At 43.3% G+C, this 230686-nt stretch carries 234 protein-coding genes, 1 riboswitch and 1 other annotated feature (1 of these 236 only partly in view); of the genes, 26 read left to right on the top strand and 208 right to left on the bottom strand.

Annotation, left to right across the window (positions count from 1 at the left end; all coding sequences use genetic code 11):
* Positions 1–3: 3 nt before the first annotated feature.
* The 77 genes from truB to smc all read right to left on the bottom strand — a co-directional run bounded on the left by truB (position 4) and on the right by smc (position 73796).
* Positions 4–924: a tRNA pseudouridine(55) synthase TruB gene (truB, locus tag ACSVDE_RS05775; protein WP_439299988.1), complete on the bottom strand. Its 921-nt coding sequence runs from the start codon at positions 922–924 to the stop codon at positions 4–6.
* 79 nt (positions 925–1003) lie between these two features.
* Positions 1004–1354 carry a 30S ribosome-binding factor RbfA gene (rbfA, locus tag ACSVDE_RS05770; RefSeq protein ID WP_225065574.1) on the bottom strand — a complete coding sequence of 117 codons (351 nt, stop codon included), beginning with the start codon at positions 1352–1354 and terminating at the stop codon, positions 1004–1006.
* A gap of 111 nt (positions 1355–1465) precedes the next feature.
* Positions 1466–1744: a DUF503 domain-containing protein gene (locus ACSVDE_RS05765; RefSeq protein WP_439299987.1), complete on the bottom strand. Its 279-nt coding sequence runs from the start codon at positions 1742–1744 to the stop codon at positions 1466–1468.
* Entirely contained in the window at positions 1741–3960 is a 2220-nt protein-coding gene (gene infB / locus ACSVDE_RS05760) for a translation initiation factor IF-2 (RefSeq protein ID WP_439299986.1), read from the bottom strand. Before infB ends, ACSVDE_RS05765 begins: the two co-directional genes overlap by 4 nt.
* Positions 3961–3976: 16 nt before the next feature.
* Positions 3977–4279 (bottom strand): YlxQ family RNA-binding protein, encoded by a 303-nt coding sequence (locus ACSVDE_RS05755; protein WP_439299985.1) that lies wholly within the window; start codon positions 4277–4279, stop codon positions 3977–3979.
* On the bottom strand, positions 4280–4552 hold the full coding sequence (gene rnpM, locus ACSVDE_RS05750; protein ID WP_226550680.1) for an RNase P modulator RnpM: 273 nt from the start codon (positions 4550–4552) through the stop codon (positions 4280–4282).
* 14 nt (positions 4553–4566) lie between these two features.
* The gene (gene nusA / locus ACSVDE_RS05745; protein WP_439299984.1) at positions 4567–5670 is read right to left on the bottom strand and encodes a transcription termination factor NusA; all 1104 of its coding nucleotides are present in this window, start codon (positions 5668–5670) and stop codon (positions 4567–4569) included.
* Positions 5671–5687: 17 nt separating this feature from the next.
* Positions 5688–6158, bottom strand: a complete 471-nt coding sequence (gene rimP / locus ACSVDE_RS05740; protein WP_439299983.1) for a ribosome maturation factor RimP — start codon at positions 6156–6158, stop codon at positions 5688–5690.
* A gap of 266 nt (positions 6159–6424) precedes the next feature.
* Entirely contained in the window at positions 6425–10720 is a 4296-nt protein-coding gene (locus ACSVDE_RS05735) for a PolC-type DNA polymerase III (protein WP_439299982.1), read from the bottom strand.
* A 102-nt stretch (positions 10721–10822) separates the two neighbouring features.
* Positions 10823–12523: a proline--tRNA ligase gene (locus ACSVDE_RS05730; RefSeq protein ID WP_439299981.1), complete on the bottom strand. Its 1701-nt coding sequence runs from the start codon at positions 12521–12523 to the stop codon at positions 10823–10825.
* 444 nt (positions 12524–12967) lie between these two features.
* On the bottom strand, positions 12968–14227 hold the full coding sequence (gene rseP / locus ACSVDE_RS05725) for an RIP metalloprotease RseP (RefSeq protein ID WP_439299980.1): 1260 nt from the start codon (positions 14225–14227) through the stop codon (positions 12968–12970).
* 14 nt (positions 14228–14241) lie between these two features.
* A complete protein-coding gene (locus tag ACSVDE_RS05720) occupies positions 14242–15390 on the bottom strand; it encodes a 1-deoxy-D-xylulose-5-phosphate reductoisomerase (protein WP_439299979.1) in 1149 nt (382 codons plus the stop codon).
* Positions 15391–15414: 24 nt separating this feature from the next.
* Positions 15415–16212, bottom strand: a complete 798-nt coding sequence (locus ACSVDE_RS05715; protein WP_439299978.1) for a phosphatidate cytidylyltransferase — start codon at positions 16210–16212, stop codon at positions 15415–15417.
* A gap of 15 nt (positions 16213–16227) precedes the next feature.
* Positions 16228–16998: an isoprenyl transferase gene (locus ACSVDE_RS05710; RefSeq protein WP_439299977.1), complete on the bottom strand. Its 771-nt coding sequence runs from the start codon at positions 16996–16998 to the stop codon at positions 16228–16230.
* A gap of 229 nt (positions 16999–17227) precedes the next feature.
* Positions 17228–17785, bottom strand: coding sequence for a ribosome recycling factor (gene frr / locus ACSVDE_RS05705; RefSeq protein ID WP_439299976.1), 558 nt, complete (start codon positions 17783–17785; stop codon positions 17228–17230).
* A gap of 1 nt (position 17786) precedes the next feature.
* Complete coding sequence (gene pyrH, locus ACSVDE_RS05700; protein ID WP_226550758.1) at positions 17787–18509, bottom strand: UMP kinase; 723 nt, start codon at positions 18507–18509, stop codon at positions 17787–17789.
* 155 nt (positions 18510–18664) lie between these two features.
* On the bottom strand, positions 18665–19549 hold the full coding sequence (tsf, locus tag ACSVDE_RS05695; protein WP_439299975.1) for a translation elongation factor Ts: 885 nt from the start codon (positions 19547–19549) through the stop codon (positions 18665–18667).
* Positions 19550–19708: 159 nt separating this feature from the next.
* Positions 19709–20437, bottom strand: a complete 729-nt coding sequence (gene rpsB / locus ACSVDE_RS05690) for a 30S ribosomal protein S2 (RefSeq protein WP_439299974.1) — start codon at positions 20435–20437, stop codon at positions 19709–19711.
* Positions 20438–20622: 185 nt separating this feature from the next.
* Entirely contained in the window at positions 20623–21114 is a 492-nt protein-coding gene (locus ACSVDE_RS05685; RefSeq protein ID WP_439299973.1) for a DUF6115 domain-containing protein, read from the bottom strand.
* A gap of 9 nt (positions 21115–21123) precedes the next feature.
* On the bottom strand, positions 21124–21426 hold the full coding sequence (locus ACSVDE_RS05680) for a hypothetical protein (protein WP_439299972.1): 303 nt from the start codon (positions 21424–21426) through the stop codon (positions 21124–21126).
* 27 nt (positions 21427–21453) lie between these two features.
* A complete protein-coding gene (locus ACSVDE_RS05675; RefSeq protein WP_439299971.1) occupies positions 21454–22836 on the bottom strand; it encodes a DUF342 domain-containing protein in 1383 nt (460 codons plus the stop codon).
* A 16-nt stretch (positions 22837–22852) separates the two neighbouring features.
* The gene (locus ACSVDE_RS05670) at positions 22853–23620 is read right to left on the bottom strand and encodes a FliA/WhiG family RNA polymerase sigma factor (RefSeq protein ID WP_439299970.1); all 768 of its coding nucleotides are present in this window, start codon (positions 23618–23620) and stop codon (positions 22853–22855) included.
* Positions 23621–23663: 43 nt separating this feature from the next.
* The gene (locus ACSVDE_RS05665; RefSeq protein ID WP_439299969.1) at positions 23664–24164 is read right to left on the bottom strand and encodes a chemotaxis protein CheD; all 501 of its coding nucleotides are present in this window, start codon (positions 24162–24164) and stop codon (positions 23664–23666) included.
* Positions 24157–24795, bottom strand: a complete 639-nt coding sequence (locus ACSVDE_RS05660) for a chemotaxis protein CheC (RefSeq protein WP_439299968.1) — start codon at positions 24793–24795, stop codon at positions 24157–24159. Before ACSVDE_RS05660 ends, ACSVDE_RS05665 begins: the two co-directional genes overlap by 8 nt.
* Positions 24792–25277, bottom strand: a complete 486-nt coding sequence (locus ACSVDE_RS05655) for a chemotaxis protein CheW (RefSeq protein ID WP_226550791.1) — start codon at positions 25275–25277, stop codon at positions 24792–24794. The genes ACSVDE_RS05660 and ACSVDE_RS05655 overlap by 4 nt, the downstream gene beginning before the upstream one ends.
* A gap of 13 nt (positions 25278–25290) precedes the next feature.
* Positions 25291–27300, bottom strand: coding sequence for a chemotaxis protein CheW (locus ACSVDE_RS05650; RefSeq protein WP_439299967.1), 2010 nt, complete (start codon positions 27298–27300; stop codon positions 25291–25293).
* A 12-nt stretch (positions 27301–27312) separates the two neighbouring features.
* On the bottom strand, positions 27313–28377 hold the full coding sequence (locus ACSVDE_RS05645; protein ID WP_439299966.1) for a protein-glutamate methylesterase/protein-glutamine glutaminase: 1065 nt from the start codon (positions 28375–28377) through the stop codon (positions 27313–27315).
* Positions 28374–29240 carry a MinD/ParA family protein gene (locus tag ACSVDE_RS05640; protein ID WP_439299965.1) on the bottom strand — a complete coding sequence of 289 codons (867 nt, stop codon included), beginning with the start codon at positions 29238–29240 and terminating at the stop codon, positions 28374–28376. Before ACSVDE_RS05640 ends, ACSVDE_RS05645 begins: the two co-directional genes overlap by 4 nt.
* Positions 29233–30366: a flagellar biosynthesis protein FlhF gene (flhF, locus tag ACSVDE_RS05635; protein WP_439299964.1), complete on the bottom strand. Its 1134-nt coding sequence runs from the start codon at positions 30364–30366 to the stop codon at positions 29233–29235. The genes ACSVDE_RS05640 and flhF overlap by 8 nt, the downstream gene beginning before the upstream one ends.
* Entirely contained in the window at positions 30366–32399 is a 2034-nt protein-coding gene (flhA, locus tag ACSVDE_RS05630) for a flagellar biosynthesis protein FlhA (protein WP_439299963.1), read from the bottom strand. The genes flhF and flhA overlap by 1 nt, the downstream gene beginning before the upstream one ends.
* A gap of 35 nt (positions 32400–32434) precedes the next feature.
* Positions 32435–33517, bottom strand: coding sequence for a flagellar biosynthesis protein FlhB (gene flhB, locus ACSVDE_RS05625; RefSeq protein WP_439299962.1), 1083 nt, complete (start codon positions 33515–33517; stop codon positions 32435–32437).
* 3 nt (positions 33518–33520) lie between these two features.
* Positions 33521–34294 (bottom strand): flagellar biosynthetic protein FliR, encoded by a 774-nt coding sequence (fliR, locus tag ACSVDE_RS05620; RefSeq protein WP_439299961.1) that lies wholly within the window; start codon positions 34292–34294, stop codon positions 33521–33523.
* A gap of 6 nt (positions 34295–34300) precedes the next feature.
* Positions 34301–34573 (bottom strand): flagellar biosynthesis protein FliQ, encoded by a 273-nt coding sequence (gene fliQ, locus ACSVDE_RS05615; protein ID WP_439299960.1) that lies wholly within the window; start codon positions 34571–34573, stop codon positions 34301–34303.
* Positions 34574–34600: 27 nt separating this feature from the next.
* Positions 34601–35275, bottom strand: a complete 675-nt coding sequence (fliP, locus tag ACSVDE_RS05610) for a flagellar type III secretion system pore protein FliP (protein ID WP_439299959.1) — start codon at positions 35273–35275, stop codon at positions 34601–34603.
* Complete coding sequence (locus ACSVDE_RS05605) at positions 35268–35924, bottom strand: flagellar biosynthetic protein FliO (protein WP_439299958.1); 657 nt, start codon at positions 35922–35924, stop codon at positions 35268–35270. Before ACSVDE_RS05605 ends, fliP begins: the two co-directional genes overlap by 8 nt.
* 13 nt (positions 35925–35937) lie before the next feature.
* Positions 35938–36303, bottom strand: coding sequence for a response regulator (locus tag ACSVDE_RS05600; protein WP_226550896.1), 366 nt, complete (start codon positions 36301–36303; stop codon positions 35938–35940).
* Positions 36304–36320: 17 nt separating this feature from the next.
* Positions 36321–37478 (bottom strand): flagellar motor switch phosphatase FliY, encoded by a 1158-nt coding sequence (gene fliY, locus ACSVDE_RS05595; RefSeq protein ID WP_439299957.1) that lies wholly within the window; start codon positions 37476–37478, stop codon positions 36321–36323.
* Positions 37471–38469, bottom strand: a complete 999-nt coding sequence (fliM, locus tag ACSVDE_RS05590; RefSeq protein ID WP_439301938.1) for a flagellar motor switch protein FliM — start codon at positions 38467–38469, stop codon at positions 37471–37473. Before fliM ends, fliY begins: the two co-directional genes overlap by 8 nt.
* A gap of 31 nt (positions 38470–38500) precedes the next feature.
* Entirely contained in the window at positions 38501–38932 is a 432-nt protein-coding gene (gene fliL, locus ACSVDE_RS05585) for a flagellar basal body-associated protein FliL (RefSeq protein ID WP_439299956.1), read from the bottom strand.
* Positions 38922–39143: a flagellar FlbD family protein gene (locus ACSVDE_RS05580; protein ID WP_439299955.1), complete on the bottom strand. Its 222-nt coding sequence runs from the start codon at positions 39141–39143 to the stop codon at positions 38922–38924. The genes fliL and ACSVDE_RS05580 overlap by 11 nt, the downstream gene beginning before the upstream one ends.
* 43 nt (positions 39144–39186) lie before the next feature.
* A complete protein-coding gene (flgG, locus tag ACSVDE_RS05575; protein ID WP_439299954.1) occupies positions 39187–39975 on the bottom strand; it encodes a flagellar basal body rod protein FlgG in 789 nt (262 codons plus the stop codon).
* 78 nt (positions 39976–40053) lie between these two features.
* A complete protein-coding gene (locus ACSVDE_RS05570) occupies positions 40054–40431 on the bottom strand; it encodes a TIGR02530 family flagellar biosynthesis protein (RefSeq protein WP_439299953.1) in 378 nt (125 codons plus the stop codon).
* 21 nt (positions 40432–40452) lie between these two features.
* Complete coding sequence (gene flgD, locus ACSVDE_RS05565; protein WP_439299952.1) at positions 40453–40878, bottom strand: flagellar hook assembly protein FlgD; 426 nt, start codon at positions 40876–40878, stop codon at positions 40453–40455.
* Between the two features lie 6 nt (positions 40879–40884).
* Entirely contained in the window at positions 40885–42144 is a 1260-nt protein-coding gene (locus ACSVDE_RS05560; protein ID WP_439299951.1) for a flagellar hook-length control protein FliK, read from the bottom strand.
* 30 nt (positions 42145–42174) lie between these two features.
* A complete protein-coding gene (locus ACSVDE_RS05555; protein ID WP_439299950.1) occupies positions 42175–42735 on the bottom strand; it encodes a MotE family protein in 561 nt (186 codons plus the stop codon).
* A 5-nt stretch (positions 42736–42740) separates the two neighbouring features.
* Complete coding sequence (fliJ, locus tag ACSVDE_RS05550; protein WP_439299949.1) at positions 42741–43187, bottom strand: flagellar export protein FliJ; 447 nt, start codon at positions 43185–43187, stop codon at positions 42741–42743.
* Between the two features lie 5 nt (positions 43188–43192).
* Positions 43193–44506 (bottom strand): flagellar protein export ATPase FliI, encoded by a 1314-nt coding sequence (fliI, locus tag ACSVDE_RS05545; protein ID WP_439299948.1) that lies wholly within the window; start codon positions 44504–44506, stop codon positions 43193–43195.
* On the bottom strand, positions 44475–45278 hold the full coding sequence (gene fliH, locus ACSVDE_RS05540; RefSeq protein ID WP_439299947.1) for a flagellar assembly protein FliH: 804 nt from the start codon (positions 45276–45278) through the stop codon (positions 44475–44477). Before fliH ends, fliI begins: the two co-directional genes overlap by 32 nt.
* Complete coding sequence (gene fliG, locus ACSVDE_RS05535; RefSeq protein ID WP_439299946.1) at positions 45271–46284, bottom strand: flagellar motor switch protein FliG; 1014 nt, start codon at positions 46282–46284, stop codon at positions 45271–45273. The genes fliH and fliG overlap by 8 nt, the downstream gene beginning before the upstream one ends.
* Positions 46285–46295: 11 nt before the next feature.
* A complete protein-coding gene (fliF, locus tag ACSVDE_RS05530; RefSeq protein ID WP_439299945.1) occupies positions 46296–47879 on the bottom strand; it encodes a flagellar basal-body MS-ring/collar protein FliF in 1584 nt (527 codons plus the stop codon).
* A 107-nt stretch (positions 47880–47986) separates the two neighbouring features.
* Complete coding sequence (fliE, locus tag ACSVDE_RS05525) at positions 47987–48280, bottom strand: flagellar hook-basal body complex protein FliE (RefSeq protein WP_439299944.1); 294 nt, start codon at positions 48278–48280, stop codon at positions 47987–47989.
* A gap of 26 nt (positions 48281–48306) precedes the next feature.
* Positions 48307–48753, bottom strand: coding sequence for a flagellar basal body rod protein FlgC (gene flgC / locus ACSVDE_RS05520; protein WP_439299943.1), 447 nt, complete (start codon positions 48751–48753; stop codon positions 48307–48309).
* A 3-nt stretch (positions 48754–48756) separates the two neighbouring features.
* Positions 48757–49143, bottom strand: coding sequence for a flagellar basal body rod protein FlgB (gene flgB / locus ACSVDE_RS05515; protein ID WP_439299942.1), 387 nt, complete (start codon positions 49141–49143; stop codon positions 48757–48759).
* Positions 49144–49512: 369 nt separating this feature from the next.
* Entirely contained in the window at positions 49513–50292 is a 780-nt protein-coding gene (gene codY, locus ACSVDE_RS05510) for a GTP-sensing pleiotropic transcriptional regulator CodY (RefSeq protein WP_226550964.1), read from the bottom strand.
* A gap of 19 nt (positions 50293–50311) precedes the next feature.
* The gene (gene hslU, locus ACSVDE_RS05505; RefSeq protein ID WP_439299941.1) at positions 50312–51712 is read right to left on the bottom strand and encodes an HslU--HslV peptidase ATPase subunit; all 1401 of its coding nucleotides are present in this window, start codon (positions 51710–51712) and stop codon (positions 50312–50314) included.
* A gap of 19 nt (positions 51713–51731) precedes the next feature.
* Positions 51732–52274, bottom strand: coding sequence for an ATP-dependent protease subunit HslV (gene hslV, locus ACSVDE_RS05500; RefSeq protein WP_439299940.1), 543 nt, complete (start codon positions 52272–52274; stop codon positions 51732–51734).
* Positions 52275–52309: 35 nt separating this feature from the next.
* Entirely contained in the window at positions 52310–53197 is an 888-nt protein-coding gene (gene xerC, locus ACSVDE_RS05495; RefSeq protein WP_439301937.1) for a tyrosine recombinase XerC, read from the bottom strand.
* A gap of 94 nt (positions 53198–53291) precedes the next feature.
* Positions 53292–54599, bottom strand: coding sequence for an FADH(2)-oxidizing methylenetetrahydrofolate--tRNA-(uracil(54)-C(5))-methyltransferase TrmFO (trmFO, locus tag ACSVDE_RS05490; RefSeq protein WP_439299939.1), 1308 nt, complete (start codon positions 54597–54599; stop codon positions 53292–53294).
* 11 nt (positions 54600–54610) lie between these two features.
* Positions 54611–56680, bottom strand: coding sequence for a type I DNA topoisomerase (gene topA / locus ACSVDE_RS05485; RefSeq protein WP_439299938.1), 2070 nt, complete (start codon positions 56678–56680; stop codon positions 54611–54613).
* A gap of 71 nt (positions 56681–56751) precedes the next feature.
* A complete protein-coding gene (dprA, locus tag ACSVDE_RS05480; RefSeq protein ID WP_439299937.1) occupies positions 56752–57645 on the bottom strand; it encodes a DNA-processing protein DprA in 894 nt (297 codons plus the stop codon).
* Between the two features lie 252 nt (positions 57646–57897).
* Complete coding sequence (gene sucD, locus ACSVDE_RS05475; RefSeq protein WP_226550999.1) at positions 57898–58803, bottom strand: succinate--CoA ligase subunit alpha; 906 nt, start codon at positions 58801–58803, stop codon at positions 57898–57900.
* 18 nt (positions 58804–58821) lie between these two features.
* Complete coding sequence (sucC, locus tag ACSVDE_RS05470) at positions 58822–59982, bottom strand: ADP-forming succinate--CoA ligase subunit beta (protein WP_226551001.1); 1161 nt, start codon at positions 59980–59982, stop codon at positions 58822–58824.
* A 260-nt stretch (positions 59983–60242) separates the two neighbouring features.
* Positions 60243–60398, bottom strand: coding sequence for a hypothetical protein (locus ACSVDE_RS05465; protein ID WP_439299936.1), 156 nt, complete (start codon positions 60396–60398; stop codon positions 60243–60245).
* A 52-nt stretch (positions 60399–60450) separates the two neighbouring features.
* A complete protein-coding gene (locus ACSVDE_RS05460) occupies positions 60451–60729 on the bottom strand; it encodes an EscU/YscU/HrcU family type III secretion system export apparatus switch protein (protein WP_439299935.1) in 279 nt (92 codons plus the stop codon).
* The gene (locus tag ACSVDE_RS05455; RefSeq protein ID WP_439299934.1) at positions 60726–62276 is read right to left on the bottom strand and encodes a hypothetical protein; all 1551 of its coding nucleotides are present in this window, start codon (positions 62274–62276) and stop codon (positions 60726–60728) included. The genes ACSVDE_RS05460 and ACSVDE_RS05455 overlap by 4 nt, the downstream gene beginning before the upstream one ends.
* 31 nt (positions 62277–62307) lie before the next feature.
* Positions 62308–63108 (bottom strand): ribonuclease HII, encoded by an 801-nt coding sequence (locus ACSVDE_RS05450; protein WP_439299933.1) that lies wholly within the window; start codon positions 63106–63108, stop codon positions 62308–62310.
* Positions 63109–63194: 86 nt separating this feature from the next.
* Positions 63195–64049 carry a ribosome biogenesis GTPase YlqF gene (gene ylqF / locus ACSVDE_RS05445; protein WP_439299932.1) on the bottom strand — a complete coding sequence of 285 codons (855 nt, stop codon included), beginning with the start codon at positions 64047–64049 and terminating at the stop codon, positions 63195–63197.
* 11 nt (positions 64050–64060) lie between these two features.
* Positions 64061–64612: a signal peptidase I gene (lepB, locus tag ACSVDE_RS05440; protein ID WP_439299931.1), complete on the bottom strand. Its 552-nt coding sequence runs from the start codon at positions 64610–64612 to the stop codon at positions 64061–64063.
* 181 nt (positions 64613–64793) lie between these two features.
* On the bottom strand, positions 64794–65141 hold the full coding sequence (gene rplS, locus ACSVDE_RS05435; protein ID WP_439299930.1) for a 50S ribosomal protein L19: 348 nt from the start codon (positions 65139–65141) through the stop codon (positions 64794–64796).
* Positions 65142–65287: 146 nt separating this feature from the next.
* Complete coding sequence (trmD, locus tag ACSVDE_RS05430) at positions 65288–66025, bottom strand: tRNA (guanosine(37)-N1)-methyltransferase TrmD (protein ID WP_439299929.1); 738 nt, start codon at positions 66023–66025, stop codon at positions 65288–65290.
* Entirely contained in the window at positions 66022–66543 is a 522-nt protein-coding gene (rimM, locus tag ACSVDE_RS05425) for a ribosome maturation factor RimM (protein ID WP_439299928.1), read from the bottom strand. The genes trmD and rimM overlap by 4 nt, the downstream gene beginning before the upstream one ends.
* 128 nt (positions 66544–66671) lie before the next feature.
* Complete coding sequence (locus tag ACSVDE_RS05420) at positions 66672–66899, bottom strand: KH domain-containing protein (RefSeq protein ID WP_226551037.1); 228 nt, start codon at positions 66897–66899, stop codon at positions 66672–66674.
* 16 nt (positions 66900–66915) lie between these two features.
* On the bottom strand, positions 66916–67188 hold the full coding sequence (gene rpsP / locus ACSVDE_RS05415; RefSeq protein ID WP_226551039.1) for a 30S ribosomal protein S16: 273 nt from the start codon (positions 67186–67188) through the stop codon (positions 66916–66918).
* Positions 67189–67253: 65 nt separating this feature from the next.
* Entirely contained in the window at positions 67254–68609 is a 1356-nt protein-coding gene (gene ffh, locus ACSVDE_RS05410; RefSeq protein ID WP_439299927.1) for a signal recognition particle protein, read from the bottom strand.
* Positions 68610–68622: 13 nt separating this feature from the next.
* Complete coding sequence (locus ACSVDE_RS05405; RefSeq protein ID WP_439299926.1) at positions 68623–68952, bottom strand: putative DNA-binding protein; 330 nt, start codon at positions 68950–68952, stop codon at positions 68623–68625.
* A gap of 264 nt (positions 68953–69216) precedes the next feature.
* Positions 69217–70215 (bottom strand): signal recognition particle-docking protein FtsY, encoded by a 999-nt coding sequence (ftsY, locus tag ACSVDE_RS05400; RefSeq protein ID WP_439299925.1) that lies wholly within the window; start codon positions 70213–70215, stop codon positions 69217–69219.
* A 14-nt stretch (positions 70216–70229) separates the two neighbouring features.
* Entirely contained in the window at positions 70230–73796 is a 3567-nt protein-coding gene (gene smc, locus ACSVDE_RS05395) for a chromosome segregation protein SMC (protein WP_439299924.1), read from the bottom strand.
* Positions 73797–73942: 146 nt separating this feature from the next.
* Between smc and ACSVDE_RS05390 the strand changes: the two genes are divergently transcribed.
* A complete protein-coding gene (locus tag ACSVDE_RS05390; RefSeq protein ID WP_439299923.1) occupies positions 73943–74170 on the top strand; it encodes a DUF1128 domain-containing protein in 228 nt (75 codons plus the stop codon).
* A gap of 46 nt (positions 74171–74216) precedes the next feature.
* Here ACSVDE_RS05390 and rnc read toward each other — a convergent pair whose 3' ends face one another.
* From rnc to ACSVDE_RS05335, 11 genes are all read right to left on the bottom strand, one after another.
* Positions 74217–74978, bottom strand: coding sequence for a ribonuclease III (gene rnc, locus ACSVDE_RS05385; RefSeq protein ID WP_439299922.1), 762 nt, complete (start codon positions 74976–74978; stop codon positions 74217–74219).
* Between the two features lie 118 nt (positions 74979–75096).
* Positions 75097–75330, bottom strand: coding sequence for an acyl carrier protein (acpP, locus tag ACSVDE_RS05380; protein ID WP_439299921.1), 234 nt, complete (start codon positions 75328–75330; stop codon positions 75097–75099).
* Between the two features lie 435 nt (positions 75331–75765).
* Complete coding sequence (fabG, locus tag ACSVDE_RS05375; RefSeq protein ID WP_439299920.1) at positions 75766–76506, bottom strand: 3-oxoacyl-[acyl-carrier-protein] reductase; 741 nt, start codon at positions 76504–76506, stop codon at positions 75766–75768.
* Positions 76507–76510: 4 nt separating this feature from the next.
* On the bottom strand, positions 76511–77452 hold the full coding sequence (fabD, locus tag ACSVDE_RS05370; RefSeq protein ID WP_439299919.1) for an ACP S-malonyltransferase: 942 nt from the start codon (positions 77450–77452) through the stop codon (positions 76511–76513).
* A complete protein-coding gene (plsX, locus tag ACSVDE_RS05365) occupies positions 77453–78454 on the bottom strand; it encodes a phosphate acyltransferase PlsX (protein ID WP_439299918.1) in 1002 nt (333 codons plus the stop codon).
* 8 nt (positions 78455–78462) lie between these two features.
* Entirely contained in the window at positions 78463–79035 is a 573-nt protein-coding gene (gene fapR, locus ACSVDE_RS05360) for a transcription factor FapR (protein ID WP_439299917.1), read from the bottom strand.
* A gap of 81 nt (positions 79036–79116) precedes the next feature.
* Positions 79117–81153, bottom strand: coding sequence for an ATP-dependent DNA helicase RecG (gene recG, locus ACSVDE_RS05355; protein WP_439299916.1), 2037 nt, complete (start codon positions 81151–81153; stop codon positions 79117–79119).
* On the bottom strand, positions 81153–82040 hold the full coding sequence (gene sdaAA / locus ACSVDE_RS05350; RefSeq protein ID WP_439301936.1) for an L-serine ammonia-lyase, iron-sulfur-dependent, subunit alpha: 888 nt from the start codon (positions 82038–82040) through the stop codon (positions 81153–81155). Before sdaAA ends, recG begins: the two co-directional genes overlap by 1 nt.
* A 23-nt stretch (positions 82041–82063) precedes the next feature.
* Positions 82064–82726 (bottom strand): L-serine ammonia-lyase, iron-sulfur-dependent subunit beta, encoded by a 663-nt coding sequence (sdaAB, locus tag ACSVDE_RS05345; RefSeq protein WP_439299915.1) that lies wholly within the window; start codon positions 82724–82726, stop codon positions 82064–82066.
* A 117-nt stretch (positions 82727–82843) separates the two neighbouring features.
* Positions 82844–84514 (bottom strand): DAK2 domain-containing protein, encoded by a 1671-nt coding sequence (locus tag ACSVDE_RS05340; protein WP_439299914.1) that lies wholly within the window; start codon positions 84512–84514, stop codon positions 82844–82846.
* A 16-nt stretch (positions 84515–84530) separates the two neighbouring features.
* On the bottom strand, positions 84531–84893 hold the full coding sequence (locus tag ACSVDE_RS05335) for an Asp23/Gls24 family envelope stress response protein (RefSeq protein WP_225065629.1): 363 nt from the start codon (positions 84891–84893) through the stop codon (positions 84531–84533).
* A 224-nt stretch (positions 84894–85117) separates the two neighbouring features.
* On the opposite strand from ACSVDE_RS05335, the gene rpmB reads away from it, so the two are divergent.
* On the top strand, positions 85118–85306 hold the full coding sequence (gene rpmB / locus ACSVDE_RS05330) for a 50S ribosomal protein L28 (protein WP_226551145.1): 189 nt from the start codon (positions 85118–85120) through the stop codon (positions 85304–85306).
* A gap of 192 nt (positions 85307–85498) precedes the next feature.
* Here rpmB and spoVM read toward each other — a convergent pair whose 3' ends face one another.
* The 17 genes from spoVM to ACSVDE_RS05245 all read right to left on the bottom strand — a co-directional run bounded on the left by spoVM (position 85499) and on the right by ACSVDE_RS05245 (position 103466).
* Positions 85499–85579 carry a stage V sporulation protein SpoVM gene (gene spoVM / locus ACSVDE_RS05325; protein ID WP_007202502.1) on the bottom strand — a complete coding sequence of 27 codons (81 nt, stop codon included), beginning with the start codon at positions 85577–85579 and terminating at the stop codon, positions 85499–85501.
* Positions 85580–85691: 112 nt separating this feature from the next.
* Positions 85692–86339 (bottom strand): thiamine diphosphokinase, encoded by a 648-nt coding sequence (locus ACSVDE_RS05320; RefSeq protein WP_439299913.1) that lies wholly within the window; start codon positions 86337–86339, stop codon positions 85692–85694.
* On the bottom strand, positions 86336–86881 hold the full coding sequence (thiT, locus tag ACSVDE_RS05315) for an energy-coupled thiamine transporter ThiT (protein ID WP_439299912.1): 546 nt from the start codon (positions 86879–86881) through the stop codon (positions 86336–86338). The genes ACSVDE_RS05320 and thiT overlap by 4 nt, the downstream gene beginning before the upstream one ends.
* Before the next feature lie 102 nt (positions 86882–86983).
* Positions 86984–87092, bottom strand: a riboswitch (TPP riboswitch).
* Between the two features lie 27 nt (positions 87093–87119).
* Positions 87120–87767 carry a ribulose-phosphate 3-epimerase gene (gene rpe, locus ACSVDE_RS05310; RefSeq protein ID WP_439299911.1) on the bottom strand — a complete coding sequence of 216 codons (648 nt, stop codon included), beginning with the start codon at positions 87765–87767 and terminating at the stop codon, positions 87120–87122.
* Between the two features lie 2 nt (positions 87768–87769).
* Entirely contained in the window at positions 87770–88648 is an 879-nt protein-coding gene (gene rsgA / locus ACSVDE_RS05305; RefSeq protein ID WP_439301935.1) for a ribosome small subunit-dependent GTPase A, read from the bottom strand.
* A 9-nt stretch (positions 88649–88657) separates the two neighbouring features.
* Positions 88658–90649 (bottom strand): Stk1 family PASTA domain-containing Ser/Thr kinase, encoded by a 1992-nt coding sequence (pknB, locus tag ACSVDE_RS05300; RefSeq protein ID WP_439299910.1) that lies wholly within the window; start codon positions 90647–90649, stop codon positions 88658–88660.
* The gene (locus ACSVDE_RS05295; RefSeq protein ID WP_439299909.1) at positions 90646–91401 is read right to left on the bottom strand and encodes a Stp1/IreP family PP2C-type Ser/Thr phosphatase; all 756 of its coding nucleotides are present in this window, start codon (positions 91399–91401) and stop codon (positions 90646–90648) included. Before ACSVDE_RS05295 ends, pknB begins: the two co-directional genes overlap by 4 nt.
* 16 nt (positions 91402–91417) lie before the next feature.
* Positions 91418–92464: a 23S rRNA (adenine(2503)-C(2))-methyltransferase RlmN gene (gene rlmN / locus ACSVDE_RS05290; RefSeq protein ID WP_439301934.1), complete on the bottom strand. Its 1047-nt coding sequence runs from the start codon at positions 92462–92464 to the stop codon at positions 91418–91420.
* Positions 92465–92525: 61 nt separating this feature from the next.
* On the bottom strand, positions 92526–93872 hold the full coding sequence (rsmB, locus tag ACSVDE_RS05285; protein ID WP_439299908.1) for a 16S rRNA (cytosine(967)-C(5))-methyltransferase RsmB: 1347 nt from the start codon (positions 93870–93872) through the stop codon (positions 92526–92528).
* Positions 93872–94804, bottom strand: coding sequence for a methionyl-tRNA formyltransferase (gene fmt / locus ACSVDE_RS05280; protein WP_439299907.1), 933 nt, complete (start codon positions 94802–94804; stop codon positions 93872–93874). Before fmt ends, rsmB begins: the two co-directional genes overlap by 1 nt.
* Positions 94805–94821: 17 nt before the next feature.
* The gene (priA, locus tag ACSVDE_RS05275; protein WP_439299906.1) at positions 94822–97242 is read right to left on the bottom strand and encodes a primosomal protein N'; all 2421 of its coding nucleotides are present in this window, start codon (positions 97240–97242) and stop codon (positions 94822–94824) included.
* Entirely contained in the window at positions 97239–98453 is a 1215-nt protein-coding gene (gene coaBC, locus ACSVDE_RS05270; protein ID WP_439299905.1) for a bifunctional phosphopantothenoylcysteine decarboxylase/phosphopantothenate--cysteine ligase CoaBC, read from the bottom strand. The genes priA and coaBC overlap by 4 nt, the downstream gene beginning before the upstream one ends.
* Positions 98454–98582: 129 nt before the next feature.
* Positions 98583–98792 carry a DNA-directed RNA polymerase subunit omega gene (gene rpoZ / locus ACSVDE_RS05265; RefSeq protein WP_439299904.1) on the bottom strand — a complete coding sequence of 70 codons (210 nt, stop codon included), beginning with the start codon at positions 98790–98792 and terminating at the stop codon, positions 98583–98585.
* Complete coding sequence (gene gmk / locus ACSVDE_RS05260; RefSeq protein WP_439299903.1) at positions 98793–99407, bottom strand: guanylate kinase; 615 nt, start codon at positions 99405–99407, stop codon at positions 98793–98795.
* 24 nt (positions 99408–99431) lie between these two features.
* Positions 99432–99692, bottom strand: a complete 261-nt coding sequence (gene remA / locus ACSVDE_RS05255) for an extracellular matrix/biofilm regulator RemA (protein ID WP_225065642.1) — start codon at positions 99690–99692, stop codon at positions 99432–99434.
* Positions 99693–99758: 66 nt separating this feature from the next.
* Positions 99759–100640 (bottom strand): YicC/YloC family endoribonuclease, encoded by an 882-nt coding sequence (locus ACSVDE_RS05250; protein WP_439299902.1) that lies wholly within the window; start codon positions 100638–100640, stop codon positions 99759–99761.
* A 102-nt stretch (positions 100641–100742) separates the two neighbouring features.
* A complete protein-coding gene (locus tag ACSVDE_RS05245; RefSeq protein WP_439299901.1) occupies positions 100743–103466 on the bottom strand; it encodes a cation-translocating P-type ATPase in 2724 nt (907 codons plus the stop codon).
* Positions 103467–103856: 390 nt separating this feature from the next.
* Between ACSVDE_RS05245 and ACSVDE_RS05240 the strand changes: the two genes are divergently transcribed.
* Positions 103857–105572 (top strand): Rqc2 family fibronectin-binding protein, encoded by a 1716-nt coding sequence (locus ACSVDE_RS05240; protein ID WP_439299900.1) that lies wholly within the window; start codon positions 103857–103859, stop codon positions 105570–105572.
* Between the two features lie 222 nt (positions 105573–105794).
* On the opposite strand, the gene ACSVDE_RS05235 is transcribed toward ACSVDE_RS05240, so the two are convergent.
* The 48 genes from ACSVDE_RS05235 to ACSVDE_RS05000 form a co-directional block, all read right to left on the bottom strand.
* On the bottom strand, positions 105795–106433 hold the full coding sequence (locus tag ACSVDE_RS05235; RefSeq protein WP_439299899.1) for a TVP38/TMEM64 family protein: 639 nt from the start codon (positions 106431–106433) through the stop codon (positions 105795–105797).
* Positions 106434–106594: 161 nt separating this feature from the next.
* Positions 106595–107242 (bottom strand): class I SAM-dependent methyltransferase, encoded by a 648-nt coding sequence (locus ACSVDE_RS05230; protein ID WP_439301933.1) that lies wholly within the window; start codon positions 107240–107242, stop codon positions 106595–106597.
* Between the two features lie 29 nt (positions 107243–107271).
* Positions 107272–107907 (bottom strand): orotate phosphoribosyltransferase, encoded by a 636-nt coding sequence (gene pyrE, locus ACSVDE_RS05225; RefSeq protein ID WP_439299898.1) that lies wholly within the window; start codon positions 107905–107907, stop codon positions 107272–107274.
* Entirely contained in the window at positions 107888–108610 is a 723-nt protein-coding gene (gene pyrF / locus ACSVDE_RS05220) for an orotidine-5'-phosphate decarboxylase (protein WP_439299897.1), read from the bottom strand. Before pyrF ends, pyrE begins: the two co-directional genes overlap by 20 nt.
* Positions 108583–109521, bottom strand: a complete 939-nt coding sequence (locus ACSVDE_RS05215) for a dihydroorotate dehydrogenase (protein ID WP_439299896.1) — start codon at positions 109519–109521, stop codon at positions 108583–108585. Before ACSVDE_RS05215 ends, pyrF begins: the two co-directional genes overlap by 28 nt.
* On the bottom strand, positions 109518–110294 hold the full coding sequence (locus tag ACSVDE_RS05210; protein WP_439299895.1) for a dihydroorotate dehydrogenase electron transfer subunit: 777 nt from the start codon (positions 110292–110294) through the stop codon (positions 109518–109520). The genes ACSVDE_RS05215 and ACSVDE_RS05210 overlap by 4 nt, the downstream gene beginning before the upstream one ends.
* Positions 110291–113500: a carbamoyl-phosphate synthase large subunit gene (gene carB / locus ACSVDE_RS05205; protein WP_439299894.1), complete on the bottom strand. Its 3210-nt coding sequence runs from the start codon at positions 113498–113500 to the stop codon at positions 110291–110293. The genes ACSVDE_RS05210 and carB overlap by 4 nt, the downstream gene beginning before the upstream one ends.
* The gene (locus ACSVDE_RS05200; RefSeq protein ID WP_439301932.1) at positions 113485–114585 is read right to left on the bottom strand and encodes a carbamoyl phosphate synthase small subunit; all 1101 of its coding nucleotides are present in this window, start codon (positions 114583–114585) and stop codon (positions 113485–113487) included. The genes carB and ACSVDE_RS05200 overlap by 16 nt, the downstream gene beginning before the upstream one ends.
* Positions 114585–115868 (bottom strand): dihydroorotase, encoded by a 1284-nt coding sequence (locus tag ACSVDE_RS05195; RefSeq protein ID WP_439299893.1) that lies wholly within the window; start codon positions 115866–115868, stop codon positions 114585–114587. Before ACSVDE_RS05195 ends, ACSVDE_RS05200 begins: the two co-directional genes overlap by 1 nt.
* The gene (locus tag ACSVDE_RS05190) at positions 115852–116766 is read right to left on the bottom strand and encodes an aspartate carbamoyltransferase catalytic subunit (RefSeq protein WP_439299892.1); all 915 of its coding nucleotides are present in this window, start codon (positions 116764–116766) and stop codon (positions 115852–115854) included. Before ACSVDE_RS05190 ends, ACSVDE_RS05195 begins: the two co-directional genes overlap by 17 nt.
* A gap of 151 nt (positions 116767–116917) precedes the next feature.
* Positions 116918–118243, bottom strand: a complete 1326-nt coding sequence (locus ACSVDE_RS05185; protein WP_439299891.1) for a solute carrier family 23 protein — start codon at positions 118241–118243, stop codon at positions 116918–116920.
* Positions 118244–118410: 167 nt separating this feature from the next.
* Positions 118411–118950 carry a bifunctional pyr operon transcriptional regulator/uracil phosphoribosyltransferase PyrR gene (gene pyrR, locus ACSVDE_RS05180; protein ID WP_439301931.1) on the bottom strand — a complete coding sequence of 180 codons (540 nt, stop codon included), beginning with the start codon at positions 118948–118950 and terminating at the stop codon, positions 118411–118413.
* Positions 118951–119159: 209 nt separating this feature from the next.
* Positions 119160–120077 (bottom strand): RluA family pseudouridine synthase, encoded by a 918-nt coding sequence (locus ACSVDE_RS05175; protein ID WP_439299890.1) that lies wholly within the window; start codon positions 120075–120077, stop codon positions 119160–119162.
* A gap of 1 nt (position 120078) precedes the next feature.
* Complete coding sequence (gene lspA / locus ACSVDE_RS05170) at positions 120079–120549, bottom strand: signal peptidase II (protein ID WP_439299889.1); 471 nt, start codon at positions 120547–120549, stop codon at positions 120079–120081.
* Between the two features lie 237 nt (positions 120550–120786).
* A complete protein-coding gene (locus ACSVDE_RS05165; RefSeq protein WP_439299888.1) occupies positions 120787–121464 on the bottom strand; it encodes a TraR/DksA C4-type zinc finger protein in 678 nt (225 codons plus the stop codon).
* 466 nt (positions 121465–121930) lie between these two features.
* Positions 121931–124690 carry an isoleucine--tRNA ligase gene (gene ileS, locus ACSVDE_RS05160; RefSeq protein WP_439299887.1) on the bottom strand — a complete coding sequence of 920 codons (2760 nt, stop codon included), beginning with the start codon at positions 124688–124690 and terminating at the stop codon, positions 121931–121933.
* Positions 124691–124773: 83 nt separating this feature from the next.
* Positions 124774–125008, bottom strand: a binding site (T-box leader).
* Between the two features lie 42 nt (positions 125009–125050).
* Complete coding sequence (locus ACSVDE_RS05155) at positions 125051–125575, bottom strand: DivIVA domain-containing protein (protein WP_439299886.1); 525 nt, start codon at positions 125573–125575, stop codon at positions 125051–125053.
* Positions 125576–125641: 66 nt separating this feature from the next.
* Positions 125642–126421, bottom strand: a complete 780-nt coding sequence (locus ACSVDE_RS05150) for an RNA-binding protein (protein ID WP_439299885.1) — start codon at positions 126419–126421, stop codon at positions 125642–125644.
* A gap of 12 nt (positions 126422–126433) precedes the next feature.
* Positions 126434–126688 carry a YggT family protein gene (locus ACSVDE_RS05145; protein WP_439299884.1) on the bottom strand — a complete coding sequence of 85 codons (255 nt, stop codon included), beginning with the start codon at positions 126686–126688 and terminating at the stop codon, positions 126434–126436.
* Positions 126689–126712: 24 nt separating this feature from the next.
* Positions 126713–127147, bottom strand: a complete 435-nt coding sequence (locus ACSVDE_RS05140) for a cell division protein SepF (protein ID WP_226551243.1) — start codon at positions 127145–127147, stop codon at positions 126713–126715.
* A gap of 34 nt (positions 127148–127181) precedes the next feature.
* A complete protein-coding gene (locus ACSVDE_RS05135) occupies positions 127182–127859 on the bottom strand; it encodes a YggS family pyridoxal phosphate-dependent enzyme (RefSeq protein ID WP_439299883.1) in 678 nt (225 codons plus the stop codon).
* 18 nt (positions 127860–127877) lie between these two features.
* Positions 127878–128699, bottom strand: coding sequence for a peptidoglycan editing factor PgeF (pgeF, locus tag ACSVDE_RS05130; RefSeq protein ID WP_439299882.1), 822 nt, complete (start codon positions 128697–128699; stop codon positions 127878–127880).
* A 98-nt stretch (positions 128700–128797) separates the two neighbouring features.
* A complete protein-coding gene (locus tag ACSVDE_RS05125; RefSeq protein ID WP_226551245.1) occupies positions 128798–129085 on the bottom strand; it encodes a YlmC/YmxH family sporulation protein in 288 nt (95 codons plus the stop codon).
* A 151-nt stretch (positions 129086–129236) separates the two neighbouring features.
* Positions 129237–130019 (bottom strand): RNA polymerase sporulation sigma factor SigG, encoded by a 783-nt coding sequence (sigG, locus tag ACSVDE_RS05120; RefSeq protein WP_439299881.1) that lies wholly within the window; start codon positions 130017–130019, stop codon positions 129237–129239.
* 93 nt (positions 130020–130112) lie between these two features.
* A complete protein-coding gene (sigE, locus tag ACSVDE_RS05115; protein WP_226551247.1) occupies positions 130113–130832 on the bottom strand; it encodes an RNA polymerase sporulation sigma factor SigE in 720 nt (239 codons plus the stop codon).
* Between the two features lie 32 nt (positions 130833–130864).
* On the bottom strand, positions 130865–131788 hold the full coding sequence (spoIIGA, locus tag ACSVDE_RS05110; RefSeq protein ID WP_439299880.1) for a sigma-E processing peptidase SpoIIGA: 924 nt from the start codon (positions 131786–131788) through the stop codon (positions 130865–130867).
* Positions 131789–132187: 399 nt separating this feature from the next.
* A complete protein-coding gene (ftsZ, locus tag ACSVDE_RS05105; protein ID WP_439299879.1) occupies positions 132188–133345 on the bottom strand; it encodes a cell division protein FtsZ in 1158 nt (385 codons plus the stop codon).
* 41 nt (positions 133346–133386) lie between these two features.
* A complete protein-coding gene (gene ftsA / locus ACSVDE_RS05100) occupies positions 133387–134670 on the bottom strand; it encodes a cell division protein FtsA (RefSeq protein ID WP_439299878.1) in 1284 nt (427 codons plus the stop codon).
* A gap of 151 nt (positions 134671–134821) precedes the next feature.
* On the bottom strand, positions 134822–135187 hold the full coding sequence (locus ACSVDE_RS05095; protein WP_439299877.1) for a small basic family protein: 366 nt from the start codon (positions 135185–135187) through the stop codon (positions 134822–134824).
* On the bottom strand, positions 135188–135889 hold the full coding sequence (locus ACSVDE_RS05090; protein WP_439299876.1) for a DUF881 domain-containing protein: 702 nt from the start codon (positions 135887–135889) through the stop codon (positions 135188–135190). It lies immediately after the preceding gene.
* 8 nt (positions 135890–135897) lie between these two features.
* On the bottom strand, positions 135898–136593 hold the full coding sequence (locus ACSVDE_RS05085) for a DUF881 domain-containing protein (protein WP_439299875.1): 696 nt from the start codon (positions 136591–136593) through the stop codon (positions 135898–135900).
* A complete protein-coding gene (locus ACSVDE_RS05080; RefSeq protein ID WP_439299874.1) occupies positions 136577–137365 on the bottom strand; it encodes a cell division protein FtsQ/DivIB in 789 nt (262 codons plus the stop codon). The genes ACSVDE_RS05085 and ACSVDE_RS05080 overlap by 17 nt, the downstream gene beginning before the upstream one ends.
* A gap of 175 nt (positions 137366–137540) precedes the next feature.
* Positions 137541–138452, bottom strand: a complete 912-nt coding sequence (gene murB / locus ACSVDE_RS05075; protein ID WP_439299873.1) for a UDP-N-acetylmuramate dehydrogenase — start codon at positions 138450–138452, stop codon at positions 137541–137543.
* Between the two features lie 208 nt (positions 138453–138660).
* Positions 138661–139761 (bottom strand): stage V sporulation protein E, encoded by a 1101-nt coding sequence (spoVE, locus tag ACSVDE_RS05070; RefSeq protein ID WP_439299872.1) that lies wholly within the window; start codon positions 139759–139761, stop codon positions 138661–138663.
* A gap of 37 nt (positions 139762–139798) precedes the next feature.
* Positions 139799–141151, bottom strand: coding sequence for a UDP-N-acetylmuramoyl-L-alanine--D-glutamate ligase (gene murD / locus ACSVDE_RS05065; protein WP_439299871.1), 1353 nt, complete (start codon positions 141149–141151; stop codon positions 139799–139801).
* 1 nt (position 141152) lies between these two features.
* The gene (mraY, locus tag ACSVDE_RS05060) at positions 141153–142124 is read right to left on the bottom strand and encodes a phospho-N-acetylmuramoyl-pentapeptide-transferase (RefSeq protein ID WP_439299870.1); all 972 of its coding nucleotides are present in this window, start codon (positions 142122–142124) and stop codon (positions 141153–141155) included.
* Positions 142125–142182: 58 nt separating this feature from the next.
* Entirely contained in the window at positions 142183–143655 is a 1473-nt protein-coding gene (locus ACSVDE_RS05055; protein WP_439299869.1) for a UDP-N-acetylmuramoyl-L-alanyl-D-glutamate--2,6-diaminopimelate ligase, read from the bottom strand.
* A gap of 159 nt (positions 143656–143814) precedes the next feature.
* Complete coding sequence (locus tag ACSVDE_RS05050; protein ID WP_439299868.1) at positions 143815–145746, bottom strand: stage V sporulation protein D; 1932 nt, start codon at positions 145744–145746, stop codon at positions 143815–143817.
* Between the two features lie 67 nt (positions 145747–145813).
* Entirely contained in the window at positions 145814–148033 is a 2220-nt protein-coding gene (locus ACSVDE_RS05045; RefSeq protein ID WP_439299867.1) for a penicillin-binding transpeptidase domain-containing protein, read from the bottom strand.
* Between the two features lie 15 nt (positions 148034–148048).
* Entirely contained in the window at positions 148049–148411 is a 363-nt protein-coding gene (gene ftsL / locus ACSVDE_RS05040) for a cell division protein FtsL (RefSeq protein WP_439299866.1), read from the bottom strand.
* Positions 148412–148426: 15 nt separating this feature from the next.
* Positions 148427–149356 carry a 16S rRNA (cytosine(1402)-N(4))-methyltransferase RsmH gene (gene rsmH / locus ACSVDE_RS05035; protein WP_439299865.1) on the bottom strand — a complete coding sequence of 310 codons (930 nt, stop codon included), beginning with the start codon at positions 149354–149356 and terminating at the stop codon, positions 148427–148429.
* 42 nt (positions 149357–149398) lie between these two features.
* The gene (gene mraZ / locus ACSVDE_RS05030; protein WP_439299864.1) at positions 149399–149830 is read right to left on the bottom strand and encodes a division/cell wall cluster transcriptional repressor MraZ; all 432 of its coding nucleotides are present in this window, start codon (positions 149828–149830) and stop codon (positions 149399–149401) included.
* 295 nt (positions 149831–150125) lie between these two features.
* Positions 150126–151745: a bacillithiol biosynthesis cysteine-adding enzyme BshC gene (gene bshC, locus ACSVDE_RS05025; protein WP_439299863.1), complete on the bottom strand. Its 1620-nt coding sequence runs from the start codon at positions 151743–151745 to the stop codon at positions 150126–150128.
* 83 nt (positions 151746–151828) lie between these two features.
* Positions 151829–152218 carry a DUF3397 domain-containing protein gene (locus tag ACSVDE_RS05020; RefSeq protein ID WP_439299862.1) on the bottom strand — a complete coding sequence of 130 codons (390 nt, stop codon included), beginning with the start codon at positions 152216–152218 and terminating at the stop codon, positions 151829–151831.
* Complete coding sequence (locus ACSVDE_RS05015) at positions 152211–153116, bottom strand: 2-dehydropantoate 2-reductase (protein ID WP_439299861.1); 906 nt, start codon at positions 153114–153116, stop codon at positions 152211–152213. Before ACSVDE_RS05015 ends, ACSVDE_RS05020 begins: the two co-directional genes overlap by 8 nt.
* Before the next feature lie 154 nt (positions 153117–153270).
* The gene (locus ACSVDE_RS05010; RefSeq protein ID WP_439299860.1) at positions 153271–154809 is read right to left on the bottom strand and encodes an acyl-CoA carboxylase subunit beta; all 1539 of its coding nucleotides are present in this window, start codon (positions 154807–154809) and stop codon (positions 153271–153273) included.
* A 47-nt stretch (positions 154810–154856) separates the two neighbouring features.
* Entirely contained in the window at positions 154857–155069 is a 213-nt protein-coding gene (locus ACSVDE_RS05005; RefSeq protein WP_439299859.1) for a biotin/lipoyl-containing protein, read from the bottom strand.
* 12 nt (positions 155070–155081) lie between these two features.
* Positions 155082–156428 carry an acetyl-CoA carboxylase biotin carboxylase subunit gene (locus tag ACSVDE_RS05000; RefSeq protein WP_439299858.1) on the bottom strand — a complete coding sequence of 449 codons (1347 nt, stop codon included), beginning with the start codon at positions 156426–156428 and terminating at the stop codon, positions 155082–155084.
* 166 nt (positions 156429–156594) lie between these two features.
* Between ACSVDE_RS05000 and ACSVDE_RS04995 the strand changes: the two genes are divergently transcribed.
* Positions 156595–157125, top strand: coding sequence for an N-acetyltransferase (locus ACSVDE_RS04995; protein ID WP_439299857.1), 531 nt, complete (start codon positions 156595–156597; stop codon positions 157123–157125).
* Between the two features lie 60 nt (positions 157126–157185).
* Here the strand turns inward: ACSVDE_RS04995 and ACSVDE_RS04990 are convergent, their stop codons facing one another.
* The 4 genes from ACSVDE_RS04990 to ACSVDE_RS04975 form a co-directional block, all read right to left on the bottom strand.
* Positions 157186–157803 carry an RsfA family transcriptional regulator gene (locus ACSVDE_RS04990; protein ID WP_439299856.1) on the bottom strand — a complete coding sequence of 206 codons (618 nt, stop codon included), beginning with the start codon at positions 157801–157803 and terminating at the stop codon, positions 157186–157188.
* Positions 157804–157906: 103 nt separating this feature from the next.
* On the bottom strand, positions 157907–158665 hold the full coding sequence (locus tag ACSVDE_RS04985) for an enoyl-CoA hydratase/isomerase family protein (RefSeq protein WP_439299855.1): 759 nt from the start codon (positions 158663–158665) through the stop codon (positions 157907–157909).
* A gap of 196 nt (positions 158666–158861) precedes the next feature.
* Positions 158862–159035, bottom strand: coding sequence for a 50S ribosomal protein L32 (gene rpmF / locus ACSVDE_RS04980; RefSeq protein ID WP_226551278.1), 174 nt, complete (start codon positions 159033–159035; stop codon positions 158862–158864).
* A gap of 52 nt (positions 159036–159087) precedes the next feature.
* Positions 159088–159615: a YceD family protein gene (locus tag ACSVDE_RS04975; protein WP_439299854.1), complete on the bottom strand. Its 528-nt coding sequence runs from the start codon at positions 159613–159615 to the stop codon at positions 159088–159090.
* Between the two features lie 192 nt (positions 159616–159807).
* On the opposite strand from ACSVDE_RS04975, the gene ACSVDE_RS04970 reads away from it, so the two are divergent.
* Positions 159808–161037: a nucleotidyltransferase gene (locus ACSVDE_RS04970; protein ID WP_439299853.1), complete on the top strand. Its 1230-nt coding sequence runs from the start codon at positions 159808–159810 to the stop codon at positions 161035–161037.
* A gap of 53 nt (positions 161038–161090) precedes the next feature.
* Here ACSVDE_RS04970 and ACSVDE_RS04965 read toward each other — a convergent pair whose 3' ends face one another.
* Both ACSVDE_RS04965 and ACSVDE_RS04960 read right to left on the bottom strand, forming a co-directional pair.
* Positions 161091–162119, bottom strand: a complete 1029-nt coding sequence (locus tag ACSVDE_RS04965) for a SepM family pheromone-processing serine protease (protein ID WP_439299852.1) — start codon at positions 162117–162119, stop codon at positions 161091–161093.
* A complete protein-coding gene (locus tag ACSVDE_RS04960; protein WP_439299851.1) occupies positions 162106–162900 on the bottom strand; it encodes a patatin-like phospholipase family protein in 795 nt (264 codons plus the stop codon). Before ACSVDE_RS04960 ends, ACSVDE_RS04965 begins: the two co-directional genes overlap by 14 nt.
* 120 nt (positions 162901–163020) lie before the next feature.
* On the opposite strand from ACSVDE_RS04960, the gene ylbJ reads away from it, so the two are divergent.
* Positions 163021–164244, top strand: a complete 1224-nt coding sequence (gene ylbJ / locus ACSVDE_RS04955; protein ID WP_439299850.1) for a sporulation integral membrane protein YlbJ — start codon at positions 163021–163023, stop codon at positions 164242–164244.
* A 20-nt stretch (positions 164245–164264) separates the two neighbouring features.
* On the opposite strand, the gene coaD is transcribed toward ylbJ, so the two are convergent.
* Together coaD and rsmD are read right to left on the bottom strand one after the other, a co-directional pair.
* A complete protein-coding gene (gene coaD / locus ACSVDE_RS04950; protein ID WP_226551285.1) occupies positions 164265–164750 on the bottom strand; it encodes a pantetheine-phosphate adenylyltransferase in 486 nt (161 codons plus the stop codon).
* Complete coding sequence (gene rsmD, locus ACSVDE_RS04945) at positions 164743–165321, bottom strand: 16S rRNA (guanine(966)-N(2))-methyltransferase RsmD (protein ID WP_439299849.1); 579 nt, start codon at positions 165319–165321, stop codon at positions 164743–164745. The genes coaD and rsmD overlap by 8 nt, the downstream gene beginning before the upstream one ends.
* Before the next feature lie 433 nt (positions 165322–165754).
* Between rsmD and ACSVDE_RS04940 the strand changes: the two genes are divergently transcribed.
* Positions 165755–166132 (top strand): DUF7147 family protein, encoded by a 378-nt coding sequence (locus ACSVDE_RS04940; protein ID WP_439299848.1) that lies wholly within the window; start codon positions 165755–165757, stop codon positions 166130–166132.
* 4 nt (positions 166133–166136) lie between these two features.
* Here ACSVDE_RS04940 and ACSVDE_RS04935 read toward each other — a convergent pair whose 3' ends face one another.
* Positions 166137–166412, bottom strand: coding sequence for a YlbG family protein (locus ACSVDE_RS04935; RefSeq protein ID WP_439299847.1), 276 nt, complete (start codon positions 166410–166412; stop codon positions 166137–166139).
* Between the two features lie 94 nt (positions 166413–166506).
* Here ACSVDE_RS04935 and ACSVDE_RS04930 point away from each other — a divergent pair, with 94 nt between their 5' ends.
* Entirely contained in the window at positions 166507–166827 is a 321-nt protein-coding gene (locus ACSVDE_RS04930) for a hypothetical protein (protein WP_439299846.1), read from the top strand.
* A gap of 64 nt (positions 166828–166891) precedes the next feature.
* Here the strand turns inward: ACSVDE_RS04930 and ACSVDE_RS04925 are convergent, their stop codons facing one another.
* Positions 166892–167332, bottom strand: coding sequence for a YlbF family regulator (locus tag ACSVDE_RS04925; protein WP_439299845.1), 441 nt, complete (start codon positions 167330–167332; stop codon positions 166892–166894).
* 616 nt (positions 167333–167948) lie between these two features.
* On the opposite strand from ACSVDE_RS04925, the gene ACSVDE_RS04920 reads away from it, so the two are divergent.
* Positions 167949–168764 (top strand): ATP-grasp domain-containing protein, encoded by an 816-nt coding sequence (locus tag ACSVDE_RS04920; protein ID WP_439299844.1) that lies wholly within the window; start codon positions 167949–167951, stop codon positions 168762–168764.
* A gap of 3 nt (positions 168765–168767) precedes the next feature.
* Here the strand turns inward: ACSVDE_RS04920 and ACSVDE_RS04915 are convergent, their stop codons facing one another.
* The 3 genes from ACSVDE_RS04915 to ylbD form a co-directional block, all read right to left on the bottom strand.
* Positions 168768–169199: a hypothetical protein gene (locus ACSVDE_RS04915; RefSeq protein ID WP_439299843.1), complete on the bottom strand. Its 432-nt coding sequence runs from the start codon at positions 169197–169199 to the stop codon at positions 168768–168770.
* A 157-nt stretch (positions 169200–169356) separates the two neighbouring features.
* Positions 169357–169584, bottom strand: a complete 228-nt coding sequence (locus tag ACSVDE_RS04910) for a YlbE-like family protein (protein ID WP_439299842.1) — start codon at positions 169582–169584, stop codon at positions 169357–169359.
* Positions 169585–169602: 18 nt separating this feature from the next.
* Positions 169603–170019 carry a spore coat protein YlbD gene (ylbD, locus tag ACSVDE_RS04905; RefSeq protein ID WP_439299841.1) on the bottom strand — a complete coding sequence of 139 codons (417 nt, stop codon included), beginning with the start codon at positions 170017–170019 and terminating at the stop codon, positions 169603–169605.
* Between the two features lie 149 nt (positions 170020–170168).
* Between ylbD and ACSVDE_RS04900 the strand changes: the two genes are divergently transcribed.
* Positions 170169–170657 (top strand): PaaI family thioesterase, encoded by a 489-nt coding sequence (locus tag ACSVDE_RS04900; RefSeq protein ID WP_439299840.1) that lies wholly within the window; start codon positions 170169–170171, stop codon positions 170655–170657.
* A 723-nt stretch (positions 170658–171380) separates the two neighbouring features.
* Here ACSVDE_RS04900 and ACSVDE_RS04895 read toward each other — a convergent pair.
* From ACSVDE_RS04895 to safA, 3 genes are all read right to left on the bottom strand, one after another.
* Positions 171381–172424, bottom strand: a complete 1044-nt coding sequence (locus ACSVDE_RS04895; protein WP_439299839.1) for a CAP domain-containing protein — start codon at positions 172422–172424, stop codon at positions 171381–171383.
* A gap of 165 nt (positions 172425–172589) precedes the next feature.
* A complete protein-coding gene (locus tag ACSVDE_RS04890; protein ID WP_439299838.1) occupies positions 172590–173027 on the bottom strand; it encodes a CBS domain-containing protein in 438 nt (145 codons plus the stop codon).
* 8 nt (positions 173028–173035) lie between these two features.
* Complete coding sequence (gene safA, locus ACSVDE_RS04885) at positions 173036–173653, bottom strand: SafA/ExsA family spore coat assembly protein (protein ID WP_439299837.1); 618 nt, start codon at positions 173651–173653, stop codon at positions 173036–173038.
* 162 nt (positions 173654–173815) lie between these two features.
* Here safA and ACSVDE_RS04880 point away from each other — a divergent pair, with 162 nt between their 5' ends.
* On the top strand, positions 173816–174178 hold the full coding sequence (locus ACSVDE_RS04880) for a YugN family protein (protein WP_439299836.1): 363 nt from the start codon (positions 173816–173818) through the stop codon (positions 174176–174178).
* Between the two features lie 122 nt (positions 174179–174300).
* Positions 174301–175362, top strand: a complete 1062-nt coding sequence (gene ytvI, locus ACSVDE_RS04875; protein ID WP_439299835.1) for a sporulation integral membrane protein YtvI — start codon at positions 174301–174303, stop codon at positions 175360–175362.
* A gap of 165 nt (positions 175363–175527) precedes the next feature.
* On the opposite strand, the gene ACSVDE_RS04870 is transcribed toward ytvI, so the two are convergent.
* The 6 genes from ACSVDE_RS04870 to cyoE all read right to left on the bottom strand — a co-directional run bounded on the left by ACSVDE_RS04870 (position 175528) and on the right by cyoE (position 181797).
* Positions 175528–176724 (bottom strand): GNAT family N-acetyltransferase, encoded by a 1197-nt coding sequence (locus tag ACSVDE_RS04870; RefSeq protein ID WP_439299834.1) that lies wholly within the window; start codon positions 176722–176724, stop codon positions 175528–175530.
* Positions 176725–176868: 144 nt separating this feature from the next.
* Positions 176869–177201 carry a cytochrome C oxidase subunit IV family protein gene (locus tag ACSVDE_RS04865; protein WP_439299833.1) on the bottom strand — a complete coding sequence of 111 codons (333 nt, stop codon included), beginning with the start codon at positions 177199–177201 and terminating at the stop codon, positions 176869–176871.
* Positions 177202–177204: 3 nt separating this feature from the next.
* Positions 177205–177825, bottom strand: coding sequence for a cytochrome (ubi)quinol oxidase subunit III (locus tag ACSVDE_RS04860; RefSeq protein ID WP_439299832.1), 621 nt, complete (start codon positions 177823–177825; stop codon positions 177205–177207).
* On the bottom strand, positions 177825–179684 hold the full coding sequence (gene ctaD / locus ACSVDE_RS04855; protein WP_439299831.1) for a cytochrome c oxidase subunit I: 1860 nt from the start codon (positions 179682–179684) through the stop codon (positions 177825–177827). The genes ACSVDE_RS04860 and ctaD overlap by 1 nt, the downstream gene beginning before the upstream one ends.
* 36 nt (positions 179685–179720) lie before the next feature.
* Positions 179721–180770 (bottom strand): cytochrome c oxidase subunit II, encoded by a 1050-nt coding sequence (gene coxB / locus ACSVDE_RS04850; protein WP_439299830.1) that lies wholly within the window; start codon positions 180768–180770, stop codon positions 179721–179723.
* Positions 180771–180858: 88 nt separating this feature from the next.
* Positions 180859–181797, bottom strand: a complete 939-nt coding sequence (gene cyoE, locus ACSVDE_RS04845) for a heme o synthase (protein ID WP_439299829.1) — start codon at positions 181795–181797, stop codon at positions 180859–180861.
* 335 nt (positions 181798–182132) lie between these two features.
* On the opposite strand from cyoE, the gene ACSVDE_RS04840 reads away from it, so the two are divergent.
* Positions 182133–183020, top strand: coding sequence for a COX15/CtaA family protein (locus ACSVDE_RS04840; protein ID WP_439299828.1), 888 nt, complete (start codon positions 182133–182135; stop codon positions 183018–183020).
* Between the two features lie 193 nt (positions 183021–183213).
* On the opposite strand, the gene pyc is transcribed toward ACSVDE_RS04840, so the two are convergent.
* The 5 genes from pyc to glsA form a co-directional block, all read right to left on the bottom strand.
* Complete coding sequence (gene pyc / locus ACSVDE_RS04835) at positions 183214–186651, bottom strand: pyruvate carboxylase (protein ID WP_439299827.1); 3438 nt, start codon at positions 186649–186651, stop codon at positions 183214–183216.
* Positions 186652–186666: 15 nt separating this feature from the next.
* Positions 186667–187866: a putative lipid II flippase FtsW gene (gene ftsW / locus ACSVDE_RS04830; protein WP_439299826.1), complete on the bottom strand. Its 1200-nt coding sequence runs from the start codon at positions 187864–187866 to the stop codon at positions 186667–186669.
* Between the two features lie 101 nt (positions 187867–187967).
* Positions 187968–188441, bottom strand: coding sequence for a site-2 protease family protein (locus ACSVDE_RS04825; protein ID WP_439299825.1), 474 nt, complete (start codon positions 188439–188441; stop codon positions 187968–187970).
* Positions 188442–188638: 197 nt separating this feature from the next.
* Positions 188639–188905 (bottom strand): YlaN family protein, encoded by a 267-nt coding sequence (locus tag ACSVDE_RS04820; RefSeq protein ID WP_439301930.1) that lies wholly within the window; start codon positions 188903–188905, stop codon positions 188639–188641.
* A gap of 100 nt (positions 188906–189005) precedes the next feature.
* Positions 189006–189935 carry a glutaminase A gene (glsA, locus tag ACSVDE_RS04815; RefSeq protein WP_439299824.1) on the bottom strand — a complete coding sequence of 310 codons (930 nt, stop codon included), beginning with the start codon at positions 189933–189935 and terminating at the stop codon, positions 189006–189008.
* Between the two features lie 141 nt (positions 189936–190076).
* On the opposite strand from glsA, the gene ACSVDE_RS04810 reads away from it, so the two are divergent.
* Positions 190077–190571, top strand: coding sequence for a peptidyl-prolyl cis-trans isomerase (locus ACSVDE_RS04810; RefSeq protein WP_439299823.1), 495 nt, complete (start codon positions 190077–190079; stop codon positions 190569–190571).
* Positions 190572–190709: 138 nt separating this feature from the next.
* Positions 190710–191333, top strand: coding sequence for a YhcN/YlaJ family sporulation lipoprotein (locus ACSVDE_RS04805; RefSeq protein WP_439299822.1), 624 nt, complete (start codon positions 190710–190712; stop codon positions 191331–191333).
* Positions 191334–191374: 41 nt separating this feature from the next.
* On the opposite strand, the gene ACSVDE_RS04800 is transcribed toward ACSVDE_RS04805, so the two are convergent.
* The gene (locus tag ACSVDE_RS04800) at positions 191375–191836 is read right to left on the bottom strand and encodes a pyridoxamine 5'-phosphate oxidase family protein (RefSeq protein ID WP_439299821.1); all 462 of its coding nucleotides are present in this window, start codon (positions 191834–191836) and stop codon (positions 191375–191377) included.
* 159 nt (positions 191837–191995) lie between these two features.
* Here ACSVDE_RS04800 and ACSVDE_RS04795 point away from each other — a divergent pair, with 159 nt between their 5' ends.
* Complete coding sequence (locus tag ACSVDE_RS04795) at positions 191996–192196, top strand: YlaI family protein (protein ID WP_226551330.1); 201 nt, start codon at positions 191996–191998, stop codon at positions 192194–192196.
* 1 nt (position 192197) lies between these two features.
* On the opposite strand, the gene ACSVDE_RS04790 is transcribed toward ACSVDE_RS04795, so the two are convergent.
* From ACSVDE_RS04790 to typA, 3 genes are read right to left on the bottom strand one after another with little or no spacing between them, the layout of a single operon-like run.
* On the bottom strand, positions 192198–192467 hold the full coding sequence (locus ACSVDE_RS04790) for a hypothetical protein (protein WP_439299820.1): 270 nt from the start codon (positions 192465–192467) through the stop codon (positions 192198–192200).
* Positions 192468–192524: 57 nt separating this feature from the next.
* The gene (locus ACSVDE_RS04785; protein WP_439299819.1) at positions 192525–192839 is read right to left on the bottom strand and encodes a YlaH-like family protein; all 315 of its coding nucleotides are present in this window, start codon (positions 192837–192839) and stop codon (positions 192525–192527) included.
* Positions 192840–192862: 23 nt separating this feature from the next.
* Positions 192863–194710: a translational GTPase TypA gene (gene typA, locus ACSVDE_RS04780; RefSeq protein ID WP_439299818.1), complete on the bottom strand. Its 1848-nt coding sequence runs from the start codon at positions 194708–194710 to the stop codon at positions 192863–192865.
* A 141-nt stretch (positions 194711–194851) separates the two neighbouring features.
* On the opposite strand from typA, the gene ACSVDE_RS04775 reads away from it, so the two are divergent.
* The gene (locus ACSVDE_RS04775; RefSeq protein WP_226551335.1) at positions 194852–195040 is read left to right on the top strand and encodes a DUF5325 family protein; all 189 of its coding nucleotides are present in this window, start codon (positions 194852–194854) and stop codon (positions 195038–195040) included.
* A gap of 56 nt (positions 195041–195096) precedes the next feature.
* Here ACSVDE_RS04775 and ACSVDE_RS04770 read toward each other — a convergent pair whose 3' ends face one another.
* The 3 genes from ACSVDE_RS04770 to ACSVDE_RS04760 form a co-directional block, all read right to left on the bottom strand.
* The gene (locus tag ACSVDE_RS04770) at positions 195097–195576 is read right to left on the bottom strand and encodes a GNAT family N-acetyltransferase (protein WP_439299817.1); all 480 of its coding nucleotides are present in this window, start codon (positions 195574–195576) and stop codon (positions 195097–195099) included.
* Positions 195573–196376, bottom strand: a complete 804-nt coding sequence (locus tag ACSVDE_RS04765) for an inositol monophosphatase family protein (RefSeq protein ID WP_439299816.1) — start codon at positions 196374–196376, stop codon at positions 195573–195575. Before ACSVDE_RS04765 ends, ACSVDE_RS04770 begins: the two co-directional genes overlap by 4 nt.
* A gap of 81 nt (positions 196377–196457) precedes the next feature.
* Positions 196458–196646, bottom strand: a complete 189-nt coding sequence (locus ACSVDE_RS04760; protein ID WP_226551340.1) for a hypothetical protein — start codon at positions 196644–196646, stop codon at positions 196458–196460.
* A gap of 245 nt (positions 196647–196891) precedes the next feature.
* Between ACSVDE_RS04760 and ACSVDE_RS04755 the strand changes: the two genes are divergently transcribed.
* The gene (locus tag ACSVDE_RS04755) at positions 196892–197533 is read left to right on the top strand and encodes a YktB family protein (RefSeq protein ID WP_439299815.1); all 642 of its coding nucleotides are present in this window, start codon (positions 196892–196894) and stop codon (positions 197531–197533) included.
* A 299-nt stretch (positions 197534–197832) separates the two neighbouring features.
* On the opposite strand, the gene ACSVDE_RS04750 is transcribed toward ACSVDE_RS04755, so the two are convergent.
* Entirely contained in the window at positions 197833–198792 is a 960-nt protein-coding gene (locus ACSVDE_RS04750) for an NAD(P)H-dependent flavin oxidoreductase (protein WP_439299814.1), read from the bottom strand.
* 170 nt (positions 198793–198962) lie between these two features.
* Here ACSVDE_RS04750 and ACSVDE_RS04745 point away from each other — a divergent pair, with 170 nt between their 5' ends.
* Entirely contained in the window at positions 198963–200438 is a 1476-nt protein-coding gene (locus ACSVDE_RS04745) for an aminotransferase class I/II-fold pyridoxal phosphate-dependent enzyme (RefSeq protein WP_439299813.1), read from the top strand.
* Positions 200439–200526: 88 nt separating this feature from the next.
* Here ACSVDE_RS04745 and ACSVDE_RS04740 read toward each other — a convergent pair whose 3' ends face one another.
* Complete coding sequence (locus tag ACSVDE_RS04740; RefSeq protein ID WP_439299812.1) at positions 200527–200655, bottom strand: GapA-binding peptide SR1P; 129 nt, start codon at positions 200653–200655, stop codon at positions 200527–200529.
* Between the two features lie 189 nt (positions 200656–200844).
* Positions 200845–201144, bottom strand: a complete 300-nt coding sequence (locus tag ACSVDE_RS04735; protein WP_226551345.1) for a DUF3055 domain-containing protein — start codon at positions 201142–201144, stop codon at positions 200845–200847.
* A gap of 232 nt (positions 201145–201376) precedes the next feature.
* Here ACSVDE_RS04735 and ACSVDE_RS04730 point away from each other — a divergent pair, with 232 nt between their 5' ends.
* Entirely contained in the window at positions 201377–201790 is a 414-nt protein-coding gene (locus tag ACSVDE_RS04730) for a DUF1885 family protein (protein WP_439299811.1), read from the top strand.
* Positions 201791–201839: 49 nt separating this feature from the next.
* Here ACSVDE_RS04730 and ACSVDE_RS04725 read toward each other — a convergent pair whose 3' ends face one another.
* Complete coding sequence (locus ACSVDE_RS04725; protein ID WP_439299810.1) at positions 201840–202694, bottom strand: polysaccharide deacetylase family protein; 855 nt, start codon at positions 202692–202694, stop codon at positions 201840–201842.
* A 238-nt stretch (positions 202695–202932) separates the two neighbouring features.
* Between ACSVDE_RS04725 and ACSVDE_RS04720 the strand changes: the two genes are divergently transcribed.
* Both ACSVDE_RS04720 and ACSVDE_RS04715 read left to right on the top strand, forming a co-directional pair.
* Positions 202933–204432: a glycine betaine uptake BCCT transporter gene (locus ACSVDE_RS04720; RefSeq protein WP_439299809.1), complete on the top strand. Its 1500-nt coding sequence runs from the start codon at positions 202933–202935 to the stop codon at positions 204430–204432.
* 476 nt (positions 204433–204908) lie between these two features.
* Positions 204909–205298: a hypothetical protein gene (locus ACSVDE_RS04715; RefSeq protein ID WP_439299808.1), complete on the top strand. Its 390-nt coding sequence runs from the start codon at positions 204909–204911 to the stop codon at positions 205296–205298.
* 106 nt (positions 205299–205404) lie between these two features.
* Here the strand turns inward: ACSVDE_RS04715 and lpdA are convergent, their stop codons facing one another.
* The 5 genes from lpdA to ACSVDE_RS04690 form a co-directional block, all read right to left on the bottom strand.
* Positions 205405–206817 carry a dihydrolipoyl dehydrogenase gene (lpdA, locus tag ACSVDE_RS04710; RefSeq protein ID WP_439299807.1) on the bottom strand — a complete coding sequence of 471 codons (1413 nt, stop codon included), beginning with the start codon at positions 206815–206817 and terminating at the stop codon, positions 205405–205407.
* 2 nt (positions 206818–206819) lie between these two features.
* A complete protein-coding gene (locus tag ACSVDE_RS04705; protein ID WP_439299806.1) occupies positions 206820–208154 on the bottom strand; it encodes a dihydrolipoamide acetyltransferase family protein in 1335 nt (444 codons plus the stop codon).
* Positions 208155–208210: 56 nt separating this feature from the next.
* Positions 208211–209188, bottom strand: coding sequence for an alpha-ketoacid dehydrogenase subunit beta (locus ACSVDE_RS04700; protein ID WP_439299805.1), 978 nt, complete (start codon positions 209186–209188; stop codon positions 208211–208213).
* 3 nt (positions 209189–209191) lie between these two features.
* Positions 209192–210277, bottom strand: a complete 1086-nt coding sequence (gene pdhA, locus ACSVDE_RS04695) for a pyruvate dehydrogenase (acetyl-transferring) E1 component subunit alpha (RefSeq protein WP_226551355.1) — start codon at positions 210275–210277, stop codon at positions 209192–209194.
* 595 nt (positions 210278–210872) lie between these two features.
* Positions 210873–211541: a YkyA family protein gene (locus ACSVDE_RS04690; protein WP_439299804.1), complete on the bottom strand. Its 669-nt coding sequence runs from the start codon at positions 211539–211541 to the stop codon at positions 210873–210875.
* A gap of 238 nt (positions 211542–211779) precedes the next feature.
* Here ACSVDE_RS04690 and def point away from each other — a divergent pair, with 238 nt between their 5' ends.
* Together def and ACSVDE_RS04680 are read left to right on the top strand one after the other, a co-directional pair.
* Complete coding sequence (gene def / locus ACSVDE_RS04685) at positions 211780–212331, top strand: peptide deformylase (protein WP_439299803.1); 552 nt, start codon at positions 211780–211782, stop codon at positions 212329–212331.
* Between the two features lie 157 nt (positions 212332–212488).
* Complete coding sequence (locus ACSVDE_RS04680) at positions 212489–212959, top strand: hypothetical protein (RefSeq protein ID WP_439299802.1); 471 nt, start codon at positions 212489–212491, stop codon at positions 212957–212959.
* Positions 212960–213023: 64 nt separating this feature from the next.
* Here the strand turns inward: ACSVDE_RS04680 and ACSVDE_RS04675 are convergent, their stop codons facing one another.
* Positions 213024–213803: a Cof-type HAD-IIB family hydrolase gene (locus ACSVDE_RS04675; RefSeq protein WP_439299801.1), complete on the bottom strand. Its 780-nt coding sequence runs from the start codon at positions 213801–213803 to the stop codon at positions 213024–213026.
* Positions 213800–214723 carry a DMT family transporter gene (locus ACSVDE_RS04670; protein WP_439299800.1) on the bottom strand — a complete coding sequence of 308 codons (924 nt, stop codon included), beginning with the start codon at positions 214721–214723 and terminating at the stop codon, positions 213800–213802. The genes ACSVDE_RS04675 and ACSVDE_RS04670 overlap by 4 nt, the downstream gene beginning before the upstream one ends.
* A 458-nt stretch (positions 214724–215181) precedes the next feature.
* Here ACSVDE_RS04670 and ACSVDE_RS04665 point away from each other — a divergent pair, with 458 nt between their 5' ends.
* Both ACSVDE_RS04665 and rnjA read left to right on the top strand, forming a co-directional pair.
* The gene (locus tag ACSVDE_RS04665; protein ID WP_439299799.1) at positions 215182–215391 is read left to right on the top strand and encodes a DNA-dependent RNA polymerase subunit epsilon; all 210 of its coding nucleotides are present in this window, start codon (positions 215182–215184) and stop codon (positions 215389–215391) included.
* A 3-nt stretch (positions 215392–215394) separates the two neighbouring features.
* A complete protein-coding gene (gene rnjA / locus ACSVDE_RS04660; RefSeq protein ID WP_439299798.1) occupies positions 215395–217062 on the top strand; it encodes a ribonuclease J1 in 1668 nt (555 codons plus the stop codon).
* A 72-nt stretch (positions 217063–217134) separates the two neighbouring features.
* Here the strand turns inward: rnjA and ACSVDE_RS04655 are convergent, their stop codons facing one another.
* The 10 genes from ACSVDE_RS04655 to ACSVDE_RS04610 all read right to left on the bottom strand — a co-directional run.
* On the bottom strand, positions 217135–218916 hold the full coding sequence (locus ACSVDE_RS04655; RefSeq protein WP_439299797.1) for a hypothetical protein: 1782 nt from the start codon (positions 218914–218916) through the stop codon (positions 217135–217137).
* A gap of 16 nt (positions 218917–218932) precedes the next feature.
* A complete protein-coding gene (locus ACSVDE_RS04650; protein WP_439299796.1) occupies positions 218933–220033 on the bottom strand; it encodes a hypothetical protein in 1101 nt (366 codons plus the stop codon).
* Positions 220034–220046: 13 nt separating this feature from the next.
* Entirely contained in the window at positions 220047–221489 is a 1443-nt protein-coding gene (locus tag ACSVDE_RS04645; RefSeq protein ID WP_439299795.1) for a glycosyltransferase family 2 protein, read from the bottom strand.
* A 15-nt stretch (positions 221490–221504) separates the two neighbouring features.
* On the bottom strand, positions 221505–222557 hold the full coding sequence (locus ACSVDE_RS04640; protein WP_439299794.1) for a HEAT repeat domain-containing protein: 1053 nt from the start codon (positions 222555–222557) through the stop codon (positions 221505–221507).
* The gene (locus ACSVDE_RS04635) at positions 222554–224155 is read right to left on the bottom strand and encodes a response regulator (protein ID WP_439299793.1); all 1602 of its coding nucleotides are present in this window, start codon (positions 224153–224155) and stop codon (positions 222554–222556) included. The genes ACSVDE_RS04640 and ACSVDE_RS04635 overlap by 4 nt, the downstream gene beginning before the upstream one ends.
* A gap of 369 nt (positions 224156–224524) precedes the next feature.
* On the bottom strand, positions 224525–225187 hold the full coding sequence (locus ACSVDE_RS04630) for a potassium channel family protein (RefSeq protein ID WP_226552043.1): 663 nt from the start codon (positions 225185–225187) through the stop codon (positions 224525–224527).
* A gap of 54 nt (positions 225188–225241) precedes the next feature.
* Complete coding sequence (locus ACSVDE_RS04625; protein WP_439299792.1) at positions 225242–226273, bottom strand: cytochrome d ubiquinol oxidase subunit II; 1032 nt, start codon at positions 226271–226273, stop codon at positions 225242–225244.
* Positions 226274–226284: 11 nt separating this feature from the next.
* Positions 226285–227613 (bottom strand): cytochrome ubiquinol oxidase subunit I, encoded by a 1329-nt coding sequence (locus ACSVDE_RS04620; RefSeq protein WP_439299791.1) that lies wholly within the window; start codon positions 227611–227613, stop codon positions 226285–226287.
* A gap of 260 nt (positions 227614–227873) precedes the next feature.
* On the bottom strand, positions 227874–229676 hold the full coding sequence (locus ACSVDE_RS04615; RefSeq protein ID WP_439299790.1) for an ABC transporter ATP-binding protein: 1803 nt from the start codon (positions 229674–229676) through the stop codon (positions 227874–227876).
* Positions 229677–229694: 18 nt separating this feature from the next.
* On the bottom strand, positions 229695–230686 hold the 3' portion of the coding sequence (locus ACSVDE_RS04610; protein ID WP_439299789.1) for an ABC transporter ATP-binding protein. 763 nt of this gene lie beyond the right edge of the window; 992 of the gene's 1755 nt are visible here — the last part of the coding sequence; its start codon lies off the right edge, out of view; it ends in the stop codon at positions 229695–229697.

Raw genomic sequence — 230686 nt, 5'->3', positions numbered from 1 at the left:
GTTCTATTTATGAATTTTGAGCACCTTTTCCGGTTTCACCCACCCCGGTCGATCGGGATGTGGTTTATAGATCGCTAGACACTCTCCACGTTCATTATAAACGGCTGTTCTAGGATTGGAAAGTTCTTTCGTCTCCTCAAGAACAGTACCATTCAAAATTTGCTTTTCCACTTCTTCTGATACCGTTGCAGACGGGAATATGGTCAACGCTTTTTCAATCGGCATTAACATCTCAGAGAAGGAGCGTTCTTCCTCTGCCAGTGCTTCAAGGTCTTCGAATGTAACAGTATCTTCCAATTTAAAAGGTCCCGATTGTGTGCGAATGAGCGAGGACATATGTGCCGGGACACCCATCGCTCTTCCGATATCCACTGCCAATGTTCTGATATACGTCCCTTTACTGCAGGTCACACGAATGTTGAATTCGATGTTCCCACTTTCCGGGTTCTTTTCAGGTCCACCGAGCCACTCAAGTGATAAGATGGTCACTTTCCGAGTCGGACGCTCGACCGAAATACCTACCCGTGCATATTCATAGAGCCTTTTCCCTTTCACTTTGACAGCCGAATACATCGGAGGGGTCTGCTCGATTTCACCTCGAAACGACTCTAATACCTTTTTGATCTTTCCCGAATCGATTTCATCCATCTCTATTTCCTCAACGACATCTCCAGTCTGATCTTCCGTTGTGGTGGACGATCCTAACGAGACGGTTGCTTCATAGGTCTTGTTATATGCACTCATATATTCCGCGACTTTCGTTGCACGATTGATACAGATTGGCAGCACTCCTGAAACCGCAGGATCCAATGTACCGGTATGACCGACCCGTTTCGTCTTGAGGATTTTCCTTAATTTCACCACACAATCGTGGGAAGTCATTCCTCTCGGTTTATGTAATGGGAGAATTCCATCTTCTTGCATCTCATACACCACCTCTGTACATCCATCTATCAATTAGCATGAAAAGGGAAAGAGGTTTCGCCCCTTTCCCTTTCCATTTTTATTCTCTGTTATCGTTGATTTCATCTAACAAGGTTTCAATCCTGTTTCCGTATTCAATCGAATGGTCGAATTGAAAAAGGATTTCAGGCGTTTTCCTTAGACGGATACGCTTTCCGATTTCGGATCGTATGAAACCTGTCGCTTTTGCGAGACCTGCAAGAGTATTCGCTTTTTCCTCTTCATCCCCGAAGACGGAAATGAAGATCGTTGCTTGCTGTAAGTCACCAGTGACTTCAACAGCCGTAACGGTTACGAAGCCTACTCTTGGATCTTTGATTTTTTGTCCGATGATTTCCCCGAGTTCTTTCTTCATTTGCTCTGCTACGCGATTCGCACGTACATTGCTCATACTTACACCTCATTTCATTTCAAGGAGCCTTATGAATTGGAATTTAAAAGAGTTCTATTGAGTATTCCCTCTTTACAGGAAAATTCACGTTTTGTGTACCGTTTAAACCTCTTATAATAATTCCATATCATAGGATGTCACTTGAAATTCCTCATAGCGATCGAACGATTCGAGAACTTTTTGTAGTTCTTTCTCGACCATCTGCTTATCTTTTGATATGGTCACGACGCCGATTTCAAAACGCTGCCATAGTTCGTGATGATCCGTTTCAGCAACGGCTACATTGAACTGGTTTTTAAGTCGTTGCATCACTTTTTTCACGACGGAACGTTTTTCTTTCAAAGAGTGAGCGTCAAAAATTTGACACTCACACTTCAAACTCCCGATCATTTCGGTTCTACTTCTTCCATGACATACGCTTCAATGATATCGCCTTCCTTGATATCATTGTACTTCTCAAGTGTAATACCACACTCATAACCAGTCGCTACTTCTTTTGTGTCATCTTTATAACGTTTCAACGTGTCTACTTCGCCTTCGAAGATGACTACGCCATCACGAATGAGACGCACTCCGGAATCACGAGTGATTTTACCTTCGGTTACATAACAACCTGCAATGGTTCCGACTTTGGAAACCTTGAACGTTGTACGCACTTCTACTTGACCGATAATCTTCTCTTGGAAGACCGGATCGAGCATACCCTTCATCGCAGACTCGATTTCATCGATTACGTTATAGATGATGCGGTGGAGGCGGATGTCGACCTTTTCTGCCTCAGCAGTACGTTTAGCATTGCTATCTGGACGTACGTTGAATCCGATGATGATTGCATTGGAAGCAGATGCCAGGATGATATCTGATTCTGCAATCGCACCTACACCGGTGTGGATGATTTTGACCTTCACACCTTCAACATCGATTTTCTGAAGCGAGCTAGCAAGTGCTTCGACCGATCCTTGAACGTCTGCTTTAAGGATGACATTGATTTCTTTAATGTCCCCTTCTTTAATTTGTTCAAAAAGGTCATCCAGATTCAATTTGGAGCTTTCTTTTCGTTGTTGTTCGATTTGACGCTTCGCACGTGTTTCTCCGATCGAACGAGCTTTCTTCTCATCCTTGAAGACTCTGAACTGGTCTCCTGCGTTCGGTACTTCATTCAAGCCCGTAATTTCAACAGGTGTAGATGGTCCCGCCACTTTAACACGACGTCCTAAATCATTGACCATCGCACGGACACGCCCGAATGTATTACCAACGACAATCGGGTCTCCTACCTCAAGCGTTCCTCCTTGGACAAGAAGGGTCGCAACAGGTCCACGACCTTTGTCAAGCTGTGCTTCGATGACTGTTCCGTTTGCAAATCGATCTGGATTAGACTTATGCTCTTCCACTTCTGCGACCAATAGGATCATTTCGAGCAATTCATCGATACCTTCACCACTTAGGGCAGATAGCTTGACGAAAATCGTGTCTCCTCCCCAGTCTTCAGGGATAAGACCGTGTTCTGTCAGCTCCTGCATGACTCGATCCGGGTTGGCACCCTCTTTGTCGATCTTGTTTACTGCAACGATGATCGGTACTTCAGCCGCTTTGGCGTGGTTGATCGCTTCAACCGTTTGTGGCATAACACCGTCGTCCGCTGCTACGACAAGAATCGTGATGTCCGTCACTTGTGCACCACGGGCACGCATCGTCGTAAAGGCAGCGTGACCTGGAGTATCTAAGAACGTGATCGGTTTATTATTTTCTTCAATCTGGTAGGCACCGATATGTTGTGTAATACCGCCTGCTTCACCCGCAGCAACCTTCGTCTTACGGATGGAATCGAGCAATGTCGTTTTACCATGGTCAACGTGTCCCATGATGGTTACGACAGGTGGTCGGATTGCAAGTTTATCTTCTTCTTCTTCAATCTCGTTTTCTTCGAAGTTCGTCTCATCAATGATGATTTCTTCTTCTACTTCAACATCGTAATCTGCAGCAACCAATTCAATCGTCTCTTTGTCAAGCTCTTGGTTGATCGTTGCCATCACGCCAAGACCCATCAACTTCTTGATGATATCAGAGCTTTCGAGATGCAACTTCTTCGCCAATTCTCCAACTGTAAGAGAGCCCTCGAACGTAATCTTTTCAGGTCTTTTCGGTTTAGGTGCTTCCTTACGCGGTTGTTGTTGCTGGTTGTGTGCAGGACGGTTGTTCTTCCCTTTACCACCACGAGGAGGTCGGTTATTACCGCCTTTATTGTTGTTGTTACGGTTGTTATTGTTGTTCCCTTTATTGAAGCTCTTACCTTGGTTGTTACCACTTGGACGGTTGGTGTTTCGTCTCTCACCGCCAGCTTCAGAATTGTTTGGTTTGTTCCCACGTTGTTCAGGTTTCTTCGAGTTTGGTCGATTGGCCTGATTGGATGGTTTTTGTCCCTTTTGTTCTTTCTTTTGTTCTGCTTTCGGTTGGAAGGCAGCATCCAATTTGTTCACGGTTGAATCTTCAATCGTGGACATATGGTTGGAGACTTCTATATTCATCGTCTTCAATTTTTGGATTACATCTTTACTTTGTACATTGTGTTTTTTTGCATATTCATAAACGCGCATCTTACTCATTTGGTCACCCCCAAAATTATTGATCGAATAAGGTTTTCATTTTTTCTGCAAATCCGTTATCGATCACTGCAACGGTTACCCGTTGTTCTTTCCCAATTGCGTTACCTAACTCGGTACGGTCAGGTACTGTATAATAAGGAACTTGATAGTAAGAACACTTATCTATCAATTTCTTTTTCGTATTGGCGGATGCGTCCTCTGCAAGCAAGATCATCTTGGCACGTTGGCTCCGAATTTCTTTAAGGACCAACTCTTCCCCTGAAACACATTTTCCAGCACGATTAGCCAATCCAAGTAAGGAATTCCATCTTGATTTCATCTATTCCCTCTTTTCTTCGACTTGGCTTTGCAATTCTTCGTACACTTCATCTGAAATAGGGGTATTCAATTGGTTCTGTAATGCCTTTTTCTTCTGTGCCAACTCAAAACATGAGACTTGGTCGCAGATGTAAGCACCTCTGCCCGATTTTTTACCGGTGAGATCAATTGAAACTTCTCCTTCAGGAGTACGGACGACACGAATGAGTTCTTTTTTCGGCTTGTTTTCCTGACAAGCGACACACTTTCGCATCGGTATTTTCCGCTTTTTCATCGTCTCCCTCTCCTTTAATCTTCCAGTTCTTCTTCGTAGGAGTCCGGCTCTTCCTCCGGTTGTTGATTCGGATCGTACAATCCTTGTTCGATGGCTTCCGACTCACTTTTGATATCGATTTTCCATCCAGTCAGTTTGGCAGCTAATCTAGCATTTTGCCCTCTTTTACCGATTGCAAGTGATAGCTGGTAATCCGGTACGATGACCCTCGTCATCTTCTCTTCTTCATTCACTTGGACTTCAAGTACTTTAGAAGGACTTAGTGCATTTGCTACATATTCTACCGGGTCGTTCGACCAGCGTACGATATCGATCTTCTCACCATGCAACTCATTGACAATCGTCTGTACCCGTTGTCCTCGTGGACCTACGCATGATCCGACTGGATCTACTTCAGGATCTTCAGCATGAACTGAGATCTTAGAACGGTCTCCAGCTTCACGGGAAATCGACTTGATTTCTACCGTTCCATCATAGATTTCAGGCACTTCCAACTCGAACAATCTTTTCAAAAGTCCAGGGTGTGTTCTTGATACCATGATCTGAGGACCTTTTGTCGTCTTTTCAACTTTCGTTATGAACACTTTGATCCGATCGTTCGTTTTATAGTTTTCCGCTTGAATCTGTTCAGTAGTAGGAAGCAACGCTTCTACTCTACCAAGGTCGATATACATGAAACGGTGGTCTTGTCTTTGAACCACACCTGTAATGATATCTTCTTCGCGGTCGATGAATTCAGAATAAATGATTCCTCTTTCAGCTTCACGGACTCTTTGTGTAACCACTTGTTTAGCGGTCTGAGCAGCAATCCGGCCGAAATCCTTCGGTGTGACTTCCAATTCGACGACATCCCCAGCTTCGTATTGCGGGTTCATTTCTTTTGCCTGGTCGATTGAAATCTCAAGTCTGCTATCTTCAATTTCTTCGACGACATTTTTTCTTGCAAAAACTTTTACACTGCCCGTATCTTGATTGAAATCTACGCGGACATTTTGAGCCTGATGGAAATTCCTTTTGTATGCTGAGATCAAGGCTGCTTCAATCGCTTCCACGATTACATCCTTGCTTATCCCTTTTTCTTTCTCAAGAACCGTTAGCGCATCCATTAAATCGCTCATCCGTCTCTCCCCCTTGTTTAAAATGATACCGCCAAACGTGCATTGGCAACTTTATCAAACGGTATCTCAATTGTTTTCGTCCTCGTCTTCACACGGACTTCCACTGATAATTCTGTCCCGTCAAAGGACTTCAGAATGCCTTCAAACTCTTTTTGGCCATCGATCTGTTCATATGTCTTAATGAAAACATTCTTTTCAATTGCCTTTTGGAAATCTGATTCTTTTTTTAATGGCCGTTCAACACCAGGTGAAGATACTTCGAGAAAATAAGCTTGAGTGATCGGGTCTACCTGATCCAGTTCTTCACTGAGTTGTTCACTCACTTTCCCGCACTCTTCTATATCCACACCTTCTTCGCTGTCGATGTAGACTCTTAGAAACCAGTTTTTACCCTCTTTCACAAATTCAATATCCACTAGTTCAAGGTCCATGGAATCTAAGATCGGTGTGACGAGTTCTTCTGTAATCTCGGTCACTTTCTGACTCATGAATGGTCCTCCTTTATCGTTTGGAACGTATTAAGACGTCTTTTGCTGTTTCAGCCAATCAAAGAAAGGCTTCACCTTTACAACGGTTTGGCCAAAATGCACTTATCCGTAATATGTAGCCGTAGTTCTCCCTCTTGAAAGTGCAAAAAAAGATCAAACATAAATGAAAGAGTGGGCTGGCACCCACTCCTTCCGACGACCTATTCACTAGTATTTCCAAATTCAATATACCATAAACGTGAGCCTGATTGCAACTTACTGCCCGCCTAGAACAGGGACAGCTGATTGGCATCTGGCAATCCTTCAAGACAACCCTGATCTTCAAGGTATTGAAGAACCGTTTTAGAAATTTTACTTCTCTGTTGCAGATCCTCTTTAGATAGGAATTCTCCGTTTTCTCGCGCCTTCACGATGTTGATCGCTGCGTTTGTCCCCAACCCTGGAATCGCATTGAATGGAGGAATCAACTGATCGCCATCCACAATGAACTCTGAGGCCGAAGATCGATATAAGTCTACCTTCTTGAAGCCGTATCCTCTTTCGCACATTTCAAGAGCCAGCTCCAATACAGTCAGCAACGATTTCTCCTTCGGTGAAGCGTCAAGTCCTTTTTGATTGATTTCATCAATCCGGTTGCGAATGGATGTTGATCCTCGCACCATGGATTCCAGGTCAAAGTCATCTGCACGTACAGTAAAGTACGCAGCGTAGAAAAGAATAGGATGATGGACTTTGAAGTAAGCAATACGGACAGCCATAAGTACATATGCAGCCGCGTGGGCTTTCGGGAACATGTACTTGATCTTTTTACAAGACTCGATATACCAATCAGGTACATCATGCTTCTTCATTTCTTGGATCCATTCATCCTGGAGGCCCTTCCCTTTTCGGACGAACTCCATGATTTTGAACGCGAGAGATGGTTCAAGACCTTTATAGATCAAGTAGATCATAATATCATCACGACAACCGATTACGTCTTTCAGTTCGCAAGTACCATTCGCAATCAACTCATTAGCATTGTTCAACCAAACATCCGTACCGTGGGACAGACCTGAGATCTGAACAAGTTCCGAGAACGTACTCGGTTTTGTATCCTCTAACATCTGCCGGACGAATCTTGTACCGAATTCTGGTATTCCATACGTACCTGTCTTACAAAGGATCTGTTCTTCCGATACACCTAATGATTCCGTTCCACTGAACAACTTCATCACTTCAGCGTCGTCAGTCGGGATCGTCTTCGGATCGATTCCGCTGAGATCCTGGAGCATTCTGATGACAGTCGGATCATCGTGACCAAGTATATCGAGCTTCAACAAGTTGTCATGAATGGAATGGAAATCGAAGTGCGTCGTCTTCCATTCAGACTTTTTATCATCTGCAGGGAATTGAATCGGACAAAAATCAAATATATCCATGTAATCAGGAACGACGATGATACCTCCAGGGTGCTGACCGGTCGTTCGCTTGACCCCAGTACAGCCACTTACGAGCCGATCGATTTCTGCTGAACGATAATGGATATCGTAATCGGATGCATAACCTTTTACAAACCCATAGGCTGTTTTTTCTGCGACTGTACCGATCGTACCAGCACGATATACATAGTCTTCACCGAACAGCTCTTTCGTGTAGTTATGGGCACGAGGCTGATATTCTCCAGAGAAGTTCAAGTCGATATCGGGTACTTTATCCCCTTTGAACCCAAGGAACGTCTCAAACGGAATGTCGTGTCCGTCTTTTTTGAACTGGACGCCACACTTTTCACATTCTTTATCAGGAAGGTCGAACCCTGAACCCACCGACCCGTCATCGAAAAACACCGAGTGTTTGCAAGTAGGACAAACGTAATGCGGCGGGAGAGGGTTCACTTCCGTAATTTCCGTCATCGTCGCAACGAAGGAAGATCCGACAGAACCTCGTGAACCTACCAGGTATCCATCATCCAATGATTTCTTTACGAGTTTATGAGAAATGAGATAGATGACAGCAAAACCATGACCGATGATACTCTTGAGTTCTTTCTCAAGCCGATCTTCTACAAGCTGTGGAAGTTCTTCACCATATATGCTTCTGGCCATGTCATAACTCATGTTACGGATCTCATCATCTGCTCCCTCGATTTTAGGAGTGAACAGATCATCCGGTATCGGTTTCACTTCTTCAATTTGCTCGGCAATGCCTTGGGTCGCTTCCACGACGATTTTCTTCGACATATCGTCACCGAGGAAAGAAAACTCTTCAAGCATCTCATTTGTCGTACGGAAATGGACATCAGGATGTTTCTGCCTGTTCAGCGGATTCGCATTCCCTTGACTTCCAATCAGGATTTTACGATAAATCTTGTCCGTTTCATTCAAGTAGTGGACATTCCCCGTCGCTACGACTGGCTTACCAAGCTTCTCTCCTAGCTTAACGATATTCGTGACGATCTCTTTCAGAGCCAGTTCGTTTTGTACAAGTTCTTTTTCAATCAGATGGGCATAGTTTCCGAGTGGCTGGACTTCTAAATAGTCATAGAATCTCGCAATCTCTTCTACTTCCTCAGGTGATTTCTGCATCATGCCTTCAAACACTTCACCCTTGTCACAACCAGAACCAATCAGAATGCCTTCCCGGTATTTCTTTAGCTTGGATCGAGGAATTCTTGGTGTCCGGTAAAAGTAATTCAGGTGAGACTCTGTTACGAGTTTGTATATGTTCTTCAAACCTTCCTGATTTTTAGCCAGAAGTATGCAGTGAGAAGGTCTTGTTCGTTCAAACCCTGTTTCACCCATATGATCATTGAATTCATCATGATAGGTGATTCCTTTCTCCAGGCTATCTTTCAGCATCTTTACAAGCAAATAACCTGTCGCTTCAGCATCATAGATCGCTCTATGATGCTGGGTCAATTCAATATCGAACTTCTTACACAACGTATTCAATCTATGGTTCTTGAATTCTGGGTATAGGAAACGGCCCAGCTCAAGCGTATCGATCACCGGATTCTTCGCTTCTCCGATTTCAGCTTTACGGAATCCTACATTCAAGAAGCCCATATCAAAGCTCGCATTATGGGCGACTAGAATACTATCACCAATAAACGTATGAAAATCTTTTAGAACCTCTTCGATTTCCGGAGCATTTTCGACCATATCATCAGTAATTCCCGTCAACTCGATGGTAGTCGCTGACAATGGGTGATGAGGGTTGGCGAATGCTTCAAATCGGTCGATGATTTCCCCACCACGGACTTTGACGGCAGCAAGCTCTATGATTTTGTTATAAACAGCTGAAAGTCCTGTGGTCTCAACATCGAAAACGATATACGTTTCATCTTCCAATAACCGATGCTGATCGTTATATGCAATCGGCACTCCATCATCCACCAGGTTCGCTTCCAGCCCATAAAGGACCTTGATACCATGTTTCTTACCTGCAGAATACGCTTCAGGATAAGATTGTACGACAGCGTGGTCCGTTATCGCTACAGCAGGATGCCCCCATTTTGCAGCTTGCTCGACCAATGCTCCTGTAGAAGTAATCGCATCCATCTGGCTCATCGGTGTATGAAGGTGCAGCTCGACGCGCTTCTCATCTTCCGGTGCATCATCCGTTCGTAAACGGGGGCTCAACTCTTCCACATCATTTGCGATCATGACAAGGTCACGGACGAATGTATCGTTTTGAATTCCTCCTCGAACCTTCACCCACATGCCTTTTTTCAACGCTTGAAGTTTCGGAATGTCTTCTTTGTCACGGGAGAACATCTTGATCAGGATAGAGTCCGTATAATCTGTTATTTTAAAGGTCAAAAGCGTTCGTCCGCTTCGCAGTTCTCTCGTCTCTGCATCAAAAACATAACCTTGCAATGTAATCTTACGTTCTTCATCGACGATTGATTGTATTTGTACAGGATCGTCCTTGATTCCATAACCGATTTTCAATTTTTCATCCCGAACTCCATTGTCGAGTTTCTTTTCGGCTTTTTCTTTTTCCATCAAGGCTGCCATTACTTTCGTCTTATCTTCTTGTTCTCGTTGTTCTACGAATCTCTGATAATCCTCTTCATTCTGCTCCACTTTCGTATTGAACATCAGAGTCGGAAAACCATATTGCGAAAAGACAGAACCGATGGTCGGAGCCAATTTACGCTGGAAGAGCATAGCTTGTGCGTCATTGGAGACCGTTACTGTAACCTTGTTCCCTTCAACAACTGGCTTCTTCTCACTCAAGATATCCAATGTCGGAAACGACTGCTCTTGCATCTGATTGACACATAGATCCCAATAACCATTGAAAAGATCATTCGAGAATTCTCTCTGTTCACAGTGAATATGACAATGGACATCAGCGATGGAGTGGAAGGCTTTCTTCAGCATGGTCACGAACAGCTGGTAGCCCTCATAAGGGAGAGGAGAATCAATCGCGATATGGAACGTCCATTTCTTCTGTTCCTTTTGAATGGAGAGCTTTTGTAAGTAGCCCCCTTCAAACAGCGTTCTTTTTTCATCTGGATATCCGATTTGATCCAGTAACAATGACAAGCGCTGCTTACGGATTTCTATATCTTCCATCTGGCTTGGTACTCCTTTCATTTCTTAAAATGGCTTAAAGCTCGTAAGAAAGGTAAGGGACTGACGTAAAACAGTGATTGTCAGTCCCGGAAATCTATTGAACTAGAGATAGTTTTGTCCAAGATAGGCTTCTATTTCAGAGGCTGGCATTTCAAGCTTCTCTCCGCTCTTCCGATCTTTCACTTCGACGATGCCCTCTGATGCTTTCTTCCCTACGATGATTTGGACAGGCACACCGATCAGGTCTGCATCTGTAAATTTGACCCCTGCGCGTTCTTTCCGGTCATCGTACAGGAGATCCATTCGTTTGGAGCTTAGCTCTTCATACATTCTTTCACCCAACTCCGATTGTTCATCGTTTTTAGGGTTCACACAAATCAAGTGGACGTCGAATGGAGAAAGAGCTGCCGGCCATAATACGCCATTATCATCATGCATTTGCTCAACGACAGCTGCCATCGTCCTTGAAACACCGATTCCATAAGAACCCATGATGATTGGAGCAGACTTTCCGTTCTGGTCAAGAATGTTCGCACCTAACGATTCACTGTACTTCGTGCCGAGTTTGAAAACATGTCCAACCTCGATCCCTCTTGCAAACACGATTGTACCTTGTCCGTCTGGTGAAGGGTCACCTTCTTGTATGAAACGAAGGTCTGCATATTGCTGAACCTTGAAATCTCGTTCTGGATTCACATTCTGGTAATGCTCATTCACGCGATTTGCTCCACAAACCCCATTCACGATCGATTGGACCGCATGATCAGCGATGATGAGTACATCATCAGAAACATCGATCGGACCAATGTAGCCAGGCTCACAACCGAGGACTTGTTTCGTTTGTTCTTCTGTTGCCAATTCGACTACTTCAGCATCCAGAACATTTTTAACTTTGACATCGTTGATCTCATGGTCCCCTCTGGAAAGTACGAGGACAGGCTTCTCATCCACCATCCATAACAATGATTTAATGCAATCCTCTTTAGGTACATCCATGAAGTCGGCCACTTCGCTAATTGTCTTCTGGCCTATGGTTTCAACGGATCCCAGTTCTTTTTCTGGATCATCCTTTTTGGAATATTCGACCTTGACTGGCGCCATTTCAATATTAGCTGCGAAATCGGATTCGTTCGAATAGGCGATCGTATCTTCACCAATATCAGCCAGTACCATGAATTCATGCGTATCTTTCCCGCCCATAGCTCCTGAATCAGCAATGACCGCTCGGAAATTCAAACCGCATCGTTCGAATACCCTCTTGTAGGCATTGAAAATATCGTCATAATTCTGGTCGAGACCTTCTTGGTCGACGTCAAAGGAATAAGCATCTTTCATGATGAACTCTCTGCCACGTAACAAACCGAATCTAGGACGTTTTTCATCCCGGAACTTCCCTTGGATCTGATAGAGAACCATAGGCAACTCCTTGTAAGATCTTACTTCATTTCGGAGCAGACTCGTAATCAATTCTTCATGCGTTGCGCCAAGTGCAAATGTCCGATTATGTCGATCGTTCAAACGCATGAGTTCAGGTCCGTATGTATGCCATCTTCCAGACTCTTCCCATAGTTCTGAAGGTTGTAGTGCTGGCATCAGGACTTCTTGTGAGCCGATGCGATCCATCTCTTCGCGGACAATCGTTTCGACTTTCCGTAGCACTTTACGTCCGAGAGGTAAAAAGGAATAAACTCCCGAGACGCTCTGACGTATGTATCCTGCTCTTACTAACAGCTGATGGCTTTTTGCCTCAGCATCAGACGGTACTTCTCTCAATGTTGGAATATATAGTTTGCTTTGTCTCATTACGACACCTTCTTTATCGAATTACTCTCCTTTTAATTTAAAAGGTAGTAGAGCTAAAAATCAACCGTTTAATTAGAAAGCTTTTATAAATGATTGTGTGATTCCTTCGAAATGCACTCCCTTTCCGCGGGCGAACCGCGAGCCTCCTCGCTCATAGCGTGGTTCTGATGGGAATAGTTTGCTGTGGGGTCTCGCCTGGCTCGCTATTCCCGCAGGAGTGTCGTGAATTTCGTGCAAAATCTGGCAAACGTAAAGTTCTTTTTTCAACGATATTTTCTGAAAGATTGTTGCTGCCCTTATACTGAAGAAAGTATTTTATACTTTCTTCATGTGCAAGAGCAACATAGTTTGCAAAAACAGCCCTTACAATACAAAGATAAAAGCCTGATCCGATGAGTGACCATCGGGTCAGGCTTACGTGTTTATACATATTAATTGAAAAAATTAATTGATGAAGAACTTGTGAATGTCATTCCAGGTGACGACAATCATCAGCAGCATCAAGAGTGCAAATCCGATGAAGTGGACGAGACCTTCTTTTTGAGGATCGAGCGGCTTACCGCGGATTCCCTCAAGCGCTAGGAATGTCAAACGTCCGCCATCAAGTGCTGGTAACGGCAATAAGTTGAAGATACCAAGGTTGATACTGAGGAATGCTGCCCATTGTAACAGGACGAACACGCCTTCATCTGCAACCTGGTCCGTATAATTATAGATGCCGACAGGACCTGAAAGATTATCGAATGCGATTTGTCCGGTAACAAGCTGGCCGATCGCTTGTATGATCGCAACGGTCAAATCACCTGTTTTCTCGACCCCGTATTGAAGTGATCCTAACACAGATACTTCTGTTGGCATGTATACGCCGATGAATCCTTCTGCTTTACCGTCTTGACCTTCCCGTTCATTCGGTTTGACCGTGACATTTTGCGTTTCGCCTTCACGTTGGACCGTAAACGTGAGTTCTTGATTCGGATTTTGCTGGATGACGGTTACAAGCTCTCTCCATGTATTCACTGCTTGACCATCAACAGATAAAACTTTATCCCCTTCCTGGAGACCCGCTTCATATGCTGCTCCTTTAGGATCGAGTTGTCCTAATTTTGCTTGGTCGACAGGAATTCCTTGTGTCAACGCATAAACTGTCAATAATACGAATGCCAGCAAGAAGTTCATGAAAGGTCCTGCAAAAATGGCGAGGAACCGATCCCACAACGACTTTGAACCGAACTGGCGATTGTATGGCGCGATTTGCATCGGCATACCATCCTGGACATAGTCCGCTTCAGGATGAACCTGATAGGTCTCCGTCAGTTCATCATTCACGTGACCTCTGATCAATAGGTCCCGTTCAAGATCTGCTTTTTCAACTGTCACGACTTTCGCATCCGGATATCTGGACACTTGATTGGCGATGATTTGTTTCACTTTGCCTTCAGAATCGAACAACATCCCGACACGAGCGCCAGGCTTGATTTCAATTCCTTCCGGGTCTTCTCCAGCCATACGAACGAATCCACCTAGAGGTAAAAGTCGGATCGTATATAACGTCTCACCCTTCTTTGATGAAAATATTTTCGGGCCGAAACCAATCGCGAACTCACGACATAAGATTCCTGCTCTTTTCGCCAGGAGTAAGTGACCGAGTTCATGGAAAAAGACAAGGGCTCCGAAAATGATGATGATGGAGATGATTGTGTTCATTTAAGTGACCACCTTTACACGATAAGTGATTGTACATATTGTCGTACTCTAGCATCTACTTCATGGATATCTTCGAGCGATGGATTTCTCATGATTTCAAAATCATTCAAAGACTTTTCAATGAACGATTCGATTTCTAAGAATGAAATCTGTCCTTTCAAGAAAGCACCTACTGCAGCCTCATTCGCAGCATTCAACACCGTAGGCATCGTTCCACCTGCTTTCCCAGCTTCAAATGCATAGGCGAGACAAGGGAAACGTTGTAGATCCATCTTCTTGAAGTGCAATGTTCCGATATCAACTAAGTTTAACCTTTTTCCACTTGGCACTTCAAGTCGGTCTGGGTGTGTCAAAGCATATTGGATCGGAACTTTCATATCTGGTGTTCCTAAATGAGCGATGATGCTTCCATCTACAAATTCTACCATAGAATGGATGATGCTTTCACGATGGAGTACAACTTCGATATCCTCATATGGTGTACCGAAGAACCAATGAGCTTCGATGACTTCTAACCCTTTATTCATCATAGTTGCTGAATCGATTGTAATTTTGGATCCCATCGACCAATTCGGATGGTTCAATGCTTCTTCTACTGTAACGCCTTCTAGATCCTGTCTAGATTTGTCACGGAAACTTCCTCCCGAAGCGGTCAGTATCATTTTTGACATTTCTGATTGATTTTCTCCATTCAAGCACTGATAGATCGCTGAATGTTCACTATCTACAGGCAGTATTTCCACCTGGTTTCGTTTCGCACGATCCATCACGATGTGCCCTGCGGTAACTAAAGTCTCTTTATTTGCAAGAGCGATCGTCTTCTTTTCATCAATCGCAGCTAGAGTTGGTGCAAGTCCAACACTTCCCATGACGGCATTGATCAACAGATCGGATTCTGGATCTGTTGCAACTTCCAACAACCCTTCTTCCCCATAGTATACGATACAGGAATGTCGGATAGTCCTTTTTAATTCATCCGCTAGATCTTTTGAAGATACGGAGACACGTTGCGGCTTGAATTCTTCAACGAGCTTTGCTCCTAACTCGATGTTCGTTCCGAATGAAAAAGATGTAATGCGAAAATGCTCTGGATGTGCCCGGACCACTTCGAATGCCTGTGTTCCGATCGAACCAGTAGCACCTAGAATGCTGATAGATTTCATACTTTCCTCCCAATGTACTGAATGCTAGGACATCAATTGTATAAGGTGTAAAATCGGCAAAACGAACAGGATGCTATCGAATCTGTCAAGAATCCCTCCATGTCCAGGTAGGATCGTACCCGAGTCTTTCACTTCATAATGTCTTTTGAAAGCAGACTCGACCAGATCTCCAATCTGTCCGAATACACCGATGACCAACGCTGCAAGGACAGCTAGAATCATGGTGGTATAAATAGGGAAGAAGAGTTGGAATATCAAGGCTACGACAACGGCACAAACAAGACCACCCAACGAACCTTCAATCGTCTTGTTCGGACTGATAACCGGCCAAAGCTTCCGTTTCCCAAGTGATTTTCCAAAGAAATAAGCGCCTGTATCCGTTGCCCAAACGATGAATAATACGAAAAACAGGCTCCTTACCCCATTTTCGAGTGCTCTAGTTTCATTGAAATAGAGAAAACCGATTCCTACGTATAAAGTCGACATGATGACGAAACTGGCATCTTCAAACGTAAATCGATTCTTCGTTATGACAGTCCAGGTAAGCAGAGCAAACAGGCCGATAATGATCGTATCGATCTTGATCGTATTCAAATCATATGGTAGTTCTAGAAAATCTTTTGGAATGACCAGGACAATCACTGTAATAAGTGCAATGATCCCTGGTATGTTCTTAAGTCGGATTCCTTTCATCCGTAGTAACTCTTTCAAACCGATCGCGGCGAGCAATGCCATCACACTGTAAAACCATCCACCACCGATGAAAACAATCGGTAAGAATACTAGAGCAGCAAGGACTCCGGTAATGATACGTACTTTCATATAAGCCTCCTAGGGTTACACCCCGCCAAACCTTCTACCTCTGTTCTGATAGTCAAGAATTGCTTGATCCAAATCAGACGCTGTAAAGTCCGGCCAGTACACATCCGTGAACCATAATTCCGTGTAGGCCAGTTGCCATAACATGAAATTGCTCAAACGGATTTCTCCACTCGTACGAATCAACAATTCAGGATCCCCGACTTCACTCGACATCATATAGGAACCGATCAGCTTCTCGTCCACCTCTTCGGACTTGATCTTTCCTTCTTCGATCTCAGAGGCAAGCTGCCTGACAGCTTGTGTAATTTCATATCTGCTCCCATAGTTCAGAGCGAAATTCAATATTAAACCATCGTTATGCTTTGTTCTCTCTACTGCTTCATGAACAGCTTTCAATGTATATGAAGGAACACCCTTCTTCTCTCCCATGATACGAACCTGCACATTTTCTTCAATCAACTCTGGTAAATAAGTCAATAGAAATTGCTCAGGAAGCTTCATGATGAATTCTACTTCTGGTTTCGGACGCTTCCAGTTTTCAGTAGAAAAAGCATACATGGTCAAAGCTTTGACCCCTAATTCGTTTGCTCTCTTGACGACCTTCCTGACAACCTTCATTCCTTCACGGTGTCCTGCAACTCTCGGCAAGCCCCTTTTCTTCGCCCAGCGGCCATTTCCATCCATGATGATGGCGATGTGCCTCGGAATGCGACTTAAATCGAGTTGAATGTCCTTTTTTGATTCTTTATTATTCGTTTTTGTCAAATTCGTAAGCTTGTTCAGCATTATTATGTCCCCCAGAGAGAATAAATCAAACCACTCGTAAGGTTTGTCCAGCATTGTTTCAATCATTTTACTCATTAAGGTGACGATTATGTATATGGGATGAAGGCAGACATGTTTTGGGTAACATATCACTCCTCCATCTTCTAAAAACAGATGCTGTCTTTATGTGCAAAAAACCCTCTATGAAAAAGAGGGTCTTTTTCTTTATCTTATTTTAACTTGAATCAGGTTATACTTCCATGATTTCTTTTTCTTTGTCAGAAGCGATGGAATCGATCTCTGCAACATAACGGTCTGTCAACTTCTGAACTTCATCGTTGTAGTGACGTAGATCGTCTTCCGTCATATCACCGTTCTTCTCAAGCTTCTTCAATTCGTCATTTGCATCCCGACGGATATTTCTGACTGCTACTTTACCTTCTTCCGTATACTTCTTCACAAGCTTCACAAGCTCTTTACGGCGTTCTTCTGTCAGTGCAGGGATTGCAATGCGGATTACATCACCATCATTTGTTGGTGATAAACCGAGTTCCGCTTTTTGGATGCCCTTTTCGATGTCACCGATGACGGATTTGTCATACGGTTGAATCAACAATAGACGTGCTTCAGGAACTGAAATGTTCGCCATCTGATTCAATGGTGTAGGTGCACCATAGTAATCAACGGTTACACGATCCAGCAAAGATGGATTCGCACGTCCTGCTCTTAATGTCGCTAGTTCTCTTCTGTAAGATGCGATTGCTTTTTTCATTCTTTCTTCAGCTTGTTGAATGATTGTGTTTGACATGTTATTTCCCCCTCACAACGGTTCCGATATTTTCACCTTCAATAACTCGTTTGATATTACCCTCTTCCATGATTGAGAATACAATCAGAGGTATATCGTTATCCATACATAAGGATGAAGCTGTAGAATCCATTACCGCAAGTCCTTCTTTCAAGACTTCCAGATAGGAGAGACTGTTGTATTTCTTCGCTGTTTCATCCGTTTTAGGATCAGCTGTATAGACACCATCGACGTTGTTTTTCGCCATCAAAATGACTTCAGCTTCGATTTCAGCAGCACGTAGCGCTGCAGTTGTATCTGTAGAGAAATATGGATTTCCAGTACCAGCAGCAAAGATGACGACACGTTTCTTTTCCAGGTGACGAATCGCTTTTCTACGGATATAAGGTTCAGCCACTTGTCGCATTTCAATAGAGGTTTGAACCCGTGTTTCAACTTCTATATTTTCAAGGCTGTCCTGAAGAGCAAGTGAGTTCATGACAGTAGCCAACATACCCATATAGTCAGCTGTAGCTCTGTCCATTCCCATTTCACTTCCAGCTTTCCCTCTCCATATGTTACCTCCACCGACAACCACTGCAACTTCGACGTTCATTTCGACGAGTTCTTTTACTTGTCTAGCAATCGATTGGATGATTGTTGGGTCGATTCCATATCCGATACTACCGGAAAGTGCTTCTCCGCTCAGTTTTAACACGACTCTGTTATATTTAGGCGTACTCATTTTTTCCCTCCATCAGCGATTCCTCATTTAAATAAATCGATCAAAAGAAAAACTCTGTTATAGGTTTGTAAACAAAGCTTTTTGAAAAAGAGGGAACACATGCTGTGTCCCCCTTCTTGTAGTTGATGTTAAGAAATAAGTTGTCTTTAGGTCAATTATTTCTTAACTTGAGACATTACTTCATCAGCAAAGTTCTCTTCACGCTTTTCCATACCTTCGCCGACTTCGTAACGTACGAAACCTTTTACAGTGCCGCCTTTACTTTCAACATATTTACCTACTTTTTGATCTGGATCTTTTACGAAGCCTTGATCTAACAAGCAGATCTCTTCGAAGTACTTGTTGATTCGGCCAGCAACCATCTTTTCGACGATGTTTTCAGGCTTTCCTTCATTCAATGCTTGTTGAGTCAATACTTCTTTCTCACGAGCAACTTCTTCTTCAGAAACTTGGTCGCGACTGATGTAACGAGGATTTACAGCAGCTACGTGCATAGAAACGTCTTTCGCCACTTCTTCATCCGTTGTACCAGCGACAACAGAAAGTACTCCGATACGTCCTCCCATGTGAAGGTATGCACCAAACGCATCTTGGTCTTCTTTTTCAAGGATAGCGAAACGACGAAGAGAAATCTTTTCTCCAATTTTTGCAATCGCATTGTTGATGTATTCTTCAACAGGAATACTTTGTCCAGTCATTTCTTGCTTAAGAGCGTCTTCTACAGATGCCGGTTTCACTTCTAATAAGTGTGTAGCGATTTCAGCAATCAATTGTTTGAAGGAATCGTTCTTTGCAACGAAGTCTGTTTCAGAATTGACTTCAACGATAACTGCTTCGTTCCCTTTTGTTTCTATGTGAGTAAGACCTTCTGCAGCAATACGGTCTGCTTTCTTAGCTGCTTTAGAGATCCCTTTTTCACGAAGCCAATCGATCGCTTTGTCCATATCTCCGTTGTTTTCTGTAAGAGCTTTCTTACAGTCCATCATTCCTGCGCCAGTTTTTTCACGTAGTTCCTTTACCATTTGTGCAGTAACTGCCATGATAAATTCCTCCTTTAAAATATGTAGCTTCATAAGCTTTGGTTTCAAACTAAATCATTAAAAGGTTGTCCGCAATCATTGTTGCCTAAAACATCACCTTTTGTTTAAAAAAGGTGATAAAGGGTCAGTTCCCCTCTATCACCCTTAATGAGCATTCATTTACGCTTTAACTTCTTCTTCCTCTTCAGAAGAAACTTCTTCAGCGCCGCCTTGGTTTGCTTCAACCACAGCGTCCGCCATCTTGGAAGTCAAGAGTTTGACAGCACGGATTGCGTCATCGTTACCTGGGATGACTACATCCACTTCATCAGGATCACAGTTTGTGTCTACGATCGCAACGATCGGGATGTTCAACTTGCGTGCTTCCGCAATTGCGATGCGCTCTTTACGAGGATCGATTACGAAAAGAACATCTGGAAGTCCGTTCATGTCTTTGATTCCGCCTAGGAATTTCTCAAGACGATCCATTTCCTTTTTAAGAAGGATAACTTCTTTTTTAGGAAGAACATCGAACGTTCCATCTTCTTGCATCTTCTCAAGGTCTTTCAAACGCTTGATACGCTTACGGATCGTGTCAAAGTTAGTCAACGTTCCACCTAACCAACGTTGGTTGATGTAGTATTGACCAGCACGTACCGCTTCGTCTTTAACAGACTCTTGAGCCTGTTTCTTCGTACCGACGAAAAGGATCTTTCCTCCGTCAGCTGCAATGTCGCGCATATAGTTATACGCTTCTTCTACCTTCTTGACTGTCTTTTGAAGGTCGATGATGTAGATGCCGTTACGCTCTGTAAAGATGTAACGTGCCATCTTTGGGTTCCAACGGCGTGTTTGGTGACCGAAGTGAACACCAGCTTCTAACAATTGTTTCATTGAAATTACTGCCATGAATGGCACCTCCTAAGGTTTTTTCCTCCGCCCGCTTCCGAACAACCAAAACTTATTCAATAGTTAAACTTCAAATAAGCACCGATGGTTGAATCCACGAACGTGTGTGGTAATGTTGATATAAATCCTATATCACTAAACACCGAGAATAAATATAACACATACTGTGTGAATCTAGCAAGTATCTATCGCCCATCTTGGTGAAATTTTATGAGCAACTCGATCTCACCCTTACCTTTATCCACTTTTTTAGCGATTTCTTCTATTGTATATCCTTTGTCTTTGAGAGATAGTACTTGAGACAATAAGGATGGACCGAACGTCTCTTTCGTATCGTCAACCGGTGGAGTGTATGGTTCACTCACATCCTCGGTTCGAACAAAATCGGATGTTTCTATTTGGCGTTCAGAATCATCCGAGATTTGCAGATCTTTATATTGTTCGGACTTTTGGAGGTGGGGTTCCTTCGATTGCGTCACTTGTTGCAACTCTTTAAGGAAGGCATCATTCTCTTCTTTCATTTCGGTCGTATAGGCAAGAAGGATGTCTTCCATTTCTTGCTTAGCCTTTTTCACATCATAGTCGTCTGTTGCCTGGAATTTCTTCCATAATATAATAATGGAGAGAAGTGTGATGATGTGTATGAGAAAACTGATACCGAGTAAAAATCCTGTCATCTTCTCCTCCTAACCAGAAAAATCTACGTTGTGACCTTTATAAGGGTGTTTTGCGTCACCGTCTTCTTGTTCCTTGTTGTTTTTATGGCTTCTACCGCTTTGGGAACTTGATTGTTCATTGTCATTCCATTCGGAGTGAGTGGTCTCTTCGTGCTTTTCAACGCTCTTTCGCTTCATCTCTTGCGCTTTCTTTTCCGCTTCAGCAGATTGAGCTTGATTGATTTGTGATTGTTGCTGGAGCTGTTCCTGGACCTTACCTGCATCTTGTGTTCTTGGTATCGCAACTTGTAGCTCTATCAATTTCAGACTCATCTTTTCACTCCTCCATGCAAAAAATCGTTATTCTTTGATAGGTTGAATGATGACTTCGCCTGATGATAGCTTCACTTCTACTGCCTTATAGTCCGATTTGATCACTCGTTTGTACTTTCCGAATGTGACTTCTACGCCTGGATAAACAACACCTTTTACATATAAGGATAGATCATGGACATCTATGAAATCCTCCGCAACGAGATCGAGCTCCCCCTTCAGTTGCTCAATAAAACTCTCGGATTGCAAGTAGGTATTCTTTATCCTGAGAAGTAAGAGCCGCTCCTTCGTTGTACGCTGATTTTCGTCTTTTTGTTCGATTTTAGCCTGTAGCAATCTTAGTTTTTTCAGATTATCCTCTTCTTCTGTAATCTTCTTGGATAGATGCTCATGCTTTTGGATGACATGGGGAGGGACTCCGAAGTAGAAGTTGGTTTTCGTCATCAAATCATTGCCAGCTTGATTCAAATGAATATTGCCCCCAGAAGTGATATTCCCCCCATGGACAATACCTTTACCATTTTGACAGAAGATATGACCGTCCACTTGGATATCGCTATGGTTGATCAGACCTACATGCAAGTCACCACCAGCGATGACTTTCCCTTGATTGATATGACCTGTGCGGATATCACAGCCAGCTTCAATCTTCCCTTTCCCTTGACCGGCAATACCATTCCGGATGAATACAGAACCTCCCGCTTTAATATCAGAAGCTTCCACCGAACCGTTGATCCGGACATCTCCATCCGCACGGATCGTATAACCTGAAGGCACATCACCATGGATATGGATGTTTCCGGTAAAAGTTAAATTCCCTGTCTTCAAATCCAGATCTCCATGCACTTCGTAAACAGGAAAAACGTGAACGGATCTCTTTTGGTAACTGACTTGTCCATCTGTCAGGGAATAGACCTTGTTTTCTTTTTCAGCAATACGGATGTTTTTCGTTTTCTTAACCCGAATCGGCTTGCCTGGTTTCGCTTTGACGGTATCGCCTAGAACATTGACACCATCTGTACCTTCGGTGTGGTGGACAATTTCAGCAATCAAATCCCCTTGTTTGACGGATTGGATGTAAGTAGGGGATCTCAGGTCAATGTAACGTTCGTCCAGATCAGGTGTACGCTCTTCTTCCTTCAATACTGGGCTGATATACCCCGGTTGACCATTGACAGGTTTCGTACCTTTTGCCACGACAATGGGTTCCATCCAATGTTCAGACAGCTGTACCAATTCATCGATGATGTCATGTTGTATGCCATTCACGACATCATTGTCAGATAGATACTGGATGAGTCCCTCGGATGTCAATTCACCTTCAAATGAGGAGACCGGCACTAATATCGCTGTCATTCCACTGTCTTTGATTTTTAGTTGTACGTTTCCTGAAACAAGATCAATCCCCACAAATGAACTTCCTTCCTTAATTCAAGTATTTGTTCAGTACACCACGTAATTTGAATAGTGCCTTGGAGTGGATCTGTGATATCCGGGAAGTTGATAATCCAAGAACCTGTCCAATCTCAGTCAATGTCAGTTCTTCATAGTAGAAGAGACTTACGACGAGCTGTTCTTTTTCATTCAATTCATGGATGATATCCGTCAGATGTTTATGTAACTCTTCTGTTAAAATCATGCTTTCAGGTGTGTCTATTTTCTTATCTTCAATCGTATAACCGACCTTTTCATTCGTATCGCTGTCTTTATTCTCTTCATCAATGGAGAGGACATTCGCCAGAAAGCTTTCGGACATGATGCTGAGTACTTCATCTTCTGACAGGTCGATTTCTGATGCGACTTCTGATGCGCTCACTGAACGCATCTTTTCCTGCTCCATCCGTTCGATGGTCATTTCAATTTTCTTCGTTTTCTCCCTCAACGATCTTGGCAGCCAATCTTCACGACGAAGTCCATCGAGTATGGCACCTCTAATCCGGAAAGAAGCATACGTATCAAATTTCAAGTCTCTCGTAGGATCGAATTTTTTCAAGGCATCATACAATCCTAACAGTCCATGACTGCGAAGCTCATCCTTATTGACATTCCGTGGTAATCCTACAGCAATCCGTTGAACATGATATTGGACCAAGGGTAAATGCATTTCCAATAAGGCTTGACATGAATCTTTGTCACGGAATTTCGACCAGTTATCCCAATGTACACTCGCTTCAGAAGTTGCCCCTTTACGCATCCAATCCCTCCTTACCTTCATTCTAAATCCACCGTTAAATGGACTAAATCGTTCTCATGCCTTTGTGGATCGTCCGAATCATCAATTCTCCGTTATCTGTATTGAACTCGATCGTTCTTCCGTTTTGACCGCCGACATCTTCAGCAACGATCTGTATGTCAAGTGTCCTCAGAACTTCTTTGACGGCCTCTGCATTCCTTGGTCCCACTCTCAGCGCTTCACTTTTTCCTGTAAACTGGAACATTTGAGCGCCACCAGCCATCTTCGCTTGCAAATTCCTTCTATTAATTCGATAAGTTTGCACCATCTCATTCACCATCGCAGGTATAGCCGTGTCTGCATATTTAGCTAAGTTGAAAGTAGTTCCTCTTGTCAGCTCGGAACTCGGGAGCATGACATGTGCCATACCAGCCACCTTAGCAGCGGGTTCGTAAACAACCACTCCGATACATGAGCCGAGACCTGTCGTTTTCAGGAGTTGAGGTGATTTGGCAAGCTGGTAATCCGATATTTTGACCTGGATGGTTTCAATGGTTTTATTCATTAATCGAAACTCCTAAAGAATGAAAGATCTTTTCGAAAGAGTCAGGGTCAGGCAACAACAGAAAGTGTCCATCAATGCCGGTCTGCAACCCATCTGATTCTTTCAACTGTGTATCTATGATAATGGCATAATCACTTACTTGTGACATCTCAACAAGACCGAATGATAACACTGCCGCCGCCATGTCGATCGTCAAATAAGGCACCGAGGGCGATAGCTTCAATCCGGTAAAATCAGAAAAGGAAGAAAGATAGGATCCCGCTAAAATATTGCCTGTTTCCTGTAAAGCTGAACGTGTCATTTCACAATCATAAAAGCTGTTTTCATCGATACTCTCATCGCCTGTCAGTTGTTTAAGATAGGATACAGCCTCTTCAATGGTCAGAATGAAGTACATGTTACCAGGCGCATCCCCTGTGACACGGAGGAAAGTGGCCGCAACTACGGTGTCTTCTCCTCCGAGCAACTCAGTCACTTCGTGAAAAGGAGCCAACTTGACAGATGGAACATTCATATCGATTGACTTGTTGACGAGTTCAGATAACGCGGTAGCGGCATGCCCCGCTCCGATATTACCGATCTCTTTCAGTATGTCTTTATGGAAGTCTGTCAATCTTTCAGGTGTGATCATTCACCCTTCTCCTTGAATTGTCGGAGTGCGATGATCTCTTCTGGGTTCAACACTTTATCCAGGTTAAGCAAAATCAATAATCTCTTTTCGAGTTTCGCCACACCATCCAAATATTCTGCATCAATTCCACCTACGACTTTAGGAGCCTGTTCCACAGCGTTTGCTGGTACATCAATGACGTCATTCGCAGAATCTACAATCATGCCTACTTCGAGATCATTTGCATTGACGATGATGATTCTTGTTTCATCCGTCGGTTCGGTTTCTTCGATATCGAAACGGCTTCTTAAATCTATGATAGGAGTAACAATTCCTCTTAAATTGATGACACCTTTTACGAAAGAAGGCGTTCTCGGGACTCTAGTAATCTCTTGTAGACGCTCGATGGAACGGACTTGATGAACATCCACACCATATTCTTCATCTTTAAGCTGGAATACGATCGCTTTCATTTCGGTTTCTACTGTTTTCACTTCGGACATTCTGAATCCTCCCTTATTTGATTAGATCGTTGCAATCAAGTATTAACGAAACCTTACCATCCCCAAGAATCGTAGCACCAGATATGGCGAAGACATTGGTCAGGTAATCTCCTAACGGTTTAAGGACGACTTCTTGCTGGCTGATGAATCGGTCGACGATCAAGGCTGCCATCTGATCTCCTTTTCGGACGACCACGATGGAATAAGTATCCTTTTCTTCTCCCACTGACTCGACTTCCAAAACATCTTTCATAGACACAAGCGGGACAACCTTGCCTCTGAAATCAATGACCAATTGGTTGTGTGCTTTCATCACATCACCCTTTGGAATGATGATGCTCTCCACTATGTTGGAAAGAGGAATCGCATATGTTTCGAGTCCGATCGTGACCAACATGACCGGTAAGATCGACAACGTCAACGGCAATTGGATTGCGAACTTGGAACCGCGTCCCGGCTTGGAGGTTACATGGATGTGACCTCCCAATGATTCAATCTTACTCTTGACGACATCAAGACCGACACCCCGACCTGAAATATCGGAAACAGTATCTGCAGTACTGAATCCAGAAGCGAACAATAGCTGAAACACTTCTTCGTCTTCCAGCTTTTCTGCCATCGCTTCATCGACGATATTGTTTTCAATCGCCTTCTTCAGGACCTTATCACGATTGATTCCGCCACCATCATCCTCAATATCGATGTAGATGTGGTTACCACTGTGATAGGCGGTGAGTGATATCGTACCAACTTCAGGTTTACCAGCTTCTGATCGCTTCTCCGGCATTTCGATTCCATGATCGACGGAGTTCCTTAACAGATGGACGAGTGGATCACCGATTTCATCAATGACCGTACGATCCAGTTCAGTCTCTCCACCAGTTACATTGAACTCGATTTTCTTGCCTAAATCTTTTGAAAGACTTCGAATCATACGCGGGAATCGATTGAATACAGTATCGATCTGCACCATCCTCAACGTCATGAGTGAATCTTGTAAGTCACTGGTCAAACGAGTGATATGCTCAACGGTATCTGTCAAACTACCGTTATCTATTTCTTTCGCGAGTGCTTCCAACCTGCCCCGGTCGATGACAAGTTCTTCGAAGAGGTTCATCAAACTATCCAATCGATTGATGTTGACTCGCATCGTCTTGTTGCTTGCTGCGGCTTTCGCGTTTTTCGTATTTTCCGGTTCTTTTTCCTGTTTCTTCTCTACAGGTTTATCCGTTTCAATTGCAGCTGCCGCTTCCTGAGTTGCCTCACTCGCCTCTTTCGTTGCATTGAATGGCGTAACCGAAACTGTCTCTACTTCTGAAACCTTACCGATTTTCGTTTGGACTTCATCTGCGTCCAAGTCAGTGATCAAGGTCACCGTAAAGTCTTGATCGAACTTCTCTTCTTCCAAATCGCTGACTGCCGGTGAAGAGTGGATGACTTCAGAGATTTTTTCAATGACTTCGAAAACCATATAAACGCGGGCAGCTTTAAGCATACATGTGCTCTCTAACGTTACCTTGACCGTAAATGCATTCATTCCTTGATCAATGGATTGCTGTAGGATCGACTTCTGAAACTCATCTAACCCAGTATCCTCTGAGCCAGTTTGAGATGATGGAGTTCCGGAATCTGAATCCGGATCCTCTCCTTTTTCGATCAAATTCAATGTATGGACGATGTCTTTCACATCCCGTTTACCATCCCCGCCTGCGATGATGGATTCAACCATCGCTTCAAGATGATCAACTGATTCGAACAATGCATCCACAGTGTGATCCTTGACGGTAATTTTCTCTTGTCTGATCGCATCCAATACGTTCTCCATCTGATGGGTAAGACTCGCTAAGTCTTCATATCCCATTGATGCAGACATCCCCTTTAATGTATGTGCAGATCGGAAAATGTCGTTGATGATCGCTATGTTTGATGGATCGTTTTCAAGCTTCAACATATGTTCGTTGATAGCTTGAAGGTGTTCCCGACTCTCCTCAACGAAAATCTCAAGGTATTGGTTCATATCCATATGTACAACCCCCTACTTTAAATAATGGACGATTCTTTCAGCTATGCTGTTTACAGGTACGATTTCATCTACTTTAGTCGTAGCGATGGCAGCCCTCGGCATTCCGAACACTACACAAGTCTCTTCTGATTCAGCAATGGCAATCGTCGATTCATCCTGCTTTAAAGATAAAAGACCGTTTGTGCCGTCTGAACCCATCCCGGTCATGATGACGGCAATCTTTTCGTAGTCTTCGATCTGTGTCAGGCTATTGAACATTTCATCTACAGAGGGACGGTGTCCTCTAGTCGGCGGTGTTTCATCATCAAGCTGGACATATAAGCCTTCTGTATCTTTCTTCACTTTCAGGTGGTGACCTCCCGGTGCGATATATACACAGCCTTCTTTGATCCGTTCACCTGTTTCTGCTTCTTTTACATTCAATTCAGATAATTTATTTAATCGCTCAGCCAATGATTTAGTGAACCCTTCCGGCATATGCTGCACGATGAGCACAGGAGCGTTGATTTCTTTCGGAAGTTTGGATATGACCTCAACAAGTGCTTTCGGACCACCTGTAGAAGTTCCGATCGAAATCAGTTTTTTCCTCTCGCCTTTTGCCCCTGACTTCAATGGTACTTTCGGTGTGATGGGGTCAGGTTGGATAGGAGGTTGTTCAGTAAAGTCTTTCGGTAAGTTCGCCTGGCTTGCGATTTTGACCTTTTCAACCAATTCTCCTTGAATTCTATGTATGTCTAATGAAATGGATCCAGATGGTTTTGAAATGAAGTCCACTGCACCGTTCTGCATGGCTTCAATCGTTTGCTTCGCTCCAGATTTGGTGACACTGCTGACCATGATGACTGGCAACGAATAATGATCCACGATTTTTTTCAAAGTGGTCAACCCATCCATCACCGGCATTTCTACATCAAGTGTGACAACGTCCGGAGAAAGTTTCGAGATTTTGTTTAACGCATCTTCTCCATTTCTTGCAGTACCAACAACTTCTATAGATGGGTCGCTGGATAGCAAATCTGAGATGACTTTCCGCATGAAAGCGGAATCATCAACAACCAACACCTTTATCATGTTCATTTGGCACCCTGCTTTCTAAAAAAGTATCGCGAAAATCGTTGTAGAAACCCTTCCTCTTGCATCCCCTTCATTTCAGATCCTTTTTTGTAGGCGTCGGACAACTGTTTCATTCCCCTGGAGACAGGAGCATGAGGTGAATGGAGCGTGTAAGGGATTTGTTGTTTCACGGCTTTAAAAACCAAACCATCATCTGGCAGGACACCTAACACCTCGATTTCCTTCTGTAAAAATTGCGTCGCGGCCAGTTGGATTCGCTTACCGATTTCTCTTCCTTCCTTCGGATTCTCCACTCGGTTGACGATGACAGATACTTTGGTCATTGGCTCTTGCCTCAAAATGAATTTCAACATCGCATATGCATCTGTAATTGCTGTGGGCTCGGGGGTAGTAACAAGCAATACCTCATCTGCAGCAGTGATGAATTGCAAGCTATCCTTTGAAGCACCTGCTCCCATATCAAGAAAGATATAATCATAAAGATCATGGATCACTTGAAGTTGCTCAGTGAAATGTTGAAACTGGCGCTCATTCAATTGGAACAGTTTATTCAATCCGTTACCGCCTGCGATGTAATCGATCTTTCCAGGACCGTTCTCTATGATCTCTATAATGGAAAGTTCCTGTTCTACGAGGTCGACGATATTCGCTTTGGAATGGACCCCCATCAAAATGTCCAGGTTCGCCATGCCGATATCGAGATCAAGCACGATTACCCTTGAGCCTGACTGTGCAAGCGAGATGGCAAGATTGACCGTTACATTTGATTTTCCGACGCCACCTTTACCGCTTGCGATTGCACATACTTTCGCTTGCTTCTTGTCATCCCCCAACCGTTTTCGGAGCATTTCCGCTTGATCATGCATGTTGGACATCTCCGATGACAAGGTCTATGATTTGTTGATGACTCGCTTCTTTTATATCATCCGGTACATTTTGACCAATTGTGATGTACGCTACACCAATGCCAGTTTGATGACTGATATTCAAAATATCTCCGTATGTTTCCGTTTCATCCTGCTTCGTGAACACTAGTTTATCAATTGGAACTTTTTCAAATTGGCTTACAATCTTCACCATATCAGCATGCTTGGATGTAAGTGAAAGTACGAGGAAATTTTCCATTTCCTCATTGAATTGATAAATGTGTTCCAGGTCAGTTACATATTTTGCGTTCTTGAAATTACGTCCAGCGGAATCGACGAGTATGACGTCATAATCACGGAACTTTTCTTTCGCTTGAATGAAATCCTCATGGTTGTAAGCTACCTCGAGAGGAATATTCAAGATCTCTGCGTAGGTCTTCAATTGCTCGATTGCCGCAATCCGGTATGTATCTGTCGTAATGAGTGCAGCTCTCTTCTTTTTATTCAGGACTGCATCTGCAGCGATTTTTGCTATGGTAGTCGTTTTCCCCACACCAGTAGGTCCAATCAGATTCAAAAATTTCTTATCATATTGAAAACCACCAAATCCTTCTTCCGGTAAAATGGAGAGCACGATCTCCCTCACCCAATCCAGTAGTTTATCATTTGCTTCCTGTTCAGAATCTTCCTGATACCATTTTTTCAACAGCTGTTTAGAAATGAGATCTCGCAGTTCATGATGGACACCTTGTTCCTCCAAGTGGTTCATGATGGTTACGATTTCTGGAGGAAGATGGCTCGAATGGCTTTTCTCCGTTGCCAGACTTCGTAACAGTTTCTGCATTTCATCGTAGTCAGAACGATTGAATTCTTTGGTTTCAGTCTTCTTAATACTGGTTGGTCTATTCGGCATCTTGAACTGTTCGGTTTCTTTGCTTTTGTCCGTATAGATCGGCTCAGGGTCTAAAGCAGCCACAACCTCCAAGGAAGGTTTTGTGAAAAAACCGAGAAAACCTCCAGTCCTGATTTCCTTAGAGTTCAAAATGACTGCATCTTTACCAAGATCGTTTCGAATCTTCTTCATCACTTCGGGCATAGTCGGTGCTATATACTTTTTCACTTTCATCAGACATTCACCACCCCTATGCTTTGTACTTCCAGATCAGGTTCCAACTCATTGTAGGACAACACAGTGACGTCAGGTAGATATCGTTCTATCAACTGTCGAACATACATCCTGACGGCCGGTGAACATAATAGAACCGTCATCGGACTGACTTCTTTCACTCTTTTGATTTCATTCGTAATCGAATCAAAGATCGCTTGTGAATCATTCGGATCCATAGCGAGATAATTGCCATGCTCGGTCTGCTGGACAGATTCAGCAATGCGTTTTTCAACGGTTCCCGCCAATGTGATCACTTTCAAACTGGATTGTTCATCTCCGAATTGCTTGGAAATTTGGCGTGACAACGATTGACGCACGTATTCTGTAAGTAGGTCTGTATCTTTCGTCATTTGTCCATAATCAGCAAGTGTTTCAAAAATGATCGGCAGATTTCTGATGGAGATATTTTCTTTCAATAGCTTGGAAAGCACTTTTTGAATATCCCCGATGTTCAATGGATCTGGAGTGACATCTTCAACAAGGGCAGCATGCGATTCTTTCAAATGCTCGATTAGCTGCTTCACTTCTTGTCTTCCCAGCAATTCATGGGAATGCTTCTTGATGATTTCGGTCAAATGGGTCGATACGACAGATGGTGGATCGACTACCGTGTAACCAGACAACTCAGCACGCTCTTTCAGATCTTCTGAAATCCACAGTGCTGGCAAACCGAATGCTGGTTCAACCGTCTCAATCCCTTCAATCTCTTCATCATCAACACCTGGAGACATAGCCAAGTAATGATCCAGGAGAAGTTCTCCCCTTGTGATTTCATTCCCTTTGATTTTGATTCGGTATTCGTTCGGTTGTAGCTGGATATTGTCCCTGATCCTAACGACAGGAACGACAAGACCGAGTTCCAGAGCTAGTTGACGGCGAATCATGACGATCCGATCGAGCAAGTCTCCACCTTGGCTCGTATCGGCCAAAGGAATGAGGCTGTACCCGAACTCGAATTCAATCGGGTCTACCTGTAAGAGATTGACGACACTTTCCGGACTCTTGAACTCTTCAGTCTGAACTTCTTCTTCAACCTCTTCTTCAGATACTTTTCGTTGTTTTTCGACACGACTCAACTGAAATCCTCCAAAAGCAAGCAATAATGCAATCGGAATTGTGAAACCATCGTGTATCGGTGTGAAAAGTCCTAGAAGGAATACGGTTGCTGATGCAACATACAACATGGCGGGATAGGCAAGCAATTGCTTCGAGATATCTTGTCCAAGGTTCCCATCAGACGCTGCACGCGTTACGATGATTCCTGTTGCAGTTGAGATGATCAACGCTGGGATTTGGCTGACTAGTCCGTCACCTACGGTCAACAACGTATAAGTTCCAGAAGCTTCTGACAGTGGCATACCTTGCTGGACCATACCGATGATGATTCCGAAAATCATATTGATGATGACGATGATGATTCCGGCAATTGCGTCTCCTTTTACGAACTTACTTGCCCCGTCCATCGCTCCGTAGAAATCTGCTTCTTGTTCAATCTTCTGTCTACGCTCACGAGCTTCCCTTTCGGAAATCAAACCGGCATTCAAGTCCGCATCGATACTCATCTGTTTCCCTGGCATCGCATCTAGCGTAAATCTTGCAGCAACCTCAGAAACACGTTCCGACCCTTTGGTGATGACGACGAATTGTATGATGATCAGTATGACGAAAACGACAAAACCGACGAGTACATTCCCTGCCACAACGAACGACCCGAATGTATCGATGACATTACCTGCCTTCGCTTGGCTCAGGATCGATCTCGTTGTCGAGACATTCAGACCAAGTCTGAAGAGCGTGACAAGGAGCAACAGCGACGGAAAGATCGAAAACTGCAACGGTTCATTCGTATTCATCGCGATGAGGATGATCAGCAGAGCTAAGGATATATTCGTGATGATAAGAAAATCGAGCATCCACGTCGGAAGCGGTATGATCAACATCGTGATGATTAATATGACACTGAGTAGGACTGTCAGATCTCTAGGCTTCATCGTTGTACGCTCCTTCTAATTCTTCAATGAATCTCTTAAACTAATTTCTTCAATCGATAGACATAAGCGAGTACTTCTGCAACGGCTTTGAATAAGGTTTCTGGTACTGTATCTCCAATTTCCGTCTGGTCATAAAGGCTACGGGCAAGAGGACGGTTTTCGACCGTTTCAATTTGATGGTGCTTCGCTACTTCACGGATCTTTAGTGCGACATAATCGACACCTTTCGCTACTACAACGGGTGCATCCATCTTTCCGTCATCGTATTTCAATGCAATCGCATAATGAGTCGGGTTCGTGATGACGACATCCGCTTGTGGAACTTCTTGCATCATCCGCTGCATCGCCATCTGTCTTTGCTTTTCTTTGATTTTTGACTTGATCAAAGGATCCCCTTCGGATTTCTTATGTTCATCTTTGACATCTTGTTTACTCATTTTGATGCTCTTTTCAAAGTCATACTTCTGATATGTGTAGTCCAACACAGCAAGGAAAATCAGCAGAACGGAGGCTGCGAGCCCCATCTGGATCGTCAGGGTGCCGATGACCGTCAATGAATGTTCAGCGGTACCTTTTGATAGGGTGAGTACGTCATCCCTTTTCAACCAAAGGATGGCGAACGTCACGAATCCGACGAGAGAGATTTTCAGAATTGATTTAAGCAATTCTACGATTGCCCTCATCGAATAGATTCTCTTGACGCCTTTCAACGGATTGATCCGTTCTAGCTTCAGTTTCAACGGATCCGTCGAAAAGAGGACACCGACCTGCAGATAGTTGGCAGCTACTCCGGCCACCATTGCGACCAGGAGTACTGGGGCAACGATCTTCGCTGCCTCAAAGGCTAAGGATGCCATGACTTGCTGAATGTTTTCTGTTGTAACATCGAAATGTATGAATTCACGGAAGCTCATCTGAAAAATGCCGAGTAATGAGTTCAACATGAAGGGACCAATAAGCCATAAAAATAAAAATACGATTAATAAGATAATGGCAGTATTCACATCGCTCGACTTGGCAACCTGACCTTTTTTACGGCTGTCTTGCCGCTTTTTCGGGGTTGCTTTTTCCGTCTTTTCCTGAGAGAAGTACTGTAAATCAAGCGAACGATAGGACATAGGCTATTGACCACCTAACAATTTCATCATTTTTCTCATCGTTTCGAGCATATCGATCGATAAAGCTTCGATCATTTGGAACATGATCGGAATGACAAGCAACAATACAAAGAAACTGACAAAGATCTTCAACGGTAAACCGACGATAAATACGTTGACTTGCGGTACGGTCCTAGAAACGATACCGAGTGCGAGATCGACTAGAAACAGACAGCCGACAACCGGTATGGCCATTTGGAACGCGATGTAAAACATCGTCACTACAGTATCCGAAACGAGCCTCGCCACATTCCCCTCTCCGAACATAAAGATCCATTCATCGATGGGAGCGAATTGATAACTCTGATAAATCCCATTCAATATCATGTGATGCGCATCAATGCTCAACAGAAAAAGAATGGCGAAGATATATAAATAACGCCCGATCAGCGGTGATTGGATCCCAGTCTGGGGATCGAACACGTTGGCAATCGCAAAACCCATCTGCAAATCGATGAATCCACCTGCAACTTGTAAAGCATACAGTAGGATTGCGGCGATGAATCCGATGCTCAATCCAACCATCAACTCTTTGATCAACAACAGGAAATACTCTCCATTGAGTGCAATGAGCGGACTTTGGATTGTTGTAACAATAATGAATGATAACGCGACAGAAAGTCCGATTTTATGAATCACCGGGATGTTGCGGTATGAAAAAATCGGTACTGTTGCCATGAAGCCGGTGACCCTGACCAATACAAGCAAGAAAGCTGGAAGCATGTTTACAAATTCCATATACGATTACAATCCTATATATTGGTTGATATTGCTGTATAGATCATGCGTAAATGTGATCATCTGGGTCAACATCCATGGACCGAAAAAGATGAGTGATACAAGCACTGCTGCGATTTTCGGAATGAATGCAAGCGTTTGTTCCTGGATCTGCGTCGTCGCCTGAAAGATACTGACGAACAAACCGACCGCGAGAGCTAAGATCAGAAGTGGTCCACTAATCAACAGAGTCGTATAGACTCCTTTTTCTGCAAGTGATATGACGAATTGTGTATCCATGGAAAGCAGCACCTTCTCTTAAATGATCTAATAACTCTCTAATAGGGAACGGACAATCAAGTACCATCCATCGACCAATACGAATAACAAGATTTTAAACGGTAAAGAAATCATGACCGGTGGCAACATCATCATCCCCATCGCCATCAACACGCTGGCAACCACCATATCAATAACCAGAAACGGAACGAAGATCATAAAGCCCATTTGGAATGCCGTCTTCAATTCGCTTATGGCGAATGCAGGGACGAGTGTAGTGAGCGGAATGTCCTGAACGCTTTCAGGTCGTTCTTCTCCTGTATAATTCATGAACAATGCCAGGTCTTTCTGCCTCGTATGCTCTGCCATGAACTCTTTCATAGGTATGCTCGCTTGTTCCATCGCTTCTTCCTGAGATATTTCACCTTCTAAGAAAGGGGTCAGTGCTTGATCATTCACATCTGATAAAACAGGGCCCATGATGAAAAAAGTCAAAAAGAGTGCGAGTCCGATAAGAACCTGATTCGGTGGCATTTGTTGCGTCGCCAATCCGTTCCGGACGAATGATAGAACAATGATGATCCTTGTGAAAGAGGTCATCAGGACAAGAAACGCCGGTGCTAATGACAAGACGGTCAACAGGACTAACAATCGAACTGTAGTAGCTACGTTTTCTGGACTATTGTTGAACAGCTCATTGCTGATACCTGGTACTTCAATCATTGTCATGCCCCTTCTTCATTGCTTCCAAAATCGAGTTTCTCTTTTGTTTGGAGTCACTTAACTGTTTATCAAGGATATTCCTGAAATTCGATTTGCCTTGTTGTGCATCGTTGTTCCTCAAAGCATTGAACCAGCTATTCAAGCCTTTGATCGAGTCTCCAGGTGATGATGGGGACTCATTCATCCGTAATAGTGAGTCGATTTCGTCCGGGTCTTCGATCTCTTTGATCAGTTCAACGTTATCACCGACTCCGACGACGAGAATCCGGTTACCAACCTTCACCAATTGGACGGATCGGTGATTTCCCAACATCGTACCGCCGAGTGTTTGGATTCCTTTGCCTTGCTGGACGACTTGGGTACGTTTATGTAATAGCTTCAGCACAAGAATCAACAATGCCACGACAAACGCAAGAGCGAACAGTACTTTGAACATCGTACCTACAGAGGATACACTCGAATTCGTATTGACTGTCTCCACGCTCCCGTTGTTTGACTCTGACTGTTCTTGATTGTTCTCTTCTTTCATGCAATCTGCAACCGTTGTACAATCGGTTGGAGTCTGTGGTGTGTTCGCATGGATGGGAGCGGGTCCTAACCCAAGTACAATAACGATTAACAGGACCCGTACAATTCGTTTACAACTCAAAAATAGCACCTACTTATGCATCTAGTGTTTTCTTGATAGCTTCCAAAACACGATCCGCCTGGAACGGTTTAACGATAAAGTCCTTTGCACCTGCTTGAATGGCATCGATGACCATCGCTTGCTGCCCCATAGCTGAACACATGATGACTTTCGCATCCGGATTCATGCCTCGAATTTCCTTCAACGCAGTGATTCCGTCCATCTCTGGCATTGTGATGTCCATCGTTACAAGGTCAGGCGTATGTTCTTTATATAATTCAACTGCTTGTGCGCCGTCTGCAGCCTCACCTACAATTTCAAAGCCATTCTTACTAAGAATATCCTTGATCATCATTCTCATAAATGCTGCATCATCCACAATTAAAATTCGATTAGCCATTTTTATTCCCCCTAGGATTATTGTAATTTCTCTAAGCGATCTCTTTGACTGATGATTTCTGTAACTCTGACACCAAAGTTCTCATCGATGACGACAACTTCCCCTTTTGCGATAAGCTTCTGGTTGACCAGGATATCTACCGGCTCCCCAGCCAGTTTATCAAGCTCGATGATCGACCCTTGCGACAACTCGAGGATGTCCTTCACGGATCGTTTCGTCCGTCCGAGCTCCACCGTCACCTGTAATGGAATGTCCAACAACATGTCCAAATTGCGCTGATCCACTGTTACAGGCTCTTGTTGTGAAAAGTCCGTAAACGCAGCGGGATGGACATTTTCCTGTCTTCTATTTTGATAAGAAGGTTCCGCTCTCGGCTGAGGTGCAGGCTGAGGCGTCGGTTGTTGTGCAGGACGTTCGGCAGCTGGTTCACTGACATGTTGAGGTTGAGGAGCAGATTGTTGAGGAGGTTCCTCATAACTCATTTCCTCTTCCGGATTTTGCATCGGTTCTGGATTCATCAATTGATCGACAAGATCTTTACCGAAATACAGAGGTACCAATTGCATGATCCTCGAATCGATCAAATCTCCCACCTTCAATTTGAAGGACACTTGGACGAGCAATTCTGAGTCCGGGATGTTATCTGTGCCTTCATCTGAGTTGATGTCCATCAAATCAATACTCGGAGGTGAAATGTCGACCCTTTTGTTAAAGACTGTAGACATCGACGTCGATGCTGACCCCATCATCTGGTTCATCGCTTCCTGAACGGCGCTCAAGTGAAGTTCTCCAAGCTCTCCGTGCGGATTCGTCCCATCCCCTCCAAGCATCAAGTCTGCTATGATCTGTGCATCAGTGGTCTTGATGACAAGTAGATTGGATCCATCAAAGCCTTCAGTATAACTGACATTGACAGCTACATGTGGCTTCGGAAATTCATCAATAAGTTCGGATTTACGAACGACCGTCACGCTTGGTGTCGTGATTTCCACTTTTTGATTCAATAGAGTTGATAATGCAGTCGCAGCACTACCGAAAGAAATGTTCCCGATTTCGCCGATCGCATCTTTTTCGATGACGGTCAGCTCTTCTTCTTCACTGGAATCTGAAGAATCATCACCGCCTCCATTCAATAGAGCATCGATTTCTTCTTGGGAGAGCATGTCATCACTCATCGTCAAATTCCTCCTTTTTATAAACATCTATGATTTGAACGGCCATCTGGTTTTTCACTTTACCTGGTTGTCCAATGAATTTGTTCTTTCCCTGGACATTAATATTCAATGGAGCGGATATTTTTTGATCCAACTCCAGGACATCGTTGGTTGCCAGTGACAAGAATTCCTGTACGGAAATGGCACAGCGACCTAATTCAGCTGTAAGAGGAAGCATCGCATTCTTGACACGTCTCTCAAGCTTTTCAACTTCTTCTGGCAGCTTATCCCTTTGCTTCTTCTGCATCCAATGATGGACAGAGAGTTTTGGGATGATTGGTTCCAATACGACATGCGGTAAACAAATATTGATCATTCCGCTTGTCTCTCCGATCGTTGTCGTGAAAGAAATGACAACAACGGTCTCGTTTGGTGAAACCATCTGAAGGAATTGCGGATTTACTTCGAAATCAACCATTTCTGGTTCCACATCGACAATCGTCGACCATGCTTCACCGAAGCTATCTAACGCTTTTTCAAACAGTTGGTTCATGATTTTCGTTTCGATCTCTGTCAAACTATCAATCTTATTCATGCCTGCTCCCTGTCCACCCAGGGTACGATCGAGCATGGCATATGCGATGTTCGGATTGACTTCGATCAGCAACCGCCCTTCAAGAGGCGGGGCTTCAAATAGGTTGAGAATGGTCATCTTCGGTATCGAGCGGATGAACTCTTCATATGGAATCTGATCGACAGAAGCGACAGAAATCTGTACATATGTACGTAATTGTGCTGAGAAGAAAGTGGTTAGCAGTCTCGCATAATTCTCATGGATCCGGGTAAGACTCCTTACCTGATCCTTTGAAAACCGCAAAGCCCTTTTGAAATCATAGACTTTGACTTTCTTTTCAGCTTCTTCTTTCTTTAATTCTTCCGCATCCATCTCTCCGGTGGAAAGTGCGGATAACAGCGCATCGATTTCGTTCTGAGATAATACTTCAGCCAACAGCCTCACCTCTTTTCTGCATCAAGTCATGGAGTTATTGTACGATTTTCTCGGTTGTGAAGACCCTGACGACTTTTCCGTTTTCCAAAAATCCATTGATGGTCTTTTGTAAATCTTGCTCGAGTTTGTCAATTCCTTCTGGACCCTTCAGATCTTCTGCCTGTGTACCTGATAATTGATAGATGATCGAATTGCGGATCTGAAACATCCTCGTCTCCAGTTCCTTTTTGGCTTTCTGATTATCCACCTGGATTCGGAAGGTCACTTTTGCAAAACCTTCATCTGAAAGATTCGTCATGATTTCTTCTGTCGTTACAGATAATTCCACCAGTTCATCGGCTGATAATTTCCCTGAAGCTTTTTTGTCATCTCCAGAAAGATTTATGTATAGGACTACGCCGGCAATCGCTAAAACTGTAATAGCAGATAGCATGACCAGCATCGTTTTGACGAGGCTACCTTTCATCGTCATCCCCCTTTTGTATCGGCAAGCCGATGATTGAGATCTGTTTGTAAAACTCTTTCACCGCTTCCTGGACTTCGTTGACGGAATCTCTGACTAAGAACTTCCTTCCATTTGTGAGAGTGATCGTCGTATCCGGGAACGCCTGGACCTGCTCGATATAGATTGCATTTAGTGTGAACTTCTGCCCATTCAACTTTGTAAGTTCAATCATAATGTAGGTGGGGCTGGACTTATCCAGCCCCGGTCACCTCACTTTATCTCTTTAGATTGACTAGTTCCTGGAGAATTTCATCTGAAGTCGTAATGATTCTTGTATTGGCCTGAAAACCACGCTGGGCAACGATCATCTCTGTGAATTCCTCAGATAGATCGACATTGGACATTTCCAATGTACCCGCTACGATTTCACCCGCTCCAGCAGTCCCTGCAGTCACTACATTTGCAGCTCCGGAGTTAGTTGTTTCTTGATATAGGTTGCTACCTGCTTTTTCAAGTCCACCGTTGTTCGCAAATTTAGAGATGCTGATTTGGCCAGCCGAAACGACATTTCCAGCATTATCAATGTAATTCACGGTACCATCGTTCCCGATACTAAAACTTTCAGCATCGGTCGGAATAGTAATGTCACCACCTGCACCTTGAACTCTTAATCCGTCAGCGTTTACAAGTGTACCGCCTTGGTCTAAGTAGAAGTTACCTGCTCTTGTGTAGAAATCATTCGGACCGTCTGAAACGACGAAGTAGCCATCTCCTGAAATGGAAAGGTCAAGCGGTCTTCCTGTAGTCTGCAAGCTTCCTTGCGTATGGATGGTATCGATCGTCGATAACTGTGATCCAAGACCGACTTGCTTTGGATTCACACCCCCGCGGTTTGCATTAGGTGCACTTGCTCCGGAAATTTGCTGGGAGACGAGATCCTTGAATGTCGTTCTCCCTTTTTTGAATCCGTATGTGTTGACGTTTGCGATGTTATTCCCTAAAACATCCAATTTGGATTGAAAGTTTTTCATCCCACTAATACCTGAATACATGGATCGAAGCATTACATCATTTCCCCTCTCAATTTTAAGTCCTGCCTCTGTCATTCGGCAGAAGTACGAGCCCCCTAATAGGTCCAGCTCTTAATTCATTACGATTGCGCCATTAATGTTCGTAAAAATATGTTCTGAAGCTTCATGCCGGTTCATTGCAGTGATGACTGTATGGTTGTCCGCATTGACAACAAGTGCTGCATCTCCCACAAGAACCAATGAATCCTTGATCCCTTTCTGCTTTGCCTCAGACAACTTCTCATTGATTCTGTCCCAAGTCATCTGATCGATCGTGATGTTTCGTTCTGCTAAACGGGAATTTGCATGTTTTGAAACTCTGAGTTCTTGATTGTGTACCTGGTTTCTTAGAACTTCCTTGAAATTGGTATTTGATTTCTGATCATGTTTGACCACTTTGCTGTTTGGCGGTATAGCTGAAGTGATCGGAGTTTGATAGATTCGTTGCATTTGACCACCTCGATATTTAATTTACGCAGAAAGTGTCGTTACTTGAGCTGGTGTCACTTTCGTTCCATCCTCCAACTCGATCGTCGTTTCCCCTTGTTCAAAGTGAATTTTAGCGACTGTTCCTGTATGCGTTTCGTTTCCATCTTCACCTGAGTCCATCCAAGTCACTTTTTTCCCGATCAATTCACTGTATTGGAGAAGTTGGCCATTATTTTGGTGGGCAACCCAACTGTTCAATGTCTGGTTCATGTTCACCATCTGCTCAAGACTTGAGAAGTTCGCCATCTGAGAGATGAATTCCCGATCTTCCATCGGCTTCAATGGATCTTGATTGGCTAGTTGAGCGACCAATATCTTCAAAAAGTCATCTTTCCCCAAATTTGAACTGCCGGTCTTCCTGATCTGTTGATCTGGTAAGAATAGACTTTGTTGAATCTTATTGTCCATTCTGGATTAAACCTCCCCTTCAACCTCTAATTCTTCCATCCATTGCTGGAAAGTTTGAGGTCCGTTCTCTTCGTCTTCATTCTCATTTTTTTGTTCTCTTCCAAAAGGATTCTCTGAATTCTGCTTTTCGCGTTCATCATTCATCCAATCGGGCACATGGTTGCTGACCTCAATTTGGTTGACTGTAATGTTCTGCCCCTGGAGTACATGCCTAAGTTGATTCAGGTTCGTCTCGATCAACTCTTTTGCCTGTGCTGTAGAAGCGATGATCTTTGCTGCAATTTCACCATTCCGTTGGACGATTTGGATGTCTAAGGCCCCAAGGTTCTCAGGGAATAATTTTATGGATAATTGCGTGTTCCCGTTCGGTAGGCTCATGAGTCTTCCGCGATTCATCATTTTTGCCATTTCATTGAGAAATCGCGCCGGTGATTCTTGTTCTTGAGGAGCATGAAGAACATATTGTTCTACTTTACTCATCAGATTTGGAGATGAAGATAATCCAAGTATTTGCGGAGCTTCTATCGTCAATCCTTTGATAGGTTTGTTGCCATTTGTCTGTTCGTTAGCCTTTTGGGATGCTGATTGATATGTATGTATGAGTGCATGATGCTTGTTTTGCAGTGTTCCCAATTGATTTGACAATGACGTCCTCTTATCCCCAGATTGGGTTTGTTGAAGCTGGTTCTGAACCTGATTCAACAAATGTTTTAAATTGGTAAGTTGGGGTAGATATTTACCAGTGTCTGTTTTGCTCATAAATTTGACGAATTCATGGAGTGTGCTTTCGGCTGTACCAGACGACTTCAACAAATCCACGAGGTGTGAAATCTTGGATTGCTGAGCAGCGGAATCGGTCTTACCAGCTGAAGCATTCGTTCCACCCTGAACTTGTAAAAGAAACCCACTACCACTCATATTTGATTTGGAAGGAACGGTAATCGGCAATGTCCGATCCACCTCTTTCAAGAGAGATTGGAAGTTACCAAAGCCTAGTGATTCCAGTTCATTTTGAAGATGGTCCACGATTTCTTCCAATGTCAGGTCTGTTCCATTTTCTGCATTGAAAGAACGCTTAAAATCCTCAAGCAAGGTCATCAACTGATCAATGCTTACATTAGATGTTCCGGATGCCGTACCATGGGTCATTTGGGAAGCAATCATTCCTTTGAATGTATCGCTTTTTGCTCCTGAATGTTTCGATTGTGTAGCTGTATTACCATTCATGACCGTGGATTGCATCATCATCGTAGGGATCGATGTCATTCGTGTTCACCCCCTTTCAATTCATATGAATTATCCATTCGTTAGTAATTTCGTCAGTTCAGCGGCTGTAGCAGGATCCATTTCAGCTAAGATGGCAGCTTGTGCATCTGTCTCAAGGTTCGTCAGGATGATAGCAGCTTCCGATTGATCCATTGTTTCAAAAATCTGAGCAGCATTTCCTGCAGGCATCGTGCTGTATACTTCTGAAAGTCGATCTAATGAACTCTTCTGGTCGGCTTGTTCAGACTCTTTATCTTGCAATTGGTTCTTTAATCGAGCAATGTCGGATTGTTGTTGCTTGATGACTTCCTCCTGTTGCAAAACTTCAGCTTCCGCTTTCTCATTTTCCGCTTGTAAGGTCTTCACTTGACTTTCCAAAGTCAACATCATCTCTTCTGTCGAGCGCTTTTTCACATCCGTAGGTTCAACCCACTCTGAAATGACGGGGACGTTAGCGGCATAGTTTTTCCCTTTTTCAATCAAGTTCACGCCCATCAGAGAGAAAATGATGACAGACAAGGAAGCTGCGAATAAGAGCGGAATGACGATAACTAGTAAAAACCATAAGGCTTTATTCGGTTTCTTCTCCAATGACCTCACCTGATTCCATTTGTCGTATGTCGTAAAACTGCAAGTTCATCGGTGATCTTCATCTCTTCTGACTTTACATATTCTTGATACCGATCAAACTGTTTTTCCTTCAACTTTTCATATTTCTTTACATCGATGGTCTGATTCACCAATCGCTCATGGGTTTGATTCATGGTGTCTCTAGCTTGTTGTAATTTCATCTGAAGAAGTTTCACTTGTCCATCCAATCGATCGATAAAGTAATTGATCTGTTGAATGTTCCTCACTTGCTCTCCATGCTGGATCCTTTGAGATTGCTCTTCTATTAAAACTTCCTTTTTCTTCAGAAGGCCATACAATTCGTAGCCGACTTCTTCGAAGATTGTTTGGCTTTCCATATACTCCTTGTGTGTACGTTCTTTTTCATGATGTTTATAGTCTAGTACTTGATCCATCCTAAATTGAAAACTCACGATTTTCACCTCTCATGAAAAAGTCTTGCCAGTTCTTCAGCGGATTGAGCAGCTGTTACATCTTCATACGTCTCTTGTCGAAGGTATTCCATGATTTTCGGCTGATAAGCGATTGCCTCATCCACTTTCTTAGAGGTCCCGGTTTTGTAGGCACCGATGGAAATGAGGTCTTCAGACTCTGCATAAGCCGATAATAATTCCCGGCCTTTTGATGCGTATGCAATATGCTCAGGAGTTGCGATATTGTTCATCACTCGACTGACGCTTTTCAAAACGTTGATGGAAGGAAAATGGCCTTTGTTCGCTAAGTTCCGATCTAACACGATGTGTCCATCCAGTATTCCTCGAACGGTGTCCGCAATAGGTTCATTCAAGTCATCACCATCCACAAGAACTGTGTAAAATGCGGTAATACTACCACTCATACTCGTTCCTGAACGTTCCAACAGCTTAGGGAGTGAAGCGAATACGGATGGGGTATACCCTTTCGTTGCCGGTGGTTCTCCGACGGCAAGACCGATTTCCCTTTGAGCCATAGCAACCCGGGTGACAGAATCCATCATGAGCATGACGTTCTTACCTTGATCGCGGAAGTATTCTGCAAGTGTTGTAGCAGTGAGTGCTCCTTTAATCCGTAGCAAAGCTGGTTGGTCAGATGTCGCAGCGACCACGATGGACTTTTTCAATCCTTCCTCACCGAGATCATGTTCAACGAACTCTCTTACTTCTCGACCACGTTCTCCGATTAAAGCGATGATGTTCACATCGGCACTTGATTGTCGAGCAATCATCCCTAGAAGTGTACTTTTCCCAACCCCACTACCAGCAAAAATACCGACACGTTGACCATTTCCAATGGACAGGAAGCTATCGATCGCTCTTACTCCACAACTGATCTGTTGGGATATCCTCGGTCGGTGCATCGGATTCGGTGGCGGCGTATCGGTCAACCGCGATGACAGACCGAAGGGTAAGGAATCACCATCTAGCGGCTTCCCCAGTCCATCGAGCACTTTACCGATTAATGCTTCACCTGCTTTGATCTGCAAAGGTTTTCCTGTCGCTTCCACCAGACTCCCTGGTGAAATTTCCTGAATGGAAGTGAAAGGCATCAACAAAACATTCTCTTCCCGAAATCCGACCACTTCTGCCGGAATCCGTTTATTCAGTCCTTCGCCGGTATGGATATAACAAACATCTCCAATGGAAGTTCTAGGTCCTTTCGATTCAATCATAAGACCGATTACACGATTGACTTTTCCATACCGTTTGTAAGGATCGATTTTATCAAGTGACTCCAGAACCCGAGTGATGTTCATTATGTTCACCTACAAGCTCTAATAATTTTTCCTTCAGTTCTTCTAGCTGACTATCAATTGAAGCGTCGATTTGTCCGTACTTCGTTTCAATGACACAACCAAGATCCGTTTTTGAATCATCCGGGTAAACGATGATTTCTGTGTTGAAGATGGATGATAGGTTTTTAGCCAACTCCACTGATGAAGTGTAGTGTTTGGGCGGGACGAACAATTTAATATCCTCTTCTTGTTTCACCTGATTCAACGCTTCACTGATGAATGTCTTCCATTTGTCCTCGAAATCCAGATTTTCGCCGATGATCTTTCCTGCAACGGAAACACTCAGTTCAATCAACTCCGGTTCACATTCCATCATCTTCTGATGATGATGGGATTGTGCACTGGCAAGAATTCGATTCGCTTCTGCGATCAGAGAACGGTATTCTTCTTCTCCATTTTTCTGCCCTTGCTCATAACCTTCTTGATACCCTTTTTCAGCTGCCTCTTGTTCGGCTTTCGAGATATAGGACTGCAGGTCAGCTTCTTTTTGTGCAAGTTCTTCCAACTTCTGATTTATCTCATTTTGAGCTTCTGAGACGAGCCGCTCTGCTTCTTGTCTTGCTTCTGTCAAAAGCTTTTCTGCATCATGCTCAGCCTTATCTCTCAAATTGGATTCATGATTGGACTGCTCTGCAGAGGATTCCTTGGATTGGAACGCACTCAGTCGTTTAATTTCAACAGGCTTTGTATCACTGTTCTGGATTACAGGAGAAAATTTGATGACTCTAGACAATGATATCGTCTCCTCCACCACGTGCAATGACCACTTCTCCAGCTTCTTCCAATCTTCGGATGATCGAAACGATTCTTGATTGTGCTTCTTCTACATCTCTCAATCGGACAGGGCCCATGTACTCCATTTCTTCTTGGAAGTTTTCGACCATCCGTTTCGACATGTTCTGGAATACGATTTCTTTCACTTCTTCGCTTGCAGCTTTCAGTGAGAGTAATAGATCTTCGTTCGGAAGTTCTCGGATGACACGTTGAATGGAACGGCTATCCAACGTGACGATGTCTTCAAATACGAACATCCTCTTCTTGATCTCTTCTGCCAGGTCTGGATCTTGTACTTCCAGTGCATCCAGTATCGTACGCTCGGTGCTTCGATCTACTCCGTTTAGTACTTCTACAACTGCTTCGATACCACCAGCTGATGTGAAGTCCTGGGTAACAGTCGTTGAAAGTTTTTGCTCTAGAATCTGCTCAATTTCCGTAATGACTTCGGGTGATGTCCGATCCATTAATGCAATCCTTTTGGCGACATCTGCTTGAACTTCTTGAGGTAGCTCTGAAAGTATTTGTGCAGACTGGGTTGAATCCAAATATGATAATACAAGTGCAATCGTCTGCGGGTGTTCATTCTGGATAAAGTTCAAAATCTGGCCTGGATCGGCTTTCCTGGCAAAATCAAACGGACGAACCTGCAAAGTCGACGTCAGCCGTTGAATGATCGATGAAGCTTCATTCGAGCCGAGTGCTTTTTCCAAGACGGTCTTGGCATATCCGATTCCACCTTGAGTGATGTATTCTTGCGCTAATGCAATTTGATGGAATTCATCGATGATGTCTTCTTTCACTGTAGAATCGATTTTTCTTACATTCGAAATTTCTAAAGTCAATCGTTCAATTTCCTCTTCGCTTAAATGCTTGTAAATCTGTGCAGATACGTCAGGTCCTAATGAGATTAACAGGACCGCAGCCTTTTCTCTTCCCGATAATTTTTGCAATCCCCTTGCCACTGGTCCACCTCCTAATCTTCAGAAAGCCATGAGCGTAATAGCTTGGCAAATTCATCAGGCTTGTCCTTCGCTAATTTCTCCAGCTGTTGTTTGCGTGTAGATTCTTCAGTTCGTTGAGGTTGTAGATCCGGTACTTCCTCGACTTGATAATTGATTGAACTGTAATCCTCATCAGTGTCCTCTTTTTCTTTTCTCTTTCTAAGCAGAAGGATGATCAATAAAATGATGAGTACAAGTAGTGCGCCTCCTACTATGTAAACCCAAGTCGGAATGACGGGCGTCGGTTCCGGCATCTCCATCTTCCCTTCAAAGGACTGAGCCGATACGATGATCTTCTGTTGAACTTCATCATCTGTAATTTCGTTGGATATGTCTTTTGAAATCGTCGTTCGGACAATACTGCTTAACACCTGTTCGATATCGGTGATCCGTTCAGCGGGTAGAGAATTGAGGTCATCCGGTGTCGGCGGCTCTACCATGACCTGGATACCGATGTCTCTGATCTCATAAGGAGCTTCTTCAACTTCTTTATGTATTCTGTTCACTTCATTGTTGATTCGCTCTTCGATACGCTGGTAATCCCCTGATCCTCCATCTTCTCCTTGATAAGAAGGAATATCCTCTTCACCAGTTCCTGCCACCCCTCCTGGAGGTGCACCATTACCAGTGTATGTTTCGCGGATACGCTCCACGCTCATCTGTATGCCTTCCATCTTGTCTTTATCGACAGGCTCGACAAGCTCCTCTTGTCTTTTTTCTTTCGTAAAATCGATGTCGGTCGTAACAGATACGACGACCTTTTCAGGACCCATCATGGTAGCAAGCATTCTCTGGATGTTTCTTTGCAGATCCTTTTCGATGTCTTCCTTGATCGTCTTCTGCTGTTCATATGCGGTCAACGTGTTGGACTGCTCATTTGGATTATTTAAGTCAAAATAGTTAAAATATTGATCCATAATGACGATATTATCGATAGGTAAGGACGGTACACTTTTCGAAACCAAGTGATACAACGAATTCACTTGTTGCTCCTTCAATGTGTATCCTGGTTTCAAATCAAGTACGACAGAAGCTGAAGCAGTCTGTTCGGCATCTGTGAGCCACACATTCTCTTTCGGTAAATTGATCATTACTTTGGAATTTTGAACGCCGTCTATACTTCCGATCAAATCTTGCAGTTCAGTTTGCATTGCTGCACGTTCCAGAACCCCAAATTCTTTATCTGTCATTCCAAAACCGTTGTTCTCACCAAAGAATTCATAATTGATAGCACCACTTTTAGGTGTACCCTCTGCTGCAAGTTCTACTTTCAATGCATCCACTTGCTGATCAGGCACCAGAATCACTGTGCCGTTACTTGATATTTCATAAGGAATCCCTTTGGCTTCTAGGCTGCTTTTCACTTGCCCGGTTTCTTCCGGGGAGAGCCCGCTATACAATGGAACATATTGATCGTTTGAAATGATGACCGTTAGTATGGTGACGAAGGCGAATAACCCGATGATAGAACCAAGGATCAACGCTTTTTGTTTCTTTGAACGTTCATTCCAATATTGCGACATTTGATTCTTGTATGACGTGATCTTTTCGTTCATTTTATCCCCCGGTCGTCATCCATCGAAAAAAATTATTTTCCATGGACAAAAAACATTTTCACATTTCGAAAGTTATGTACGAATAAATTAATAGTTTAAATATGCAATTAAACTTGCATCCTCATAACTTCCTGGTAAGCTTCAATAGCTTTATTACGCACTTCAACAGCGGTTTGAAGCGTAACGCTTGCCTTTTCCGCTGTGATCATCACATTATGTAGGTTATCCGTCTTTCCAGAGATCAGTTTCTCCGTTTCGACATCCGACTTGATTTGTGCGTCATTGACCTGCTTTAACATCTCTTTGAAAGATGATGCCATTTCAGTACGAGCTTGGTCAGGAGTTGAGCTTTTGACAACTGTCTGATTCGACAGTTTGTTCATTAAAGAAACGGATTCCATAAATCATCTTCTCCTATAAAAAGATTTTATCTGCCGATTTCCAACGCTTTCATGTACATCCCTTTTGCTGCATTCATTACAGTAACATTCGCCTCATATGAACGCGTCGAACTCATCAAGTCCACCATTTCCTTCAACGGATCCACATTAGGAAGTCTGACATAACCTTGATCATCCGCATCAGGATGTTCCGGTTGATACACCAACTTGAATGGTTGTTCATCCTCTCGCAACTCAACAGCTTTGACGCCTTCCATTTGGTTACTGCTCTGTGCTTTAGACAACATCGATTGAAAACTAGCAGACTTTGGTTGAAGGACCACCATCTTTCTGCGATATGGCTGCCATTCACCATTGACGAATTCACCTCGAGTCGTATCCGCATTGGCTATGTTTGAAGATGCGACATCCATCCTCAGTCTTTGTGCTGTCAGGGCAGAAGCTGAAATATTCATTGAATCAAACATCCCCATCTATCATCTGCCTCCCTTCAACACCATTTTCATAGAATTCATTTTTCCATTTAATCTTTGAACAAGTGCTTGATAATGCAATTGATTCTCTGCGAGTTTCGCCATTTCTTGATCGACGTCCACATTGTTTCCATTATGCGAATAAGAAGAATTCTGGTTCGTTCTTATCTGATAAGAAGATGTAGATCCCGCTTCTGAAGAGAATGGCACATGTTTCGCATCCGTCCGATAAGCCTTGAGTGACTCATTGAACGTCTGCTTGAATGCCACCGATTTCGCTTTATAATTCGGTGTATCAGCGTTCGCAATATTGTTGGCGATAGCCTTGTGATTTGCAGAACGATAGTTTAATGCATGTTCAAGATGTCGAATCATACCTGAATCTAGCATATCTATCCTCCTTATAGTAAAATTTCCTTAAAACCCAACAATTTCTAAGTAGCTTTCAGATGTATTTTATAGAAATAATGTGTAACTGTCTATGTAATTTGCAACATTTCGATTTTTTTCGATATAAAGCCCCATTAAAAAACCGGGACTATTTGCTTATTCGACATTTATGGTATTCCATTACTATCTATTCTCCATTATAAACGGCAATACCTGCCAATAGATGTTAAGATTCGACAATTTTTTCATTAAGTTCTTTAATTCTTCTCCTCTCTGCTTTCATTATTTTTTGAGGACACCCATTAATAAAAATAGAGAAAACAAAAAGAGACTAGACCCTTTCAGGTCTAGTCTCTTGCATGCTCAGCGTTACATAGCTTTCAATTTAGATAGTTCGTGAAGGAATTTGTCATTCAGTACTTTGATGTACGTCCCTTTCATACCAAGTGAACGAGACTCGATAACGCCAGCACTTTCCAGTTTTCGGAGTGCGTTGACGATGACAGATCGTGTGATTCCTACACGGTCTGCAATTTTACTGGCAACAAGTAGTCCTTCGTTACCATCAAGCTCTTCAAAAATGTGCTCAATCGCTTCTAATTCACTATAAGATAATGAGCTGATTGCCATTTGTACGACAGCTTTGTTACGAGCTTCTTCTTCAATTTCTTCTGTCTTTTCACGAAGAATCTCAGTACCAACAACAGTTGCACCATACTCAGCCAAAATCAAATCATCGTCCTTGAAGGATTCATTCAAACGAGAAAGGATCAATGTCCCTAGTCTTTCACCTGCACCGACAATCGGTACGATTGTTGTAAGACCTTCATTGAAGAGATCCTTGTTTTCAACCGGGAATGCCGTATAGTCACTGTTGATATCAAGGTTAGAGGAAGTATCTGTAATATTGAACAAGTTTTTCGTATACTCGGTTGGGAATTGACGATCGACCAACATCTTTTTCATTCTCTCGTTTTCAATTTCCTGTACGAGGGAATATCCAAGCAGTTTTCCTCGGCGACTGACGACGAAGATGTTCGCTTCGATGACGTCACAAAGTGTTCCCGCCATTTCTTTAAAGTTAACTGGTTTACCACCAGACTCTTGTAATAAGGCATTGATTTTACGTGTTTTCTCTAACAAATTCATTTGGAACTCCTCCTAAGTATTATAGAATGTATTGACTCAAGTCTCGGTCTTTTGCAATAGCTCCTAGTTTATCATCGACATATTCAGGAGTAATTGTAACCGTTTCGAGTGAAATATCCGGGGCTTCGAAAGATAAATCTTCTAACAGCCTCTCAAGGATCGTATGCAATCTTCTCGCACCGATATTGTCGGTATGTTGATTCACTTCTGTAGCGATCGTTGCAATTCTACGAATAGCATCGTCAGAAAATTCTATGTTTATACCTTCCGTTTTCAAAAGTGCTTTATATTGTTTTGTCAGTGCGTTGTCAGGGTCTACTAGAATAGAAACAAAATCATCGATCGTTAGACTGTTGAGCTCTACCCTGATCGGAAATCTCCCTTGCAATTCAGGTATCAAATCAGATGGCTTTGCGATATGAAACGCACCTGCAGCGACAAACAGTACATGGTCGGTCTTTACCGGTCCATATTTCGTGACGACTGTCGATCCTTCTACAATCGGTAAGATATCCCTTTGTACACCCTCACGCGAAACATCTGCAGATTGATTCCCTTTACCTGCGATTTTATCAATCTCATCTATGAATATCATACCCGTTTGTTCCGCTCTTGTAACAGCTTCTTGGCCGACTTCATCCATATCGATCAATTTCTGGGCTTCTTCATGGGTCAAGACTTTCCTTGCATCCTTGACTGTAAGCTTCCTCTTTTTCTTTTTCTTTGGCATGAAGCTGCCAAGCATATCTTGCATGTTCATACCCATCTGCTCTAAGCCAGAGCCCTGGAACATATCCATCATATTCTGATTCTGTTCTTCCACTTCAACGGTGACATAACGGTCTTCCAGCTCACCTAGTGCCAGCTGGTGCGCAATTTGCTTCCGACGCGCGGCAATCTGATCTTGCTCTTGGTCTGCCTGTGATGTAGTATCGTTTGGTTGTTGGTTTCCACCAAACAACATTTCCAACGGGTTTTTGTACGCGCTTTGCTCTGTCTTCTTCGAAGGGACAAGCAATTCGACGAGACGTTTGTTGGCATTCTGTTCTGCACGCTCTTTCACATCAGCCATTTTCTCTTCTTTTACGATCCGGATGGATGTTTCAACGAGATCACGGACCATAGATTCAACGTCACGACCTACATAGCCCACTTCAGTGAATTTCGTAGCTTCCACCTTAATGAAGGGCGCTCCTACAATCTTCGCCAACCGTCTAGCGATTTCTGTCTTTCCCACTCCTGTAGGACCAATCATCAAAATATTCTTCGGTACAACTTCATCACGAATCGATTCATCGATCATGCTTCTACGGTAACGATTTCTGAGGGCGATGGCGACCGCCTTCTTCGCACTTTTCTGACCGACAATGAATTGATCCAGCCGTTCGACAATTTGTCTTGGTGTGTAATCCATTTTCATCGTGTCAAACTCCCCCGTTTCACGTTAATTGTTCTACAATAATTTGATCGTTCGTATAAACGCAAATGTCAGCAGCAATTTCTAAAGCACTTTTTGCAATATCTTCAGCACTCAAGTGTTCACCGTGACGTTTCAACGCTCTGCCTGCTGCTAATGCATAGTTCCCGCCTGAACCTATGGAAAGGATTCCATCGTCCGGTTCGATCACTTCTCCTGTACCTGAAACGAGAAGCATGGATTCTGTATTCATGACGATCAGCATCGCCTCTAACCTTCTGAGAATCTTATCCCCTCTCCATTCCTTAGCAAGTTCTACAGCAGAACGTTGGAGATTTCCATTGTACTCTTCCAGTTTCGCTTCGAACTTTTCGAAAAGAGTGAATGCATCTGCCACAGATCCCGCAAATCCTGCAAGCACTTTTCCACCATACAATTTACGGACTTTCTTGGCAGTATGTTTCATGACGACAGCATTTCCGAAGGTCACCTGACCGTCACCAGCCATCGCAAATCCTCCATTATGCCTTACTGCGAAAATCGTTGTTGCATGAAATGAACCCATTCCGAAAACCTCCTTCCATCATTCTTTTTCTCTTCCTAAGCTCTTGGATGATAGGAACGGTATAACTCTTGTAAACGGTCTTTCGTAACATGTGTATAAATCTGAGTGGACGAGAGTTGTGCATGCCCTAAGAGTTCCTGTACCGCTCTCAGATCAGCTCCTTCATTCAATAGATGGGTCGCAAAAGTATGACGCATCATATGGGGAGTGATTTTCATCGTCAAGGAAGTCGACTTGATCATTTTTTGCAATATTTTTCTGACCCCTTTATGAGAAAGTGGTTCCCCTCTATAATTCACGAACAACTTATCGTGTGAATGTGTCTTCATCAGTTTCTTTCTTCCATCATTCAAATAACGATTCAAAGATTCCAATGCATAGCTTCCGATCGGAACATACCTCTCTTTCCGACCTTTTCCTTGTACTAGGATCGTCTCGATGTTCGTATCAATGTCTTTCACGGTCAATTGACAAAGTTCACTGACACGAATCCCTGTGCCATAGAGGATTTCGAGAAGAGTCTGGTTCCTCTGCCCAAGGGGAGTAGTAAGGTCTGAAACCTTAAACAACTCCTCAAGTTCTTCTTGATAAAAGAATTTGGGGAGTCGCTCTGTTTTCCTTGGTAACGAAGCCATTTGGAATGGATTTTCAGACACGAATTCTTCTCTTAGCAAAAACCGATATAAACTTCTTAAAGAGGAGATCTTCCGTGCCACTGTTTTTCGAGCATATTCTTTCTCATGCAAGATGGTGAGATAATGGCGCACATGTACATAAGAAACAGCAGCAAATTGGTCCAAGCCTTGCTGCTTCGTAAAGTCTACAAAATCTTCGATGTCTTTTTGATAATTCAGTATGGTATGGGATGAACTGTTCTTCTCAATCTGTAGATATTCAATGAACAGTCGAATGTGCTCTTCCATTTTTGTAATCAACTACCTATTTTCTGAATAGTATTACAATTAGCATAAAGACCCCTAAATCGTAACACAACATAGAGGCCTTGACAATATATATTCACATTTTTGTTAAAAAATTCTGAATTGTTTCCAGTGCTCTGGAAGCAATCATTTCGTTACGTTCTTTTTTGTTTTTAATCCGCTTCTCGAGCGGTGGGAACAAACCGAAATTGGAATTGATCGGTTGGAAGTTGTCAGGGTTGGCAGTCGTGATGTATTCAGCCATGCTGCCTAACGCGGTTTCAACAGGAAATACTACCGGTTCTTCTCCTTGCACGAGTCGTGCAGCATTCATTCCTGCAATCAACCCGGAAGCTGCGCTTTCGACGTACCCTTCCACACCTGTCATCTGCCCAGCGAAGAACAAATCATCGCGATCTTTATACTGATAAGTAGGACGTAACAGGTTCGGAGAGTTGATGAACGTGTTACGATGCATCACACCGTATCGAACGATTTCTGCATTCTCAAGTCCAGGAATCAAACGAAGGACCTCTTTTTGTGGTCCCCATTTCATGTGGGTTTGGAATCCTACAATATTGTAGAGAGTACCAGATTTGTTATCTTGTCGGAGTTGCACAACCGCATATGGTGTCTTGCCGGTTTTCGGATCTTCAAGTCCAACCGGTTTCATCGGGCCGAACAATAACGTTTTCTTTCCTCTTTGCGCCATGACTTCAACGGGCATACAGCCTTCGAAGAAGATTTCCTTCTCGAATTCTTTCAATGGGACCGTTTCAGCATTGATCAATGCATCGTAAAAACGATCGAATTCTTCTTCTGTCATCGGGCAATTCAGATAGGCTGCTTCACCCTTATCATAACGACTTTTCAAATATACTTTATCACGGTCGATACTGTCTACTTCAAGGATTGGAGCAGCCGCATCGTAAAAGTATAAATATTCTTCACCCGTCAACGATTTCAAGGCATCCGATAAATCTTTCGAAGTGAGAGGACCTGTTGCAATGATGGTTGGACCTTCTGGTATCCCTTTGATCTCTTCATCGTGGACAGTCACATTCTCATGACCTTTAACTCTTTCAGTCACTCTCGCCGCAAATTCATGACGGTCTACGGCAAGTGCTCCTCCCGCTGGGACAGAACAGTCATCCGCACTTTGAATGATGACGGAATCCAATTGTCTCATTTCCTCTTTCAACACACCGACAGCATTCGTCAATGCATTGGATCGCAAGGAATTACTGCAGACAAGTTCTGCGAATTTATCTGTATGGTGAGCAGGGGTCTGCTTCTTCGGTCTCATCTCATAAAGATGGACGTGAATGCCGCGTTTCGCTAATTGCCACGCAGCTTCACTTCCAGCTAATCCCGCTCCTACAACGTTTACTTCTTGTACATTCACTTTCAATCACCCTAATTCTGTTTCTCTTTGTAGTCACAGTTCGTACATTGGATCGATGTACTCTTCTTCGATTTCTTCTCAACAAGCAAGCTGCTGCATTTCGGACAAGGACGGCTGATCGGTTTATCCCAAGAAACGAAATCACATGATGGATATCGATCGCAACCATAGAAAATGCGTCGCTTTTTACTTTTCCGTTCTACAATGTTCCCTTCTTTACACTTCGGACATTTGACCCCGATTTCTTTTACAATCGGTTTCGTGTTCCGGCAGTCTGGGAAATTGGAACAAGCCATGAACTTACCGTAGCGACCCATCTTATAGACCATTTCGCTGCCGCACTTCTCACAGTTCTCACCGGCGGGTTCATCCTGGATCTCTACTTCTTTCATCTCTTCTTCTGCAATCTTCAGCTTTTTCTCAAACTCTTGATAGAAATTATCGATGACCTTCTTCCATTCTTCTGTACCTTCTTCGATATGATCAAGAGACGTTTCCATATCAGCAGTGAATTCTACGTTGATGACTTCCGGGAAGAATTCCAGAATCAAATCGAGAACGATTTCTCCAAGTTCAGTCGGTACGAACTTTCTTGCATCAAGCGCTACATAACCTCGACGTTGAATCGTATCGAGAGTCGGCGCATACGTAGAAGGTCGACCGATTCCCAGCTCTTCCATCGTTTTGACAAGTCGCGCCTCAGAATATCTCGGCGGTGGCTGGGTGAAATGTTGACTCGGTTCAATGTCTTTCGATTTGACTTTGTCCCCTTCATGCAGCTCCGGAAGGATTTTATCTTCGTCCTTCTTGTTATCGTCATTTCCTTCTACATACACTTTCATAAATCCAGGAAACTTGACTTTAGAACCGTTCGCACGGAAGACGACTCCGTTGTTTTCCAAATTGACTGCCATTGTGTCCATGATTGCTGGAGCCATCTGACTGGCAACAAACCGTTCCCAAATCAACTTATACAAACGATGTTGATCTCGGCTCAAGAATTGCTTGACGATTTTCGGATCACGCAATGTCGAAGTCGGACGGACCGCTTCGTGGGCATCTTGTGAATTATTCGACTTCTTACCGCCTGAGCGGTTTGTCGTATATTTCTGCCCGTAAGTGTCCTGAACGTACTGTCTTGCTTCATCCTTGGCAACTTCAGAAACACGTGTTGAATCGGTTCTCATATAAGTGATGAGACCGACTGTTCCTTCTTTTCCGATATCGATACCTTCATATAATTGTTGGGCCAGCATCATCGTTTTCTTAGCACGGAAATTAAGTTTCCGAGCTGCTTCCTGCTGGAGGGAGGATGTTGTAAAAGGTGCCGCTGGATTCCTTTTACGCTCTTTCTTCTGAACTGAAGTGACGTCGAACGAATTCCCGTTCACGTGCTTCAGAACATCCTTTACATCCTCTTCTTTGGATAACTCTACTTTTTTTCCATTCAACTCAAAGAACGAGGCTTCAAATTCTTCCCCACTTTTGTCGAAGATCGCTTTGATTTTCCAATACTCTTCTGGTTTGAAGTTTTGGATTTCCTTTTCTCGTTCAACGATCATGCGCAATGCGACGGTCTGTACACGTCCTGCACTGAGTCCCTTTTTCACTTTCTTCCATAATAAAGGACTGATGTTATAACCTACAAGTCGGTCAAGAACACGTCTTGCTTGCTGTGCATCCACAAGATTCATATTGATAGCTCGTGGTCTCTTGAAGGAATCTTTGATCGCTTGTTTCGTAATTTCATTGAAAACAACACGGCAGTCCGAATGATCATTTATTTCAAGACTATGGGCTAAATGCCAGGCGATGGCTTCCCCTTCACGGTCAGGGTCGGCTGCGAGATAGATTTTCTTCACTTTTTTGGCAGCAGTCTTCAGTTCTTTCAGAACAGGACCTTTTCCGCGGATCGTAATATATCTAGGTTCGAAGCCTTCCTCAACATCTACACCCATTTGACTTTTAGGTAAATCACGTACATGTCCCATTGAAGCTTTGACGATATATTTTTTTCCTAAGTATTTTTCAATCGTTTTTGCTTTAGCGGGAGATTCTACTATTACTAAATAATCAGCCATATCTTTTTCTGTCTCCCCCTTTTCTCTTATTTTGAAATCTTCACTATTATTGTATAAAGTATATTGGTTTGTCAAACGTTTGTCGTAAAATCAACCAGTTCTTCAAGTATGTCTTCAGCACATGTAGTGAGCTTCGCACCTTGTTGTATAAGGTGGTTCGTACCCGCTGAGCATGGTTCTAAAATCGAACCTGGAACAGCAAAAACTTCTCTTCCATCCTGTAGTGCCAAGTCCCCTGTGATGAGCGATCCACTTTTTTCACGGGCTTCTATAATCAATGTTCCCCTAGAAAGCCCACTTATAATCCGATTACGTAAAGGGAATTGCCATTTAGCGGGTTTTACATCTGGAGGATATTCCGATAACAGAAGATGTTTCGAGGCGATTTCGTCTGAAATTGGGATATGCTCTTTAGGATAGATATGTCGGAATCCGCTTCCTAATACCGCAATTGTTTTCCCTGATTGCCTCATGGCTTGTTCATGGGAGTGCAGATCGATCCCATATGCTAAACCGCTGACGATTACCCATCCTTTCTGAATCAAAGGAGAGAGTATCTTTCGAAGACTATTCTTTCCATTGATTGTCGGATAACGAGTTCCAACGACACTGAGCAATCTAGGATGGGTGAGTAATCTCCGATCTCCCTTCAAGTAAAGAACAATCGGCGGGTCATAAATCTGTCTGAGTTGTGGTGGATAGTCGGCATTAAGGATCGTGATTGTTTCAATGTTGTCTCTCCTGTATGCTTCTCCCTTTTTTAAGAAATTCTCCTGATTCCTTGGATCAAGGAAAAGATCTATGAGATCTGGTTGAAGCTTGTAGCGTTCAGACAGTTCATCGGGCTTTCTGACAAGGATGCTTTTCAGGCTTGGATCTTCATTCAGCCATCGGGTCAGTTGTTTCCTTCCAACACCCTTACATTGAGACAGGTATGTAATCCGATCTTCGACGTTATTTAACAAACGGGTTCTCCTTCTTCTATTAACTAGCGTGCAAAAATAGTGAACGATATTAATCGCCTTCACCATTCGTTCGATATGTAGATCATGATTTCCTCTTTTTGAAATTGATCTCATATTGATTTCTTTGAAATTCACTCCCTCTCCACAGGAATGTCGTGAAGGAACAGGAAATCAAATTCAATTCTTCAGAGGTTTAAGCATAATAAAACAGGACTGACCCATTGAGTCAGTCCCATCGAAGTGTTTGGATGCTTATTTTACAGTCTTACATTTTTCAAGAAGATCGTTTTCTTTCAATACTGAAATCAACGTCTCACCCATGACAGATGGCGTATCCGCCACTTTGATGCCACAAGCGTTCATCGTCTTGATTTTCTCTTCCGCAGTACCTTTACCACCAGAGATGATGGCACCAGCATGCCCCATACGTTTTCCTGGAGGTGCAGTTTGTCCACCGATGAAGCCGACGACAGGTTTCGTCATGTTCGCTTTCACCCATTCAGCTGCTTCCTCTTCAGCAGTACCACCGATTTCACCGATCATGATGACTGCATAAGTGTCTTCATCTTCATTGAAAGCTTTCAATACGTCGATGAAATCTGTTCCATTTACAGGGTCTCCACCGATTCCGACAGCAGTAGACTGACCGATACCTGCTTGAGACAGCTGATGAACAGCTTCATACGTAAGAGTCCCTGAACGAGAAACGACTCCGACATGACCTTTCGTATGGATGTAACCAGGCATGATTCCGATTTTACACTCATCCGGTGTGATGACACCAGGGCAGTTCGGACCAACAAGACGGGTCTTCTTGCCTTCCATGTAACGCTTAACCTTCACCATGTCCATTACAGGAATATGTTCTGTGATACAGATGGCAAGATCCATCTCTGCATCCACTGCTTCTAGAATAGCGTCCGCTGCGAATGGAGCAGGCACATAGATTACGGAAGCATTCGCGCCTGTCTTTTCAACAGCTTCTCCGACTGTATCGAAAACAGGTACTCCTTCTACCTCTGTTCCACCTTTACCAGGTGTCACACCGCCGACGATTTGAGTTCCGTAATCAAGCATTTGTTTTGTATGAAAAAGGGCTGTAGAACCAGTGATCCCTTGTACGATAACTTTCGTATCTTTATTAATGAAAACGCTCATCGTAATTTCCCCACCTTCCTACTTGACTAATGAAACGATTTTTTCTGCGCCGTCTGCCATAGACTCAGCTGCAGTGATATTCAAACCAGATTCGTTCAATAATTTTTTACCAAGATCGACGTTCGTACCTTCCAAACGCACAACAAGTGGCAATTCAAGACCGACTTGTTTCGTCGCTTCAATGACACCTTCAGCAATGACGTCACATTTCATGATGCCACCGAAAATGTTTACGAAGATACCTTTTACATTCTTATCAGATAAGATGATCTTGAAGGCTTCTGTAACTTTTTCTGCAGTTGCACCGCCCCCAACATCAAGGAAGTTAGCCGGGTCTCCGCCATAATACTTGATGATGTCCATTGTAGACATAGCAAGACCTGCACCATTTACCATACAACCGATATTTCCATCTAGGGAAATATAGCTGAGGTCATGCTTGGAAGCTTCGATTTCCTTCTCGTCTTCTTCATCCAAGTCACGGAATTCAACGATATCCTTATGACGGAATAAAGCGTTCGGATCGAAGTTCAACTTCGCATCAAGTGCCATTACATTCCCATCACCCGTTGTGACGAGAGGATTGATTTCTGCGATTGAGCAATCCTTTTCAACAAATACAGTATATAAGCCCATCATGAACTTAACAGTTTTGTTCACAAGTTCTTTAGGGATGTTGATGTTGAATGCTAAACGACGAGCTTGAAAGGCAGTTAGACCGACTACAGGATCGATCACTTCTTTGAAGATTTTCTCTGGTGTTTGTTCTGCAACTTCTTCAATTTCAGTTCCGCCTTCTTCTGAAGCCATCATGACGACACGTGAAGTCGCACGGTCCAATACAAGGCCGACATAATATTCTTTCTTAATGTCGCAACCCTCTTCGATAAGTAAGCGCTTTACTTCTTTACCTTCTGGTCCCGTTTGATGAGTCACCAGTGTTTTGCCTAGAATCTCTTCAGCATATGTACGTACTTCATCAAGATTTTTGGCAACCTTAACACCACCGGCTTTACCACGTCCACCAGCGTGAATTTGTGCTTTAACAACATTGATTTCAGTACCGAGTTCTTTTGCTGCGTCTACTGCTTCTTTAGGCGTGTACGCAACTTTTCCATTCGGAACAGATACCCCGTACTTTCTCAAGAGTTCTTTTCCTTGATACTCGTGGATATTCATTCTCCATCCTCCTATCATGTGTCTAATCTATGCAACACCGTTCTTATTGTATAAATAAACCGCTCTCATGTCTACCGTTGCGGTTGGAAATCCTGCGAAAAACGAGAATATTGCTGAAACTGAGGAATTGAATGTCATAAAACTTGGAAGATTGATGTTAAATGTGGTAAAGTGCGTGATCACTATGGGAATATTTGATTTCTTTAAAGTTCACTCGCTTTCCTACATTCAAAGGAAAAACGCCAGTATCGGCGTTTTCCTTAGCAATCCTTTTTCTTGTTTTCGTCCACTAGCTTTTTGGTAATCGATTCTCTTTCTGCTGCAGGTCGATAGATCCCGAATTCTTCAGCAAACTCTTCTCTGAAGCCTTGGACACATTGTTCACAACCTGGTACTTCAAGTGCATTCTTTTTCAACTCAGATCACCTCACTTTTTTTCAATAGTATGTGGTGATTTCCTCATCCTTATTACGATTTCGGTTTAGCCGCCTGGTCAAGTTGATAAATGAATGCAAATACTTCCGCAACCGCTTGGTATAAGTTAGGCGGTATTTCACGATCGATATCAAGCTGGGATAGCAGGTGTACGAGAGAATCGTCCTGTTGTATCGGAACGCCGTTTTCTTCAGCTAACCTCATGATTTCTTCAGCTGTTTCACCTTTCCCTTTGGCTACGACCTTTGGAGCGGAGGTATTCGATTGGTCATACTTCAACGCAACTGCTGATTTACGTTTTTCATCTGTCATATCGAGAGGTCCACTCCTTGTATGGAAGCTTCCATCATGGTCGAATTGAGGTGTTTCTTTGACTCATTAACAGATTGTTCCACTTTTATGGTCGACAATGTATATCCATGCTCTACTAAACGCTCTTTCAGCATTTCTTTGAATGGAGGAATCAATTGATTTACATGCATTTGATCATTCACGATCTTCAACGAGATGACACGGTTTTGGACGTTCATATCGATTACTGTCTCGTTCAAATGTTGTAAATCAAGGTAGAACAGAATTCGACTATAGTCCTCATCGATCTCCCCGGATTGGTTTTGCTTTAAATCCCATCTCATCATCAAATCGCTTTTCCATTCTTTGAAATGTATAGGCATTTGATAAAACAGCGTCATCAACGATTGGTTCTCACTCGTATGCAGAAGTTGCTGTCCTGTAAGACGGTGCATGAGGGATTCTGCTTTATCGCGAATCGTAGAGGGTAATTCTTGATTCAGCAACTCTAGTAGTGCAGATTTTAATGATGGGTTTCTTTGTAACTCACCTATTTGATGGCTGATCAGATCTTTTTCCAAAGACAACCCTAACCCTTTGACCATCTCAATCAAACTGAATTGTGGTTTCTGATCCATCGTTTGTGTCAGTTGTTTCAGGTTACTCATTTGCGTTTGATTAAGTTGAGAAAACTGTTCTCGCAAGTAAACTTCCGCATTCCTAGGTGACATGTTCAGCTTCAAACTTTGTAACAGCATTTCATCAGTAGGTAAAGAAAGCGTTGTTCCTTTAACGGTTGACTGTTGATCATTATGTTGTGTTGGTAATGGCAGCTTCAATGACTGGAAAAGATCCTGAATCTGTTGCTTAACCGCAAGACTCGTATCAGGTTGCTGGTACATCATAAACAAATGTTTAACCGTTTGAAGATTGGTTAAAGGTGTGATACTTGTTTTCAATGTTTGAATCGCACTGGTCACATTATTGATGGCTTTTTCATTACCAGACATGCGCTGTTGTTGTAATAACTGCATCAGGTCATCTATTTCTGCAGACATCGGTGTTGACGATTGTGCATGATAAAGTGCTTTGAAGACGCCATCGGTTTGCGGAAGATTCTTAAGCACCATCGTCTTGATAGCCTGAATGCCTTTTTCATTAGAGCTTACCTGAGCGAGCCATTGTTCTGCCTTCCCTATCGTCTCCTTTGTCATCGGAAGTTGTTCCCGACTCAATGCCTCCACGAGTAAACGGAGCTGTGGATTCAACTTTCGTATGCCTATACTTTGAGGTGGAGGTGTCTGGGTCCCCTTGGCCCCTTCTATCACTTGTAAGAGAGGTACGGATCCGCTCGAATTCGGTTTGACCTGGAACCAATACTTTTCTCCAAGGGATAAACCTGTCATCAATTGTGCCGTCATGTTTTTGCCAGCAAGCTGAATCTTGGCCATATCATTCGGGTACAAAGCCAGCACTTTACCCGAAAAAATCTGTCCAGGTTTAAGCTCTATTTTCGAATTGAACCTGGTCAGGTTCGTCATAATCGTCTCAATGGATAATGCTTTCATACCATCACGCCTCTTTTAAGATCTCACTACTTTATTTATCGTCATAGAGGGATAATTGTTTGGTATTTCGTTCTGAAACAGGTGCGAATGTTTTTCGGTGTTCCGGGGTGACTCCGTGGATATTCAAGGCTTCCAAATGTTGAGCAGTCCCATAACCGACATTGGAATGAAACGCGTAGGCAGGGTACTGTTGCCCGACTTCTTTCATATACCGGTCTCTCGTCACTTTCGCGATGATGGATGCTGCAGCTATTGAATTGCTTCTGCCATCACCTTTGATGAGTGATTCTTGAGGCAGATCTATATCCAATTTCATTGCATCGATCAGCAAGTAGTCTGGTTGGATTGGTAAGTCCTCAAGCGCTTTCAACATCGCAAGTTTACTGGCTTCATATATATTGATGCGGTCGATTTCTTCTGCTGTTACCATTCCAACTCCGATTGCTACCGCTTTTGAAATGATTTCATCATATAGTGCTTCCCTCTTCATTTCAGGAATCTTCTTCGAATCATCCAGACCGATGATGCTAGCATCAGGATTGAGGATGACCGCACTGGCCACTACCGGACCTGCAAGCGGACCACGACCGACTTCATCGATTCCTGCAATTTTACGAAATCCTTGTGTATAGCATTTTTGTTCGAACTGGGACATTTCTATGTAACGCTGTTGACGACTTTCCTCTTCTTGTCGTCTTTTGCACCACTGAGCCCAAAGTTTCTGAACCCCTTTACGCTCGTCCTTTTCAATCTCTTGAATGACTTCATTGCTCACGTTACCTTCGACACTCTCTAAGTATTTCTGAATCTCTTTTATGGATTTGTTCTTCATGTGGAACTCCTTATCTGTTTGCTGAATTCTTTCTTATGTAAATAAAACAAGACCCTGTCAGCCGATATCCAACAAGGTCTTTGTCTTTAAAAGTCAGATGGACGCTCGAACGAGAGAGGTCCGAGTTTTTCTGAACGAAGATCTCTTAAAATGATTTCTGCAGCTTTCTCATAATCGATTTCTCCACCTTTTATAAGGCATCCTCTTTTTCTGCCGATTTCTTCGAAAACCTCAAGAGGGGGTGCAGATGTGTCTTCGAGATTGTATCTTTCCATAAGCTTGTCAGGATACATCTCCTTCAAATATTGAACGGCAAAGAAAGCAATGTCGCCGAAATCAAGTATTTCATCCTTGATCGCACCGGTGACAGCCAATCGATACCCTGTCGTCTGGTCCTCGAACTTCGGCCAAAGGATTCCAGGGGTATCCAAGAGCTCGATTTCCTTCCCCACCTTAATCCACTGCTGACGTTGTGTAATTCCAGGCCGGTCTCCAGTTTTTGCAATCTTTTTGTTGGCCAGACGGTTGATAAGGGTAGATTTACCAACATTCGGGATACCCAAGATCAATCCTCTCACTGCTCGAGGCTTAATTCCTTTTTCAATCATTTTATCGATTTTATCCTTCATCAGGTCCTTTGCAATGTCTGAAATCCGATTCAAACCTTGGCCTGTTTTCGAATTGACTGTTACCGTCCGCAATCCTTTTTCAGAGAAGTACACTTCCCATTGTTTCGTAACAGCGGGATCAGCCATATCCGACTTATTGAGAAGAATCAGTCTTGGTTTGTGCTCGACGATTTCATCAATCATCGGGTTTCTTGAAGAAAGAGGTACTCTAGCATCTACAAGCTCGAATACGACATCGATCATCTTCAACTTCTCAGTTATTTCTCTTCTAGCTTTTGCCATATGGCCAGGAAACCATTGGATTTGTTTCATTGTGTATTCACCTACTCTAATACATTCAAATGATCGACAGGCCAAAAAATGACGTTTGCTTTACCGATGATTGCATCCATCGGGATCGCTCCAATATTCCGGCTGTCCTTACTATGTTGTCTATTGTCTCCGAGTACGAACAGATGACCTTCAGGGACCGTTTTCGTTCCGATTTCCTCACTTAGTTGAAAATTATCCGTCAATGTCCCGTCAGGAATAGATTGTTTATATTCGTTCAAATAAGGTTCAGGAACTTCTTGATCATTGACAAATAGGGTGTCGTCTCGATACTCGATTTCATCACCTGGGAGACCGATGACTCTTTTGATGTAGTCTTTCCCCTCAGGGGCATTAAATACAATGATATCAAATCGTTCCGGCTTGCCGATATCATAGCTGATCTTATTGACGATCATCCGGTCGCCATTATGCAATGTCGGCATCATCGATTCACCATCTACTACAATCGGAGCGAACAAGAAATACCGGATCCCTGCGGCAATCGCTAAGGCAATCACAAGTGCTTTTATCCACTCCCAGGATTCACTTTTCCCCTTGGCCATTTCTCCACCTCGTTTAATCTATTTCCTCTTTATATACTACTATTTCAACTATTATTCAATCAATATGTAAAATAAGCGCAGTCGCCATTGGTCCACTGAATCTTAGACGCCTCTTTACTTTCTTTACGTATATGAAAAAAGGAGCTTGTCTCCAAGCTCCTTCTTACGTCTTTGATTTTGCTTATCTGCGGATCTCTTTGATACGCGCAGCTTTTCCACGTAGTGCACGTAGATAGTAAAGCTTCGCACGACGTACTTTACCGTGACGTACAATGTCGATCTTAGCGATTTTTGGAGAGTGTACAGGGAATGCACGCTCAACTCCAACACCGTAAGAAATCTTACGTACAGTGAAAGTTTCACTGATGCCAGATCCACGACGCTTGATGACTACACCTTCGAATACCTGGATACGCTCACGCGTACCTTCGACAACTTTTACGTCTACACGTACAGTGTCTCCTGCACGGAATTCAGGCAAGTCTGTCTTTAACTGCTCTTTTGTAATATCGTTAAGTAGTTGTTGCATCGGGTATTCCTCCTTCCATACAAATGCTCTTGTTTATGCCTTTTCCATCATAACAGCGGAACATCGTAATCAAGTGACATTAGCCACAAAGAATATCATAGCATATAGAAGCCTATGAAGCAATATATCTCATAAGATTTTCTCTATCAACCATTGTTTTCCTTGAGCGATTCAAGGTATCGTTTTTCTTCTTCCGTCAATGAGCTTTCCTTGATAAGATCCGGTCGTCTTTCGTAGGTCCGTTTCAAGGACTCCATACGGCGCCAATCCTCGATCTTTGCGTGATCCCCTGACAAGAGTATCTCTGGCACCTTCATACCTCGAAATTCAGCCGGACGCGTATAATGGGGGTGCTCCAAATATCCAGATGAATGGGAATCCAGTTTAGCCGATTCTACGTTTCCGAGCACTTCAGGAAGTAAACGGGTCACACCATCAATGACGACCATTGATGCAAGTTCACCGCCGGTGAGCACGTAATCTCCAATGGAGATTTCATCGGTGACGAGATGCTCCCGGATCCTTTCATCATAACCCTCATAATGACCACAAAGGAAAATCAGATGTTCTTCTTCAGATAGCTCTTCCAGTTTCCGTTGGCTCAGCCGCTCACCTTGAGGGCACATCATGACAACTCTCGGTTGATGCTCGGTCCCTTCTTTCATCGCATCAACAGCATCAAACAACGGCTGCGGCGTCAACACCATACCAGCCCCGCCGCCGTATGGATAATCATCGACTTTCCGATGTTTGTTTTCGGCAAAATCCCGAAAGTCAGTCACCCTATATTCCACAGCACCTTTTTCCTGTGCTTTTTTTAATATGGAACTGTTGAGCACGCCGTCAAACATTTCCGGGAAGAGAGTTAGAATATCAATCTTCATTCTAACAGCCCTTCCATTGGTTCAATTTCGATCCGTTTATTTTCAACGTCGATCTCTCTCACAACTTGTTCAATATAAGGGATAAGATACTCTTTCTTGTTCACTTTTGATTCTACGACCCAAACATCATTCGCACCTGGAGAAAGAATCTCTTTCACTTTACCGATTTCTTCTCCAGAAACCGTGAAGACATCACATCCGATGATTTCATAATAATAGAACTCGCCTTCATCCAATTCCTTCAGGACATCTTTCTTCACTTTCAAGAGTCCATCTCGCAATGGCTCTACATCGTTGATATTCGGATAGCCTTCGAAAGCAACGAGATCGAATTGCTTGTGTTTACGATGCGACCGGACGACCAATGGAATCGGTTCAGCTTTGTTCGGATGAAACAAGTGCAGCTCAGCACCTTCTTCATATCTTTCTTCTGGAAAATCCGAACGCGTGATGACTCTTACTTCCCCTCTGATGCCGTGCGTATTCACAATCTTCCCTACATTCAACCATTCGCTCATCTGTTCTCCTCCGATTAGCGTTTTCTACTAGCTTGATAAAAATGAACAGAACCTATACGTTAATCCGCCGTTCATCATTCGTCAGATATAAAAGAAAGGCGGGGTTGCCCCCACCTCTTTCTCAAAACTCAAACGATCTCTAAATGGATCTTTTTGTTTTCGTTCGTACCAGCTGCATTGATGACGGTACGAATCGCTTTTGCAATGCGACCTTGTTTGCCAATGACTTTGCCCATGTCTTCACTATGGACGCTGAGCTGATACGTAATTGAAGAATCTGTCTTCACTTCTTCTATGCGTACTTCTTCTGGGTGATCGACAAGAGCTTTTACGATTGTTTCGATTAACTCTTCCATTATCGTCACACCTTACTTATTTTTGGTTTTTTGCGTTGTGAAGCTTTTCCATAAGACCTGCATTTGAGAACAGGTTACGAACTGTGTCAGAAGGTTTTGCACCTTTCAACATCCACTCAAGTGCTTTTTCTTCGTCGATTTTTACGTCGATTGGTTGAGCGATCGGGTTGTAGTAACCAATCTCCTCGATGAAACGTCCATCACGAGGTGAACGAGAGTCTGCTACGACCAAACGATAAAATGGAGATTTTTTTGCTCCCATACGCTTTAAACGAATTTTAACTGCCATCTATAATTCCTCCTAGAATTTGTTTTAAATTATTTTTACGGTAATGACTACCGGTCCACACAATGTTACATGAATGGGAATTTCATGCCACCCATTCCGCCTTTTTTCTTGCCTTTTTGCTGCATATTGGACATTTGTTTCATCATCTTCTTCATGTCCTCGAATTGCTTCAAGAGTCGATTGACCTCTTGTACGGTACGACCGCTTCCTTTGGCGATACGTTTCTTTCGACTTGCGTTAATGATTTCGGGTTGAACCTTCTCAGCTTTTGTCATCGACTTGATGATTGCTTCTACATGGTTCAACTGCTTCTCATCTACCTTGACGTTTTTCAGTTGTTTCATCTGTCCAGAGCCAGGCAGCATGCCGAGTAACTCATCTAGTGGTCCCATGCTTCTTACCTGGGTAAGTTGGTCAAGGAAATCCTCAAAGGTAAAGCTCATCGTACGCATTTTCTCTTCGAGCTCTTTCGCCTTCTTCTCATCTACATTGGTTTGCGCCTTCTCGATAAGGGACAATACATCTCCCATTCCGAGGATTCTAGACGCCATCCGTTCAGGATGGAATGGCTCCAGTGCGTCCAGCTTTTCACCCATACCGATGAATTTGATCGGTGTATTCGTCACGGACTTGATGGACAATGCTGCACCACCGCGCGTGTCTCCATCGAGCTTCGTCAGAACGACTCCGGAGAGTCCGAGCTGATCATGGAAACTTTGTGCGACATTTACGGCATCTTGTCCAGTCATTGCATCGACAACGAGTAGGATTTCATCAGGCTTCGCAATCTCTTTGATTTGAGAGAGCTCGTCCATCAATCCTTCATCGATGTGCAAGCGACCTGCAGTATCGATAATCACATAATCGTGATGTTCTTCTTTCGCTTTCTCGATCCCTTGCTTCGCAATTTCAACCGGACTTACATCCGTTCCAAGATCGAATACGGGCATGCTTAGCTGTTTTCCAAGTGTTTGCAATTGGTTGATCGCGGCAGGTCTGTAGACGTCTGCTGCGACGAGCAATGGTTTGCGGTTGTTTTTCTTGCGCAAGTGATTGGCAAGCTTCCCCGTTGTGGTCGTCTTACCGGCACCTTGCAAACCTACCATCATGATGACGGTCGGTGGTTTGTTGGCGACAGCGATTTTACTCTGTTCTCCACCCATCAACTCGGTCAGTTCCTCATTGACGACTTTGACGACTTGTTGACCAGGTGTGAGACTCTCAAGTACCTCTTGACCGATTGCTCTTTCTTTCACTTTAGCGACGAATTGCTTTACAACTTTAAAGTTGACGTCAGCTTCCAATAACGCTAGTCGAACCTCTCGCATCATGACTTTGACGTCCGCTTCGGTAACTTTACCTTTACCACGGACTTTCTGAAGTGTCTGTTGAAGTCGGTCGGCTAATCCTTCAAATGCCATCTAGTGCCGCCTCCTAATCCAATTCTTCGATACGATCGATCGTACCAAGAACGGTTTTCTGATCCTTCTCCTCAGCAATCTGTTGACGGAGTGTCTCGAGAAGTTGCTGGCGTCTCTGATATTTTTCGAGAAGTTCTAGCTTTTCTTCGTATTCTTCAAGCATAAGCTCTGTACGTTTGATATTGTCATATACAGCTTGACGGCTTACATCATAACTTTCGGCAATTTCTCCAAGGGACAAATCGTCGAGATAATAAAGCGCCATGTAATTTCGCTGCTTTGGAGTCAAAAGTGCATGATAGAAATCGTACAAAAAATTGACTCGTGTCGTTTTTTCGAGCACTTTTTCCACCCCTTGTTAAGCGAAATGCCTTTACGATTAATCATACTACACCCCATAGAAACCTTTGTCAAGTTTTTTTCTTAACATCAGTTTGCAGTGCCAGGTACCATTTTTGAAGCCTGTCACATCAAGCTTCCTCTATGGTACCTGGCACCACCTAAGAAGCTTGATATGACAGCATTTCTGAGCAGTACCTGGCACTGCTCAGGGTTCCAATGAAAAACACACGCGGTGTGCGTGTGTTCTCTTTTCACATCTCTTTGATCAATTGATGGTTTCGTCTTGTTCTTCCATAATCAGGTCTGAGAATAATCCATATACGAATCGATCAGCATCGAACTCATATAGGTCATCGACTTTCTCGCCAAGTCCGACCAATTTTACCGGAATCTCGAGTTCATGACGGATCGCTAGGACGATTCCACCTTTAGCCGTTCCATCCAGTTTCGTCAAGACAAGGCCGCTGACATCTGTCGTTTGGCTGAATGTCTTCGCCTGGCTCATCGCATTTTGACCCGTTGTTGCATCGACGACGAGAAGCACTTCATGTGGAGCGTCTGGAATCTCACGTCCGATGACACGTTTGATTTTCTCAAGCTCGTTCATCAAGTTGACTTTATTCTGAAGTCGACCTGCTGTATCACATAACAATACATCTACCCCACGGGATTTTGCGGACTGGACTGCATCAAACACCACCGCTGCAGGGTCTGAGCCTTCACTATGTTTGACAACATCTACCCCGACTCGGTCGCCCCATACTTGCAATTGATCGATTGCACCTGCACGGAACGTATCTCCTGCTGCCATCATGACCGTCTTACCTTCCTGCTTCAGCTTGTGCGCGAGTTTTCCGATCGATGTCGTCTTCCCGACACCATTCACTCCAACAAACAAGATGACAGTCAATCCATCCTCTTGTATGTTCAGTTTGTTATCTTCATCTTCTTTTTCCAAGAACTCGGCAAGCTTTTCTGATATGACGACTTGCAATTTTTCAGTGTCTTTGATGTTCTGACGTCTCGCTTCATCTTTCAATTCGTCAATCAGATCCATGACGGTCGCAACACCGACATCCGCTTCGATGAGGATCTCTTCTAATTCCTCAAAGAACTCCTCATCGACTTTACGGTAATTTTTGACGAGCTCGTTGACCCGTGTTGAAAAAGAATTACGGGTCTTCTCCAGACCATCTCTAAACTTCTCTGTTACGGTTTCACTTTGGTTCGTGAACTTATCTTTCATTCGTTTGAAAAAACTCATGTTATCCTCCTAAACTACGTCGTTACTAATTCTTTCGTATCTTCTAATTTCACTGAAACAAGATTGGAGACGCCTGATTCCTGCATGGTGACGCCATACAGTACATCTGCCTCTTCCATCGTTCCTTTACGGTGTGTGACCACAATGAACTGGGTCTCTTTACTGAAAGCACGCAAGAATTTTGCAAACCGGCTTACGTTCGCTTCATCCAGTGCAGCCTCTACCTCGTCCAAAATACAGAATGGCACAGGCCGGACTTTCAGGATCCCAAACAACAGTGCGATTGCGGTTAGTGCTCGTTCTCCTCCAGAAAGCAGGGCCATATGCTGAAGCTTCTTCCCAGGAGGTTGCGCGAGGATGTTGACCCCTGTGTTCAACAGATCCTCGGGGTCAGTCAATTCAAGATCCGCTCGTCCCCCTCCGAAGAGTTCACTGAATATCGTCCGGAAGTGTGTGCGGATCTCAAAAAATGACTCCTTGAACCGTTTCGTCATTACTTCATCCATCTCTGTAATGATACCGTATAATGTAGCTTTTGCTTCATTCAAGTCGTCACGCTGATCTGTCAAGAAGTTATATCGCTCAGAAACACGCTCATACTCATCAATTGCACCCAGATTGACCGTACCTAATTCTTCGATCGCCTGCTTGATCAGTTTCACTTTCGTACGAGCTTCATCGGGGTCCATCTCCAGTTTGTACTTTTCTTTCGCCCGCTCATACGTCAACTGGTATTCTTCACTCAAGTGAGTCAATCGATTTTCAAGCTCCACATCCAGGCGGTTCATCCGAACTTCTTCTTGGTGAATGCCGTCTGACATCTGCTTATGGACTCTTTTCAATTCTTTCAGTTCCATTTCGTGCTTTTCGATATTCTCTTGTCTTTCCGTCCGCTCTTTACGACGGTCACCAATCAACTGGATGGTCGCATCCTTATCTTTTCGATGCTGTATGATCTGCTCGTCCAACGCTTCTTCATCAGAAGAACTCGTGTTCACTGCTTCCTCTAACAACCAGAATTCTTCTTCCGCTTCCTCTAAGACTTGGACTGTTTCATCCAAATCATTCTGTAGACGACGAACAGTATCTTTTGAGTTCGTGTACTGTTGCTCACATTGAGCGACGTTCACCTTAAGCGTCGTAATGGACTCATTCAAGTCTTCCTTCGTCGTTTGGGCGTTTTTCTTCTGATGCGTCAAACGTTCGACTTCAGTTTCAAGTTCAGACGCTTTATCTTCAGAGGTCTTTAACGATCCTTTCAAGGTTGATATCCTTTTTTCCATCGTTTCCTTTTCTGAATGGAATGCACCTTTCTCACGGTCATACAGATAGAGATGCTCGTTGATGTTTTTGCTTTCGAGTTCAATCTCACGGAGTTCGCCTTTCAACTGTTGTTCCTTAAGACGAATTTGCTCCCCGTTCTCGCGCATCGACTCCATACTCGACTTCTGTTCTTGCAACTCAGCTTTCCCGTTTTTCACTTCCATTTCCAGCTTTTCGGTCTGGACTTCCATGGAAGATAATTTTTCAGTGATTGTTTCTAGTTCTCGTTGTCTCGATAACAGGGAGCTGTTCTTCTGCTTCATGCTACCACCTGACATCGACCCGCCCGGATTGACGACATCACCTTCAATGGTGACGATTCTGTATCGATGCTTCAAGAGCCTAGCCAATGCGTTCGCACCTTCTAAATTTTGTGCAATCACTACATTACCAAGCAGATTTTCAATGACGTTTCGATAACGATCGTCAAAGGTGACAAGATCGGAAGCAATCCCGATAAAGGAGTTATGGCTGCGTACCTTCTCTACCTCTTGTGAAGGCAGTTTTCGGCTTCGAATGACCGACATTGGTAAAAAGGTCGCTCGTCCAAGTCGTTTCTGTTTGAGGAATGTAATGGCGGCTCGCGCATTTTCTTCAGAATCTACAACGACATTCTGCGTAGCTGCACCAAGGGCTGTTTCCAAGGCGGTCTCTTGTTCCTTCTCTACTGTCACAAGCTCAGCAACTGCCCCTTCAATGCCCTTCAAACGTTTTCTACGTTCCTTAAGAATCTCTCGGACTCCCTGGAAAAAACCACTGTAATCGTCCTGCATTTCCTCAAGCATTTCTTTTTTCGAACGGAATTGTTGGATGAACTGATAGGCTTTGTAAAGGTTCGATTCTTTTTCAGAAAGCTTCGATTCATCTTGCTCAATTTGTCTTTTCAACTTCAGAAAACCGTCCATCTGTGTTTCCAGCTGCTCTTGCACAACCGACAACTGCTCCGTAAGTTCAGCTTTTCTGGTGGTGATTTTCTCCCGCTCTTCAATATATTGCTCATGACGTTCATCGAGTTTGCTCGTTTTGTTCGATTGCTGCTCAAGCTGCTCCGTCAAATAACGGATTTCGTTTTTGATCGAGGTCTGCTCATTCAAGCAATCGAAGAATTGGCTTTTCAACTGTTCAAGCTCTTCTTCAATGTTCTTGTCCATCATGACGAGCTGACCTTCTTCATCCTTCAACTGCGCCTTCAATTGACTTAGCTTGTCCTGATGCTGTTTCAACACTTCTTTTTCACTGGTCAACATTTTATCAATGGATTGTTTCTTCTCTTTGTAACTCGCAATCTTCTTTGTCAGCTGTTCTTTATTCTGATGATAGTTCTTCTTTCTCTCCCGCATGACTTCACGTTTACCTTCATGCTTTTCAAGCTCTTCGCTGACGTTCAGCAAGACATCTTGCAATTCATCAATCGACTCATCCAAAGCAGACAACTCGTCCCGGATCTTATCGATGGAAGCCTCTTTTTCAAGCACTCGTTCTTGAAGCTTCACTTCTTCCTCTTTCAATCGTTCAATCTCTTTGGACTTCGCTTCCCAGCGACTATGTAGATCCTCTATTTCATGGACGATCAATGCGGATTCGATGACCTCAAGCTCACTTTTTTTATCAAGATAATCTCTTGCAATGGAAGCTTGGATCTTGAGAGGCTCGACTTGATCTTCCAATTCATAAAGAATATCTTCCACTCGATTGAGGTTCTCTTCTGTTTCCTTAAGCTTTTGCTCCGCCTTGATCTTACGTGTCTTATATTTCAAGACCCCAGCCGCTTCTTCAAAAATTTTTCTGCGGTCTTCTGGTTTACTGCTTAAGATCTCTTCGACTTTACCTTGTCCGATGATGGAATAGGCTTCTCTCCCTAAACCGGAATCCATGAACAAATCGATGATGTCCTTCAATCGACATTGCTGACGGTTGATCAAGTATTCGCTATCTCCAGATCGGTACACTCTACGAGTAATACTGATTTCATTATATTCAATCGGTATATGCTGATCTTCGTTATCCAATGTAAGTGTCACTTCGGCAACATTCAGTGGTCTACGTGTATCACTACCTGCAAAGATGATGTCTTCCATTTTAGCGCCACGCAGCGATTTGGCTGATTGTTCACCAAGCACCCATCGGACTGCATCCGATATATTACTTTTCCCACTGCCGTTCGGGCCAACAACAGCTGTAACCCCTGGAACGAACTCGATTCCGATTCGTTCAGCAAAGGACTTGAACCCTACGACATCTAAACGTTTGAGGAACATGTAAGATTCCCCCTTCCCTTGAATACATACCTATATATTTTATCATAAAGAGGAAAGCTGAAGAAGAACACAAGTGAAATTCAACAAGTGCCCATGATTCATGCTACAATGAAAATTGATCAACGAATCGTAGAAAGGATGGTTCTGTGAATCTTAGTGTCAAAAGCCAGGAAAATATGGCGTATATGCTTGAGCAAATGCAAAAACAAATGCAAGTTGTCAATACAGGCGTCATGCGCTCTGAAGACTTTGATGTCGATCAATATGAAGATCTGAAGGACTTATATGAATTCGTCATGAAAAAAGACCATTTCAGTGTCAGTGAGACTGAAGGCATCATTCAAGAATTGAGTGAGTTGCGCAAAAGTAAATAAGTCAAGAAAGGGTTGCCTCCATAGAGGCAACCCTTCTTCATTCCGCTCATTTAGAGTTCAAGTATTGTAATGCTTCTCGGGCGGCCTGCTGCTCCGCTTCTTTCTTGGAACGGCCATGCCCTACTCCTAATCGTTCACTGCCCAAATATACTTCTGATGTGAATTCACGGTTGTGTGCAGGACCTGTTTCTTGTACGATCCGATAATCAAGTGTACCGTGATTTTCACGTTGTATGAATTCCTGTAGCTGACTCTTGAAATCCATCACATGGGAAAAAGCACCTTCATTAATCTTAGGATACACATATTCGTCCAAAAAGCTCTCTACCACTTCTAGTCCCTGATCGAGATAAAGAGCACCGATGAAGGCTTCGAAAACATCCGCCAATAGCGCAGGTCGAGTACGTCCACCTGTATTTTCTTCCCCTTTACCTAATAAAACAAGATCTCCGAATTTCAATTGATGTGCAAAGGTCACTAGTGATGGTTCACATACGATGGCTGCACGTAGCTTGGTCAATTCACCTTCGGACATATTGTGATATTTCTTATACAAGTACTGTGAAATCGTCAGCTCAAGGACTGCATCTCCTAAAAATTCGAGGCGTTCGTTATCGTCACTTGGACGTTTACGATGCTCATTCACATACGATGAATGAGTAAAAGCTTGAAACAACAACTTTTCATTATTGAAGTGGATGTGCAATTCTTTTTGAAACGCAGCAAAACGGACTGAAAGTTCTTCTTTCGTAAAAGGTCTGCGTTTCGGTCTTGGATATTTATTCTTTGATGAAGTACGGTTGGACATAGTGACCTCCATAATTCCTTTCGCATGTCATTTTTCTAATGTGTATTCCATTTGTTTTTCCTTTATATTAGCAGAAAATTAGATAAAGGGCTGACCGGTAAGGGTCAACCCCGACAAACTATTGATGGCTGTTTATGTAATTCACTACATCGCCAACAGTAGCAATCTTTTCTGCATCTTCGTCAGAAATCTCCATATCGAACTCATCTTCAAGTTCCATAACAAGTTCAACAACATCTAGAGAGTCTGCTCCAAGATCTTCTTTAAAAGAAGATTCTACTTTCACTTCTTCCTCATCAACCCCTAAACGGTCAACGATGATTTTTGTAATACGCTCTTGAATGTCTGCCATGTCCGTTCACCTCCTCTCAAGTAATTATACGAGAAGTATACGACTTCGTAAATTGTGATTGTCTTAATCTTTTAGGTTTTGTTAAATAGTCATGTTGATTTCTTCAAAATCACTCCCACAGGATGTCCCGGCTTCGACGTTCACCACAGGAAGTGGTGGCTGTTAGTCGAAGATCCTTTTAAAAAGTGTGGGGTCTCGCCTGGCTCGCTATTCCCGCAGGAGTGTCGTAAATTTCATGCGAAATCACCAAGGAACAAAGCATCGTGATCTAAAAGCTTCAAATATTCTAAATGAAAGCTAAAAATTGAGGATAAACAGGGCCTCGAAATACAAGGCACGGCAGTTGCGAGGACCGGAGCGTATATATAATACGTGAGGATCCGAGCAACAACGTAACGCAGTAGTTCGAGAGACATGTTTACCAGAAATTTTTAGTTACATTACCATGCCGCCGTCTACGTGGATAGTCTGCCCCGTAATATAACTCGCCTCATCCCCCGCCAAGAACCTCACAGCAGCTGCGATATCTTCCGGTCGACCGAGTCTTGCGAGTGGGATCTGCTTGAGCATTTCATCTTTTACGTTCCCTTCAAGCGCGTCAGTCATGTCCGTTTCGATAAAGCCTGGTGCAACTGCGTTGACTGTGATGCCACGGCTGCACAATTCTTTTGCGGTTGATTTTGTCAGACCGATGACTCCTGCTTTGGCTGCAACATAGTTCGCTTGTCCTGGGTTGCCGGATACACCGACGATGGAGGCGATGTTGATGATACGTCCTGAGCGCTGTTTCATCATTTGACGGGTCACCGCTTTCGTGCAGTTGAAGACACCTTTAAGATTCGTGTTGATGACAGCGTCCCATTCTTCTTCTTTCATTCTCATCAACAGATTATCACGTGTGATTCCTGCATTGTTGACCAGAATATCAAGTGATCCGAACGTGGAGATGACTTCTTTGATCATAGAAGTTACGGAGTCCATACTCGCTACATCCGATTGGATTGCGAAGGCGTTACCTCCGTTTTCTTGGATCTCTTCAACAACTTTACGTGCTTTTTCTTCACTTCCAGAATAGTTGACGGCCACGGAAGCTCCTTGACGGGCAAGTTCAAGTGCAATTGCTCGTCCGATTCCTCTAGAAGCACCTGTTACTAACGCAGTTTTACCACTAAGCATCGTTTCATACCTCCTTCAGTTTTTCCATCGCAGCAGTCAATGATTCAGGATCAGATATGGCGATGGTCGTTGCACGACGATGGATTTTCTTCACTAATCCAGATAGAACCTTACCTGGTCCGATTTCGACGAATGTATCTACACCTTCGTCTAACAAGAACTGAATCGTTTCTTCCCAACGGACAGGAGAATATATTTGTTCGATCAATTTCTTCTTGATTTCAGAAGCTTCTGTGACTGCAGTAGCTGTTACATTCGCAACGACAGGGATCGCAGCATCAGAGAACGTCAATTCATCGAGGACGTCTCCCATCTTGTCCGCAGCTGGCTTCATCAATTCAGAGTGGAATGGACCACTGACTTGAAGAGGGATGATTCGCTTCGCTCCTTCTTCTTTTGCAATTTCAGAAGCTTTCTCTACTCCTTCTTTCGTACCGGAAATGACAATCTGACCAGGGCAATTCAAGTTCGCTAATTGGACAGAATCTCCTGCTTCCGTCACCCGGTTAGTGATGGTCTGAAGTGCATCAGCATCCATACCGAGGATGGCTGCCATCGCCCCTTCCCCTGCAGGAACCGCTTCTTCCATGAACATGCCGCGCTTTCGTACAGCATAAACCGCATCTTCAAACGAAAGTGCACCTGAAGCAACCAGAGCAGTATATTCACCCAGACTGTGTCCAGCGGTAAAGTCTGGTTGGACCCCGTGTTCTTCCATTGCTTTCAAGATCGCTATACTTGTAGTCAATAGTGCTGGTTGTGTATTCTCCGTACGTGTCAACGCATCTTCTGGACCGTTTTTGATGATATCCGATAGCGCATATTCAAGTCTTTGGTCCGCTTGCTTGAACACTGCTTCAGAGCGTTCGTTTACTTTTGCGATTTCTTGACCCATCCCTACTTGCTGGGAGCCTTGTCCTGGAAATAAAAATGCTACTTTACCCATTTATTCCTCATTCCCTTCCAATCGAGATGCCTTTTCTGTAATAATGTCCACCACGTCATGCTCTACCATATGGCGCGCTTGTCGAATCGCGTTCAAAATCGCATTTGCATCCGAAGAGCCGTGGGCTTTTATGACAGGAGCTCTTAAGCCGAATAAAGCGGCTCCCCCATACTCACTGTAATCCAGTTTTGCCTTCAACGCTTTGAATTGTGGTTTCAAGACCGCAGCTGCCAATTTACTTTTCATTGAGCTCATCAATTGTTCCTTCAACATTGAAAAGATCGACATCGCTGTTCCTTCAATTGTCTTCAAGACGAGGTTTCCAGAGAAACCGTCGCAAACGACAACGTCAGCAATTCCATCCAAAAGGTCACGTGCTTCCACATTTCCGACAAATTGGATGTGCTCTGAGTCTTTCAACATCTGATAGGTCTTCTTGGAAAGTTCATTTCCTTTCCCTTCCTCAGTGCCAACATTCAGCAAACCGACTCTCGGGCGTTCTATATCCCTTACTTTTTGACTGTAAACCGTACCCATCAAGGCGTACTGATATAGGTGTTCTGCTTTTGCGTCCATATTGGAACCGACATCCAACAACACAAATCCTTGTCCGTCTAGCGTAGGTAATGTAGGTGAAAGTGCTGGACGATCAATGCCTTTGATTCGACCTACGTGAAGAAGCCCGGTCGTCATCAACGCGCCAGTGTTCCCAGCAGAAATACAAGCATCCGCTCGACCTTCCTTCACTTCGACAGCAGAAAGGACCATTGATGCATCCTTTTTCCTTCTTACAGCTCTGACAGGTTCATCTTCACTCGTAATTTTTTCTGTTGTATGTAAAATGTTCAATCGGTCGGAATCACTTAAATATTTCTTGATTTCGTTTTCGTCACCGACCAATGTGATCTCTAAATCTTTATATTCTTTGACGGCTTCCATGGCACCCAGAACGACTTGCTCTGGTGCATGGTCACCTCCCATTGCATCAATGGCAATTCTCATCGATCCTTTTACGTCCCTTCTGTTTGCCTTTTATTCGAACGGAACATTGTGAAAATGCCCTCGAAGACCAGTTCTTGTTCTACATAACTTCTCACTTCGACAATTGTCCGATCAGCTTGATGTTCTTGGACCACTGCTTTAGCAACTACACGCTCGCCAACTTTCACCTGTCTCGTAAATCGTATATCCGATTTACTTGTGAGCGCCAGTTCATCGTTGATGATTGCAACAGCTAATGAATTGGCTTGTGCGAACAAATGATGACCACGTGCGATATTATGCCTTGAGAAAACATGCTCTTGTTTGATGTCGAGTATCGAGATAGCTGACTCATCAAGCTGCAAGTCGATGATTTCACCTATGACATCCTCAATGGAAAGAGCCTTGACTTCATCTAATTGTTGCTGAGCTACATTCTTGATCCTTTCCCGCAACTCTGGAATCGAGAGTTCCAGCCGATCCAGACGAATGGTCTGCACGCTGACCTGGAATTGATTCGCTAAATCTTCATCTGTAATGAAAGGATTGATTAGAATGGTCTCCTTCAACACTTGTTGACGTTCCTTCTTATTACGCTTCATTACTTCACCATCTCTTACTCTTATGAGTAGGTACTAAAAGTAGTATATAATGATTAGTCCTCATTTTCAAGGATAAGAGGACTAATCAAGCTCTTCCCAATGCTCAACCTGACTCATCAGCCAATTACGTAAAGAAGCGTACTCATCTTCTTTCCAAAATACATCGGAATTGACCATCGTTGCTGCATCTTGTCTGGCAAACTCGAGTGCACGATAATCATGCACTAAGTCAGCAACTTTAAATTCCGGGAGTCCGCTCTGCTTTTTGCCGAAAAAGTCTCCTGGACCACGAAGTTCGAGATCTCGTTGTGAAAGCTCGAAACCGTCATTCGTCTCGGTCATGATTTGCATACGTTCCTTTCCTACGTCCGATTTTGGATCTGCAATCAGGATACAGTAGGATTGCGCATCACCACGTCCGACACGTCCTCTCAATTGGTGAAGTTGGGCCAACCCGAAGCGCTCGGCGTCATAGACGACCATGACGGTAGCATTTGGAACATTCACTCCGACCTCAACGACCGTCGTCGATACGAGAACTTGGACATCATTCTTACTGAACCTCGTCATCATCTCTTCCTTCTCATCGACAGCCAACCTTCCATGCATCAAACCGACATTGAAATCCGTGAAATATTGTTGAAGCTGCGCATGCACATCTACAGCATTTTGGAAATCCATCTTATCCGATTCCTCGATCAACGGACAGATGACATAGGCTTGTCTTCCATTTTCAAGTTCTTTTTGGATAAAAGCCAGCACCCGATCCAACATGCCGTGCTTAGCCCAATAGGTTTCGATCGGCTTTCTACCTGCAGGCATCTCATCGATGGTCGACACATCCATGTCTCCGAACGCAGAAATGGCTAACGTTCGTGGAATAGGCGTCGCGGTCATGAACAGAACATCAGGAGTAATGCCTTTCTCCCGTAACACTTTCCGTTGATTCACACCGAACCGATGTTGTTCATCCGTTATGACGAGACCGAGATTTTGAAATTGAACTTCTCCTTGAATCAGAGCATGTGTACCGACTAGGAAATCGACTTCCCCTTCTTTCACCCGTTTCAAAATTTCTGCACGTTGCTTGCCTTTGATAGAACTCGTCAACAGCTCTACTTGGATGTCCATCTCTTTAAAAAGATCGGTCAAAGATTCATAGTGCTGCTCAGCTAAAATTTCTGTAGGTACCATCAGAGCGGATTGCATTCCTGCGGTTGCTGATGCATACATGCTAATTGCGGCAACAATCGTTTTCCCCGAACCGACATCACCTTGAAGTAACCGATTCATCCTATATGGGGAGCTCAAATCTTTAAGGATCTCATCTGTCACACGTTGTTGGGCTCCCGTCAATGGGAAAGGCAACGAATGGATGAACGCTTGCAGCTTGGCTTGATCAAATGCTCTCGCTTTTCCATCGGTTTTTTCCTTTTCTTGTTTGCGCCACCATTGCATCTTCAATTGGAAAAGCAACAGTTCCTCATACACGAAATATCTCCTTGCATGTTTCAGATGCTCATGGCTCTCGGGGACATGAATCCATTGAACCGCTTGCCTCCGCTCAATCAATTTGTACTGCTGTCGCTTCTCTTCCGGTAATATGTCCTCGATGTATCGGACATATTGATGAACGGTTTGATGGACGACATTTTTCACACGTTTGACCGTCCAATCTCCTTTAACAGAGTATACAGGCTCAATCTTTTCATCCTGTTCCTGATGACCAAATGTAACATGCTGCCCGGTGATTGTCAGTCGATGTTGATCCCATTTCCCAGTGATCGTCACAGGTTGCCCGATCGAGAAATTCTTCTTCAAAAAAGCTCGATTGAAAAAGACTGCAGTGACGAGATACTTGCCAACAAGGACTTTGACGGTCAATCTTGATTTCTTCCGGCCATAATAGCGTAAAGAAGGTTCGCTATGAACCTTCCCCTCTACAGTCGCTTTTTCATCATGCTTAAGTTCTGTCAGATCCTTTACTTGAAAATCCTCATAACGATAAGGAAAATACAAGAGCAGATCTTCAATTGTATAAATGTTCAGATCGGCAAGCTCTTCCGCACGAGCTTCACCGATCCCTTTCACTTGGGTAACAGGTTGATTCAAATCCATTATTTCTTCTTTAACGGAACTCCGTAGATCTTCGCTTCTAGCTCTCTACCTGTAGGAGTCGCCGCTAATCCTCCTTGTGCAGTTTCCTTCAATGCTGTCGGCATGGATTCGCCGATCTTATACATAGCGTCAATGACTTCATCACATGGAATTCGACTAGTGATGCCAGCTAAAGCCATATCTGCAGCGGTAATGGCGATACTTGCGCCGATTGCATTTCGTTTTACGCAAGGCACTTCCACGAGCCCAGCGACAGGATCGCAAACGAGCCCTAACATATTCTTCAACGCAATTGCCATCGCCTGTGCAGATTGCTCAGGGGAGCCACCTGCAAGTTCCACAATGGCTGCTGCAGCCATTCCAGTCGCTGATCCGACTTCAGCTTGACATCCTCCAGCAGCACCAGATATGGATGCGTTATTCGCCACGACAAATCCGAATGCGCCAGAAGTGAACAGATATCTGACCATCTGTTCGCGAGTCGGGTGAAGTTTATCTCGCAACGCAAACAAGGTACCTGGGACGACGCCAGCAGAACCCGCGGTCGGTGTTGCACAGATTGTGCCCATCGCAGCATTCACTTCATTCGTCGCTACTGCTTTACTGACTGCATCCAATACCGTAGTTCCTGCAAGACTTTTTCCACTCTCGATATATTTTTGCAAAAGGACAGCATCCCCGCCGGTGAGGCCGGAATGGGATTTCACGCCTTCCTTGATACCTTTTTCAACCGCTTGCTCCATGACATCAAGATTTTTTTCCATCAGGTCCATCACGGTTTCACGATCTCGCCCAGTCACATCCATTTCTTGCTGGATCATCACTTCAGAAATCGGGATATTCTTTGAGACGGCTCGTTCAACCAATTCACTGACATTACGGAACATCATATCGATAACCACCCTTCTATTTATTCATGAATTCGAGTTGCCTTGATGATGTGCGGTAGCTTTTCAATTTCTTCTAGGACGGAATCTTCCAAGTTCTGATCGACCTCGATAGTCATCAACGCTTCACTACCGACTTCTTTTCTGCCGACCTCCATATGTCCGATGTTGATTTCCAGTTTGGCAAGGAGATTGGCAACACCTGCAATCGCCCCATATCGATCATTATGGACGACGAGCAGAGCTGGATGATTACCGGATAATCGAAGTTCAAAACCGTTCAACTCAATGATTTCGATCTTTCCACCACCGATTGAAATCCCTACGATTTCAAGCTCCCCTTGCTCATCCCCCATCCGTATCCGAGCTGTATTGGGATGGTCGGTCAAAGCATCTTCTTCCGTCATTTTCACTTTGATCTTTTCTTTCTTTGCGATTTTCAAAGATTCACTGATCCGTTCATCGAACGTATCAAAGTCTAGGATTCCACCGACAATGGCTACATCGGTCCCATGACCTCTATAGGTCCTTGCAAAGGAACCGTAAAAGGATATATGTACCCAGTCCGGTTTACGTCCAAATAATGAGCGCGCTACCCGGCCGATTCGGGCTGCACCGGCTGTATGTGAACTGGAAGGACCGATCATGATTGGTCCGATGATATCAAAAACGCTTTTAAACTTCATCCTACATTCCTCCAGGATAAGCGGTTTTTTGGAACTATGATGGAAAAACTCCCCTGATATAGAATATTCCTACCCGATCGGTCTTCAGAAAGATCATGGTAGGAATATGTTTAGCGTTTATTCAACGGAAATGATATACGAATAGATGGGTTGTTGACCCGGATGGATTTCAACTTCCGCATCTGGGTAGTGCTCCGTAATATAATCTTCTAGCGCTTCAGCATCTTCCTGATTGGCATCTTCGCCATAAATGATTGTGACGATTTCATCATCTTCATCAATCATTTCAGACAAGAGAGCTTCCACCGCTTCTTTCTGGGACTTCTTCGACGTAACGATTTTCCCATCGAATATACCCATGAAGTCGTCCTTTTTGATTTCCACGCCATCAATCGACGTGTCTCTTACTGCGAACGTGATTTGACCGGATTTCACATGGCCAACCGCTTCAGTCATACTCTCTTGATTCTCTTCAAGAGATGCGCTTGGATTGAAGGCCAGTAGGGCTGAAATACCTTGTGGAACTGTTTTCGTCTTAACGACAGCAACGTCTTCATCTACAACAGAAGCTGCTTGTTCTGCTGCCATTACGATGTTCCCGTTGTTCGGTAGGATGATCAGCTTTTCAGCATGCGCTTCTTCGATGGCTTTCACGATGTCTTCCGTACTTGGATTCATCGTTTGACCTCCTGCAATCACGACAGTTGCTCCCAGGCTCTTGAATAATTCTTCAATGCCCGATCCCATTGATACTGTAATGATGCCGAAAGGTTTTTTCTTTTCTTGGACTTTGACTTTCGGTTCGTCCTTTTCACTTTCTAATATTGCCGTGTGCTGCTCGCGCATGTTTTCAATCTTAATATTGATCAGATCTCCATACGATTGCGCAAGAGACAGCATATCTCCCGGCTTTTCCGTATGTATATGAACTTTGACAAGTTCCTCATCCGAAACGACGAGCAAAGAATCACCATGTTCATTCAGCTCGTTACGGAAATCGTCTTCAGAAAACGGATTTTGATCCGTCTTCTCTTTCTTGAACTTGACCATGAACTCCGTGCAATATCCAAAATGGATATCTTCCGTTTTCATGTGCATTTGAGCTTTATGGTGCTCCGCGCTTACCAGTTCATCCATAGAAGGTCCGGAAATGCTTACTTCTGGCAACTCTTTTCCTTCAAGTACAGCTAAAAACCCTTCATAGATCGTGACGAGTCCTTGACCGCCAGAATCAACGACACCGACTTCCTTCAAAACCGGTAACAGATCCGGTGTACGATCAAGTGATTCTTTCGCTTCCTTCAACGTTTGCTCCATCAAGGAAACGAGATCATCCGTTTTACGGGCTGCCTTAGATGCTTTCTTCGCTGCATCCTTTGCAACTGTAAGGATTGTCCCTTCTACAGGTTTCATGACTGCTTTATATGCCGTTTCCACTCCGGCTTCCAATGCTTCCGCAAACAGCTTTGCGTCCACTGATTTTTTCCCTGTAAGTGCTTTAGAGAACCCTCGGAAAAGCTGGGAAAGAATAACACCAGAATTTCCTCGCGCTCCCATCAAAAGACCTTTAGAGAATGTAGATGCAATCAAACCTGCATCGTCCGTGTCAAGACCTTTCACTTCCTTCACACCAGAAGTGATGGTCAAATTCATATTGGTTCCTGTATCTCCATCCGGAACCGGGAATACATTCAGGGCGTCGACCATCTTCACATTTTTGTTAAGATTGTCCGCCCCATAGATAAACATCTGGGAAAGCTTTTTCCCGCCTAACTTCTTCTCTGTCACGAATTCTTCCTCCTCGTTACGGGTTCGTCACCCTCACGCCTTGAACAAAGATATTGACGGAATCAACTGATAATCCGAGCATTTGATCAAGCGTATACTTCACTTTTGTTTGAACATTGTGAGCTACTTCAGAAATTTTCGTTCCATAGCTGACGATGATATACATGTCTATGTGTACTTCATCCTCTTCTTGGCGCACGACGATTCCACGGCTGAAATTGTCACGTCCTAGAAGCTCTGTAATGCCATCTTTAATTTGCTTTTGCGATGCCATTCCGATAATACCATAACAATCGATTGCGGCTCCACCTGCAATCGTAGCGATCACATCGTTAGAGATATCAATTTCTCCATACTTAGTTTTCATTTCTATAGACATGTAGAATCCTCCCTTGGATTTAATACCTATGACTAGTGTCATTTTACTATAATATCTAACATTTTAAAAGAAAATATCAATATTGGCCAATATCATGTCAAGTAAATAAACTTGATAATGCTTGTTGCAATCTAAGAACACTCGTGCTACTATAGTGTAGTGTTTTCGTATAAACTATAAACTGCATTATTTCTCTTATTTGCAATAAAGGAGGTACATTCATAATGGCTAGAAAATGTGTTGTTACTGGTAAGAAAACAAGCTTTGGAAACAAGCGTTCACACGCATTGAACACTACGAAACGTAAATGGGGAGCGAACGTTCAGAAGGTTCGTATTCTTGTTGACGGTAAGCCGAAGCGCGTATACGTTTCTGCTCGTGCCTTGAAATCAGGTAAAGTAGAGCGCGTTTAATTGTATGAAAAGAAAATGAACCCAAGATCGGGTTCATTTTTAATTTCTGGGACCTGAAGCACCTCGCTTCCGGTCCTTTTTCGTATATTCGAGTACCGCAAACGTCTCATTCGCACCCCGATTTCGGCTTTTTCTCAGTTTCGAGTACCGCATAGACAAAACAAAAAAGCACCTCGGTTGGTGCTTTTTTGCTTACCCCTTCTTAAAGGACCCTAGGACCGCTCTTACAAATCCCCCTAAGAACTTCGGCAGTTTGATGGTATAAAATTTCATGATTCCGCCTCCTCCAACGTTAGTTTCCGCACCCAATCTCTTCGGAAAATTAACATTCTATTTAAGTATATTCGTCTACTTAAAAAAAGTACCAGGAGTTTACGTTTGCAAATCAGTCTTTGCTTCTTACCACCATAATTATGCCGTCTTCAAATGAATAAGTACCTTTTTTTGTTACAAGCTCATTTGAAATGCAGAGGGTCGAACCCCACACTAGTTCAGCTTGATCGAGGGGATACTTGAATCCTTCCAGCGTAATCCCTTTCACTTCAGCGCTAAAAGGGATGAAGGATATATAAGGGTATCGCTCGTCATGCTCCAACGAGTAATGGCCCGGATTTTTCATCATCACTTCATTCGTTCGATCGATGATCACCGTTTCAATTCCCCGATCGAGACCTTGCTTCAGCAGTTGCATGTTGATCAACTCATGATCGAGCCGGCCCCCCGTTGCGCCGTATAACTCAATACGATCAGGATCTTGTTCGAATGCCCATTGCAAAGCCAGTTCCAAATCCGTCATATCCTTTTCTTGTTCAAATGTGAACATCGCCATTTGTTCATCTTTAAGAGCAGTGATATCTTCGTCTGTTATGGAATCGAAATCACCAAAAGCAGCTGCGGGAACGATTTTTCTTTTCTGAAGAAAAAGAATCCCTTCATCTACTCCGATAAATATCGCATTTTCCTTACCCATCTGTTCAGGTAGCAAGTACTCAGGCCCTCCTGAAACTAAGCAAATCGTCTTCAATACTATCACTCTCCATGAATCAGTTTAGGAGCAGTCTTAGATAACAACACGAGTAAAATGACTGTCAACACGAATGTTGGGCCAATGTATGAAATGTTATATAGGAACGAGTACATGAATGCAGGTGTTCCTTCAGGTGCTTGGTCTGCAAAGAATGCAACGCCCGATATAACATGGCTGGCAAGTCGTAACACGCTTCCGATAAAGGTTCCAAGTATGATCATAAAGACTCGCTTGCCAAAAGTATCACTCCAGCCTGGTCTTGTGAGTCCAGCTAATCCTACCAATAAAAATGCTAGTGGGTAGTCCAGGATAACTTGTAAGAAATAATAGATATATGGATTAATCATTAGTTGTAGAAGTCCAATGAGCAAACCTGTCAGGACGCCAGGAAATAACCCTCTACGGAATGCCATGATAAAAATTGGAACCATCTCTAGTGATACAGAACCACCGAATGCCCAGGGACCACTCAGTTTAATAAATCCTAATATAATTCCTAATGCTGCCATGATGGCAACTTCCGCCATCAATAAATTACGGTTTCTCATATTCTCTCTCCCCTTCATCTCTACAAAGAAATCACTGATCTGGAATAAAAAAGCGACTGCCCAAGAGGACAGCCGCTTTCGAATAATTTTATCTATCTATTATCGATTGAAAGCCAACTTCCCTCCGCAGGTATGATCCTGTTCAGGTTCTCAGGGTCAGAAGCCTACACTTCACTCTCAATCTCTTTCGGAGATTCCCCTAGTGGTTTCTTTGTAACTATTTAATTTCTACTCCACATTATACACCACGGATGGCTTCGATTGCATCCTTCCTGTTTTCCTTTTTGTAAATCGCAGAACCTGCGACAAGGACATTGGCACCATGCTCGCGGCACAGCTTTGCGGTTTCCGGATTGACACCACCATCGATTTCGATATCGATGTCGAGTCCTCTTTCCTTACACAGGTCCGATACTGCCTTCACCTTTGGAAGAACTTGTTCAATGAAGGATTGCCCTCCAAAACCAGGATTGACCGTCATCAACAAAACAAGATCGACATCGTCAATGATGTGCTCAATCATGCTGACAGGCGTATGAGGGTTGAGGACAACGCCCGCTTTCACCCCTTGGTCTTTAATCAATTGAATCGTCCGGTGGAGATGTGGACAAGCCTCTACATGGACGGATAATATATCCGCGCCGGCCTTCGCGAACTCCGGAATATATTGATCCGGGTTTTCAATCATCAAGTGGACGTCCAAAGGGAGATCCGTAACCGGGCGAATGGCGTCTACAATCAATGGTCCAATTGTGATGTTCGGTACGAAGTGTCCGTCCATCACATCCACATGAATATAATCCGCGCCACCTAGTTCAACATCTTTAATCTCTTCTCCTAGCTTCGAGAAATCAGCAGAAAGGATCGATGGTGCTATTTTCGTCATCGTCAGTACCTCCGTTGCTTTTGTTCATTGATTTCTTGTAAAAACTTTTCGTAATGTTCATAACGGAATTGCGCAATCTCTCCATCCGCTAACGCGGCTTTCACTGCACACTTCGGTTCGGATGTATGTGTGCATCCTCGGAATTTGCAATCCGGTCGTCTGTCACGCATTTCAGGAAAATAAATCGTCAAGTCCTCAGGTTCCATATCTACAAAATCAAGAGAACTGAACCCTGGTGTATCCGCTACTAATCCTTCCCCGAAAGGAATCAATTCGACATGTCTGGTCGTATGTTTCCCACGTCCGAGGTGATTTGAGATTTGGTTCGTTTCCAAGTTCAACTCTGGATTCAACGCATTCAACAAGGTCGATTTACCGACACCCGATTGTCCAGCAACAACCGTTACTTTATCTTCAAAAACGGTTCGAACATCTTCAAGTCCGATTTCTTCGGTAGAAGAAGTTTCAATTACTTCATATCCGATTTCTCGATACACATTAAGATCGTCCTTAAGTTCTTCCGGTTGATCGAGTAAATCCAGCTTACTGAGACAGATTACTGGTAAGATATCATTAGCTTCGATATGGACGAGGAACCGATCCAAAAGGAGCGTATTGAACGCTGGCTCTTGTGCTGAAAAAATGAGAAGTGCCTGATCCACATTGGCAATCGGTGGTCTGATGAGCTCATTTTTCCGTTCAAGGATTTCTAAGACATAACCGTCTGTCTTATTGCTTGATTCGAATTCAACATCATCACCAACTAGTGGGGTCAGCTTTCGTTTCCGAAAATTGCCCCTGCCACGACATTGATACACTTCACCTTCACTTTTCACATAATAATAACCGCTCAACGCTTTAATAATCGTTCCTTTTGGCATGCAGTTCATCTACTCTCCATTCTGGAATTTTTTCGCTTCTTCATACGTATACGACTCGCTATAGTATTCTTCACCGTCGACAAATACTTTATAGCTGCCTTCTTCGTTATAGGCGATCGTCAATGGGATTTCGTACATCTTCGTCTCTTTGATTTCTTCTTCAATAATGGTTTTTTCACCGTTCACATCATTCGTGACGATTTTAACCTTATGTTTCTTCGGTTCCTTCTTATCCTTTTCATTACCTTGTCCATCACCTTCTCCTGGATTTTCCTCGATTTCAACCTCTACCATGTCTTTGATTGATATCGGATCTGGAATACCTTTCGATAAGGTGACGGTGATTTCATCTCCTGCACGGACGGATGAACCGGCAGATGGATCGGTTTTGATGATGCTTCCTTCTTTCACATCTTCAGAGTATTCCCGTTCACTCGCTTCTTTAATAGTGAGTCCGTTCTCTTCAGCATAAACTTTTGCTTCTTCAATCGTTTTACCGGTCAAATCGGCTAAATCGAATGATGGCGGTCCACTGCTCACATATAAAATCAGAACCTCTTGACCAGGAATCACCATTTCCCCTGCTGCAGGGAATTGGTCGAGGATGACACCTTCCTCATACTCCTCGCTTACCCGTTTCGTCGTTTCCACGCTTTTGAACAGGTCATTTACATTCGTCCGCTTCACGTCCTCTTCCTCTTGACCGACGTAATTTTCAACTTCGAACTTTTCAGGACCGGTACTGACAAACAACGTCACTTTGTGGTTCTCTTTTACATTCGTACCAGCAGAAGGTGTTTGCCTGATCACATTTCCTTCCTTGACCTCTGCACTCGGCTGCTCTTCTTTCTCGGGATCGAGACCGGCATCTTTCAATTTTTCATAAGCATCTGTATAAGACATGTTGATGACGTCCGGTACAGGTACTTCTTCTGTTTGTAGAATTTCCGGCCAAATCGTCAATGCAGCGACACCTGCAATTCCGACTAACAGAAAAATGGCTACAAGGATAGCGATCCAGTTTTTCTTTTTCTTCTTTTTCTTTGGTTCAGATGGCGCCTTAGCCTCGGTTTCCTTTTTAGGAGGTTCTGCTGCTGGCTTCACTTGCTCCTTTGAACTCCCGATCGGGGTCAACACCTTTGTCGCTTCTTCATCCTCATCAATGAATAGCTTAGGTTCATTTGGATGCTGGAGAGCGAATTCCAGCTTCTCCCCAAAATCTTCTACACTATCAAACCGTTGACTCGGATCTTTCGCCATCGCTTTCAGTATGATATTTTCCAGGCTTTGAGGTATATCAGGATTAAGCAACTTCGGTTCCGGAAATTGCTCTTGTAAATGCTTCAGCGCCACAGACACGGCAGATTCACCTGAAAACGGCAATCTCCCTGTGACCATTTCATATAAAACGACACCTAACGAATAGATGTCAGACTTATTGTTGGCTATTCCGCCTCGAGCTTGTTCAGGTGAAAAGTAATGAACACTTCCAAGGACAGAGTTCGTATGGGTGATGGTCGCTGAAGTAGCCGCTAACGCAATACCGAAATCCGTCACTTTGGCGTTACCTTTTTTATCTATTAAAATATTATGTGGCTTGATATCCCGATGAACGATGTGATGGTCATGGGCGTGTGCAATAGCCGAAGAGATCTGTTTCATGATTTCAATGGATCGTTCTGGCGATAACGGTCCTCGATCGCGGATGATTTGTTTGAGTGTTTGCCCTTCCACATACTCCATCACGATGAAGTAGATCTGTTCTTCCTCACCTACATCGACGATATTGACAACGTTTGGATGGTTCAAGCTTGTTGCAGATTCAGCTTCTCTTCTAAATCTCCGGATGAAGTCTTCATCTGTTGAATATTCGGACCTTAATACTTTAACCGCGACGATTCGATCAAGGATCAGATCTTCAGCTTTATAAACGACCGCCATACCACCATCACCAATGATCTCTAAAATCTTATACCGATCACTGATTCTTCTGCCGATCATTCAGACGCACCTTCTTCAGGAGCGACATCATTATGCAATAGGATCAGGGTGATGTTGTCTTCGCCACCAGCGTCATTCGCCATATTGACAAGTTGATTGGCTTTTTCTTCAATGGTTGCCTCTCCATTGACGACTTCCACGATGGATTGTGATGAAACCTTGTTGGAAAGCCCGTCCGAGCAAATGAGGAGATAGCTCCCTGATGACCATTCATAGGTCAAGTCATCGATATCAACTTCAGGATCTGTTCCAAGTGCCCGCATGACGACATGCTTCCTTGGGTGATATTCCGCTTCTTCAGCCGTGATTTGGCCGGACTTCACAAGTTCGTTGACGAGTGTATGATCGTCCGTCAGTTGGATGATTTCCTCTCCTTGGATCCGGTAACAACGACTGTCACCGACGTGTCCCAGGTGGACCTCATTCCCCTTTGCACGCAATACGATTACGGTCGTCCCCATCCCTCTGCATTCAGGATGGCTTTGTGCATAGGAATAAATTTCCTTGTTAGCGTCTTCAATTAATGAATGAATGATTTCTGATGATGTTTCTTTCTCGTTTATGTATGTATCCAAATGCTGTTTGACAAAATGGACTGCCATTTGGCTGGCTACATCTCCAGCTTGATGTCCACCCATTCCATCTGCAACCACAGCAAAAACATCGGAGGCAGAGATCGGAATCACTGCCCCGCTGTCTTCATTGTGAGGTCTCACTTTACCTTGGTCTGTCTGAAAGAATGCCTTTAACAACCTTCCTCACCTCTATTTACGTCGTTTCGTCCTTACGCTCTTTTGCACGGAGCTGACCACAAGCAGCATCGATGTCATGCCCTTGCTCTCTACGGATCGTTACGTTGACACCGCGTTCACGCAGGGTACGCTCAAATTTGAAAATTTGATTCTTAGGCGTACGGACGTAATCTCTCTCTGGTACATAGTTGACTGGAATCAAGTTCACATGGCATTTGATATCCGAAATCAAGTCGGCTAATTGTTCTGCATGTTCCACTTGATCGTTCACACCACCGAATAAACCATATTCGAATGTCACCCGGCGACCTGTTTTACGGATGTAATACCGGATGGAATCCATCAAGTCATCCAGTGGGTACATTCGATTGACAGGCATGAGGCGACTTCTGATTTCTGTTGTAGGGGCATGCAGGGAAATGGCAAAGTTGATCTGCATTCCTTCATCAGCGAAATCGTAGATTTTTGGTACGACTCCACTTGTAGAAATCGTAATGTGACGTGCGCCGATGTTCAGACCTTCATCATGGTTGATGATTCTCAAGAAGCTCATCAAGTCTTCATAATTATCGAATGGTTCCCCGATACCCATAACGACAACAGAGCTGACCCGCTCATCCGTTTCATCCATAGCACGTTGTACTTCCAATACTTGTGATACGATTTCTCCAGCCTTCAGGTTACGCTTCAATCCACCTAGTGTGGATGCACAGAATGTACAACCTAATCGGCAGCCTACCTGTGTCGTAACACAAACACTGTTTCCATATTCATGGCGCATCAACACGGTCTCGATCGAGTAACCATCTTCCAATTCGAACAAGAACTTGATCGTGCCGTCTTTTGATTCTTGTTTGATGATGGTTTTCAATGGTGTGATGACATATTCTTCTTCAAGCTTCTCTCGAAGTCCTTTAGAAAGGTTCGTCATGTCTTGAAAAGATTCAACCCGTTTCTGATAGAGCCATTCGTAAATCTGTTTTGCTCGGAAAGAAGGTTCTCCTTCCTCCTTCAGCCATTTTTTCAAATCTTCGTATCCTAATGAAAAGATCGATTTCTTGATATCAGGATTCGTTTGTTTCTCGGTTAACGGTTTTAACAATGTTCCATCACCGCCTTTTCTGTTATTTTTTCCTCAAGGATGCAATGTAAAATCCGTCACTATCAAAGTATTGTGGGAGCACTTGCAGCTCACCTTTGTTATTTGAAATGTAAGGTTGTACGGATTGAGGCATTCGTTCGTAAAATGAGACGTCCCAGACAAACTCTGGATGTTCTTGCAGGAACCGCTCGATTTGATTACGGTTTTCATCTGCTTCTATTGTACAGGTACTATACACTAATAATCCACCTGGTTTTAGCACTCGGGCGACTGATTCGAGCAAATCGTACTGGACCTGTTGAATCCTCTCGATATCTTCCGGCCGTTTGGACCACTTGATATCAGGTTTTCTCCGGATGACTCCGAACCCAGTACACGGAGCGTCCAAAAGCACCTTGTCAAAACTTTCTGCTTGGAAAAGGTTAGCCGCTTTACGAGTATCCATGGCAATCGTTTGGACGTTTTCCAATCCGAGTCGTTCAATCTGTTCATCAATCAACTGAACTTTGTGTTCATGCAAATCGATGGCTGTAATTTCACCCTCGTTGTCCATCCGTTCAGCAAGATGGGTCGTTTTCCCACCAGGAGCGGCACAAGCATCCAGCACTCTTTCGCCACTTCGGGGATCCACTGCGTAACCGACTAACATCGAACTTTCATCCTGGATCGTCAAAAGACCGGACTTATATACGTCAGTTTTCGGCAAATTACCGGATGTGACCTTGATTCCATCTGGTGTAACTTCACTCGGTTTTCCACCAACCGATTCTTTCTCGAGTCGATCAATGACTTCTTGGACCGTCGATTTCAGCCTGTTTACTCTTGCTGTAACCATAGGTGGCAGATTGTTGATCGTACACATGTCCATCGTGTTTTGTTCACCTAGCTGGTCGATCCAGCGATTAATCAACCATTCCGGGTGACTACACTCAATCGCCAATTGTAACTCTTTTTCCTTGATGGATGCAAGTGGTGGAACGCCTTTTCTTTGAACATTCCGTAACACACCATTGACGAAACCGGATGTACCTTTATGACCTTTCTTTTTGGCAATCGCTACAGCCTCATTGATGATTGCATGATCCGGTACTCTGTCCAAATAGACCATTTGATAGAGCGATAATCGAAGAAGTACGACTACCCAGTCATCCAATTTGGTCAATGGTTTATTAATGAAGGACTTCAGATAGAAATCCAATGTGTTCTTCCTCTGTACCGTACCATAGACGATTTCAGTCAACAGACCTGAATCTTTAGAGCTGAGATCATTTTTCTGGATTGCCTGATTCAACAGGAGGTTGCTGTAGGCTTGCGAGCGGTCGATCTTCAACAACAGATCCGTCGCAACTTCCCTTACGTTTTTCTTCACTATTCTTCACCAAGTTTCATGTCTGTACTAAGTTGAGCGCCAGCCACATATTGGGAAGCATCCATGCGCTTCTTTCCTGAAGGCTGAAGCTCAGTGATCCGGATCGCAATGTCATTCCCTGTTGCGACCAAAATTCCTTGTTGATCGAATTGAAGGATCTGACCAGGCTCTCCACCTTTTGCGTCTGATACCTTTTCGCCCCACCAGATTTTCGTCTGTTTACCATTCAGAAGCGTGTATGCAACCGGCCAAGGTCGAAGTCCTCTGATCTGATCATAAATCTTTTCACCGTCAGCTGACCAATCGATCTTTTCCATTTCTCGTGAAATGTTGGGTGCATAGGTGACGAGTCCTTCATTTTGCACTTCTGGCTCAATTTCTCCATTTATGAGTTTCGGTATCGTCTCACTTAATAGATCTGCCCCGGCTACACTCAATTTATCATGAAGCGCACCGACATCATCGGTTTCTTCAATTGGCACACTCACTTGTGTCAGGATATCACCTGCATCGAGTTTATCGACCATATACATGATCGTAATGCCAGATTCCTTCTTGCCATCTAATATCGCTTTATGAATAGGAGCTCCTCCACGATATTCAGGTAAGAGGGAAGCATGCACGTTGATACATCCGAACTTAGGATATGATAACAGCTCGTTCGGTAAAATTTGTCCGTATGCTGCCGTTACAATCAGGTCTGGTTCATAAGCCAGTATTTCTTCATATTCAACCCGAACTTTTTTCGGTTGGAGCACAGGAATTTCATGTCGTAAAGCTTCGTGTTTAACGGGAGGCGGGGTGATGACTTTTTTCCGTCCTACCGGCTTGTCCGGCTGGGTTACGACGGCAACGACTTCGTAGCCATCCTGGATGATTCTTTGTAGTACCGGAACCGAGAAATCCGGTGTTCCCATAAATACAATTTTCATATTATCACCTATCTCTATTACAGGATCGTTTGAGGATGCATATCGACGCTGATCGTCAGTTGGTCTTGTTGCATCCGTTTTTGATAATGCACGAGTATTTCGTTCAAGATTTCTTTCAAGTTTGGTTCATTTTTGTATTTTATCACGCATTGATATCGATATCTATCTTTCACACGAGGGATGGGTGACGCTACAGGTCCCAGTATGATCGCATTGGAGCTTAAAGATTCCTGTAGTCTCGCAGCAACCTTTTCACATATATCCACCACATACATCAGTTCTTCATGAGAAATCGTAATAAGTGCAAGAAAATAAAAAGGTGGATATTGATGAAGTTTCCTCATTTGCATTTCTTTATTGTAAAAAGTGAGGAAGTCATGCTGCTGCGCTAGCTGGATGCTATAATGCTCAGGTGTATACGTTTGAATGACGACTTCACCGGAAAGAATGTGACGTCCGGCTCTTCCGCCCACCTGGGTAAGCAATTGGAATGTGCGCTCTGCTGATCGGAAGTCTGGTAGGTGGAGCATGGAATCTGCAGCCAGGACCCCGACCAATGTGACGTTCGGAAAATCTAAGCCTTTTGCGATCATCTGTGTCCCCAGCAAGATATCCGCTTTTTGCTCGGCGAACGTGTTCAAAAGTTTTTCATGCATCCCTTTCCGGCTCGTCGTATCGACATCCATACGGATGACCGATGCTTCAGGAAGCAACCGATTCAATTCTTCTTCCACTTTTTGTGTTCCCGTTCCGAAGAACCGGATATGTTCGGATGAGCATTCGGGACAGTGAGAAGGGTGTGGAGCTTCATGTCCGCAATAATGGCATTTCAACACATTTGAGCGTTTATGATACGTCAATGAAATATCACAATGCGGACATTGGGCAACGAATCCACAGTCCCTGCAATTCACAAAGGTCGAATATCCTCTTCGATTCAGCAGCAGGACGCTTTGTTCCCCTTTCTCCAAGCGATCTTTCAATCGTTCAAAAAGAGAAGTGGAAAACAAAGAGCGGTTCCCTGAGCGTAACTCCTCTCTCATATCGACCACTTCAGCCGATGGGAGTTCTCTCTGATTCACCCGTTCATGAAGCGTACATAGTGTGTAAACGCCTTTTTGAGCACGAGCATACGATTCAAGAGTCGGTGTGGCACTCCCCAGCACGACAGGACATTGATGGAATTTCCCTCGTTCAATTGCTATGTTTCGTGCATGGTATCTCGGATTTTCTTCTTGTTTGTAGCTCGATTCATGCTCCTCATCAATAATGATGATACCTATGTTCTCAAACGGCGCGAAAATCGCCGATCTCGCCCCTACGACCACTTTTGCTTCTTTCCGTTGGATCTTCCGCCACTCATCGTACTTTTCGCCGACAGATAGACCACTGTGTAACACAGCGACTTCTGAACCGAATCTCCCTTTGAAGCGGTGAACCATCTGTGGAGTCAAAGAAATTTCAGGTACAAGCATGATGGCATCTTTACCTTGCTGGATTACCTTCTCGATCGACTGTAGGTAAATTTCCGTTTTTCCACTTCCTGTCACACCGTGGATCAGAAATGTTTCATGTTGGCGGTTTTCAATATCATCAAGGATCGGAGTGATTGCCTGTTGTTGTTCCTCAGTCAATGGAAGTGGTTCTGTATGTTTGAACTCCCTATCTTTATAAGGGTCCCTGTATACTTCTTCTTCCGTTTCCTTGAACAAGCCTTTGTCGATCAAGCTTTTGACCGTCGCCCGGGATGCGCCCGTCTCTTCCATCAGCTTCAAGGTCGGAATCTCCTCTTCTCCATGGTCAAGAACATACTTGAGAACATCTGCTTGTTTGGGCGCCTTTTTCTTCATCGCTTCAAGTGAGAGTGCCAATGCTTCACTCGAAAGATCGATATGGATGACCTTATGTTTCTTTTTCTTTCCCTTTGAGCGGATTTCATACTGTACTTCCAGTTCTCCATCACTCAAAGCTTGTTGAATTTTACGTACATCCGCTTTTTCATGCTTCAATACTTCATCCCATGTCAAACCATCCTCTGAAAGCAGACCCGGATGGAACACTTCAGGAATTCCAGATAAATCGGCCTGATCCGTCAAAAGGATTTTCTTCGAATAATTCATTTTCATCGCTGCAGGTAGCATCGATTGATAGGCCGAATGCAAAAAACAAAGTGTGTTCTCCGCAATCCATTTTCCGAGTTCGATCAATTCACAATTCAGTATCGGCGATGGATCCACAATGTCTTCAATCTTCTTCAAACGGTTATGCTCAGATGTATCTTTCAAGGCAATAACGAATCCAGTCAATTTCCTCGGTCCAAACGGTACGACCACCCGCATCCCGATACTGATGACTTCTTCCAGGTGCTCAGGAATCCGGTAATCAAAAGTCTTATCCGTCCCCATCGCCGGGACATCTACAATTACTCCTGCTATCATTTATGATCAGGACCTTCCAAATATCTAAGGCATTCCTTCAAGACGATTTCAGCAACTTGCCTTTTTGATAGAAGTGAACTTTCCATTTCATGCCCATCCCGACCATAGATGAAGACTTGGTTCGTATCTCCTTCAAATCCTGAGCCTTGCTGCGAAACATTATTCGCGACAATCATGTCGAGATTTTTCTTTTCCATCTTTTCTTTGGCGTAACGAGTGACATCATCCGTCTCGGCAGCGAATCCGACCAGGACCTGGTGATTTTTTCTCTTGCCGAGTTCTTTTAAGATATCTGTCGTCCGTTCCATCTCAATGGATAGGTTGCCGTCCTTCTTCTTCATCTTGGATTCAAAAGTTTCTTTCGGTCGGTAATCAGCTACTGCAGCAGATTTGATGACAAGATCTGCTTCGTTGTACTTTTCCATGACCGCCTCATACATTTCTGCAGCACTTTGGACTGGAATGAAATCGACACCGTATGGCTGTTTCAAATGCGATGGTCCACTGATTAAAGTCACATGGGCTCCAAGGGAAACTGCAACTTCCGCAAGAGCATATCCCATCTTTCCGGAAGAGCGGTTTGTAAAGAAACGGACAGGGTCGATCTGCTCTCGAGTCGGTCCCGCCGTAATCAATACGTGCTTACCACTCAATACCTGGTTCTCTTCCTCTTCAAAAAATTCCTGAACGGCTTTTAAGATCTCTTCAGGTTCGGCAAGACGTCCTTTCCCAACGTATCCACAAGCCAACAATCCTTCACCTGGCTCGATGAAGCGGTGTCCGAAATCAGCCAAACGCTCCATATTCGCAAAAACGGCGGGATGCTCATACATATGGACATTCATAGCCGGTGCAATCATGATTGGAGCCGTTGTAGCCAATAAGGTCGTGGAGATCATATCATCTGCAATCCCATTCGCCAACTTACCGATGCTGTTCGCAGTCGCTGGAGCGATGACAACGAGATCTGCCCAATCTGCTAAATCGATATGGGCAACCCCGGATGGGTCCTTCTCATCGAACGTATCATGATAGACGTGATTTCTTGACAGCGTTTGGAAAGTAAGTGGCGTGACGAATTTCATTGCCGATTGAGTCATCATCACTTTCACGTCATAACCTGCTTTGCTCATTTGGCTAGTCAATGCCGCAGCCTTGAATACTGCAATACCACCAGTTACACATAACAAGATCTTTTTCTTTTCAGACACTGAAACCATCCCCCGGAATATATGGTATACATAATATTTTTCCCGTTACTCGTTTATTGGTATTAATCTAGAATACTAACATCATTCAAAGGCTGAATGAAAAAAAGAACAACCTATGAAATAGGTTGTCTATCCTTCTCGATTGCTGTTCATGTCATAGCTCAGTTTGCCTTCAATGATTTCTTCCAATGCCTTGCCTACAGGCTTGTTAGACTTGGACTGCTCTAATGCTGAAGCAGGTGATTGTTGGATGATGCGAGCTCGTTTTGCTGATAACGTAACCAATGTGTACTTTGAATCTAATTTTTCCATTAAGGAGTCAATAGATGGATAAAGCATTTATTCTACCTCCAATAATCGTAGATATTGTTGTTTAATGCGATCTTTCTTACAATGTTCAGCAATCGCGATGGCTTTGATTCGGTCGCAAGCTGCCTGGATTTCATCATTTTCAACGACATAGTCGTAATGATCCATCATTTCCAATTCCTCTTTCGCGACGCTCATGCGATTGTTGATGAGATCTTCGGTTTCGGTACCCCGACCGACGATCCGGTTTCTCAACTCGTCCAGACTTGGTGGTACCAAGAAGATGAATACCCCTTCCGGAACAAGCTTACGTACTTGTAATGCACCCTGAACTTCGATTTCTAACAGTACATCTTTTCCAGATGCCAATGTATCTTCTACATATTTCAGTGGTGTGCCGTAATAGTTTCCAACATACTCTGCATACTCGAGTAATTCGTTATGCTCGATCATTCTTTCAAATTCTTCACGTGACTTGAAAAAATAATCGACACCATCTTGCTCCCCTTCACGAGGATTCCGGGTCGTTACGGATATGGAAAACTCCAATCCATCCCATTGTTGTCGTAGTGATCGATTCACTGTCCCTTTCCCAACTCCGGAAGGACCAGATAAAACGAATAAAATGCCTCTTTCTTTTTTCATTTCTCCTTACACCTCAGTCAATCTCTATTCTTCAGTCAAATCCTCTTTATTCAATAACCGTTGTGCAACCGTTTCTGGCTGTACAGCCGAGAGGATGACGTGATCACTATCTGTGATAATAACGGCACGGGTACGTCTTCCGTAGGTTGCATCAATTAATTTATGTTGAGTGCGTGAATCGGTAATGATCCTTTTGATCGGAGCTGACTCCGGGCTTACGATTGAGATGATTCGATTGGCAGACACGATATTTCCAAATCCGATATTGATTAACTTTATGTTCATGGTTACCTCCTGCGTTCTATATCTAGCGTATCCAAGTTTTAAAGCTTACAACCATCTTGCTTGGTGTTATTCAATGTTTTGTACTTGCTCTTTGATTTTTTCAATTTCGCTTTTTAATTGTACAACATTTTTACTGATTGAATAATCATTTGCTTTGGAACCGATCGTGTTGCTCTCTCGATTCATTTCTTGAACGAGGAAGTCCAGTTTCCTGCCAACTGCTCCCGTCTCTTTTAAAATATCCTTGAATTGATGTACATGACTTTTTAGACGGATAATTTCTTCATCAATATTACTTTTATCGGCAAACAAGGCAACCTCTGTCAAAATCCGGGTCTCATCTGTTTCAAGATGCTGATCTGTCAGATCCTTGATTCGTTTATAAAGACGCTCCCGATAAATTTTTTGAACCTCAGGGGCGAACTTTTCAATCTCGATCAGGGTGGTTTCCACATTTTCAAGTCTTTGTTTCAAATCCCGTTCAAGATTTTTGCCCTCTTCTTCCCTCATTTGACATAGCTGGTCGGCAGCTCGTTCTACAGAAAGAAGGACTTGTTTAGCAAAATGATCAGTCACCTGTTCTTTTTCCTGTATATTGACAATGTCAGGTAAGGTTAGCAACTGCTGATAACGAATATGCTCGTCTACTTCATATCTCTCTCTAAGTTCTTCTTGTGCAGCAACATATTGATCCAACAGAGCCCAATCAATCTTCAGTTTCCTCTCGATCCCTTTCTCACCATCGATACTAATCCAAACATCCGCTTTGCCGCGATTTATGTATTCGTTGACGCATCTCTTTATCTTATCTTCGATGATGGAGAGTTGTCTAGGCAATCGAACCTGAATTTCACAGAAACGATGATTCACTGACCTGATTTCCGTTGTAATCGAATACTGCTCTTCTTCAACAACTGCTCTTCCAAAGCCCGTCATACTTTTTATCACGTTATCACTTCCATTGTACTATTCTATACAATTTTACAACAGTGGACAAGATTATGAAAGAAAAGACCCACAAGTGATTTCCACTTATGGGTCTCCCATCTATTATTCAACTGAGCTTGCAAAATTGCCTTTTGCTTTCTGCGTACGCTTGAATAGGTGTGAGCCTGCCAAAGCGAAGGTCGGAAGTCCTGCCATTCCAAGTACTAACAAGCATTCTCTCAAATTCAATGCGGTTGTATGGAAGATCGGCTGCAGCGGCGGATAGTAGATCACGATAGCTAATAAAACAATAGAAGAGATGACCGCCCAGACAAGATAAATGTTGCCGAACGGATTCCTGTGGAAAACTGACCGTTCACTTCTGCAATCAAAGACATGGATGAGCTGTGCCATGACTAATGTGGAAAAAGCGATCGTCTGAGCTCTCACCAGGTTTTCCGGGTTTTCAAAATAGGCGATGGCAAATGCGATGATGGTTACGATCCCTATCAGAAATCCTCTACTGATGATTTTCCATCCTAACCCTCTCGAGAACACCCCTTCATTCGTCCTCCTCGGGGCTCGTTTCATGACGTTTTCTTCGGCACTGTCGATTCCTAAAGCCATCGCTGGAAGTCCATCCGTGACCAGGTTCACCCACAGGATCTGGATGGGAACGAGTGGTAAAGGTAAGGCCATCAACATCGCAAAGAGCATGACCAGGATTTCACCAACATTAGATGCTAACAAATATCGAATGAATTTCCGTATGTTCTCATAAATGTTACGTCCTTCTTCTATTGCTGCTCGGATAGTGGCAAAATTGTCATCCGATAAGACGAGTGAGGAAGCTTCACGAGCAACATCTGTGCCGGTAATCCCCATTGCTATTCCGATATTCGCTGCTTTTATCGCAGGTGCATCATTTACACCGTCACCGGTCATGGCAACGATGTGCCCTCGGTTTTGCAAGGCTTTTACGATCTTCAACTTATGCTCTGGAGAAACTCTGGCAAATACATAGACATCATCCACGATATCTTCCAGCTCTTCTATCGACAGGGAAGCTAGTGTACTGCCCTCCATGACCTTTCCATCAGGCGGCAACATATTGAGCTGTTTGGCGATGGCTTTCGCGGTTACGACGTGATCGCCCGTTATCATGACCGTTTTGATTCCTGCCTGTTGACATTCACGTATCGATTCAATCGCTTCAGGTCTTGGGGGATCGATCATCCCTTGTAATCCGATGAGTGTAAGGTTTGCTTCAGCTTCAAAGGCGGATTTTACCTGTTCCCCTGTTTTTAAAGGTCGGTAACCGACCGCAATTGTCCTAAGGGCATGAGACCCCATTTTTTCGACAGTCCGATGGACATCTTTTTTCCGGTGATCATCCAACAGTGATTGTCGATCATTCCATAGAATGCGTTCACATCTGGAAAGGACGACATCCGGTGCGCCTTTCGTCACCACATATCTCTGCCCATCAGCTGACTGGACAATGACACTCATCATCTTCCTTTCGGAGTCGAATGGAAATTCATCTTCCAACTTATAGGAGCGTTCAACGACAGCATCTTGTATCCCCGCTTTATATCCTGCAATTTTCAATGCGATCTCAGTCGGATCGCCACTCATCTGGATTTCCTTCCGACCTTTCGATTCCACGTTCCGGATGGTTGCATTATTACAGAGCACACCAAAAGTGAGAAGCTGCTTCAATGATGGGGTCCGCTCGATATCAATGAGATGATCACCACTCATGAAATGACCTTGGAGATCTGCACCAGTTCCGGTCACTCTCCAACTCTTCCCGCTGCTCCATAGCTCAGTGACGGTCATTTTGTTCTGTGTCAGTGTGCCTGTCTTATCCGAACAAATCACCGTTGCACAACCTAACGTTTCGACGGAAGGCAGTTTACGAACAATCGCTCTGCGCCTGATCATCTTCTGTACCCCTAAAGCAAGGGCAATGGTAACGATGGCAGGAAGTCCTTCTGGAATAGCAGCCACTGCAAGAGAAACACCTGCAAGGAACATCGTGTAAAGGTCATGTCCTTGTACGACCCCGACGACGACCACTAAAGCCGTCAAAGCGAGGGCGACGAGGATAAGTATTTTACCCAACTGCTCTAAACGTCGTTGCAGTGGAGTTTGTAATCCTTCTTCACTCGTAAGTAAGTGTGCAATTTTACCCATTTCCGTCTTCATTCCAGTACCGATGACAATTCCGGTTCCTCGCCCATTGGTCACCATCGTACCCATAAAGCACATGTTCTCTTGATCACCGAGTGGCTGCTCTCCAGTTAAATGTGCGCCTGCCTTTTTCTGAGAAGGAATGGATTCACCTGTTAAGGCAGACTCCTCTACTGACAATGATTTCGAATCGATGAGGCGGACATCTGCACTGATTCGATCTCCAGCTGAAAAGCGGATGATATCCCCAATGACGACTTCCTGAGAAGGAATGGTCACCCACTCGTTGTTACGAAGCACGTTGACTTTCGGACTGGATAATTGTTTCAGTGCATGAAGGGATTTCTCCGCTTTCTGTTCCTGGACAAATCCTAATATTCCGTTCACGAAAACGATGAGCATGATGGCGATTGCATCCATATACTCGCCAAGAATGCCTGATATAAGGGTTGCAACCAACAACACGAGTACCATAAAGTCTTTAAACTGGGATAAGAAAACGATGATCGGTGACATACGTTCTTCCTGGTGAAGTTCATTCGGACCGTGGTTCATCAATCGTTTCTTAGCCTCTTTTTCAGTTAAACCTTGTTTGATATCCGTCTGAAGCGTATTTTCAACCTCTGCTGTTGAAATTGAGTACCATTTCATCCTTCCACCCCGTTTAAACCTTCTTATACAAGCCATCTATATTCAGGATTGTCCCAAAAAATGCTATAATGGAACGGATATTTAAGAGGCACAAAGCGGTTGATTGGAAGAGGATCATACATATGCTTTCCCCTTTAGCTCTGCTTCAGCACAATAACGTTTACACGCAAGCGTGACACTCTATTGTGCATTCGCAGCGCCTTCGCTTCACTCAAAAATTCTTTTTAAAGGGGAAAGCATAGATGATTATTCATAGAGGTCCTCACTTTTAGCCTGCAAAAAAAGTCTTTGATCTAGATGAATGTAATGAAAGTCACAACCAATGACTTTTTAAAGAAATCATCTCGTAGCTAAATAAAGAAGTATTTAATACATTGGAGTGAACACAGTATGTCCTTTGACGGAATCATGACCAGAGCCATCACACATGAATTGACTGAACACCTTTCAAAAGGAAAGATCACGAAAATCTATCAACCCTTCCCGACGGAACTCATTTTTGTCATCAGATCAAAAGGGAAGTCTCATAAACTACTCTTATCCGCTAATGCTAGTTATCCAAGAGTTCATATTACGGAACAGCAATACGAGAATCCGAAAGTTCCACCTATGTTCTGCATGCTGTTAAGAAAGCATCTGGAAGGGGGTGTCATTGATGAGATCGAGCAACCAGGGATGGAGCGGATCCTCATTTTCAACATTGCATCCCGAAATGAGATAGGTGACATTACTCATAAACGTTTGATCGTTGAGATCATGGGACGCCATAGCAATATCTCTCTTGTCGATGCAGATACAGATTTGATTCTGGACTGCGTGAAACATATCCCACCGTCTCAGAATCGGTATCGTACATTACTACCTGGCAGTCCGTATGTGTTCCCGCCAGCCCAAGACAAAATCAACCCACTGGAAACAGATGAAGAGACGTTTATCAGAAAGCTGGATTTCAATAGTGGTAAAATCGACCGGCAGATTGTCCAACAGTTCGAGGGATTAGCGCCTATCGTTGCGAACGAGATCGTTCATGGCTCCCAACTGGGGAATAAGCAATCATTATCCTCTTCTTTCATGACACTGATGGAAAAAGTGAAGTCACACGATTACTCACCGCAAATGGTCATCACCGACAAGAAAGAGTATTTCTCAGTGATCGAGCTTTCCCACTTGAAAGGTGAGGCAACAAGATTTGAAGATGTAAGCACCCTTTTGGATCGCTTTTATTTCGGAAAAGCTGAAAGAGATCGGGTCAAGCAACGAGCATCCGACCTAGAACGCTTCCTAAGAAATGAACTGAAGAAGAACGAACAGAAAATCCCGAAACTGAAATCGACCTTATCAAACTCCGAAAAAGCAGACACTTTCAAATTGTACGGTGAGTTGATTACGGCGAATATCTATCAGCTCGAGCGAGGCATGAACAAAGCGGAAGTACCGAATTACTATGATGAAAATGCCGAAATGATCACAATACCGATGGATACGCAAAAGACTCCATCTGAAAATGCCCAGCAATATTTCAAGAAATACAATAAGATGAAAAATTCAATTGAACATATCCACCAACAACTTGATGAGACAAATGACGAAATCCGTTATCTGGAGTCCCTTTTACAGCAGTTGGAGTCCGCTTCCGCCAGTGATGTCGAGGAAATCCGTGAAGAACTTGAAGACGGACATTATCTGAAAAAGAGGAAAAACGTTCAAAAGCGAAAGAAAAACGATAAACCTTCGATTGAACGGTATCGTTCTACAAAAGATGTGGATATCTGGGTCGGCAAAAACAATAAACAGAATGACTATTTGACGAACAAATTTGCAAATGCTTACGACACATGGCTCCACACGAAAGATATTCCAGGTTCCCATGTCGTCATCCGTGATAGCGAACCGGATGAAACGACCTTGATGGAGGCGGCCAACATCGCTGCCTATTTCAGTAAAGCGAAGCATTCCGGCTCTGTTCCAGTCGACTATACACATATCAAACATGTGAAAAAACCGAGCGGTGCGAAGCCTGGATTTGTAACATATGACCATCAAAAAACAATCCATGTGACACCGGATGAAGATCTCGTCTACCAGCTCAGACAACGGAATAGTTGAAAATAGACTTTAAGAGGTTTATTTCTCTGTGTAGTAGTGAATTATACTTCTAAGACTTCATATAACGATTCATAAAAAATTTCGAATTAAGAAAGGAAGTATGAATTATGCTACGCACTATTCTAATGATTATCGGAGCAATCGTCGTTATCAGTTTTATCATCAACATGCTCTAATGTCGGATCATGCACAACTATTATAAAGTACAAGAAAGGCAGCCACTTAAGTGGCTGCCTTTCCTCGTTCCTCCTTTTTTGTCCAAAGCCTGTAAACCAGAAAGACGACAAGCAAGAACAGGAGATAAACGAACAAACCGATGACGAGATTACGGATGGAAGAAAATAGTTGACTTCCTCCGAAAGCGAACATGAACATCGGTGGAATTTTACCGATAGAAGATGCTGTTAAATAGACAAGAAAGGACATTTTCGTCAATCCAGAATAAATATTGACAACAGGTGGGGGTACAATCGGTACCATACGTGCGAATAGTATCGTGATAAAAGCGTTTTTCTCGATTAATCCATTGAATTTATGGATTCCATCAAACTTTTGTATGTAATTCCTGAAATAGTCGGCAAATAGATATCTTGCGGATAGGAAATAGATGAGAGAAGCTGTAACACCACCCCACCAATTGATGAGAAGACCGATCCAAATGCCATACTTCGCACCCATGATCCCGGCAAACAATGTATAGGGCACAACGGGGATCGTCGCAAAAAAAGATGAGAGCAAGAACATGATGGGCAGTTTGGAAGTGTCGCTTTCTTTGATCCAGGCCAATAGGAACTCCCGGTTCATGAATACCAGCACCACAGCAATGATGTAAAATACAAGGATGAACCACTTTTTCTTCATCAGAACGCCAACTCTCTTCTCCTTCATGATGTTAGCGTTCGACGAATGTATAATCTTATACCCATTTGATGATTTAATAAGTGATTTCCTCTCCAATCAACTTGCACACCGTTGTACAAAGAAAAAAGACGCTTCAATAAATGAAAGCGTCTTTCGAGATTTTAGACCTTTGCAGTTGTAATCATGGCAAGTCCATCTAAAACTTCTGTATTGATGACTTCCGTTGCTCCCAAATGCATGAGTAAGTCTGTCATGTCCTCTTCCGAATATCGATGTCTTCTCGTAGAGACATTCGACCATTTCAACAATGTAGTTTGTTCGAATCCTGTAATCTGGTGTGCCTTGCTATATTCAAAGGCATTCATCTGATCCATTTTTTTACTCGGGTTCAACATTGTGATTGTCCCACCTGGTTTGGTTACGCGGATCATTTCCTTAAGACCTTTTTCGGGCTCAGGTAACAAAAACATGACACAAGTCGAAAGAGCAATATCAAACCGGTCCTCCTCGAAAGGTAACGCATAGGCATCTGCAATGAGGAAAGTGCTCTTCTCAGCACGGTTATGTAAAAAGAAATTCTGTTGACTCGCTTTGATCATTTCAGAAGAAAGGTCAACACCAGTTAGATGCTCGGCCTCTTCTACTCCCTTCAGAAGCAGGCGACCCGTTCCGCATCCGATATCAAGCACTTGCGCACCTTCCCAATTTCCCGATTGTTCTTTCAAACGCTTATGGATAGAACTCAACCAACTTGTCCTCGCCATCCCATCAAAGAACGAGACAAGCTGATCGAATTCTTCCCCATCCATTTTTCTCAAGACTGCTCACTCCAGAACTGTTATTTCGTAACCGCGTTGGACCACGCTTCAGGATCCTTACACCATTCCTTCAAATGTACAATCGAATCATTTGTAATCCTTCTATCATTTACGGCTACATTCACTAATGTACTAAAATCCGTGATCGTTTGCACGTTTAATCCAGCTTCTGAAAGAGCTGTTTTTCCTTTTTGCAATTCGTAGGTGAAGATTGCTGTACAACCCAAAACTTCAGCTCCCCTCTCTAATAAAGCGTTCATCGCATTCAATGCACTTCCACCAGTGGATATCAAATCTTCAATGATGACAACTTTATCCCCTGGTCGGATTCTCCCCTCAATCTGAGAACCTGTTCCATGCGCTTTCGGTTTGGATCGGACGTAGACCATCGGTAAATTCAATCGGTCTGCGATAAGAGCAGCATGAGGAATCCCAGCAGTTGCTGTACCTGCAATCACGTCTGCATCAGGATAATGTTCTTGGATCTTTTCAACGAAGAATGACGCAATGTCTGATCGTATTTCCGGATAAGAGATGATCAATCTGTTGTCACAATAAATCGGTGAACGTAATCCAGACGACCAGGTGAAGGGTTCATCTGGACTTAAGGTAACAGCTTCTATATCCAATAAATATTTAGCGACTTGCTCTTTCATAAGTTTGCCCCCATTCATTCATGATGGTCTGATAGGTTCTGGAAGGATTTTCAGACTTTGTGATCGTTCGTCCTACTACGATAAAATCACTGCCTAATCGTTTTGCATCGAGTGGAGTCGTCACTCGTTTTTGATCATGTCGGTCATCGGTATCCAAACGAATACCTGGCGTTACAGTCAAAAATGAAGGGCTGCAATGGTCACGGATGAGTGGTACTTCTAGTGGTGAACAAACGACACCATCCATACCTGCCTTTTCAGCATTCGATGCAAGGTGAATGACGGAATCTCCCACCGTCCCCGAAAGACCGACTTCGTGATTGATCATTTCAGAAGTTGTACTGGTCAATTGTGTCACGGCGATACATTTCGGTCTTAGTCCTTGAGCTCCTTCTTCAAGGCCTTCCAAAGCCCGACGCATCATTTCAGTCCCACCCATGGCATGGACATTGACCAGATCCACCTCCAATTTAGACAGTCCGACCATCGCTTTATGGACTGTCGTCGGTATATCGTGCAGTTTCAAGTCCAAAAAGATCGAATGACCTCTTTCCTTCAACATGCGTATTAGCTCGGGACCTTCTTGATAATATAACTCCATACCAACCTTTAGGAATAGGCGCTCATCACGATAATGGCTCAAAAACGAAGTTACATCTTCTTTAGAAGGAAAATCTAGTGCGATAATGACGGGCTGTAACATGACTTCCAGCTCCTTCCGATCAATTCACTGATATGGTCGACTTTCTTATCTATCAAATTTTGTTCCAACTCATCGATGATTTCTGGACAGATGAATGGATTAACAAAATTGGCTGTGCCCACGGCAACTGCGCTTGCACCTGCCAGGAAGTATTCCAATACGTCATCGGCTGAAGTGATACCGCCCATACCGATGATTGGAATCGAGACACGTTGGCTTACTTCATAGATCATCCGGATCGCTACCGGTTTGATGGCAGGTCCTGACAAACCACCTGTACGATTAGCGATGACGGGTTTCTGAGATTTTAAATCGATCCTCATACCGAGGAGCGTGTTGATCATCGATAAACCATCGGCACCTGCTTCTTCCACCGCCACAGCAATTTCAGTAATGTCCGATACGTTAGGAGATAGCTTCACATATACCGGTACTTCTGAAACCTCTTTTACCGCTCTCGTCAGGCCAGCTGCAATTTCCGGATCCGTCCCGAAGGAAATGCCGCCTTCTTTTACATTCGGACAGGAGATGTTCAATTCAAGTGCAGTCACGTTCGGTGCCTTAGATACTTCCTCCGCAACCTTCACGTAATCCTCCGTTTTCGTACCTGCGATGTTCGCGAGAATAGGTACATCATAATCTGCCAAAAAAGGCAGCTCTTCTGATAAAACTTTCTTGAGCCCTGGATTCTGTAAACCGATTGCATTCAACATGCCTCCTGGCGTCTCAGCAACACGAGGAGTCGGATTTCCGAACCGGCTTTCTTCTGTCGTCGCCTTGATCGCAATTGCACCTAAGCTGCTCAAGTCATAATATCTCGCAAACTCTCTCCCGAATCCAAAACAGCCGGACGCTGGCATGATCGGATTTTTCATAGAGAGGCCTGGTAATTCAAGCGCCAATCTGCTCATAGCTGGATCACTCCTTGTGGAAAAACTGGACCATCTGAACATATTTTACGGTATTCAGTACCCGTTGGATCTTCTTTTACTGGACAGACGCATGCGAAGCACGCACCTATGCCACACCCCATCCGCTCTTCGAATGAATAATAGGCACGGGCAGGATTCAGTTGTTCTTCAATCGCCTTCATCATTGGTGTAGGTCCACACGTGTACAACACGTCGTATTGTGGATTCTCTTTCAGAACATAATCGGTTACGAAGCCTTGATATCCGAGAGAACCATCAATCGTAGTCACAAACGTTTCACCAAGCTGATCGAATTTCTCTACATAAAATGCATCTTTCTTAGAAGCGTACCCTAGCACATGCTTCACACGAATGTTGCGTTCGACCAATTTACGAGAAAGATAATACAGCGGAGGTACTCCGATTCCACCCCCGATTAGCAGGGCGGTTTCCCCTTCCTGCAACGCATCAAGTGGAAAACCGTTCCCTAGAGGTCCCAAAATGTCCAGCGAGTCACCCGCTCGCTTCTTCGATAACAGGCGGGTGCCTTCTCCTTCAGCACGGTATAAGATCGTACACCGCTTTTGCTCCAGGTCCACATCACAAATGCTGATCGGTCTTCTTAAAAGTGGCATATATTGTTCTCCGACACGGATGTGGAGGAACTGGCCGGGCTCTGTCATCTGCTCGACCAATTCTCCTTCAAATGTCAATTCGTAGATTTTATCCGCAATCTGTTCCTGGTGTAGAATCGTCGTCCATTCTTTTATCAAACGAGCACACCTGCCTTCTTTCTTTCGAAGGAAGGCATTTCATTCGCCGAGAAGGTCATGGATTCAATCACATTCAATAGTGCTTTGACCGTATCGAATGAGGTCAAGCAGACCGCACCGTTCTCAACCGCTTCACGGCGGATCCGGAAGCCGTCTCTAGCAGGTTGCTTCCCTTTTGTCAGGGTGTTCACGACAAATTGCACTTCCCCCTGCTGGATCCGATCGAGCAAGCTTGGACTGCCTTCCTGGATCTTATTGACGACCGTAACTGGAATACCGTGCTCAGATATGAAGTTGGCAGTTCCTTCTGTCGCAAGGATTTGATAACCGATGTCATAGAATCGCTGCACGAGATCGAGCCCTTCTTCTTTATCTTTGTCAGCGATGGTGAACAAGACTGATCCGAACGTAGGCATTTTCATTCCTGAAGCGATCAACCCTTTGTATAATGCTTTTTCCAAAGTACGATCCCTTCCCATGACTTCTCCAGTCGATTTCATTTCCGGACCTAAAGTGATGTCGACTCTTCGCAGTTTCGCAAATGAGAAGACAGGTACTTTGACGAATACGTCTTTCGGTTCGTCATGGTATCCTGTTTCATACCCTAAATCGACCAAACGCTCTCCAAGTATCGCCTTTGTAGCGAGGTTCGCCATCGGAACTCCGGTAATTTTACTAAGGAAAGGTACCGTCCGGCTTGATCTCGGATTCACTTCCAGGACGAACAGGTCATCGTTACAAATGACGTACTGGATGTTGAGCAACCCAACGATCTTCAATCCTTCTGCCAATTTCGTCGTGCACTCGATGATTTGCTCCTTCATACGGCTGGAAATCGTTTGCGGTGGATAGACCGCGATCGAATCGCCTGAATGGACACCTGCTCGCTCGATATGTTCCATGATGCCCGGAATATAGACCGTTTCTCCATCAGAGATCGCATCGACCTCAATCTCTTTTCCGAACAAGTAACGATCGATCAATACAGGGTGTTCAGGGTTGATTTTCACTGCATTCTCCATGTACTGGAGGAGCTCTTGTTCTTGATAGACGATTTCCATCGCGCGCCCACCAAGTACATAGGATGGTCGGACAAGTACAGGATAACCGATCTCTCTCGCTATCTGGACTGCCCCTTCAACCGAAGTAGCCGTTTTCCCAGGAGGCTGTGGTATGCTGAGTGATTGCAATGTCCGTTCGAATTTGTCCCGGTCTTCCGCTCGGTCCATGTCCTCTAGGCTCGTTCCAAGAATTTTCACACCTCGTGCACTCAACTCAGACGCCAAATTGATGGCTGTCTGTCCACCGAACTGGACAACAACTCCGATCGGATTTTCCTGACGGACGACATGCATGACATCCTCAACCGTCAAAGGCTCAAAGTAAAGCTTGTCGGACGTACTGAAATCGGTCGATACCGTTTCTGGGTTGTTGTTGATGATGATTGCTTCGTATCCTGCTTCCTGGATCGCCCATACCGTGTGTACCGTTGCATAGTCGAATTCAATCCCTTGTCCGATTCGAATCGGACCAGAACCTAGAACGAGTACGCTTTCTTTTTGGCTGACTTCAACTTCATTTTCCATGCCATATGTGCCGTAATAATATGGAGTTGCAGAATCGAATTCCGCTGCGCACGTATCCACCATCTTATAGATCGGGAACAGATCCTGCTCTTCACGGAAACGGAAGATGTCCACTTCTTTCGTGTTCCATAGCCGCGCAATCACCTTGTCAGAGAATCCTCTCAACTTCGCCTCTTTCAACACATTGATTTCGTATGGATGGGAGGCGAGTTTCTTTTCAATCTCTGTAATGTTCTTCAGTTTGTATAGGAAGAATGGATCGATCTTCGTCCAATCGTAAATCGTGGAAACTTCCACACCCACTCGCAACGCCTCTGTTACGTTGTATAGTCTTTGATCGTCGGTCGTTTTCAGGACTCCTTCCCAATTTTCAACCTGATTTGAATCGATAGAACTATGCAAGTGATCGATATCCGTTTCAAGCGATCGGACGGCTTTTAATAAAGACTCTTCGAAGTTGCGGCCAATCGCCATCACTTCACCTGTCGCTTTCATTTGCGTGCCTAACGTACGGTTTGCCGCTTCAAATTTATCGAATGGCCATCTTGGAATTTTCGTGACCACATAATCCAGTGCTGGTTCGAAAGAAGCATACGTCCGACCAGTGACTGGGTTCTTCAATTCATCAAGAGTGAAACCGACCGCGATTTTCGCTGCAAGCTTTGCAATCGGATAACCGGTCGCTTTAGACGCAAGAGCTGATGAACGACTGACCCGTGGGTTGACTTCAATGATGTAATAGTTGGCACTATCCGGATCTAGCGCGAGTTGGACGTTACATCCACCCTCGATTTCAAGAGCTCGGATGATTTTCAAGCTTGCGTTACGGAGCATCTGATACTCCCGATCCGTTAAGGTCTGGCTCGGTGCAACGACGACCGAGTCACCCGTGTGTACTCCGACCGGGTCGATGTTTTCCATGTTACAGACGACGATCGCGCCATCGTTTCCATCTCGCATTACTTCATATTCGATCTCTTTGAAGCCTGCGATGCTCTTTTCAAGCAAGACTTGAGAAACCGGACTATATTTCAGACCGCTTGAAACGAATTCATTCAATTCAGCTTCGTTGTTGGCGATGCCTCCACCTGTTCCACCAAGTGTGTACGCCGGTCGAATGATGACGGGATATCCGATTTTTTGGACGAACGCCTTCGCTTCAGGTAAAGAACGGATGATTTCGCTTTCCGGAATCGGCTCATTCAATTCGTTCATCAACGTTCTGAACAAATCGCGGTCCTCCGCCTTTTGAATTGAATTGAGGTTCGTCCCGAGCAATTCGACGCCATGCTCTTCCAGAATTCCTGCTTCAGAGAGTTCCACAGCAAGGTTTAAACCGGTTTGACCTCCAAGTGTCGCAAGGACCCCATCAGGTTTTTCCTTACGGATGATCCGGCTGACGAAATCGACTGTTAATGGTTCAATGTATACTTTGTCTGCCATCGTCGTATCTGTCATGATCGTAGCTGGATTGGAGTTGACGAGTATGACTTCATAACCTTCTTCTTTTAACGCTTGGCAAGCTTGGGTTCCGGCGTAATCGAATTCAGCAGCCTGACCGATGACGATCGGTCCTGAACCGATGACGAGAATTTTTTGGATATCTATACGTTTTGGCATAATACATTCCCCGCTTTCTTTGAAGTAGACATCAGAGCCAAAAATTGTTCGAACAGGTCGTTGGAGTCGGTTGGTCCAGGTGAAGCTTCTGGATGGAATTGGACGCTGAACGCTGGGAATTCTTTATGACGATACCCTTCAATCGTTCCGTCATTGATGGCCACATGCGTGACGATGAGCCCAAGTTCTTCAAGTCCGTTCGGTTCGACCGTATACCCATGATTTTGAGAAGTGATCATCACTTTGTTCGTATCCAAATCTTTTACTGGATGATTGACGCCTCTATGTCCGAATTTCATTTTCATCGTTTTCGCTCCACAAGCCAATCCGAGCAATTGATGACCTAGACAAATGCCGAAAACCGGCACTTTTCCGAGTATGCTTCTCACCATTTCAATCGCTTGTGGAACGTCTGTCGGGTCTCCAGGGCCATTACTGAGCATTACGCCATCCGGCTGCAGTCTGAGAATCTCTTCTGCACTGACATCATAGCGGACGACTGTCACATCACAACCGCGCTCAATCAAATCTCTGAGAATACCACGCTTTGCACCGAAGTCGACAAGCACAACTCGCTTCCCTCTACCTGGCAACGTATATGGCGTACTCGTGGATACTTTCTGTACTTGATCTGTCGGCAACGGCATCTGTTGAAGGGATTCAATCACCTTTTCAACTTGGACATCCATGCCACACATTTTCCCCTTCAATGTCCCATGTGTACGGATTTTTTTCGTCAGTGCACGTGTATCGATCCCGGTCAGTCCAGGTATATCTTTCACTCTCAGCAATTCATCAAGTGTACTCGTCGATTGCCAGTGACTTGGCTCAGATGCCGCTTCGCTCACGATGATGCCTGCAGCTGCTGGTTCGATTGATTCGAAGTCTTCATGATTGATTCCGTAATTTCCGATCAAAGGGTACGTAAACGTGATGATTTGATCACAATAAGAAGGATCTGATAAAGTTTCCTGATAACCCGTCATTCCTGTCGTAAAGACGACTTCACCAGTCGAGTCCCGATCACTCCCTATTGCCATCCCTTCGAAAATACTGCCATCTTCTAAAATGAGTTGTCGCTTCATCATGCAAATACACTCCCATTCTTGTATGCTACTTTTCCAGCTACTAATGTCAGGACTGGCCATCCGTTACAGATCCGGTCCGTAAACGGTGTGTTCCGCCCTTTGGACAGAAAATGATCCGGTTGTATCGGTTTTTCGTGCTCCATATCTAACACGACTAGGTCAGCAGGTGCACCTTCTTCAATTCTTCCATATGGTAATCCGAAGCACTCGGAAGGTTTTGCTGTCATACGATCGATCAGGAATGCCAGATCACAGATTCCTGGTTTCACAAGGTAGGTATATAAGAGTGGGAATGCTGTTTCAAGACCAACGATCCCGAATGGCGCTCTTTCGATCCCGACCGATTTTTCTTCCTCAGTATGTGGTGCATGGTCTGTTGCAATGAAGTCGATCGTTCCATCCAACAGCCCTTCTATTAGGGCATCTCGGTCCTCTTCACTCCGTAATGGTGGGTTCATTTTAAAATTGGGTGATTGCTCGACGATATCTTTTTCACAGAGTAAAAGGTGGTGAGGTGTCACTTCAGCGGTGACATGAATACCCGCTTTCTTCGCATCGCGTACGACTCGGACAGACTCCTTCGTACTGATGTGGCAGACGTGATAATGGACGTCTGTCGCTTCTGCAAGCAACACGTCCCTTGCAATCTGCACACTTTCACAAACAGAAGGGATCCCTTTCAATCCTTGTTGTTTGGAGTATTCACCTTCATGCACACAGCCACTATGTATGAGGGAATTCTCCTCACAATGAGCGACGATCGCCATGTCCAGCTCAGATGCTTTCTGCATCGCTCGGAGCATCGTGTCTGCATTCTGTACGCCGACACCGTCATCGGTAAAAGCGAATGCCCCTTCCGCTTTCAAGCCTTCAAAATCGACGAGCTCGTCTCCAATTTGTCTGATTGAGATGGAAGCATAAGGCAAAACTCTCGTAACAGCTGTTTCCTTGATACGCTTTTGAAGGTTGCGCATCGTTTCCACACTGTCCGGAACAGGACGTGTATTCGGCATTGCAGCTATGGTCGTGAAACCGCCTTTCGCAGCGGCAAGCGAGCCGGTTTCTATCGTCTCTTTATGCTCTCCACCTGGTTCACGCAGATGGACGTGGAGATCGACAAACCCTGGTGCTAGCAAATTACCTTCCAGATCAAGGACCTCGTGACCATCCGCCTCTATTTTTGAAGCGATTTCTGATACCTTCGATTCATTGATCAAAACATCCACCAATCCATCTTGCTCTTGATTCCATAACCTTGCGTTTTTAAGTAGTAATCCCATAGCTTTCTACCTCCTTGAGTTGTAATGCCCATTCCAGGACAGCCATCCGTATTGCTACGCCATTGGTCATTTGTTTAAAAATACGAGAACGATCACTTTCCACGAGTTCATCAGCGATTTCGACACCTCGATTGACTGGAGCTGGATGAAGGATGATACTTTGCGGCTTCATCCGCTTTTCCCTTTCCACCGTCAAGCCGAATTGCTCGTGATATTCCTCTTTCGTCATGTCCATCATGTCGTGATGCCGCTCATGCTGGATCCTCAGCATCATGACCGCGTCTGCTTCTTCGATTGCCTGATCGATCGGCATATAGGTTCCATTCGGCATCTCTTCATCAAACCATTGTTCCGGCCCTGAAAAGAGGACTTTCGCACCCATCTTCTTCAGTAAGCTTGCATTCGATCGAGCTACACGACTATGTCTCAAGTCCCCTATTATCGCGACTGTCAGTCCTTGTAATACGATGAACTCCTGGCGGATGGTCAACAAGTCCAACAAAGATTGGGTTGGATGGTTTCCACACCCATCTCCCGCATTCAACACCGGAATGCCAACCTCTTTCAGCTGTTCAAAATATCGATCCTCGTCATGACGGATGGTGACAGCGTCCGCCCCGATTGCCTCCAGCGTACGGACCGTATCATACAACGACTCCCCTTTTTGGACACTGGACCCTTCCGCTTCGAAGTTAAGGACATGTAAGCCTAATCGTTTCTCCGCAACTTCAAAACTGAATTTCGTCCGGGTACTCGGTTCATAGAACAGGTTGGCAACGAACTTTTTTTCCTTAGGCTCAGAGATCTCGAAATTCTGATCGAGAATTTCTTGTGCGCGATCCATTATGTTTTCAATGAAAGCAGGACTCAATGTATCAATTGTGAGTAAATGATTCATGGGAACCACTCCTAATTATGGTTGTGTAAAAAAACACGCCTTAGACTAAGTCAAGGCGTGTTGAAGCAAAAGGTCCTCGACGAACTTCGGACCTTTTGCAAAACAGCCCACCTTTATAAGCCTCTCTGGACATTATTTAAAAGATGGTACATCATGCTGCAGATTCTTTTGATTTCTCTTGCTCGATTTCACTGAAAATCGCGTTATTATGGACGTTCTTATCTCGTCCTGGGATAAGTAGGTTTAAGGCTATACCAGTGATGGTCGCAAGTGCCATGCTAGCCACTTGGAACTCGTCTGTGATCTGTAGTGTCGCTCCTCCGACTCCTAGTACGAGAATGACAGATGAGATGACGAGATTGCGTTTTTCCCCAAGATCCACTTTATTATCAATCAACATTCTTAATCCGGACGATGCGATGATACCGAACAACAAGATGGAAACCCCGCCCATGACAGGCGTAGGAATCGTGCCGATCAATGCTGAAACCTTTCCGACGAACCCGAACAGGATTGCGAGGACGGCTGCACCTCCGACCACGAATACACTGAAGACTCTTGTGATTGCCAGTACACCGATGTTCTCTCCGTAAGTCGTATTCGGTGGTCCACCTAAGAAGGAAGCAATCATCGTCGCTACACCATCCCCTAAAATTGAACGGTGGAGCCCAGGTTTTGCAATGAAGTTCTTTCCGACTACTTTACTTAAAACCATTTGATCACCGATATGCTCTGTAATGGTGACGACTGCAATCGGAACCATGATCAATGCGATCTGCCATGAGAACACGGGAGTATAATTGACGAATGGAACCATCAAGTCTGGCACTTGGAACCACTGTGCTTCTCGCACCGGTGTAAAGTCGATCAGACCGATAAAGAATGCATACGTATATCCCCCGATGATTCCCACCAATACTGGAATCAAGCTGAAGAACCCTTTCAGGAAGACAGCAGCCAAGATTGTAATTCCTAATGTGACCAATGCTGCTGAGAAGTGAGTCAGGCTATATTCCTGAGGATCTGAGCCTGGGACGTACATCGCCATGTCGACTGCTGTTGTAGCAAGTCCTAACCCGATGACGATGATGACCGGACCGACAACGACCGGCGGCAGGATTTGAAGCAACCAACGTATCCCTAACGTACGAATCAGTAAGGCGACTCCTCCGTAGACGAGACCTGCCAAGAAGCTACCGACCATGACGGCTTCCATTCCGCCTAGCGATTTCGCCAGAACAATTGGCGCGATGAAGGCGAAAGATGAACCTAGATAAGCAGGGATTTGCCCTTTTGTAATCAATAAGTAAGCTAGTGTACCCAATCCACTGGATACGAGTGCGACTGCTGGACTGAGACCGACCAGGAATGGCACTAAGATCGTTGCTCCGAACATCGCGAACAGATGCTGGAAGCTCAACGTCAACCATTTCCCTGAGTTTGGCACTTCACGGATTCCGACTTCTTTTTGATTCATAATTGATTTCCTCCTCAGATTCGAGGCCCAAAAAAATACCTCTTTGCAGGCATGCAAAGAGGTTGGATGAAAGGGTGCTCCAGATATACAGATCTCCTGCATGTCCTGAACCGCACCATCTCACTCCCCTTTGCCAGCCTCACGGGACTGACTTAAAAAGGGCCTTATTAATTTTTTTGTATGATGACTTGATCTTTTTCATCGACTTCAGTTAGATCGACGCTTACGATTTCCTCACGGGATGTCGGTACATTTTTACCGACAAAATCTGGTCGGATCGGCAACTCTCGGTGTCCTCTGTCAATGAGAACGGCCAGTTGGATTTGCGAAGGTCGTCCGAGGTCCATGACCGCGTCCATTGCTGCTCTTACGGTTCTTCCCGTATAAAGGACATCGTCTACCAGTACAACTGTTTTATTCGTAATGTCTACTGGAATATCGGTACCTCTCAACATCGGTTCTTCATTCTCCGTCTTTTTGGATAAGTCATCCCGATATAAAGTGATGTCAACTTCCCCTTTGTTGACTTTTTCGCCTTCGATTTGCTCGATCCGTTCGCTAAGCCGGTTTGCAAGGTACACACCCCGTGTTTTGATACCGACCAGGACGAGGTTTTCTGTGCCCTTATTTCTTTCTAAGATCTCGTGGGCAATTCTCGTCAAAGCCCTTCGAATTGCTTGTTGATCAAGCAGTACGGTTTGTTCCATCACCGTTCACCCCCCTATTGTTGATTGACCACTATTTTACGTAAAAAAACCCTTTCACCGTGATGGCGAAAGGGTATACTTCTCCTGAAAAATCCATAGAGATGCAATTACTCTCATGGATTGACCGATTCCCTTCTCAGCCTCACGGGACTGATTTTAAAGGTGCTTTTCATATGTTGAACTGATTATCTCAAAGCCTCAGACAAGAGTCAAGCATTATTTCGACGAAGTTCGTCTAACAAAGTCGACATGTCTTCAGGAAGCTCAGAAGTGAATTCCATCTCTTCACCCGTCCGCGGATGGACGAATCCTAATGTCTTAGCATGCAAGGCCTGACCGGAGATGTCCAGTGTCTTCTTCGGTCCGTACTTCGGATCACCTGCCACAGGAAAATCGATGTAATGCATGTGGACCCTGATCTGATGTGTACGACCTGTCTCAAGGATACATTCGACAAACGTAAATTTGTTGAACCGTTCAATCACATTGAAGTGGGTCACAGCGTCTTTACTGTTTTTATCAGTGACCGCCATTTTTTGTCGATCATGGACATCTCGCCCGATTGGCGCATCCACTGTGCCTTTATTGTGAGGTATGACGCCATGTACGATCGCCTCATACTTTCGAGTCGTTGTCTTATCTTTCATCTGTTGACCTAAATGTTGATGAGCCTTATCGTTCTTCGCCACCACTAATAGACCTGAAGTATCCTTGTCAATCCGGTGGACGATGCCTGGTCTCAGCACGCCATTGATTCCGGACAAATCTCCACAATGTGCCATCAAGCCGTTCACTAACGTCCCTTTTAGATGACCTGGAGCAGGGTGGACGACCATACCTCTAGGTTTGTTGACGACTACTAGATCCTGGTCTTCATAGATGATATCCAATGACATCTGCTCAGGTACGACTTCCAATGGTTCCGGCTCTGGAATTTCAATCTCGATTTCATCCCCTGCCGAACATTTGTAATTCGCCTTTACCAATTCACCGTTCACTTTCACCCGTTGTTCTTTGATCCATTGTTGGACTTGTGTTCTGGATGCATCTTCCTGTTCATTGGAAATGACTTTATCGATTCTTTCACGGTTGATCGAATCTGCTACTTTAATAAAAACGTGTTCCATATTATGTCTCCTTAGAAGTTCTGCTTTCAAATAAAAATGCAATCGCAATCAGTCCGACACCGATCACTAATGCGGAGTCCGCAATATTGAAGATCGGAAAATCGTAAGTGAAGATGTAAAAGTCAAGGAAATCTACAACCTCACCACGAAACAATCGATCGATGAAATTGCCAATCGCACCACCAAGTATGAGTGCGAGAGATGTACTTAACAATACATTTCCTTTCGCTTCCGTATGTAGATAATATATGACTGCGATGATGACGACGATGGTCACAATGATGAACAGCCACATCTGTCCCTGGAGGATGCCGAATGCTGCCCCTCTGTTCCGATGAGAATGCAAATAAAAGAAATCCTCGATCAAGGTCACTTGCTGACCTAGTTCCATACGAGTGACGACCACCCATTTCGTAACCTGGTCGATGATCAATACTAAAATCGCTAATAGATAATAACGAGCGTTCTCCATGTTTCCCCCACCTTTGTTTCTATCCGTTTGATTTTAGCATAATAAAGGTACTTTCACAACGCTGTGGAGTTAGGTGGAGCAGTTCGTTGAAGCGATGTTGATTTCTTGAAAATCCACTCCCTTTTCGCACTTGCACAGGATGTTGTGACTTCTACGTTCCCCACAGGACGTGGTGGTGCATAGTCGAAGTTCCATTGTAAACCTAACTTTCAAGTTAGCAAGAAAAGAACAGTCAACTTATGACTGTTCTCCTTCATCTATGTTCGATTGCTCGTTCATATATTCATCGTATTGTACATTACGCTCGAATTTCACATGATCTGCTCCTGTATATCCTTCGATATCTGTAGAGACGAATTGCTCATATTCCTCCACATAACCTGTTTTGTCCTGGTTATCGATCAAGGATGAGTCTTCGTACGTCATACTGTTTTCATTGAAGGAAGCCACTTCGTAATATACATTCGGATCGTTGATTTCATTGTTCGTTTCTTCTGAGTAGTTTTCTTCCATAGATTGTATGATCTCTTCTTCGACAGGACGGTCCCTTGATATTTCTTGGTTAGGTGAGGCATCTTTAATGGTCCTCGCCGTAGGTAACGCTTCGAGTCGCTCCATAGGAATTTCCTGCCCTGTCACTTCACAAATTCCATAAGTACCGTTCTCCATCTGGTTCAACGAATATTCAATGTCAGATAGCTCTTCTTTCAGGTGTCCATCTAATGCTATATCTTTTTCACGTTCATATAGTTCAGTTCCTGAATCAGCGGGATGGTTATCATACTGTGAAAGTTCACCGGATGACGTATCGCTTGCGAAGCCTCGATTCAGACCGTAATGGTCATTTTGTTCAAATTCATGCTCGATTTCTTTTTTTCGCTGCTCTAGCTGTCTTTTCAAGTGATCGTATTTCATGTCCCAACTTCCCTTCTTGAAGAATCCTACGTTTAGTTTGACCAGAGCAGACCTTTTTACACCACTCAATCGTTAATGATTAGATCCATGAATACAAATATCCGATATCATTGGGATTTTGACAGATAAAAATTGGCAAAGATCACTTATTTAAGATACGCGCAGCATACAAGAAGATAGAATGTGAATGCTCCTTGTGAAAATGTAATACTGAAACCCGTGAAGTTACCTAACCTGAGGAGCTTTTGATAGGGTGAAAATGCCAAAACCAGTGAAGTCACCCACCCAAAGAGAGCTTATTGATAGGTGAAAACGCTGAAACCGGTGAAGTCACCCACTCAAAAAAGCTTTTTGACTGTCTGAAAAAACACGAACTCCTGAAGTGAGAGCGTTAATTGAATAAGTCATATAACGAAAAGGCTTAGAGAAGAAAAATTCTCCTCTAAGCCTTTTTTTTAAATAAATATCAATAGTTATTCTTTACGACTGTCGCACAACGTTGACAGAGGGTTGGATGTTGTTCGTCCTGTCCGACTGTTGTTGTAACCGTCCAGCAACGTTCACATGTTTCACCTTCTGCAGCTCGAACAACGATGGCAACTTGATCGTATGCTTCAGCGTCTTTTGGCGCTTCTTCTTTCGTACCGACTACTTCAGCATCGGAAACGATGAAGAATTTATCAAGTTCCATTACGCTTTCCAATAATTCTTTTGCATCCTTAGATGGGTACAGCTTGATGGATGCTGCAAGAGATTTACCGATGACTTTTTCATTACGGGCGTTTTCAAGAGCCTTCAATACTTCGTCACGGATATCCAACATTTGATCCCATTTTTTCAACAATGCATCAGCGTTATCGTATTCCTTCACTTCAGGCATGTGGCTCAGTTGGACACTTGCTTCCTTATCGCCAGGGATGTATTCCCAAACCTCTTCTGCAGTGTGCGCAAGAATAGGTGCAACCATTTGCGTCAACGCAACAACACTGTCATAAAGGACTGTTTGCATAGAGCGACGTTTATGATCGTCTTCTGCTTCAATGTACAACGTATCCTTCGCAAGATCGAGATAGAAGGAGCTCAATTCGATCGTACAGAAGTTGTGAATTGCATTGTACACCGATAGGAATTGATAATCATCGTACGCGTGTTTGACACGGTCGACGAGTTCGTTCACCTTCACAGCCATGTATTGATCCAATTCATTCATATCTTCATATTGGACACGATGCTGTGCAGGGTCGAATCCGTTCAAGTTACCAAGCATGAATCGAAGGGTGTTCCGGATTTTACGATACACTTCCGAAACTTGCTTCAAGATATCGTCTGATACACGTACGTCAGATTGGTAGTCGACGGACGAGACCCAAAGACGGATGATATCTGCTCCAAGCTGCTTCATGACCTTGATTGGGTCGATGACATTCCCAAGGGACTTACTCATCTTTTTACCGTCACCATCTAACGTGAATCCGTGCGTGATGATCGTTTTGTAAGGTGCTTTCCCTGTCACAGCGACGCTAGTAGAAAGGGATGAGTTGAACCAACCACGGTATTGGTCGGTACCTTCTAGATAGACATCAGCCGGACGTTCGAGTTCAGGGCGTTCGTTCAACACGCTTTGGTGAGAAGAACCGGAGTCGAACCATACATCCATGATGTCGGTCTCTTTCGTGAATTCTCCGTTCGGGCTGTGTTCAGATTTGAATCCTTCCGGAAGCAAGTCTTTCGTGTCCCACTCGAACCAGACATTTGAGCCATGCTCTCTGAACAAGTTCGAGATATGTTCGATCGTTTCTGGTGTGATGATCGGTTCACCGTCTTCACCATAAAATACAGGAATCGGAACACCCCAAGCCCTTTGACGGGAGATACACCAGTCATCTCGGTCCTTGACCATGTTGTGGAGACGAGTCTCACCCCAGCTAGGGTACCATTTCACATCTTTGATTTCGGATAAAATCTGATCTTTGATTTTATCAATCGATGCAAACCATTGGTCAGTCACACGGAAGATGATCGGCTTCTTCGTTCTCCAGTCATGTGGATAAGAGTGTGTGATGAACTCAAGCTTCAATAACGCACCGAGTTCTTTCAGCTTCTCAGTGATCGGCTTGTTCGCTTCATCATAGAACATGCCTTCATATCCAGGTGCTTCCTCAGTCATATATCCCTTGTCGTCTACAGGACAAAGGATGCCCAGGTTATAACGTTTACCGACTTTGAAGTCATCCTCACCATGACCTGGTGCGGTATGGACACAACCGGTACCAGAATCAGTCGTGACATGATCACTCAACACGACAAGTGAATCACGGTCATAAAGTGGGTTCGTCGTAACGACATGTTCGAGTTCTGCACCTTTCACTTTTTTCAATACTTCTGCGTTTTCCCAATCCAGTTCAGTCGTAAGGTGATCGAGAAGGTCTTCTACGACGACAAATTTACGTCCATTCGCTTCGACAACCACATAAGTGTAATCAGGATGTACGGAAATACCTAGGTTGGCAGGAAGCGTCCAAGGCGTCGTCGTCCAAATGACAACGGAAACATCCTGTTCCAACACGCCTTTGCCATCCTTCACAGGGAAAGCGACGTAGATGGATGGAGAACGCTTATCTTGATATTCGATTTCAGCTTCAGCAAACGCTGACTCAGATGATGGAGACCAGTAGACAGGTTTCTTCCCTTTATAGATAAGACCTCTGTTCGCCATTTCTCCGAATACTTTGATCTGTTCTGCTTCATACTCTTTGTTCAACGTGATGTATGGGTTCTCCCAATCACCGCGTACACCCAGGCGTTTGAATTGTTCTTTTTGAAGCTTCACTTGTTCCATCGCATACTCCGCACACATTCTACGGAACTCGGCAATGGAATGTTCTTTACGGTTCACTTTTTTCTTTTTCGCTAGCGCTGTTTCAATCGGCAATCCGTGTGTATCCCAACCAGGAACGTAAGGTGCATTGAAACCGTTCATCGATTTATAACGGACGATGATGTCCTTCAGAATTTTGTTTTCAGCGTGACCGAGATGGATATCCCCATTTGCATATGGAGGTCCATCATGGAGAATGAACTTTGGAAGGTCTTTGTTCTTCTCCTGCACTTTTTCATAGATCTTTTCGTTTTCCCAGTTCTCCTGGATTTTAGGTTCCTTATTTGGAAGACCGCCTCGCATTGGGAAGTCTGTCTTCGGCATGAGCAAGGTATCTTTATAATTCATCCATCTTTCCTGCCTTTCTTATTTTCTTATCTTTTTGGCTGCTTTGTGGTAGTAATCGAGAACAAAAAAACCTTCTCATCCCAAATAGGGACGAGAAGGTTGCTCGCGGTACCACCCTAATAGGTGCATGACTCAGATTAACGAAAGTCATGACCCACTTAAGCATTCGTAACGTGAATGACCCGCCCTCGCTTACTTTATATTTCAGCGCAGGAACTCCGGGGTGATTTTCCGATATCAGAACCTTTGTCAGGCTTCCACCATTCCCGACTCGCTCGGAAAGTTTCTGAAACGTACTGTCCCCATCCTAGTTTTCGTTTTAGACTGTTCTAAAAGTATATCGGATTCAAATTCACTTCGTCAAGTGACGTTTGCATTTTCAGTTTCGGACTCTTGAATTTGGTACTCTTCATCCTCATCTTCTGGAGGCATGAGCTGATCCCAATCTTCATTCTTCAGCATTTCCAATTGAGCCTCTATCAACATGCGGAACCGTGTACGATATACAGATGATTGCTTTTTCAATTCTTCGATATCCAACATGACTTTACGAGACTTCGCTAGTGATTCATTAATGATTCGATCAGCGTTCTTCTCTGCTTCCTTGATGATAAGACGCGCTTCTTTGTTCGCGTTGCGCTTCACTTCTTCCCCTGTTTCCTGCGCAACTACGATGGACTTGTTCAACGTTTCTTCAATGTTAGAGAAATAAGTCAATTTTTCTTCCATCTTGGCTAGCTTTTCTTGCAAGTCTTTCTTTTCGCGGATCACAGTCTCATAATCCTTGATGACCTGATCCAAAAACTCATTCACTTCATCTTCATCATAGCCACGGAATCCTCGATTGAATTCCTTATTATGAATATCCAATGGTGTTAAAGGCATGACGCCACCCCCGTATCGATGTCTTACTAACTGTTTTTTCGACATATTGTCTATTGATTCCTGCTGTCATTTCGATTTTTTTGTTCCGTAAGAGATTTTCCACTTTCCCTTTTTGCTCTGTCCATCTATGGAAATGAGCTTTGCCCGGCCTAAACCTCGGACTGAAATCTGGTCACCCGCTTCAAGTAAGCTCGATGGTTGTTCGACAACTTTCCAGTTCAACTTGACCTTTTTATTCGTGATGAAAGGTACGACTTTCGCACGTGAGAGACGGAATATCTCCGCAAGAATGACATCAAGACGGAGTGAGGAAACGGTGCTCTGTGAGTCAGCCCATTCGTCATCCGTCTGGATCAGTTGATTGCTTGGAATCTCACTAACCTTCACCTTGCTCTTCCCTATTGATGTCAGATTCAAACGGACATAATCAGCAATTTCTCCAGCAACGACGATCTGGCATCTTTCGTCCGCGATAAGGATATCCCCGAATTTCTTCCGCTTTATTCCCAGGCTCATCAAGGCACCGAGGATGTCCGAATGCTTCAACGTCACGAACTTGGAAGGATACTCCACTTCAAGACATTGGACTTCGTAATCATCCGCTTCAGGTTCATAATAAACGGGGTACAACAAGGTTCGAGTTCTCTCGATGCCCTGGTACCCCTTCCATAAATCGAATTGTATCTCATCATTCTTACCCATCAGAGCAACTAGAATCTGTTGTTCTCTTGGATCCAGAAAATCTGTCACTTTCATCCGATATTGGTCTGTTACAATCCTCCGCCATTCCAAGACTTGATCAATGAATGGTTGTTCTTCTGGTCTGAAATGTTCGTAAATAGACATCCTCAATCCAACCTAAAACATGTTGAATAACGAAACGATTCCGATTTCAACAAAGTAAAGTGCAAACAATGCGACGATTGGGGAAAGATCAATCATCCCAAGCGGCGGAATGATCTTACGGAACCAGGATAAGAACGGCTCACAAATGGATCCTAAAAATTGTCCAAAGGAAGATTCTCTGGCATTCGGTACCCAGGACATGAAAATGTAAATGATGATCAGCCATCTGTAAGCGCTGACTCCAAACAAGATTATTTCTAATAGCATGCTCTATACCACCCTTTTGTTCTACTATTCTTCTCCAGCCATTTCTGAGATGGCACCTGACACATCCACATTATCTGGAGTGCACATGAACGTATTCGGTCCAAGCTTCTGTATATCTCCACCGATGGCATACACGGTGCCGCTTAGAAAATCGACAATTCGCTTCGCTTGATCGAGTGGGATTCTCTGGAGATTCATGACAACCGCACGGCGGTTTTTTAATTGATCTGCAATTTCTTGTGCCTCAGAATATGTACGCGGCTCTAGCAAAACCACTTTGACTTGTTGTTGGACACTTTGCAGACTGACGATGTTCTGACTCTGGCTCTTCTGATCCCGTCGAGAACGGCTCATCGTTTCATATTCTTCGCCGTTTTCTTCATCGACTTCATATACTTCTTCTTCGTACATGTCGTCATCAAATGCAAAAAAATGTTTCAACTTCGATTTGATTCCCATGGTGAGCCTCCTTATAGTATATGTTCAATACCATTTATATTTCTTTACCGACTAAAGAAGTGCCGATTCGTACGAATGTCGCACCTTCCTCTACGGCAATCTCATAATCATTTGACATGCCCATGGACAGCTCTGTGCAAGGAGCAAACGGAAGATTCAGAGCTTGTACATCTGTCTGCAGTTTGCGAGTCTTTTTAAATATGTTCCGCAATCGCTCCTCGTCCTCAATATGCGGTGCCATCGTCATTAAGCCTACAACTTCAATCGAGTCATAAGGCTCGAGTTGTTTAATGAAATCAATCAACTGCTCAGGCTCTATTCCATGTTTCGACTCTTCACCGGAAACGTTGACTTGAACGAAGCACTTCACTTTACGATCAGCCCGTTTATTGATTTCTTTTGCTAATGACTTGCGGTCGAGCGAATGTATGTAATCCACCTTATCGATGATGGATTTCACTTTACGGGACTGGAGTGTCCCTATGAAATGCCATCGGATGTCGCCGGTAACTTGTCCATGCTTATGTAAGAACCCTTCATCCCGATTTTCCCCAAGATGAACAACTCCAGCATCAACCGCATTTTGTGTGGTCTCGACGCTCACGTATTTAGTGACAGCAACCACAGATACATCTTCAGGATCCCGACTTGTCTTCTGACAAGCCGTTTCAATTCTATGACGTATGTGATTCAAGTTATCTTGGATATTCAAAATTACCGGTTTCACCTCCTACTCTTTCATCATGATGAAAGCTAGCATTCTGCCGGTGCTTCCATTTTCTTTACGATGTGAAAAGAAATCTTCAACCCCACAGCTCGTGCAGTGGTCGGTGACATGAATATGTTCTTCTCGTATCCCCGATTGGAGCAGCAATTGCTTATTCAACATCTGCAGGTTCAACATGTACTTTCCTTCACTTTTCTGCGTATAAGGTTTCGAGGACCCTTCTGGTAAGATGGCTTCCACATGAGAAATGACGCGCTCATCCACTTCATAACAGCATTGCTGTATGGAAGGACCGATCCAAGCTTCGATATCAGAAGCAGGCACATGCTCATTCTTTTCCCATTTGGAAATCATTTCTTGGGCAATTCCAGAAACCGTGCCTTTCCACCCTGCGTGGACCACCCCGATGATGGAATGACTTTTCGATATAAAATAGATTGGCACACAGTCCGCATAACCAAGAGCAAGTACTGTATTCGGATCCTTCGTGTACAAACCATCAGTACCCATTATTCCCGTATTATAGGAAATTGAACCCTTGCCACGATCCATTTTGGACACTTCTTGTACCTCTTTATCATGGACTTGATCTGCAAAAATCCACTGATCGAGTGTTGTCCCAATCGATTCTGCAAGACGCTTACGGTTTTCAATCACTTTGTCAGTTTCATCGTTGACATGAAGACCAAGATTCAAGGATTGAAATGGAGAGTGGCTGCATCCGCCATGCCGGGTGGAAAATCCGGCGAATACCTGCTTGTTCGGGGAATCAATACCCTCGATTTGGAAGTATCGCTCATGCTTTTGTCGGAATGATTCAACCATATTCAACCCTCAAATCTCAACAGTAATGTCGACTTTTTGTTGCGCTTTCCTTATTTTATCACAACTTGTTGAATTGTTGGAGAACTGCTTCTCGGCTTTTAACTTTTCGTAGAATTATGGAATCCTTGTGGTGAAAGTTGATTTTCCGAGTGATCTTCAAAACGGACCAGGATGACATCTTTTCCGATCTTTACAATATCTCTCCATGGGATGATGATATCATTTTCCTTCCTCATGAAGCCCATCATCCGTCCGGCTCCGGGAATGACGATGGCTTCAATTTTACCAGTACCAAGATTGATTTCAAGGTCTGCAATATGTCCGAGCTTACGGCCGTTAGAAACGTTGACAACATCCTTTACTTGGAATTCAGAGATCTTTATCACGTTTTACTCCCTGCCTTTCATAATTGGCTAACGTTAAACAAGGCTTCTCTATTAAATATATGAGGCTCTGATTTTATATGAACAAAAAAAGCACTGACCCGGGTTTCAGTGTCGTTAGGACACTTCGGGTCAGTGCTCAATTATTCTTGATTCAACTGCTCTGTATACTCTTGTTCATCTGATTGATGGCTGCTTTCTCGAGTCGAGAAACTTGGGCTTGAGAAATGCCGATTTCATCAGCCACTTCCATTTGCGTTTTTCCTTGGAAGAAACGCATCGTCAAAATCATCTTTTCACGTGAGTTAAGACGAGTCATGGCTTCGCGTAGAGCTATCTCTTCAATCCATTGATAGTCCTTCTGCTTGTCATCACTGATCTGATCCATCACGTAGATCGGTTCGCCACCATCATTATAGATCGGTTCAAACAATGAAACCGGATCTTGGATGGCATCCAGTGCAAAAACGACTTCTTCTTTCGTGACGCCTAATTCCCGGGCGATTTCAGTCGGGTTCGGTTCACGCGATTCCTTACTGACGATCTTGTCACGCACTTGAAGGGCTTTGTACGCAATGTCCCTCAATGAACGAGATACACGAATCGGATTGTTATCCCTTAAGTATCTTCTGATTTCTCCAATGATCATCGGGACGGCATAAGTTGAAAATTTAACATTTTGTCCTAAATCAAAATTATCAATGGACTTCATGAGACCGATGCATCCGACCTGGAACAAATCATCGACATATTCTCCACGATTATTGAACCGTTGGATGACACTCAAAACCAATCTCAAGTTACCATTGACTAATTTTTCTCTTGCTGATAAATCACCACTCTGCATTTCTTTGAACAAAATTCTCATTTCTGTGTTTTTCAAAACTGGAAGCTTAGATGTATCCACACCGCAAATTTCAACTTTATTTCGTGTCATATCTTCCCCTCCAATTGGGAGTAACTGTAAAAATAAGTATCTCCTCAGGAGGGAAATTTATGCACAAGCATTCAAAATGTGTCGAATGTCCTGCTACATCATCTTATTGAATTCTTTTTGAAGACGCTTGATAATGCGCTTTTCAAGCCTCGATATATAAGATTGGGAAATGCCCAAAAGATCAGCCACATCTTTTTGGGTCTTTTCTTCACCACCCGCAAGACCAAAGCGGAGCTCCATGATTTGTTTTTCTCTAGGAGACAAGGAATATAAGGCCTTAATCAACAGTTTCCGGTCGACACTCGCTTCAATATCCCGTGTAATGATATCTTCATCTGTGCCTAATACATCGGATAAAAGGAGTTCGTTCCCGTCCCAGTCCACGTTCAATGGTTCATCGAAGGAAACTTCAGAACGCGTTTTGTTGTTCCTTCTTAAATACATGAGGATTTCATTTTCAATACACCTGGAGGCATATGTGGCAAGTTTGATTTTCTTTTCCGGGTTGAATGTATTGACCGCTTTAATCAGACCGATTGTACCGATGCTGATCAAGTCTTCGATGTTGATGCCGGTGTTCTCGAATTTCCTTGCGATATAGACGACAAGCCTGAGGTTTCGTTCGATGAGGACTGCTCTTGCTGCTTTATCTCCTTTCGGTAACTTTTTCAGGAGTAAGGCTTCTTCATCTTTCGAAAGGGGCGAAGGCAGGGCCTCGTTACCACCTATGTAGTAGATTTCCTCTTGCTTCACCCCTAATTTGATCAACAACTTATACCAAAACAGTGTAATGCGAAGTTTCAGCTTCCCCATTCCTTATCCTCCCTCGAAAATTTGGTTGAGTCTTAAGAGGCTGATGAGACGACCGTAGCGTGAGACAGCATTTTCGGATGGAGGATTGCCTGGTATTCCCCCTCTCCAGAAACATTTGTGAAGGTGAGACCTACGATGAAGTTTCTGGTCTCATATTTCACCCCATCTGCCCATATCGTCATTTGATCGGCTTTGATCCCCATTAGAAATTGATTGCTACTACCTACTGCGCGGTATGGAATGATGCGCATCCGGTCAATCCATGGATTCTCTTCATCGTCCATGTCTCCAAGCTGGTCTATGCTTTTTGCTTGTTGTACGACTGGGTCTGGCAACTCATTTTCGAACACAGTCAGATCTAGTATCATGACAGGTGTTTTCGTTATCGGGTCATGGAGTTGATTCCCACTGTCCAATAGACCCTGTCCTTTCAGGATTGTCGAGTCTATTTTCAACTCAAAATTCATAATTTGGTCATACCGCAGTTTCCGGACTTCAATATCCCCGACTCTACGTTTCGTGAAGTAAATCATGACAGGAACCATGAGTAGAACGAATAACCAACTGATTGGATCTCCCATACCGGTTGACTGGGTCATTAGAACGCCGTTCATGACCTGTGCTTCCGATTGAAGAAAATAATGTGCTCCTAATATCCCCCCTCCAGTTATGAATGTCGCAAAATAAAACATAAATAGGCCTTGTACAAAATAACGGAAACGCTTGAAACCGAATGTACACATAATGATAAAGACAGAATAAATGAATTTCACAATCGGATGGTAAACGAGACTGGAGTCTAAGAACAAAAACAGTACGTAAAGAGATCCTAAGAATGATCCCAGAATCAATCTTCCCATTTTCGTGTTTCTTTTTAAGATGATGGAAGTAAGCCATAACAACATGAAATCGATACAGAAATTCAGAAACCAAATGACATCCAAATATATCGTCATTGGTCGCTCCTTTCACAGCTTGAACTGTGAAATCAGTATAGCTTAAACCGCTTAAAATTGTCTGTCGGTTTATGAAGTGTACAACCCATTAATTTTGGAAGATTTATAGAGGTTTTGTCGGTGGTTTTTCGGGGTTTTGTACATGTTTCAGCTCATAAAATGATTTGCGAGACAACGGACTGGAATTCTTCCGCTTTTTAGAGGGAACAAATCGATGGATTTGGGAGACGAGACTGCTGTTTCTCGAAAATGTTCGTTTGTTTCCCGAAAAAAGGAATTCATCTCTCGATAAAAGCGGAACGTCTTGCCAATTAGTCACATCATACTACGTACACGAACTACCTCCCTTAACATGAAAAAGGACCGTCCCATAAGTGGGACAGGCCTTCATAATCGTTATTAACGGCGACGGTTACGGTTACGTAAGAACGCTGGGATGTCGAGCGTGTCGTTGATATCCGTCTGTGGTGACGAATTCGTAGAACGCTGACTTTCCTGACGTTGTGGTTGCTCTTCACGGCTCTTTTGAGGTGAAGGTTGTTGATTTTGGTTGTTCATCGTTTGCTTTGGACGTTGCGGTTGTTGTTGCTTCGCTTGATTTTGAACTTCATCAAAACCTGTCGCAATGACCGTCACAAGGATTTCGTCTTTCAAATCTTCGTTGATGACAGAACCGAAAATCATGTTTACATCTTCGTCAGAAGCAGAAGATACGATATCAGCAGCTTCGTTTACTTCATAAAGACTCAAGTTCGATCCACCAGTGATGTTCATCAATACGCCTTTCGCACCATCGATGGATGTTTCAAGCAATGGACTTGAGATCGCTTTTTTCGCTGCATCGGACGCACGGTTCTCACCAGCTGCAACCCCGATACCCATCAGTGCTGATCCTTTAGAAGTCATGATCGTCTTGACGTCTGCAAAGTCCAAGTTGATTAAACCTGGTACAGCGATCAAGTCGGAGATACCTTGTACACCTTGACGAAGTACGTTATCCGCTTCGCGGAACGCTTCGAGCATTGGCGTGTTTTTATCCACGATTTCCAATAGTCGGTCGTTTGGAATGACAATCAACGTATCTACTTTTTCCTTTAATGTTTCGATTCCGCCGACTGCATGAGTCGAACGCTTTCGGCCTTCGAACGTAAATGGACGTGTGACGACTCCTACTGTCAACGCACCGATCTCTTTTGCGATCTCTGCAATGACTGGAGCTGCACCTGTACCAGTTCCGCCACCCATTCCCGCAGTGACGAACACCATGTCTGCTCCTTCAAGAGCTTCTTCAATCTGCTCTTTACTTTCTTCAGCAGCTTTTTTACCGATATCCGGATTAGCACCTGCACCTAATCCTCTTGTAAGTTTCGAACCGATCTGCATTTTCGTCTCCGCTTTGGAAAGGTTCAATGCTTGTGCGTCCGTATTGACGGCAATGAATTCTACACCTTGTACATTATTTTCGATCATACGATTGACGGCATTACTACCTCCACCGCCGACACCGATTACTTTAATCTTTGCGAGGCCATCCATATTCATATCAAACTCTAGCATTTGCGATCCTCCTAATCATCTGGTTTTCTGATTTTGTGTGGTTATTCGAAGAAGGTTCCGAACCATTCTTTCATTCTATTCTTCACACCCGGCTTTTCTTTCTCTGAACGTTGTGGTTCTGTGTTACGTCGCTTTTTGACGGGCTGTTCTTCCATATGTTCTTCTGATATCGCGGCAGCAACTTCCTTTCCTTGAACTTTCACATTTTTGAAAGTGAACTGGATCAATCCTACTCCAGTCGTGTACTGCGCTTCACGGACTCCGATGTAATCCGGCATGGATATTCGGACATTCTGATCCAACACTTCACGTGCCAGTTCTAGGACACCCGGCATTGCAACGACCCCTCCAGTCAGGACAAAACCGCCTGGAAGTTCCTGATAACCATTACGATTCAATTCTTCTACAATCAAACCGAAAATTTCTTCCATTCTCGGTTCGATGATATGCGCTAATTCATATTGCGAGAATTGCTGCTCGTCAGAGGAACCAATTCGAGCAACCTCGAATGTTTCTTCATCTGAGGCATGGTCAATATAAGAATGCCCATGTTTTACCTTAACACGTTCTGCGTCTTCTGTGGTCGTTCTAAGTCCAATTGAAATATCTTTAGTAACAAAGTCTCCCCCGATTGGAAGAACCTTTGTGAATTGGATTGAACCTTGATCAAAAACGGTAAGAGTGGTTGAACCTGCACCCATGTCGACTAATGCGACACCAAGGTTGCGTTCGTCTTTATTCAGTGCGACTGTTCCTGCTGCTAAAGGTTGTAGACATATATCTGCAACTTCTAAGCCAGCTCGTTCTACACACCTTAGTACGTTATGTAAAATCGTTTTTGATCCTGTAATGAGTATGCCTTCCATTTCTAGTCTGACGCCAATCATGCCCCGAGGGTCATTGATTTCGGCTAACCCATCGACCACAAATTCTCTTGGGATGACGTCGATGATTTCCCTTTCAGGAGGTATGGACATTACTTGAGCAGCATCTATGACTCTTGTAATATCTTCATCTCGTATTTCACGATCCTCACTGGATACGGCAACAACTCCATGACAAGGTTGGAGTTGGACATGGTTTCCGGTAATTCCGACAATCACGGAATTGACTTTTATTCCTACCATTCTTTCAGCTTGTTCAACCGCTTTTCTTATTGAACGAACAGTTTCATCAATATCAACGATGGAACCTTTTTTGATTCCTTCTGATATTTCATTCCCTACTCCAATGACATTAAAGGACTCATCAGACATTTCTCCAATGATTACTTTAATATTGGATGTACCGATGTCTAAACTAATCATAACTTCGCTGCTGTTCATTCTGTGGCACCTCCCTCAAAATATCTACTTGCTCGATCCATTACGAGATCTGATAGGTTCCATTCCTATCCTAATGAATAAGCCGAAAATACTGGTTTAAAAGCGTATTTAAGGAATGTATTCAACACTAAGCAAGTATTCCCTTTATTTTTTATAAGTTTTTTCGCTCTGTGGCATCTAATTTTGTGTTTTTTGATAAAATCAAACGACGAATGACCGCAATGTTGTTAAAAAGCCTTACACCGAATGCAAAAATTGCAGCCAAATACAAGTCTACACCAAGATGGACACCTAGAAAAGCCAAACCTGCGGCAAGCAGGATATTGAAGAAAAATCCCGTTATGAAAACTTGATCATCGAACGTTTTTTGCAGCTGGGCGCGAATCCCACCAAATAATGTATCAAGAGCCGCTAAAACGGCGATCGACAAGTAACTCGTATACTCATCCGGAATTCTTATTTCTGACATGAACCCAAGAAGGAGGCCGATCAATAAACCTAATACAGGTAGCCACATTTAGGATTCCCCCTTCTCTTCCATATACTTGACACGAATTTGCTTGTCATATGCAGGAATTGTGACGTTATCCACCAATTCAGAAGACAACAGAAGGTTATCTCTAGCGAAATCGTCACCTGATTGAGAAGTGAGCATTTCGGTATGAAGTTTGTTTGAATCTTTTGAAAGGACTTTGATCCTGATCGGAAATGAGGATAACGGTTCGTCATTTACAAAGGTCTTGCCGTTCACTTCACGAATCGGGGTCGTATTGATGATTCGTTTTCCATCAATGGACATTTCTCCTGCACCATATGTATTCAGTTCATTGATCAGACGACGCAGTAATTCTGGATGGATGGTTTTCACATCTGATCCGGCTAAATTTTCGTCGTTTAATAATGGTTCGATGGTCAGAATGATTCCGTGACCGCTAACTTCTGTCAAGCCTGCATCTTTTTTCAGCTCTGATAAAGTTTTCTCCAACGCCCTTAATTGATTCGAAGTACTTTCTCCGGAATACTCATCAATCAGTTGTTCATTCTTATAGATCTCATTATAGAGTTCTTGTTGAACCTTCTTTTGTTGCTCGAGATCTTGTCTTAATTCCCATATGTCTCGTGTATCTCTTACAATCGGCTCTTGGGTCGTATGAAATTGAACAGCAACCATGAACCCTAAGATCAACGTTGTTATCGCAAAAATTACACTTCTCCGCATCGTTGCTGTCATCCTTCCCGATCGATGAATGGTGGAATCTCGATGCTAGATTCTTTTTTCATTGTAACCTCTACTCCATCATCTACTAATTGATCTGTCACATTACCTGATAGATTCAATGAACTCCACAAAATATCCGTATCTCCGATGGCAGTGATGACAAATGGAGCAGGATGTTTTACCCCATCGACATTCACGACAGGTCCAACGCAATTGATGAAACTCGTCTTGGAGATCCGCTGACCATTGATGGCAATGGTCTCAGCACCTGTAACATATAACTCATGTATGACTTTTCTGATGTGCTCTTCATGTACGATATAATCATTCGGGTTTTCGGTTTCTGGAATGTAAGAACTGTCTTCTAGTTCTACTTTGAGTCCAGGACCTTCTACACCGACTTCCCCGACAACTTTTCTCAGTTTTTTGACCTCTTCTACCATGTTGAAGGATCTTTTCTCTTGAGTAGCAATCTTTTCTTCCATGTCATTGACGACTGTTTGGGCATCTTCCAGTTCAGTCTGCAACTGTCTGTTTTCCCGTTGTAATGACAGTATCGAAGTCCTCAACTGGTCTTCCCTCTTCCACTGGTCATTGGTCGGACGCTTGTCCGCCTCGCTTGTGTATTGAAAGGAGTAGGAAATGATGAAGCCCGTAACCAGAAGAACCAACGAGTATATTGCATGTTTACCCCTGACTTTCATTCTCCGTTTCTTCCTTCCCTTCTCCTTGTTCATAAGGTTCGAACCTTGGTGACTCAGACATATAAATGATTCCTTCTTTCTGACCATCCAATTTCTCCACAATGGAAGGGTAGTATTGCATGTATGTAGCAAAATTGGAAATACGGGATTTTACTTCGTATCCATCGTTCATATAGAGTGTGATTTGCTGTTCATCCTTCTCAACTGGCGTATGATGAATTTCAGAGATTCGGATACGGATGCTTTCATCCAATTTATTCAACTCTTCTGCCATGCTCGGAATCCGTTCTTTGTCATTCCAACCGATCAGAATCGGCGCATTTGTTGGAACTGTATTTTCGGAGACTCTTGGAAGTGATTCCCCGTTTTGTAGTAGCGGATAATAGACGCCTTCTTTTTCAAGAAAAGCGACCTTTCCGAATTCAGTAACATTTATGATCACTTTGTTTGGAAATACTTTTTCAACCTTCACTGATTCCACTTGGACCAGTTTTCGGACATCTGATTCGATGGCAGCCGCATTGACTGACCAATAGTTCGTTTCCGTCGTAAGGTCGATGTTGGACATGATTTTTTCTTCGGTTATGACCTCGTTCCCTTTGATCGCAATCGTCCGCACATGACTGAGCGGCGATTGGAAATAAACTATGATAAGAATGAGCAAAAAGAAAAAGGAAACATAGAAGATCATTCTACGATTCGCTTTTTGTTTCCGTTGTTGCTTCAGTTTAGGAATACGGTCTTCGAGTGTCGTAACCTTTTTATTTTCCATAAGGTCTCCCCCAATAATCGAGGACTTTGAAAGAGTGAAAAAGGGTCTGACCTGCACCATCTCGTCAGACACCTTCAAACGTACATGTCCACTATGATCAAATACATCCATTTAGATGTATTATAGCATATTGAAATGGAACTTTAATCCAACTTTATGCATCATTCTCCATTTTTTATGAGTTTTCTCTTCCAATCATCTCTACTTCTGTTTCCATATCGATATCATGTTTCTCTTTTATCGTCTGTTTGACCAATTGAATCAGGTCGAGTACATCTTTTGCTTTGGCATCTCCGGTATTCACAATGAAGTTTGCGTGCATATCCGAGATTTGTGCACCACCGATTGAATGTCCCTTCAAACCAGAACTCTCGATTAATTGTCCTGCATAATTCGGTAACGGATTACGGAATACACTTCCACAGCATGGATGATTCCAAGGCTGGGTTTCTTTACGGTAATCTTTGTTCTTCTGCATGACTTCCGTGATGGATTCCCGGTCTCCTTGCTTCAGTTGAAGTACGGCCTCAAGACAGATGCCAGGCCTTTTTTGAAGGATGGAAGTACGATAGGAGAATTCCATTTCTTTGCAAGTAAGCCATTCCATCGTACCGTCTTCGAAAAGAATAAGTGCTTTCTTCAAAATTTGTGACATATCTGAACCGTGGGCTCCAGCATTCATGTAAACGGCTCCACCTACTGAACCTGGTATTCCACTTGCAAATTCAAGCCCAGCCATCCCTTTACGACTCATGATGGTAGACAGCTTGACGAGTGAATATCCTCCACCAACTGTAATTTCTTCACCATTTTCTTCGAGATGGTCCATCCCTTTACTTAATTTGATGACGACACCTTCAATGCCCTCATCCATGACAAGCAGATTCGAGCCACGACCGATGGCCGTCCAACGCAGACCACTATCTTTTACGATCTCGACCGTTTTTTTCAAGTCCTCGATCGAATTCGGTTCCACCAATATGTCGGCTGGTCCCCCGATCTTCATCGTTGTATGTTTAGCGAGCGGTTCGTCCTGAGAGACTTTCCCGACATTCGCATCTTCTAATTTTTTTATCAATTCATTCATTTCACAGACACCACCTTATACATCTCTATAATATGATATGCACTTTACATGTCCATAGCTAAACATGGCATTTTTCGTAAAATTGATCTCAACGTGCAACCGACCATATTATTCGTAAGCAAAAAAAGAAACTTGGCAGAAGCCAAGCTGTTTGGAGAACGTATTCTACCACTTTAAGTCTAATCCAATCCACACATAATGTCCACACTCAATACCTTGCGTATCGGCTTATATTCAATAGGACGCCAAGGGCCATGAGCATGAGTGTAAGAGAAGATCCTCCGTAACTCAAAAATGGAAGTGTGATACCTGTAACAGGCATGAGCCCGGTAACAACTCCAATGTTGATCATGACTTGTATGGCAATCATCCCGATAATACCGATTGATAAAAGGCTGCCGAACAAATCCGGTGCCCCGAGTGCAATCCGTATTCCTCTCCAGAGGAGCAATCCGAACAAAAGCAATACGAGTGATCCCCCGATAAAACCGAGCTCTTCAGAGAGAATGGCAAAAATGAAGTCCGTTTGCGGCTCAGGCAAATAACCGTATTTCTGGCGACTTTGTCCAAGACCAAGACCTAATAATCCACCAGGTCCGATCGCATATAAAGATTGGATGATCTGAAATCCACTACCGAGCGGATCACTCCATGGATCGAGGAACGATGTGATCCGTTTGATCCGATATGGTGCGGATATGATCAAGCCGACGAATCCGATTAGACCGATGAAGCCGAGTCCGACGAAATGACTGACTCGTGCACCTGCCACATAGATCATGACCACACACGTTCCGACGAGGACCGCTCCTGTCCCTAAATCCGGCTGGAGCATAATCATTCCGAACGCGAGCATGACGACACCAAGCGATGGCATCAATCCTTTTTTGAAGGAAGTGATCTTCTTCTGATTCGATGCTAGATAACGAGCCAGAAAGGCAATCATCGCCAATTTGGTGAATTCAGAAGGTTGGATCGAGAATGCACCGACACCAATCCAGCTCCTTGCTCCACCTCGGACCATTCCGATGCCAGGAATCAGCACAGCGATGAGAAGAACGAAACAGGCTAATAATAGAATTTTGGACCAATTCGACCAGTTCCAATAATCGACCTGCATGATCAAAAACATCGCAAAGATTCCGAGGCCGGCGAACAGCAATTGACGCTTGGCAAAGAAAAATGAATCATCGAATTTTATTTCCGCCCATTGAGCGCTTGCACTATAAACGGTGATGATACCGATGGCAAGCAATGTCATCGTCACAATCACTAATACGAAATCTGGTGTTTTCTTAGCCTTAGGCAATCAAGACACCTCGAATCTAAAGGTTTACACGTCCCTATTACCTAAGTTTATGCACCGCTTGGATAAACATGTCCCCTCTTTGTTCGAAAGAAGGATATTGATCCCAACTGGCACATGCAGGGGATAACAACACGACATCCCCAGATTCAGCGTAATGGTTTGCAACAGGAACGGCTTTTTCAACATTATCAACATGTTCAATCGCCTTTATTCCTGCTTCTTCCGCTACTCTGATCAATTTCGGAGCTGTTTCACCAAATGTAATCAATGCTTTGACGTTATCTAAATACGGTTTTAACTCATCAAATTCGTTTCCTCGATCCAAACCACCTGCAAGAAGTACCATCGGTTCATTGAATGCAGCGATGGCTTTTTGAGTCGCCAGAATGTTGGTCGCTTTTGAATCATTGTAAAAGCGTATACCATCGTGGGAAGCGACGAATTGCAACCGATGTTTGACTCCACTGAAGGTGCGTAGCACTTTGGTTATTTGAGCATTAGAAGCCCCTGCCAGTTTTGCTGCTGCTATGGATGCCAAAATGTTCTCGAGATTGTGCTCTCCAGGGAGAACGACATCCTCTACGGGTATGATGGCTTCCTGCTTGAACATAACATTCCCTTCGAGGAGATAAGCACCATCTTGCATGGTTCTTTTCGTACTGAATGGAATCTTTGTGCTCTTCACTTCTTTGACGAGTTGAACCACTTCTTCATCTTCAGCATTGTACACACAAAAGTCCTCAGATGTCTGATTCATGAATAGTCGAGCTTTCGCCTTTCCATATTCCTCACGCGTGCCATGATAATCGAGATGTGCATCGAACAGATTCAAAAGCACCCCGATGTTCGGTTTGAAAGAATCGATTCCCATTAATTGAAAGCTTGATAACTCAGCAATGATGATATCCTCGTCCGTTGTCTGATCGGCAACTTCACAGAGAACAGTTCCAATGTTCCCGGCAACGTGAGGTGTCTTTTTCCCATCTTCAAGCATTTCTCCCACAAGTGTCGTTGTAGTCGTTTTCCCATTGGAACCTGTTATACCAATCAATTCTGCATAGGTCAGATAGGAAGTCAACTCTACTTCGGTATAGATCGGTATCTTCCTTTCAAGTGCAGAATGGATCAACGGGTTTTTATATGGAATCCCTGGGTTCTTTACGATGAAGTCGATCTGCTCGTCCAACAGGCTGAGAGGGTGACCTCCGCAGTGCACCTCGATTCCTAGTCCTTGAAGCTCTTTCGCCTCTGGGTTCTCTTCCAGCGGCTTTTGATCGTTGACGATTACCCGCGCTCCGTGACTATGCAAAACTTTTGCAGCTGCTGATCCGCTTTTGGCAAGGCCAACCACTAACACGTTTTTCTTTTCCAATTCATGTTTCCGGTTCAATTTAGATCAACACCTCAATATAGATTCCGAGACTTGCGAGCAATAGTCCTACTGCCCAGAAAGTGACAACGATGCGCCATTCACTCCACCCGCTCAACTCGTAATGATGGTGAAGTGGACTCATCTTGAATACTCGTTTTCCTGTCGTTTTGAAGGAAACCACTTGAATCATGACCGATAAGGTCTCCATGACAAAGACTCCGCCGATCAAGACAAGGAGTAATTCAGTTTTTGTTAATATAGCGACTGCAGCAATTGCGCCACCGAGCGCTAACGATCCTGTATCTCCCATGAATACTTTCGCGGGATGTGCGTTGAATACGAGGAAGCCTAGCAAGGAACCTACGACTGCGAGACAGAATAATGCTACATCCAAGTCAAGCTTACTGGATGCGATGACCGCAAATGCACCGAATGCAATCGCAGCAGTTCCAGCGAGCAATCCATCCAGACCGTCTGTCAAGTTGACAGCATTTGAAGCACCGACGAGCATGACGATGATCAATACGAAATAAAACCATCCAAGCTCAATCGACCATTCCGTTCCGGGGATTGATAATGCGGTTGAAATGCCTGCTTGCCTCATCCCGAAATAAAAAATGATTGCAATGACAAGTTGCCCAAGCAGCTTCTGCTTGGATGTTAGACCTAGGTTCCGTTTCATGACGACTTTGATGAAATCATCAATGAATCCGATCACTCCGTAACCAAATGTCACGAATAACAAAATCATCGTTTCTGTTGTAAACAATCCGAAATACAATGCGATAAACAGAGTCGAAATCAATAATGAAACAATGATGACGATTCCACCCATTGTGGGTGTTCCAGATTTCTTTTGATGTGATTTGGGCCCTTCTTCACGTATGCTTTGGCCGAATTTTAGACGTTTCAAAAATGGAATGAATATCGGCGAAAGGACGACAGCTACAATAAATGAAGCCAGAAGGGTAACGATTAATGTGGTTTCCATTTGAACTAACCCCTCCCAGTAGATGATAAGTTGCTACATATTTGAATAACTTTCAACATTATACGTCAGACCGTTTCTTGATTGCTTGTCGTGCCACTTCGCGGTCATCAAAATCAATTGTCTGATCACCGATGATTTGATACGTTTCATGACCTTTTCCAGCAATCAGGATGACATCACCTTTTTTAGCGATATTCACAGCTGTTTCAATCGCTGCTTTCCGATCTATGATTGAGGTGTAGGAGCCTTTTTCAATGCCAGCTTCCATATCCTCTAAAATCTGCTCTGGCGCTTCTGTTCTTGGGTTATCGGACGTGAAAATCGCATGGTCTGAATAATTGACAGCTATTTGTGCCATTAACGGTCTCTTGGTGCGATCACGGTTTCCACCACAACCGACGATCACATGGACATCGCCTTCAGCAAACTCTTGGATCGTTGTCAGGACATTCTCCAGGCTATCTGGTGTATGGGCGTAATCGACGATCACCGGAAATGGTTGTCCTTCGTCAATTACTTCAAAACGTCCAGGTACACCCTCCAATTGTTCGACAGAAGTGATCATTTTTTGCTCATCAAGTCCTGCTGCAATTCCAGCTGTCATCGCTGCAAGGACATTATATACACTGAACTTGCCGACGAGCTTCATGGTGACATCGTATTCACTTGTTAAGGTTCTGATTTTGAATTGGGTACCCTTCCCAGAAATACGGATGTCTTTCGCCATGACATCACATTCATTTTCGATGCCATAGGTCATGATTTGAGCCGAGGTCATTCTTTTCAGCTGTTTAGAAGCATCATCATCAGCGTTCAAGATTGCGAGTTTTTGCTTCTTTCTATCATATGTATTACCTAGCTGAGAAAACAGAAGACCTTTCGCCTGTAAATATTTCTCCATCGTTTCATGATAGTCCAGGTGATCCTGAGAAAGGTTTGTGAATACAGCAATATCGTAATCACACCCACGGACACGCCCCATTTCCAGTGCATGAGAAGAAACTTCCATGAATGCACTATCGACTTTTTCATCAATCATCTTAGAAAAAGCTTTCTGAAGGAACGGTGCTTCGGGCGTCGTATTGGCGACCGGGTATTTTTGATTGTTGATCCGCATTTCAATCGTACCGATGACACCTGTCCGTTTGTTCTGGTCCTGAAACAGATGGTCCATGATATGCGTGACTGTCGTCTTACCGTTCGTACCGGTAACGCCAATCAATTGGAGATCATGTGTCGGTTGATCGTAGAAAAAATCCGACAGGACAGCCATCGCATGCCGACTATCCTTCACCAGAATGACTGGGACGGTCGTTTCAATCATTCGTTCAGCTAAGATCGCTGACGCGCCTTTCTGCACGACATCGTCAACATAGTCATGTCCGTCAAACTTTTCACCCTTGATACAGATGTACAAATTCCCTTTTTCCACTTTTCTCGAATCCATCTCGATACTGGTGATGGAAGGGTCATCTTCATTGAACAATTGATAGACCATCAAGTGGTCCAATAGTGATTTCAAGTTCTTCATAAAATTCATATCCATCCTTTTATTCAACATGATTCATTTAACATGCAAAAGAAAGTGTCGGACACTCTATCAACATTCTCGGTCTGGTACCATCCAGATGATGTTGAAAAGAAAGAATGTCAGACACTGTTCCGCTTAATGAATGCTATAGCTTACATTTTAATCTTCTGAAGCAGATTTGTCACCCATATATAGTCGAATCGTTGATCCGACAGCCAATTTGATACCAGGTTCTGGTGCCTGGTCGATAACCGTATCACCTTCGCCGACTGTTTCAATCTTCAGCTCGTAAAATGCCTTATGGATATCTTGCCTTGATTTCCCTTTTAAATCCGGAATTTCGATTAAAGGTTGATCCAGCCATGTCAATTCCTTTTCAATCTGATTCTTTCGTTTCGGAACATTCATCGCTGCCAAACTGTCTTCAATGATATTCCCGACGATTGGAGCGGCTACGATCCCCCCGAATTGCAGTGTCCCTTTCGGGTTATCCACGGCAATATAGACGACGATTTGTGGATCATCCGCAGGTGCAAAACCGATGAATGACACGATGTGATTGTCTTTCAAATATTGTCCGTTCACAGCCTTCTGTGCAGTACCCGTCTTACCTCCGACCCGGTACCCATCAACGAACGCCCCTTTACCCGTTCCTTGAGCGACAACACTTTCGAGCGCTTCCCTAACTTGCTTGGAAGTTTCTTCAGATATGACTCTGCGTTTCATCTGTGGAGTTGTTTGTTCCACAGTCTTCCCCGTATCTGGATCGAGCCATTCTTTGGCTACGTATGGTGTGTAAAGGTATCCTCCGTTCACAGCTGCTGCAACTGCAGATACTTGCTGGATCGGTGTCACCGAGACCCCTTGCCCAAAAGCAGTCGTAGCCAGTTCCAATGGGCCGACTTTATCCAAATTGAAGAGAATTCCTGTACTCTCCCCTTGAAGATCAATTCCTGTTTTTGTCCCGAAACCGAAGTCTTTAATATAAGAGAACAACTTTTCTTTCCCTAACCTCTGACCCAAGACAACGAACCCTGGGTTACATGAGTTTTGCACGACTTCTAGATACGTTTCACTTCCATGACCGCCTTTCTTCCAGCAACGCAGCTTTCGTCCAGCCACTTCAATCGAGCCTGGGTCGTGGATGCGATCATTTTGCAGGTCCACTTTACCTTCCTCTAACGCTGCAGCCAGTGTGATGATCTTGAACGTCGATCCTGGCTCGTACGTGCTCCATACCGGCTTATTACGGTTATAAATCTCTTGAGGGACTTCCCGGAAGTTTTCCGGGTTGTAATCCGGCCTGCTCGCCATACCGAGAATTTCACCTGAATTCGGATCCATCGCAATTGCGACGACCCCGTCCGGATTATACGTTGCTTCCGCAATATCGAGCTCCCTTTCGATGATGGATTGGACGTTTGAATCGATCGTCAGTTTCAAGTCCATACCATCTGTAGGGGGTTTGTATTCATCAGATAATGAAGGCATACGGTTCCCTCGTACATCAGTGTAAAAAGAAACATATCCTTTGTCGCCTTTCAAATAGTCATCGTATTGAAGTTCCAGTCCTGTCAGCCCTTGATTATCGATTCCGACAAACCCGAGTACATGAGAGAGATAGCTTCCATTCGGGTAGTGCCTTTTACTGTCTTCTCCGATAAACACACCCGGTAGATCGAACCCTCTGATCTCATTCGCTTTTTCATTGCTGATCTTCTTTCCACCTTTGATCTTAACGATCGATTCTCTCTTCGTAATCGTCTTATAAACATCCGTTTCACTCAGGTTCAGTGCAGCCGCTAATTTTCTGGCGGTTTCAGAAGGATCCTTCACCTGTTTCGGTACGACAAATACCGTCGGAGCACTGACATTCATTGCAATCGGAACACCATTCCGATCAAGGATCTCTCCTCGCTTCGGTTCAAAAGGGACATTACGGCTCCAGGAATCAAGCGCCAATCCGGTCAACCAATCCCCTTTCACAAACTGAACATAGGCTAAACGACCCGTAATAATCAATAAAAATAAGAGACCAGCTACAAAAACAAAAATAAGCCGTCTCCGCACAGTCACATTTGAAACGCGCAATAGTCCAACCTCCTCGGCAGATAAGCTCGTTCCAATTATATGCTTGTACAGAAACGACTAGAACTTGTCAGTTGTTCTTCTCTTTCTTGTCTTCTTCTTTCTTCTCTTTTTCTTTTGACGCTTCTTCTAGCATCTTTTTCAGTTCTTGTGGAGACTTAAGCTCGACCACGAGCGGTGAGTTCTCCTTCACGGCAGATCCTTTCGCTATACTTTGTAAAGCTGCAAATCCGCTCCCTGTGAACTCAGGTGTCTTCAAATCCAAAGCCTTCGCAAGTCTGAGCACTTCAGAACGTGACATACCAGTCAAATCCGGCATCGTCACCTTCCCATCCGTTTTCAAAAAGACCGTTTCCCCTTTTAAAAGGTTTGTGCCCGCAAAAGGAGCTTGGTTGACGATCGTATCTCCTTCTCCGAAAACCTGAACTTGAAGCCCTTGTTCTTCCAGCTTCTTTTTCATCTCAATGGATGATTCGCCAGTAAGATCATCGAGCCCGATCCCATTACCAGATGACCCTTGGACTTCTACTGAACTCTCATCTGGAGTGATGTTCAAATACTGCAAGCTGCTCTTCATGACCGGGTTGAATACTTTAGATACTGGGACTGATCCGGATTCATATTTTGCATCGTCTAGGTCGGGACGATCTATAGCTACATATACAATCAAACGAGGATCATCTTTCGGTGCCATCCCTAAGAAAGAGAACAGGTAGTTGTCCCACCCCGACATAAGTTTTCCATTTTCGTATAGCTGTGCAGTTCCTGTTTTTCCTGCAACATCGTAACCTTCAAGCTCATAGTTTTTACCTGTCCCGTCGGTTACTACCGTCCGTAAAATTTCTCGGACTTTTTTTGCCGTTTCAGAGGAAATCGGTGTACCGACAGTTTTCGGTTCAGCATCTTGGATTGTTTTCTTGGAATTCGGGTCTACCATTTTATCAATGACATAAGGCTTCATCATATTACCGCCATTAGCGATTGCGGTTGCTGCTTGTATTTGTTGTATTGGTGTAATGGCGCTACCTTGTCCAAATGCAGTGGCCAACCGATCTATTTCACTATAATCTTGAATGACGGAATTACCCTCACCAGGGATGTTAATTCCTGTTTTCTCATCAAATTCCCAACGATTATTAATATACTCATACAACTTATCAAAACCAAGTTGTTCGTTTGCAATTTTTGCAAAAGCTACGTTTGAGGATTTACGGACACCCTCATCATACGAGATGGTCCCCCATCCTTTTCTGCCATTGTGATCTCCTACACTACTATACTTTGTCTTGTAGACTCCTGATTTGTATTCATCATTTCCTTTGTATACCCCTTCTTCAATCGCTGCCGCCAGGGTGAAGATCTTCATCGTCGATCCTGGCTCAAATGCAGAACTGATGGCGAAATTCGTATAGTTGGTGATGTCGCGGATGTTCGGATTGAAGCTCGGGCGGTTCGACATCGCCAAGATCTGTCCTGTCTTCGGATCGGCGACTATCCCGATCATACGTTCCGGACTATATTCCTCATCTACGTTGTTCATCGCTTTTTCCAGGAATAGTTGAATCTTCTCATCAATCGTCAAGTAGACACTCGCTCCATGTTTCGGTTCTTTAATCACTTCATTCGGGTCAGGGAGCTTATACCCAGCGCTGTCACTTTGATACTTCAGCATCCCGTCTTCTTCTTGCAAGTATTTGTCTAATGCCTTTTCAAGACCCATCGCACCAGTACGTGTCCCGTCATCATTGTTCGCTGCAAAGCCAATGATATGGGATGCAAAATCCTGGTTAGGATAATACCGCTTCGTTTTTCGGTTAAATTCAATACCTTGGACGCCAAGCGCTTTGACCTCTTCCATTTTAGAATGGCTGATTTTGTCTCCACCAGGGCCTAGCTCAACCTGGAACGCTTCTCTCTCGATTCCACTTTCCAATAAATCTCTGATTCTTGCTTCTGACATATCGAGAACAGGAGCCAGTTTGGATGCGGCTTTCGAAGGATCTTCAATATGATTTGCGTAGTCTTGATTCAGAATGGCGATAACCGTATAAGAAGGGATGTCTTCTGCAATCGGTTCTCCGTTCCGGTCATAGATCGTTCCTCGATTTGCATCGAGTTTATTAGACCGAGTCCACTTCTCCTCTGCCCATTGTTCCAAATCGACACCTTCCGCTTTACCTGTCCAACCTAAGTAGAAATACCTGCCAATCAATAAGAAAAAGAGCAGGACAAATATCAAAGATAAAATCACTGCTCCTTTGTTGATATTAGAACTCTTCTTTTCAATCATCCGAACCACACCTAATTAATTATTGACTACTTTTATATTTTTATCGTCAAATTTCATGCCAAGTTTATCTTCAGCATAATTCATAATTCGGAGAGGCTCGCTCAATTCTGCCTTTTGTAGCTCAAGATCGTTCACTTTTTTATTATGCTGATCGATTTTTTGCTCCATCACCTGAATGTCTTTGTTCACGGTGTAGATTTCAGCATAATTTGAAATTACGAAGATCGAAGCGGCAATCAGCATGAGACCAGCGATTGACCATAATACCTTTTCACCTTTCGTAATACGTGAGAGCTTGCGTTTGACGACTTGTGGTTTCGGCTGTGGATTTTGAACATGATTCGTATTTCTCTGTACTTGATGGGCTAGATTACTCATACCCCTCTCCCCTTTCTAGCGTTTTTCTGCGATTCTGAGCTTCGATGAACGAGCTCTTCTATTTTTATCTGTTTCCCCAGTGTCTGGTGTAATCGGTTTACGAGTGACAAGATCCATATTCGGTTGGTATTCGTCCGGGATGACCGGCAAGCCTTGCGGCAAATCCGGTGTGCTGCTTTCTTCCTTCAAGATCTTTTTGCATAACCGATCTTCAAGGGAGTGGAAGGTGATCACGCAAATTCTTCCACCTGCATTCAGCATTTCAATCCCGTCTCGTAAAGCCTCTTCGAAAGCATCGATTTCATCATTCACTGCAATCCGGATCGCCTGAAAGGTTCTCTTAGCCGGGTGGCCGCCTTTTCTACGCGCCCTTGCTGGGATAGCTTCCTTAATGAGATCGACCAATTCACCAGTCGTTTCAATGGCTTTTCGCTCTCTGTACGATTCGATTTTCCTCGCGATCGATTTCGCGAATTTTTCTTCTCCATATTTGAAAAGAATCGAGACAATTTGTTCATAGGACCATTCATTCACTACATGATAGGCAGAAAGTTCGCTCGTCTGATCCATTCTCATATCCAATGGGGCATCCTGATGGTAGCTGAAACCTCGTTCTGCTTCGTCCAATTGTGGAGAAGAAACACCAAGGTCAAACAAAATCCCGTCAACACCACTAATCCCTATTTCCATGAGCTCTTGTTTCAGATGTCTGAAATTCGACTTGATGATCGTGAATTTCCCTTCATACTGTGCCAATCTCTGTTTTGCATTTTCAATTGCGTGAATGTCTTGATCGAAAGCATATACATGTCCTGTGGTGAGTCTTTTGACGATTTCTTCTGTATGACCCGCTCCACCAAGCGTACAATCCACATATATGCCGTCTTCTTTGATGTTCAGTCCTTCAATTGCTTCTTCTTTCAATACTGTTTCGTGCTCAAACATACGGTTCCCTCAATTTCTACATGTCCACAAAGTCCGGCTGCACTACAGGTCGAAATCCATAAGACTTTCAGCAATCTCACCAAATGAGTCTTCTGATTGGGAGAAGTATTCTTCCCAGATCTGCTTGTTCCAGATCTCGATTCGATTACTTACCCCGATGACGACACAGTCCTTTTCCAACTTTGCATATTGTCGTAGTGTCGATGCGATGTTCACACGACCTTGTTTATCGAGCTGACATTCAGCAGCTCCTGAGAAAAAGAATCGTGTAAAAGCTCTAGCATCTTTTTTTGTAAATGGGAGTGCTTTCAACTTTTCTTCAAGCTGTTTCCATTCATCAAGAGGGTATCCAAAAATACATTGGTCTAGTCCTCTTGTAAGTACGAAAGTGGATCCCAGTTCGTCACGGAATTTTGAGGGGACGATCATTCTTCCCTTATCGTCGATGGTATGTAAATGCTCTCCCATGAACATAGACGGATCCCCCTCCCCACTTTCATCCCTAAGTCTACCACAACTCCCCACTTTGCACCACTTGTTTTAGTATTCGTTTGAACAAAAAAAAATCCTGCTGTTGTAAGCAGGATTTTTCAAAGTTTTTATCGTCTATAAACTACACGATTGGCAGTCTTTTTCCGACAGTAAATCGGTTATTCAGTTAAGAACTTCCACCTTGGAATACGTATGCTGTAGACGACCGTAGAATGATCCTATCCAGTTCAAGTACAAGTGCATATTTTGTATGCGTCCGATCATGAATCATGGTGAATTATACGTACACCGCTTTCGGATTTCCATTCCATTCATATTGTCCGCTCATGAGCGTATCGATCAAGCCCATTCCACAATGATTAATATAATAGAAGACATTAAGCACCCGTTCTTGAGGTTGTCCGTGTGGTGAGATGTGGGTGAATAGATAATCGTATTTCCGCATTTCAATTTCGTGGCGTTGATAAATCGAATGCTCCATTTTTTGTTTCAAATACGAGATTTGTCCCTCTATGATTTCCCAATTTTTCTCCACTATAGGCTGTAACCCCTTATCCAGGTCGACTGCTATCTCTTCCAAACGCTCATGTTCCTTTTTCAAGTGGTGGAGGGAAGTGGTGAATTCTTCGTCAAGATCGTAATCGGTATGCTCCTTCAACCATTCTTCCTTTACAGAAGAGACATCGGACTGCTGAATCATCTCCAAAGATAACCCGGTATCGTCCATCAATTTTTTTGTCGTCCGATCGATGACAGAGATCGATAGACGAGGAATAATTGGAGGCATCTGGATGTCATAGGTATGGAATGTCTTCCTTAACATGCTCCAATAACTGATTTCCCCAGGACCCGCTACAAACGCCAGTGTTGGCAAGAGTAGATCCTGCATCAATGGTCGAGTGACAACGTTGTTACTGAAGCGCTCAGGTGTCTGCTTCGCGATTTCTCGCATTTCTTCTATAGTATATAAGCATTCATTATGCTTACCTCTGAATTGACCATCTTCTCGGATGAGCAGTACACGTGTATCTCCCTCATCGATGAATAGGTGGGAATTCGCTTCCTCTGATTCAATGATGGTAGAGTATCCTAACTCAGAAACCTCTTCCATACCTTCTTGAAAAGCATGATCGGTTTCACGGTTCTGCTTAATCATCTCAAGAAAATAGGGCGTTTCGATCTTTCGAATTTCCGGATGATTTGAATCAAGCATAACGATTCCATAATCCTTGAAAAGAGTTAGCATCAGATACGAAAAGAAGTCTGTCATGGAACTTGTATGTTCAATCACTGCTTCCATCATAGACTTTAATTCATTCGTATGTTCTTTTTCACCGAACGATCGGATCACTTCATCTATCCATCGATGCATTTGTTCTTTTTGCAACTGAATATAGGAAACGGACCTTTTCCCTTCACTTAAAGAAAGCTTCTTCTTACGGACCATGCTCTGTTCGGGTACATGGATATGATTCACTTCATCGAAATCATGGTCTTCACCTGCGACCCAGAAGACAGGGACAACAGGGGTTCCAAGTTGCTTTTCTTTCTCTTTTGCAAACAGGATCGCTGACATACATTTATGTATCGTGTAGAGTGGTCCAGTCAGAAGACCCGCCTGCTGCCCTGTCACGACGACTGTTGTCTCCGGGTCCTTGATTCTTTCAATATTCGAATACGTATGCTCGGAAGCTGGTAACTTCCGATGGTAATCCATCAAGTGTCCATAGACCGCTTCTCTTGGAAAATGACGTTCCTTCAACTCTTTCCACCGGTCGATGTATGATTGCTCTGAAGTAGGATCGTAATCAAATAGACCAAGCACATTCGCATCGCCAGAAAGGTAAGCGGAGTATAGATCGTTTTTATGTTGGTAGGGTATATCTAGTACATTCATTATGCTCTTCCTTTCTACATTCACACCGTCACGTTGCGATTATGAGTATAGCAAATCCCATGGTCTACCATAAACAAATTTGCTTACCATCCTATATTGATGACCCGAATGATCAGACCATACAGACATAAGAACAAATAACCGGTTGAAAATAATAAGAAGTTGAATCGCCACGAGGTTTTAATGATTTGATAGATCCCAACGTCCTTATCTTGTTTCCAAAATACGAATGTAATACCGATGACGACCAATAACAACACAACCATGATCGGCCAAATGAAGGACAGACTCCATATCGTATACATGATGACAAGCACGGATAAGATCAGGAAAAACGTCGTCACATCTGTTGCCAACAAGAAGGATCTCTTTTTCTTCTTCGTCAATCTTTTGGTGATCCAGTACACTGCTATCCAAGCAAGAATCGGCACTGTCACGAAAGTAGCTAATGAACCAAGTAAAACGTCAACCATCGTTTCCCCTTCTTCCCTTTTCCATCCCCTTTATCGCACGATAGACGAATTCCTGATTGGGAATCTTCAGATTACTGTTCTCTGCTAGACGTACTAAGTACCCATTAATTGCCTCGATTTCTGTTTTCCGTCCTTGTTCGATATCCCTGAGCATGGAAGATTTATTTAATGAAGTATTCTTGCAAACCGCCATCAAATCCTCCCACGCTTCCTTTTCCGCCAGCTGAAGAACTCGACATGCTTCGCGGCTTAAACTGCTCATCAGTTTGATCCACTCAGGATGATCTTGCAATTCTCCATTCCTTACCTTTAATAATCCCGTCAAAGGGTTGATGACCGAATTGATATGCAGCTTACGGCTAAGCATTTCATACCAATCTGATTGTAGGATGAATGGAAATGCATCAGAAGAGAGCTTATTCCAGTTGATACCTGAGTGACCATCCAGATAAGGTGCCACTTTTGTACGGCCGATCCCGGTATGTTGGATCACACCATCTGATTGTCTCAACGCACCATGCTCTACGATTCCGAGAAAGAGGGAATGACTTTTCAATTCTGGTATCAAATGTATATGTTTCATGCCATTTTGCACAAACAGGATTGCTTTCGTCCGCTCAAACCTCTCTGAAATGAACTTCATGATGGATTCTAATTGGTACGACTTCACCGCTATGATGAGAAGGTCCTTTTCAACCAAGGCGTCTTCATCAATCAGACTTACTCCAGGACGGGTTGAATACTCTCCTTCTCCTACCTTCAATAGCAGTCCGTTTTCTTTAATCGTTTTTACTTGCTCTTCCCTACGGACGAACAATTCCACCTCGTGCCCCATTTTCGTCAAATGGGCGGTATACAATAATCCGACCGATCCCCCACCGATGACCGCTACCTTCATCCGAACCCCTACTTTCTACTCATTCTTTTTCCATATTAGCACAGCAATCCATCCTAAACACTCCGCTTTTCCTGATCGAGATCATCTTTTATGTAAAAAAGATCAACCCGAACATAGGTCGGATTGATCTTCAGCAAGCATTCAAACTTTGGAGTTATACCGGATACACCGGGTGCTTACGTTCACTGAACGTCATTTCTTTGGATTCGTACATGCTATATCGATCAATCAACTCTTCACGAAGGTCATCTCCTGAAACGATTTCATCCACAATCATCTCAGAGGCAAGCTTGTAGATATCAATATGTTCTTTGTACTCTTGATGTTTCTCTTGAACATATTTCATTCGTTCCTTCGGATCTTCAATTTCATTGATCTTGTTGGAATAAACCGCGTTCACGGCAGCTTCTGGTCCCATGACGGCAATTTGCGCTGTCGGTAATGCAATACAGCAATCAGGCTCGAATGCAGGACCTGCCATTGCATACAGACCTGCACCGTATGCTTTTCGGACAACGACCGAGATCTTCGGAACGGTCACATCACTCATCGCTGCAATCAACTTCGCGCCATGACGGATGATACCTGCACTTTCCACCTTCGTCCCGATCATGAAACCTGGTACATCCGCAAGGAACAATAACGGAATGGAGAAGGCGTCACATAATGTGATGAACTTCGCCGCCTTATCGGCTGAATCGACAAATAGGACCCCGCCTTTGACTTTAGGCTGGTTGGCTACGATACCGACTACTTTTCCGTCGATTCTCGCAAAGCCCGTCACCATCTCAGGTGCAAACAGCTTTTTCATTTCATAGAAGCTTCCTTCATCCACTAGGCCGTCGATGAATTCATACATATCAAACGGTACATTCTGGTTTTCTGGAACGATTTCGGATAGATTGCGCCCTTCCTTCGGGATGACCGCTTCTACCTTTTCAGGCTTATGCTTGTAATTGGATGGGAAGTATGAAAGATAAGAGCGCGCAGATTCAATCGCTTCCTCTTCATTATGCGCGAGTACATCTCCACATCCACTGACGCTGCAATGCATGCGTGCGCCGCCCATCTCTTCGAGTGTCACTTTTTCCCCGATGACCTTTTCGGCCATACGTGGTGAACCTAAGTACATGGATGCATTCTGATCGACCATGATGACCGTGTCACAGAATGCCGGAATGTAAGCCCCACCTGCTGCTGATGGTCCGAACAGCACACAAACTTGCGGAACCATTCCGGACATTTTCACTTGATTGTAAAAAATCTTCCCTGCTCCTCTTCGGTTCGGGAACATTTCAATCTGGTCAGTGATTCGCGCACCTGCCGAATCGACCAAATAGAACATCGGTACTTTGAGGCGCATCGCTGTTTCCTGGATGCGGATGATCTTTTCAACCGTTCTGGCACCCCAAGAACCTGCTTTAACAGTTGAATCGTTCGCCATCACACAGACCGTCTGACCATTCACTTTACCGATCGCTGTGACAACACCATCTGCCGGAAGGCCTTCAGCCTGGTTATTGGCAAACTTTCCATCTTCAACTTTATAAGATCCATCATCAAACAATAATTCAAGACGCTTTCTTGCGAATAGCTTGTTCTGCGCCTTCAGCTTTTCATGGTACTTCTCCGCACCACCGGCTTCAATTCTTGCTTTCGTCTCTTGCAATGTTTCATTTATCGTTTTCAACATCTGAATCCTCCTTCATTGCTAGTGAGAGAACGAGCGCTCATTCATTTTTATTTCATGACGACGAGTACGTCACCTTCATTAACGAAATCACCGACATTTACATTGACAGTACCTACTTCTCCTTCTTCTGTCGTTTCAATCGGGATTTCCATTTTCATTGACTCAAGTGTAAGAACAGCTTGTCCTGTTGAAACATTTTCTCCTTCAGATACCAATACATTCAATACTGTTCCTGCCATAGATGCTTTAATCTCTTTCATGTTGTACCACTCCTAATTGTTTACTTTTGTTTTTACTTGGTTCAGGTAATTTGTTGTGTAATTCCCTTTTTGGAAAGACTCTTCATTCAGGATTGTCGTGAATAAAGGCCCATTGTGCTTGATCCCTTCCAATTTCCATTCATTGAAGAACGAAATGGACTTTTCTAGAGCGTCTTGACGGTCTGTTCCATAGATGATGACTTTTGCGACCATCGGGTCATAGAAAGGTGTTACCTGGGTTTGTGATGCAAATCCAGTATCCACTCGAACACCATCTGCTGTAGGATAATCGAATGTCTCGATTTTTCCTGGAGAAGGCATGAAGTTGACTGGATCTTCTGCATAGATTCTGTACTCGAAGCTATGACCTTTCGTTGTCAACTCTTCTTGCTTTTTCGGAATCGGATTTCCTTGCGCGATCTTAACCTGCCATTCAACGAGATCCAATCCTGTAATCATTTCTGTGACAGGATGCTCGACTTGTAAGCGGGTGTTCATCTCCAAGAAGTAGAAGTTCTCTTCTTCATCTACAATGAACTCGACAGTACCCGCATTGGTATAGTTTACATGATCCCCTGCTTGGACGGCCGCTTCACAAATCTGTTGGCGGACTTCATCACTCAAGAAAGGAGATGGTGTTTCTTCAATGACCTTTTGATGTCTTCGTTGGATCGAGCAATCCCGCTCGAACAGATGGACGACATTCCCATGGTCATCACCGAAAATCTGCACTTCAATGTGGCGACTGTTCGTAATGAATTTCTCCATGAACATTTCGTCATTACCGAAGTATGCTTTTGCACGATTCTGGCTGGAAACGAATGCGTTCCGCAACGACTTTTCATCTTCACAACGCTGCATGCCAATTCCTCCGCCACCTGCACTTGCTTTGATCATGACTGGATAGCCAATTTCACCCGCAAGCTTGACAGCTTCTTCAACATCTTTCAATGCCCCGTCACTACCTGGAACGACAGGAACGCCTGCTGCTTGCATCGTTTCTCTTGCTCTCACTTTGTCCCCCATCGCTTCTACCACATCTGCAGAAGGTCCGATGAACGTAATGTTAGCGTTTTCAACTTCACGTACAAAATTTGCATTCTCGGATAGAAATCCGTACCCCGGATGGATTGCGTCGACTTTTTCTGTTCGTGCAACCTCTAATATCCGTTCGCTGTTCAAATAGGATTTTGCGACTGGCGGCTCACCTATTTCATATGCAATCTTAGCATTTTTCACGTAAGGAAGGTCACGGTCGGCTTGTGAATAAACGATCACAGGCTCGATTCCTAGCTTTTCGCATGTTTGTACGATTCTTGCTGCGATTTCTCCTCTGTTCGCGATTAGTATTTTCTTCAAACGATCTCCTCCTACTCCAATGGGCTACAATCTACTACTTTCAACAAGAATAGGGTAGATTCCTGTAGAAATCTGCAGAAATTTTTCACTATTGCAGAATTTTTCGTAATTTTATTATATAATAAAGTTAGACATATAGGGAGAGTAAATGAAGGGGGATGCGATTATGTATAAAGTGCAAAAACTTCTCGTTAACTATAAAACCCTTGAGGAATTCAAAAAATTCAAGGAATACGGGATTCAGGAGCTATCCATGCTCGAGGACCTTCAAGAGAATATCATCGAAAACGATAGTGAATCACCGTTTTATGGAATTTACTACGGAAACAAGCTTGTTGCTAGAATGAGTCTTTATCGAATTGACGGGCATTATGACCGTTATTTCGATCCACCACAAGACTACTTGGAATTGTGGAAGTTGGAAGTATTGCCTGATTATCATGGAAAAGGATTCGGAAGCGCGCTCGTCCAATATGCCAAGTCTTACAATCTACCTATCAAAACGAACGGACGACAACGTTCTAGCGAATTCTGGGAAAAGATGGGCTTCAATTCCGTCACCTACAACCCGAATCGTGACCGCGGTGAGAACCCTTATGTATGGTATCCTGCCGGTGTACACGAGCAACAAGACGCCACGACGAGTGAAGGTCCATTGAAGGAAATGGATCTATCCTCAGAAAGCATAGAATCTTAAAACGTAAAAAAGTGGTCGATCAATAATGATCGGCCACTTTTTTCTTATGGGGTATATCGATTATTTCTCTACCTTCTGGAGGTTTCCGTTATAATCCATCTGGAACTTTACTTGTGAAGCTTCTTCATCGTCTTCTGTTATCGCCATTTTTCTCGCTCTGTCCATGAAATTCAATAATACCCTGTAATCTTCATGTACTTTTTCGTATTCATCCTGGACTTTCCTGATCTGACACTCGAGTTCTTTATTCTCCTCAGCCAATTGAGCATAATCTTCCTTCAATTGTTGGTATTCTTCCAATATGGATTCTGCATTCATTTCTGTTTCTTGTATGTTTTGCAAATAGTTTATGACATCCTCCATACATAAACTTTGATTGTCGGTATTCATGACTTTTACTTGATCCTTTTCAGGTTGTGCCGACTTTTTCTTCGACTTGGACGAAGCTTGATTTGCTTGTTTGCGTTGTTTTTTTGCGATGGTGATGGCTGCATCATATTTTTTCCGTATTAAAGAATTCCACCGGAAACCGCATGCAGCAGGTGTCCTTGATAATTTCTTCCCTACCTCTTCAAATGCCGCCAATTGAGTTCCACCTTCACGTATATGTCGGAGAACGACTTCAGCTAGCAATAGATCTTCATCGTGATTCCATGCATCTTGGCGTGTGGAGCCCATCTGCATCCCTCCATACATTTCTACTTTTATAACCAACATATGCACATAGTAGAAAAGATAGACTTCGTTCTAGTAAAAGATGCAGGAGCACCAATAGGTTGAATTAACGCCGCTTCAGGAAGGCAGCGACAGCCTCGTGGTGCTCATCTGACGCCCATAACTTGGAGCACTCACGGATTTCCGCTTCCATGTTTGCTTTTGTTTTCTGGAGATTGATCTGATCGAGTCGACGTTGCTTGTAGGCCTTGAGAACACCGATTGTTTGATTGGCGATCGGTTGTAGCCAAGTCTGGAATTCATTTTCCGTATATCCGAGTTCTTTTTGAATGAATCCTTTCGCAACTCCTTCTGCAGCCGTGTATTTTTCAGAGCTGAGCAGCCATTCGAGTGCTGTATCATTCGCCACCCTTTCCATGAGGAAGGTGGTTCCTCCCCAGCCAGTGGTAATCCCTAATGTTCCCTGAATGAAACCGAATTTTACATGTGGAGCGGCTAGCCTGAAGTCACACGCTGAAGCAATTTCACACCCTCCGCCGACCGCCACGCCATTCAACAGCGCGATCGTCGGTTTCGGAAAGGTGAACAGCTTGAATAAGACATCCCCCATTCTGGACAGCATCGTATAGGCCTCTTCTTCTGTATGCAATTGATGGAACGCCGATAAGTCTCCGCCAGAACAGAACGATTTGTCGCCTGATCCGGTTATGACAAGGACTTTTGCGTTGTCATCATGCTTCAGTTCATCAATCGCGTTGTCGAGCAGATCCATCATTTCGTAATTTATCGCGTTGTATCGTTCTGCATGATTGAGTGTAATCCATCCGATTCCGTCTTTTACTTCCACTAGCAATTTGTTCACCACAGTCGTTTCCCCGCCCCTTCACAGCATTTTATTTAACATTATACACGTTTTAGAAAAATAACCGGGTTCAAAAACCACAGCTATCGCCTCTATGTGGTATCGATATCGGTGTTTCTCTGTTTTCAGTACCAGCTAGCGGCCTCTCTATGCCCAATAAAAAAACAAGGAGGACAATTCCTCCTTGTTATCTTATAACTTACTTTTCAACTACTTCTTTTCCTTTGTATGTGCCACATTCGCCACATACTCGGTGAGAAAGCTTGTATTCGCCACAGTTAGGGCATTTGACCATTCCAGGTACTTTCAACTTATAGTGTGTACGACGCTTGTTTTTACGAGTTGTAGAGGTTCTTCTAAAAGGTACTGCCATGGTTTTCCACCTCCTTGAAGGAATTGTTCAGCTAGAGCATCTCAATGCTTCTTCACTTTTCATCATTTTTATCAAAGAATTTGGCCAATTCGGCCATCCTAGGATCAACTTTTTCTTCTTGATCCGGTTCTTCCTCAACGACATCCCATCCTTTACCAGATGGTGGTGCGGGAGGGTTGTCCGTTGGTTCAGAGCTGATGACCTTCAACGGCTTTTCCAACAGAATGTTTTCCTGAATATAAGGTATCAGGTCCACTGTATTTCCTTCAACGACGTGGATGTCCTCTTCATTCGCATCCATTCCATGATCAGGGTCGAACATGAAAATTTCAGTCGAATGGATATGGAACGGGTAGAGCACATCTTGGAGCGTTACCGAATCCGGCAACGTCATCGCCCCTTTGATCGTCAGATGGAATACAGCACGATTTTGGTTGACTTCCGCGTTCCCAGTTATGTGGACCGGTGTCAGATCGCGGATTTCAGGCTCCAAATCGCTTATTGAATCCAACTCAATGGTTTCATCAATTTCTAGTCCTTTACGTTGAAAACTTCTCAATTGTTGTATGGACCATTTCATTTGTCATCACCTCAAGGCAACAGTAGTAATTATAGCTTTCCACAAAAAAATTGTCAACATTTTTTCTTTACAGTCGTTTTCAATCTTTCGGCAGAATTTGGTACAATAGAATTCCACATTCATATTTACTTTAAACATACCAACAGTGTAACGCAAACTCTTTTTTACTACCAAATTATAAGGAGTCAAAATATGAAGGCATTAGGTTTAGTGGTGGAGTACAATCCCTTCCATAATGGACACTTCTATCATCTCCAGCAATCCAAACAGTCCTCTCAAGCGGATGTGACGATTGCGGTCATGAGCGGGAACTTTCTGCAACGGGGAGAGCCCGCACTCGTGTCAAAATGGACGAGAACCCGCATGGCACTTGAGGCTGGCGTGGACATCGTTGTAGAACTTCCATACGCTTACGCTACACAACGGGCGGATCGCTTTGCTTACGGGGCGATCTCCATTCTGGATGCGTTAAAGACAGATGAAGTTATTTTCGGCAGTGAATCCGGAAATATACAACCTTTTATTGAAACCGTCGACTTTTTGAACACACATGAAAAAGAATACAACGAGAGCATACAGGAGAATGTCAAGAAAGGCATCAGCTATCCAGCAGCCGCTTCAGAGGCATTCACTCAACTCACCAATCGACCTGAGGATATCGTAGATCTCTCACAACCAAACAACATCCTTGGCTATCATTACGTGCAATCGATCCAACACATCAATCCGGACATCAAGCCCAATACGGTAAAAAGAACAGGCGCAGGCTACCATGAACATGGTGAAGGTGAGAATGATATCGCCAGTGCGACAGGTATCCGGAAAATGCTTTTTGATGGGGATGCAGACTTATCTTCCATTCAGCGTTTCGTTCCGGCATCTACATACACCGGACTAACCCAACATCAAAAAGAATTCGGTCATTTCATGAATTGGGAGCGATACTTTCCCCTGTTGAAACACCGAATCATTACATCGACAGACGAAGATCTGAGACAGATTTATGAATGTGTGGAGGGAATTGAAAATCGGTTGAAGGAGTGTATCGTTCATGCAGGAACGTTCACGGAATTCATCGAACGGGTCAAAACGAAACGATACACATGGACTCGATTGCAAAGGCTCTGCACCCATATTCTTACGAATGCAAAGAAACACACGATGGAAGTCGCACTCACCGAAGCCCCTTCGTATGTCCGACTATTAGGTATGAGTCCGGACGGTCAAGCGTACTTGAACAGTGTTAAGAAAGACATGAAACTCCCTCTTGTCAGCATGCTTTCGAAATACAGTGACCCATTTTTCGAATTGGATAAGACCGCAACGAATACCTACATTCTCGGATATCCGAACGAACAGCACATTTCACTATGGAAACGTGAATACGCCACACCTCCTATACGACTCCATGTAAACACATAAAAAAGAGCCGGACATCCGTTCTTCTACGGGTATCCGGCTCTTTTCCTACTATCTCATTCGCTGTGTTTAAGTTCTTTTAAATAATCGAGGGCATCCTTGAATGTTTTTACAGGGACGATTTCCATATCGGTATTGATATCCTCTGCAGCTTCTTTTGCTTCTTTATAGTTGTCAGCAGCTACGGGTGAAAAGAATACATCCGCTTCCGCATTATCTGCTGCCACGACTTTTTGTTTGATTCCGCCGATCGGTCCGACTTCCCCTTTTTCATTCATTGTACCTGTACCCGCTATGTGATACCCCTTCGTCCAGTCTGTGTCCGTCAATTGATTGTAGATTTCTAACGTGAACATCAAACCAGCTGAAGGACCACCGATCTGGTTCGTATCAATCTTCAGTTTTGGATCGGTTTTGATTTCAGTGAACGTGACAGGGTAAGTGATGCCGATGCCGGCACGTTCATCACCATCTTCGTCCATAAGCTTTTCAGGGAATGGTTTCAGTGGGATGTTCACCTTTTCTTCCTTCGAATCACGGACTACCGTCAATTCCACTTCTTCATTCGCCTCAAACTTCTTCAGCCCTTCGACGAGTTCTTCTGCTGTTTTGATTACTTTTCCGTTCAATTCAGTTATGAGATCTCCTACATTCAATAGATCATCTGCAGGCATACCTGAAATGACACCCGTTACGAATACGCCTTTATTTTTGATTTCAATTTCCTTATCCGCTTCCTTATAGGCGACGATGGTTGCTGCGTGTTGAGAGCTTTGCATCAATTGCAGTTGACGGGACTGATATTCTTCTTCCGTCTCATCTGAACCTCTGATATGATCCTCCGGATACACCTCTCTATAGTCGCTCAGCTTTGCCCATAAGTATTTGGCTCCATTCGCTTTTCCGACCAATACCGTTGTCAACATGAAGGTGCCTTCAGCTTCATTCCTGTCTTCCACTTCGATAATTGGAGTGAGTTCCTTTGCATCTCCAGGTTGTGTGAAATAATACGGAATCGGTACGAACGCCAGTAATATTGCGAGTAGGAGACCTGCCCATGGCCAATAACCTCTATATCTCTTCATTCTGTTTCCTCCAGTTTTGTATTACAGCTTCGATATCCGCAATTCGGCCATTCGTTTCTTTTTCGCCGATTTCGATGATCTCTTCTATGTCTTTGAAAGCGGAGGCACTGAAATTTTCCACATGGGGCCTGATCAAGACATCCGTCGTGATTTCATGTGCTTTGACCAATTCGCGCTGCATGATATCGATGCTTTGCATGATCACATCGAAAATCGTACTGATCTCAGGATTCTGTTTAATATGGGAAATGTCGACGGCAATGATGATATCTGCTCCCATTTGTTTCACGACCGAAACAGGTACACGATCGATGACACTCCCATCCACCAGGAGCCGTCCGTCCTTCTTATACGGGACAAAAATTCCAGGTACCGCAATGCTCGCTCGAACAGCTTCTGAAATCAAGCCTTCCTGGATGACGACTTTTTCCGCCTTCAGCAAGTCGGTCGCGATGATTGAAAATGGAATATCGAGCTCTTCTATCTTCTTCCGTTGGGTCAAGGCATAAATCAGCTGCTCGACTTTCTTGCCCGAAACGAACCCCATCTTCGGAACAGTATAATCCATATAATACCTTCTACGAAACATTTTCGCCATCTTCACCATCGTGGCGGGCTCGTGACCAGTACAATAAAAAGCTCCTACAAGTGCCCCCATACTGCTACCTGCTACCATGTCAATCTTGATACCTGCATGATGGAGCGCCTTCAAGACGCCTATATGTGCAAACCCTCTGGCTCCACCCGAACCGAGTGCTATACCGATTTTAGGTTCCTTCACAGCACGTCCTCCTTCGTGTAGGGACAATTGGTCTAATCTGTACAAGCGTACGTATAAATAATAGGGACAACTTCTTCTAGATCGCCTATATATTTAGACTATTCATAAGGAGGCTTTAGATTGTACCTTTCGCGCATAAAAAATCTGATCATCGCCCTTCTGACGACCTTATTCGCCTTCTCTATTATGATATACCCTAAAGCCGCCTTCGAATCATCCTTGAAAGGGCTTGAAATGTGGTGGGAAATCGTCTTTCCTTCCTTGCTTCCATTTTTCATAATCAGTGAATTATTGATTTGCTTTGGTGTCGTCCGTTTTATCGGAGTTTTAATGGAGCCGATCATGAGGCCATTGTTCAACGTACCTGGTTCAGGGGGGTTCGTATGGGCAATGGGGTTAGCTTCAGGATTTCCTGCAGGTGCCAAGTTGACCGCCCGTTTAAGACAAGAAAAAGAAGTGACACAGCACGAAGCTGAACGTTTGGTCGCTTTCACCAATTGTTCCAATCCTCTTTTCATCCTCGGGGCTGTAGCCGTAGGGTTCTTTCATAATGCAGAACTGGGTATCCTGCTTGCCGCTTCACATTATATGGGTAACATCATCGTCGGTATCATCATGCGATTTTATGGATCATCTGAAATCGCGGCACCGGTTTGCAGGAAGCCGACAAAAATCAATCTATTCATGCATGCATTAGAGCGAATGTATCACGTCAGACAGATGGATCCCCGTCCGTTCGGTAAACAAATGGGAGATGCAGTGAAACATTCGATTCAAACGCTGTTGATGATAGGTGGGTTCATTCTCCTATTTTCTGTACTGAACAGAATGTTGACGGAATTCAATATTACGATGTTATTCGCTACCATTTTAGCTTCAGTGGCTAGCCTGATTGGTTTTTCTCATGACATCATTTCGCCATTCATCTCCGGATTGTTTGAGATCACGCTAGGAAGTAAACAAATCAGCGAGACATCCAGTTCCGCACTATTACAACAAGCGATCGTCGTCAGCTTCATACTCGCTTTCAACGGCTTTTCCGTACAAGCTCAAGTGGCGAGCATACTAGCTGAGACGGACATCCGGTTCAAACCATTTTTCCTTGCGAGGATCATGCATGGATTCATAGCTTCTGTATTGACTCTGATCCTATGGAAACCACTTTATTTGAATCATGGTCATCAACCCACCGTGGTTGAAACATTTTCGACTCATCCATCGATTTCATGGATTTATGATGCCTGGGAAAGCCTGCTATCGGTCGGTGCATTGATTACATTCATCAGTCTGCTAGGTTATGTAACCTTACACTGGAAATCACTCAAATGGAAATCCGCCAGGTAAAAGCTTATGTATCTAACGCATTATTTAGCAAACTTCTTCTTCAGCGCTTCTTCTACGATTTTAGGGACCAAGTCGGAAACAGGAGAATGATATTTTGCTACTTCCTTTACGATGCTGGAGCTTAAGAAGGAGTATTGATTATTTGTCATCATGAAGAAGGTTTCCACAGATTCATCCAACTTTCTGTTGATTGAAGTGATCTGCATCTCGTACTCGAAGTCAGAAACGGCACGGAGTCCTCTAAGAATGACTTTTGCACCAGTCGTTCTCACATAATCCATCAATAGACCATTACAAGTATCCACTTTTATGTTGGGAAGGTCCTTCGTCGTTTCTTTGATGAGTTCCATCCTTTCTTCAACTGAAAACAATGAACTCTTGCTCTGATTATTCGCCACTACGACAATCACTTCATCAAAGACACTTGCACCTCTTTGTATGATGTCGAGATGTCCATATGTAATCGGGTCAAAGCTTCCCGGACAGATTGCTAGCTTCTTATTCATGTGTCATCGTCCTTTCGTCCTCATTCACAAATATTGTAACCGCTGTTGTACTGTTATATTGCTCATGTTTATGCATTTTACAGGTACCGATTTGCTCAGGTAGTCGAAGTTTCGCATCGTGCTCAGCCACAATCAGTGCTTGTGACTCTAACAGATGATGTTCGACGAGGAATTCAATTTCTTTTGCGATCTTCTGTTTCCTATAAGGGGGGTCTAGAAAAACGTATCGGAATCGAATCTCTCTTTTTCGAAGCGCTTTCAAAGCTCTGTATGCATCATTTCGGAACACCTCTACCCGATCCACCACATCAAATGTTTGGATGTTTTCTTTGATCGTTTCAATCGCTTTCGGTTCTGCATCGACAATCGTGGCCTGTTCTACCCCGCGACTTAGCGCTTCGATGGACAGAGCTCCACTGCCTCCATATAGATCAAGGGATCGTCCACCCTCGAAAAATGGACCGATCACATTGAAGATCGATTCGCGTATTTTATCCGATGTAGGTCTTGTACCGGTTCCCGGAACTGCCTTCAATCTTCGTCCTTTAAAATCACCAGATATGATTCTCATTTCGTATACCTCACATCGTTATATTTTCCTCCACTATCCTACCATAAAAGAAGCAAATTCTTAAATACAGTGTATATCTGTTTTTGAACTGTACAATAATAGGATTAACAACATCATAGATGGTGTTGTTAGTTGAACCACGGAGTAAGCTTAATTTCCCCATAGGCTTAACTCCGGTTTCTCCTCTCCCATTGTTCCATTCTTACGGCGAAAAAACATTTCAATGATGTTTCCAGCATGTTTTGATATGGAACAGCCCGCAGGCATTCCTACCTGCGGGCATTTTTTTATGGGTAGATGAACATATGTTGAAGAACGCATTTCCACGACTCTCCTGATGGCCTACAACCCTATGGAATCGGTAAATGGAGAAATCGTTCACACATCAATGGATTCGTGCTACAGTATGTATGTAATGAAAGGAGTCTTACATATGATACAACGATTCATAGAACTAGGTGAGGGTTACTCAGACCTATACGAACTTATTGAACTAGCGGATACGAATGAAGCCCGACTGAGTAAATTCGTTGCGCTGAAAACAGTCAAAAATGACCAAGAAATCTGCTCACTTGCCATCGTTCTGCAACCTGCAGGTGAATCCAACTTCCAACCGATCTACATCTGTCGGGAAGGGATTCGCGAACACTCGAAACGTTGGGACCTATTCGAGCAATGTGCTGTGCGCCATAATAAAGAAATCCAACTCTTGGAGGTTCGTCCGTCGAGTGGATTTAATGAAATCGACCTATATTATCAGTACCTTACGGGTATTCTGAGATTGCAACATATCATTCCTGCCTGGCAATAATGTTTTATAACCCGATTTTATAATCGTATTCTTTTGCCTTGTCCGGCATTGCGTTTTGATATTCAGTCTTGATATGCGCCTTATGTGAAGGCTCTACCTTCTTGACGAAGTGTAGTTTTTCAATCTTTTCGATGATTCGCTCCTTTTGAGCGGTATCACAATAAAGTACTGCATATTTCATACGCTTGGAAACATAATGGATGTTCCCGAATTTCCGAAGCTGTTTTATGTATTTTAAAGAATGTAGCCAAATCGCTAATCCTGTCCGGTTCGTCAGCATAAGCACACTCCTTTATCCCGGTTTTTATTCAGTCTAGCACGAAGATCGCTGACATGGCAATCTCAATTATCGATTATCCAAGGTGTGTGGTGAAATGGATCTTGATAAGGTATGGACTGTTTTCATCCAAAAACTTCAAAAAGAAGATGGTATTCAATCTGTTGAAAAAACACAGATGGCAGGAATTCCATTCTTCTATTTGACGGTTCACGAGGATATAGTCCATAAACAAATGCAAAAGCTGATCGAAAAGGCAGCCGTTCAAGCTATGAAAGGAAAAAGGCTTCATTCCGAAATGATTTTTGTTAGGAAAGAAAACAATGTATACGTATACCGAGGTAGATTCTTCGTACCCCAGGAAAAGATGTTCTGCTGCGGCAACCTATGCCATGACTGCATACGATTCAGGAGTTGAATGATCCTTCTACCTATCAAAAAAAGGGAAACCCGAACGGGTTTCCCTTTATCGATTAAGTACATCAACCACAGCCACAAGATCCACCGGAACCACAGCCTCCACCACATGACATGTTGTCAAAGAATGGATTTCCTGTAGGGACCTTGATATTCTTGGAGACTTGACCTGCGATGATTCCGCTGATTTCATTCAGCAGTTTTTCGAGGGCTTTCTCCGCGACTTTATATTCGTACACTGTATCCAGGAGATCGACTTCACGCTTAAGAACTCGGATATCCTTCGAAACCGTCTTGTAATCCGGATGATATTTACCGAATCGCTGGACTTCTTCGTACTTCTCCTTCATCTTGCTGAACTCATATATGAGGCGCTGGGCCTTTTTATCATTCTGAAGCTTTCGTTTAGCTTCTTTATATTGCTGTGCGACATCTGAATGGACCACCATTGCTGCAAGTTCATCTGCACCATCCAGAATCTCAATGCCTTCAATTGTTGCTAACATGTGATACACCTCCACCCTTTTCAATGGGTTATCACTATTATGCCACACAATCGCCACACATTTCCATGCTTCTAACCGAATCGATTCCAACTACTTGCAATACAACCATTCAAGGGAGGGTATTTCGTTTAAAAAGGCTCTTATCTGAAAGATTATTGCTTTTTAGTGACTTTTAGAAACTGACCTTGTGCAAGTTGATTGGAGAGCAAGGTGCGAGACTCCAGCGTGCCTACTACCTGAATAATCTCCTGGCAAGGCATGCGACGAGGAAGCTCGCTCCACAGGACTTTCTTGTAGACGCAGGAGCACAAATGGCTTCTTTGAAAATGTATCATTTTTGTGTTGACATCCTGTGCAAGTGAGTGGGCTCACCGCACGCCCCGCGGAAAGCGAGCATCCTTGAGGGAATCGACAACTTTTAAAGAAAACTTGGCGAGACCAAGCCTTTTTTAGGGTCGAGTCCTAGTTGCCCTTATACTGAAGAAAGTATTTTATACTTTCTTCAAGTGCAAGAGCAACAAAGATTGAGATAACAGCCTTTTAAAAAATCAATTGACAGAATGTATGAATGACCATATAATTTTCTCGTTTAGTACATTTTTTAGGGGATAGAAAATTGAAATTAGTAACGTTTAATCCGTTTCGCACCATCGGTATTCCTGGCGTCCATTACATCAAACCGGAATTGATGTTCCGTGAAAGTTCTTCTATCAAAGACGCTGAAGTCATCCTGTATCCTGAACACTGGCAAGTGAATTCCATTGTGTATGGATTGAAGAAACCAGTGTTTCCTAGCGTAGAAACCATCCATCTTGGATATGACAAGGTGGAAATGACCAGAGCTTTCTGGACGGTATGCCCAGAACACGTTCCCTATACGGAAATCTTAGGTAGATCCGAATCGAACATCAGACATGTTTTGGATACATTTCCTTTTCCATTCGTTGCAAAAGAACCTCGCAACTCCATGGGTAGAGGGGTATTTTTAATCAACTCGGAAGAGGACTTCCTTAAGTATTCTGAAAAAAACGAAACATTCTATGTGCAAGAATACTTGGAAATGGACCGTGACTTGAGAGTATGTGTCATTGGTGACGAAGTTGTTGCCGCTTATTGGCGAGTTAGCGAAGGCTTCCATAACAATGTTTCAAAAGGTGGTCTTGTCGATGTCAATCACATACCACAAGAAGCGTTGGAGTTGACCATGCAAGTCGCGAAACAGTTGAATGTGAATCACGCAGGCTTTGATCTTGCCTATGTGAATGGGAAGTATTATTTCATTGAATTCAATACATTGTTCGGAAATGATGCTCTTCGAGAAATGAAAATCAACTTGCAAGAAAAGATTTTTCAATATCTTTTGAAAGAATTCAAACCGTTACAACCGCCGAATCCATTCGGTTCTAAACAAGTGACGCCACTGAGCTCATAATATTCAACGGACTTGTACAAAAAATTGCTTTTCCAAGCCATCGATTTTTTCACCATCGGTATCGACAAGGGATACGCGGATATGGTGGTTTCCTTTGGCTAGATCCTTAATAACAAATGCAGCTTTATATACCGGAAAGGGTTTTTGATGATTGACAGAGATCTTCAAGTACCCTTTTTTGTCGTGCTGAGATTTCCCTTCCCCCTTGGTGAATTCAAATCCCGGAACATAACATTCTACGGATATATCGTTGTTCGTCACCATATGCCTGACTGTCATGCTCAATTCTTGGGCTGGATTGGTCACTTCCATCGCCTGAAACGAATCCGGTCTTGATTCAACGACGACTTGTTGCAATTTTTCATCATGATCCCATTGGCAACCGGACAACAATGCTATGGTAATAGTGGATAACATAATACGATTCTTCATCATGATCAGGTGACACCTCCTCACCCGATATCTTTTGCGGACCATAAAAGATTTATCCACTTGCTTGTCCAAAATAAAAAGGCTGACTCGTAAGTGCTATTAGCCTCGCAGCCTAAATGGTTCTGGAGGTGTGGAACACTTTTATTTGAGTCAACCTGCGTTATTGTTTTGCAAAAAGCTGTAAAAGCTTAGAAAAGGACTCGATTTGTCCATTCAATCGGTCCACTCTTTGACCGAACGTTTGACCATAGAAGGTTTTTGCTTCTTCTTCAAGTTCCTGGATGGAAGCAGGATTACGAGACAATTTACGATACCAGTGGGGTTGTTCTCGGATGATGAATTTCAGATCCGGCCGTTGATCCAAGTATTGGATGATTTCTCTCCGCATAGTTCTTACTCCCTTATCCTAGTCTTTGAAATATTGATTAAATGGGTTGTTATTCGTCGGTGGTCTCGTCGGACCTTTCGATTGGAAGGACTGGAGCATCTCTTGAATGCCTGTTACTGCAGAACTGAACTGAGATACATACTCCCTCACTTCTTCCATATCGAGGTTTTTGAACATATTCAATAACTCCCCAACGGACAGATCGTTGACACTTGTTCCTTTTTTCTTCGTTTTTTCTTTTGTATTTGCAACCCCTATTTTTCGCTCAATGTATTGACCCCATTGCTCATGGTCTTCACCAAGTAAGTTCCATTCTGTAAAGACTTCTTGCCATGACTGGTTGCCAGTTTTTACGTGATCGATTAATCCAGGGTGTGAGCGTACAAACATCTTGAATTGTTCGACCTTTACGTTTTTATTCGCTTGCTTACTCACCTTAATGCCTCCCCATTACGTTCAACTCAAGCCTACAGTATATAGTACAATGAAACACGTTATTATGTTCGCCTATTTTATAGTTGCGGAACGTATTTTTTCATTGATAAACTTACAATGCGCATACATAAAGGAAAAGAGGAACCCATATGGATTTGAATAAAGAAATTCTAAACAAGGTGCAAGATGTCCTGACTTCAGCAACCGATGAAGATAAACGTGTTCTGACACAAGTATTAAATGGCCTTCAATCCAAACACAATGGTGAATATAAGACTTACATAACAAGTTTCATGAAGACGAGCATACAGGAATCTGGTGAACAGCTTGAAATGAGTATTCCGATTACACCGTTTCTTAGTAATTCCGTAGATATCGTACATGGCGGATTCACGGCTACACTTGCAGACACAGCAATGGGTACCCTCGTCAATCGAAGGATTCCAGAGAATCTGGTTGCAGTCACTTCAGAGATGAAGCTGAATTATATCGCTCCTGGTGTTGGTGAAGCTTTACGCTGTGAGGCTACCATCCTTCATCTGGGGTCTAAGACTTCCGTTACAGAGTGTAAGATTTACAATGATGTAGGAACACTCGTAGCAGCAGCCTCAGGCAGTTTTTATTTGATCCCCAGATAATAAAAAAGGCTGGTCTCAAGAGAACGGGTTCTGATACCTGTCACAAAACCGTAATTTACTTAAGAAATTGCATATGGAAATGCATAGATAATTGCACTGTATTTCATATTGTATTAGATATAAAATAAGCCGAACTTTCAATCCATTACGGATCGATGTGCGGCTATTTTTTTCAGTTTTTTAAACTAAAGCGCGCGATAATTAATGAAGAATGACTAATTCATAAATCTAACGGACATTGAGGACCTTATTTCTATAACTTATTCATTTTCACTAAACTTAACGGACATATGATACCTTATTTGGTCCAAAATCATCAAAAACAATATACTTTTTAAAGAATAGCGCATCTGATGTCCGTTTGCACACCGAAATTGGCGTTTTTGTCACAAATAACGGATCTGATGTCCGTTAAACCCTATCTCCCACCTTCAACAATCCTGTCCATTTGTTGAATAACAATAAGTTTAAAAATCTTGATTACCTTCCGCATTCTAACAAAAACAATTAATAGTAAAATGCAGGTCAATTTGCAAACATACAGGGGATTCTGTAAGGTTACAAATTGTTCTATTTGAGCAATAATCCTTATTTATCAACAAAAATAGTGCCTCAAATTGCTATGCAATTCGGGCACATTTTAGTCAACATATTTATTGTTTGTGATAGATAACCGAACCGGCTGGTCTCAAGCTTTTTCTCTAGAGAACCAGCCTTTACATTTTATTCAAATGGAACAATGAAGTTCTGCGTGTAATATTTTTCATAGACTCCAACACCAAGATGTGTGAAGTCTTTATTCAGCAAAGCCTTTCGGTGTCCCTCACTGTTCAACCACCCGATTACAGCTTCAATACCGTCAATATAATTCGCCGCTATGTTTTCACCCGCTTGGAGATAACGAATATCCCCATTTTCTAAACGGTCTGATAAACTCCCGGATATCGGTGACTCATGAGCAAAATAATTTTCTTCACTCATTTCCTTACTGTGTCCGTAAGCGACCTGAGCTGTATTCTCATGCCACTGTAACGGTGCCTGACCGTATTGCTGGCGGATGACATTTGTAATTGTGAAGATTTGTTCCTCTTCCCCATCCCGGATCTGCTTCCGCTCATCTGACGAGATTTTAGGCTGCTCAATCAATTCACCACGGTACTCTAAGGAATATGGTCGTTGCATGACCAAAACTTTTGGATCCAGGTAACGGGCACCTACCAATGTACCGTCAAATTGATCCAAATACAATTGCGCCCAAATACCGTTGATTTTCACGAGAGGTCTCGTATTCAACTCTTCTTGTGTCAGCTCGAACCGATAACGATTCCCATCAACATTCAAAGGGACTTCTCCTTCTATGTTCACCTTCGATTGTACTTCGGACGTCTTTTCACCTATTTTCAGTGGAGATATGTCGATATTCTTTCCGAGTACGAATACCGTTACAATCTTCCCTTTTTCCACCCCAAACTGGATATATTGGTCTGGATTTTGCTCATAAATCCACCATTGGTACCCATAAGAGGAAGAATCGATGCGATCTGGTTCACCAAGTTCAGCAATCAGCTCTTCCTGATTCATGGAGAAGTAATGATTTATGCCCCCTTCAGGAAGATCCAGATTTTCTGAAGCAGAAGAATTTTCGACCGACTCCTGTTGGGCTTGGTTTTCTTTATTTACTTCCGGGAGATGCTTCAGGTCTTCGTACAGAATACTGAAACCATACATGATAATGGCAATAACGATGATCAACCCGAAACTCTTCATCTTAGCCCTCCCCCATCCATCGTATAGACTTTAACCTCACATTACATGAAAGAGGCCAGGTTGTCTATTTGGACAAACCAGAAGTGTTTCTATACATCCTATTCAACATCGTAATGATTCATACAAAAAAGGTTGACCTTCTGTAAGGTCAACCCGCTGATCATCTTAGTGATAAGGTTGTTGATCTGGATCTGCCTCAGATATATCCGTTAATGCTACACCAGCTTGTTCATTGGTTTCTCTATGCTTCGCGAGATCTCCAAGTGAGACAATGCCAATGAGCCGGGTTTCTTCAACAATCGGGAGTCTGCGAATTTCATGCTGCATCATTAAATGGATTGCCTCATCCACCGACATCTCAGGAGTTCCAGTAATGATGTGATCACTCATCACATCTGTGATTTTCGATGCATTAGGTTTCTTTTCCGCTACACCTCGAACCACGATATCCCGATCTGTAATCATTCCGACTAACTTGTCATTTTCACAGACAGGAATAGCACCGACATGATCGTCCTTCATCTTTACAGCTGCCTCATAAACATTGTCCAGTACGGTACAAAAGTCTACTGGCTTGGTCATGATGTCTCTTAATTGTTTCATTCGATCACCTATTTCCTGATGAACATTTGTGTCCAATAATACCTTCCGGAACCACCCTTAGCATAACCGACACCAATGTACGTATAATTCGAACTTAAGATATTTTTCCTATGACCTGGACTCTTCATCCAAGCATCCACGACCGCTTGTGCGGAGGTTTGTCCCATTGCGATGTTTTCACCTGCGGATGTGTAGTTGATATTGAAATCCCGCATCATTTCGAATGGAGATCCGTATGTCGGTGATTGGTGAGAAAAGTATCCGTTATTCTTCATATCATTGGATTTGTATCTCGCCACCCGTGATAATTGCCAATCCGCTTTCAATGGTCCGAGGCCATTCTCGGCACGTTTTTGATTCGTAAGTTTGATGACCTCATATTCAATCGACTTGATCTTCTGTTTTCTCGGAATATACACTTTATCTCCAGGATAAATCAGATCAGGATTTTCAAATTGGGGATTCGCATTGATGATTTCAGACAACCCGATTTGAAACCATTTTGAAATTTTCCAAAGTGTATCTCCAGATTTGACGATATGGACTGATTGACCTTGAGCCTGTGCAGGTGATTGAAGACAAAAACTCAACATCAATGCTAATGCTACAACCATCCATTTCTTCATCTCATCTCCTCCATTTCACCGTTTAGTTTGACCAATTTTTCAATTTCTTTTCAGTTTTGATTGCAATTTATTTCAAATCAGTTGTGGAAAGATTGCATCTTTAACAGTTTCGTACTATTATAATGAAGGAAAGAACATATCGAAGGATGTGGAGGATTACTCATGAAATTTGAAGAGATCGGCTTGGCCGGCAAGGTTCTGGACTTTGAAATGCTTGAGCATTTGACGAATGAGGTTGGTTTCGTTCGAGCAGGCCAATGGGATTACGAACGCATTACATACGATTATAAGTTTGAAAACATGGATACGGGTGAAGTCTTCTACTTGCGTGTTCCTTGTTATGCTGTCGAGGGTGAAGTGGAAACTGGACATGCACTCATCAAATTGATGGAACCATACTTAGGGAAGCATTATTATCCTCATGGTGTCGAGTATGATGAAGATTTCCCAAACAAGATCGTAAGTACTTGTAAGAAGCTCTTGAATCAGCTAAAAGAAGAAATCGATAAACACCATACGGATTAATGGAGAAGGTCTGGCTAAGCAGTCAGACTTTTTTTGTTGAGAATTAAAGAAAGATGTCTGTTCATATTTTCACATTACCCATATAATATATAGTAAGGAGTACAAGGGGAAGGGGGACTATATTGAAACAACTGACACCACGTAAACGTTGGATCGTTTATACATTGATTACACTTATCATTGCAGCACTATTCATCTGGATTTTACCGATTTCTCTCCCGATCGTCTTCGCCCTTTTAACAGCGTTTTTCTTAGAACCTGCCGTGAGGATGTTACAGAATCGGTTCTCCCTCAAACGAAATTTTTCTGCTTTCATCGTCTTCATGCTTTTTGTCATTTTAATGGGGATGGGCAGTTATCTTCTCGTTACGAAGGTTGTTACCTCAGCAATCAATTTCATCGAAAATTCTCCGATGTATATTTCTGAAGTGAACAATGTCTGGGATGATATTGAGCAAAATTTTGAAAAAGCTGCACAAGACTTGCCAGAGGAATTCGTCATTGAAATCAATAATCAAGTTAATCAGTTCTTGGAATCGATCAGGGGAAAATTACTTGAAAAAAATTATGTCGAGACGCTTACATCTCTTGTATCGCTAATACCGAGTTATTTAGTGAGCATCATCGTCTATTTGATCACCCTATTTTTGTTCCAATTGGAATTTCCTCGCTTGCGCCGTCAATTCTATTCTCATCTGACAGAAAAGACAGCTGAGAAAGTGCATTTTATGACAACTAGACTATCTTATGTTGTCTTCGGCTTCATGAAGGCGCAATTTCTCGTGAGTATCGTCATCTTCATCGCTGCGTTGGTCGGTCTTTACATTATCGTGCCGGATGTAGCCTTATTGATGGCTTTCATCATTTGGATCATTGATTTCATACCGATTATCGGATCCATTGTGATTCTTGGCCCCTGGGCTATTTATTACTTATTGATCGGCAACATTGTCCTTGGGACAAAGTTAGCTGTTTTAGCAGTCATTCTTCTGATCATCCGAAGAACAGTCGAACCGAAAGTGATGGGACACCATATCGGTCTATCAGCGCTTTCTACACTAATCGCTATGTATCTTGGTTTGAAACTGCTTGGACCAATAGGCTTTATTGTCGGTCCACTCATTTTGATCCTGTTCAATTCAGCGAAAGAAGCGGGTATCGTCAAAACGAATTTTAAAATATGAAAAAGGTGACCTGAACGTTACGAGCTAAGCTTCGGAAACGTCGGTCACCTTTTTTAGTTTTGTGTGACAGGCGAGACCAAGCCTTTTGTAGGTCGAGCCTTAGTTGCCCTTATACTGAAGAAAGTATTTTGTACTTTCTTCAGTATAAGGGCAACAAAGTTTATCTTAAAAGAAGTCATACAAAAACGGTTTGTGGGAGCCGATCAACTTTTCCAACCGCTCGATTTCCGTCTTGCTACCTGAGATCCACCCTTGCTCTGCTAATTCTGATGGTCGCATACAGTGGAAGAACATTGTTGATAAAGCATTGATATCACATAAGACCCCTCTCTTGGGCTCTTGTGTACAGCTGCTGTGGTCCTTAGGTGGAATATGCTCTACTTCATTCTCAGCATCCTCATTCATTCTAACGATGAAAACCCCATTGTTCCATTCAGCGAATGAATCCGTCACTTGGAAGATGAAGGGCTTTTCATCTACAGGCTTTTGAAAAGGATATTCTTTCAAGAATTTTTCGACATCAACGATCCGGCTCATAAAATAAGAACTGATTTCTTGTTTGATTTTAGGGTCCGACATCCAAAACGCAAAGCTCTCATGGACAGGTGGGTGTATCGTAATCTTATCCACCATCGAATCGTGATTGGAAACATAATCAATCATCGCCCGTTTAGCTTCACCATTCAGATTGATCCACTCCTCAATCTCCATATGCTCTTTTTTGACTTTATAGATCATATATCCCTGATCGACTCCATTGACGTCCTGATAGACGGCTACGATCTCTCTCTCGTTAGGTAGAATGGATTGTTTCCACCATAACTCAGATCGCTTCAACATCCCTGAATAGTCTTCTGCATATCGTTCATACATCGCATTCAATCGTTCGATATCATGATTGATCCGGAATACTCTTCCTGAATAGTCCAGTTTCCTCTTCGGTAACTGTACTGGCTTGATTTCATATTTCATCACTTGATGGGTCATCTCCCATCCATAATTCCGATAGAACGCAAAAGAAAAAGGATGCAGCATAGAAACATATTGTCCTTTCTCCTTCATGACTTCAAGTGATTTCCTCATGAGCGCTTTAATATGACCTTTCCTTCGGTGTTCTGGCCATGAAGCAACTCCAGCGATTCCACCCATCGGCATTTGCTTTCCAGCAAGCCAGATTTTCATCGGATGAATGGTCAATTTCGAAGCCATTTCTTCCCCTTCGTACAGTGCCCAGCAATTTTCCAGCTCCAACAACGATTTGCGATTCTCTACATCCTCATCCGACAACTCATATTGGAATGCAAATTCTCCCATCCGTAAAAAATCTCTGAATTCATCATCTCGTATCGTTCTGATTTCCATATGTAATGTGTACCCCCTTGTTGATCCCTCTCCACTAATATTTCACCAGAAGAGCTGAAAACCCTTTATCCAGCTTAGTTAATAAGCTTCGTTTGAACTAAAAAAGGTTGACCCTGAATTCAGGATCAACCTTCTTGTGCCAAACTACCAGATAAGTCCCATCAATGTACCGACAGTGATGACAGCGATCAAAAGACCACTTGCAATTCCCCACATTGGGAATTCATGTCCTTTATGTCCTAGATGCATCCAAACGTAAAGTTGGAAAAACACTTGAACAGCTGCTAGTACCAGGATGAATAGAATGGCAACTTTGTTAGAGACAGCATCGCTCGCTATCGCTGCAAACGCTACGATCGTCAACAAGATCATCATAACGAAAGATACATTATGTTGACGACGTTCTTGCTTCAACTTGATTTTCTTCTGCAAGGACGTGTGGTGATGGACAGATTTTGTTTCTTCGTGACTAGCCATCAATTACCCCACCTTTCCCATTAGATATACGACTGTGAAGATGAATACCCATACAACGTCGACAAAGTGCCAGTATAAAGCGAAAAGGTAATACTTCGGCGAGTTGTAGAGCGTCAATCCTCGTCCGCGGTTACGTACAAGCAAGGCGGTGATCCAAAGGACTCCGAAAAGAACGTGTCCTCCGTGGAAACCGACAAGCGTATAGAACGCAGATCCGAAGGCACCTGAAGTAAAGGTGTGTCCTTCATGTACATAATGCACAAATTCATAAATCTCTAGGCCAAGGAACCCAACTCCAAGTAACAGTGTTACAAAGAACCAGCCTCTCATGGCCTTAACTCTATTTTCCTTCAAAGCCAGAACGGCATACACACTCGTCAAACTACTTGTAAGTAGAATCATTGTCGCGATGAAAACAATCGGTAATTGGAAGATTTCAGATGCTTCTGGACCTTTACCGAATGAGTTACGCAACCCTAAATAAGTTCCGAACAATGTCGCAAATAATACAGTTTCTCCACCTAAAAACAACCAGAATCCTAAAAACTTGTTTTTACCTTCGAGAGTTGCTTTTTCAGGGGATTCAGGGAAGTTTTGATCCGTTAAGCGTTGCCCTACGTCCATTATGCATCAACCCCCTTGTTCTCTTTCAGTAAATCTTCTTTATGGATATGATAACCATGATCGTCGATCCATGATCTTAAGAACATACATACAAGACCGATCCCAATACCGCCAATTACCGCAATCAATGCCGGTAAACCTAATGTATTGATGTAAATGAACCCTAGTCCCGCAATGAAGAATCCTAAGGACATGACAAACGGCAAGATTGAATTGTTCGGCATGTGGATGTCACCAATCGGTTCTGCTGGTGTCATTCCTTTGTTTCCTGCCATTTTCTCAATCCATAATGCATCCAATCCACGAACTAGTGGAGTTTGCAAGAAGTTATAGTGAGGAGTCGGGTTCGGCATCGCCCATTCAAGCGTACGGCCATCCCATGGATCTCCACTCACTTTCTCACCTTTAGCATGCGTAACGAAGATGTTGATGACGAATAGGATCGTCCCGATTGTCATTCCTATGGCACCTATCGTACTGATGAAGTTCAATGAACCAAGTTCGAACTCTTCTGGATAAGTGAAATAACGACGTGGCATACCCATCAACCCTAAGAAGTGCTGAGGGAAGAACGTCAAGTGGAATCCAATGAAGAATGTCCAGAAATTCCATTTTCCAAGCGTTTCATTCAACATCACACCGAACATTCTTGGATACCAGTAATAAAGTCCAGAGAATAGTCCGAGAATCAATCCACCAACGATAACGTAGTGGAAGTGAGCGACTACGAAATAGCTATCATGATATTGATAGTCTGCTGGAGCTGCAGCAAGCATGACCCCTGTCACTCCACCCATAACGAATGTCGGGATGAATCCTACTGAGAAAAGATTCGCTGTTGTAAAACGGTTTCTACCGCCCCACATCGTGAAGATCCAGTTGAAAATCTTAACCCCGGTAGGAATCGCGATCGCCATCGTCGCTACTGCGAAAATGGAGTTCGCTACTGGTCCCAATCCAACTGTGAACATGTGGTGGGCCCAAACCATGAATCCTAAGAAACCGATCAATACGGTAGCGAATACCATTGCGCTATAACCGAATAGACGTTTCTTAGCAAATGTTGCTACTACTTCTGAAATAATACCGAATGCCGGTAAGATCAGAATGTATACTTCCGGGTGACCGAAGATCCAGAAGATGTGCTCCCAGATGATCGCGTTACCACCCATATTGGCATCAAAGAAATTCGCTTCGAAAATACGGTCGAACATCAATAGGAAGAATCCGATTGTCAAAGCTGGGAAAGCAAATAGAATAAGTCCAGAAGTTACGAATGCTGTCCAAGTGAACAATGGCATACGCATGAACGTCATTCCAGGCGCTCTCATGTTAATGATCGTTACGAGGAAGTTGATTCCCCCCATTAACGTACCTGCACCAGAGATCTGCAATCCTAGTACATAAAAGTCGACTCCGTGACCGCTAGATTGCGTAGATAGCGGCGCATAAGCCGTCCATCCGGCATCCGGAGCGCCACCTAGGAACCAACTAAGGTTAAGTAATACTCCTCCGAAGAAGAATAACCAGAAACCTAATGAGTTAAGAAATGGAAAGGCTACGTCTCGAGCCCCTATCTGCAGTGGTACGACAGCATTCATAAATGCAAAGATGATCGGCATGGCTGCCAGGAAGATCATCGTTGTACCGTGCATCGTCAATACTTGGTTATAAAGGTCCCCTGTCAAGAATGTCATTTCTGGACCCATCAATTGAATACGGATCAATAAAGCCTCTAAACCCCCGACTAAGAAGAAGAACCCGCCGGAAATGAGGTATAGAATTCCAATTTTCTTATGGTCGACTGTCGTAAGCCAATCCCATAAAACGCTTTTATTCGCTGCATATGCGTTACTCACGATTGTACCTCCTTTTTAAAGCGATTGAAACTACGCTTACTCAGCGGTTTTAAGTTCCAATAGGTAATCAGCTAGTGCATCTAACTGTTGTTCATTGAAATTGAAGTCCGGCATGTTGTTACCAGGCTTGATGTCTTGTGGATCGTTAATCCACTTTTTGATGTTATCTTTGTTATGTTCAAGGATCCCAGCAACTTTTTCGTTGTCAGCAAATCCAGTCAATGCTGGTCCTACATTACCACCTTTATCGCCAACTGCATGGCATGAAAGACAGTTGTTTTCAAAAATCTTTTGGCCTTCAGCGACTTGAGATGGTGCATCATCATACTTCGTGTTTTTCATGCTTTCCATCCAAGCATCGAACTCTTCTTTTTCAAGAACTTTAACTTTGAAATACATCAAAGCATGTGAGTCTCCGCAAAGCTCAGCACATGCACCTTGGAAGGTACCTGTCTTTTCTGGGTGAAGCCACATTGTGTTCTCAAGCTTATCTCCAGGGTTGGTATCCATCTTACCGGAGATCGTCGGAATCCAGAAAGAGTGGATAACGTCTGCGGAAGAAAGGTTCACATTCACTCGCTCGTCAACTGGAAGGTAAAGCTCTTGAGAAGTGATAACACCTTGATCTGGGTATTCAAACTCCCACCAATACTGGTGTGCTGTAACATTGATCGTCATAGGTCCTTCCTTATCACCGGAAGCATCCTTCGATTCTTCAGCACTCTTCTCACTAACAGCCAAATCGAAAGTCGTCATGACTGTCGGTACAGCAAGTACCAGTAGCAATACAATCGGAATAGCAGTCCAAAGAACCTCTAGAAGATGGTTCCCTTCGACTTGCTCAGGAATTGTATCGTCACCTTTACGTTCTCTGAATTTCACCAATACATATCCAAATAGAATAAATACGATTACAAGCACGACAACCATGATGGCAAGACTTAGGATCATAAGATCAAAAAGAGCACTTGCCCCTTTACCTTGTGGTTGTAATGCAGATAACTGAGGGTTTCCACAACCCATTAAGCCAAGCATCAGAATTCCGAACAATGGAATAATGCGCCCGATTCGTAGCCATCGTTTCATTACTAAATCATACCCCGCTTTCTCTGTTGTACTAAAGAACGAATTTTACAAATTAAAAATATGTAATCGCCAGAGGGCGTGTCCACCCTTAGCGATTGACGATAATCATAACCACGAACATGATGGTCAAATAGTTCAAGGAATAGACGAACATCATTCTAGCCCACTTGATATCATCCTTCATGAAGAATCCTGAGATACCAAGAGCTAACCATCCAAGTCCGAGAACCGCGGCAACGATCACGTAGACGATGCCGAAGTGATACAGGTATAAACTTACCGGAAGCAACGCTGCTACATAAACTACCATCTGCCGCTTCGTCATTTTAAAACCTGATACAACAGGAAGCATAGGAATTCCGGCTTTGCGGTACTCTTCACATCTTTTCATTGCTAATGCCAAGAAGTGAGGAGGCTGCCATAAAAACATAATCAAGAACAAATGCCATGCTGTCATATGCAGGTTCGGATCAACTGCTGCCCAACCAATCAGTGGCGGGATTGCGCCAGAAATTCCACCAACAACCGTATTAATGGAGTGCGTACGCTTCAACCACATCGTGTAAACGATAACATACACAAAGAGTCCTATCACACCAAGGAGTGCAGCCATCAAGGAGGCGAACATCAATAGCAATGTTCCGATTGCTGACAAAATGATCCCAACCCACAATACCTGATTGGCATCAATCTTGCCTGTTACGGTCGGACGTTCATGCGTTCTTTCCATCAAATGATCGATATCACGATCGATATAGTTGTTCAGACTACATCCCCCAGCAATCACAAGTGCTGAACCTAGTAGGGTCAACAATGCTGTCGGAATGTTTGCGATCAAACTGGACTCAGTGACTTTCAATGCGATCCAGAAACCAGCGAATGTCGTAATGAGGTTCGACATGACGATCCCCATTTTTGCGAGTGTCAGGAAATCTTTCCAAGTACCAGTCGGATTAGCTTCTGATAAAGGTCCTGGCTCCATCACTCGGCTTGATGCTTCATAAGTTGTCGTATTCGTTTTGCTCATGCTTCCACCTCCTTTAAAAAGCTCTATTTCCATATCTTACATCAATCATAAGCGTAAGGAAAACACCTATTCTAATTTATCAGTAAATAGGCTCCGTGAAAACAAGTTTTCGTAAATTGTCTATGGTTGTTCACATTTATAATGATTTGCTTCCAAGACATATGTTACGATATTCACGATTGAAATGTCCTTTAACATTATAAACGAATTCAATAGTTTTGTATACTTACATAAGACTCCATTCGACATTAGAACTTAGTTTCTCTTATACGATATAATCTATGCTTCTATAATATAAATCTAATGGTGTACTACTTTGTGAGAAGGTGTCGACGATGAATCGAATTTTGAAAATATATGGAATCTTGACCAGCTTCGGTATGCTCATGGTCCTCCTTATGGGAGCCATCGTAACGACGACAGGATCCGGAGAAGGTTGTGGCAACTCATGGCCATTGTGCTATGGAGAAGTACTCCCTACCCAACCTGAATTAGAGACCATCATTGAATACAGCCATAGAATTGTGTCGGCTGCTCTTGGATTGATGGTCATAGTTCTAGCAGTCTGGTCATGGTTAACAAATCGAAAATCAAAAGAAGTGAAAGTATTAGCCATCCTATCGGTCTTCTTTATCGTATTCCAAGGACTGTTAGGAGCAGCAGCTGTCGTATGGGGGCAATCTTCTTTCGTGCTCGCCCTTCATTTCGGCTTCTCACTGATCTCATTTGCAAGTGTCGTCCTATTGACGGTCGTCATCTTCCAGGGCGAGAAAGGGAGAGTCGTACTGAAGATCGATCGCGGCTTCAGGTGGAATGCTTACTTTCTTTTCATCTATTTATATACACTGGTTTATACCGGTGCACTGGTCAGACATACGAAAGCGAGCCTAGCATGTTCCGGATGGCCTCTATGTAACGGACAAATATTACCACCTACGAATGAATTGGAACTGATCCATTATAGTCATCGGTTCATGGCTGGACTATTCTTCGTATGGGTATTACTCAGTTTCATCCAAATTCGCATGTATTACAGAGACGTCCCTACACTCTATCGTTCATTCTTGATCCTTCTGATCTTAGTTTCCATGCAAGTCACGACAGGAGCACTGATCATCTTTACGAAATTGAATCTATTTATAGGATTAGCACACGGCTTATTCGTTTCTCTACTCTTTGCGACATTAAGTTATTTGATCATGGTACTCCTCCGAAAGTCTTGATTATCGGTAAAATGAAAAGAAACACGCGTCGTAGGACGCGTGTTTTTTCATGTCTTTCGGAATCCGATCCTCTAGCGGGTACTCAGATTTTGGGTTTGGTTTTTTCAGTACCTGCTAGAGCTTCCAGCAGGAACTCATATCTCTTTCTCACAAAAAAAACCATCTGGCCCGCGGCCAGATGGTTCATTTTAGATTAGCTCAACTCTATAAGTAGGTCTCCTGGTTGGAGAGTGTCTCCATTTTTCACATGGAGGTCTTGAATTTCTGCATCAAACGGAGCTTGGATCGTCGTTTCCATCTTCATGGCTTCAGTGATCATCAAGTGATCACCTTTTTTGACAGACTCCCCTTTTTCCACAAGAACCTTGATGACTGTACCAGGCATAGATGCACCGATATGTTTTTCATTGGACTTATCAGCCTTCGGTTTTGTCACGACATTCGTTTTCACATTTTCGTCTCGGACGACAACTTCACGAGGTTGACCGTTCAATTCGAAGTATACGGTTCTCGTTCCATCAATTTGTGGTTCTCCAATGGAAACCAACTTCACAATCAATGTTTTTCCTTGCTCGATTTCGATCTCAATCTCTTCGCCTAAGCGCATTCCGTAGAAGAAAGTTGGCGTATCGAGCACGCTCACATTTCCGAACTGCTCTTCCATTTTCTCACGGTCCATGTATACCTTAGGATAAAGGGCATAGGAAATGAGGTCGTGACTCGTAACTTGACGATTGAGTTTATGATAGAGAACTTCTTTCAGCTCTTGGAAATCGACCGGCTCTAGCATTTCACCAGGTCGCACCGCTAGCGGCTCTCTTCCTTTCAAAATGACCTGTTGTAATTCTCTTGGGAAGCCTTGATGTGGTTGGCCTAAATACCCTTGGAACATTTCCACAACAGAGTCAGGGAAGTCGAGTGATTCACCTTTTTCAAAGATATCATCCTCAGTCAGTTCATTTTGAACCATATAGAGCGCCATGTCTCCAACTACCTTGGAAGATGGTGTTACTTTAACGATATCACCGAATAGGTCATTGACTCGGCGGTACATTCGTTTCACTTCATCCCAACGATGGCCGAGTCCGACTGCTTTCGCCTGTTGTTGCAGGTTACTATATTGGCCACCTGGCATTTCATGTTCATACACTTCTGTATGTGGTGCATTCATACCACTTTCGAAGCCCTGGTAATACTTACGCACATCTTCCCAATAATGCGAGAGTTCTTCTAGGTTATGGATGGAAACCTTCGGCTGTCTTCCGCTACCTTCCAATGCATAGTACAAGGAATTTGCACTCGGTTGAGAAGTCAGCCCAGACATTGCACTGATCGCCACATCGACGATATCGACTCCCGCTTCGACTGCTTTCGCATATGTCATGATTCCGTTACCACTCGTATCATGCGTATGAAGATGGATCGGAATATTGATTTCTTGTTTCAATGCAGAAATCAGTTCGTAAGCTGCTTGAGGCTTCAAGAGCCCAGCCATATCCTTGATTCCTAAAATATGAGCGCCAGCCTGTTCCAACTCTTTCGCCATTGAAACATAATAGTTCAAGTCATATTTCGGTCGGTTCGGATCCAAAATGTCTCCTGTGTAACAGATTGCTGCTTCTGCTACTTTTCCAGTTTCGCGGACAGCTTCGATCGCCACTTTCATGCCATCGATCCAGTTGAGACTGTCGAAGATCCTGAATACATCAATACCTGCATCTGCAGATTTTTCAACGAACTCCTTGATTACATTGTCCGGATAGTTTTTATATCCAACCGCATTCGATGCTCTCAACAGCATTTGGAAAAGGACGTTCGGTGATTTCTTCCGCATTTGAATCAATCGTTCCCATGGATCCTCATTCAAGAACCGGTATGCAACATCGAATGTCGCTCCACCCCACATCTCTAACGAGAACAATTCCGGTACATGTCTTACAGTTGGTTCTGCAATCTGAAGCAAGTCATTCGTACGAACACGGGTTGCTAACAAGGATTGATGAGCGTCCCGGAAAGTCGTGTCCGTCAACAGGACTTCCTCTCTCGATTTAATCCAGTTCGTCAGTCCTTCTACACCTTCACGATCTAAGATCTGCTTGGTACCTTCCTTGATCGGATCTGTATAGTTCACATATGGAATTCTAGGTTTATTGAATGCAGGTTTCTTTTGAACGCCTAACCCTGGGAAACCGTTGACCGTGACATTCGCAATATACGAAAGCATTTTCGTACCCCGGTCTTTCCGTTTAGGGAAAACAAACAATTCTGGAGTAGTGTCGATGAACGCTGTATTGTATTCACCTGATACGAACTGTTCATGCTTGATGACATTCTCCAAGAAGGCGATGTTCGTTTTGATTCCACGGATACGGAATTCTCTTAAGTTCCGGACCATCTTGGATGCAGCTTGTTCGAAAGTCAGAGCCCATGTGGAGAGTTTTACAAGCAACGAATCGTAATGCGGCGTGATGATCGCTCCCTGGAACCCGTTCCCTGCATCAAGTCGTACTCCGAAACCTCCACCGGTACGATAGGCCATGATTTTCCCTGTATCAGGCATGAAGTTGTTGGCAGGGTCTTCAGTTGTAACACGTGCCTGGATTGCCACTCCGTGACAAGCAATTTTGTCCTGGGTCGGGATGGACAACGGGCTGTCATACAGCTTGTATCCTTGTGCAATCATAATTTGGGATTGGACGATATCAATCCCTGTTACCATTTCAGTTATCGTATGTTCAACTTGCACACGAGGGTTCACTTCGATGAAATAGAAAGAACCATCTTGCGCGACAAGAAATTCAACTGTTCCAGCATTCACGTATTGTACATTGTTCATCAATTTGACTGCAGCAGCACAAATCTCTTCACGTTTTTCGTCTGTTAGGGAAACACTTGGAGCAACTTCGACGACTTTTTGATGACGACGTTGGACAGAACAGTCTCTATCATACAAATGCACAATATTACCGTGTTCGTCTGCGACAATTTGAACCTCGATATGTTTTGGGTTCTCTACGAATTTTTCTACATAGATTTCATCTTTACCAAATGCTGCTTTGGCTTCTGATTTTGCGCGGTCGTATGCATCTTCAAGTGATGCCATATTGCGGACGATCCGCATTCCACGTCCTCCGCCTCCGAGCGTAGCTTTGATGATGATCGGGAATCCGTTTTCTTTCGCAAAGCTTCTCACTTCTTCAACTGTCTCAACTGGTCCATCACTTCCAGGAATGACTGGAATGTCAGCTTTTATCGCTTCAGCACGTGCACGGACTTTATCTCCGAACATGAGCAGGTGTTCAGTTTCAGGACCTATGAATTTGATGCCTTCCTCGCCACATCTTTTGGCGAAATGGAGGTTTTCAGATAAGAATCCGTAACCAGGATGGATCGCATCCACTTCATAACGCTTCGCAACTTCAATAATCCCTTCGATATCCAGGTATGCATCAATCGGTTTCTTGCCTTCACCGATCAGGTAAGCTTCGTCTGCTTTGTATCGATGGAAAGACCCGGAGTCTTCCTTGGAATAGACTGCAACTGTACGAATATTCAATTCCGTACATGCCCGGAAAATCCGGATCGCGATTTCTCCACGGTTGGCAACTAGAATTTTGTTGATCTTTTGCATATAAGTGATTCCTCCTTATTGAGATACACGTTGTTGTGATACGACTCTCAGCTTCGTCCGTTGTTGTGATGATGGGATCGAATGATTGGCTGGAGGTGATTGCTCTTTACGGTATTTTACGAACATGGATATATTGACTAGAATTCCTACACTCATCATCAAGAGGATCAGTGACGAGCCTCCGTAGCTGATAAAAGGTAGTGTAACACCAGTGACAGGAAGTATGCCAGAAGCAGCTCCCAGATTGACGATCGTTTGAATTCCGATCATACCGGAAATCCCGATCGACAGAAGACTTCCGAATGCGTCTTTACAATGCAATCCTGTGTACATCCCTTTGAAGACGATATACATCAACATGAGAATGATCACAAATACACCGGCAAAACCAAGTTCTTCAGCGACAATCGTAATGATGAAGTCTGTATGCGGTTCAGGCAAGAAGCCATACTTTTGTATGCTTTGACCTAAGCCTTTACCGAACATCCCACCTGTTCCGAGTGCCAAATAACCATTGATCAATTGAAATCCCGAATCTGTCGGATCTTCAAATGGACGATATGCTGCGGAAAAACGGGACAATTGTTCGCTACTTAAGAAAAACTTGAAAGCGATGAACCCGAGAAAAAAGAGTACCGAGCTCATGATCGTAAGATGCTTCCATTTCATCCCTGAACAGAATAGGATGACTCCTGCCGTCATCGCCACAATCATCATACTTCCCAAATCGGGTTGGATGAAGATGAGGAAACAAACGAGAGACAAGACGATTAATGGAGGTGCTACACCTGTCTTGAAATCGGATATGTAACTCTGTTTTTTTGAGAAAACAGACGCCAAATACAATATGATCCCCAATTTCGCATACTCTGCCGGTTGGATACTGAAGCCCCCGACGGAAAACCAGGATCTTGCATTGTTGACTTCATTACCGAAAAAGTAGACTGCGACCAATGACAGTAGCATCGTGACCGTAATGGGCACAATCAATTTTTGATACATTTTATACGGCAGGATCATGAACACGGAAAATACGATGATACCAAGAAACACCCATATCAAATGCTTGTTGAAGAAGTGATCACTGCTTCTTCCATACTTCGTCACCGCTTCGATCATGCTTGCACTATAGACCATCACAAGACCGATGGCACATAAAGCAAGTACGATCGCAATCATCGTATAATCATAGTTTTTAAACATTTTTTTTAGCATGTTTGCCAACCCCACATAAATCTTTATTAAGAAACTATTCGAGTCAAAAAACCGATTTCCTTCCACATACCACTAAATCATTTATTCGAGCTCTCAGGAATTCAATGTGCTGTTTTTCTCTTGATGACTTTCCATAAGCTTTCAAATACGATCCATCCATCTGATTTTTTCCCCTTGATTTGAAAAGGAATCAAGTTGCCGATGGCTATCCAGATATTGATGAATGCAAACAACGAAACAAGGGCTTCAGATAGATCCCCTTGCAGCGTATTCAATATCAAATAAGCATAAAGTGCTAATACAAGGTTGACCAGTGGACCATTCAACGAAATGAGCAATCGCTGGAAATCACCTGTCTGATCTGAACCTCGCGAAATCGTATAGGCACCTAAAAAAAAGAATAGACCGACTTCTATATGTAAAGAAGGTCGATGGATTTTCATAATGACAGGTCCCAATCCCATGCGAATCTCGGACGCTTTAATCCCTGTCATACGAGCAGTTATGTAGTGACCCATTTCATGTAAAAAGGTCGAAATCGGGAATAAGATCAAGATGACGATAATCGGGATCATCTACGCACCTCCTTCGGTGGTCTCTTCAACATCGTACCATACGAATATCGGTCATAAAGTTAAAATTACTTGTCAATTTCGGAGAAAAGGGCGATATGACCTCATAAAAAAACTCAAGCTGGAATCCACAGCTTGAGTTTTATTTATCCATCAATGTTCAACTGGAGCATAGTCCAGGGTTCACTGATATCAAAGTCTTATTTAGACCAGGCATCGTGTAAAGCTGTAAGCTGACGTTCAAGCGATTCTAATAATGCTTTCCCTTGTTCAGCTTCAATCAATTCTAAACGCACTGCAAAATCTATCTCTCTGGAAAGTCCGAACATTTGAGTATCGAGTACTTCCTCATAGAGAGGGCATTGCGGCATCGTTAAGTTTTCCATCTGAACTTCAATCAACTTTAGGATTTTTTCTGCATCAGCCTGCAATAGGGCAAATGCTTTTTCACGATGACCGGTAACCATCTCAGTCGACAAATCGAATCCCTCCGTTCCAAGTGCCTCTCTCTATTACTAATAGTATCGTTTCATACCCGAAAATGCAACATAAATCAGACGTCTCACATTAAAATATACTTAAATCATAGCGTTGAGATAACATTTCCAAAAGCTTCACTCCTCCGATGCTATTTCCTTTATCATTCAGCGCCGGACCATACACGCCGACACCCATCGATGGAGGTACCAAACCTAAAATCGCACCTGACACACCACTTTTTGATGGAATCCCCACTTGAATCGCAAATTCACCTGAAGCGTTATACATCCCGCAAGTAACCATGAACGTCTTGACGATCGTTGCAATCCTAGCCGGTAATATCCTTCTGTTACTTTGAGGATCGAGCCCTTTATTTGCCAAAACGGCTCCGATTCTCGCGAGGTCGTAGCATGTTACTTGTATCGCACACTGTTTCGTGTATAGATCGATGAGTTCGTCTACATCCCCTTCTACAACACCATGCTGTTTCATGAAATAGCAAAGAGATCGATTCAAATTCGCTGTTTCATATTCAGATTGTGCGACCTCATGATCGATATCAATGTCAGAGTTGTTGGTCATGTCGTGAATGATTGAAAGGAGCCTCCCTAACTTCTGATGAACAGAATTTCCTGCGATCATATCCGTCACCACAAGCGCTCCTGCATTGATCATAGGATTAAGAGGCTTTGCAGGTACTTGTGTCTCCAGTTTCGCAATCGAGTTGAAAGGGTCACCAGTCGGTTCCATTCCAACTCTGCTGAAAACCTCCTCTTCCCCTCTATCCATGATTGCAAGTGCAAGGGTAAGGACTTTCGAAACACTTTGCAGAGTGAACTTCTTTTCTACATCCCCAGCCTTTACGCAACGACCATCTGTGTAATATAGTGCCATGGAAAGGTCATTCTGATCCGCTCTTTCCAGCGCTGGTATATAACTTGCTACTTTCCCTTGTCCCGTATAGTTTCGAGCACGTTCCACTAGTTCCAATAATTCTTCATCCGTTTCACAATACATTGTTGTCTCGCCACCTCCACATGTCACAATCTAGTTATCGGTCTTTTTGCATGGTAACACTTATTAGTACTATACCCTAATGTGACAAAATGAAGATGGAACGATATACTTAGTACGAATTTTTTATTAGGAGTGAGATACATGGAATCCATCGTATTCATAAAAGGTAATGTCAACTTTCCGATCACACTTGATCCGGGTGTATGGATATTCGATGATCGAAAGGTTGATTTGAACACATATTTTGATGAAAAACCATTGGAAGCGGAAGATCATTATGCAAAAGAAGTTGCAGAGCATTGGGACCGAGAACGAAGAGATGGGGCAAGAGGACCCGTCAATACGAATCAAAACAAAATCCAATATGATAAACAGGAACTATTCTCAAAATCCTACGGAATTCCTTTTGTAAGCTTTCTCGACAACTCAGAGCCGAAAGAGGATGCGTCGGAAGTTGAACTTTGCACCTCTGAGAACGAGACAAGAACACTGCCACTCGAAGAAGCAAGAGCTGGAATTCTCGGGTTTTCACTGGACGGCAAACCGCTGAAAGACGGCCCGGTCCACTTCTACTTCGGTGATGGATCCAACCGTGAAAATCCGATTCGTCACATCGTACAAATCAATGTTAAATAGGACGTACAAAGGAGCTGATCCAATGCATTTGGAGAGGCTTCTTTTTTCATCCTCTTTTACTGTATGTCCGTTTGTATAAAGATAGAAGATTAAACGAAGAATAACGGTAACTTGATATACACGAAAGGATGTTCAGCCTTGCGTAATATTCCTCGTTTATTGATACTATCTTCATTCCTGATACTCATTTCTTGCCAGAACAACCAGCAAGATGAAAGTATAGCGAACGATACCAAGCCGATCGAAGTTCGACAGAGTGTAGAATATAACAAAGAAGAACGTAAAAGTTCCAGACAGATTTCCAAGCGGCTCGTCGAGCTTTCGATGAAAGTTCCTGATGTAAAAGATGCAACAGCTGTGGTCGTAGGTAAATACGCAATCGTAGGGATCGATGTGGACGATAACTTGGATCGTTCAAGAGTAGGATCGATCAAATACAGTGTTGCTGAGGCTTTGCAACATGATCCGTACGGTGCGAATGCAGCCATTACTGCAGATCCGGATATCTTCACACGTTTACAAGAGATGGGCAAGCAAATTGCTGAAGGTAAACCGATTGGCGGCATCATGGAAGAGTTGGCAGCGATCACTGGAAGGTTGATTCCTGAAGTCCCAGGACAATTGAACAAAAAAGAACCGGATCCTATCCGGAAGAATGATAAAAACCTGCCACAAAACAAAGAAAATGAATTGCAGAATCAACAAGAAAAGCAAGGAAAGAGCAAACCAAGCGACCCTGATCGCGTCAAAGAGCAACAATAATAAAAGAAGGTGACCGAAATGGTCACCTTCTTCTTTGTATGTTATTTCGCTTTTTCTTTAAGTGCGTTCATGACCTGCTTATCCAACTTTGCAGCTGCCTGAGCATCATATGTTTTTTCATATTGAGGGGGTTGCGCGATTTTCGCACCATAAAACATCGCATCTCGAATTTCATATATTTTCACTTTGATCATCGCAAGTTTGATTGGTACTGAATCCATATGTTCTTCAATCACTTCGGCAGTCCCGTTGATGACAGACGTCGTTTCATCCCCTATGAAGGTGATCGATACATTTTCATTTTCGTAAACATTGCGTACCGCTTTGGAACGGTTATCGACCGCAAACAAAATCGTTTCCATGTCAGGTGCATATACCCAAGAGATCGCATTCACATATGGGGTATGTGCCACAGGGTCGACAGTATTCACAATCACATAGCATTCTTTCTGCAATAACTGGAATTGCGTTTCATTCAATGAAGATACACTTTTCGTCGCCATACCGAACAGCTCCTTTCACGTATCAGGTGTGCAGTTGATTTCAAAGTATCACTTCCGTATACCTTTACCTTCGACAGAAATCTTATTATCCCTGCTGCTGCATGATTTATACACACCGGGATATTCGTGGTATACTTGTCCTAGAAAGAGGTGGATATCATGCGTGTCAAATGTGTCCTATGTGATAAAATCGAAAAACTAAAAGACGAAAGCCCATTGGCTAAGAAACTGCGGAACAGACCGATACACACCTATATGTGTCAATCATGTCATCATCGGATAAAAGAAAGAACAGAAGAACGAAAAGCATCGGGAAATTTCATCATCTATAACGATTCATCCAAGGAAGAAACCTGGTAAGTCAGTTATACTTCGGTTCAGACTCTATTGAATCGTATAGAGCATCAATCAACTCGATAGGGAATTGCTTCTGATGAGAAGTCCCTTCAATGGAGTAATGGATGATATACATCGGCGGTTTCGTCTCTACTCTTAAATCTTCAACGAGATGATCTTCTGTCAACATTTCCTCGAAGAAATCCAATGTGTCTTTTGCAGCTTGATCGTCTTGCCTTTCATCAGCAACCCTTTTGATGCTCAACCAATTGTATAACGTATCTTGAAGGTTCATAAGATGCTCCCCTTTCCAAAGATAGTAAAACAGCTCAGTCGCAACTGAGCTGTTTTTTTATTCGCTTTGTTCCTTTTTGTGCTGGTTCAGACGCACTTTATAAATGATCAATATCGCCGCTGCCACCATCAAGCCTTCCGTTACAGGCAGGAAGACAGCGAAGAAGGTTAGAAACGTACAGCCTAATGCAAGGAAAACGTAAACGACTACAGCTTTCAGTACCGGAAGTTTCCTTGAAAATCCTAACTTGAAAACCACAATCGAAAGCAATAAGACTGTCAGATACAAGAACCACATCCCGAGCTCCGGGTTCTGGTCCACTTGATATAATCTTGCAAAGAATTGAAGACGTTCATTGACATCGACACTCATTCATACCGTCTCCTTTTCTCTTTTTAAGAATTCTGTTCAGCAAGCTTGCGTTTCTTCTCCAAACGCTCACGTTCATTCTTATCAAGAATCTTTTTACGTAGACGGATGGATTCTGGTGTCACTTCACAGTATTCATCATCGTTCAAGTACTCAAGCGCTTCTTCAAGGGTCATCACACGTGCTTTCTTCATTGAAACCGTGTTGTCTTTCCCTGCTGAACGCATGTTGGTCAATTGTTTCACCTTCGTAAGGTTGACTGTGATGTCATTCTCACGGTTGTGTTCTCCAACAATCATTCCTTCGTAAATGTCCGTACCCGGTTCTACGAAAATGGTTCCTCGATCCTCGACATTCAGGATGCCATATTGAGAAGCTTTCCCAGATTCCATGGATACGAGAACACCTTCTCTACGTCCACCGATTTTTCCTTGGATGACCGGCTGATAGCTATCGAAAGAGTGATTCAAGATTCCGTATCCTCTAGTGAGTGTCAAGAATTCAGTCGTATATCCAATCAATCCACGCGCTGGAACCAAGAATTCCAGTCGTACTTGACCGTTACCATGGTTCAACATGTTGACCATCTCACCTTTACGAGCACCTAGTGACTCCATGATCGCTCCAGTATGCTCTTCAGGTACGTCGATTTGTACTCGTTCTACAGGTTCACACTTTTGACCGTCGATTTCACGGATGATGACGACTGGCTTTGAAACCTGCAGCTCGTATCCTTCACGTCTCATGTTCTCAATCAGGATGGACAAGTGCAATTCTCCACGTCCTGAAACTGTCCATACATCTGGAGAATCCGTGTTTTCAACTCGCAGGCTGACATCCGTCTCCAATTGTTGATTCAATCTTTCTTCAATTTTACGGCTTGTCAGATACTTCCCTTCACGGCCTGCGAAAGGACTGTTATTGACAAGGAATGTCATTTGGATCGTCGGCTCATCGATACGCAAGATCGGTAATGCTTCTTGATGATCTTCTGGACAAACCGTTTCTCCTACGTTGATTTCTTCCATTCCGGAAATCGCAATCAGGTCACCAGACTTCGCTTCATTGATTTCAATTCGCTTCAATCCGAGGAAACCGAATAGCTTAGTGACACGGAATTTCTTGACTGATCCATCTATCTTCATCAATGCAACACTTTGACCGACTTTAATCGTCCCACGGAAGACACGACCAATTCCGATACGGCCAAGGTAATCATTGTAATCCAACAATGCCACCTGGAATTGTAATGGATCATTACTCGTATCAGCCGGTGCAGGGATATTATCTAAGATGGATTCGAAAATCGCACTCATATCATTTTCTTGTTTTTCTGGTTCTGGATCTTTACTTGCTGTCCCATTCAAGGCAGAAGCATAAACAACAGGGAATTCAAGTTGATCGTCGTCTGCACCGAGTTCGATGAACAGATCGAGCACTTCATCCACTACTTCTGTAGGGCGAGCGAACGGTCGGTCGATTTTATTGACGACAACAACCGGTGTCAACTTTTGCTCCAATGCCTTCTTCAGAACAAAGCGCGTTTGTGGCATACAACCTTCATAAGCATCCACAAGCAAGAGAACACCATCAACCATTTTCATGATCCGTTCAACTTCTCCACCGAAGTCTGCGTGTCCAGGTGTATCCATGATGTTGATTCGCTTGTCTTGATAGTTGATCGCTGTATTTTTCGCAAGAATCGTAATTCCGCGTTCCTTTTCTAAATCGTTCGAATCCATAGCACGTTCGCTGACTTGTTCATTCTCTCGGAATGTACCTGATTGGTGCAATAATTTATCGACCAATGTGGTTTTACCGTGGTCAACGTGGGCAATGATGGCTATGTTTCGAATTTCTTCTCGAAGATTCACTTCAAATCTCTCCTTAACGTGGGGAAATCCCCCTACTTATTCGTGTAAAACAAGTTCATATTCAACTTTTCTATTATAGCATAAAATGAAATCTTTTTCTTTCTTTGTATTTTCGATACACTAGAGAGAGGAGGTAAAGCAATGAACAAACAATCCTTAATATTCATCTTAATCTCTGTAGCGGTCACATTTTGCATCGCTTTGATCGGTGTTGCAATCGGTGAACAAAGCGGTTTATTAGCATTCATCGGATTTGCAGGTGCTTTCTTGTTGATGGGTGTAGGTTTCACATTGAAAAAGAAATTCAGAGAACAAGAAAAAAATTCTTGAGTAAAAAAACAGGGAACAATCTGTTCAATCAAACCCACAGATCATTCCCTGTCCTACTACTCTTCAATCGGTTTAGCCATCTTCAAATATTTCCTTCCGTTCTCCAAAACATCCAGACCTATTTGTTCAAATCCGCTTTTCCCGAGAAATTGAATCCAACCGATCCTGTCAAAAGGGCATCCCGCAAAGACGATCGGATAGCCGGATCGCGCCACCTGTCGGAGAATCTCTTCCAAGACTTTTATGCCATAACCTAGTCTTCTCAGCTCAGGTGCAATCATGACCATGCCGATCCATGGTTTAGTATTGGATGGAGCGTGAAGAATATGATGACTGAAGCCAATCAGACCGTCTTTATTGAACCAGACCAACCATTCACCATTATAGCGATCGTAAAGTGACATCCATACTTTGAGCCTCGCTGGACTCATTTCAATCGCCAACAATCCTTCTTCCTTGAGCCATTCTTCTGATTGTTCAAACCACTTCGATAGGACAGAGTGATCTTTTTCCTGTAGTCTTCTCGCTTGAATCATTTTTTATCATGTAAAAGATGTTCATCCAAAATGTATTGGTGCAAATTCTGTGTTCCTGCAAATATGGAATTCTTGCCAAGCATATCAAGCTCTTCCCCATCCAAGTTTGTAATCGTGCCGCCGACTTCTTCAATCAGAATCTTTCCGGCTGCAAAGTCCCAAGGTGATAACCGCATTGTAATATAAGCATCCAGACGACCCGCTGCAACGAAAGCCAGTTCAATGGCCGCCGAACCATAAGACCTCGTTCCTCGACATCGATCAACGATCGGGATCAGGATGGATGGGTCCATTCGTTTATTGCTCGTAATCCATGTCGCATTGATGGCGATGATCGACTTCTCAAGTTCTACATTTTGTAATTTTGGCAAGCGATGCTCATTCATATAGGCCCCATTCCCCTTGATGGCATGGAACATTTCATCATTGACGACATTATAGATCAGCCCGACTTTTCCTTCCCCTTCATGGTACACTGCAATTGAAATGGCGAAATTCGTTTGTTGATGGACAAAATTCATCGTTCCATCTATCGGGTCGATGATCCAAACGGTTCCTTCCATCGACTGTACATCATCTCCACTGCCTTCTTCCCCAAGGATCTGATGATCAGGATAATGTTTTCTGATTTTATCAATCAAGAAGGTTTCTACTTCTCTATCCATATTCGTCACTAAGTCATCCGCGTTCGACTTTGTCTCGATGGTCAATTGTTTCTTGAAGGATTCACGGATTACAGTCCCTGCCTCGTATGCCCAATCCATGGCATGATTACTAATATGATTCCAATCCGTTGCCACTTTGTCACTCCTCTATGTATTTTTTTATTCACAAAAAACGAACCCCATTAGTGTAGGTTCGTTCTATCCAATTTACAATTATTATGCCTCTAATTGTAACATTTCTTGTCTTAATCGTTCTAATTTTTTCTTTGACCTTTTGACCTGATCAGAATCTTTTGCGACGAGTGCATCGTGTAGAGTTGCCAATTCATAATCAATCTCTAACCGAAGAACTGGGATCCGGCGCTCCGCTTCTGTCTTTTTAAGCGTTTGAATCACTTGTTTCATGGTAACTCACACTCCTTTTCTTTTTTGAAAGCATTGGTTCATACTGATAGGGATCCAATCGGATGGGCGATTTGACTTACGACTCCAACTTGTATTATCATACTATTCTGAATATTTAAATAAATATTCCACATTCTTCAGGCTTCCCATATCCATATCACTTGATCGGAGCTATAATGTATCTGATTTTGATATGGATTATTCCTGTGGTAAACTCAATTTAATATTTCAACGAGGTGAATCACATGAGTTTCAATGGTTTCTCGAAAGACGATTTCAATGTATTTACAATCCAAGGATTAGAAGCAAGAATGGAAGGGATCCAAAACCATATCCGTCCTAAGTTAGAACAATTGGGTGAACATTTTGCTCCTACTCTTTCAGCAGCCACAGGTGAGGAAATGTACTATCATACTGCCAAACATGCACGGAGAACGGTCAATCCTCCTGATGATACATGGGTAGCTTTCGCGAATAGTAATCGAGGTTACAAGAAACTACCTCACTTCCAAATCGGTCTGTTCCAAAGCCATCTTTTCGTTTGGTTCGCGGTGATTTATGAGTCTCCCATCAAGCAGGAATTTGCTGATAAAATAGCAGATCACCAAAAGGAAATCTTAAAACAAATTCCGAATCATTACGTTTGGTCTACAGATCACACCAAACCAGATGCCATTCCACATACCGAAGTGGATGTGGACAAATTCAATGAAATGACTAAGCGACTGAAGGATGTCAAGAAAGCTGAATTACTTTGTGGTATTCATATTCCACATGACGATGAAATACTACAGGATGGAGAAGCTTTACTTTCAGAAATGGATCGCACTTTCCATACTCTGATGCCTTTATATGAATATGCCAGGGGCGTATATGTTTCTAGCTGATCCATTTAAAGTTAATGTATTATATTAACGGGTTGAATCGAACGTATAGGTATTTATCATTAGAAAACAAATAAATCTACAATTGGATGTTGTCCAGTAATCTTATGAAGAAGGCTGACTTTCAGATGGGGGTAAATTCCACCATTTGATGTCAGCCTCTTTTTCATGATAATTGGCATGAGGGAGGGTTTGGGTTGTCATTCTTGGATTTGATCTATAATTTCTGAATCTGATCTATAATGAAAAAAGCAGAGCCCCGTATGAGCTCTGCTTCCCCCAATTTTTCACCGGAAATTCATTCAGTTCCCCCATCTGTTCCTGATATCTTCGGCTTCAGTAAGGATTCGACTGAACAATTCCTCTACAGTCGGCACATCATTAATTCGGCCGATGATTTGGCCAGCCCAGCCGAACCCACGGTCGAGATTCCCTTCATTAGCAAAAGCTTGATTCGCTTTTCCAGATATGTAATCTTTGATTGCTTCATAGTTCGGTTCAACCTTTTCGATCTGCAAAATCTTTTCAGCCCATTCATTTCGGACGACTCGCCCAGGTGTACCTAATGATTTCTTGATGAGCATCGTATCTGTTTCATTTCCATTAATCAAGGCTTCTTTATAAACAGGATGTGCATGGGTACATTCCACAGTAGCGATGAACCTTGTTCCCATTTCAATGCCGTCTGCACCGAGAGCAAGAGCTGCCATCAAACCTCTTCCATCCCCTATACCTCCAGATGCTACAACTGGAATGGAGACACTGTCCACGACCTGAGGTGTGAGCACCATCGTACTGACATCTTCCTTTCCGATGTGCCCTCCACCTTCTTGTCCAACGACCATAACTGCATCTGCTCCAAGCTTTTCCGCTTTTACAGCTTGTCTTTTCGAAGCAACAAGTACGAGCTTTTTGACATCTATACCTTCAAGTTGTTCAAATACGGGCGTTGGGTTTCCACCGGTCATTGAAATGACTGGGACTGCTTCATCAATCGCTACCTGTAACATGTCTGAGAAAGGTCGACCATGTTGACCGATAGCGTAATTGACCCCGAATGGTCGATCCGTTTTTTGTTTCACATCCCTGATTTCTTTCCTCAACGCGTCTGGTGATGGGAGGGACATGGCTGTAATCTGACCTAATCCACCAGCGTTGGAGACTGCTGCGGCAAGCTCCGAATAGGCTAAATATGCCAAACCTCCTTGTATGATCGGATATTCGATGCCTAAAAGTGTCGTAAGTCGAGTTGTAAAGTTCATCCTCTCACTCCAGTCTTTTTTTATGTAGTTTCTTCCTATTCACCTGTACTGCCGCAAGAATGAAAAAAAAATTACTTGCAACCGGACGCAGATTTGATATACTTTGTCTTGTTTTATCATTCTATCATATGTTCGACGATTCATTATTTTATATAAATGAGGTGTACTGATTGTCACAAAACGAAACACCCCTCTTTACTGGTCTATTGAACCATGCAAAACGCGACCCGATACAATTCCATATTCCTGGTCATAAAAAAGGGAGAGGTATGGATCCAGAATTCAGGGATTTCATTGGCGAAAACGCCTTATCAATCGACTTGATCAACATTGGTCCATTAGATGATCTACATCACCCACACGGGATGATCAAGGAAGCTCAGCAACTTGCTGCAGAAGCTTTTGGAGCGGACCATACCTTCTTTTCAGTACAAGGTACGAGCGGTGCGATCATGACGATGATCCTTGCTGTTTGTAAACCTGGTGAAAAGGTACTCGTGCCACGAAATGTCCACAAGTCTGTCATGTCAGCAATCATTTTTTCAGGTGCTGTTCCTGTATTCATCCATCCAGACATCGACCCTACTCTCGGTATTTCACATGGTATAACGACTCAATCAGTGAAGAAAGCCCTTGAACAACATCCAGATGCGAAAGGGTTACTTGTCATCAATCCGACTTACTTCGGTATCAGTGCCGACTTGAAAGAAATCGTCCGACTCGCTCACTCATATGACATACCAGTACTTGTGGATGAAGCACACGGAGTTCATATCCATTTCCATGACCGGTTGCCCCTCTCTGCAATGCAAGCAGGTGCAGACATGGCCGCAACAAGCGTCCACAAACTTGGAGGGTCGTTGACACAAAGCTCAGTCCTGAATGTCCGAGGCAACCTCGTATCACCGGAGCGTGTCCAATCCATCCTAAGTATGATGACGACAACATCGACTTCCTATATCTTGCTTGCTTCACTTGATGTGGCAAGAAGAAGATTGGCTACTCAGGGGTATGAGTTAGCGGAACAGGCCATTCATCTCGCCGAGTCGGCTCGTAGAAAGATCAATGAAATTCCAAGCATCCATTGCGTCGGGCAGGAGATCCTTGGTACTCCTGCAACGTATGATTTCGATCCTACGAAACTGATCATTTCGGTGAAAGAATTGAATATCACTGGGTATGATGTAGAAGTATGGTTAAGGGAGAAGCATAATATCGAGGTGGAATTATCGGACCTCTATAATATCCTTTGTATCATTACGTCTGGAGACAGAGAAGAGGAAGTCCATAAGCTGATTGTAGCTTTGACTGAGCTATCTCACATGCATCAGGAATCGATCAAGGAAATCAAAGCGAAGATCCCTGTAAGTGTTCCAAGTATTCCTGTCTTGTCCCTCTCACCTCGTGATGCGTTCTATGCGGAGACGGAAAGCATACCTTTTGAAGAGGCGACTGGCAGGATCATCGCTGAATTTGTTATGGTCTATCCACCAGGTATTCCGATATTCATTCCTGGAGAGATCATCACCCAGGAGAATATCGACTATATTTTCGAAAATATTGAAGCTGGATTGCCAGTCCAAGGACCAGAGGATGAATCCTTGAAGATGATCCGGGTGATCAAGGAACATAAGCCGATTTTCTAAGTTAGATGTAAGGATTGAAATCTCAATCTATATAAAATGAAGAAGACCGCCTCAGGTTATGCTGAGGCGGTCTTCTTTTCTTCATATATTAGGCGGTCTTCTTGCCATTCTTTCTTTTCCGTTTACAGTCCGGACAGTTGGAGTATAAAGTAGTCACCTTATCCACTTCAAAATGTTCAATCGTCATATCACAAGTTTGGCAAATTACTGTTCCCATTGTCCATCCCTCTCCTTCGCTTCTTGAAAGCGCTTTTATTATGTCGTTACATTCATATTATGATGTCACATTTAAATTGTCAAGGATAAATTGTATGTCACATTAAAGAAAAGTATGTTTAATTAGAACAGAGTCGTTTTTCTATTAAAAAAGCCCGTACATTCCTGTGAATGCCGGGCTTGATGTCTCTTATTCATATTGTTCAGCAATTGGAGAGAACGGGAGCGATTCTTCAAAAAAAGATGACAACTCTTCTGCCTCTTTCCTCGACTGGATTTTAAAAGCTTTTTGAATACTTTCTGTGTTCTTCAGATCAGTCGCATCCATCAAAGTGGAGCGCCCGGTCTGCATGCACACGACGAGCGGTTTACCGAAGAACATGTTCGTGTAGACGATCCCGAAATCATATCGGACATGTTCGGTAGTGAACCCTACAAACCTGACTTTAACCGTTTCGTCTTCATCATAAAGTTTGTCAAAAAGATCCATACCACGCCCTCCTTCTGAATTTTTTGAATATTATAATTAATTATACTCCTTGAAACCATAAATAACAACGTTTTCGACAATACTTTTCATTTCAATTGGATGACATTCGTAATCTTTGATCCTCCTCCTTTCAGAAATATGACCAGTGGATTTCTCATCGTCTACGTCTGTCAATTTTCCAAATCTAATGATACTATTATAAATATCCATGTACTGACAGGAGTGAACGATATTGTCTAGTAGTGCATACGTCAAATTAGTGGAAAAATCCAAACAGCAATCCATTACATTGGATGATGTTGAAAATCTCATACGATACTACAAAGAAATCACTTCAAAAACCGGAGAACAGCTTAGTTGGGAATATGGTTCTGCAGCCTTTCCTTACTCCATAGAACTCCGTGAGTCCAAGGAATTGAAATACTACGAATTGAAAGGTACGGAGCAAGGCTATCATTACATACTTGTCGGAGTCGGGTCAGAACCTGACTCCGAGAATGCGAACCAAGTTCAAATTGTCCTACCAGATGGCGCTACACATGGTGATAAAGGAAAAGCTGTAGAATTCAGCAAGTTTCTCGCCAAACAGTTAGATGGAGAACTCCATCTATTCAATGGAAGGATCATGTACTATTACAAGCGATAATCAAGATAAACAGAAGGATGACATCGATATGTCATCCTTTCTTCATTCCTCATTGTACGATCTGATCCGGATCTACAAAGGTATATCCTTTCGCTTCCAGGCCTTTAACGATATCCATGAGCGCTTCATTCGTCCAATCACGGTCATGCATCAACAGGATTGCTCCATCCGTCAATAGAGGTGTGTTGACCATGATATCTGCAATGGATGCACTCGTCTGATATTCTTTCTCCCAATCGTATCCATAGGTCCAATTCATATAAATCATTTGTTGTTCTTCCATCAGTTGCTTTGAAAAATCTGTATTGACCCCGAAAGGTGCTCTGAAGAACTTCGGTGCTTCCCCTGTTACGTTTTGGATTTCTTCAGATAACTGTGTAATTTCATATCGTTGTTTATCTACAGACAACTTCGAAAGGTTCGCATGGGTCATCGTATGGTTCCCGATTTCGAACCCTAACTCATGAATCTGCTTTACAATCTTTCTTTCCTCATCCGTATCCATGAAGTGACCATTCACAAAGAATATAGCTGGTACATTCAGGTCCTTCAACTTTTGAGCCATTTCCAATGCATGTTTGTCTGGTGCATCGTCAATGGTCAACAAAACGGTTTTAAGCTCTGTTTCACTTTGAGGCTTTAAAGTCCAATTGGCAGGATGTACGGTATATTGGATAGGATCTGGTTCATTTTCTTTTTCGTCATTACCATTTTCAGTATCCTCTTCTGAATTTGAATCCTCATCAGTCTCTGGATCTTCCTCATTCTCTACGTCCTCTTCTGTTTGCTTCTGATCTTCATTCATCTGTTTCTCTGCATGTTCATTTTCATCTGGCTTTTCTGTTGTTTGAGCACTGCACGCAGCTAACAACACAATCAACAATAATAATAGTGTTTTTTTCATGATGACTCCCCTTTTTCTATACTCTTATGGCTTCATTCAGTATAAAATTTCTATTGTTGAAACGGAAGAGACAAAACACCCATAGACATGAATAATTTGGTTATCTAGGTACAAAATAGGGTATAGCTAAACTGTCTTTAGTATATTGTGACTATCAAAATCCTTGAAAATGAATTAGGTATTTCGGTACAATGGGATACGTGCTTAAAACACCATAAAATAAGAAAGGAGAAGTTTAATGAAGAAATTCACCAAAGTTTTCATCATTTCACTCATTATTTCATTAGTCTTCATTGCCTGGGGCGTCTTATCCCCAGAAGGGCTCCAAGAAAAGACTGGTGCAGTTCAGAGCTTTCTTCAGATTAAGTTCGGATGGTTCTATCTCTTGTCTGCTACAGCATTCTTGATCTTTGCCATCTATTTGATTTTCAGTAGATACGGGAAAATCAAACTGGGGAAAGATGACGATGAACCCGACTACAACCTGGTTACATGGTTCGCCATGCTATTCAGTGCTGGAATGGGTATCGGACTTGTGTTCTGGGGTACGGCAGAACCTCTCTACCACTATTACGATCCTCCATCCGGAAACGGGGAGACCGTAGAATCCGCTAGAGCATCACTCCGATATGCATTTTTCCACTGGGGATTACACCCTTGGGGTATTTACACCGTTGTCGGTCTAGCTCTTGCTTACTTCAAATTCCGTAAAGGTGCTCCTGGATTGATCAGCGCGATTTTCAGACCTTTATTAGGTGACCGCGTCAATGGACCTATCGGAATTTTAATTGATGTCATCGCAGTGTTTGCGACCGTATTCGGTGTAGCTACCTCACTTGGTTTCGGTGCTGCACAAATCAGTGGTGGTTTATCCTATGTCTTTGAAGGCATACAAAACACGAAGCTGACCCAATTGGTCATTATCGCGATTGTAACGGTTCTTTTCATCATTTCAGCCTCAACTGGACTGAACAAAGGAATCAAATACTTAAGTAATACGAACATCGTTTTGGCGATTGGTTTAATGTTCTTCTTACTGTTCGCTGGACCAACGAATTTCATCATGGATGTATTCACACAAACGTTAGGTTCCTATGTCCAGAACTTGCCGAGCATGAGTTTCACGCTTGGGCCGTATAGCGAAACTAAGCAAGGTTGGATTCAATCTTGGACTGTCTTCTACTGGGCTTGGTGGATTGCTTGGGCTCCATTCGTCGGTATGTTCATCGCCCGTGTTTCAAAAGGACGTACGATCCGAGAATTCGTTCTGGGTGTACTTCTAGTACCAACAATCTTTGGTGGTCTTTGGTTCTCTGTATTCGGTGGATCAGCGATCTTCAAAGAACGAATGGAAGGAACAGGCCTTTACCAGTTAATGACCGACCAAGGGACAGAGGTTGCATTGTTCTCCTTGTTTGAACAGTTCCCATTAGGTGCAGTCATGTCTATCATTGCAATTCTGTTGATTAGTACGTTCTTCATTACATCTGCCGACTCGGCTACTTTCGTACTTGGAATGCAGACGACAAACGGAAGCTTGAACCCTTCCAATTACATCAAATTCATCTGGGGTGGTGTCGTAGCGGCTTCAGCAGCAATCCTCCTTTATTCAGGTGGACTCACAGCCCTACAGACAGCCTCAATCATAGCAGCATTTCCATTTACCTTCATCATGATCTTCATCGTATTTGCGATCATGAAAGCCTTGAAGGAAGATTATAAATTGAACAAGAAATAAATACAATGGTTTACGAATGGAGAGGCTCTCGAGCCTCTCCATTTTTCATGTAATAAGATATTTGTATAACAAGTAACTACCCGCACCGACAAAGCTTGAAACCCCAGAATATAGTCTAGGCCCTTTCAGATAGATACTGAACAAATAACCAAAATAACAGAATACCCCTAATAAGATATATTCAAATAGTGAAGGATCTCTATGAGATAAGTAGGTAACAAGTGCGTAGAAGCTCCACGTGATCAATTGTACTGAAGAAAGCATCAACAAGGTGTACATGCCCCTTCCTCCCCTTCCAGTCCTCCGTACCATGTATATGTAAATTACAATCATGTTACGACCTCAAGAAATGGGTTCTCAAATTTCAATTCTGTAACATTTCATTTACGAATTCACGACGTTTCAAAAATCGACAGCTTTCCATGTTAAAATCTTTGTGAACAATGGCATTACAACTTATGAAAGAAGTGAACTCCATGAAATTGAAATCCATTGGAATTCTTTCGATATCCTTGTTTACAATTGTAAGTTTATTAAGCAGCTGTCAGTTTACACCTGTCGACGATCGGTTGCCAGTCAACCTGGCCTCTGACCAATTCCATACATTGATATTCTCTTCGAATAGAAGTGATGACGTGGAACGTTTTTATTATGAAGCGTTGCTGACGTTACAGAAGAAGTATCCAACCAAACTCGATTCTGTCAAGATCATTAAGAAAGGGAATGATAAGTTGGTCAACCATTACCAGATCAATTCGTTCCCTACCATCATCGTTCTTGATGGTAAAGAAGAAATCACACGCTTAGAAGGCAAGCGCAAGGTAGAAGCGATTGAAACCCATTTAGAAGCGGCCTATACGAAATGATCCCACACAAAAAGGACTGCCACTGTGCAGTCCTTTTTTGCTTGTATTAAGCCCATATAGTTGTGCAAAAAAGAAGCGACCATCTCTGATCGCTTCTTTCCTATCTTTATTTTACAATGTGAACCGGCAAGTCGATTGCGACTTCTGCAGCTTCCATAGTGATTTCTCCTAGTGTCGGATGTGCGTGAATCGTCATTGCGATATCTTCAGCAGTCATACCTGCTTCAATCGCAAGGCCAAGCTCTGCAATCATGTCAGATGCATTTGGACCTGCAATTTGCGCTCCGATGACAAGGCCATCTTCTTTACGCGTAATCAGCTTCATGAATCCTTCTGCATCGTTCAATGACAACGCTCGTCCATTTGCTCCGAATGGGAATTTAGAAGCTTTCACATCGAATCCTGCTTCCTTCGCTTCAGCTTCGGAATAACCGACGCTTGCAAGTTCAGGATCACTGAATACGACTGCAGGAATCGCTAGATAGTCGATTTCTGCTGCTTCTCCAGCAATGGCCTCTGCAGCAATCTTACCTTCATAAGATGCTTTGTGTGCAAGTGCTGGACCAGGAACGATGTCTCCAATTGCGTATAATCCATCAACAGAAGTCTTACTTTGCTTGTCCACTTCGATCAAGCCTTTGTCAGTCATCTTGACGCCGATTTGTTCAAGACCAAGCTCTTCTGTGTTCGGCTTACGTCCAACAGTGACAAGTACATAATCTGCATCAAACGTCTTTTCTTCACCTTTCACTTCTGCAGTGACTTTTGCGCCGTCATCTGATTCTTCAACGCCTTTTGCCATTGCATCCGTGATGATTTCAACACCTTTTTTCTTAAGGCGACGAGAAACGAGTGTACTCATTTGCTTTTCGAATCCTGGCAGGATCTGCTTACCACCTTCGAGGATCGTTACCTCGGTTCCAAGGTTTGCGTATGCTGTACCAAGCTCGATACCAATGTATCCGCCTCCGATGACGACCATCTTCTTCGGTACTTCAGTAAGAGCAAGCGCTCCAGTAGATGAGATGACACGATCGCTCCATTTGAATGAAGGAAGTTCGATCGGGCTTGAGCCTGTAGCAAGGATACAGTTCTTGAACTTATACGTTTGAGATGTATACTCATCTTTTGTTACACGGACGGTATTCGTATCAGAGAAATAAGCTTCTCCTTTTACAATCTCAACCTTGTTACCTTTAAGGAGACCTTCTACTCCGCCTGTCAATTTCTTGACGATACCAGACTTCCATTCCTGGACTTTACTCATATCGACTTTGACATTCTCAGCAGTGATCCCCATGTCATCTGAATGTTGAGCATGCTCAAAGCGATGACTCGCGTTAATGACTGCTTTTGAAGGGATACATCCTACATTCAGACATACTCCACCGATCTCGCCTTTTTCGACGATTGTCACTTTTTGCCCCATTTGTGCAGCTCGGATCGCCGCTACATATCCCCCAGGGCCAGAACCAACGACCAGTGTGTCAATTTCTTCAGCAAAATCTCCAACTACCATTTTTATGCCTCCATTATCAAGAGTTGTGGGTCGTTCAACAGACGCTTCACATGATTCAACGCGTTCTGAGCTGTTACTCCGTCTACAAGGCGGTGGTCATAACTGATGGACACCGCTAATACTGGAGCAGCTACGATTTCTCCATTTTCAACGACAGGCTTTTCTTGGATACGACCTACACCAAGAATCGCAGCATCAGGATGGTTGATGATCGGAGTGAACCACTGTCCACCAGCAGATCCCAAGTTTGAGATCGTGCATGTGCTTCCTTTCATTTCATCCGTTGTTAGCTTACCATCTCGCGCTTTCTTTGCCAATTGATTAATCTCGTCTGAAAGCTTGAAAATGGATTTCCGATCTGCGTCTTTAATGACCGGAACAACAAGTCCAGCATCCGTATCTGCAGCAATACCGATGTTGTAGTAATGCTTATGGACGATTTCTTCGTTCTGATCATCAATTGAAGCATTCAAGATCGGATATTCACGCAATGCAGAAACCAATGCTTTTGCTACATATGGAAGGTAAGTAAGTTTGATGCCTTTATCAGCAGCGACCTCTTTGAACTTCTTACGGTGTGCAACCAAGTCTGTCACAACCACTTCATCCATATGTGTGACGTGAGGAGCAGTGTGTTTCGAGTTGACCATTGCGTTTGCAATCGCTTTTCTCATGCCTTTCAACTTCTCACGAGTTTCAAGCTGTTGTTGCTGAGCAGCTGCAGGTTGCGCTTTTTCAGATCGATCTTCCTGCTTCGCTTCTGTTTCTTGAGCAGCTTCCTCTTGAGGTGCTTCTTGTCCTCCATCCAGATAAGCATCAATATCTTCTTTCAAAATACGTCCATTCTTACCTGAACCTTGGACTTTCTTGATGTTGACATCCTTTTCACGAGCGTACTTACGTACAGAAGGCATTGCCTTAACTCGGTTAGTCGGATCGTCCTCTTCTTCTGCTGCTGGTTCTGCTTTAGTTTCTTCTTTTTCTTGTTCTTGTTTCTTTTCTTCATCAGCAGGTTTTTCTTCTGTCTTAGCTTCTTTTTCTTCCTGCTTTTCATCTTTTGCTTCAGATTCTTCAGCTTCTTCTTCTTCGCCTTCATAACCTTCTGCATCAATTGTAAGAAGGACATCTCCGACAACAGCTACTGTTCCTTCATCTACCTTGATATCTTTTACTGTACCATCGTATGGTGATGGGATTTCCACGACAGCTTTATCGTTTTGTACTTCAAGAAGAATGTCGTCTTCTTTGATTTCGTCGCCTTTTTTGACAAACCATTTCACGATTTCGCCTTCATGGATACCTTCACCGATATCTGGCAGTTTAAATTCAAACGCCACAGGGTTCGCCTCCTTGTTTTGTATATACTCAGATTGGAGTGTTGATTTTTGATCTATTAAAAGTCGATGACTTGCTTGGATTTCGTCACAATATCTTTATAATCAGGCAGCCACACATCTTCTGCAGCAGAGAACGGGAACACTGTGTCTGGTGCTGTTACACGTAACACTGGCGCTTCCAAGGAAAGAATTGCACGATCATTGATTTCAGCAACAACGCTAGCTGCAATTCCTGCTTGTTTTTGGGCTTCTTGTACGACAATGGCACGACCTGTCTTGTTGACAGATTCAATGATTGTATCGATATCGATCGGGCTCACTGTACGCAAGTCGATAACTTCCGCTTGGATATCTTCTTTTTCAAGCTCTTCAGCTGCTTTCAGTGAAGAATGAACCATCGCTCCATAAGTAATGATCGTGATGTCTTTTCCTTCTCTCTTCACATCAGCTTTACCGATTTCTACCGTGTATTCTTCTTCAGGAACTTCCCCACGGAAAGAACGATATAATTTCATATGCTCTAGGAAAATGACTGGGTCATTGTCTCGAATCGAAGCGAGAAGCAATCCTTTTGCATCATATGGTGTTGATGGGATGACAACTTTCAATCCAGGTTGTTGAGCCATCAAACCTTCAAGGCTGTCTGCGTGAAGCTCCGGAGTCTTAACGCCTCCACCAAATGGGGAACGCACTGTAATCGGAGCGTTGTAGCGTCCACCTGAACGGTAACGCAAACGTGCCATTTGCCCTGAAATTGCGTCCATTACTTCGTATACGAAACCGAAGAATTGGATTTCGGGAACTGGACGATAACCTTGCAGCGCTAAACCGATCGCAAGACCACCAATTCCAGACTCTGCAAGCGGGGTATCAAAGACGCGATCTTCACCGTATTCTTTTTGAAGACCTTCAGTTGCACGGAATACGCCTCCATTTTGACCAACGTCTTCCCCAAAGATCAAAACGTTCTCATCATTTTTCAATTCAATGCGCATCGCATCTGTGATCGCTTGAATCATCGTCATTTGGGCCATGGCTTACTTCGACTCCTTTTCTTTGTATTCTTCCATTTGCTCCTGTAGATTTTTAGGAAGCTCTTCGTACATGATATCAATTAGATCCGTTACTTTTTGTTTAGGGGCTTCGTCCGCTTTCTTGATTGCAGCCTTGATATCTTCTTTCGCCTTTTCGACGACTTCGTTTTCTTTTTCTTCAGACCAAAGGTCTTTCGACTCTAGGAACTTACGGAAACGTACCAGCGGATCTTTCTTTTCCCACTCATCGTCCATATCTTCCGTACGGTAACGTGTAGGGTCGTCACCAGCCATCGTATGCGGTCCATAACGGTAAGTCAGTGTTTCGATCAGTGATGGCGTCTCTTCTTCAATTGCTCGTTCACGCGCTTGTTTCGTAACAGCGTAAACAGCCAGAACATCCATACCATCAACTTGGACACCGTGAATACCAGCAGCAACTGCTTTTTGTGCGATTGTCTTCGCTGCGGATTGTTTTTCTACTGGTACAGAGATTGCGAATCGGTTGTTTTGAACAACGAATACAGCTGGTGCATTGAAAGCACCTGCGAAGTTGATTCCTTCATAGAAATCACCTTGGGATGCTCCTCCATCACCTGTGTATGTGATTGCAATGTTCTTCTTACCACGTTTTTTCAGTCCCAGTGCAACACCAGCAGTTTGAGTGATTTGTGCACCGATGATGATTTGAGGTGAAATGACATTTACACCTTCAGGGATCTGGTTACCGTGGAAGTGTCCACGTGAGAATAAGAATGCTTGATATAGTGGTAATCCATGATAAACGATTTGTGGTACGTCACGATAACCTGGAAGAATGAAGTCTTCCTTATCCAAAGCATACTGGCTTCCTAACATAGAAGCTTCTTGTCCAGCTACTGGCGCATAAAATCCAAGACGCCCTTGTCTGTTCAAGGAGATCGCACGTTGATCCCAGATTCTTGTGTAGACCATACGAGTCATCAGTTCTTGTAGATCTTCATCTGATAAGTCAGGCATTGCATCCTCATTGACGATTTCGCCTTCCTCATTCAGAATTTGGAACGTTTCAAATTCCTCTTCGATTTGTTGCAGGGTTTTTGTACCCATGAAGGTCACCTCTTCCTTTCCTATTAAAAAAGTTTCATGATGTGTCTTTTTAATCAACCAGACAATTTATACACATTATTTAGATTGTCCACTTTTCTTCTAAAGCATGACTAAACGTGATGAAATCGATTGTACGAATTTCACCAGTTCGGACTACATCATGTTTTACCCTTTTTCCAAGTGTAATAATCGTCATAAACACCGATTCATGATCTGTAGTTTATGACAGAACTGTACTAATCTAAATACGAATAAAAACTAGTACAACCATTTATGTTCCTAAGTGTACACTACGACAAATAAAAACGTCAATCATATTGATTATTCTTACTTTAAACCCTTAAAACCATAGGAAATAAGTCCAGATGCTCAGAAACTGTATTAGTATAGAATATACATCTGTATTACCACACAGCCGTATGAAACACTTGCAGAGAAAATCGCTATATTAGACAAATGAACAACTCCAATTTGATAGCATGCCCTTAGGAAATCGAGCACCTGAATCGGAAATCAACGCCTTTCAATGTTTGCGAAAATATCTCAAATAAAAAAAGACCCATCCATTGATAGGATCGGTCTTCATGTTACTCGTTTATGAAGCTTTCTTTTCATCTGTTGAAAATCCGGCTAATTTATAAAAGTCTTTCTTTTGTTCATTATACTGATCAGTCAACTGATTGAAAGTATCTTGTTTCTTCAGAACATCTTCATATTGTTTGTTCAATTTCTCAGTGAAGGTTTTCAATTCATCAATCGATAGATCCTCTTTCTTCAAAAGAGCATACAATTCCAGGTCCATTTTCAACGCTTCAGTATATGCCTTATTCAGATCTTGATAACTTGTATGTCGATCGTCCATCGTCTGAATCAACTCGCCAGCAGAGGATTTGATCTTTTCCTCTTCTATTGAATCAGCAAGCTCTTTAACTGATTTGAATTCTTCGTAAGCTTCTTCGATGCTTTTCTTCTCTTTTTGTATCATTTCTTGACGGGATTCAGCTGAGGCAATCGCTTCATCTGCCATTTGTTTGATCTGATCGAACTCTTTCATACTTAAACCTAACATTTCATTGAAAAGTGTCTGCTCTTTCTTTTCCGCTTCAACGAGAGGCTTCTGAACATCACTGAATCCTTTTTCAAGGCTCACGGTCTTCTCCAAATGTTCGTAGATTTTCTCTTCAGCTGTCTGACCTACCGAGCAGCCACTCATGACCATCGTTAATAATAAGAAAGTGACGAAAATGGTTTTTTTGATGGACAAAATGGTTCCCCCTAACAAATTCTCTCTGATTATTTATGATATACGTTTCCATAAAGCTATACAAGAAAAATTAAACTGGGACGAGGATATTAGTACAATATGACCGATTCTTTTGATTTAGAACTTATGTAGAACAAATCAAAACTCAGTACATATTCTTTTAGAAACCAAGTTGTGTTAAAATAATCACAATGCTTTTTTTGAACGCTGATCATACTCGAACACAGGAGTTGAAGATATGTTAACAATGAATGAAGTTGTGAAAGAAGGCTCTCCTATCTTGAGAGAAAGGGCAGAAGCCGTTTCATTACCTCCTTCCGAAGAGGATCGTAACACCCTTATCAAAATGCGTGAGTTCCTCCTGAACAGCCAAGACCCTGAAACAAGTGCAAAATACAACCTCAGACCAGGAATCGGAATCGCTGCACCCCAAATCGGAGTCGGTAAAAGGATGCTAGCTGTTCTTGTGGAAGATGAAGATGGTCAATTATATGATTATGCGCTATTCAATCCTCGTATTATGAGCCATTCGATACAAAAAGCATATTTAGAAGGCGGAGAAGGTTGTTTATCCGTGGACAGAGACGTGCCCGGCTTCGTCCCTCGCTATCATAAAGTGAAAGTGAAGGCTACCGACCTCGATGGAAATGAAATCGAGTTGAAATTGAAAGGCTTACCTTCGATCGTATTTCAACACGAAATCGATCATTTGAACGGTGTCATGTTTTATGATCACATCAATCATGAAGATCCATTTGAAAGACCAGATGGAATTGCGATCGGAAGATAATCAGCTATGAAGAGAAAGACAGACGGCATGCCGTCTGTCTTTTTTTTATGCTTCAATACCCATTTTCATAAAAATATGCTTTTACCATCATTGAATCGTACAGTCGTGCAAGGACAAGCATGAATAGATTAGTAATAAGGAAAGGAGGTTGAATTTAATGGGATATAAAGAATATGAAAAGAAATGCGATTGCAAGAAATGTCGTGAGAAACGCGAAAAGAAAAAGAAGAAGTACTACTCTTCTTATGAGTATGAATGTGTATGTTACAAAAAGGACAAGCATTCTCACGGTAAGAAATACTCTTCAGGGCATGACGATTACGAGTATGAATACGATTACCACAAGTCTTCCGGTAAAAAACATGATGACCATGACAAACACCACAAATCACATGGTAAGAAAGATGATGACCATCATAAGTCATGTGGGAAGAAACATGATGACCACGGAGATCATCATAAATCTCATGGGAAAAAACATGGTTCAGGACACCATGATCATGATCACCACAAATCTTCTGGAAAGAAAAAGTCTTCCGGTAAGAAACATGGTTCCGGTCATAAACATGACCACCATAAAGACAAGAAGCGTTCAAGAGACCATCGCGACTGGTTCTGGCTCTGGTAAATAAAAAGATTGTAGAGGCTCTCCCTCTACAATCTCCCTTTCATAATGACCTACATATCAGTTCTTAACGTATCAATCCCATTTTTCTAAGTCCTTCGCGAATGCCATCATCATCGACCGCTTTCGTTACAAAATCCGCTGAGCGTTTCGCTGCTTTTTTCGCATTGCCCATCGCAATTCCAGTTCCCGCATACTCCAACATTTCCAAGTCGTTCAATCCATCACCGAACGCGACGACATCTTCCTGACGATAGCCTAGATGTTGTATCATCTTTTCGATGCCGACCGCTTTTGATCCAGTTCTTGGTAGTACATCTATTGAATATTGATGCCAACGGATAAAATTGAAATCTTCATATGTGTCACGGTAGAACGATTCTTTTTCCATATCATCACAATACAATAGAGCTTGGAAGATCGAGCGTCCCTTGTAGAAATCAGGATCATGCGAAGGGTGATGCATCTTCAGATCATCCATCGACTTTTGGACATGTGGGTGTTCTAGATGTGTCGTTCTTCCTTCCTCTGTATTCAAGAAGACCATAGGGTGATCATGATCAGAAGAATGGTTCACGAGGCGGGTCAAGATCTCCTCATCCAATGGATTATTGTAAACACATTGATCATCATAAGAAACATATTGTCCATTGAAACTTACGAACCCGTTGATCCCTAGTTGGGTGCGCAAATCTTTGAACATGAATGGAGCCCGTCCTGTTGCAATAACCATCGGAATCTTGTTGTCTTGCAACTCCTGAATAGCGGAAATCGTTCCTTTTGGAACTCGTTTCTCATGGTCTAACAATGTTCCATCTATATCAAAGAATACAATTTTGTTTGTCATACAATTCCCCTTTGTTTCTTGTTGTTTGTAGTCTCAGTTGTAACCTGTGCTCGTCTTGCCGTCTTTCTTGTTGAGAGATACACACCGGCCAAAATCAGGATCAAACCGAAAATAGCGTGAGCCGGAATGCGTTCATCTAGAAGGAACCACCCCCAAAACATCGCAGTAATCGGCACCAGATAGGTTACGAACGTAGCGAATTCAGCACTGCCCTTTTGAATCATGTAATAAAACAACAAATACGCAAGACCAGAGCCGAACACACCTAGCCCGATCATGGCAACGATAGCGTCCAGAGAATAGACACCTACAGAAGGTTGAGAACCTGTAACCAGCATAATCAGTAAACTACCAATGGCTCCTACTAGCAAGGTTACCAACGAAATCATCATAACACTGATTCCCTGCAGATGTCTTTTCGTATATTGGGAACTGAATCCATAACAGAGGGTTGCTGCAATCATCGTTCCCATTCCGATCAAGTCCTCTTGGAATAATGTCGTAACGTTCAAGTCAATCAAAACCAGTATACCTATGAAGCCGATTATGACACCGAACCATTGACGGAATGAAAGTGCGATTGAGAAAAACAATACACCTATGACACTCGTCCAGATCGGAGTGGTAGCGTTGACGATTGAAGCGAGACTACTTGAGATCGTCGTTTCACTGATGGCTATCAATCCCCACGGAATGAGCGCATTCAATATTCCGACTAGTAGAAGTGATTTCCAGGGAATATTCCGGAACATGGTAAACCTTCTCTGAGCCAGAATAATCAAAAACAACGTTATTGCACCTAATGTACATCTTACGAAAACGATACCCCATGGTCCTAGATCTTCCACAAGGATCTTAATGAAATAAAAGGATGTTCCCCAAATCAAGCTGAGCGTAATTAGTGCAAGATATAACTTCATCGTACTTCCTCTTTTCAATGTCGGTCCGAGATGTTCAATACCACTTATTTCCTTGATGAATGGACCTTAGAATTTCCATACTAAGTATACCATCCATATTGGAAAAATGAGACGAACGCAAACTTAGAATCCAATCCAAATCTTGCTGTCTTATTTAAAGAACGGATTCTTAGTAGGACCTACGAGGAAAGGAGGGGTAAATACGATGCTGAAAAAACTGAGGAATCGAATTCGGAATGAATGGAATGTCTGGAGAGGATACCAACCTCCGCAATACATTTGAGCTAACATTTGTTTTGCGGTCATTATTTTGGTATCTTATGTATTCAGATACCTTTTTACATAGGCACCTTCCTCCGAAATATATAAACGCTTGCAAAAAAACATGAAAAACGTATGGAATTCATTTATAATAATACGCAGATGAATCTAATTGAAAACGGTAAGGAGAGTTAAGCATGATCTTTAAAGTATTTTATCAGGAGAACCTGCTTGAGGTACCGGTACGTGAAGCAACGAAAAGCCTCTATGTTGAAGCAGACTCCGTACAAGCAGTACGTTCACAACTAGCGGATCGGAATTACAACATCGAATTTGTTCAAGAGGTTACTGGAGCCCATCTTGAATATGAACAACAAAATGAAGATTTTGAATTGGAGACAAGATAACAAATGAAATTCGTAAAAAATCATCAAACAGCAGTATTCGCACTAGGCGGACTTGACGAGATCGGAAAGAACACTTATGGAATCCAGTTCCAGGATGAAATCATCCTCATCGATGCAGGTATCAAGTTTCCGGAAGATGAACTACTAGGAATTGATTATGTCATTCCTGATTACACGTACCTTGTGAAGAATGTCGATAAAATCAAGGGATTGTTCATCACTCATGGTCACGAAGACCATATCGGAGGCATTCCATATCTGCTTCGTCAAATCAACATCCCGATTTATGCTGGAAAGTTAGCAATTGGGCTAATCAGAAACAAATTAGAAGAACATGGACTTCTTCGAAGAGCGAAGCTTTATGAAATTCAAGAAGAGGATGTCATCAAGTTCCGTAAGACATCCGTTACGTTCTTCCGTACGACACACTCTATTCCTGATTCTTATGGTATTGTCGTCAAAACACCACCTGGAAATATCGTACACACAGGAGATTTCAAGTTTGATTTCACACCAGTAGGTGAGCCTGCGAACTTGAACAAAATGGCTCAAATCGGAGCAGAAGGTGTCCTTTGTCTACTTTCTGACAGCACAAATAGTGAAGTTCCAGACTTCACGATGTCAGAAAGACGTGTAGGTGAAAGCATACACGATATCTTCCGTAAAGAAGATGGCAGAATCATATTTGCTACTTTCGCTTCCAATATCCACAGGCTCCAACAGGTTGTCGAGGCTTCTGTAGAACATGGAAGAAAAGTCGCAGTGTTCGGACGTAGCATGGATTCATCCATTACAATCGGACAAGAGTTAGGGTATATCAAAGCGCCTAAAGATACATTCATTGATGCTAATCAAATCAACCGTCTTCCAGATAACGAAGTAACCATCCTTTGTACTGGAAGCCAAGGTGAACCGATGGCTGCCCTTTCAAGAATAGCGAATGGAACACACCGTCAGATCCAAATCATCCCTGGCGATACGGTCGTCTTCTCGTCTTCTCCGATTCCGGGTAATACGTTAAGTGTCAGCCGTATCATCAACCAGTTGTACCGAGCTGGCGCTAATGTCATTGCCGGTTCATTAAATGACATCCATACATCTGGTCACGGTGGGCAACAAGAGCAAAAATTGATGCTACGCCTTATGAAACCGAAATACTTCATGCCAATCCACGGTGAGTACCGTATGATGAAAATGCATACGAAGCTTGCGATCGATTGTGAACTTGAAGAAAACAATTGTTTCATCATGGACAATGGTGAAGTGCTTGCCTTGAGTGAGAACGAAGCATCCATTGCAGGCAAAATTCCATCCGGATCCGTCTATGTCGACGGAAATGGAATCGGTGATATCGGAAACATCGTATTGCGTGATCGTAAGATCCTATCTGAAGAAGGCCTTGTCGTTGTGGTTGTCAGCATCAACATGAAGGAATTCAAAATCGTCTCAGGTCCAGACATCATCTCTCGCGGATTCGTCTATATGAGAGAGTCTGAGGATCTGATCAATGATGCACAAAGCATATTGTCTAAACATCTGAATGGAATGATGGAAAGACGTACGACACAGTGGTCTGAAATCAAAAACGAAATTACAGATGTTCTAGCACCATTCCTATATGAAAAGACGAAACGTCGTCCGATGATTCTTCCGATCATCATGGAAATCTAATAACGATACAGAAAAACACTCCGGACTCATTCCGGAGTGTTCTTTATGTGCCTGATTTTTTTCAATGTATAATCATCTAAAGTCCTTGATGTCTTTGATGACCATTTCCTTCAATTCATTTGCAACGATCAAATAGGTTGTATCATCAGTCGATGACAGTTGATTAAGCAATTTTTGGTCATATCCTTCTGTCATTTCGATGATTTGAATCGGAATCCCGTATTCGTTCGCACTCACTACCTGTTTTTCTATATCCGCCTCGGTTTGGACACTTGCCGCATGAACGAGAATGACTCTAGTCACTCCATTCCGAATCAGGATACTTTGCCACTCTTCTGGATTCAATGCAGGACCGACCATTAATCTCCTCGCTTTTACATATAAGGATCCTTGTTCAACCATCTTCTCATGGAGGCTATCCTTTGCCAATCCATCATTCATAGCCTCTAGGATCGTTTGTAGTAATCCCATTGACTTGGAATCTAATCCATAGACGAAGACTTGAGATTGAAGTCTGTGCAGACGCTCTGCAATTTCATGCAATTCGATAATCGTTGGATTCTTTTTTACTTGGACAATTTCAATATCCATACCTGATTCAAGGAGAGTATGAATCTGTGATTGGGTATTGCTCGTGTCATCTCCCAGGTAGATGATCTTTTGGATACGAGCTTCTTTCAACTGTTCCACCTGTGTTTTGCTCGGTTTCGATCCGAGGATGATCGACTCCCCTACTAATTGCATGCCTTTTGAATCTGTGAGTGCCTTTTTATCAATGGGGTAAATTCCTTTGTCTAACATCAATTCTAAATATCGGATCTTATGACTATCTTTAAAATCGTGCACGTAGATCTTGTGACCGGCTGTTTGTATATATTGAACGATCTGATCGAGCTGCTGTAGATCTGGAGAATCCGAATCCAGTTGGAAGGCAGTAAGTTTCAACCCCTGTTCCTTTGCGATCCTCTCCTCTTCCTCATATAAGCTAGATGATTCATCCAATAATGTCACAACTTCCTTCACATTCAACCGAAGGAGCTTGAACCATTCCTCTTCATTGGGATAAGGTCCTAAAATGATGGATTCATTCTTGAATGTATACACATGTCCTCTTTCAAAGTCAGATTGAATCAGAATTCTTCTGTCTCCATCATCTGATGCCGCTTCTTCCCCTAACCTTTGGATGATCGTCTGCTTGATCAGATCCACTCTATGTTTTCCTAAGTAACAGTGGACATAGTACCTTTTGTCCGGATTGGACTTCAATAATTCGACGATACCGTTGATGGATTGCGCATTATCTCCTACCCAGGGTAGCATCGGAAAGGAATGGATCGTTAATCCGACTTCGTCACCATTTTCCATTTCTTGATCCAACAATTCATTTTCAAACGGAATCGTAGTACTAAGTAATGTAATGACACCGTCGTAACCTTGCTGTTCCAAGTCTTGCAACAATGGTTGATCCGGATATGGTCCGAAAGTCAATTGTTCTGTAGTTTGTTCCACTTCTCCCCTGCTCATAGCAACGATTGCGGAATTCGTATTCATGAATAAATAGAAGACGAAAGCAGCATTCAACGTAGTAAAGATTGTGAGAACGGTAGCGATCCGGACACGTTTTTTCTTCCGTATCAAAAACCAATAATACACAAACGAAACGGTGAATCCGAAAGCGATCCAACCAAACACGAAGTATTTCAAGATGTCATCGATTTGCTCTTGAGTGGAACCATTGTTTACGAGCCATTCTTCAAAAGGAACGATCAAGAATAATAGAAAATATCCTCCACCTGCAAAACCGAATGTAGATAAGAAAAGAAACCATAGAATAAAATGTTTAAATCGTTTCAAAACTGAACGCTCCTCACTATCGAAGATCCTTGTCTGCATCTGAATCTGATTCTTCAAGGATCTGTTCCATCATCGGGATATAATTCTCCCAGAAGAAAACTTCATCCGGCTGGAAAAAGGAATAAATCGAGTAAAACATGCTGGGAAGGTACCATTTCGAATTGTAGTCGACTGCAATATCAGCAAAGTCACCGGCAAAATAATACTTACGCTCCTCAGGTTGATGGATGATGGCTGGAAACACATCCGGTAAACCTTGTTCCTCCAACTTCTGCTTTCCTGTAGCAGTAAAGTCGATGATGTACTCTGCTTCTACTGTCATGTCTGCATCAGGCGTTATGATGTCGAACCAATAATCATAATGACTGTCGATCACGCTTGGATAATGTTCGAATCCTTCTTCCGTCCACTTCAAATCGACTCGTCCATCAATATCCTTTTCGCTCAAAACCATAACACGGTCGCTTTCGTGCACAAAGGTGATTCCATCACCGTCGAATGCCCATTCCTTGTTGTATTGCTTTTCATAATTCCGTTTCAACCATGGAGGTATCTCATCACTTGATAAATCCTGAAAATGCCTTCCGATCCAACCGCTCCATTCGAAACCCATCTCTTGCTCCACAATTTTGCGGGTTATGTCGTCCGTCGGAGATGCAATGGAGTTGAACTCCAAAATTAACGTGATGTCCGGTTTCTTTGCAGCCATAATCTTGTTCCAATCAAAGATCGTAAGACCACCATAAAGGAGTTTAGAGCGCTCTCCGGTCGGTTTTCCTTGCAGGTCTTCCGTATAGATGCCATATGTATCCGCCACATAGATCAAATCGACGTTTTCCGGAATCGTCAATCCCGTATCTTCTTCCTGTGTAAGTGGATCGTAACCGAAGTAGTCTTCATCCTTTTGATAATAATCACCTTTGTCGTCCTTCACCTTCTCATGGTCCAGTACCCAAAACAAACCTAAATGTTCCCGATAATCATCCTTTGGAACGGTCTTATCAATGACTTGAATGACTCGTTCCATCGGTGGTTTGAACTGCCAGATGAGAAATGGGAGGATGGCTAAAAGAATCATAGGCGTGAGTATAATCAAAACTATATATCTATATTTCATCGTTTATCCATCCTTACGATTGGTGTTGATTGAAACTGGAATTAGAGGTTTGATCAACGTGAAAGCCCTTCCTTTTCTGCACTCCCCAACCAGTATCTTTCTTGAAATATCGGACAAAACCCCAGGTTTTAAAGAACGCGTTCAATTGTCGGTACCAGAAGTTTTCCAAAACACTGAACAACAGAAGCTTCAGAAGGTCACTGACCTTTTCATACTTCCTGAAGCTGTATTCTTCTAATAGAATCGCTGATACAGAAAGGAAGACGCCGAATAAAAGGGTAAATGTAAAGAACAGGACCGCAAATGGTATATTGACGAGGTCGAAAAACAGACCGAATGTAACAAAAATCAGTCCCAACAACTCAATTGTCGGTCCTAACAGTTCGACTAGAAGAAAGTACGGCATCGCAAGCAATCCCATCGACTTATATCGAGGATTGAACAACGTATCTTTATGCTTGACCATCGTTTGTAACAGCCCTACTTGCCATCTTGTCCGTTGTCTGCTTAAGTTTCGAAAGTCTTCCGGTACTTCCGTCCAACATACAGGATCTGGTACGAATAAAACTTTAGCATCGCTTTTCTGTTTATATAGATATTTCTGCAGACTCACAATCAATTCCATGTCTTCACCGACGGTATTGACCGAATAACCTCCGACCTCCAGCACTTCCCTCTTCCTGAAGATACCGAACGCACCTGAAATGATCAGTAGATTATTCAAACTGCTGAGCCCGATCCTCCCCATCAGGAACGATCTTAAATATTCGATCACTTGACTGATTGCATACTTGTTTTTAGGTAGACGGACCTTCTTTAAATATCCATTTTCCACTGTACATCCATTTACGACACGGATGATTCCTCCACATGCCACAACATTTTGGCCACCCTCGAACATGGGTTTCATCGCTTTGATCAAGGAATCCGGCTCTAACATGGAATCTGCATCTACACTGCAAAAATACGGATAATTGGAAAAATTGATCCCTGCATTCAACGAATCTGCTTTACCTCCATTCTCTTTATCAATGACAATGAGTGAAGGATATTTGGTCGATCGATACATTTCCAAGACGGGTTGTGTATCCATTTGCTTACGTAGAGCATAGATCGGAAGCTCCGAAAGAGAGAATTCACGTTGCAATTCCTCCATTGTGCCGTCCTTACTGCCATCATTTATAATGATGATTTCGAATTCCGGGTAATTGATCTGTAATAGTGAATACACGCTTTGGACGATTGTCTTTTCTTCATTATAGGCCGGGACAAGAATGGAAATTGGTGTTGTCAGATTGGACAGGCTGAATTCTTTGATTTCACTATAAGGAGATTGTTTAAGATATTCCTTCACCTGCTTGAAAGACAGCAGAAACAGAAACAAATAAAATCCATCGACAATGATGACATATAAGAATATGAAATAGTTGAATACATGAAATATATCCGTTAACATGTCATCACTCTCTTTCTAGTTAGAATGGTTGTACAAGATTCTTTCCGCCATCTCTCTTGCATAGCGATCTTCATGGATCAAACGGGTTTCTTTGAGTTTATCGATACCGGAACTCCCTAAAGAATACAAGGTCTCTGCAGCTCTGAAGCGTATCCACCATTGACGATCTGACAAAAGGGGAACAATACCTCTCATCCCTGTTTTCAGATGACAGGATTTGATGACCAAAATTGCATTCAACCGCTCAAGCCAATTTTCACTTTCCAAAAAGCTGATGACTTTTTCCGGTCTTGTCGTCATCTGTAATGAAGCGATTGCTCTTAATGCCTTCACCCGAGTTTCCACATCTTCTGAATCGAGAAAGTCCTCAATCGAAATCAACGCAGCCTGTGCTCTGCTTTTACCTAATATTTCAATGAATAACCCTTGTAAAAAAGGTGAGGCATCCTTGAGTTTTTCGATTACGTACGCTACATCGGCATCAGACAAATTCTTCAACATATCGATGATCCGAATGATCGACCACTTCTGTAATTTATGTTCATTCTCAAAGAGAAATTGAATCAACGCTCGATATTGTTGCATATGACTGAGCGCTCTAGCAGAAGAAGTCCAGAGATCGTAATGCTTAGATGACATGTTCTGAAGAAGAATCGGAGTAAGCCGCTCCAACTTCAATTGACCCGCCATACGAGTTGCCTCAGCAGCTACCCACCATTTCTTATCTCGGGCCTTCGTCTCCAACTCATCTGTCAATCCGATCTCCTCACACAATTGATTGATCCGTCGAATTTCTTCTCTGCCCTTGAAGGTCGAAACAGCTTCAAGCAATACATTTGCGACGACTTCCCGTTTCCAGCGCTTCCGGATCTCAAGTAACCTTGGGTTCCCGTCTACTTTGATGTGTTCAATCACTTTCGGATAAATGTAAAAGAAATAAGCGACCTTTTTTCTTGCTCGTCGATTCCTTAATGTTTTTCGGATGACGAGATAGATGAACATGAAAAGGATGACCGCAAAGATGTAAGCAATCGACATGAGCAATAAATAGATGAACATCACTTTCATCGTTCAATCGAGTCCCTTACTTTAAGATGCTTTCTGAGTCTTACCTCTAATTCCTCGATATAGAATGGCTTCAAGAAATAATCATCTGCCCCAATCTGGAAGGCACGTACGATGAAATGCTTCAATTGTTGTTCAGACAAGAAACAGAACAATACATTTGAAAGACTTGGAATCTGCTTAACTTGTAAACAAAATGAATATCCATCGAGATCTTTCAACTTGGTTTCACAAAGAATGATATCCGGTTGGAATTGTAGTGCGAGCTCTAGCGCATCTGCTCCTTCATTGCAGACTTCCACCTCCCAGATCTCTTCATTCAAGTTGTTGAAAAGGATGGTCGAAGACACTAGATCATCATCAATCAATAGAATCTTGTATCTTTGATTATTCGTTTGAACCTTCAAATCGTTCAACCGAGGAACAATCTTCGGTCCGTCCATTGCATTTGCATTTTTCATCTGGGTCTCTAGTTTTTGAATCAAGCTAGCTGAGCTTTGATACTGGATTTCACTTTCAATGATGCCAAACGAAATATGTTCCGCCAGGAGATGTTCTGATTCAGCGATCAAACTTGAAATGCGTTCGACCACTGTCTCTGCTCCTTCTTGTGGTGTTACTGGTAAGAGGAGCATGAAAGATCCAGGAGACCAAGTATACAATTCATCATAAGGTCTAGTAGACTGAGAGGCGGTCAGTTTCAATTGATTGAATAGATGATGGTACTTGGCTTCATATTGATTGATGAAGTATTGATAAGCATCCACTTTGATGAGGACAAGTGAAAAGACAGCTTGATATCTTTGGAATCTCATCCACTCCTTCTGGATAATCGCCTCCATCATATCCCTTTGTATCTTGTAATCATCTTCTGTCGAATGGATGGCTCTCTTTTGATTAGAGATGGCATTATCCAAATAGCTGATCAACAAGTCCTGGTCGAAAGGTTTTTCTAACAGATGTGTCACATTCAGTTCCAGTATTCTTTGTAATTGATGAGGATACTTTGAAGTTGTATAAGCGATGACAGGTATGGTTTTGGAATAATGCTTTCTTATATAAACGACCCACTCTCTTGCTTGCTGATCTCCTGAATCCAGACAAATCAGTATGGCAGTTGGGATGTGGTCGAATAATTCTTCTTTGAAGCGATCAGCACTAACCTGGATGAATTGATAGGGAGAATGTTGCTCAAGATCCCTCACCCATTCACCAAACCACTCGTCCTGATCATAGACGAGGACTTTTTTCTTAGAAGATAGAGTCCATTTCTCACTCTTCCTTCTCAATCCTTGACCATAGTCAGTAAGTTCTTGAAGCAGAGACTTCAGTGTTTCTCCGAATAACCTCTCTTCTCCCGGTTTCACCCGGACACTTTCAGTGGAGACATCCATCTTTCGGATCAATAACGTGGTAATCGTCTTTATAGACTTGATTTGAAAAACGGCGCAATAATTCTGTATTCTGAGAATCAGATTATAGAGTTCAGTCATATGAGATGCTTTACTTGTCCGAATTGTTGGACTGTTCAACTTATGTACGATCCGGAGTAATTCAGTTTTATAGTGTGCGACGGCTTCTACTTTGGCATTGTTCGGCATCTTGTAACTCCTCTTTCCAATTCACGAACTTCAGAAGGATTCACCATATATTGAACGAAAAGTAAAATTATGTATAACTTTGTCGTAATTTGACGTTTGTTGTTATTTTATCATATCTTAAATGTCGGTAGTTTTTAAGCCTTTTTTTCTAGTCCTATGTCATCCTTACCATACCCCGCGTGAACCGGGCAAACATTTCACGCCCATATATCAATAAATGAGAGGGTCGAACTAGTTTGTCGATGGTTTGTCGCGTTGATTGGCTTATATGTAATGGAAAAATTAAAGCTGCTCATTGTGCGGAGCAGCTTTTTTTGCATAATAAAAGGTTGGTAGTGGAATCTACCAACCTTCTTTCTACCTATTATATTAGTCCATTAATAAATGTTTCTCTAATCGGCTGATATCAGCGTCTGCGCCGATGACAATCAAGATATCTCCTTCCAGAATCGTATGAGTCGCTTGAGGAGATACAACGATATCATCACTGCGTTTGATGGCCATGACGTTACAGCCATAATTCGCTCGAACATCCAATTCAATCAATGTTTTATCATGCATCTTTTTACTTGCAATCAATTCCACAATGCTATGTTCATCTGATAATTCAAGATAATCCAGTACGTTGTTGGACATGATGTTGTGTGCGATCCGTTGTCCCATATCACGTTCCGGGTGGACAATTCGGTCTGCACCGATCTTGCGCAGAACTTTTTCGTGATAATCGTTTTGTGCTTTCACGGTAATATGTGCAACACCAAGCTCTTTCAAAATCAATGTTGTCAAGATACTCGCCTGAATGTTGTCACCGATTGCCACAATCACATGATCGAAGTTCCGGACCCCTAGACTTTTCAAAACGTTCTCGTCTGTCGCATCCGCAATTACCGCATGAGTCGCAATCGATGAAAACTCGTTTACCCGATCCTCATCACTGTCAATTGCAAGTACTTCCATGTCGTTATTACTCAATGAACGGCAAATGCTACCTCCGAAACGCCCAAGACCAATCACAGCAAATTGCTTTTTCACAGCTACTCCTCCAATTGCCATTAACGTTCAATCTCATCATATTGTATCATATTTTCATATGATTTTTCTTGAATCTCTCGTCCCTTCCACATACTTAGCATCGAATAGGAACATTCTCATCAAGAGGATCAATGACGGAATCAGCAATAAGAGTCCTGCAATAAATGCAATGACAAGTGCAACCCCCATCGTTTCGTTTGTAAATCCTGTGTCAATCGTAATATATGGATACAGGATATAGGGGAGATGAGACGCTCCATAACCGAAGAACGCGAAGAAAAATTGCAGCATGACAAAAATGAATGCTGTACCATACCTTTTATTTTGATAGACAAACCATACCGCGATATTGAAACAAATGAACGATATGATGAAAAAGTACGAGTAATCCAACATCCTGTTGAAATGCTCGATGTTATGGCTTCTTAGAGCCAGGAATACGAGAAAGCTCGCTAATATCGTAGGAGGGCTCCAGAAAAGGGCGAATTTCCTGAGAAGCGCCAAAGCCTGGGTATCTTTCGCTTTGCTCGCATAAAAGGATAAAAACATCGCACTGATATAGAGCACACTGACGATCGCCAAGAATACAACCGCCCAAGAATAAAAGCTTGTGAACAACTCTCCAACGAGAAACACTACCGAGTCGTTTTCGACCGTTATGAAACCACCTTCAGAAATCGTTAGAGCGGTAGACAAGGACGCGGGAATCAATAAGCCTGTAGCACCATATAGGAAAGTATACAAATGACTCTCCTTCGCCCCATAATTACCGAAAGCATAGAAAGAACCACGTATGGCAAGAAGCACTAGAGCGATACTGCCCGGGACTAGCAAAGCCGTTCCGTAATAATAAGCTGTACTCGGAAAGAATCCTACTAAACCGACAAAGAAGAACACGAAGAATACATTCGTCACTTCCCAAACCGGAGATAAATACCGACTGATGATGTTATTGATGATATGGTCTTTCTTCGTAATCGTCCCGTAATAGGCAAAAAATCCTGCTCCGAAGTCAATCGATGCAACAATCAGATACCCGTACAAGAAAATCCATAAAACAGTGATTCCGATCAGCTGTATTTCCATCATAACCCTCCTTACCGATCCATTTGTTCAAATTCGGTTTCCACTGGATTGTTCCTAAACATTTTCAATAGTACAGTCGTACAGATCCAACCGAGCACGACATAAAGTGCAAAGAATAGGATGAACATGGATCCTACATGTTCACTGGTGGTCGCACCATCCTTCGTTTCCATCACATGCCACAAGATCCACGGTTGTCGCCCCACTTCTGAGAAGATCCAACCAAATTCAATGGCCAGCATGGCTAATGGACCTGAAATGACGATTGCCCATAAAAACAACTTAGATAGACTCCATGCCTTCTTCCATTTACTCAAAATGAGATACACAGTGGATAAAGCTGCGAGAAACATACCGATTCCGACCATTGCGTCGAAAAGATAATGGATGAAGAGCGGTGCCCTTTCATCTTCAGGAAATTCCTCCAAACCGATCACTTCCGCATTCGGATTACCGTGAGCGAGTATACTGAGAAAATTCGGCAGCCGAAGACCGTATTTCACTTCATTGTTTTCATCAAGTACACCACCGACAATCAAATCTGCCCCCTTTTCAGTTTCAAAATGCCACTCTGCTGCAGCTAGTTTTTCAGGTTGATATTCTGCCAGATATTTACCTGAGAAGTCCCCGATGACTGCCGTCGAAATCGCAAATACGAATGCCGTCACCATTGTGAAATGCAGGGCTTTTTTATAATAAGCGCTTGGCCCTTTTTTCAAAATCAGAAAGGCTGTCAAGGCAGCCAGAACGAAAGCGGAAGTCAAATAGGCAGAAGAGATGACATGTGAAGCCTTTGTAGGTGTTGCCGGATTAAACATTGCAACGAGGGGCTGGATTTCAGTAATTTGACCGTCCTCAAGCTTGAACCCCTTTGGTGAGTTCATGAACGCATTGACTGTTGAGATGAAAAATGCCGATAAAGTCGACCCGATGACGACGGGAACGGAAATCAACCAGTGATAATATGGATTTTTGAATCGATCCCATGTGTATAGGTAGATTCCTAGGAAAATCGCTTCAAAAAAGAACGCAAACGTCTCAAGAAAGAGTGGAAGACCGATCACTTGCCCTGCTACTTCCATGAAGCTTGGCCACAACAAGGATAATTGTAGTCCGATACAGGTCCCCGTCACAACGCCGACTGCTACTGTGACGACGAACCCCCTCGTCCAACGTCGGGCAAGCAAACGGTAATGCTCATCATTCCGGCGGATTCCGATCCACTCAGCCCCGCTGATCAATAACGGCACTCCCACCCCCAGGGTTGCGAATATGATATGAAAACCTAACGTCATACTGGTCAATAAACGACTCAGCATAGCACTATCGAGTTCTGGCATCTAAAATCCCCCGCTTTTCTCTGCATAGTATCCATTCCGTACAAGTCATAATTCTTTACCCTAAATCGGAACTCCTGAAAACGATACGAGACGAGTAGTACATTTATACTCTTACGATTCAGTGAAGATATTGTGATGAATCTCACAATTCATTCCACCTATATCGTATCAAGTACCAGTGAGTTTGTGAAGTATTGAGCATATTGTCAGATTTAAAAAGAGTGGAACCTGCTGGACACAGGCTTCCACTCTCTTCTGTATTACATGGCGTCCAACATTCTGAACTGGGAAACGATCAGATCGTAGTATTCACCTTTTTGTTTCATCAATTCGTCATGGTTCCCTTGTTCAATGAGGGTACCATGATCGAGAACAAAAATGTTGTCTGATTCCCGAATTGTAGATAGTCGATGTGCGATGATGATCGCTGTTCGACCTTTAAGAAGTGTTTGTAGAGCGTTCTGGATTTTCAACTCTGTCTCGGTATCAATACTTGCAGTCGCTTCATCCAAAATGAGAATTCTTGGATCTGCAAGCAATGCTCTCGCAAATGAAATCAACTGTCTTTCACCAACCGACAACACATTACCTCGTTCTTCAACTTCGGTTTCGTATTGATTATCCAGCTTTTCAATGAATGCACTTGCACCAACGGCCTCAGCCGCTTTAATGACTTCTTCATCTGTTGCATCTGGACGACCGAACCGGATATTTTCCATGATCGTGCCGGAAAAAATGAATGTGTCTTGAAGAACGACGCTGACTTTTTGCCGTAAACTATCCAGCTTCACGTCTTTAAGATCGGTCCCATCAATCTCGACAGCACCTTTCGTCGGATCATAGAACCTGCTGATCAGGTTGGCGATCGTTGTTTTACCTGATCCCGTATGACCGACGAGAGCGACCGTTTCACCAGCACCTATCGTGAGATTGATGCCATTCAATGCTTTACGTTTCTCATCATACGCAAATTCCACATCTTTGAATTCAATCTTACCATCGATTTCTTTGAATGTAATGGCATTTTCACGTTCAGAAACATTTGGTTTTTCATCTAAAAATTCGAAGATCCGTTCACTAGAAGCCATTGCAACCAACAGCTGGTTATACACTTGACCCATACGTGAAATCGGTTCCCAGAACATGCCGAGATAGAAAGCGAATGTTACGAAAACGCCGTAATCCATCCCGTTTTGAATCAAATACACACCAAACCAGATCAAGATAGCCGTTCCGATTGCATTGGACATTTCGACGAACGGACGGAAGACGGCACTCTTCTTCGTTGCATCCTTCCAGCTTTCAAACGTTTCCCCATTCACACCTTTGAAGAATCCCATGTTCTCCTTTTCCTGTGTATAGGATTGGGTAACACGGATCCCCTGAATACTCTCGTTTAAATGGGAATTCATTTTTGCTTGTTTAATCCGGACCGTCTGCCAGGAACGACGAATATTTCTTCGAAGTCTTGTTGATATGAAAAACATGATCGGCAGGATGATCATGATGGCCAGCGTCAATTGCGGACTCAACACGAACATGATGATGATAATCCCGACGAGCAGAAGGAAGTCCATCAAAAGATTGATGACCCCGTTCGTAAACAGTTCCTGCAACGAGTTGACATCATTGATGATCCTCACCAGGATCGAACCGCCCGATCGCTGATCGAAGAACCGATGGGACAATCGTTGGATGTGTTTGAACAGACCCTGACGGATGTCGTAGATGATGTATTGTCCGAGCTGATTCGTCCACTTGATCCGGAATGAGTTTGCAATCCAGGAAAGGATATATAAAGCAGAAATCCCGATGATCAGTTGGATCAGTAACGTTTCATCCTTGTCTTTGATTGCATGGTCGAACAAAAGAACCCCGATGAAAATCGGAATGACCAATCTTACCCCTGTTGTAATGAGCATCGTTATGATTGCTTTCGGAAGCAGATTGGATTGGTAAGGCTTCATATATCCGAATAGGCGGAGCATTTGCTGCCAATTGAACTGTTTTTCAATCGCCTGGTCTTGAGAATAATGAAATCGTTTATTCGTATTCGAACTCAACTTGTTTCACCCCCATTTTTAACCTGTTTGTCTTTGTTTAATGACTTCTTTATCTTTATACTGGATGTCATAGACGCGTCGGTACATGCCATCCTGTTCAATCAGTTGTTCATGCTTCCCTCTCTGGGCGACCTTACCTTCTTCAAGCACCAAGATTTCATCCGCATGTTTGAGCGACGAAATACGATGAGCGATGATGAATGTTGTGCGGTCCTTCATCACTTCCTGGAAAGCTTTTTGAATCTTGAATTCGGTTTCCATATCAACAGCACTGGTTGCATCGTCCAGGATGAGGATACTTGGATCAGAAAGAATCGCTCTTGCGATGGCAATTCTCTGCTTCTGTCCACCGGACAATCCCATTCCACGCTCTCCGAGAACGGTGTCATAACCGTCTGGCAGCTCCATGATGAACTCATGTGCTTGCGCACGTTTTGCAGCATCGACAACTCTTTCAATCTCAATATCAGCATCTCCATAAGCGATGTTGTCCCTTATGGTAGAAGAGAACAAGAATGTTTCTTGGAGCACGACTCCGACATTCTTCCGAAGAGATTTGATCGAATATTCCTTGATGTCTCTTCCATCAATGAGGATTGAACCTTCTTTCGGTTCATAGAAGCGAGAGATCAACTGGGTAATCGTCGTTTTACCTGCTCCCGTTGCACCTAGGAGACCGATTGTCGTTCCTTTCGGAGCTTTGAATGAAACATTTTTCAAAGCTTCTTCATCTTCACTTGCATATTTGTGCGTTACATTTTTGAATTCGACATCTCCATTCATCCGTTTGATGTCCAAAGGGTTCTCGACGTCTTGAATGTCTTCAGGTTCATCCAATATTTCTAACAGACGTTCACCTGATGCTTTTGATTGGGAGAACGTATTGATGACGAATCCGAGCATCATGATCGGCCAGATGATGTACCAGACAAGACTGAAGAACGCAACGAGCTCACCTGGTTGTAGATCACCATTGAATACGAGGAAACCTCCATAAGATAGAAGGAACA

The sequence above is a fragment of the Pseudalkalibacillus sp. Hm43 genome (genome assembly GCF_051842935.1).
GTDB lineage: Bacteria > Bacillota > Bacilli > Bacillales > Fictibacillaceae > Pseudalkalibacillus.
Note: the sequence above shows the minus strand (reverse complement) of the source record. Positions and strands in the feature narration are given on the sequence as shown.

What these genes read in the sequence shown, in the direction of transcription:
- truB (WP_439299988.1), bottom strand. Translation starts at nt 924, where the DNA reads ATGCAAGAAGATGGAATTCTCCCATTACATAAACCGAGAGGAATGACT.
- rbfA (WP_225065574.1), bottom strand. Translation starts at nt 1,354, where the DNA reads ATGAGCAATGTACGTGCGAATCGCGTAGCAGAGCAAATGAAGAAAGAA.
- ACSVDE_RS05765 (WP_439299987.1), bottom strand. Translation starts at nt 1,744, where the DNA reads ATGATCGGGAGTTTGAAGTGTGAGTGTCAAATTTTTGACGCTCACTCT.
- infB (WP_439299986.1), bottom strand. Translation starts at nt 3,960, where the DNA reads ATGAGTAAGATGCGCGTTTATGAATATGCAAAAAAACACAATGTACAA.
- ACSVDE_RS05755 (WP_439299985.1), bottom strand. Translation starts at nt 4,279, where the DNA reads ATGAAATCAAGATGGAATTCCTTACTTGGATTGGCTAATCGTGCTGGA.
- rnpM (WP_226550680.1), bottom strand. Translation starts at nt 4,552, where the DNA reads ATGAAAAAGCGGAAAATACCGATGCGAAAGTGTGTCGCTTGTCAGGAA.
- nusA (WP_439299984.1), bottom strand. Translation starts at nt 5,670, where the DNA reads ATGAGCGATTTAATGGATGCGCTAACGGTTCTTGAGAAAGAAAAAGGG.
- rimP (WP_439299983.1), bottom strand. Translation starts at nt 6,158, where the DNA reads ATGAGTCAGAAAGTGACCGAGATTACAGAAGAACTCGTCACACCGATC.
- ACSVDE_RS05735 (WP_439299982.1), bottom strand. Translation starts at nt 10,720, where the DNA reads ATGGAAGATATAGAAATCCGTAAGCAGCGCTTGTCATTGTTACTGGAT.
- ACSVDE_RS05730 (WP_439299981.1), bottom strand. Translation starts at nt 12,523, where the DNA reads ATGAGACAAAGCAAACTATATATTCCAACATTGAGAGAAGTACCGTCT.
- rseP (WP_439299980.1), bottom strand. Translation starts at nt 14,227, where the DNA reads ATGAACACAATCATCTCCATCATCATCATTTTCGGAGCCCTTGTCTTT.
- ACSVDE_RS05720 (WP_439299979.1), bottom strand. Translation starts at nt 15,390, where the DNA reads ATGAAATCTATCAGCATTCTAGGTGCTACTGGTTCGATCGGAACACAG.
- ACSVDE_RS05715 (WP_439299978.1), bottom strand. Translation starts at nt 16,212, where the DNA reads ATGAAAGTACGTATCATTACCGGAGTCCTTGCTGCTCTAGTATTCTTA.
- ACSVDE_RS05710 (WP_439299977.1), bottom strand. Translation starts at nt 16,998, where the DNA reads ATGCTGAACAAGCTTACGAATTTGACAAAAACGAATAATAAAGAATCA.
- frr (WP_439299976.1), bottom strand. Translation starts at nt 17,785, where the DNA reads ATGTCAAACACAATCATTCAACAAGCTGAAGAAAGAATGAAAAAAGCA.
- pyrH (WP_226550758.1), bottom strand. Translation starts at nt 18,509, where the DNA reads ATGAGTACGCCTAAATATAACAGAGTCGTGTTAAAACTGAGCGGAGAA.
- tsf (WP_439299975.1), bottom strand. Translation starts at nt 19,549, where the DNA reads ATGGCAGTTACTGCACAAATGGTAAAGGAACTACGTGAAAAAACTGGC.
- rpsB (WP_439299974.1), bottom strand. Translation starts at nt 20,437, where the DNA reads ATGGCAGTAATTTCAATGAAACAATTGTTAGAAGCTGGTGTTCACTTC.
- ACSVDE_RS05685 (WP_439299973.1), bottom strand. Translation starts at nt 21,114, where the DNA reads ATGACAGGATTTTTACTCGGTATCAGTTTTCTCATACACATCATCACA.
- ACSVDE_RS05680 (WP_439299972.1), bottom strand. Translation starts at nt 21,426, where the DNA reads ATGAGTCTGAAATTGATAGAGCTACAAGTTGCGATACCAAGAACACAA.
- ACSVDE_RS05670 (WP_439299970.1), bottom strand. Translation starts at nt 23,620, where the DNA reads ATGCGTAAAGGGGCAACTTCTGAAGCGAGTGTACATTGGGATAACTGG.
- ACSVDE_RS05665 (WP_439299969.1), bottom strand. Translation starts at nt 24,164, where the DNA reads ATGAATAAAACCATTGAAACCATCCAGGTCAAAATATCGGATTACCAG.
- ACSVDE_RS05660 (WP_439299968.1), bottom strand. Translation starts at nt 24,795, where the DNA reads ATGATCACACCTGAAAGATTGACAGACTTCCATAAAGACATACTGAAA.
- ACSVDE_RS05655 (WP_226550791.1), bottom strand. Translation starts at nt 25,277, where the DNA reads ATGTCCGAAGTGAAAACAGTAGAAACCGAAATGAAAGCGATCGTATTC.
- ACSVDE_RS05650 (WP_439299967.1), bottom strand. Translation starts at nt 27,300, where the DNA reads ATGGATATGAACCAATACCTTGAGATTTTCGTTGAGGAGAGTCGGGAA.
- ACSVDE_RS05645 (WP_439299966.1), bottom strand. Translation starts at nt 28,377, where the DNA reads ATGAACATGATAAAGGTGTTGGTTGTTGATGATTCCGCTTTCATGCGG.
- ACSVDE_RS05640 (WP_439299965.1), bottom strand. Translation starts at nt 29,240, where the DNA reads ATGCATGATCAAGCGGAAATGCTCCGAAAACGGTTGGGGGATGACAAG.
- flhF (WP_439299964.1), bottom strand. Translation starts at nt 30,366, where the DNA reads ATGAAAGTGAAAAAGTATATAGCACCGACTATGCCCGAAGTGATGAAG.
- flhA (WP_439299963.1), bottom strand. Translation starts at nt 32,399, where the DNA reads ATGAAGCCTAGAGATCTGACAGTCCTACTCAGTGTCATATTAATCATC.
- flhB (WP_439299962.1), bottom strand. Translation starts at nt 33,517, where the DNA reads ATGTCCTATCGTTCGCTTGATTTACAGTACTTCTCTCAGGAAAAGACG.
- fliR (WP_439299961.1), bottom strand. Translation starts at nt 34,294, where the DNA reads ATGGAATTTGTAAACATGCTTCCAGCTTTCTTGCTTGTATTGGTCAGG.
- fliQ (WP_439299960.1), bottom strand. Translation starts at nt 34,573, where the DNA reads ATGGATACACAATTCGTCATATCACTTGCAGAAAAAGGAGTCTATACG.
- fliP (WP_439299959.1), bottom strand. Translation starts at nt 35,275, where the DNA reads ATGATTGAAGTACCAGGTATCAGCAATGAGCTGTTCAACAATAGTCCA.
- ACSVDE_RS05600 (WP_226550896.1), bottom strand. Translation starts at nt 36,303, where the DNA reads ATGGCTAATCGAATTTTAATTGTGGATGATGCAGCATTTATGAGAATG.
- fliY (WP_439299957.1), bottom strand. Translation starts at nt 37,478, where the DNA reads ATGAGTGATGACATGCTCTCCCAAGAAGAAATCGATGCTCTATTGAAT.
- fliL (WP_439299956.1), bottom strand. Translation starts at nt 38,932, where the DNA reads ATGAAAGGTAGCCTCGTCAAAACGATGCTGGTCATGCTATCTGCTATT.
- ACSVDE_RS05580 (WP_439299955.1), bottom strand. Translation starts at nt 39,143, where the DNA reads ATGATTGAACTTACAAAGTTGAATGGGCAGAAGTTCACACTAAATGCA.
- flgG (WP_439299954.1), bottom strand. Translation starts at nt 39,975, where the DNA reads ATGCTTCGATCCATGTATTCAGGTATTAGTGGGATGAAAAACTTTCAA.
- ACSVDE_RS05570 (WP_439299953.1), bottom strand. Translation starts at nt 40,431, where the DNA reads ATGCAACGAATCTATCAAACTCCGATCACTTCAGCTATACCGCCAAAC.
- flgD (WP_439299952.1), bottom strand. Translation starts at nt 40,878, where the DNA reads ATGGACAATAAGATTCAACAAAGTCTATTCTTACCAGATCAACAGATC.
- ACSVDE_RS05560 (WP_439299951.1), bottom strand. Translation starts at nt 42,144, where the DNA reads ATGACATCGATCCCTACGATGATGATGCAATCCACGGTCATGAATGGT.
- fliI (WP_439299948.1), bottom strand. Translation starts at nt 44,506, where the DNA reads ATGAACATCACTCGGGTTCTGGAGTCACTTGATAAAATCGATCCTTAC.
- fliF (WP_439299945.1), bottom strand. Translation starts at nt 47,879, where the DNA reads ATGAACGAAAAGATCACGTCATACAAGAATCAAATGTCGCAATATTGG.
- fliE (WP_439299944.1), bottom strand. Translation starts at nt 48,280, where the DNA reads ATGGAATCCGTTTCTTTAATGAACAAACTGTCGAATCAGACAGTTGTC.
- flgC (WP_439299943.1), bottom strand. Translation starts at nt 48,753, where the DNA reads ATGGGGATGTTTGATTCAATGAATATTTCAGCTTCTGCCCTGACAGCA.
- flgB (WP_439299942.1), bottom strand. Translation starts at nt 49,143, where the DNA reads ATGCTAGATTCAGGTATGATTCGACATCTTGAACATGCATTAAACTAT.
- codY (WP_226550964.1), bottom strand. Translation starts at nt 50,292, where the DNA reads ATGAATTTGTTAGAGAAAACACGTAAAATCAATGCCTTATTACAAGAG.
- hslU (WP_439299941.1), bottom strand. Translation starts at nt 51,712, where the DNA reads ATGAAAATGGATTACACACCAAGACAAATTGTCGAACGGCTGGATCAA.
- hslV (WP_439299940.1), bottom strand. Translation starts at nt 52,274, where the DNA reads ATGGGTTCATTTCATGCAACAACGATTTTCGCAGTAAGGCATAATGGA.
- xerC (WP_439301937.1), bottom strand. Translation starts at nt 53,197, where the DNA reads ATGGAAGAGCACATTCGACTGTTCATTGAATATCTACAGATTGAGAAG.
- topA (WP_439299938.1), bottom strand. Translation starts at nt 56,680, where the DNA reads ATGGCTGATTATTTAGTAATAGTAGAATCTCCCGCTAAAGCAAAAACG.
- sucD (WP_226550999.1), bottom strand. Translation starts at nt 58,803, where the DNA reads ATGAGCGTTTTCATTAATAAAGATACGAAAGTTATCGTACAAGGGATC.
- sucC (WP_226551001.1), bottom strand. Translation starts at nt 59,982, where the DNA reads ATGAATATCCACGAGTATCAAGGAAAAGAACTCTTGAGAAAGTACGGG.
- ACSVDE_RS05460 (WP_439299935.1), bottom strand. Translation starts at nt 60,729, where the DNA reads ATGACAGATGAAAAACGTAAATCAGCAGTTGCGTTGAAGTATGACCAA.
- ACSVDE_RS05455 (WP_439299934.1), bottom strand. Translation starts at nt 62,276, where the DNA reads ATGAAAGCATTATCCATTGAGACGATTATGACGAACCTGACCAGGTTC.
- ACSVDE_RS05450 (WP_439299933.1), bottom strand. Translation starts at nt 63,108, where the DNA reads ATGAAGAACAAATCCATAAAAGAGATTCAGAAATACTTAGAGAGTGTC.
- ylqF (WP_439299932.1), bottom strand. Translation starts at nt 64,049, where the DNA reads ATGAAACAAATCCAATGGTTTCCTGGCCATATGGCAAAAGCTAGAAGA.
- lepB (WP_439299931.1), bottom strand. Translation starts at nt 64,612, where the DNA reads ATGGCCAAGGGGAAAAGTGAATCCTGGGAGTGGATAAAAGCACTTGTG.
- rplS (WP_439299930.1), bottom strand. Translation starts at nt 65,141, where the DNA reads ATGCAACAACTACTTAACGATATTACAAAAGAGCAGTTAAAGACAGAC.
- trmD (WP_439299929.1), bottom strand. Translation starts at nt 66,025, where the DNA reads ATGAAGATTGATATTCTAACTCTCTTCCCGGAAATGTTTGACGGCGTG.
- rimM (WP_439299928.1), bottom strand. Translation starts at nt 66,543, where the DNA reads ATGAGCGAATGGTTGAATGTAGGGAAGATTGTGAATACGCACGGCATC.
- ACSVDE_RS05420 (WP_226551037.1), bottom strand. Translation starts at nt 66,899, where the DNA reads ATGGAAGAGTTAATCGAAACAATCGTAAAAGCTCTTGTCGATCACCCA.
- rpsP (WP_226551039.1), bottom strand. Translation starts at nt 67,188, where the DNA reads ATGGCAGTTAAAATTCGTTTAAAGCGTATGGGAGCAAAAAAATCTCCA.
- ffh (WP_439299927.1), bottom strand. Translation starts at nt 68,609, where the DNA reads ATGGCATTTGAAGGATTAGCCGACCGACTTCAACAGACACTTCAGAAA.
- ftsY (WP_439299925.1), bottom strand. Translation starts at nt 70,215, where the DNA reads ATGAGTTTTTTCAAACGAATGAAAGATAAGTTCACGAACCAAAGTGAA.
- smc (WP_439299924.1), bottom strand. Translation starts at nt 73,796, where the DNA reads ATGTTCCTCAAACGTTTAGATGTCGTAGGGTTCAAGTCCTTTGCTGAA.
- rnc (WP_439299922.1), bottom strand. Translation starts at nt 74,978, where the DNA reads ATGTCCAACCGTACTTCATCAAAGAATAAATATCCAAGACCGAAACGC.
- acpP (WP_439299921.1), bottom strand. Translation starts at nt 75,330, where the DNA reads ATGGCAGACATTCAAGAGCGTATTACAAAAATCATCGTTGACCGTTTA.
- fabG (WP_439299920.1), bottom strand. Translation starts at nt 76,506, where the DNA reads ATGCTTAGTGGTAAAACTGCGTTAGTAACAGGTGCTTCTAGAGGAATC.
- fabD (WP_439299919.1), bottom strand. Translation starts at nt 77,452, where the DNA reads ATGGGTAAAGTAGCATTTTTATTTCCAGGACAAGGCTCCCAGCAAGTA.
- plsX (WP_439299918.1), bottom strand. Translation starts at nt 78,454, where the DNA reads ATGAGAATTGCCATTGATGCAATGGGAGGTGACCATGCACCAGAGCAA.
- fapR (WP_439299917.1), bottom strand. Translation starts at nt 79,035, where the DNA reads ATGAAGCGTAATAAGAAGGAACGTCAACAAGTGTTGAAGGAGACCATT.
- recG (WP_439299916.1), bottom strand. Translation starts at nt 81,153, where the DNA reads ATGGATTTGAATCAACCTGTTACCCAAGTGAAAGGGATCGGTGAAGCT.
- sdaAA (WP_439301936.1), bottom strand. Translation starts at nt 82,040, where the DNA reads ATGTTCCGTAATGTCAGTGAATTGGTTGAACGAGCCGTCTCAAAGAAT.
- sdaAB (WP_439299915.1), bottom strand. Translation starts at nt 82,726, where the DNA reads ATGAAGTTTAAAAGCGTTTTTGATATCATCGGACCAATCATGATCGGT.
- ACSVDE_RS05335 (WP_225065629.1), bottom strand. Translation starts at nt 84,893, where the DNA reads ATGTCTATAGAAATGAAAACTAAGTATGGAGAAATTGATATCTCTAAC.
- rpmB (WP_226551145.1), top strand. Translation starts at nt 85,118, where the DNA reads ATGGCTAGAAAATGTGTTGTTACTGGTAAGAAAACAAGCTTTGGAAAC.
- spoVM (WP_007202502.1), bottom strand. Translation starts at nt 85,579, where the DNA reads ATGAAATTTTATACCATCAAACTGCCGAAGTTCTTAGGGGGATTTGTA.
- thiT (WP_439299912.1), bottom strand. Translation starts at nt 86,881, where the DNA reads ATGAGAAACCGTAATTTATTGATGGCGGAAGTTGCCATCATGGCAGCA.
- rpe (WP_439299911.1), bottom strand. Translation starts at nt 87,767, where the DNA reads ATGACGAAAATAGCACCATCGATCCTTTCTGCTGATTTCTCGAAGCTA.
- rsgA (WP_439301935.1), bottom strand. Translation starts at nt 88,648, where the DNA reads ATGCCAAAAGGAACGATTATTAAAGCGTTGAGCGGTTATTATTATGTG.
- pknB (WP_439299910.1), bottom strand. Translation starts at nt 90,649, where the DNA reads ATGATCGGCAGAAGAATCAGTGATCGGTATAAGATTTTAGAGATCATT.
- fmt (WP_439299907.1), bottom strand. Translation starts at nt 94,804, where the DNA reads ATGAAAATTGTATTTATGGGAACACCGGATTTCTCGGTTCCGGTACTA.
- priA (WP_439299906.1), bottom strand. Translation starts at nt 97,242, where the DNA reads ATGATAGCAGGAGTAATTGTAGATGTCCCGGCGATGGGGACGGATAAG.
- rpoZ (WP_439299904.1), bottom strand. Translation starts at nt 98,792, where the DNA reads ATGCTTTATCCATCTATTGACTCCTTAATGGAAAAATTAGATTCAAAG.
- gmk (WP_439299903.1), bottom strand. Translation starts at nt 99,407, where the DNA reads ATGAAAAAAGAAAGAGGCATTTTATTCGTTTTATCTGGTCCTTCCGGA.
- remA (WP_225065642.1), bottom strand. Translation starts at nt 99,692, where the DNA reads ATGAACATAAAGTTAATCAATATCGGATTTGGAAATATCGTGTCTGCC.
- ACSVDE_RS05245 (WP_439299901.1), bottom strand. Translation starts at nt 103,466, where the DNA reads ATGAAATGGTACTCAATTTCAACAGCAGAGGTTGAAAATACGCTTCAG.
- ACSVDE_RS05240 (WP_439299900.1), top strand. Translation starts at nt 103,857, where the DNA reads ATGTCCTTTGACGGAATCATGACCAGAGCCATCACACATGAATTGACT.
- ACSVDE_RS05235 (WP_439299899.1), bottom strand. Translation starts at nt 106,433, where the DNA reads ATGAAGAAAAAGTGGTTCATCCTTGTATTTTACATCATTGCTGTGGTG.
- ACSVDE_RS05230 (WP_439301933.1), bottom strand. Translation starts at nt 107,242, where the DNA reads ATGGATGGGGAAGAATTCGATCAGCTTGTCTCGTTCTTTGATGGGATG.
- pyrE (WP_439299898.1), bottom strand. Translation starts at nt 107,907, where the DNA reads ATGAAAGAGCAAGTCGCTAAATATTTATTGGATATAGAAGCTGTTACC.
- pyrF (WP_439299897.1), bottom strand. Translation starts at nt 108,610, where the DNA reads ATGTTACAGCCCGTCATTATCGCACTAGATTTTCCTTCTAAAGAAGAT.
- ACSVDE_RS05215 (WP_439299896.1), bottom strand. Translation starts at nt 109,521, where the DNA reads ATGAGCAGATTGGCGCTTGAATTACCAGGCCTCTCTATGAAAAATCCG.
- carB (WP_439299894.1), bottom strand. Translation starts at nt 113,500, where the DNA reads ATGCCAAAACGTATAGATATCCAAAAAATTCTCGTCATCGGTTCAGGA.
- ACSVDE_RS05200 (WP_439301932.1), bottom strand. Translation starts at nt 114,585, where the DNA reads ATGAAGCGACAACTCATTTTAGAAGATGGCAGTATTTTCGAAGGGATG.
- ACSVDE_RS05195 (WP_439299893.1), bottom strand. Translation starts at nt 115,868, where the DNA reads ATGGGATTACTACTTAAAAACGCAAGGTTATGGAATCAAGAGCAAGAT.
- ACSVDE_RS05190 (WP_439299892.1), bottom strand. Translation starts at nt 116,766, where the DNA reads ATGAATCATTTACTCACAATTGATACATTGAGTCCTGCTTTCATTGAA.
- ACSVDE_RS05185 (WP_439299891.1), bottom strand. Translation starts at nt 118,243, where the DNA reads ATGAATCAAAAAGAAGTCGGAATCCGTGAAGTGCCAAACTCAGGGAAA.
- pyrR (WP_439301931.1), bottom strand. Translation starts at nt 118,950, where the DNA reads ATGGAACAAACCGTACTGCTTGATCAACAAGCAATTCGAAGGGCTTTG.
- ACSVDE_RS05175 (WP_439299890.1), bottom strand. Translation starts at nt 120,077, where the DNA reads ATGGAACACGTTTTTATTAAAGTAGCAGATTCGATCAACCGTGAAAGA.
- lspA (WP_439299889.1), bottom strand. Translation starts at nt 120,549, where the DNA reads ATGGAGAACGCTCGTTATTATCTATTAGCGATTTTAGTATTGATCATC.
- ACSVDE_RS05165 (WP_439299888.1), bottom strand. Translation starts at nt 121,464, where the DNA reads ATGAAATACGATCACTTGAAAAGACAGCTAGAGCAGCGAAAAAAAGAA.
- ileS (WP_439299887.1), bottom strand. Translation starts at nt 124,690, where the DNA reads ATGAATTATAAAGATACCTTGCTCATGCCGAAGACAGACTTCCCAATG.
- ACSVDE_RS05155 (WP_439299886.1), bottom strand. Translation starts at nt 125,575, where the DNA reads ATGCCTTTAACACCATTGGATATTCATAATAAGGAATTCAATCGAGGA.
- ACSVDE_RS05150 (WP_439299885.1), bottom strand. Translation starts at nt 126,421, where the DNA reads ATGTCTATTTACGAACATTTCAGACCAGAAGAACAACCATTCATTGAT.
- ACSVDE_RS05145 (WP_439299884.1), bottom strand. Translation starts at nt 126,688, where the DNA reads ATGCTATTAGAAATAATCTTGTTTGGAGTCAGCGCTTACAGATGGCTG.
- ACSVDE_RS05140 (WP_226551243.1), bottom strand. Translation starts at nt 127,147, where the DNA reads ATGGGAATCAAATCGAAGTTGAAACATTTTTTTGCATTTGATGACGAC.
- pgeF (WP_439299882.1), bottom strand. Translation starts at nt 128,699, where the DNA reads ATGGTTGAATCATTCCGACAAAAGCATGAGCGATACTTCCAAATCGAG.
- sigG (WP_439299881.1), bottom strand. Translation starts at nt 130,019, where the DNA reads ATGACACGAAATAAAGTTGAAATTTGCGGTGTGGATACATCTAAGCTT.
- sigE (WP_226551247.1), bottom strand. Translation starts at nt 130,832, where the DNA reads ATGGGGAAGCTGAAACTTCGCATTACACTGTTTTGGTATAAGTTGTTG.
- spoIIGA (WP_439299880.1), bottom strand. Translation starts at nt 131,788, where the DNA reads ATGACGATATATTTGGATGTCATTTGGTTTCTGAATTTCTGTATCGAT.
- ftsZ (WP_439299879.1), bottom strand. Translation starts at nt 133,345, where the DNA reads ATGCTAGAGTTTGATATGAATATGGATGGCCTCGCAAAGATTAAAGTA.
- ftsA (WP_439299878.1), bottom strand. Translation starts at nt 134,670, where the DNA reads ATGAACAGCAGCGAAGTTATGATTAGTTTAGACATCGGTACATCCAAT.
- ACSVDE_RS05095 (WP_439299877.1), bottom strand. Translation starts at nt 135,187, where the DNA reads ATGTGGCTACCTGTATTAGGTTTATTGATCGGCCTCCTTCTTGGGTTC.
- ACSVDE_RS05090 (WP_439299876.1), bottom strand. Translation starts at nt 135,889, where the DNA reads ATGCGGAGAAGTGTAATTTTTGCGATAACAACGTTGATCTTAGGGTTC.
- ACSVDE_RS05085 (WP_439299875.1), bottom strand. Translation starts at nt 136,593, where the DNA reads ATGAAAGTCAGGGGTAAACATGCAATATACTCGTTGGTTCTTCTGGTT.
- ACSVDE_RS05080 (WP_439299874.1), bottom strand. Translation starts at nt 137,365, where the DNA reads ATGGAAAATAAAAAGGTTACGACACTCGAAGACCGTATTCCTAAACTG.
- murB (WP_439299873.1), bottom strand. Translation starts at nt 138,452, where the DNA reads ATGAATGAATTGATAAAAAAATTAGAAGATGCGAATGTCGGGAAAGTC.
- mraY (WP_439299870.1), bottom strand. Translation starts at nt 142,124, where the DNA reads ATGGAAACCACATTAATCGTTACCCTTCTGGCTTCATTTATTGTAGCT.
- ACSVDE_RS05055 (WP_439299869.1), bottom strand. Translation starts at nt 143,655, where the DNA reads ATGAAGAACTTGAAATCACTATTGGACCACTTGATGGTCTATCAATTG.
- ACSVDE_RS05045 (WP_439299867.1), bottom strand. Translation starts at nt 148,033, where the DNA reads ATGATTGAAAAGAAGAGTTCTAATATCAACAAAGGAGCAGTGATTTTA.
- ftsL (WP_439299866.1), bottom strand. Translation starts at nt 148,411, where the DNA reads ATGAGTAATCTAGCCCATCAAGTACAGAGAAATACGAATCATGTTCAA.
- rsmH (WP_439299865.1), bottom strand. Translation starts at nt 149,356, where the DNA reads ATGTTTGAGCACGAAACAGTATTGAAAGAAGAAGCAATTGAAGGACTG.
- mraZ (WP_439299864.1), bottom strand. Translation starts at nt 149,830, where the DNA reads ATGTTCATGGGAGAGCATTTACATACCATCGACGATAAGGGAAGAATG.
- bshC (WP_439299863.1), bottom strand. Translation starts at nt 151,745, where the DNA reads ATGAATGTACTAGATATACCCTACCAACATAAAAACGATCTATACTCC.
- ACSVDE_RS05020 (WP_439299862.1), bottom strand. Translation starts at nt 152,218, where the DNA reads ATGGTTGACGTTTTACTTGGTTCATTAGCTACTTTCGTGACAGTGCCG.
- ACSVDE_RS05015 (WP_439299861.1), bottom strand. Translation starts at nt 153,116, where the DNA reads ATGAAGGTAGCGGTCATCGGTGGGGGATCGGTCGGATTATTGTATACC.
- ACSVDE_RS05010 (WP_439299860.1), bottom strand. Translation starts at nt 154,809, where the DNA reads ATGTTGAAAACGATAAATGAAACATTGCAAGAGACGAAAGCAAGAATT.
- ACSVDE_RS05005 (WP_439299859.1), bottom strand. Translation starts at nt 155,069, where the DNA reads ATGAAAGAGATTAAAGCATCTATGGCAGGAACAGTATTGAATGTATTG.
- ACSVDE_RS04995 (WP_439299857.1), top strand. Translation starts at nt 156,595, where the DNA reads ATGTATAAAGTGCAAAAACTTCTCGTTAACTATAAAACCCTTGAGGAA.
- ACSVDE_RS04990 (WP_439299856.1), bottom strand. Translation starts at nt 157,803, where the DNA reads ATGGGCTCCACACGCCAAGATGCATGGAATCACGATGAAGATCTATTG.
- rpmF (WP_226551278.1), bottom strand. Translation starts at nt 159,035, where the DNA reads ATGGCAGTACCTTTTAGAAGAACCTCTACAACTCGTAAAAACAAGCGT.
- ACSVDE_RS04975 (WP_439299854.1), bottom strand. Translation starts at nt 159,615, where the DNA reads ATGAAATGGTCCATACAACAATTGAGAAGTTTTCAACGTAAAGGACTA.
- ACSVDE_RS04970 (WP_439299853.1), top strand. Translation starts at nt 159,808, where the DNA reads ATGAAGGCATTAGGTTTAGTGGTGGAGTACAATCCCTTCCATAATGGA.
- ACSVDE_RS04965 (WP_439299852.1), bottom strand. Translation starts at nt 162,119, where the DNA reads ATGAAGAGATATAGAGGTTATTGGCCATGGGCAGGTCTCCTACTCGCA.
- coaD (WP_226551285.1), bottom strand. Translation starts at nt 164,750, where the DNA reads ATGAATAAGAAGCTAGCAATCTGTCCGGGAAGCTTTGACCCGATTACA.
- rsmD (WP_439299849.1), bottom strand. Translation starts at nt 165,321, where the DNA reads ATGAGAATCATATCTGGTGATTTTAAAGGACGAAGATTGAAGGCAGTT.
- ACSVDE_RS04940 (WP_439299848.1), top strand. Translation starts at nt 165,755, where the DNA reads ATGATACAACGATTCATAGAACTAGGTGAGGGTTACTCAGACCTATAC.
- ACSVDE_RS04935 (WP_439299847.1), bottom strand. Translation starts at nt 166,412, where the DNA reads ATGCTGACGAACCGGACAGGATTAGCGATTTGGCTACATTCTTTAAAA.
- ACSVDE_RS04930 (WP_439299846.1), top strand. Translation starts at nt 166,507, where the DNA reads ATGGATCTTGATAAGGTATGGACTGTTTTCATCCAAAAACTTCAAAAA.
- ACSVDE_RS04925 (WP_439299845.1), bottom strand. Translation starts at nt 167,332, where the DNA reads ATGTTAGCAACAATTGAAGGCATTGAGATTCTGGATGGTGCAGATGAA.
- ACSVDE_RS04915 (WP_439299843.1), bottom strand. Translation starts at nt 169,199, where the DNA reads ATGATGAAGAATCGTATTATGTTATCCACTATTACCATAGCATTGTTG.
- ACSVDE_RS04910 (WP_439299842.1), bottom strand. Translation starts at nt 169,584, where the DNA reads ATGCGGAGAGAAATCATCCAATACTTGGATCAACGGCCGGATCTGAAA.
- ACSVDE_RS04900 (WP_439299840.1), top strand. Translation starts at nt 170,169, where the DNA reads ATGGATTTGAATAAAGAAATTCTAAACAAGGTGCAAGATGTCCTGACT.
- ACSVDE_RS04895 (WP_439299839.1), bottom strand. Translation starts at nt 172,424, where the DNA reads ATGAAGAGTTTCGGGTTGATCATCGTTATTGCCATTATCATGTATGGT.
- ACSVDE_RS04890 (WP_439299838.1), bottom strand. Translation starts at nt 173,027, where the DNA reads ATGAAACAATTAAGAGACATCATGACCAAGCCAGTAGACTTTTGTACC.
- safA (WP_439299837.1), bottom strand. Translation starts at nt 173,653, where the DNA reads ATGAAGAAATGGATGGTTGTAGCATTAGCATTGATGTTGAGTTTTTGT.
- ACSVDE_RS04880 (WP_439299836.1), top strand. Translation starts at nt 173,816, where the DNA reads ATGAAATTTGAAGAGATCGGCTTGGCCGGCAAGGTTCTGGACTTTGAA.
- ACSVDE_RS04870 (WP_439299834.1), bottom strand. Translation starts at nt 176,724, where the DNA reads ATGGAAATCAGAACGATACGAGATGATGAATTCAGAGATTTTTTACGG.
- ACSVDE_RS04865 (WP_439299833.1), bottom strand. Translation starts at nt 177,201, where the DNA reads ATGGCTAGTCACGAAGAAACAAAATCTGTCCATCACCACACGTCCTTG.
- ACSVDE_RS04860 (WP_439299832.1), bottom strand. Translation starts at nt 177,825, where the DNA reads ATGGACGTAGGGCAACGCTTAACGGATCAAAACTTCCCTGAATCCCCT.
- coxB (WP_439299830.1), bottom strand. Translation starts at nt 180,770, where the DNA reads ATGAAACGATGGCTACGAATCGGGCGCATTATTCCATTGTTCGGAATT.
- cyoE (WP_439299829.1), bottom strand. Translation starts at nt 181,797, where the DNA reads ATGAGCAAAACGAATACGACAACTTATGAAGCATCAAGCCGAGTGATG.
- ACSVDE_RS04840 (WP_439299828.1), top strand. Translation starts at nt 182,133, where the DNA reads ATGAATCGAATTTTGAAAATATATGGAATCTTGACCAGCTTCGGTATG.
- pyc (WP_439299827.1), bottom strand. Translation starts at nt 186,651, where the DNA reads ATGCAAAAGATCAACAAAATTCTAGTTGCCAACCGTGGAGAAATCGCG.
- ftsW (WP_439299826.1), bottom strand. Translation starts at nt 187,866, where the DNA reads ATGCTAAAAAAAATGTTTAAAAACTATGATTATACGATGATTGCGATC.
- ACSVDE_RS04825 (WP_439299825.1), bottom strand. Translation starts at nt 188,441, where the DNA reads ATGATCCCGATTATCGTCATCTTGATCTTATTCCCGATTTCGACCTTT.
- ACSVDE_RS04820 (WP_439301930.1), bottom strand. Translation starts at nt 188,905, where the DNA reads ATGGTTACCGGTCATCGTGAAAAAGCATTTGCCCTATTGCAGGCTGAT.
- glsA (WP_439299824.1), bottom strand. Translation starts at nt 189,935, where the DNA reads ATGTATTGTGAAACGGATGAAGAATTATTGGAACTAGTGGAACGTGCT.
- ACSVDE_RS04810 (WP_439299823.1), top strand. Translation starts at nt 190,077, where the DNA reads ATGGAATCCATCGTATTCATAAAAGGTAATGTCAACTTTCCGATCACA.
- ACSVDE_RS04800 (WP_439299821.1), bottom strand. Translation starts at nt 191,836, where the DNA reads ATGGCGACGAAAAGTGTATCTTCATTGAATGAAACGCAATTCCAGTTA.
- ACSVDE_RS04795 (WP_226551330.1), top strand. Translation starts at nt 191,996, where the DNA reads ATGCGTGTCAAATGTGTCCTATGTGATAAAATCGAAAAACTAAAAGAC.
- ACSVDE_RS04790 (WP_439299820.1), bottom strand. Translation starts at nt 192,467, where the DNA reads ATGAACCTTCAAGATACGTTATACAATTGGTTGAGCATCAAAAGGGTT.
- ACSVDE_RS04785 (WP_439299819.1), bottom strand. Translation starts at nt 192,839, where the DNA reads ATGAGTGTCGATGTCAATGAACGTCTTCAATTCTTTGCAAGATTATAT.
- ACSVDE_RS04775 (WP_226551335.1), top strand. Translation starts at nt 194,852, where the DNA reads ATGAACAAACAATCCTTAATATTCATCTTAATCTCTGTAGCGGTCACA.
- ACSVDE_RS04770 (WP_439299817.1), bottom strand. Translation starts at nt 195,576, where the DNA reads ATGATTCAAGCGAGAAGACTACAGGAAAAAGATCACTCTGTCCTATCG.
- ACSVDE_RS04760 (WP_226551340.1), bottom strand. Translation starts at nt 196,646, where the DNA reads ATGAAACAAGTGATTCAAACGCTTAAAAAGACAGAAGCGGAGCGCCGG.
- ACSVDE_RS04755 (WP_439299815.1), top strand. Translation starts at nt 196,892, where the DNA reads ATGAGTTTCAATGGTTTCTCGAAAGACGATTTCAATGTATTTACAATC.
- ACSVDE_RS04750 (WP_439299814.1), bottom strand. Translation starts at nt 198,792, where the DNA reads ATGAACTTTACAACTCGACTTACGACACTTTTAGGCATCGAATATCCG.
- ACSVDE_RS04740 (WP_439299812.1), bottom strand. Translation starts at nt 200,655, where the DNA reads ATGGGAACAGTAATTTGCCAAACTTGTGATATGACGATTGAACATTTT.
- ACSVDE_RS04735 (WP_226551345.1), bottom strand. Translation starts at nt 201,144, where the DNA reads ATGGATCTTTTTGACAAACTTTATGATGAAGACGAAACGGTTAAAGTC.
- ACSVDE_RS04725 (WP_439299810.1), bottom strand. Translation starts at nt 202,694, where the DNA reads ATGAAAAAAACACTATTATTATTGTTGATTGTGTTGTTAGCTGCGTGC.
- ACSVDE_RS04720 (WP_439299809.1), top strand. Translation starts at nt 202,933, where the DNA reads ATGAAGAAATTCACCAAAGTTTTCATCATTTCACTCATTATTTCATTA.
- ACSVDE_RS04715 (WP_439299808.1), top strand. Translation starts at nt 204,909, where the DNA reads ATGAAATTGAAATCCATTGGAATTCTTTCGATATCCTTGTTTACAATT.
- lpdA (WP_439299807.1), bottom strand. Translation starts at nt 206,817, where the DNA reads ATGGTAGTTGGAGATTTTGCTGAAGAAATTGACACACTGGTCGTTGGT.
- ACSVDE_RS04700 (WP_439299805.1), bottom strand. Translation starts at nt 209,188, where the DNA reads ATGGCCCAAATGACGATGATTCAAGCGATCACAGATGCGATGCGCATT.
- pdhA (WP_226551355.1), bottom strand. Translation starts at nt 210,277, where the DNA reads ATGGGTACAAAAACCCTGCAACAAATCGAAGAGGAATTTGAAACGTTC.
- def (WP_439299803.1), top strand. Translation starts at nt 211,780, where the DNA reads ATGTTAACAATGAATGAAGTTGTGAAAGAAGGCTCTCCTATCTTGAGA.
- ACSVDE_RS04680 (WP_439299802.1), top strand. Translation starts at nt 212,489, where the DNA reads ATGGGATATAAAGAATATGAAAAGAAATGCGATTGCAAGAAATGTCGT.
- ACSVDE_RS04675 (WP_439299801.1), bottom strand. Translation starts at nt 213,803, where the DNA reads ATGACAAACAAAATTGTATTCTTTGATATAGATGGAACATTGTTAGAC.
- ACSVDE_RS04670 (WP_439299800.1), bottom strand. Translation starts at nt 214,723, where the DNA reads ATGAAGTTATATCTTGCACTAATTACGCTCAGCTTGATTTGGGGAACA.
- ACSVDE_RS04665 (WP_439299799.1), top strand. Translation starts at nt 215,182, where the DNA reads ATGATCTTTAAAGTATTTTATCAGGAGAACCTGCTTGAGGTACCGGTA.
- rnjA (WP_439299798.1), top strand. Translation starts at nt 215,395, where the DNA reads ATGAAATTCGTAAAAAATCATCAAACAGCAGTATTCGCACTAGGCGGA.
- ACSVDE_RS04650 (WP_439299796.1), bottom strand. Translation starts at nt 220,033, where the DNA reads ATGAAATATAGATATATAGTTTTGATTATACTCACGCCTATGATTCTT.
- ACSVDE_RS04645 (WP_439299795.1), bottom strand. Translation starts at nt 221,489, where the DNA reads ATGTTAACGGATATATTTCATGTATTCAACTATTTCATATTCTTATAT.
- ACSVDE_RS04640 (WP_439299794.1), bottom strand. Translation starts at nt 222,557, where the DNA reads ATGAAAGTGATGTTCATCTATTTATTGCTCATGTCGATTGCTTACATC.
- ACSVDE_RS04635 (WP_439299793.1), bottom strand. Translation starts at nt 224,155, where the DNA reads ATGCCGAACAATGCCAAAGTAGAAGCCGTCGCACACTATAAAACTGAA.
- ACSVDE_RS04625 (WP_439299792.1), bottom strand. Translation starts at nt 226,273, where the DNA reads ATGGAAATACAGCTGATCGGAATCACTGTTTTATGGATTTTCTTGTAC.
- ACSVDE_RS04620 (WP_439299791.1), bottom strand. Translation starts at nt 227,613, where the DNA reads ATGCCAGAACTCGATAGTGCTATGCTGAGTCGTTTATTGACCAGTATG.